The sequence below is a fragment of the Desertivirga arenae genome, assembly GCF_017355785.1.
GTDB classification, from domain to species: domain Bacteria; phylum Bacteroidota; class Bacteroidia; order Sphingobacteriales; family Sphingobacteriaceae; genus Desertivirga; species Desertivirga arenae.
This window is the reverse complement of record NZ_JAFEWE010000004.1, coordinates 57,672-288,357: the sequence shown is the minus strand read 5'-3', so window position 1 is coordinate 288,357 and position 230,686 is coordinate 57,672. Positions and strand designations below refer to the sequence as shown.

Annotated in this window: 210 protein-coding genes, 3 tRNA genes and 2 pseudogenes (2 of these 215 only partly in view); 101 read left to right on the top strand and 114 right to left on the bottom strand. The window is 39.2% G+C overall.

Annotated elements, in window-relative coordinates; translation table 11 throughout:
- Both J4N24_RS10950 and J4N24_RS10945 read left to right on the top strand, forming a co-directional pair.
- Positions 1–646, top strand: partial view of a family 16 glycosylhydrolase gene (locus J4N24_RS10950; protein ID WP_207533726.1) — the 3' portion only. The gene continues 71 nt to the left of window position 1, outside the view; only the last 646 of its 717 coding nucleotides appear in the window; its start codon lies beyond the left edge, outside the window; it ends in the stop codon at positions 644–646.
- Positions 643–1,377 carry a lysophospholipid acyltransferase family protein gene (locus J4N24_RS10945; protein ID WP_207533725.1) on the top strand — a complete coding sequence of 245 codons (735 nt, stop codon included), beginning with the start codon at positions 643–645 and terminating at the stop codon, positions 1,375–1,377. The genes J4N24_RS10950 and J4N24_RS10945 overlap by 4 nt, the downstream gene beginning before the upstream one ends.
- Positions 1,378–1,389: 12 nt before the next feature.
- On the opposite strand, the gene J4N24_RS10940 is transcribed toward J4N24_RS10945, so the two are convergent.
- From J4N24_RS10940 to J4N24_RS10890, 11 genes are all read right to left on the bottom strand, one after another.
- Positions 1,390–2,112, bottom strand: a complete 723-nt coding sequence (locus tag J4N24_RS10940) for a LytR/AlgR family response regulator transcription factor (RefSeq protein WP_207533724.1) — start codon at positions 2,110–2,112, stop codon at positions 1,390–1,392.
- A 1-nt stretch (position 2,113) separates the two neighbouring features.
- The gene (locus tag J4N24_RS10935) at positions 2,114–3,124 is read right to left on the bottom strand and encodes a sensor histidine kinase (RefSeq protein WP_207533723.1); all 1,011 of its coding nucleotides are present in this window, start codon (positions 3,122–3,124) and stop codon (positions 2,114–2,116) included.
- A 94-nt stretch (positions 3,125–3,218) separates the two neighbouring features.
- The gene (locus J4N24_RS10930) at positions 3,219–4,433 is read right to left on the bottom strand and encodes an acetate/propionate family kinase (RefSeq protein WP_207533722.1); all 1,215 of its coding nucleotides are present in this window, start codon (positions 4,431–4,433) and stop codon (positions 3,219–3,221) included.
- A 26-nt stretch (positions 4,434–4,459) separates the two neighbouring features.
- The gene (gene pta, locus J4N24_RS10925) at positions 4,460–6,550 is read right to left on the bottom strand and encodes a phosphate acetyltransferase (RefSeq protein ID WP_207533721.1); all 2,091 of its coding nucleotides are present in this window, start codon (positions 6,548–6,550) and stop codon (positions 4,460–4,462) included.
- 373 nt (positions 6,551–6,923) lie between these two features.
- Complete coding sequence (locus J4N24_RS10920) at positions 6,924–7,133, bottom strand: hypothetical protein (RefSeq protein WP_207533720.1); 210 nt, start codon at positions 7,131–7,133, stop codon at positions 6,924–6,926.
- A gap of 252 nt (positions 7,134–7,385) precedes the next feature.
- Positions 7,386–7,459: transfer RNA gene (locus tag J4N24_RS10915), tRNA-Asp, on the bottom strand.
- 301 nt (positions 7,460–7,760) lie between these two features.
- Positions 7,761–7,834 (bottom strand) — tRNA-Asp (locus J4N24_RS10910).
- Positions 7,835–7,933: 99 nt separating this feature from the next.
- Positions 7,934–9,007, bottom strand: coding sequence for a peptide chain release factor 1 (gene prfA / locus J4N24_RS10905; protein ID WP_207533719.1), 1,074 nt, complete (start codon positions 9,005–9,007; stop codon positions 7,934–7,936).
- A 181-nt stretch (positions 9,008–9,188) separates the two neighbouring features.
- Entirely contained in the window at positions 9,189–10,214 is a 1,026-nt protein-coding gene (locus tag J4N24_RS10900) for a DUF6807 domain-containing protein (RefSeq protein WP_207533718.1), read from the bottom strand.
- Positions 10,198–11,022 (bottom strand): hypothetical protein, encoded by an 825-nt coding sequence (locus tag J4N24_RS10895; RefSeq protein WP_207533717.1) that lies wholly within the window; start codon positions 11,020–11,022, stop codon positions 10,198–10,200. The genes J4N24_RS10900 and J4N24_RS10895 overlap by 17 nt, the downstream gene beginning before the upstream one ends.
- Before the next feature lie 2 nt (positions 11,023–11,024).
- Positions 11,025–11,822, bottom strand: a complete 798-nt coding sequence (locus J4N24_RS10890) for a UDP-2,3-diacylglucosamine diphosphatase (protein ID WP_207533716.1) — start codon at positions 11,820–11,822, stop codon at positions 11,025–11,027.
- A gap of 83 nt (positions 11,823–11,905) precedes the next feature.
- Between J4N24_RS10890 and J4N24_RS10885 the strand changes: the two genes are divergently transcribed.
- From J4N24_RS10885 to hisS, 4 genes are all read left to right on the top strand, one after another.
- Complete coding sequence (locus tag J4N24_RS10885; RefSeq protein WP_207533715.1) at positions 11,906–14,026, top strand: prolyl oligopeptidase family serine peptidase; 2,121 nt, start codon at positions 11,906–11,908, stop codon at positions 14,024–14,026.
- A gap of 114 nt (positions 14,027–14,140) precedes the next feature.
- Positions 14,141–15,358 carry a sensor histidine kinase gene (locus J4N24_RS10880; RefSeq protein WP_207533714.1) on the top strand — a complete coding sequence of 406 codons (1,218 nt, stop codon included), beginning with the start codon at positions 14,141–14,143 and terminating at the stop codon, positions 15,356–15,358.
- Positions 15,359–15,865, top strand: coding sequence for a DinB family protein (locus J4N24_RS10875; protein ID WP_207533713.1), 507 nt, complete (start codon positions 15,359–15,361; stop codon positions 15,863–15,865).
- A 31-nt stretch (positions 15,866–15,896) separates the two neighbouring features.
- Positions 15,897–17,282 (top strand): histidine--tRNA ligase, encoded by a 1,386-nt coding sequence (gene hisS / locus J4N24_RS10870; protein WP_207533712.1) that lies wholly within the window; start codon positions 15,897–15,899, stop codon positions 17,280–17,282.
- A 310-nt stretch (positions 17,283–17,592) separates the two neighbouring features.
- On the opposite strand, the gene J4N24_RS10865 is transcribed toward hisS, so the two are convergent.
- On the bottom strand, positions 17,593–18,783 hold the full coding sequence (locus J4N24_RS10865) for a THUMP domain-containing class I SAM-dependent RNA methyltransferase (RefSeq protein WP_207533711.1): 1,191 nt from the start codon (positions 18,781–18,783) through the stop codon (positions 17,593–17,595).
- A gap of 69 nt (positions 18,784–18,852) precedes the next feature.
- Here J4N24_RS10865 and J4N24_RS10860 point away from each other — a divergent pair, with 69 nt between their 5' ends.
- On the top strand, positions 18,853–19,218 hold the full coding sequence (locus tag J4N24_RS10860) for a DUF3127 domain-containing protein (RefSeq protein ID WP_207533710.1): 366 nt from the start codon (positions 18,853–18,855) through the stop codon (positions 19,216–19,218).
- A 145-nt stretch (positions 19,219–19,363) separates the two neighbouring features.
- Here J4N24_RS10860 and J4N24_RS10855 read toward each other — a convergent pair whose 3' ends face one another.
- The gene (locus tag J4N24_RS10855) at positions 19,364–20,239 is read right to left on the bottom strand and encodes a T9SS type A sorting domain-containing protein (protein WP_207533709.1); all 876 of its coding nucleotides are present in this window, start codon (positions 20,237–20,239) and stop codon (positions 19,364–19,366) included.
- Between the two features lie 115 nt (positions 20,240–20,354).
- Here J4N24_RS10855 and J4N24_RS10850 point away from each other — a divergent pair, with 115 nt between their 5' ends.
- The 5 genes from J4N24_RS10850 (at position 20,355) to J4N24_RS10830 (ending at position 26,493) form a co-directional block, all read left to right on the top strand.
- Positions 20,355–22,217, top strand: a complete 1,863-nt coding sequence (locus J4N24_RS10850; RefSeq protein WP_242691589.1) for a sensor histidine kinase — start codon at positions 20,355–20,357, stop codon at positions 22,215–22,217.
- Positions 22,218–22,223: 6 nt separating this feature from the next.
- Positions 22,224–22,955: a response regulator transcription factor gene (locus tag J4N24_RS10845; protein ID WP_207533708.1), complete on the top strand. Its 732-nt coding sequence runs from the start codon at positions 22,224–22,226 to the stop codon at positions 22,953–22,955.
- Positions 22,956–23,058: 103 nt separating this feature from the next.
- A complete protein-coding gene (locus J4N24_RS10840; RefSeq protein ID WP_207533707.1) occupies positions 23,059–23,397 on the top strand; it encodes a hypothetical protein in 339 nt (112 codons plus the stop codon).
- A gap of 131 nt (positions 23,398–23,528) precedes the next feature.
- Positions 23,529–25,823: a TonB-dependent receptor gene (locus J4N24_RS10835; RefSeq protein WP_207533706.1), complete on the top strand. Its 2,295-nt coding sequence runs from the start codon at positions 23,529–23,531 to the stop codon at positions 25,821–25,823.
- Between the two features lie 94 nt (positions 25,824–25,917).
- Positions 25,918–26,493 (top strand): hypothetical protein, encoded by a 576-nt coding sequence (locus tag J4N24_RS10830; RefSeq protein ID WP_207533705.1) that lies wholly within the window; start codon positions 25,918–25,920, stop codon positions 26,491–26,493.
- A gap of 46 nt (positions 26,494–26,539) precedes the next feature.
- On the opposite strand, the gene phoU is transcribed toward J4N24_RS10830, so the two are convergent.
- From phoU to J4N24_RS10805, 5 genes are all read right to left on the bottom strand, one after another.
- On the bottom strand, positions 26,540–27,217 hold the full coding sequence (gene phoU, locus J4N24_RS10825) for a phosphate signaling complex protein PhoU (protein WP_207533704.1): 678 nt from the start codon (positions 27,215–27,217) through the stop codon (positions 26,540–26,542).
- A gap of 23 nt (positions 27,218–27,240) precedes the next feature.
- On the bottom strand, positions 27,241–27,993 hold the full coding sequence (gene pstB / locus J4N24_RS10820) for a phosphate ABC transporter ATP-binding protein PstB (RefSeq protein WP_207533703.1): 753 nt from the start codon (positions 27,991–27,993) through the stop codon (positions 27,241–27,243).
- 8 nt (positions 27,994–28,001) lie between these two features.
- Positions 28,002–28,859: a phosphate ABC transporter permease PstA gene (gene pstA, locus J4N24_RS10815; RefSeq protein WP_207533702.1), complete on the bottom strand. Its 858-nt coding sequence runs from the start codon at positions 28,857–28,859 to the stop codon at positions 28,002–28,004.
- Positions 28,852–29,730, bottom strand: a complete 879-nt coding sequence (pstC, locus tag J4N24_RS10810) for a phosphate ABC transporter permease subunit PstC (RefSeq protein WP_207533701.1) — start codon at positions 29,728–29,730, stop codon at positions 28,852–28,854. Before pstC ends, pstA begins: the two co-directional genes overlap by 8 nt.
- 81 nt (positions 29,731–29,811) lie before the next feature.
- A complete protein-coding gene (locus tag J4N24_RS10805) occupies positions 29,812–30,831 on the bottom strand; it encodes a PstS family phosphate ABC transporter substrate-binding protein (RefSeq protein WP_207533700.1) in 1,020 nt (339 codons plus the stop codon).
- Between the two features lie 392 nt (positions 30,832–31,223).
- On the opposite strand from J4N24_RS10805, the gene J4N24_RS10800 reads away from it, so the two are divergent.
- Together J4N24_RS10800 and J4N24_RS10795 are read left to right on the top strand one after the other, a co-directional pair.
- On the top strand, positions 31,224–31,907 hold the full coding sequence (locus J4N24_RS10800; protein ID WP_207533699.1) for a YiaD family glycine zipper/OmpA-like lipoprotein: 684 nt from the start codon (positions 31,224–31,226) through the stop codon (positions 31,905–31,907).
- A gap of 83 nt (positions 31,908–31,990) precedes the next feature.
- Positions 31,991–32,332 (top strand): hypothetical protein, encoded by a 342-nt coding sequence (locus J4N24_RS10795; protein WP_207533698.1) that lies wholly within the window; start codon positions 31,991–31,993, stop codon positions 32,330–32,332.
- 5 nt (positions 32,333–32,337) lie between these two features.
- Here the strand turns inward: J4N24_RS10795 and J4N24_RS10790 are convergent, their stop codons facing one another.
- A complete protein-coding gene (locus J4N24_RS10790; RefSeq protein WP_207533697.1) occupies positions 32,338–32,877 on the bottom strand; it encodes a YfiT family bacillithiol transferase in 540 nt (179 codons plus the stop codon).
- 96 nt (positions 32,878–32,973) lie between these two features.
- Between J4N24_RS10790 and J4N24_RS10785 the strand changes: the two genes are divergently transcribed.
- The 8 genes from J4N24_RS10785 (at position 32,974) to J4N24_RS10750 (ending at position 41,205) form a co-directional block, all read left to right on the top strand.
- Positions 32,974–33,579: a TetR/AcrR family transcriptional regulator gene (locus J4N24_RS10785; RefSeq protein ID WP_207533696.1), complete on the top strand. Its 606-nt coding sequence runs from the start codon at positions 32,974–32,976 to the stop codon at positions 33,577–33,579.
- 11 nt (positions 33,580–33,590) lie between these two features.
- Positions 33,591–34,859 carry a TolC family protein gene (locus tag J4N24_RS10780; RefSeq protein ID WP_207533695.1) on the top strand — a complete coding sequence of 423 codons (1,269 nt, stop codon included), beginning with the start codon at positions 33,591–33,593 and terminating at the stop codon, positions 34,857–34,859.
- Between the two features lies 1 nt (position 34,860).
- Complete coding sequence (locus tag J4N24_RS10775; protein ID WP_207533694.1) at positions 34,861–35,802, top strand: HlyD family secretion protein; 942 nt, start codon at positions 34,861–34,863, stop codon at positions 35,800–35,802.
- Positions 35,799–36,716 (top strand): ABC transporter ATP-binding protein, encoded by a 918-nt coding sequence (locus tag J4N24_RS10770; RefSeq protein ID WP_207533693.1) that lies wholly within the window; start codon positions 35,799–35,801, stop codon positions 36,714–36,716. Before J4N24_RS10775 ends, J4N24_RS10770 begins: the two co-directional genes overlap by 4 nt.
- The gene (locus tag J4N24_RS10765; RefSeq protein WP_207533692.1) at positions 36,713–37,453 is read left to right on the top strand and encodes an ABC transporter ATP-binding protein; all 741 of its coding nucleotides are present in this window, start codon (positions 36,713–36,715) and stop codon (positions 37,451–37,453) included. The genes J4N24_RS10770 and J4N24_RS10765 overlap by 4 nt, the downstream gene beginning before the upstream one ends.
- 157 nt (positions 37,454–37,610) lie before the next feature.
- A complete protein-coding gene (locus J4N24_RS10760; protein WP_207533691.1) occupies positions 37,611–38,717 on the top strand; it encodes an ABC transporter permease in 1,107 nt (368 codons plus the stop codon).
- Complete coding sequence (locus J4N24_RS10755) at positions 38,714–39,832, top strand: ABC transporter permease (protein ID WP_207533690.1); 1,119 nt, start codon at positions 38,714–38,716, stop codon at positions 39,830–39,832. The genes J4N24_RS10760 and J4N24_RS10755 overlap by 4 nt, the downstream gene beginning before the upstream one ends.
- A gap of 179 nt (positions 39,833–40,011) precedes the next feature.
- Positions 40,012–41,205: an FAD-dependent oxidoreductase gene (locus J4N24_RS10750; RefSeq protein WP_207533689.1), complete on the top strand. Its 1,194-nt coding sequence runs from the start codon at positions 40,012–40,014 to the stop codon at positions 41,203–41,205.
- Positions 41,206–41,219: 14 nt separating this feature from the next.
- On the opposite strand, the gene J4N24_RS10745 is transcribed toward J4N24_RS10750, so the two are convergent.
- Positions 41,220–42,497 carry an aspartyl protease family protein gene (locus J4N24_RS10745; RefSeq protein WP_207533688.1) on the bottom strand — a complete coding sequence of 426 codons (1,278 nt, stop codon included), beginning with the start codon at positions 42,495–42,497 and terminating at the stop codon, positions 41,220–41,222.
- A gap of 148 nt (positions 42,498–42,645) precedes the next feature.
- On the opposite strand from J4N24_RS10745, the gene J4N24_RS10740 reads away from it, so the two are divergent.
- On the top strand, positions 42,646–43,944 hold the full coding sequence (locus tag J4N24_RS10740) for a class II aldolase/adducin family protein (RefSeq protein ID WP_207533687.1): 1,299 nt from the start codon (positions 42,646–42,648) through the stop codon (positions 43,942–43,944).
- A gap of 402 nt (positions 43,945–44,346) precedes the next feature.
- Positions 44,347–44,787, top strand: a complete 441-nt coding sequence (locus J4N24_RS10735) for a pyridoxamine 5'-phosphate oxidase family protein (protein ID WP_207533686.1) — start codon at positions 44,347–44,349, stop codon at positions 44,785–44,787.
- Positions 44,788–44,884: 97 nt separating this feature from the next.
- Here the strand turns inward: J4N24_RS10735 and J4N24_RS10730 are convergent, their stop codons facing one another.
- The gene (locus tag J4N24_RS10730; RefSeq protein ID WP_207533685.1) at positions 44,885–46,528 is read right to left on the bottom strand and encodes a dihydrolipoyl dehydrogenase family protein; all 1,644 of its coding nucleotides are present in this window, start codon (positions 46,526–46,528) and stop codon (positions 44,885–44,887) included.
- A gap of 121 nt (positions 46,529–46,649) precedes the next feature.
- On the bottom strand, positions 46,650–47,645 hold the full coding sequence (pdhA, locus tag J4N24_RS10725; RefSeq protein ID WP_207533684.1) for a pyruvate dehydrogenase (acetyl-transferring) E1 component subunit alpha: 996 nt from the start codon (positions 47,643–47,645) through the stop codon (positions 46,650–46,652).
- Between the two features lie 622 nt (positions 47,646–48,267).
- Here pdhA and J4N24_RS10720 point away from each other — a divergent pair.
- From J4N24_RS10720 to J4N24_RS10700, 5 genes are all read left to right on the top strand, one after another.
- The gene (locus J4N24_RS10720; RefSeq protein WP_207533683.1) at positions 48,268–49,215 is read left to right on the top strand and encodes a hypothetical protein; all 948 of its coding nucleotides are present in this window, start codon (positions 48,268–48,270) and stop codon (positions 49,213–49,215) included.
- A gap of 86 nt (positions 49,216–49,301) precedes the next feature.
- Complete coding sequence (locus J4N24_RS10715) at positions 49,302–50,222, top strand: hypothetical protein (protein ID WP_207533682.1); 921 nt, start codon at positions 49,302–49,304, stop codon at positions 50,220–50,222.
- Positions 50,223–50,268: 46 nt separating this feature from the next.
- Positions 50,269–50,859: a hypothetical protein gene (locus J4N24_RS10710; protein WP_207533681.1), complete on the top strand. Its 591-nt coding sequence runs from the start codon at positions 50,269–50,271 to the stop codon at positions 50,857–50,859.
- A gap of 146 nt (positions 50,860–51,005) precedes the next feature.
- Positions 51,006–53,417: a TonB-dependent siderophore receptor gene (locus J4N24_RS10705; protein WP_207533680.1), complete on the top strand. Its 2,412-nt coding sequence runs from the start codon at positions 51,006–51,008 to the stop codon at positions 53,415–53,417.
- A gap of 2 nt (positions 53,418–53,419) precedes the next feature.
- Positions 53,420–54,604, top strand: a complete 1,185-nt coding sequence (locus tag J4N24_RS10700; protein WP_207533679.1) for a PepSY-associated TM helix domain-containing protein — start codon at positions 53,420–53,422, stop codon at positions 54,602–54,604.
- Positions 54,605–54,625: 21 nt separating this feature from the next.
- Here the strand turns inward: J4N24_RS10700 and J4N24_RS10695 are convergent, their stop codons facing one another.
- The 4 genes from J4N24_RS10695 to fumC form a co-directional block, all read right to left on the bottom strand.
- A complete protein-coding gene (locus J4N24_RS10695; RefSeq protein WP_207533678.1) occupies positions 54,626–55,081 on the bottom strand; it encodes a low molecular weight protein-tyrosine-phosphatase in 456 nt (151 codons plus the stop codon).
- A 360-nt stretch (positions 55,082–55,441) separates the two neighbouring features.
- Positions 55,442–56,233 carry a S1/P1 nuclease gene (locus J4N24_RS10690; protein ID WP_207533677.1) on the bottom strand — a complete coding sequence of 264 codons (792 nt, stop codon included), beginning with the start codon at positions 56,231–56,233 and terminating at the stop codon, positions 55,442–55,444.
- 2 nt (positions 56,234–56,235) lie between these two features.
- A complete protein-coding gene (locus tag J4N24_RS10685) occupies positions 56,236–56,745 on the bottom strand; it encodes a fumarate hydratase (RefSeq protein WP_207533676.1) in 510 nt (169 codons plus the stop codon).
- 125 nt (positions 56,746–56,870) lie between these two features.
- Positions 56,871–58,268, bottom strand: a complete 1,398-nt coding sequence (gene fumC / locus J4N24_RS10680; protein ID WP_207533675.1) for a class II fumarate hydratase — start codon at positions 58,266–58,268, stop codon at positions 56,871–56,873.
- A gap of 422 nt (positions 58,269–58,690) precedes the next feature.
- Between fumC and J4N24_RS10675 the strand changes: the two genes are divergently transcribed.
- The 4 genes from J4N24_RS10675 to J4N24_RS10660 all read left to right on the top strand — a co-directional run bounded on the left by J4N24_RS10675 (position 58,691) and on the right by J4N24_RS10660 (position 61,519).
- Entirely contained in the window at positions 58,691–59,893 is a 1,203-nt protein-coding gene (locus tag J4N24_RS10675; protein ID WP_207533674.1) for a serine hydrolase domain-containing protein, read from the top strand.
- Positions 59,894–60,093: 200 nt separating this feature from the next.
- Positions 60,094–60,474 (top strand): response regulator, encoded by a 381-nt coding sequence (locus J4N24_RS10670; protein ID WP_207533673.1) that lies wholly within the window; start codon positions 60,094–60,096, stop codon positions 60,472–60,474.
- A 47-nt stretch (positions 60,475–60,521) separates the two neighbouring features.
- On the top strand, positions 60,522–60,827 hold the full coding sequence (locus tag J4N24_RS10665) for a YbaB/EbfC family nucleoid-associated protein (RefSeq protein ID WP_207533672.1): 306 nt from the start codon (positions 60,522–60,524) through the stop codon (positions 60,825–60,827).
- Positions 60,828–60,838: 11 nt separating this feature from the next.
- On the top strand, positions 60,839–61,519 hold the full coding sequence (locus tag J4N24_RS10660; protein ID WP_207533671.1) for a metal-dependent hydrolase: 681 nt from the start codon (positions 60,839–60,841) through the stop codon (positions 61,517–61,519).
- Here the strand turns inward: J4N24_RS10660 and J4N24_RS10655 are convergent.
- From J4N24_RS10655 to trmB, 6 genes are all read right to left on the bottom strand, one after another.
- The gene (locus J4N24_RS10655) at positions 61,516–62,775 is read right to left on the bottom strand and encodes a glucose-1-phosphate adenylyltransferase (RefSeq protein ID WP_207533670.1); all 1,260 of its coding nucleotides are present in this window, start codon (positions 62,773–62,775) and stop codon (positions 61,516–61,518) included. The genes J4N24_RS10660 and J4N24_RS10655 overlap by 4 nt on opposite strands.
- Before the next feature lie 5 nt (positions 62,776–62,780).
- Positions 62,781–64,199, bottom strand: coding sequence for a glycogen synthase (locus J4N24_RS10650; protein ID WP_207533669.1), 1,419 nt, complete (start codon positions 64,197–64,199; stop codon positions 62,781–62,783).
- 146 nt (positions 64,200–64,345) lie between these two features.
- A complete protein-coding gene (gene polA, locus J4N24_RS10645) occupies positions 64,346–67,114 on the bottom strand; it encodes a DNA polymerase I (protein ID WP_207533924.1) in 2,769 nt (922 codons plus the stop codon).
- A gap of 192 nt (positions 67,115–67,306) precedes the next feature.
- Entirely contained in the window at positions 67,307–67,888 is a 582-nt protein-coding gene (locus J4N24_RS10640) for a DNA-3-methyladenine glycosylase I (RefSeq protein WP_207533668.1), read from the bottom strand.
- 55 nt (positions 67,889–67,943) lie between these two features.
- Positions 67,944–68,279, bottom strand: coding sequence for an MGMT family protein (locus J4N24_RS10635; protein ID WP_207533667.1), 336 nt, complete (start codon positions 68,277–68,279; stop codon positions 67,944–67,946).
- A complete protein-coding gene (gene trmB, locus J4N24_RS10630) occupies positions 68,279–68,929 on the bottom strand; it encodes a tRNA (guanosine(46)-N7)-methyltransferase TrmB (protein WP_207533666.1) in 651 nt (216 codons plus the stop codon). The genes J4N24_RS10635 and trmB overlap by 1 nt, the downstream gene beginning before the upstream one ends.
- Before the next feature lie 54 nt (positions 68,930–68,983).
- Here trmB and fcl point away from each other — a divergent pair, with 54 nt between their 5' ends.
- The gene (gene fcl, locus J4N24_RS10625) at positions 68,984–69,919 is read left to right on the top strand and encodes a GDP-L-fucose synthase (RefSeq protein WP_207533665.1); all 936 of its coding nucleotides are present in this window, start codon (positions 68,984–68,986) and stop codon (positions 69,917–69,919) included.
- Positions 69,920–70,010: 91 nt separating this feature from the next.
- Here fcl and J4N24_RS10620 read toward each other — a convergent pair whose 3' ends face one another.
- From J4N24_RS10620 to J4N24_RS10590, 7 genes are all read right to left on the bottom strand, one after another.
- The gene (locus tag J4N24_RS10620; protein ID WP_207533664.1) at positions 70,011–70,457 is read right to left on the bottom strand and encodes a hypothetical protein; all 447 of its coding nucleotides are present in this window, start codon (positions 70,455–70,457) and stop codon (positions 70,011–70,013) included.
- Positions 70,457–70,822, bottom strand: coding sequence for a phage holin family protein (locus J4N24_RS10615; RefSeq protein ID WP_207533663.1), 366 nt, complete (start codon positions 70,820–70,822; stop codon positions 70,457–70,459). The genes J4N24_RS10620 and J4N24_RS10615 overlap by 1 nt, the downstream gene beginning before the upstream one ends.
- A gap of 47 nt (positions 70,823–70,869) precedes the next feature.
- Positions 70,870–71,160, bottom strand: a complete 291-nt coding sequence (locus J4N24_RS10610; protein ID WP_207533662.1) for a YtxH domain-containing protein — start codon at positions 71,158–71,160, stop codon at positions 70,870–70,872.
- Positions 71,161–71,363: 203 nt separating this feature from the next.
- Complete coding sequence (locus J4N24_RS10605) at positions 71,364–72,407, bottom strand: AI-2E family transporter (protein WP_207533661.1); 1,044 nt, start codon at positions 72,405–72,407, stop codon at positions 71,364–71,366.
- Between the two features lie 103 nt (positions 72,408–72,510).
- The gene (locus tag J4N24_RS10600; RefSeq protein ID WP_207533660.1) at positions 72,511–72,921 is read right to left on the bottom strand and encodes a response regulator; all 411 of its coding nucleotides are present in this window, start codon (positions 72,919–72,921) and stop codon (positions 72,511–72,513) included.
- A gap of 6 nt (positions 72,922–72,927) precedes the next feature.
- Entirely contained in the window at positions 72,928–75,699 is a 2,772-nt protein-coding gene (locus J4N24_RS10595; RefSeq protein WP_207533659.1) for a sensor histidine kinase, read from the bottom strand.
- Complete coding sequence (locus J4N24_RS10590; protein WP_207533658.1) at positions 75,699–77,114, bottom strand: sigma-54-dependent transcriptional regulator; 1,416 nt, start codon at positions 77,112–77,114, stop codon at positions 75,699–75,701. The genes J4N24_RS10595 and J4N24_RS10590 overlap by 1 nt, the downstream gene beginning before the upstream one ends.
- A gap of 239 nt (positions 77,115–77,353) precedes the next feature.
- Here J4N24_RS10590 and J4N24_RS10585 point away from each other — a divergent pair, with 239 nt between their 5' ends.
- The 6 genes from J4N24_RS10585 (at position 77,354) to J4N24_RS10560 (ending at position 83,630) form a co-directional block, all read left to right on the top strand.
- Complete coding sequence (locus tag J4N24_RS10585; protein ID WP_207533657.1) at positions 77,354–79,024, top strand: glutamine--tRNA ligase/YqeY domain fusion protein; 1,671 nt, start codon at positions 77,354–77,356, stop codon at positions 79,022–79,024.
- 55 nt (positions 79,025–79,079) lie between these two features.
- The gene (locus J4N24_RS10580) at positions 79,080–80,360 is read left to right on the top strand and encodes a replication-associated recombination protein A (protein WP_207533656.1); all 1,281 of its coding nucleotides are present in this window, start codon (positions 79,080–79,082) and stop codon (positions 80,358–80,360) included.
- Between the two features lies 1 nt (position 80,361).
- Complete coding sequence (locus J4N24_RS10575) at positions 80,362–81,147, top strand: SDR family oxidoreductase (protein WP_207533655.1); 786 nt, start codon at positions 80,362–80,364, stop codon at positions 81,145–81,147.
- An 85-nt stretch (positions 81,148–81,232) separates the two neighbouring features.
- Positions 81,233–82,207, top strand: a complete 975-nt coding sequence (locus J4N24_RS10570; protein WP_207533654.1) for an alpha/beta fold hydrolase — start codon at positions 81,233–81,235, stop codon at positions 82,205–82,207.
- Positions 82,208–82,276: 69 nt separating this feature from the next.
- Positions 82,277–82,951 carry a rhomboid family intramembrane serine protease gene (locus J4N24_RS10565; RefSeq protein WP_207533653.1) on the top strand — a complete coding sequence of 225 codons (675 nt, stop codon included), beginning with the start codon at positions 82,277–82,279 and terminating at the stop codon, positions 82,949–82,951.
- Positions 82,952–82,985: 34 nt separating this feature from the next.
- Complete coding sequence (locus J4N24_RS10560) at positions 82,986–83,630, top strand: HD domain-containing protein (protein WP_207533652.1); 645 nt, start codon at positions 82,986–82,988, stop codon at positions 83,628–83,630.
- Positions 83,631–83,641: 11 nt separating this feature from the next.
- Here J4N24_RS10560 and J4N24_RS10555 read toward each other — a convergent pair whose 3' ends face one another.
- Positions 83,642–84,493, bottom strand: coding sequence for a UbiA family prenyltransferase (locus tag J4N24_RS10555; protein WP_242691588.1), 852 nt, complete (start codon positions 84,491–84,493; stop codon positions 83,642–83,644).
- A gap of 86 nt (positions 84,494–84,579) precedes the next feature.
- Here J4N24_RS10555 and J4N24_RS10550 point away from each other — a divergent pair, with 86 nt between their 5' ends.
- The 6 genes from J4N24_RS10550 (at position 84,580) to J4N24_RS10525 (ending at position 90,369) form a co-directional block, all read left to right on the top strand.
- Positions 84,580–85,671, top strand: a complete 1,092-nt coding sequence (locus J4N24_RS10550; RefSeq protein ID WP_207533650.1) for a type III polyketide synthase — start codon at positions 84,580–84,582, stop codon at positions 85,669–85,671.
- Entirely contained in the window at positions 85,672–86,388 is a 717-nt protein-coding gene (locus J4N24_RS10545; RefSeq protein ID WP_207533649.1) for a methyltransferase domain-containing protein, read from the top strand.
- Positions 86,366–87,487 carry an NAD(P)/FAD-dependent oxidoreductase gene (locus tag J4N24_RS10540; protein WP_207533648.1) on the top strand — a complete coding sequence of 374 codons (1,122 nt, stop codon included), beginning with the start codon at positions 86,366–86,368 and terminating at the stop codon, positions 87,485–87,487. The genes J4N24_RS10545 and J4N24_RS10540 overlap by 23 nt, the downstream gene beginning before the upstream one ends.
- Before the next feature lie 106 nt (positions 87,488–87,593).
- Positions 87,594–88,640: a sensor histidine kinase gene (locus J4N24_RS10535; protein WP_207533647.1), complete on the top strand. Its 1,047-nt coding sequence runs from the start codon at positions 87,594–87,596 to the stop codon at positions 88,638–88,640.
- A 60-nt stretch (positions 88,641–88,700) separates the two neighbouring features.
- Positions 88,701–89,348 carry a DUF47 domain-containing protein gene (locus tag J4N24_RS10530; RefSeq protein ID WP_207533646.1) on the top strand — a complete coding sequence of 216 codons (648 nt, stop codon included), beginning with the start codon at positions 88,701–88,703 and terminating at the stop codon, positions 89,346–89,348.
- A 10-nt stretch (positions 89,349–89,358) separates the two neighbouring features.
- A complete protein-coding gene (locus tag J4N24_RS10525) occupies positions 89,359–90,369 on the top strand; it encodes an inorganic phosphate transporter (RefSeq protein ID WP_207533645.1) in 1,011 nt (336 codons plus the stop codon).
- A 76-nt stretch (positions 90,370–90,445) separates the two neighbouring features.
- Here the strand turns inward: J4N24_RS10525 and J4N24_RS10520 are convergent, their stop codons facing one another.
- Complete coding sequence (locus J4N24_RS10520) at positions 90,446–91,624, bottom strand: anhydro-N-acetylmuramic acid kinase (RefSeq protein WP_207533644.1); 1,179 nt, start codon at positions 91,622–91,624, stop codon at positions 90,446–90,448.
- A 239-nt stretch (positions 91,625–91,863) separates the two neighbouring features.
- Here J4N24_RS10520 and J4N24_RS10515 point away from each other — a divergent pair, with 239 nt between their 5' ends.
- On the top strand, positions 91,864–94,725 hold the full coding sequence (locus J4N24_RS10515; protein ID WP_207533643.1) for a M16 family metallopeptidase: 2,862 nt from the start codon (positions 91,864–91,866) through the stop codon (positions 94,723–94,725).
- Positions 94,726–94,830: 105 nt separating this feature from the next.
- On the opposite strand, the gene J4N24_RS10510 is transcribed toward J4N24_RS10515, so the two are convergent.
- The gene (locus tag J4N24_RS10510; RefSeq protein ID WP_207533642.1) at positions 94,831–97,314 is read right to left on the bottom strand and encodes a M14 metallopeptidase family protein; all 2,484 of its coding nucleotides are present in this window, start codon (positions 97,312–97,314) and stop codon (positions 94,831–94,833) included.
- A 90-nt stretch (positions 97,315–97,404) separates the two neighbouring features.
- Between J4N24_RS10510 and J4N24_RS10505 the strand changes: the two genes are divergently transcribed.
- Positions 97,405–98,703 carry a UDP-N-acetylmuramoyl-tripeptide--D-alanyl-D-alanine ligase gene (locus J4N24_RS10505; protein WP_207533641.1) on the top strand — a complete coding sequence of 433 codons (1,299 nt, stop codon included), beginning with the start codon at positions 97,405–97,407 and terminating at the stop codon, positions 98,701–98,703.
- 203 nt (positions 98,704–98,906) lie between these two features.
- Here J4N24_RS10505 and ffh read toward each other — a convergent pair whose 3' ends face one another.
- The 8 genes from ffh to ruvX all read right to left on the bottom strand — a co-directional run bounded on the left by ffh (position 98,907) and on the right by ruvX (position 107,318).
- Positions 98,907–100,250 (bottom strand): signal recognition particle protein, encoded by a 1,344-nt coding sequence (gene ffh / locus J4N24_RS10500; RefSeq protein WP_207533640.1) that lies wholly within the window; start codon positions 100,248–100,250, stop codon positions 98,907–98,909.
- Between the two features lie 137 nt (positions 100,251–100,387).
- Positions 100,388–101,344, bottom strand: coding sequence for a DUF3078 domain-containing protein (locus J4N24_RS10495; protein WP_242691587.1), 957 nt, complete (start codon positions 101,342–101,344; stop codon positions 100,388–100,390).
- Between the two features lie 395 nt (positions 101,345–101,739).
- On the bottom strand, positions 101,740–102,495 hold the full coding sequence (locus tag J4N24_RS10490; protein ID WP_207533638.1) for a peptidase associated/transthyretin-like domain-containing protein: 756 nt from the start codon (positions 102,493–102,495) through the stop codon (positions 101,740–101,742).
- Between the two features lie 57 nt (positions 102,496–102,552).
- A complete protein-coding gene (locus J4N24_RS10485) occupies positions 102,553–103,374 on the bottom strand; it encodes a glucosaminidase domain-containing protein (RefSeq protein ID WP_207533637.1) in 822 nt (273 codons plus the stop codon).
- A gap of 6 nt (positions 103,375–103,380) precedes the next feature.
- A complete protein-coding gene (locus J4N24_RS10480) occupies positions 103,381–104,067 on the bottom strand; it encodes a glucosaminidase domain and LysM peptidoglycan-binding domain-containing protein (RefSeq protein ID WP_207533636.1) in 687 nt (228 codons plus the stop codon).
- 3 nt (positions 104,068–104,070) lie between these two features.
- Positions 104,071–104,706, bottom strand: a complete 636-nt coding sequence (locus J4N24_RS10475) for an O-methyltransferase (protein WP_207533635.1) — start codon at positions 104,704–104,706, stop codon at positions 104,071–104,073.
- 64 nt (positions 104,707–104,770) lie between these two features.
- Positions 104,771–106,894 (bottom strand): DNA helicase RecQ, encoded by a 2,124-nt coding sequence (gene recQ, locus J4N24_RS10470; RefSeq protein WP_207533634.1) that lies wholly within the window; start codon positions 106,892–106,894, stop codon positions 104,771–104,773.
- 10 nt (positions 106,895–106,904) lie between these two features.
- A complete protein-coding gene (ruvX, locus tag J4N24_RS10465; protein WP_207533923.1) occupies positions 106,905–107,318 on the bottom strand; it encodes a Holliday junction resolvase RuvX in 414 nt (137 codons plus the stop codon).
- Between the two features lie 155 nt (positions 107,319–107,473).
- Here ruvX and J4N24_RS10460 point away from each other — a divergent pair, with 155 nt between their 5' ends.
- The 4 genes and pseudogenes from J4N24_RS10460 to J4N24_RS10445 all read left to right on the top strand — a co-directional run.
- Positions 107,474–108,619, top strand: a complete 1,146-nt coding sequence (locus J4N24_RS10460) for a DNA polymerase III subunit (RefSeq protein WP_207533633.1) — start codon at positions 107,474–107,476, stop codon at positions 108,617–108,619.
- The gene (locus J4N24_RS10455; RefSeq protein ID WP_207533632.1) at positions 108,620–110,071 is read left to right on the top strand and encodes a PSP1 domain-containing protein; all 1,452 of its coding nucleotides are present in this window, start codon (positions 108,620–108,622) and stop codon (positions 110,069–110,071) included. It abuts the gene before it with no gap.
- Entirely contained in the window at positions 110,064–110,543 is a 480-nt protein-coding gene (locus J4N24_RS10450) for a gliding motility lipoprotein GldH (protein WP_207533631.1), read from the top strand. The genes J4N24_RS10455 and J4N24_RS10450 overlap by 8 nt, the downstream gene beginning before the upstream one ends.
- A gap of 135 nt (positions 110,544–110,678) precedes the next feature.
- A pseudogene (locus J4N24_RS10445) lies at positions 110,679–111,527 on the top strand (YifB family Mg chelatase-like AAA ATPase); the annotation flags it as partial.
- Here the strand turns inward: J4N24_RS10445 and J4N24_RS10440 are convergent.
- The 6 genes from J4N24_RS10440 to J4N24_RS10415 all read right to left on the bottom strand — a co-directional run bounded on the left by J4N24_RS10440 (position 111,474) and on the right by J4N24_RS10415 (position 117,724).
- Positions 111,474–113,231: a recombinase family protein gene (locus J4N24_RS10440; protein ID WP_207533629.1), complete on the bottom strand. Its 1,758-nt coding sequence runs from the start codon at positions 113,229–113,231 to the stop codon at positions 111,474–111,476. The pseudogene J4N24_RS10445 and the gene J4N24_RS10440 sit on opposite strands and share 54 nt — an antisense overlap.
- A 432-nt stretch (positions 113,232–113,663) precedes the next feature.
- Entirely contained in the window at positions 113,664–114,293 is a 630-nt protein-coding gene (locus tag J4N24_RS10435; RefSeq protein WP_207533628.1) for a hypothetical protein, read from the bottom strand.
- Positions 114,294–114,362: 69 nt separating this feature from the next.
- Positions 114,363–115,055 carry a hypothetical protein gene (locus tag J4N24_RS10430; protein WP_207533627.1) on the bottom strand — a complete coding sequence of 231 codons (693 nt, stop codon included), beginning with the start codon at positions 115,053–115,055 and terminating at the stop codon, positions 114,363–114,365.
- A 2-nt stretch (positions 115,056–115,057) separates the two neighbouring features.
- Complete coding sequence (locus J4N24_RS10425; RefSeq protein WP_207533626.1) at positions 115,058–115,783, bottom strand: hypothetical protein; 726 nt, start codon at positions 115,781–115,783, stop codon at positions 115,058–115,060.
- Positions 115,784–115,941: 158 nt separating this feature from the next.
- Positions 115,942–116,520 carry a recombinase family protein gene (locus tag J4N24_RS10420; protein WP_207533625.1) on the bottom strand — a complete coding sequence of 193 codons (579 nt, stop codon included), beginning with the start codon at positions 116,518–116,520 and terminating at the stop codon, positions 115,942–115,944.
- 190 nt (positions 116,521–116,710) lie between these two features.
- A complete protein-coding gene (locus J4N24_RS10415) occupies positions 116,711–117,724 on the bottom strand; it encodes a phospholipase D-like domain-containing protein (protein WP_207533624.1) in 1,014 nt (337 codons plus the stop codon).
- A gap of 472 nt (positions 117,725–118,196) precedes the next feature.
- Here J4N24_RS10415 and J4N24_RS10410 point away from each other — a divergent pair, with 472 nt between their 5' ends.
- A complete protein-coding gene (locus J4N24_RS10410) occupies positions 118,197–118,457 on the top strand; it encodes a hypothetical protein (protein WP_207533623.1) in 261 nt (86 codons plus the stop codon).
- A 108-nt stretch (positions 118,458–118,565) separates the two neighbouring features.
- Here J4N24_RS10410 and J4N24_RS10405 read toward each other — a convergent pair whose 3' ends face one another.
- Complete coding sequence (locus J4N24_RS10405) at positions 118,566–118,802, bottom strand: helix-turn-helix domain-containing protein (RefSeq protein ID WP_207533622.1); 237 nt, start codon at positions 118,800–118,802, stop codon at positions 118,566–118,568.
- Between the two features lie 86 nt (positions 118,803–118,888).
- Between J4N24_RS10405 and J4N24_RS10400 the strand changes: the two genes are divergently transcribed.
- Entirely contained in the window at positions 118,889–119,140 is a 252-nt protein-coding gene (locus tag J4N24_RS10400) for a hypothetical protein (RefSeq protein ID WP_207533621.1), read from the top strand.
- A 201-nt stretch (positions 119,141–119,341) separates the two neighbouring features.
- On the opposite strand, the gene J4N24_RS10395 is transcribed toward J4N24_RS10400, so the two are convergent.
- Positions 119,342–120,601, bottom strand: coding sequence for a DUF6161 domain-containing protein (locus J4N24_RS10395; protein ID WP_207533620.1), 1,260 nt, complete (start codon positions 120,599–120,601; stop codon positions 119,342–119,344).
- Positions 120,602–120,729: 128 nt separating this feature from the next.
- On the opposite strand from J4N24_RS10395, the gene J4N24_RS10390 reads away from it, so the two are divergent.
- Both J4N24_RS10390 and J4N24_RS10385 read left to right on the top strand, forming a co-directional pair.
- Entirely contained in the window at positions 120,730–120,927 is a 198-nt protein-coding gene (locus J4N24_RS10390) for a hypothetical protein (protein WP_207533619.1), read from the top strand.
- A 94-nt stretch (positions 120,928–121,021) separates the two neighbouring features.
- Positions 121,022–121,918 (top strand): protein NO VEIN domain-containing protein, encoded by an 897-nt coding sequence (locus tag J4N24_RS10385; protein WP_207533618.1) that lies wholly within the window; start codon positions 121,022–121,024, stop codon positions 121,916–121,918.
- Positions 121,919–122,117: 199 nt separating this feature from the next.
- Here J4N24_RS10385 and J4N24_RS10380 read toward each other — a convergent pair whose 3' ends face one another.
- Positions 122,118–123,491, bottom strand: coding sequence for a hypothetical protein (locus tag J4N24_RS10380; protein ID WP_207533617.1), 1,374 nt, complete (start codon positions 123,489–123,491; stop codon positions 122,118–122,120).
- Between the two features lie 782 nt (positions 123,492–124,273).
- On the bottom strand, positions 124,274–125,389 hold the full coding sequence (locus J4N24_RS10375; RefSeq protein ID WP_207533616.1) for a hypothetical protein: 1,116 nt from the start codon (positions 125,387–125,389) through the stop codon (positions 124,274–124,276).
- Positions 125,390–125,598: 209 nt separating this feature from the next.
- Between J4N24_RS10375 and J4N24_RS10370 the strand changes: the two are divergent.
- The 4 genes and pseudogenes from J4N24_RS10370 to def form a co-directional block, all read left to right on the top strand.
- Positions 125,599–126,312: pseudogene (locus J4N24_RS10370) on the top strand (YifB family Mg chelatase-like AAA ATPase); the annotation flags it as partial.
- Positions 126,313–126,380: 68 nt separating this feature from the next.
- Positions 126,381–127,022, top strand: coding sequence for a peptide-methionine (S)-S-oxide reductase MsrA (msrA, locus tag J4N24_RS10365; protein WP_207533615.1), 642 nt, complete (start codon positions 126,381–126,383; stop codon positions 127,020–127,022).
- A 24-nt stretch (positions 127,023–127,046) separates the two neighbouring features.
- Positions 127,047–128,282, top strand: coding sequence for a M16 family metallopeptidase (locus J4N24_RS10360; protein ID WP_207533614.1), 1,236 nt, complete (start codon positions 127,047–127,049; stop codon positions 128,280–128,282).
- A gap of 127 nt (positions 128,283–128,409) precedes the next feature.
- Positions 128,410–128,973: a peptide deformylase gene (def, locus tag J4N24_RS10355; protein ID WP_207533613.1), complete on the top strand. Its 564-nt coding sequence runs from the start codon at positions 128,410–128,412 to the stop codon at positions 128,971–128,973.
- Positions 128,974–128,999: 26 nt separating this feature from the next.
- On the opposite strand, the gene J4N24_RS10350 is transcribed toward def, so the two are convergent.
- The 3 genes from J4N24_RS10350 to J4N24_RS10340 all read right to left on the bottom strand — a co-directional run bounded on the left by J4N24_RS10350 (position 129,000) and on the right by J4N24_RS10340 (position 131,173).
- Positions 129,000–129,635 (bottom strand): peptidase associated/transthyretin-like domain-containing protein, encoded by a 636-nt coding sequence (locus J4N24_RS10350; RefSeq protein ID WP_207533612.1) that lies wholly within the window; start codon positions 129,633–129,635, stop codon positions 129,000–129,002.
- A 152-nt stretch (positions 129,636–129,787) separates the two neighbouring features.
- Positions 129,788–130,063, bottom strand: a complete 276-nt coding sequence (locus J4N24_RS10345) for a NifU family protein (protein WP_207533611.1) — start codon at positions 130,061–130,063, stop codon at positions 129,788–129,790.
- A 30-nt stretch (positions 130,064–130,093) separates the two neighbouring features.
- Positions 130,094–131,173: an Mrp/NBP35 family ATP-binding protein gene (locus tag J4N24_RS10340; protein WP_207533610.1), complete on the bottom strand. Its 1,080-nt coding sequence runs from the start codon at positions 131,171–131,173 to the stop codon at positions 130,094–130,096.
- Positions 131,174–131,445: 272 nt separating this feature from the next.
- Here J4N24_RS10340 and J4N24_RS10335 point away from each other — a divergent pair, with 272 nt between their 5' ends.
- Genes J4N24_RS10335 through J4N24_RS10320 form a run of 4 tightly spaced genes read left to right on the top strand, consistent with a single transcriptional unit; the run spans position 131,446 to position 135,088 of the window.
- Positions 131,446–133,596, top strand: a complete 2,151-nt coding sequence (locus tag J4N24_RS10335; RefSeq protein ID WP_207533609.1) for a transglycosylase domain-containing protein — start codon at positions 131,446–131,448, stop codon at positions 133,594–133,596.
- 35 nt (positions 133,597–133,631) lie between these two features.
- Positions 133,632–134,183, top strand: coding sequence for a hypoxanthine phosphoribosyltransferase (hpt, locus tag J4N24_RS10330; RefSeq protein WP_207533608.1), 552 nt, complete (start codon positions 133,632–133,634; stop codon positions 134,181–134,183).
- Positions 134,184–134,219: 36 nt separating this feature from the next.
- Positions 134,220–134,885, top strand: a complete 666-nt coding sequence (locus J4N24_RS10325; protein WP_207533607.1) for a phosphatidylserine decarboxylase family protein — start codon at positions 134,220–134,222, stop codon at positions 134,883–134,885.
- A 5-nt stretch (positions 134,886–134,890) separates the two neighbouring features.
- Positions 134,891–135,088 carry a hypothetical protein gene (locus tag J4N24_RS10320; RefSeq protein WP_207533606.1) on the top strand — a complete coding sequence of 66 codons (198 nt, stop codon included), beginning with the start codon at positions 134,891–134,893 and terminating at the stop codon, positions 135,086–135,088.
- Between the two features lie 301 nt (positions 135,089–135,389).
- Here the strand turns inward: J4N24_RS10320 and rplS are convergent, their stop codons facing one another.
- The 4 genes from rplS to J4N24_RS10300 form a co-directional block, all read right to left on the bottom strand.
- Positions 135,390–135,737: a 50S ribosomal protein L19 gene (gene rplS / locus J4N24_RS10315; protein ID WP_242691586.1), complete on the bottom strand. Its 348-nt coding sequence runs from the start codon at positions 135,735–135,737 to the stop codon at positions 135,390–135,392.
- A 135-nt stretch (positions 135,738–135,872) separates the two neighbouring features.
- On the bottom strand, positions 135,873–136,547 hold the full coding sequence (trmD, locus tag J4N24_RS10310; RefSeq protein WP_207533922.1) for a tRNA (guanosine(37)-N1)-methyltransferase TrmD: 675 nt from the start codon (positions 136,545–136,547) through the stop codon (positions 135,873–135,875).
- Positions 136,548–136,555: 8 nt separating this feature from the next.
- Positions 136,556–137,083: a ribosome maturation factor RimM gene (gene rimM / locus J4N24_RS10305; RefSeq protein WP_207533605.1), complete on the bottom strand. Its 528-nt coding sequence runs from the start codon at positions 137,081–137,083 to the stop codon at positions 136,556–136,558.
- 96 nt (positions 137,084–137,179) lie between these two features.
- Positions 137,180–137,704 (bottom strand): 30S ribosomal protein S16, encoded by a 525-nt coding sequence (locus tag J4N24_RS10300; protein ID WP_207533604.1) that lies wholly within the window; start codon positions 137,702–137,704, stop codon positions 137,180–137,182.
- A gap of 223 nt (positions 137,705–137,927) precedes the next feature.
- Here J4N24_RS10300 and J4N24_RS10295 point away from each other — a divergent pair, with 223 nt between their 5' ends.
- Complete coding sequence (locus tag J4N24_RS10295; RefSeq protein ID WP_207533603.1) at positions 137,928–139,313, top strand: PAS domain S-box protein; 1,386 nt, start codon at positions 137,928–137,930, stop codon at positions 139,311–139,313.
- Here the strand turns inward: J4N24_RS10295 and lpcA are convergent.
- The 3 genes from lpcA to J4N24_RS10280 all read right to left on the bottom strand — a co-directional run bounded on the left by lpcA (position 139,284) and on the right by J4N24_RS10280 (position 141,803).
- Positions 139,284–139,850, bottom strand: coding sequence for a D-sedoheptulose 7-phosphate isomerase (lpcA, locus tag J4N24_RS10290; RefSeq protein WP_207533602.1), 567 nt, complete (start codon positions 139,848–139,850; stop codon positions 139,284–139,286). The genes J4N24_RS10295 and lpcA overlap by 30 nt on opposite strands.
- Positions 139,851–139,909: 59 nt before the next feature.
- Entirely contained in the window at positions 139,910–140,884 is a 975-nt protein-coding gene (pfkA, locus tag J4N24_RS10285) for a 6-phosphofructokinase (RefSeq protein ID WP_207533601.1), read from the bottom strand.
- A gap of 154 nt (positions 140,885–141,038) precedes the next feature.
- The gene (locus tag J4N24_RS10280) at positions 141,039–141,803 is read right to left on the bottom strand and encodes a biotin--[acetyl-CoA-carboxylase] ligase (protein WP_207533600.1); all 765 of its coding nucleotides are present in this window, start codon (positions 141,801–141,803) and stop codon (positions 141,039–141,041) included.
- 44 nt (positions 141,804–141,847) lie between these two features.
- Between J4N24_RS10280 and rsfS the strand changes: the two genes are divergently transcribed.
- The 3 genes from rsfS (at position 141,848) to J4N24_RS10265 (ending at position 145,080) form a co-directional block, all read left to right on the top strand.
- Positions 141,848–142,222, top strand: a complete 375-nt coding sequence (rsfS, locus tag J4N24_RS10275; protein WP_207533599.1) for a ribosome silencing factor — start codon at positions 141,848–141,850, stop codon at positions 142,220–142,222.
- Between the two features lie 33 nt (positions 142,223–142,255).
- The gene (gene ftsH, locus J4N24_RS10270) at positions 142,256–144,346 is read left to right on the top strand and encodes an ATP-dependent zinc metalloprotease FtsH (RefSeq protein ID WP_207533598.1); all 2,091 of its coding nucleotides are present in this window, start codon (positions 142,256–142,258) and stop codon (positions 144,344–144,346) included.
- A 98-nt stretch (positions 144,347–144,444) separates the two neighbouring features.
- The gene (locus tag J4N24_RS10265) at positions 144,445–145,080 is read left to right on the top strand and encodes a LutC/YkgG family protein (protein WP_207533921.1); all 636 of its coding nucleotides are present in this window, start codon (positions 144,445–144,447) and stop codon (positions 145,078–145,080) included.
- A gap of 72 nt (positions 145,081–145,152) precedes the next feature.
- Here J4N24_RS10265 and J4N24_RS10260 read toward each other — a convergent pair whose 3' ends face one another.
- Both J4N24_RS10260 and J4N24_RS10255 read right to left on the bottom strand, forming a co-directional pair.
- Positions 145,153–145,704, bottom strand: a complete 552-nt coding sequence (locus tag J4N24_RS10260; protein WP_207533597.1) for a C40 family peptidase — start codon at positions 145,702–145,704, stop codon at positions 145,153–145,155.
- 319 nt (positions 145,705–146,023) lie between these two features.
- Positions 146,024–146,308 carry a hypothetical protein gene (locus J4N24_RS10255; protein ID WP_207533596.1) on the bottom strand — a complete coding sequence of 95 codons (285 nt, stop codon included), beginning with the start codon at positions 146,306–146,308 and terminating at the stop codon, positions 146,024–146,026.
- Between the two features lie 337 nt (positions 146,309–146,645).
- Between J4N24_RS10255 and J4N24_RS10250 the strand changes: the two genes are divergently transcribed.
- A tRNA-Pro gene (locus tag J4N24_RS10250) sits at positions 146,646–146,719 on the top strand.
- Between the two features lie 209 nt (positions 146,720–146,928).
- On the opposite strand, the gene J4N24_RS10245 is transcribed toward J4N24_RS10250, so the two are convergent.
- The 15 genes from J4N24_RS10245 to J4N24_RS10175 all read right to left on the bottom strand — a co-directional run bounded on the left by J4N24_RS10245 (position 146,929) and on the right by J4N24_RS10175 (position 164,081).
- On the bottom strand, positions 146,929–147,927 hold the full coding sequence (locus J4N24_RS10245; RefSeq protein WP_207533595.1) for an energy transducer TonB: 999 nt from the start codon (positions 147,925–147,927) through the stop codon (positions 146,929–146,931).
- 167 nt (positions 147,928–148,094) lie between these two features.
- Positions 148,095–148,403, bottom strand: a complete 309-nt coding sequence (locus J4N24_RS10240; protein ID WP_207533594.1) for a DUF5712 family protein — start codon at positions 148,401–148,403, stop codon at positions 148,095–148,097.
- Between the two features lie 158 nt (positions 148,404–148,561).
- Entirely contained in the window at positions 148,562–149,617 is a 1,056-nt protein-coding gene (locus J4N24_RS10235; RefSeq protein WP_207533593.1) for an MAC/perforin domain-containing protein, read from the bottom strand.
- Positions 149,618–149,729: 112 nt separating this feature from the next.
- Positions 149,730–150,332 (bottom strand): HD domain-containing protein, encoded by a 603-nt coding sequence (locus tag J4N24_RS10230; RefSeq protein WP_207533592.1) that lies wholly within the window; start codon positions 150,330–150,332, stop codon positions 149,730–149,732.
- A 171-nt stretch (positions 150,333–150,503) separates the two neighbouring features.
- Positions 150,504–150,800 carry a YciI family protein gene (locus tag J4N24_RS10225; protein WP_207533591.1) on the bottom strand — a complete coding sequence of 99 codons (297 nt, stop codon included), beginning with the start codon at positions 150,798–150,800 and terminating at the stop codon, positions 150,504–150,506.
- A 7-nt stretch (positions 150,801–150,807) separates the two neighbouring features.
- Positions 150,808–151,173, bottom strand: coding sequence for a VOC family protein (locus J4N24_RS10220; RefSeq protein ID WP_207533590.1), 366 nt, complete (start codon positions 151,171–151,173; stop codon positions 150,808–150,810).
- A 72-nt stretch (positions 151,174–151,245) separates the two neighbouring features.
- Positions 151,246–152,067, bottom strand: coding sequence for a DUF6597 domain-containing transcriptional factor (locus J4N24_RS10215; protein WP_207533589.1), 822 nt, complete (start codon positions 152,065–152,067; stop codon positions 151,246–151,248).
- A 137-nt stretch (positions 152,068–152,204) separates the two neighbouring features.
- Positions 152,205–153,659 carry a S41 family peptidase gene (locus tag J4N24_RS10210; RefSeq protein ID WP_207533588.1) on the bottom strand — a complete coding sequence of 485 codons (1,455 nt, stop codon included), beginning with the start codon at positions 153,657–153,659 and terminating at the stop codon, positions 152,205–152,207.
- Positions 153,660–153,868: 209 nt separating this feature from the next.
- Positions 153,869–155,017: a glycoside hydrolase family 76 protein gene (locus tag J4N24_RS10205; RefSeq protein WP_207533587.1), complete on the bottom strand. Its 1,149-nt coding sequence runs from the start codon at positions 155,015–155,017 to the stop codon at positions 153,869–153,871.
- 72 nt (positions 155,018–155,089) lie between these two features.
- The gene (locus J4N24_RS10200) at positions 155,090–156,184 is read right to left on the bottom strand and encodes a SusE domain-containing protein (protein ID WP_207533586.1); all 1,095 of its coding nucleotides are present in this window, start codon (positions 156,182–156,184) and stop codon (positions 155,090–155,092) included.
- Positions 156,185–156,249: 65 nt separating this feature from the next.
- Positions 156,250–157,884 carry a RagB/SusD family nutrient uptake outer membrane protein gene (locus J4N24_RS10195; protein ID WP_207533585.1) on the bottom strand — a complete coding sequence of 545 codons (1,635 nt, stop codon included), beginning with the start codon at positions 157,882–157,884 and terminating at the stop codon, positions 156,250–156,252.
- A 10-nt stretch (positions 157,885–157,894) separates the two neighbouring features.
- Positions 157,895–161,191: a TonB-dependent receptor gene (locus J4N24_RS10190; RefSeq protein ID WP_207533584.1), complete on the bottom strand. Its 3,297-nt coding sequence runs from the start codon at positions 161,189–161,191 to the stop codon at positions 157,895–157,897.
- A 182-nt stretch (positions 161,192–161,373) separates the two neighbouring features.
- Complete coding sequence (locus J4N24_RS10185; protein ID WP_207533583.1) at positions 161,374–162,516, bottom strand: FecR family protein; 1,143 nt, start codon at positions 162,514–162,516, stop codon at positions 161,374–161,376.
- Positions 162,517–162,593: 77 nt separating this feature from the next.
- Entirely contained in the window at positions 162,594–163,169 is a 576-nt protein-coding gene (locus tag J4N24_RS10180) for an RNA polymerase sigma factor (RefSeq protein ID WP_207533582.1), read from the bottom strand.
- 150 nt (positions 163,170–163,319) lie between these two features.
- Positions 163,320–164,081, bottom strand: coding sequence for a response regulator transcription factor (locus tag J4N24_RS10175; protein WP_207533581.1), 762 nt, complete (start codon positions 164,079–164,081; stop codon positions 163,320–163,322).
- 107 nt (positions 164,082–164,188) lie between these two features.
- Between J4N24_RS10175 and J4N24_RS10170 the strand changes: the two genes are divergently transcribed.
- The 4 genes from J4N24_RS10170 to J4N24_RS10155 all read left to right on the top strand — a co-directional run bounded on the left by J4N24_RS10170 (position 164,189) and on the right by J4N24_RS10155 (position 168,683).
- Complete coding sequence (locus tag J4N24_RS10170) at positions 164,189–164,836, top strand: DUF1349 domain-containing protein (RefSeq protein WP_207533580.1); 648 nt, start codon at positions 164,189–164,191, stop codon at positions 164,834–164,836.
- Between the two features lie 238 nt (positions 164,837–165,074).
- Entirely contained in the window at positions 165,075–166,001 is a 927-nt protein-coding gene (locus tag J4N24_RS10165) for a hypothetical protein (RefSeq protein ID WP_207533579.1), read from the top strand.
- A gap of 73 nt (positions 166,002–166,074) precedes the next feature.
- Entirely contained in the window at positions 166,075–166,683 is a 609-nt protein-coding gene (locus J4N24_RS10160; protein ID WP_207533578.1) for a hypothetical protein, read from the top strand.
- Between the two features lie 149 nt (positions 166,684–166,832).
- On the top strand, positions 166,833–168,683 hold the full coding sequence (locus J4N24_RS10155; protein WP_207533577.1) for an ATP-binding protein: 1,851 nt from the start codon (positions 166,833–166,835) through the stop codon (positions 168,681–168,683).
- A 29-nt stretch (positions 168,684–168,712) separates the two neighbouring features.
- On the opposite strand, the gene J4N24_RS10150 is transcribed toward J4N24_RS10155, so the two are convergent.
- Positions 168,713–169,093, bottom strand: coding sequence for a winged helix-turn-helix transcriptional regulator (locus J4N24_RS10150; RefSeq protein WP_207533576.1), 381 nt, complete (start codon positions 169,091–169,093; stop codon positions 168,713–168,715).
- 94 nt (positions 169,094–169,187) lie between these two features.
- Between J4N24_RS10150 and J4N24_RS10145 the strand changes: the two genes are divergently transcribed.
- Entirely contained in the window at positions 169,188–169,928 is a 741-nt protein-coding gene (locus tag J4N24_RS10145) for an SDR family NAD(P)-dependent oxidoreductase (protein ID WP_207533575.1), read from the top strand.
- A gap of 64 nt (positions 169,929–169,992) precedes the next feature.
- On the opposite strand, the gene J4N24_RS10140 is transcribed toward J4N24_RS10145, so the two are convergent.
- The 6 genes from J4N24_RS10140 to J4N24_RS10115 form a co-directional block, all read right to left on the bottom strand.
- On the bottom strand, positions 169,993–171,354 hold the full coding sequence (locus J4N24_RS10140; RefSeq protein WP_207533574.1) for a hypothetical protein: 1,362 nt from the start codon (positions 171,352–171,354) through the stop codon (positions 169,993–169,995).
- Between the two features lie 117 nt (positions 171,355–171,471).
- A complete protein-coding gene (locus J4N24_RS10135; RefSeq protein ID WP_207533573.1) occupies positions 171,472–171,897 on the bottom strand; it encodes a hypothetical protein in 426 nt (141 codons plus the stop codon).
- 236 nt (positions 171,898–172,133) lie between these two features.
- Complete coding sequence (locus J4N24_RS10130) at positions 172,134–172,724, bottom strand: Crp/Fnr family transcriptional regulator (protein ID WP_207533572.1); 591 nt, start codon at positions 172,722–172,724, stop codon at positions 172,134–172,136.
- A gap of 70 nt (positions 172,725–172,794) precedes the next feature.
- Positions 172,795–175,098, bottom strand: coding sequence for a GAF domain-containing protein (locus J4N24_RS10125; RefSeq protein ID WP_207533571.1), 2,304 nt, complete (start codon positions 175,096–175,098; stop codon positions 172,795–172,797).
- 218 nt (positions 175,099–175,316) lie between these two features.
- Positions 175,317–177,374 (bottom strand): polyphosphate kinase 1, encoded by a 2,058-nt coding sequence (gene ppk1 / locus J4N24_RS10120; protein ID WP_207533570.1) that lies wholly within the window; start codon positions 177,372–177,374, stop codon positions 175,317–175,319.
- A 111-nt stretch (positions 177,375–177,485) separates the two neighbouring features.
- Positions 177,486–178,355: a pirin family protein gene (locus tag J4N24_RS10115; protein ID WP_207533569.1), complete on the bottom strand. Its 870-nt coding sequence runs from the start codon at positions 178,353–178,355 to the stop codon at positions 177,486–177,488.
- Between the two features lie 206 nt (positions 178,356–178,561).
- On the opposite strand from J4N24_RS10115, the gene J4N24_RS10110 reads away from it, so the two are divergent.
- The gene (locus tag J4N24_RS10110; RefSeq protein WP_207533568.1) at positions 178,562–180,253 is read left to right on the top strand and encodes an FAD-dependent oxidoreductase; all 1,692 of its coding nucleotides are present in this window, start codon (positions 178,562–178,564) and stop codon (positions 180,251–180,253) included.
- Between the two features lie 9 nt (positions 180,254–180,262).
- Here J4N24_RS10110 and J4N24_RS10105 read toward each other — a convergent pair whose 3' ends face one another.
- Both J4N24_RS10105 and J4N24_RS10100 read right to left on the bottom strand, forming a co-directional pair.
- A complete protein-coding gene (locus J4N24_RS10105; protein ID WP_207533567.1) occupies positions 180,263–182,758 on the bottom strand; it encodes an outer membrane beta-barrel family protein in 2,496 nt (831 codons plus the stop codon).
- A gap of 310 nt (positions 182,759–183,068) precedes the next feature.
- Complete coding sequence (locus tag J4N24_RS10100) at positions 183,069–183,956, bottom strand: ROK family protein (RefSeq protein ID WP_207533566.1); 888 nt, start codon at positions 183,954–183,956, stop codon at positions 183,069–183,071.
- A 298-nt stretch (positions 183,957–184,254) separates the two neighbouring features.
- On the opposite strand from J4N24_RS10100, the gene J4N24_RS10095 reads away from it, so the two are divergent.
- The gene (locus J4N24_RS10095; protein WP_207533565.1) at positions 184,255–184,497 is read left to right on the top strand and encodes a hypothetical protein; all 243 of its coding nucleotides are present in this window, start codon (positions 184,255–184,257) and stop codon (positions 184,495–184,497) included.
- A gap of 41 nt (positions 184,498–184,538) precedes the next feature.
- Here the strand turns inward: J4N24_RS10095 and wrbA are convergent, their stop codons facing one another.
- A complete protein-coding gene (gene wrbA / locus J4N24_RS10090) occupies positions 184,539–185,156 on the bottom strand; it encodes an NAD(P)H:quinone oxidoreductase type IV (protein WP_207533564.1) in 618 nt (205 codons plus the stop codon).
- A gap of 213 nt (positions 185,157–185,369) precedes the next feature.
- Between wrbA and J4N24_RS10085 the strand changes: the two genes are divergently transcribed.
- Positions 185,370–186,068: a GAF domain-containing protein gene (locus tag J4N24_RS10085; protein ID WP_207533563.1), complete on the top strand. Its 699-nt coding sequence runs from the start codon at positions 185,370–185,372 to the stop codon at positions 186,066–186,068.
- 57 nt (positions 186,069–186,125) lie between these two features.
- Here the strand turns inward: J4N24_RS10085 and J4N24_RS10080 are convergent, their stop codons facing one another.
- Together J4N24_RS10080 and J4N24_RS10075 are read right to left on the bottom strand one after the other, a co-directional pair.
- Positions 186,126–187,841, bottom strand: a complete 1,716-nt coding sequence (locus tag J4N24_RS10080) for a S41 family peptidase (protein WP_207533562.1) — start codon at positions 187,839–187,841, stop codon at positions 186,126–186,128.
- 145 nt (positions 187,842–187,986) lie between these two features.
- Complete coding sequence (locus J4N24_RS10075; protein ID WP_207533561.1) at positions 187,987–188,202, bottom strand: hypothetical protein; 216 nt, start codon at positions 188,200–188,202, stop codon at positions 187,987–187,989.
- Positions 188,203–188,398: 196 nt separating this feature from the next.
- Here J4N24_RS10075 and J4N24_RS10070 point away from each other — a divergent pair, with 196 nt between their 5' ends.
- A complete protein-coding gene (locus J4N24_RS10070) occupies positions 188,399–188,992 on the top strand; it encodes a porin family protein (protein WP_207533560.1) in 594 nt (197 codons plus the stop codon).
- Between the two features lie 57 nt (positions 188,993–189,049).
- On the opposite strand, the gene J4N24_RS10065 is transcribed toward J4N24_RS10070, so the two are convergent.
- Genes J4N24_RS10065 through J4N24_RS10055 form a run of 3 tightly spaced genes read right to left on the bottom strand, consistent with a single transcriptional unit; the run spans position 189,050 to position 192,217 of the window.
- Positions 189,050–190,912 carry a M1 family metallopeptidase gene (locus tag J4N24_RS10065; RefSeq protein WP_207533559.1) on the bottom strand — a complete coding sequence of 621 codons (1,863 nt, stop codon included), beginning with the start codon at positions 190,910–190,912 and terminating at the stop codon, positions 189,050–189,052.
- A 41-nt stretch (positions 190,913–190,953) separates the two neighbouring features.
- Positions 190,954–191,649 carry a hypothetical protein gene (locus tag J4N24_RS10060; protein ID WP_207533558.1) on the bottom strand — a complete coding sequence of 232 codons (696 nt, stop codon included), beginning with the start codon at positions 191,647–191,649 and terminating at the stop codon, positions 190,954–190,956.
- The gene (locus J4N24_RS10055) at positions 191,636–192,217 is read right to left on the bottom strand and encodes an RNA polymerase sigma factor (protein WP_207533557.1); all 582 of its coding nucleotides are present in this window, start codon (positions 192,215–192,217) and stop codon (positions 191,636–191,638) included. The genes J4N24_RS10060 and J4N24_RS10055 overlap by 14 nt, the downstream gene beginning before the upstream one ends.
- 288 nt (positions 192,218–192,505) lie before the next feature.
- On the opposite strand from J4N24_RS10055, the gene J4N24_RS10050 reads away from it, so the two are divergent.
- Positions 192,506–193,255: a DUF4197 domain-containing protein gene (locus tag J4N24_RS10050; protein WP_207533556.1), complete on the top strand. Its 750-nt coding sequence runs from the start codon at positions 192,506–192,508 to the stop codon at positions 193,253–193,255.
- 42 nt (positions 193,256–193,297) lie between these two features.
- Here the strand turns inward: J4N24_RS10050 and J4N24_RS10045 are convergent, their stop codons facing one another.
- A complete protein-coding gene (locus tag J4N24_RS10045) occupies positions 193,298–195,076 on the bottom strand; it encodes a DUF885 domain-containing protein (protein WP_207533555.1) in 1,779 nt (592 codons plus the stop codon).
- 88 nt (positions 195,077–195,164) lie between these two features.
- Here J4N24_RS10045 and J4N24_RS10040 point away from each other — a divergent pair, with 88 nt between their 5' ends.
- The 3 genes from J4N24_RS10040 to J4N24_RS10030 are packed head-to-tail and all read left to right on the top strand — an operon-like array spanning position 195,165 to position 197,105.
- Positions 195,165–195,680, top strand: a complete 516-nt coding sequence (locus J4N24_RS10040) for an LVIVD repeat-containing protein (RefSeq protein ID WP_207533554.1) — start codon at positions 195,165–195,167, stop codon at positions 195,678–195,680.
- Between the two features lie 25 nt (positions 195,681–195,705).
- A complete protein-coding gene (locus tag J4N24_RS10035) occupies positions 195,706–196,443 on the top strand; it encodes an LVIVD repeat-containing protein (RefSeq protein WP_207533553.1) in 738 nt (245 codons plus the stop codon).
- On the top strand, positions 196,440–197,105 hold the full coding sequence (locus J4N24_RS10030) for a hypothetical protein (RefSeq protein ID WP_207533552.1): 666 nt from the start codon (positions 196,440–196,442) through the stop codon (positions 197,103–197,105). The genes J4N24_RS10035 and J4N24_RS10030 overlap by 4 nt, the downstream gene beginning before the upstream one ends.
- On the opposite strand, the gene J4N24_RS10025 is transcribed toward J4N24_RS10030, so the two are convergent.
- The 4 genes from J4N24_RS10025 to porX all read right to left on the bottom strand — a co-directional run bounded on the left by J4N24_RS10025 (position 197,102) and on the right by porX (position 201,508).
- The gene (locus J4N24_RS10025) at positions 197,102–198,055 is read right to left on the bottom strand and encodes a YihY/virulence factor BrkB family protein (RefSeq protein WP_207533551.1); all 954 of its coding nucleotides are present in this window, start codon (positions 198,053–198,055) and stop codon (positions 197,102–197,104) included. The two genes, J4N24_RS10030 and J4N24_RS10025, sit on opposite strands and share 4 nt — an antisense overlap.
- Before the next feature lie 84 nt (positions 198,056–198,139).
- The gene (locus J4N24_RS10020) at positions 198,140–199,351 is read right to left on the bottom strand and encodes an alanine dehydrogenase (protein ID WP_207533920.1); all 1,212 of its coding nucleotides are present in this window, start codon (positions 199,349–199,351) and stop codon (positions 198,140–198,142) included.
- 163 nt (positions 199,352–199,514) lie between these two features.
- Positions 199,515–199,931: a tRNA (adenosine(37)-N6)-threonylcarbamoyltransferase complex ATPase subunit type 1 TsaE gene (tsaE, locus tag J4N24_RS10015; protein WP_207533550.1), complete on the bottom strand. Its 417-nt coding sequence runs from the start codon at positions 199,929–199,931 to the stop codon at positions 199,515–199,517.
- Positions 199,932–199,954: 23 nt separating this feature from the next.
- Positions 199,955–201,508, bottom strand: a complete 1,554-nt coding sequence (gene porX, locus J4N24_RS10010; RefSeq protein WP_207533549.1) for a T9SS response regulator signal transducer PorX — start codon at positions 201,506–201,508, stop codon at positions 199,955–199,957.
- Positions 201,509–201,602: 94 nt separating this feature from the next.
- Here porX and J4N24_RS10005 point away from each other — a divergent pair, with 94 nt between their 5' ends.
- The 7 genes from J4N24_RS10005 to J4N24_RS09975 all read left to right on the top strand — a co-directional run bounded on the left by J4N24_RS10005 (position 201,603) and on the right by J4N24_RS09975 (position 208,101).
- On the top strand, positions 201,603–202,826 hold the full coding sequence (locus J4N24_RS10005) for an HD domain-containing protein (protein WP_207533548.1): 1,224 nt from the start codon (positions 201,603–201,605) through the stop codon (positions 202,824–202,826).
- 86 nt (positions 202,827–202,912) lie between these two features.
- On the top strand, positions 202,913–203,956 hold the full coding sequence (gene lpxD / locus J4N24_RS10000; RefSeq protein ID WP_207533547.1) for a UDP-3-O-(3-hydroxymyristoyl)glucosamine N-acyltransferase: 1,044 nt from the start codon (positions 202,913–202,915) through the stop codon (positions 203,954–203,956).
- Positions 203,957–203,967: 11 nt separating this feature from the next.
- Positions 203,968–205,383 (top strand): bifunctional UDP-3-O-[3-hydroxymyristoyl] N-acetylglucosamine deacetylase/3-hydroxyacyl-ACP dehydratase, encoded by a 1,416-nt coding sequence (locus J4N24_RS09995; RefSeq protein ID WP_207533546.1) that lies wholly within the window; start codon positions 203,968–203,970, stop codon positions 205,381–205,383.
- Positions 205,380–206,162 carry an acyl-ACP--UDP-N-acetylglucosamine O-acyltransferase gene (lpxA, locus tag J4N24_RS09990; RefSeq protein ID WP_207533545.1) on the top strand — a complete coding sequence of 261 codons (783 nt, stop codon included), beginning with the start codon at positions 205,380–205,382 and terminating at the stop codon, positions 206,160–206,162. The genes J4N24_RS09995 and lpxA overlap by 4 nt, the downstream gene beginning before the upstream one ends.
- A gap of 17 nt (positions 206,163–206,179) precedes the next feature.
- Complete coding sequence (locus J4N24_RS09985) at positions 206,180–206,800, top strand: ABC transporter ATP-binding protein (RefSeq protein ID WP_207533544.1); 621 nt, start codon at positions 206,180–206,182, stop codon at positions 206,798–206,800.
- 82 nt (positions 206,801–206,882) lie between these two features.
- Positions 206,883–207,443, top strand: a complete 561-nt coding sequence (gene efp, locus J4N24_RS09980; protein WP_207533543.1) for an elongation factor P — start codon at positions 206,883–206,885, stop codon at positions 207,441–207,443.
- Between the two features lie 46 nt (positions 207,444–207,489).
- A complete protein-coding gene (locus J4N24_RS09975; protein ID WP_207533542.1) occupies positions 207,490–208,101 on the top strand; it encodes a 5-formyltetrahydrofolate cyclo-ligase in 612 nt (203 codons plus the stop codon).
- A gap of 29 nt (positions 208,102–208,130) precedes the next feature.
- On the opposite strand, the gene J4N24_RS09970 is transcribed toward J4N24_RS09975, so the two are convergent.
- The 3 genes from J4N24_RS09970 to J4N24_RS09960 are packed head-to-tail and all read right to left on the bottom strand — an operon-like array spanning position 208,131 to position 210,032.
- Entirely contained in the window at positions 208,131–208,901 is a 771-nt protein-coding gene (locus J4N24_RS09970) for an exodeoxyribonuclease III (RefSeq protein WP_207533541.1), read from the bottom strand.
- Positions 208,902–208,916: 15 nt separating this feature from the next.
- Complete coding sequence (locus J4N24_RS09965) at positions 208,917–209,645, bottom strand: peptidylprolyl isomerase (RefSeq protein ID WP_207533540.1); 729 nt, start codon at positions 209,643–209,645, stop codon at positions 208,917–208,919.
- A gap of 42 nt (positions 209,646–209,687) precedes the next feature.
- Positions 209,688–210,032 (bottom strand): hypothetical protein, encoded by a 345-nt coding sequence (locus J4N24_RS09960; protein WP_207533539.1) that lies wholly within the window; start codon positions 210,030–210,032, stop codon positions 209,688–209,690.
- Positions 210,033–210,321: 289 nt separating this feature from the next.
- Between J4N24_RS09960 and J4N24_RS09955 the strand changes: the two genes are divergently transcribed.
- The 6 genes from J4N24_RS09955 (at position 210,322) to J4N24_RS09930 (ending at position 215,969) form a co-directional block, all read left to right on the top strand.
- Entirely contained in the window at positions 210,322–211,725 is a 1,404-nt protein-coding gene (locus tag J4N24_RS09955; RefSeq protein WP_207533538.1) for a tetratricopeptide repeat protein, read from the top strand.
- Between the two features lie 88 nt (positions 211,726–211,813).
- Positions 211,814–212,578 carry a phosphosulfolactate synthase gene (locus J4N24_RS09950; RefSeq protein ID WP_207533919.1) on the top strand — a complete coding sequence of 255 codons (765 nt, stop codon included), beginning with the start codon at positions 211,814–211,816 and terminating at the stop codon, positions 212,576–212,578.
- A 23-nt stretch (positions 212,579–212,601) separates the two neighbouring features.
- On the top strand, positions 212,602–213,381 hold the full coding sequence (locus J4N24_RS09945) for a shikimate dehydrogenase family protein (protein WP_207533537.1): 780 nt from the start codon (positions 212,602–212,604) through the stop codon (positions 213,379–213,381).
- Positions 213,382–213,430: 49 nt separating this feature from the next.
- The gene (gene gldD, locus J4N24_RS09940; protein ID WP_207533536.1) at positions 213,431–214,015 is read left to right on the top strand and encodes a gliding motility lipoprotein GldD; all 585 of its coding nucleotides are present in this window, start codon (positions 213,431–213,433) and stop codon (positions 214,013–214,015) included.
- Positions 214,016–214,096: 81 nt separating this feature from the next.
- Positions 214,097–214,738 carry an MBL fold metallo-hydrolase gene (locus tag J4N24_RS09935; protein WP_207533535.1) on the top strand — a complete coding sequence of 214 codons (642 nt, stop codon included), beginning with the start codon at positions 214,097–214,099 and terminating at the stop codon, positions 214,736–214,738.
- Between the two features lie 4 nt (positions 214,739–214,742).
- Positions 214,743–215,969: an FtsX-like permease family protein gene (locus tag J4N24_RS09930; RefSeq protein ID WP_207533534.1), complete on the top strand. Its 1,227-nt coding sequence runs from the start codon at positions 214,743–214,745 to the stop codon at positions 215,967–215,969.
- A 146-nt stretch (positions 215,970–216,115) separates the two neighbouring features.
- Here J4N24_RS09930 and rfaD read toward each other — a convergent pair whose 3' ends face one another.
- The 3 genes from rfaD to mqnB all read right to left on the bottom strand — a co-directional run bounded on the left by rfaD (position 216,116) and on the right by mqnB (position 218,742).
- Positions 216,116–217,081, bottom strand: a complete 966-nt coding sequence (gene rfaD / locus J4N24_RS09925) for an ADP-glyceromanno-heptose 6-epimerase (RefSeq protein WP_207533533.1) — start codon at positions 217,079–217,081, stop codon at positions 216,116–216,118.
- Positions 217,082–217,157: 76 nt separating this feature from the next.
- The gene (locus J4N24_RS09920; protein WP_207533532.1) at positions 217,158–218,060 is read right to left on the bottom strand and encodes a menaquinone biosynthesis family protein; all 903 of its coding nucleotides are present in this window, start codon (positions 218,058–218,060) and stop codon (positions 217,158–217,160) included.
- A gap of 58 nt (positions 218,061–218,118) precedes the next feature.
- Positions 218,119–218,742: a futalosine hydrolase gene (gene mqnB, locus J4N24_RS09915; protein WP_207533531.1), complete on the bottom strand. Its 624-nt coding sequence runs from the start codon at positions 218,740–218,742 to the stop codon at positions 218,119–218,121.
- Between the two features lie 174 nt (positions 218,743–218,916).
- Between mqnB and J4N24_RS09910 the strand changes: the two genes are divergently transcribed.
- The 5 genes from J4N24_RS09910 to J4N24_RS09890 all read left to right on the top strand — a co-directional run bounded on the left by J4N24_RS09910 (position 218,917) and on the right by J4N24_RS09890 (position 228,210).
- The gene (locus J4N24_RS09910) at positions 218,917–219,330 is read left to right on the top strand and encodes a 6-pyruvoyl trahydropterin synthase family protein (RefSeq protein ID WP_207533530.1); all 414 of its coding nucleotides are present in this window, start codon (positions 218,917–218,919) and stop codon (positions 219,328–219,330) included.
- 7 nt (positions 219,331–219,337) lie between these two features.
- Positions 219,338–219,982: a GTP cyclohydrolase I FolE gene (gene folE, locus J4N24_RS09905; RefSeq protein ID WP_242691582.1), complete on the top strand. Its 645-nt coding sequence runs from the start codon at positions 219,338–219,340 to the stop codon at positions 219,980–219,982.
- Between the two features lie 95 nt (positions 219,983–220,077).
- Positions 220,078–220,956: an ACP S-malonyltransferase gene (gene fabD, locus J4N24_RS09900; protein WP_207533529.1), complete on the top strand. Its 879-nt coding sequence runs from the start codon at positions 220,078–220,080 to the stop codon at positions 220,954–220,956.
- Between the two features lie 130 nt (positions 220,957–221,086).
- Positions 221,087–224,782 carry a sensor histidine kinase gene (locus tag J4N24_RS25870; RefSeq protein ID WP_207533528.1) on the top strand — a complete coding sequence of 1,232 codons (3,696 nt, stop codon included), beginning with the start codon at positions 221,087–221,089 and terminating at the stop codon, positions 224,780–224,782.
- Positions 224,782–228,210, top strand: coding sequence for a DUF8818 domain-containing protein (locus tag J4N24_RS09890; protein WP_207533527.1), 3,429 nt, complete (start codon positions 224,782–224,784; stop codon positions 228,208–228,210). The genes J4N24_RS25870 and J4N24_RS09890 overlap by 1 nt, the downstream gene beginning before the upstream one ends.
- An 80-nt stretch (positions 228,211–228,290) precedes the next feature.
- On the opposite strand, the gene J4N24_RS09885 is transcribed toward J4N24_RS09890, so the two are convergent.
- Positions 228,291–229,211, bottom strand: a complete 921-nt coding sequence (locus J4N24_RS09885) for a DUF8428 domain-containing protein (RefSeq protein WP_207533526.1) — start codon at positions 229,209–229,211, stop codon at positions 228,291–228,293.
- 248 nt (positions 229,212–229,459) lie between these two features.
- Between J4N24_RS09885 and J4N24_RS09880 the strand changes: the two genes are divergently transcribed.
- Positions 229,460–230,686: the 5' portion of a glycoside hydrolase family 10-like protein gene (locus J4N24_RS09880; protein ID WP_207533525.1), read on the top strand. Its footprint extends 306 nt past the window's final position; the window shows 1,227 of its 1,533 coding nt (coding positions 1–1,227); it begins with the start codon at positions 229,460–229,462; its stop codon lies off the right edge, out of view.

Genomic DNA, 230,686 nt, shown 5'->3' with positions numbered 1-230,686 from the left:
GATGATGAATGATCAGGTAAAGTTTGAGGATTACTTTGAAACACTAAGCAAACAGCATTGGACTAAGGCCTCACATACCTTCGAAAATAACCTTGCTTACTTTTCAGGAAGAAATCTTTCTGTTAAAGATGGCAGGCTCTATCTCATGTTAGTACAGGAAGCACGGAAAGGAAAACCCTATTCTGGTGCTGAAATCCGCAGCCGGCAAAGTTTTAGATATGGAAAATTTATAGCCCGTATAAAACCAGCAACAGGGGAAGGCATAATTTCAAGCTTTTTTTTATATGACACAAAAGGTAAGGCTCATGAAGAGATTGATATTGAGTTTACCGGAAAAGACAAAAACTTAGTTCACTTTAACCATTGGGTTAACGGGAGAGAAAACCCTGCTCATTTTAACTTGAATTTTGATGCATCGAATAGCTATCACGAGTATTCTATTTTGTGGTTGCCTGATTATATTTGTTGGGAAATTGATGGAAAAGAGGTTTATAGAACAACCAAGAATATTCCACAATCGGAGATGAGACTGATGTTTAATATATGGGCATCAAAAACCAACAATTGGGCAGGAAGCTTTGATAAAGCTCATTTGCCTGCAACTTTAGAAATCGATTACATTAAAGTATATTCATACAAGGAATGAATAAGTTATTAGGATACCTGTTTTCACCACTACAATATCTTGTTTACGGACTTTCGTTAGTTATCTTTCACCCATTACAATGGCTCTGCCTGAAAACGGGAGGCTATAGCGCACATAAGAAGTGCGTGGATATCCTGAATTTTTTTCTGATTAGTTCTTTTTATTTTGCAGGTACAAGAGTATCCTTTAAAAACCCTTATACACTTCCAACTAACCGTTCAATCATTTTTGTCGCTAATCATCAAAGCATGCATGATATCCCTCCATTAATATGGCATCTGAGGAGGTATCATGCCAAGTTTATTTCAAAGATTGAACTAACCAAAGGCATCCCAAGTGTATCCTTTAATCTCCTTCATGGCGGAGGGGCAAATATCGATAGAAAAGATCCTAAACAATCGATAATGGAATTGATGAAACTGGGACAGAGGATGAAAGAGAACACCTGGTCTGCAGTGATATTTCCAGAAGGCACGCGATCTAAGACCGGGGAAGTGAAATCCTTTAATACAGGCGGAGTTGCTGCACTTTTAAAGAAAGTACCCGATGCATTAATAGTACCTGTCGCCATTGAAAACGGATGGAAGTTCGTCCAGTACGGGAGTTACCCTTTGAGTTTCGGGGAACATTTGAAATTCACAGTACTAGCGCCGATCGAGCCTAAAGGTAAGCCGGTAGAGGAAGTGGTCCTGGTAGCAGAGAACCTTATTCGCGAAAAAGTAAATGGATAAGCGATTACCTTATTAAATATTCTTATCCTCTATTTGCTTAAAAAAACTATCCCGATAGGTATCACCGATGGGGATAATCTTATCAGCGATCTGAATCCTGCTTCTCTCAATACTTTCAATTTTATCAATAGAGATGATATAGGATTTATGAACCCTTGCAAAACGGCCTGATGGTAATACCTCTTCCATTTTTTTCATGTGCTGAAGAGTTATTATGCGTTCTGCCGGTGTAAAAATGGATATATAATCTTTCAACCCCTCTATGTACAAAATATCATTTATGTATATTTTCTGAATCCTGTGTTCTGTTTTCACAAAGATAAATTCAGGCGATTGACTGGTGACCTTCTCTGCAACAGCAGCTACCACGGGTTGTTGCACCGAAACTTGGACCTGAACCTTGCTTACCGCTTTATAAAAACGGTCGAAGGCAATCGGCTTCAATAAGTAATCACAAATATCCAGCTCATATCCATCCAATGCATATTGTGAATAAGCTGTCGTTAAAATTACTTTACATTTTCCATTAAGGATCTTTAAGAACTGTATTCCCGTCAGTTCTGGCATTTGAACATCGAGGAACACCAGATCGACCTGATCCTGCTGAACTATAGAAAGAGCTTCAAATGCGCTTGTGGTAGATTTTATAAGCTCGAGAAAAGGCACTTTATCGATATAATCTACAAGGATATCGAGCGCTAAAGGTTCATCATCAACGACAAGGCAGCGTATCATTTTATAAAACTAAAGATAATTCAGTACAATAGGTAACTTCCCTATCCGTAATATTTAAATAGTACCGGTCAGGATAAAGAAGGTCGAGGCGCCTCTTAACATTATTTAACCCAATACCACTGGTCAGATCTTTATTATGTGAATTTTTACGGTTGATAACGCTAAAGTTAAGCCTGTCACTAGTGATTTTAATATGAATTTCAATTGGATGCTGGGGATCAGAAGCCACACCGTGTTTGAAAGCATTTTCGACAAATGCTATTAGTATTAAAGGAGCAATCTTTTTATCATGATCATCACCCTCCACACTGAGGTTTACATAAGCATCATTTTTAAACCGCAACTTCTGCAGTTCAATATAATTATCAAGATACCTCAGCTCCCTGGCCAGATCAACCCTAACCTCATTACTTTCCTGAAGCATATAACGCATAATTTCTGAAAGCTTCAAAACAGCCTCAGGAGTTTTATCAGAACGCTGATAAGCCAGGGAATAAATATTATTTAAAGAGTTAAAAAGGAAATGGGGATTTATCTGCGACTTTAAAAAAGCCAGCTCGGCAGCTAACTTTTCTTTTTCAAGACTTCGTTTAACCTTCTCATTTACAAACCAATCTGTGCTGAATTTGAGAGCAGTACTGGTAAATACGAAAAAAGTACTTGTAAATACTGAAGCTATATAATAATCCCTGAAGCCAATAGCGCCGCTTGTTTGACCTCTTACCAGAATTGTATCACTAAAAACATTTGCCAGTCCATATTTAAGAAGGCCCGAAACCAGGATCAGTCCTATAATACTGGCGGCACAGGCAAGGTATTCACGGGAGTTAAGGTACCGGGGAAGCAGGTAAAGGTAATTGATATAGAAAATAGCAATATTACAGAAACCAAAATAGACAAAGATAACCAGCGCTTCACTAACCGATCCTGATCTGCTACTTATAAAAACAAAAAAAAGCAACAGGACCAGCCAGATTATTGCATGAAGGAAAAATTGCCTAATTCTACTCATCTTCACAAAAATAGTTCAATCATGAAAGATTTGGAGTAGAATTAGACAAACTTGTCCTTTTTCTCGGCCAATACCTTAAAAAGTATCAGCTGACTTAAGCAATTTCTTCTTTGGCCTCTATCAATTCAAAGCACTCTTTAGCAATTTCAAGCTCCTCATTAGTTGGAATAACCATCACTTTAACTTTTCCTTCGGGGAGACCAATTTCACGGTTTTCTTTCGAGCGTACCTTGTTCTTATCAAGGTCAATTGTAATTCCAAAGAACTCCATATCTGTACAAACCATTTCCCGAAGAGCAGCATCGTTTTCACCAACACCCGCAGTAAAGACAATGGCATCGAGACCATTTAAGGCAGCTGCATAAGAACCAATAAACTTCTTGATACGGTAAGCATACATATCGTAAGCTAACTTCGCATTCTTATCACCGTTTGCAATAGCTTTCAAAATATCACGCATATCGCTAAAGCCTGTTAATCCTAACATCCCACTACGTTTGTTGAACAATGTATTTACTTGTTCGATATCATATCCTAATTGAGATACCATATGGAATACAACAGAAGCGTCAATTGAACCGGTACGTGTACCCATGATCAGCCCATCAAGAGGAGTTAATCCCATACTGGTATCTACACATACACCAGCATTAACTGCGGCCATGCTACATCCATTACCCAGATGAATCGTAATGATCTTCGCAGCAGGATTTTTAAGGTAACTCAATGCCTGAGCAGCCACATATTTATGACTGGTACCGTGAAAACCATAAACACGGATACTATTCTCTGTATAAAGGGATTCAGGAAGTGCATAACGAAAAGCCTTTTCAGGCATTGTTTGATGAAACGCTGTATCGAAAACAGCTACCTGAGTTGCTTTAGTAAAGATTTTTTCTGAAACAGTGATACCAATATAGTGGCCCGGGTTGTGCAAGGGAGCTAAGGTAGAAAGACGTTTGATCTCTTCTTTAACTCCTGGGGTGATCACCGTAGTTTTAGAGAAGCTTTCCCCTCCATGAACGATCCTGTGTCCTACAGACTCTATCTCTTCCGGATTCTGAATAACACCTATTCCAGGTTCAGTAAGGAGCTTGCCAACCTCCTTCATACCCATTTCGTGATCAGCGTACTCAAGCACACGTTCAATCACCTTCTCTGTTCCATCCTGATAAACCTTGTGAGTAATAATTGAGTTTTCAAGACCGATACGTTCAACTAACCCACTGCAGATAGGACTCTGATGAGGCCATTTGAAGAATTGATATTTTATAGAGCTGCTACCGCAGTTAACAACGAAAATATTCATGTTAAAAAATCGATTTTAAATTAAAATTATTCTTGTGCTTGTATTGCAGTGATGATTACAGTGTTGAAGATATCATCAACCGTACAACCGCGACTTAAATCGTTCACTGGCTTATTCAAACCTTGAAGCATAGGACCGATCGCTAATGCGCCAGTTTCCCTTTGAACTGCTTTATAGGTATTGTTACCTGTATTCAGGTCGGGGAAGATTAGCACACTTGCCTGGCCGGCAACTTCAGAATTCGGAAGTTTCTGCTTACCAACAACTGGATCGACAGCAGCGTCGTACTGAATAGGGCCTTCAACTTTGAGATCCGGACGAGTTGCTTTAATAATTTCAGTAGCCTTCCGAACTTTATCTACATCCTCCCCCACTCCTGAAGTACCAGAAGAATATGAAAGCATCGCAATCCTTGGCTCTATTCCAAATTTCTGGCTTGTTTCTGCAGAAGAAATTGCTATTTCTGCTAATTGTTCGGCAGTTGGATTAGGGTTAACTGCACAATCGCCAAAGACCGAAACACGGTCAGGCAGACACATGAAAAATACAGAAGACACTGTAGAAATACCAGGTTTGGTTTTAACAAACTGCAAAGCTGGTCTTATGGTATGCTGAGTTGTATTTACTGCTCCTGAAACCATTCCATCAGCAATTCCTTTGTAAACCATCATAGTTCCAAAGTATGAAACGTCAGTCATCATATCCCTGGCCATTTCCATATTTACATTCTTTGTTTTGCGAAGTTCATAAAGGGTCTCCACAAAATCATCGTAGTATTCAGAATTAGCAGGATCGATAATGTTAATCTTATTTGGATCGATGGTAAGCCCTAAACGCTTAATAGAAGCTGCTATTTCAATAGGCTTTCCGAGCAATGTTATCTTGCAAACTTCCTGCGCTACCAAACGCGCAGCAGCTTTCAAAACACGTTCATCGTGCCCCTCTGGTAGAACTATGTGCCTGGATTGACTCTTCGCCCATTTGGTAAGCTGATACTGGAACATGTGAGGGGTAATTCCTTCTGGTTCAAAAGTAATGATCCGCTGGTTAAGAGCCTCTACATCCAGGTATTTATCAAAGATATCAAGAGCAAGTTGAATTTTCTTGGTGTTGTCCGGGGAAATCCGCGGTTTTATCGCTGCAATTTCAGTAATAGTCTGAAATGTTCCAGTTGGGACAGAAATAATAGGCACTACTGTTTGAAGTCCTTCAATCAGCCGGATAATTGGCTCTTCCGGCATAGATCCAGCAGTAAGTACTATACCCGCCACCTTAGGATAGCTGGTTGAAAGATTAGCCTGTAAAGATCCGATAACAATATCACCTCTGTCACCAGGGGTTACAATAAGTACATTTTCTTTCAGGTGGTTAAGGAAATTAGGAACATGCATTGCACCCGTAATAAAATTATCTACTTGATTAGGCAAATACTCATCTCCAAATAAAAGCTTCCCCCCTAAACTGTCATAGATCTCCTTCATTGTAGGATTCTCAAGGCTTTTATGTTCTGGAATAACTGCCAGAATTGAACCCGGGTCAAGTTGCGATTTTAGAAGCTCCTGTACATCCTCCAATTGTTCAGCTTTAACCTTATTTACAATTGTAGCAAGCACCTGTACCTCTCTAGATTCGAAGTTTTTATGAAGCGTTAACGCAGAATTGATAATCTGTGCTGTAGTCTTCTCCTTACCGCTTACAACCACAATCACCGGAGCACTTAAGTTCTTAGCAATAGAAACGTTGGCTTCAAATTCAAAAGCAGCCCCTTCTCCAACAAAATCGCTTCCTTCAATAACGGTAAAATCATATGTCTCTTCCAACTGCTTGTACTTGCTGATAATGACATCGATCATTTCTCCCTGAGTATCGCTTTCAATATGATGAAGCACTTCCGAGCGGGTAAAAGCATAAATATCTTCGTAATTAACGGGAAGACTAAAGTGTTGCAATACAGTTTGCACATGAACGTCTTTCTTCTCCGAAGGATGGTAATTTATGATAGGCTTGAAATATCCAATTTTTCTTGCCTTACCTAATAGCATATTTATAAGGCCCAATACAACGATCGATTTTCCACTATAGGGTTCGGCGGTTGCTACAAAAACGGTTTTAGTCATCTGCTTATTAAATTATGGTGCCAAATTAGTAGCATTGGCAACATTAAAGAATGATGTGTGTCATCGCAAAAAATAACAATCCTAATTTATACTTCTAAATTGAACTTTAGTTTTAGTCGAGAAGATTTTAGATTTTTTTAAGCAAAGGATTAAATTATAGCTGAGACCTATTCCACTGTCCCTTTCTATAGAGTACTTGAGTAGTATCTTCGTAGTTTCCCTGAAGGATATATAAATGGGATCAGAACAATTATCGCTATAAGGTCGGTATAAGATCGCTATAAGGTCACTGTAATATCGCTATAAGGTTAGTATACTTAAAATACTGCAGAAATATTAGCTCTTGCTCTGCAGCAAGAGCTCGAGGATTACATTAGAATAGAGGTTTACCTGTTTTCATATAAACTGCCGCATTAACAATAAACATAAGAATCTCAACAGGAATTCCAATGTTGTAAAGGAGTTTTCGTATGTTATTTTTATGGATGATCTCATACTGGGTATTGAGAACCTTGTTTACCACCTCAACAGAAACTTCAAGAACAGCTAATCCAAAAATCAGGTTAAATAAAATTATTTTCATTTATTAAGTCGACAAATAGTTCAAAATTACTTTAAAGCTTCTGCACAGATCTAACCCCGCCAAATAGCTTTGAATATGTCTTCCTCATCATCATTATTCAATGATTGAAAAGGTAAAGGTTGTGAGCTAACAATCCGAAAAGATCCCGCTCATCATACAGGTGCAAAAGTAAAGAAAATCAGAGGGATACGAAGAATTTTTGAAATAAAAACAAGAAAGCCTTGCAAAACTTGCAAGGCTTGTAATTTTCTGCGGAATGGACGGGATTCGAACCCGCGACCCCATGCGTGACAGGCATGTATTCTAACCAGCTGAACTACCACTCCGTTCTCCCTTTCGGGTGTGCAAATATGAGTTTTTAAAATGATATGTCAAAACAGAAATGTGAGATTTACCTAATTTTACATCTAACTGTCTGCGTACGAGTGAGAAATTGTTAAAAGATAAATTTCAGAATGTATGAAGTTTTAAAAATAACCGTAATCCTAATCTACCAATCCGCTTCTAGTAGCCACATACTTGTATCGCTCAAATTCACGCTTGATCCTCAATCAGGAGAAGTTTTCTATTTTTTAAGAAAATAGACACGCACAAAAAAAGCCTCTTAGATCTTCTCTAAGAGGCTTGCGGAATGGACGGGATTCGAACCCGCGACCCCATGCGTGACAGGCATGTATTCTAACCAGCTGAACTACCACTCCGTTCTCCCGTTTGGGACTGCAAATATGAGGTTTTTACATTTACTTCTCAAAAAAAAGTGAAACTTTTTATCCAGCAAATTCAAATCCTTGATTTCCAGATTATACTGTCTGACCTTCCTTCATCTTCTCTGCATTCTCTGCAAATTGAAGAGCGTCTATAATTTCCTGAATATCTCCATCTACAATCGCTGGAAGGTTGTAAAGTGTTAATCCAATACGATGATCGGTAACACGGCCTTGAGGGTAATTGTAAGTACGGATCTTCGCAGAACGGTCTCCGGTTGATACCATACTTTTACGCTTTGCAGCTATATCACCGGTTTGTTTTTGCACCTCCAGATCATAAAGGCGGCTACGAAGCATCTCCATCGCTCTTTCCCTATTACCTAACTGAGAACGTTCAATCTGACAAACTACTACCATTCCTGTTGGTTTGTGGGTTAGCTGCACTTTGGTTTCAACCTTGTTTACGTTCTGACCACCTGCACCTCCTGAACGTGAAGTTTGCATTTCTACATCCGCAGGATTCAGGTAAAAGTCAACCTCTTCAACCTCAGGCAATACTGCTACAGAAGCTGCAGACGTGTGAACACGGCCCTGGGTTTCAGTATCAGGAACACGTTGAACCCTGTGAACGCCAGATTCATATTTCAATGTCCCATAAACATCTTCTCCCGAAACCTTAAGGATAACCTCTTTATAGCCTCCTGCTGTACCTTCAGTAACATCCACCACTTCAACTCGCCATCCTTTCTTCTCAAAATAACGAGTGTACATGCGATATAAGTCACCAGCAAAAAGTGCTGCTTCATCTCCACCAGTTCCTCCACGTATTTCGAATACAGCATTTTTAGCATCCTGAGGATCTTTAGGAATAAGCATTACACGGATCTTTTCCTCAAGCTCTTCCTTTTGAGGAACAAGCTCATCCATCTCCATCTTTGCCATCTCCCGAAGCTCCTCGTCTTTCTCATTAGATAAGATCTCCCTGTTCGCCTCAATATTTGAAACTACATTCTTGTAGATTTTGTACTCATCTACGATCTTACCCAAATCTTTATACTCTTTATTCAATTGGGTAAAGCGCTTCATATCGCTCATGGTAGCAGGATTACTAAGATCCCTTTCCACTTCTTCCCAACGGAGTTTTATTGCCTCTAATTTATCTAACATGTTATTAATTGATAAGTCACAGTGCGCTAATTATTTGCTGAATTGAACAGAGTAGCCAATCAAAGTAATCGCACCGTTTCTAAAGGGCACAAAAGTACGGGTTTTTGCCCAATTTCAGAGCAGGTATTATTCATTCGGCTTACTTGCTCAATTAAATTCAATTAATGCTCCCTGGCTTCCGTTACTTCTTCTTGAAATCCTTATAAAACAAATCGATCTGATCCCTACTTAGTTGGCGCCCAACAAGTAGAGCATGCCGGAAGGTTAGGCTCTCACCTTTCTTAATGCTGAGATTCAACTTCTCTTTCCCATTTGTATAAAACTCAGCTCCAAGAGGGTTCATTGCAAATAAACCATACCCTCTGGACATTAGAAAAGCAGGGTAGTTCACATTTCTGGGATGGTCCATTAGCACCAGGGCAACCTGCTTTCCGTTTATCTTACCCGAAAGCTTCAACCACTCGGCTCGCGTTCCGAAGACTGCTTCGCCCGAGATTCCACTACTACTCTCATACATCCCTGTAGTAATGACTTTATCAACAACCCTGGTTCGCCTGCCCTCTGAATTTATTACTTCTACTGGCTTATCCGAAGGGTGTTCGAGCTGCCTTGACACCCGCATTCCAAACAATCCCTCCTTATTATCTTTGAGAGACACGTCAACAAGACCTGTTAACTTCGTTATTCTGGTGATTAATCTTACCCCATCCTCTTCAGAAAAGGCATATAGTGTCTCTTCGGAGATTACTGGCTTCGCCCCCGGATTAAGCCAGGAAGCTTCAACTTTTATTCCAGAACTTCCATTAGCTGTTCTAACCACAGAAACCTGTTTAACCCTGATCGTGCCATAGGCCTTCTTGTTAGTATCTATTTTAGTAGAATTATTCCAATAATCAGCTCCGTTAACATCACCATAATTCAACCATACCCCTATCTGGTGTGGGTGGTCAACCTGGTCACCAACCATAGGATTAACAGGATACCCCCGGGTAACAGCAATACCTCCTATCGCGTTAACGGGATAGAGGAGGTGTTTTTTAAGACTGTCTGCATAAAGCAAGGAGGTAAAAAGACTATCATTGATTAGCACATCGAAACGTTTCTGTTCTTTGTGCTCTACAATTTTAACTCGCCCTGCAGTCTGAGCAAGGGCAGATTGAATAAATATCAGAAAGACTAAGGATAGCCATTTATTTCCCTTCTTCATTGTTAAGGATACTATAGATTTTTACTCCTTGGTTAGTTAATACAGCTAGTCGTTTGTTTCCCTCTCCCACTTGCAAAACCTTTTCATCAAAAACAGCTAGTGTCTGTATCCCTGTTTCGTCTGATTTGTAACAATTCCATTGTTGATCCTTCACCATAAAGATCGTATCACCTTTAACCTGAAAGCTGCTTATTAGTCCGGTTTTAAGGGCAGTTAAATAATTACCAAAACGATCGAACTTTAAAAGGCCCTGCTTAAAATCATAAATATAAACAAACTGATCAGAAGCATGCATTGCAAGGGGTTGCAAAGGAAAACCTGTCTGTTGATAGAGGTTAACCGACTGCAGTTCATTCCCGAACTGATTGGTTAATTTCCAAATCTGCTGATTCAGTTGATCATACACCCAAAATCCATTTGAATTAGCTGTTGCTATTAATGAAATAAATAATGACGCATCATGAGCAAAATTAAACCGGGTAATTTCATTGAGATTATTGTTCAAAACAACAGCTTGTTGTATGGCAGGGTAAAACAGCAGTACGCGCATTGGGTCGGTAACATCAACATATGCTAGTTTCCCGAAGGCTTTGTTGCTATAATTCCAGAGTAGTTTACCGGCACTGCTATATTTGAGCAATTGATCTGTTGGAGTAATCAGGTATACATTATTAAGATTATCGATACTGAGGGAGACTGCAGGAGTATCTATCTGAAAAGCTTGTTGCAGTTTATATTGCGCTATCCCCTTCTCAGCTTTTGAAAAGCCAAAGAAAAGAAATAATACAGCCAGCAACTTAAACCTCATTATCAACTTATAATATCCTTGCTTAAGACATGGTTAGCAGGAACACCTTCCGGGTTTTCAAAAAAGCGGAGATACATTTCTCCGTCTTCAAAAACCCCATAAGAATTATATCCCAACCATTCCCCCAGATTAACATAACGGGATTTCTGAGGAAGACTTATATCAATAGGAAGATGGCGGTGACCGAAAATAAAATAATCATAATGATCTTTTTGTAGAACCTCTTTGCTGTAGGTGATCAGCCATTCCTGCTGTTCTCCCATAAAACTTTCCTTTTTCAATCCTGTTGCCCTGCTATGGGCAGACCAGGAAAGTGCAATCCCAATACCTAAATTTGGATGAAGCCTGGCAAATAACCACTGACACAATTGACTCCTGAACACCTTTTTCAAAAATTTATACTTTGCATCTCCGGGCCCTAGGCCATCCCCGTGATGGATATAAAACTTCTTTCCTCCCCGCTCTATCACTAACTCATTTGACACAATTTGAACACCCAGCTCCTGGGTAAGGTATCCAAACATCCACATGTCGTGATTCCCTTTAAACATAGTGATTTTTACTCCTGCGTCTGAAAGCTCTGCAAGTTTTCCCAGAAACCGAACAAATCCCCGGGGTACCGCTCGCTTATATTCAAACCAAAAATCAAAAACATCCCCTACCAGGTAGAGTTCGGCTGCATCGCCTTTAATTGTTTCAAGCCATCTAACCACTTTATCTTCTCGATAGCGGCTTAGCTTGTAGTCAGCAACTCCCAAATGAAAGTCAGAAGCAAAATAAATTTTATTACGTTCGGGCATCGGAGGTAAAAGTACGAAGATGTCAGGAAAATTGTAATTTGCAACAAAACAAGACGTTTTTATGTATCTCTGAAGAGTTTTCTATGAATAAACTTGGCATGCTATTTATTTTTTCCTGCGTTACTTTTGCCGGAATTGCACAATCGAACAAAAAGATGATCAGTTACCCAAATACTAAAAAAGACAATACTAAAGATATCTATTTCAATACTGAAGTTCAGGATCCTTACCGCTGGCTTGAGAACGACCAGGCAGACGACACCAAGTCATGGGTAATAGAACAGAATAAAGTAACACAGAATTATCTTGCTAACATACCATTTAAGGATAAGATCAAACATCGCTTAGAGAAGCTCTGGAACTACGAAAAATACAGTGCTCCATTCAAGGAGGGCAAATTCATATACTTTTTTAAGAATAATGGATTGCAGAATCAGGCTGTGCTTTACCGGCAACAGGAAGGCAAGGATCCTGAGGTCTTTTTAGATCCAAACACTTTTTCTTCAGACGGTACAACCTCTCTAGCAGGTATAGAATTTACAAAAGACGGAAGTCTTGCTGCTTACCAGATCTCTGAAGGTGGCTCAGATTGGAGAAAGGTGATCGTTATAAAAACAGATGATAAATCACAGGTAGGACAATCCCTGATCGATGTAAAGTTCTCCGGACTTGCATGGAAGGGAACCGAGGGTTTTTACTATAGCAGCTATGATAAACCAAAGGCTGGAAGCGAGCTTTCAGGCCTAACCCAATATCACAAACTCTATTACCACAAACTTGGAACACCACAGGGTGACGACAAGCTGATATTTGGAGGAGAAGCCACACCGAGAAGATACATTGGCGGATCTGTAACTGATGACGAGCGCTTTCTGGTAATTACTGCCGCTAATTCAACGACCGGGAACGAGTTGTACATCAAGGATCTTAGCAAGGCTGAAAGTAACATCATACCGGTTATCAGTGACATGAAGAATGAACATGATATCCTGGATAACCTTGGCAACACGCTGTATATCGTCACCAATTTAAATGCTCCTAATAACAAAATAGTAACAGCGAATGCTGCTAGCCCGGCTCCGTCTAATTGGAAAGACTTTCTCCCAGAAACAGATAATGTTCTAAATGCGGGCACCGGTGGAGGAAAAATATTTGCGAATTACTTGAAAGACGCTACTTCTCTTGTACAACAATACAACATGCAAGGTGAACTGGAAAGAACTATAACCCTTCCCGGCGTAGGAACAGCATCGGGTTTTGGAGCTAAAAAAGAGGAAAAAGAGCTGTACTATACCTTTACCTCCTATGTTTACCCACCAACCATCTTCAAATACACCATAGAAAACGGTAAATCGGAAGTTTATAAAAAATCTGGTGTAAAATTCGATCCTGAAAGATTCGAGTCAAAGCAGATCTTTTATACCTCGAAAGACGGCACCAAAGTTCCAATGATCATAACCCATAAAAAGGGTTTAAAGCTCGATGGTAAAAACCCCACGATCCTTTATGGTTATGGAGGCTTTAATGTAAGTCTTACTCCAAGCTTCAGCACGGCAAATATTATACTGCTTGAACAGGGTGGTATTTTCGCTGTCCCTAACCTTCGAGGCGGGGGAGAGTACGGAGAGAAATGGCACCTTGCTGGCACAAAGCTGCAGAAACAGAACGTATTCGACGATTTTATTGCCGCTGCAGAATACCTGATCAGTAACAAGTATACATCGAAAGACTACCTGGCAATTTCCGGAGGTTCCAATGGAGGATTACTTGTTGGAGCATGTATGACTCAACGCCCTGAATTATTTAGAGTAGCATTTCCAGCTGTAGGAGTGTTGGATATGCTTAGATACAACAAATTTACTGCCGGTGCAGGTTGGGCTTATGACTATGGAACTGCAGAAGATTCAAAAGAAATGTTTGAATACTTAAACCGGTACTCGCCCTATCAGGCCTTAAAACCAGGCGTAAATTATCCTGCAACTCTTGTTACCACTGCAGATCATGATGACCGGGTAGTGCCAGCCCATTCTTTTAAATTTGCTGCCCGCTTGCAGGAATTTCACAAAGGCTCCAATCCGGTGCTGATCAGAATAGAAACAAAAGCAGGGCATGGAGCGGGAAAGTCAACCGCACAGATCATAGCCGAACAGACTGACAAGTTCGCCTTTATGTTCTACAACATGGGTGTTGATTATAAAGATTAAGACGATCAGTGTTATTTTCCGAGTTAATCACCCAGGGTCTATGCTCTTACATCTAACTCTTAAACACCATTCAAATTTAAAAAGCTCCCCGTTTAAGGGGAAGAGGGGCGAGGTATGAATCCTTACGAACAGAAGCGACGCTGGAAATTTCTCCTATTAGCCTTTGCCATTGTTATCGGCGCTGTATCTATATGGTATAGTAATTACCTGGTGAAAGGCATTTCCTCAGCAGAACGTACACGAGCAGAAGTCTGGGCTATCAGTAATAAGAAGATCTTCGAAATAACAGATATTAATGACGAATACATCACCTTCGTCTACTCCATAAGGGATAGTCTTTCTGTGCCAGCTATAGTAGTTGATGAACGTGACAGCATTATTTACTGGAAGGGATTAGACAGTACAAAAACTAATTACACATTGGAGGCTGAGAATAATCTTGAATCGCCTCTTTATACCCGAAAAAGTTACGATCCTGCTTATTTTAAGGCACAATTAACCGAGATGAAGTCTCAGCACCCACCAATCATCATATCCCTTCAGGATGGTACGAAGTGGGCGGTGTACTATAAAGACTCATCCCTTCTAACTCAATTGAGAGTCTTTCCAACCATCCAGCTAACTGTAATTGGGATTTTTCTAATTATAGCGTATCTCGTTTTCAGTTCCTCCCGCCGCTCGGAGCAGGATTTGGTATGGGTTGGGTTAGCAAAAGAGACCGCCCATCAATTAGGGACACCTATCTCTTCATTAATGGCATGGACAGAATTGATTAAGTCGAAATTTGATGCCGAAGAGGATCCTTTAGTCCTGGAAATGGAAAACGACATTAAGCGATTGGAAATGGTTGCTGACCGTTTCTCAAAGATTGGCTCAAAGCCTGTTTTGCAAAGCCATGTGGTTTTTACAGTTATCGAGGATTATCTTAACTATTTCAGGGTAAGGGCAAGTGACAAGATAAGCTTTATAATTAGTGGGGATAAGCAGGTTGAAGCTCTTCTAAACATCCCTCTTTTCGACTGGGTGATCGAAAACCTACTCAAGAATGCGGTTAATGCGATTGAAGGTACCGGCAAAATTGAAATTCGGATCACAGAGAACCTTGCAAAAGGACAGGTATTTATTGATGTATCTGATACAGGGAAAGGTATTCCTCGCATGAAGTTTGAAACTGTATTTCAGCCAGGCTATACAACCCGTAAAAGAGGTTGGGGCTTGGGACTTTCATTAACAAAACGTATTATTGAGAACTACCATAAAGGACAGATCTACGTTAAGGACTCTGAGTATGGTAAAGGGACAACATTCAGAATAATTTTAAAAAGCAGTTAAATGAATAAGCCAGCAGCTGGAGAGTATGGATCATTCTTCCAGGGATATATTGATAAAGCAAGTGAAGATGTAATTTCAGAGCTTAAAGAGCAAGAGATCTCTTTTCCTGAACTTTTAAGGTCAAACTTGCCTAAAGCTGATTATGCCTATGCAGAAGGAAAATGGACTGTAAAAGAACTTCTTGGTCATATGATAGATACGGAGAGAATAATGGCTTATCGACTCTTAAGAATCTCCCGTAAGGATACTACCCCACTTCCTGGATTCGATCAGGATGAATTTATGAAGTATGCCAACTTCAGCCGGATTGACACTGAGAAGCTTATAGAGGAATTTGAAGTAGTGCGCCGATCAACCCTTCTTCTTATTGACACTTTATCAGAACAACAACTGAGCTATATTGGAAATGCCAGCGGAAATCCTATGAGTGCAAAAGCATTAGTATACATCATTGCAGGCCATGCAAAACATCATATCCAAGTGATGAAGGAGAAATATTTGCAGTAGCTTAACTCACACTTTTTGTACTTTTGCCGCTATGGCGACCATTAAACCCTCTGTTCCAAAAGGCACAAGAGACTTTTCACCCTCAGAAATGGTGAAAAGGAATTACATTTTCGATACCATCAAGTCTGTTTTCAGGAAGTTCGGCTACCAGGAAATTCAAACGCCTTCAATGGAAAATTTGAATACTCTAACTGGAAAGTACGGAGACGAAGGCGATAAGCTTATTTTTAAAATTTTAAACTCGGGTGATTACCTGGCTAAAGTGAAGCCAGAGAAACTAAGTCCGGATAATTCTAACGGATTAATTTCTGAAATATCTGAAAAAGCATTAAGGTACGACTTAACTGTTCCTTTTGCCAGATATGTTGTTATGCACCAGAACGAAATATCCTTTCCTTTCAAACGCTTCCAAATTCAACCTGTATGGAGAGCTGACCGACCTCAACGCGGCCGCTACCGGGAATTTTATCAATGTGATGCAGATGTGGTTGGATCAGAGAGTTTATTAAACGAAGCGGAGTTTGTGCTTATCTACAATGAAGCTTTAAGTAAGTTCGGTCTCAAAGATTTCACTATAAAGATCAACAACCGCAAAATCCTTTCCGGAATTGCAGAGATCATCGGAAAACCTGAGCTTATTGTTGATATGACCGTTGCTATCGACAAACTTGACAAGATAGGTTTAGACGGAGTTGTAAAGGAACTTGTTGAGCGAGGTTTTACCGAAACCGATATAGAGAAACTGAAACCAGTAATTCTCCTGGAAGGCAGTAATGAAGAAAAACTTGAAAGTTTAAAAGGAGTTCTGCAAACTTCAGAAACAGGATTAAAAGGAGTTGCTGAAATTGAGACCATTTTCAACTATGTTTCTGCTCTTAACGCGGAAATCCTTTCTTCTAACAGGCGACTGGAACTGGATATAACCCTCGCCCGTGGCTTAAACTATTATACTGGCGCTATCTTCGAAGTTAAAACTAATGAGGTTGCTATGGGGAGCATTGGCGGTGGAGGCCGTTACGATGATCTAACCGGAATGTTCGGATTAAAAAACCTAACCGGTGCAGGAATTTCCTTTGGTGCTGACCGCATCTACGATGTATTGGAAGAACTAAAACTATTCCCTGAAAGCGCTGAAGAAACCACGAAGGTATTAATTAGCAATTTCGACCCGGAAGCCGAAGCCTATGCATTACCTGTTCTCCAACAACTGCGAGCCGAAGGAATAGCTGCAGAACTTTATCCTTCTTCTGCAAAGCTTAAAAAACAAATGGGATATGCTGACGGGAAGAATATTCCTTATGTCATACTAATTGGAAGTGACGAAATTCAGTCAGGTGAGTTGAGCTTGAAAGATATGAAGAGCGGAGAGCAGCAGAAATTAAGGATTGAAGAGATAATAAAGAAAGTAAAACACTAATTACACCAATTAAACGAATTTTCACGAATTCTTGGTATAGCGCTGAAGATATTTACAAACAGCACTAATGGAAGAAGCACGAATTACGCGAATTACATGAACCGTCAAGCGGCCTAAAACACGAATAGCAGCACCAAAAGATTTGAGGTGTCTTTCAGCATTCTAACTAAGCGCTATGATTAGTGTAATTCGTGTAATTCGTAAAATTAGTGACCGCTTTTAAAATAGTGTCCTCCCAATTACGGCGCCATGATTAGTGAATATTAGCGTAATCCGTGCAAATTCGTGTTCTACTTAAATTAGTAACTCCTTAAAATTGATAGGGCTCATCCTCCTTCACTTCCCTCTTCGTCCCCTCATAAAGTTCGTATTCCAGTAGGCGGCAATCGAGCTTACCATTATAGAACTCCATTCTTTTTGAAGCTTTCAGGCCGATCTTTTTAGCAAGATCAGGGTTACCGGTAAAGATATAACCACTATAGCCCTTGCAGTTCTGCTTCATAAAGTCGCCCATACGCTTATAGGTGGCTTCTAATTTAGAATGGACGCCCAGGCGCTCCCCATATTCGGGATTAAACATTACTATCCCTTTGCGCTCCTCAGGTACTGGAGTATCGGCAAAATCGCATACGTGAAATTCTATTAAATGATCAACGCCTGCAGTCTTAGCGTTCCTTTGTGCCACATCTACGGCATCCGGCGACAAGTCACTGGCGATGATCTTAAAATCAACTGTCTTTTTCGCTTTATCCTTCAATTTACGACGTTCGGTAAAGAACACCTGCTCATCGTATCCAATAATATGCATGAAACTATAATTCATACGGAAAAGACCGGGACTTTTGTCCGTAGCAAGCAGTGCTGCTTCTATAGCAAGTGTACCCGAACCACACATAGGATTTATAAAAGCACTTTGTCTATCCCATTTAGTAGCCATAATGGTAGAGGCAGCGAGAGCTTCAAGCATTGGTGCTTTCCCTGGAATTTTCCGGTAACCATGTTTAGATAAGGTCTCACCCGAAGTATCAAGGAATATCTCCGCCTTATCCGACTGCCAGTAAAGGTTCACAACAGTTTTGTTTAGTTCAGGGCCAGAGTTCGGACGAGCTCCTTTCTTAGCTTTGATCCTGTCAACAATAGCATCCTTCACTTTCACATTGGCAAAGAGAGGTGTAGTTATATGCTCATTGTTAACAACAGAGGTTACAGAGAAATATCCGGCAAAATCGATGTATTCCTCCCATTCAACTTGCACCAGCTCCTCATAAAGTTCCGTAGGATTAGCAGCCTTGAACGTTTTCAAAGAATAAAGCACCTGACTTGCCGTGCGAAGGTTTAGATTTAAGCTGATACAATCATTAACGCTGCCCTCTATTTCTACTCCGGTAGTAAAACTTCGCTTTATGGCAAACCCTAATCCTTCAATTTCTTTTACAAGATAAGGCGATAAACGCTTATTGCACGTTATAATAATACGGCTGTTAGTGTTGAAAACTTGCATAATATTGTGCGAAGTTAATCAATTAAAATTGGCAGATTTGGTTTTTGATTTTCGAAAAAAGATAAGACAATGGATATAAAAGGAAAAGTTCACGAAATTTCTCCGATTCAAAATGTGACGGAGACATTCAAAAAAAGGGAATTAGTTATTGAGTACGCTGAAAATCCTCAGTACCCTGAATATATAAAATTCGAAGCTTTGCAGGATAAGGTGAACCTGTTTGATACTGTAAAAGTTGGTGATGATGTAGAGGTTTTCTTCAACCTTCGGGGTCGCCCATGGACAGACCGCAATGGTAAAACTGCTTATTTCAATTCCTTAATCGTTTGGAGGCTTAACGTTCTTACCGGACAAGGTGCACAAGCTCCAATGCCTGATTACGCTCCTCCGGTTGATATTAACTCAGCCCCACAAGACGACGATTTGCCATTCTAATTAAAATGATTACACCGATTAGATAGGATTACACTGATTGGGGGTGATTATACTGATTAGAGGGGATTACACCGATTAGAAGTGATTACACCGATAATAAGAAGCCCTTTTTCCATTGCGGAGAAAGGGCTTCTTTGTTCCTCAGTTAATTTTTAACTATCCTTCTTACAAACCATTTACCGTTTTGGTTTACAGAAATGTAATAAATCCCATTTTTAGCCATGTTCACAGGCTTCAGATAAGTTCCGTTAAATCCGTTTACCTTATCTGTAAATACAAGCTTATATTCTGCGTCAAACATTTTTACCACAGCAGTCCCCTTCGTTGTGAGATTAAAAGACACATTGGTTTTACCTGAGGAGAAATTTGGGAATAAAGCAAAGTCATCCACAGTTAAACTGGCATTAGCAGCTTCCAATCCTAGCACGGCTTTGTGCTCTTCCGGGTTCAAATCTTCGACAAAAAAATTCAATTCTGTGCTAAACCCGTCCTTATCAACATTTCTGAAATGAAGCGCTTGAGTATTTCTCTTGTCTTTAAACACTCCCCGGCCGTCCAGGAGCATCAGTCGATCGAATTTGTGTGGTCCAAGTCTACGGTTGGGTTCAGCAGGAGGAACCATAGTGAGAACGTCACTGTCAATTCGCTGACGAAAGCTCCAGGTAATACTATCTGGACTCAGTTTTCCGCTGTCTTCCCTGAATTTTAGAATATCAGCATTTTCCAGGCTTGCTGGTCCGGACAACTTACGTACAATCACATCTGCATTCCTTCGCGTTTTTATTAATGCGTCTATCTCCTCTTCAATCTGCTGTTTTTCTTTTTCATTAAACTCCTTATTAAACCTCTCCCGCTCTTTCTTATCCATGTCTGCTAAACGTCGGCCGTTTATTGTGGTATCTCCATTTGATACAACGATAGTTTTCTTTATCGTTTTATGAGTTTGTGCTTTAGCAGTTGGAATAATAAAGGCATAGGCTAAAACCGCGGGAATGAACAGGTAAAGTAATGGTGTTTTCATGATTTGGAAATTTATAATCAAAAGTAGAGAGCCAGTTTTCCTGTTTTTGTTAATACCTTGTTAAAAATTGTTAAAGGATAATTGAGAGGCAACCAGTTACGTATTTTTGTGTGAGATGAAGAAGAAAAGTATTAGCCTGATAATTGGCCTGATGAGCATTGCGCTCTTCGGAGTTATGGCTATGCAATACTATTTTATCAGAGAGTCGTACCTGCAGAAGGCGCAGTTATTCGATCTTTCGGTAAACAGCGCTCTGAGTGAAGTAGCAAACAAACTGATAAAGCAAGACGCAAAGCGTTTTGTAAGTGAAAAGGCCAAAGCAGAAGAACGTTTTAAAAGAGATCAGCAATTAACGCGGGAACAGGAAGATGCAAGAAAACGTGAGGTGGAACATGAAAGTCGTATACAATCAATTAAAAGTAAAATTGACAGAGACTTTCAAACGCGTGACAGTATTCTAAGATCGCGTTTCCCGAGAATCATGACGATCGATAATGATTTTTATGAAACTTATTTCCGTGATCCTAACCAATTAGACAAGGTTAGGTTGCAAGTTAAACTAAGACAATCTGTAGACACCTATGGCCAGGTATTTCAGGATGAAGTACACGAATTATATGTGGAAGACGAAGAACGAGGGAGACCGCATCGTTTTGGAAAATCGTTAAAAGATAGTGTACATTATTTAGTGGAAGACCCTTATACCGGCATAAGAGTAATTTCTTTGCCAAGGGTTAATGCCAAGTACAAAGAGGAGCTTAAAAAAGAACGCGAAAGAAGGACTAAAGAAAGAGCACTTGCCATAAATGAGGCAAAATCACGCGAAATAAAGAAAATCAGAAGTTTCTTTGATTCGGCAAAAACTGTTAATCCCAAAACAAACATTTTCATAGATATTGCCAACGAGTATGAACATTTCGATATCCCCTTACTAAAGCGGATCAGTCCGGTTGATACCTTACTGAAAACGGAATTAGCTAACAGAGGAATTAACATTCCTTATAACTATAAGATATCCCTGGCTAATACAGATTCTGTTATATTCCAGCAGGTTGCCTTGAAAGAAAATCAAATATTACCTGATAACCTCTACAGCATTGCCCTTTTCCCCAAAGAAATGATTAACGAAAGTGGCTTGCTAACCATAGATTTTCCAACCAGGAACGCCTTTATGTTCCAGAACATGCATTCCGTACTCATATCCTCGGTAGGCTTGCTGGTTATGTTATTAAGCTGTTTTGGCTACACCATCTATATTATCTTCCGTCAGAAAAAAATCTCCGAAATCAAGACAGACTTCATTAATAATATGACACATGAGTTTAAAACTCCTGTAGCTACTATTATGATTGCGAGCGATGCCTTAAAAGATCCGGAGATCCTGGAGGATAGGCAAAGGGTGAACCGGCTTGCTAATATCATTTATGATGAAAATGTTCGGCTGGGTAATCATATTGAAAGAGTGCTGAACATCGCTAAAATTGACAAGGGTGATCTAAAACTAAGCTTTAAGCCAGTTGAGATGAATGACCTGATCGCCGCAATTGCAGATACACTAACCTTACAATTTCAAAAGAAAGACGCAAAAGTCGAACTTGAACTCGAAGCAACCAGGGACGTTGTACAAGGTGACGAACTTCACCTTAGTAATATAATTTTCAATCTCATTGATAATGCCTTAAAGTACAGCAAAGAGCAGCCCGAAATTAAAATAAGCACGATGAATGTTGGCAGAAACCTGGTTATAAGGGTTAGGGACAACGGCATTGGTATGAGTAAAGATCAGCTTTCAAAAATATTCGAACAGTTCTATAGGATCCCGACGGGAAACTTACATGATGTTAAAGGCTTCGGTTTAGGGTTAAGCTACGTTGATAACATTGTTAAAAGTCATCATGGAAACGTACGCGTAAAAAGCGAGAAAGACAAAGGGTCTGAGTTTGAAATTAGTTTTCCAATACACGCAAAGGATATTTAAATGTTTATGACAGCTACGCTTGGCAATACAGATTCGCTAAAAGGCAAAAAAATATTATTAGTAGAAGACGACCCGAATCTGGGAATGCTTTTGCAGGACTACCTTCAGCTAAAAGGCAAATACGACGTAGTATTAGCACGCGACGGAGATGAGGGATCTAAGCTATTCTCGAAGGACAAGTATGACCTTTGTATTCTGGATGTGATGATGCCAAAGAAAGATGGATTCTCTCTTGGAAAAGAAATAAGAAAGGTCAATCCTCTCATCCCTATTATTTTTGCTACAGCAAAAACAATGATTGAGGACAAATCTGAGGCCTTCACTTTAGGTGGTGATGATTATATAACAAAGCCATTTCGTATAGAGGAATTGCTTTTACGTATCAATGCTCTGATGAAGCGAGTAGGCAACCAGGAGAAAAAAGTTCAGGAAGAAGAACCGGACAAATTCGAGATCGGCGACTATCTTTTTGAATACACCTCCCAAATGATCAGGAAAGGAGATTTTCAGCAGAAACTTTCTACAAAAGAGGCAGAACTCTTACGTCTGCTTTGTCTCAAGAAGAATCATGTTTTAACAAGAGAAGAAGCTTTGCTCGCGATCTGGCACGATGACAATTATTTCAACGGCCGTAGCATGGACGTTTTTCTAAGTAAACTGCGCAAGTACCTTAAAGACGATCCGAAGGTGGAGATCATAAATGTACACGGCAAAGGCTACAAGCTGATTGTAAATTAATCTCAGCTAATGCTCAACCTTTAGACTTCAAGCTCGTTGTAGCAGGGGGACGAATCGCATTTGCTCATGCCGGTTTTTTACCTACTTTTGTTGTGGAATTCTAATGAAAAAAAGAAGGTTGATAAGGAGTGTTCTATCTTTGGTGCTACTGATATGCTTTTCAGTAGTAGCACTTCCCCTTGACCTTCTCCATAATCACAACGACGAAGTACAGTGCTCTGATTACGGTCAGACAGGTAACTGCACCCATAAAATCCACATTTCCAAGAAAGGCTCTTTTTGCTTCGCCTGTGCCTTCCACCTCGATAAGACTTTTATTGCACCTGGAGAAGAGCAACAAACCGAAGACATACCCTGGATCCGAATCTTATCAGAAAACAAGATCTTATCCATCATTATTGAGCCCATTCTTATCCTCTTACGAGGGCCTCCTTCCAATTGATTAATCTCCTTCATTACTCCCCGGACTGGCCATTGTCAGCTCGGATAAACGCACACACATTTTCAAGATTTAGTAATCTCGGAGCGTATGATCATTAATCATATCGCTATCCTATGTTTTAATACACTTAGATGAAAATTATTACGACATTTCTGTTCGTACTGCTTATGGCTGCGCGAACCCATGCTACTGCAATAACCCTTGCCGGACAGGTGACCGATGCAAATACTCAACAGCCTGTTGCAGGAGCAATAGTTTCTATTCCTGAACTCAAAATTTCCGTAAACACGAATGAAAGCGGAAACTTTAATTTCCAGAAAATTCCCTCTAAAGGTCGCTTTGTTCTTGAAGTGAGATTCCTGGGCTACAGTACCTTTACCCAGACTGTAGATCTGGCAACAACGAATACCCTTAATATTGCCTTAAACCAAAGTGTGATTGAAGTCCACGAAGTCGTTGTAACAGGAACAGTTTCCAGCGCCGATAACCGGCGAAACAGTACTGCCGTAACTTCTGTCTCAAAGGAGGAGATGCTCAACCGCCCAACCAATAACATTGTGGATGCCATATCCAGAGTTCCAGGAGTTTCACAGATAACTACCGGTGCAGCAGTTTCGAAACCCGTTATCAGGGGATTAAGTTATAATCGCGTGATAACATTATCCGACGGTGTTAAACAGGAAGGTCAGCAATGGGGAGACGAACATGGCATTGAGATTGACCAGTATAACGCTGATCGAGTGGAAGTACTTCGCGGAGCTTCCAGTTTAATATACGGTTCAGATGCCTTAGGTGGAGTAATTAATATTCTTGAACCTTTGCCTGCAGCTGAGGGGAAGATCAAGGGAGAAGTACTGGCCAATTATGCAAGCAATAATGGACTTAGCGGCAGTTCGGCTATGTTACAGGGTAATTCAAATGGTTTTATCTGGAGTGCTCGCGGAACTTACAAAAATGCCTACGCTTATAATACGCCATTAGGAAGAGCATCCAATAGTGGTTTTAATGAAACTAACTATTCCGGACAAATAGGCTTGAACAAGTCATGGGGATATACCCATATTAACTTCTCAAGCTTCAATACTAAGCTTGGTATACCCGGACATGGAGAGTATGACGATGGCGAGGAAGAACACGAGGAAGAAGGGCATTCAAATGAATTTCTTAGCGGCAACAAGAGCCGGAAACTAACACTTCCATTCCAGGACATCAATCATTACAAATTAGCCCTTAATAACCAGTTTGTGTTTAACAAAGGCCGTTTGCGTTCTACACTAGCCTTTCAGGATAACCAGAGACGGGAGCTGGAAGAAAGCACATCAGATCCTTCTTTGTTCTTCGACTTAAAGACCTATAGCTACGATCTTAAATACTACTTCAACAATTCTGAGAAGTGGGAGCCTGTGATCGGCGTTTCAGGATCGTTCCAGAACAGTAAGAACAAGGCTGAAGAAGTTTTAATTCCTGATTATGAAAGCCAGGATGTTGGCGGCTTCGCGTATATAAAAAGGAACTGGACGAATACCAGCGTTAACGCAGGCTTGCGTTTGGATTACAGACACTTCAAAGGGCTGGAAATGACTGAAGGGGATGAGGTTCTTTTTCAAGGTTTCTCTAATCAATTCTCGAACTTGAGCGGAGCGCTGGGACTTACTCATAATTTTACAGATAAGATCACCTTTAAGGCTAACCTTGGAAGTGCCTTCAGAGCTCCTAACATTGCCGAATTGAGCTCGAATGGCGTACATGAAGGGACTTTTCGCTATGAAATAGGAAATACGACGCTCGATCCAGAAAGAAGTTTCTATGCCGACGCTGCACTTGAATTTCACAACCAGAAAGTAGATGCTCACCTCAATATTTTCAATAACTACATCGATAATTATATCTATTACAGGCAAACTAATAACGAAACTATTGAAGCCGAAGAGCAGACCCTCCCGGTTTTCAGATATGTTCAGGATAATGCGAACCTGTATGGCATGGAGGCAGGACTTACGCTTCATCCCAACTCCCTGGTCCATTTCGAAAACTCATTCTCATTTACAAGGGGCTTGAACCGCGCTACCAATACGTCTCTTCCCTATATGCCAGCTCCTATTTTAAGAAATGAACTAAGGTTTGAGCCCAAGTTCAAGTCTGAATTTTTGAGTGATCCTTATTTCTCCATAGGCCTTGATAATTTTTTTAAACAAACTAAAGCCGATCCCAACTTTGAGACTTCAACATCTGGCTATACCCTGCTTAATGCTTCTTTAGGTACAAGAATCAGGTTGAACAAGCAGGCGCTCAAGGTTTACATTACAGGTAACAATCTGTTGGATAAAGAATATGTGAATCACTTAAACAGATTAAAAGCAGAAGGTATTTTGAATCAGGGTAGGAATATTGCTTTTGGTCTTTACATCCCCTTAAATATCAGGTAAGAGATATAATGACTACAAATGTCAGGCGAGAAAGGCCTGACATTTTGCTTTCTGATCAGGAATAGTATATTAGCTCTGAAAAGAAATTGTTCCAATGAAAAAGCTAACCTGCATAATTACTGCTGTAAGTTTAATTTACGCCTGCTCCTCCTCTCCTAAAACGAACAAAAACGTCTCAAGATTAAAGGATAAGAAGTACACGGTAGATAGCACAATAAATGCGCAGTCACTTGTAGTTTATGTAAAAGTCAAAAATAAGACAGATTTAATCTCGAGAGAGGAAGCAAGGGATCAAAAGAACATTGAAGCTACGTACAATATCTTTAAGGATAAATCGGGGAAGATTAGATACATTGCCGAACTACCCTTTAGTCCGAAAGACGACTGGTTTATTTCCTACAAAAGCTACTTCGATGAAGATGGGAAGCTGTTTGCCTTTCAAAGGGAGAACAACTATTTCGGAAGCGAATGTACCAAAGGAGCTGCGATGGAAAACCTGGTAAAATTTTATAACCCGGATTTTAGCATAGCAGATTCTGTTTTCACGTTAACTGACACAAAGAAAACTCCTCTGGATAAAACTACGTGTAAGTTCCCCTATAATTTTCCTTATAAGATAAACAGCACAATTGAGGAATACAAGAAGGAGCGAGGTTTTGCAGAGCTTTAAATAGCAAAGCCGCACTTAGATAAGAGCGGCTTTGCTATTTAAAATCTTATTCGTCTTCCTCAACGCTCTTTTTAATATGCTTAAGGACTTTTGCCTCCAGATGGAATATGATCTCCTCAGCAATATTTGTAATATGGTCTCCAACTCTCTCAAGCTTTCTGATCACTGTCAGAAGATATAAAGCCTGGTAAACATTTTCCGGACGCTTATTGATGTATAAGGCAATATTATCCGTCGAAGCCTTGTTAATCTCATCCAGGATCATGTCCTGCTTAAATACAGTTCTGGCAAGCTTGGCATCGCTTTCCTCATAGGCTTTCCCGATAGCATGTAGCATCTCCTTAACGATGTCTGCCATTTCGTTGAAACGGCAATCGTTCAACAGCTCCTCTTCAAAGCACTTTCCCGATTGAAGTATATATTTTGCAATTCCTTCTGCACTATCACCAATACGCTCAAAATTTGTATTGATCTTTAGCGTAGCGAAAACGAAGCGCATATCGCTGGCAAAAGGATTCAATAGGGCAAGGATGTTTTCGCAATCCTTGTCAATTGATAACTCCATTGCGTTAACGCGCTTTTCATTGAAAATAACTTCACGGGCAAGGTCAACATCCTCTTCAACAAGAGCCGTTAGACTTTTTTCGATCTGAGAAGCTACCAGGTTAGACATCTCAATCATCTCCCCGCGGAGCTTATTTAACTCTTCTTCTAAATGAGTCATAATTTAATTCCTTTCAATCCTTATTAACCAAAACGACCAGTGATGTAGTTTTGAGTTTGTTCTTTATCAGGGTTAGTAAACATCTTGGGTGTCTCTGTATATTCTATCAATTCCCCAAGATAGAAGAATGCTGTTTTATCACTGATACGAGCAGCCTGCTGCATATTATGAGTAACAATTACAATGGTGTATTTGCTTTTAAGCTCATAGATCAATTCTTCAATTTTTGACGTAGATATAGGGTCGAGCGCAGAAGCTGGTTCATCCATCAAAATCACCGATGGCTCTACAGCCATGGCACGTGCAATACATAGACGCTGCTGCTGTCCACCCGATAAGGATAAGGCAGATTTCTTTAGATCGTCCTTTACTTCGTCCCATAATGCGGCCTGCTTTAATGACCGCTCCACCCTTTCATCAAGGATGGCCTTGTCCTTTACCCCATTTATCCTCAAGCCATAGATTACATTCTCATAGATACTTTTAGGGAAAGGATTAGGCTTCTGAAACACCATACCTATTTTTTTCCGGTGTTCGTCAACGTCTATTTTACTTTTATAAACGTTTCTTCCATCAATAAGTATATCTCCTGTGATCTTCACATTATCGATGAGGTCGTTCATCCGGTTGAAGCACCTTAGGAATGTAGATTTTCCACAACCAGAAGGCCCGATAAAAGCTGTAACGGTGTTCGGTTCTATACCAATACCGATGTTCTTTAATGCATGCTTTTCTCCGTAATAAAGATTTACATTCCTTGCTTCCAGCTTATACATTATATTTCTTAAAACTTAGTTCTCTTGTTAAATCTATTTCTAATAATTACCGCAATACCATTCATCATAAAGGTAAATGCTAAAAGTATAACGATAGCAGCTGCAGCATTGGTTACAAAACCAGCCTGAGGACGTGTAACCCAGTTAAATATTTGGATCGGTAAAACCGTAAACTCATCCATTGGCCCTTCCGGAATAAATGGAACATAAACTAACGCTCCAATCACTATTAAAGGTGCTGTTTCTCCTACCGCTCTTGAAACTGCAAGGATAAGGCCTGTCATGATGCCACCAAAAGCTGAAGGTAATACAACTCTGCTTATAGTTTGCCACTTTGTTGCTCCCAAACCATAACTTGCTTCTCTTAATGATCCCGGAACTGCCTTGATCGCTTCCCTCGTTGACACGATGATCAAGGGCAGCACTAAAAGCGATAAGGTTAAGCTTCCCGTAAGAATGCTGTTTCCAAAACCCAGGAAACGTCCAAAAAGCTCAAGTCCCAGAATACCGTATATGATTGATGGAACCCCGGCCAGATTAGATATATTTATTTCAATGAAATTGGTAAACATGTTCCTTTTTCCGTATTCCTGAAGATATATACCAGCTCCTACTCCTATCGGGAATGCAATCAGAACTGTTAATACAAGGATCCAGACCATTCCGGCAAGTGCAGTATAAATACCGGCACGTTCTGCACTCCTTGATGGCAGGTTAGTCAGGAAATCAAAATCTATCCTCGCCAGTCCTTTTGACATAACTACATAAAGCAGTACAACCAGTACTATTAGTCCAACCGATGTACAAAATATAGCGAACAGCTTAAAGATAAGATTCTTAAGCTTGTTAATTTGTGAATTATTCATACCTCTGCTGAAATTTTTTCTTAATCCAGAAACTGATATTATTTAAAAGGAAGGTGAAAATGAACAAAGCCATACCTGCAGAGAAAATAGTGCGGTACTCGAGAGAATTCTGTGGCACATCGCCCATACTTACCTGAACAATATAAGTAGTGATTGTCTCGACCGAAGTAAGAGGATTGAATGTAAATTTCGGCTCCTGCCCTGCTGCCACAGCAACGATCATAGTCTCACCGATGGCCCTTGAAATTGCCAGGATAACCGAAACTACTATTCCCGACGATGCAGCTGGTACCATTACCCTGAATGCAGTTTGTAATTTGGTTGAACCCATCCCATAAGCTGCTTCCCGTAACGATTTAGGAACAGCCCTTAAGGCATCCTCACTTAATGAAGAGATATAAGGAATGATCATCACCCCCATAACCAAGCCTGCAGAAAGCGCATTGAATCCAGAAAGGTTAGGAATAAAGGACTGCAGAAGTGGAGTTACAAACGTTAGAGCGAAGAAACCATAAACCACCGTGGGAACCGCAGCAAGGATTTCAAGCAGAGGTTTTACTATTGCAGTAAATTTCTGATGCGCATATTCGTTAAGATATATAGCAATTGTTAATCCGAGAGGCAAAGCCACACTTATTGCAATTAGCGTGGTAAGCAGGGTCCCACAGACCAGGGGTAGGATGCCAAATTTCTTATTGGCAAACAAAGGCGTCCATTCTGTTCCCGTAAAGAACTCTATAATCGACACTTCTTTGAAGAATGTAATGGTCTCCGAAGCAAGAACCAGAATAATACCCAGGGTTGTTAACACCGTAAGCAAGCTACAAAAGATCAAAAATCCTTCTATTGCTTTTTCTTTAACTTTTACCATTTGTTATTTCATAAGCAAGCTCCCTGCAGAAAATACAACAGGAAGCTTGTGAAATTACTTATTATACAATCCTTAGAAATATTATTGTTCCGCTTTCAAAAGGTCAGCCATACTCACACCAACAGCTTTTTTGCCGCCAGCGAACACTGAACCTGATTTCTTTGCCTCAAATTTCTTTTTAGCCAAAGGATATACTTCTGCCGGAAGAGCAATTGTACCTACTTCTTTTGATAATGAGGCAGCATTATCCAGGTAGAAGTTGATGAAAGCCTTTACATCCGCTCGGTCTGCTGATTTAGTGTTTACATAAATGAACAAAGGACGAGAAAGCGGCTGGTAAGTGCCGTTAGTTACAGTTTCAGGAGTAGGAAGAATACCACCTTTACCATTCGCATCGTCGCCATCATTGATAGGAACCAGCTTCAACTTATCAGCATTATTTGTGTAATAGGCTAAACCGAAATAACCCAGGGCATTCTTATCTGATGAAATACCTTTAACTAATACGTTATCATCCTCACTAGCATTATAATCACCTCTTGATGACTTTGCTTTACCTACAATAGCTTCCGTGAAATAATCATAAGTACCTGAGGCTGTTCCTGCTCCGTATAAGTTAATGGGCTGATTAGGAAAAGAGGAGCGAACCTGATTCCAGGTTTTAATCTTACCCTGAGCCTCTGGCTCCCAAATTTTCTTTAATTCCTCTACAGTCAGGTAGTCAACGAACGTATTTTCTTTACTTACAACTACTGCAAGACCATCGTAAGCTACCGGTAGTTCAATATAATCTACTCCACCTTGTTTGCAGAGATCAATTTCTTCTTGCTTGATTGGACGAGAAGCATCATTAATATCAATTTCAGCTCTTGAGAATTTCTTGAATCCACCTCCGGTCCCCGATTCTCCAACAGTAACTCTTATTCCGCCTTCTGCATTTCTGAATTCCTCAGCCACAGCCTCAGACAAAGGATAAACAGTACTTGATCCGTCGATCTTCACCTCGCCTGATAATCCCTCACCAGAACCTTGATTCTTTTTGCCTCCACCGCAAGAAGCTAGAGCGACGGTTAAGGAAAGCAATACAACTAATTTCTTCATTTCAATTTCTTTAATTTTGCAAATTACCCCGACACTTGTTAGAGGCCTGTTATTATCGAGTTAAATCATCATTAACTTTTTATCTCCTCTGGTAAAGCGTCGTTTACGTCATCAAAAGTATTAAGGTATTGTTAAGCAAATTGTTATCGAATATTAAGAAATTGTTAATTGTTAATATTGACTTAATCTTTTTTTGTACTCTGACTTTTAGAACTGCTTATTTCTTTTTTAGGTTTGTGCTACCGGATTATTGTACTTAAAATTGCCTTGAATTTACATTAAACCTTTTGTTTTGCTACTGGTCATACAGGAAACAAACAGAAAAATAAATCTCAAAAACGACTTTTGGCATTTACTTTGAATTATTAACACAAACACACAAATACAAGATTATGAAAACTATGAAAATTAAAATAGCTACTTATTGCCTGGCTTTAGCTTCTGTTTCTATGTTCGCTACAAGTTGTAGCCAAATGACCCGTACTCAAAAAGGTGCAGTTATAGGCTCCGCAGCTGGTGGTACTATCGGGGCCTTAATTGGTAAGAAGGCTGGTAACACTGCAGTAGGTGCAGTAGTTGGTGGCGCTATTGGTGGTGTTGCCGGAGCATATATCGGACGCAAAATGGATCGTCAGGCTGAAGAGATCAAAAGAACTGTACCAGGAGCAGAAGTTATTCCTGCTGGTGAAGGCTTAATTGTTAAATTCAGTTCAGGTATACTTTTCGATACTGGCAAATCTGACCTTAAAGATGCAGCAAGAACTAATATTCAGAATTTAGCTGCTTCTATGAAAAATAATCCTGAGACAAATATTATGATCATTGGACATACCGACGCCGTTGGTAGTGATGATTATAACATGGGATTATCTCAGCAACGTGCTAATTCAGTAAGGGACTTTGCTCTGTCACAAGGTATTTCCAGCAACCGTTTATCAACTGTTGGTAAAGGTGAAGCTGAACCGATTGCCGATAATACAAATGAGTCTGGTAAAGCTCAGAATCGTCGTGTTGAGATTGTTATCGTGGCTAACGATAAATTGAAAGCAGAAGCACGTCAGGCTTCAGGACAGTAATAGGTAAACAACGATAAAAAAGAAACCCCTGAGCGCATGCTCAGGGGTTTCTTTTTTATACTACTTATTACTACCTTTGATCAATGGCACGGCTATTTTCATACTGTCTGCTTCTGACCTTGTTAGCTACTACCCTGGCTTACGCAGGAAATAGCGATAGTTGCCCCTTTAGTCCCGTTAATGGCACCTGCAACAAGGTTGAAAATTCTACTAAGTTGAAAACCACTAAAGCACATTCCTGCCCTAAACTTAAAGACACATCCAAACCTGCCCATTCCGAAGATCACAAAATTCCTTCAGCTGATACTTTTGAAAAATTCATTGCTCCTTTCATAGAAACGGTTGCTCCCCATTTTTATGATAAGATCATTAAAAAAGAGAAAAAGGAGATAAATCAACAAAACAAGCTTACCCGTAACTGCTAATCTGTTTACCAGCCTTGCAATTTCTTCGTTTGAAGAATATGATGCAAATGGTGCTTTCCATGCCATGCATACATTCCTAAAGCTTCTTTGAGTAAAACTAACTTTCCGTGTTCTGGATGAATAAATCCTTTCTCGAAATCCTCAGGTTTTAAGGAGCGTAGAAACAATACCCACCTGGAATGAAGGCCTTGCAGCAATGTGAGGGAAATTTCAACAGCAGCAGTTTTACCATCTTCAAACTCTGCCCACCTATCTTCAAAATAAGGCTTTATAGTGGGTAAATCTTCAGATGCTGCGAGCTTGAACCGGATGTAAGAATTCATATGACTATCTGCAACATGATGAACAACCTGTAAAAGGGTCCACCCTCCTGGACGATAAGGAGTATTTAATTGTTCTGCCTTTAAAAGGTTTACGGCATCCTTAAACTCTGCCGGTAATTGCTCCAGCTCGTTAATCCAGTTTTGTATATTTTCTAAAGTTATATTTTGAGGAGCTTCATATTTTCCAATCGGAAAACGCAGCTGTTCTGTCTCTGCCGTCATATGTAAAATTAAGCCCTTAAAATAGAAAATATTTTTTGGGGAACTAAAAAGAAGCGTTATTTTTGATTTAACCACCTGGTTAAATCAACTGGTAAATTGGATACGGAAAAATCAACGGAACAAAAAATACTTGAAGCGGCAAAAAAAGTTTTTGTAGCAAAAGGAATGGCGGGAGCAAGGATGCAGGACATAGCTGATGAAGCCGGAATAAATAAAGCTTTATTACATTACTACTTCCGTAGCAAGGAAAAACTTTTTGAAGTAATATTTACTGAAACAGTTGGAAGGTTTATTCCCCGTGTGAACGAAATATTTAGCTCGGATATGATCTGGAGTGAAAAGATTGAAACGTTCGCTTCAGAATACATAGATAAAGTACTTGAGAACCCCTTCCTTCCACTATTCGTGATGAATGAGATGCATAAACAACCTGAGGAGTTCCTCAAAAAAATGTGGGGTGGTGAGAAACCTCAGATTGAGACATTTTTGCGGCAAGTAAAAAAGGCGGTTGAAGATAAGGAGATCCGTCCTATTCACCCGGCTCACCTCATCATGAATGTTATGTCACTTTGCATTTTTCCTTTTATCGGGAAGCCTATGTTACAAATGATAGCGAGCATAAATGACCAGCAGTTTTTCCAGTTGATGGAAGAACGTAAGGTAATGGTACCTCAATTCATCATACAGTCACTTAAGTTATAAAAAAATTTGAAATGAAATTAACTACTTGGTTAAACACTTTGGTTAGATCGATAGTATTTCTGACGCCAGCTTTTAGTGTTGGGCAAGAATTAAGCCTGGAAACTGTTCAATTCAAAGCCAGGGAGAATTTCCCTCTGATACGCCAGCAAAAACTTATTGAGGAGACAGAAAATATCGGTTTACAAAATTTAAGTAAAGGCTACTTACCTCAGCTGTCCTTTAATGGACAGGCAACATATCAGTCTGAAGTTACTAAAGTTGATATACCCGTTCCCGGAATAACCGTAAATTCATTAAGCAAGGATCAATACAAAGCCACTCTCGACTTAAACCAAACGCTCTTTGATGGCGGCATAATCAGTAACCAGAAACAATTACAAAAACTTAACTCCGACGTCGAACATCAGCGTATAGAAGTCGAACTGCATAAGCTAAAGGAAAGGATACAACAGATTTACTTAAGCATTTTGTTGTTAGATGAGCAAACCAAACAAGCAGATCTGGTAAAGACTGATATAAAAACAGGTTATGAAAAAACGGAAGCGCTGGTAAAGAACGGGGTGGCGTTCAGATCTAATCTTAATTCCCTTGAAGCAGAACTGCTAAAAGCTGATCAACGCAAAATAGAATTGCAGGCTTTACGAAGTGGTTTGGTAAGAACCCTAGGTCTATTTATCGCTGAACCTTTACCGATCAATGTTCAACTACAAAGGCCAAATAAAATAGAAGTAGTTTCAGAAGTAAAAAGACCTGAGCTTAACCTTTTTGATAAGCAAACTTCTCTGGCCATACAACAGAAAAAGCTCATTACCTCCAGAACTCTTCCTAAAGCCAGTCTCTTTGGTCAGGGTGGATACGGCAGACCAGGATTAAATATGCTACAGAATCAATTTGACTGGTTCTACATAGGAGGAATCAGACTAAATTGGAATATCAGTAATATATATACTTATAAAAAAGAAAAGCTGCTGGCAGATATCAACGCAAAATCGACAGAGCTTCAAAAAGAAACATTTCTGCTAAATACCAATGCGCAATTAACGCAACAAAAGGCAGAAATTGAAAAACTAGAATTGTTGATTGATACAGATAGGCAGATTATAGAACTGAGAGAAAAGGTAAAAACAGCTGCAAGTGCCCAGTTGGAGAACCAGGTGATCAGTACCTCTGACTATATCAGGGAAGTAAATGCAGAAGACCAGGCCCGGCAAATGCTGATCACTCACCAACTCCAACTAATACAAGCTCAATTAACTTACAGTACTATAGCAGGTTACTAATATGAACAAACTACTATTTCTCACTCTGGCAGGATTTCTTGTAGCCTGCAGCGCAAACAAGGACAAAGCAGATGCTACCGGCACATTTGAGGCCGACGAAGTTATCGTTTCTTCCGAGATTGGAGGCAGGATCCTGTCACTTGATATAGAAGAAGGACAAGCTATTCCACAAAAAACAGTGGTTGGAAATATTGATGCAGAAAATCTCGTCCTGCAAAAAGAACAAGTCGAAGCCAGTATAAGAGCTTTGAGGGAAAAGACCGCGGATGTAGGTCCCCAGGTAACCCTGCTGCAAGATCAGCTCAAAGTACAGCAAACACAACTTGCCAACCTGTCTCATGAGCGTAAACGGATTGAAAACTTATTGAAGCAGGATGCTGCGACCGGAAAGCAACTGGATGATATTAATTCACAGATTGAAGTTATTCAGAGACAAATGGCAGTAACACGACAGCAGATTAACGTTCAGCAGAGCAATATCTCTACGCAGAACCGAGGTGTCTTGAGTGAGGGAGAGCCCTTGGGTAAAAGAGCACAACAAATAAGCGACCAGATTGAACGTAGCAAGATCATCAATCCTGTCAATGGAACTGTCATTACTAAATATGCTGAGGCAGGTGAGGTAACATCACCAGGAAAAGCCCTTTATAAAATTGCAGATCTTTCCACAATTACCTTGAGGGCCTATATCAGTGGCGGCCAGCTCTCTGAAGTAAAATTGGGTCAGAAAGTTTCGGTACGCGTTGATAAAGGTGCAGATGATTATAAAGAATTTACTGGCATGGTTACCTGGGTTTCAGATAAAGCAGAATTTACTCCTAAAACTATACAAACTAAAGATGAGCGGGCCAATCTTGTTTACGCAATTAAAGTAAAGGTAAAGAACGATGGCTATCTGAAGATCGGAATGTATGGGGAGGTAATGTTAGTGCAAAAGCCATGAAAGCAGTATTGGCAGAGAATCTTGTAAAAAGATATGGTGATAAACGGTCTCATACGGAGGCACTCAAGGAGGTTTCTTTTGAGGTTAAACAGGGAGAACTGTTTGGAATTATAGGACCTGATGGAGCAGGAAAAACAAGTCTCTTCCGCATCCTTACAACTTTGCTTCTTCCTGATGGCGGAAACGCAACAGTTGATGGTTATGACGTGGTAAAAGATTTCAAAAGCATTCGTAAGCGTGTAGGGTATATGCCCGGACGCTTTTCTCTTTATCAAGATCTCAGTGTAGCGGAGAACCTGGAATTTTTTGCAACCATTTTCGAAACTTCCATTGAAGAAAACTACGAATTAATAAAAGATATCTATTCACAGATCGAGCCGTTCAAGGATAGAAAGGCTGGTAAGCTTTCTGGGGGAATGAAGCAGAAGCTGGCTTTAAGCTGCGCTTTGATCCACCGCCCCTCTGTACTTTTCCTGGATGAACCCACTACTGGAGTAGATGCTGTTTCACGAATGGAATTCTGGGATATGTTGCAGGGTCTCAAAAAACAAGGAATAACAATCCTGGTATCTACTCCGTACATGGATGAAGCGAGCCTTTGCGACCGGGTTGCTTTAATTCAAACAGGTAATATCCTTTCCATAAATTCTCCTGAAAATATCATTAGCAATTTCGGACGAAGCCTTGTTGCGGTTAGATCCAACAAGATGTTCGATCTATTGAAAGACCTCAAGTACTTTGAAGGTACAGAGGATGTTTATGCATTCGGAGAATACCATCATCTCGTATTGAAAAATAGTTCTTCCTTAGCCGAGGTCAAGGAGTTCTTAAGCGCAAGACATTTTGATTCGGAGGCGACCATGGTTACTCCGGGAATTGAAGACTGCTTTATTGCATTAATGAAATCATCATGAGCGAAAGTGTTATCATTACTAACGAACTAACCAAACGCTTCTCCAATTTCACTGCTGTGGATGCGATCTCTTTCGAGGTGAAGAAGGGAGAGATATTCGGATTTCTTGGGGCAAACGGCGCAGGGAAAACTACCGCAATGAGAATGCTCTGCGGTCTTTCTATTCCTACTTCAGGAAGAGCAAGTGTTGCAGGATTTGATGTGTATAAGCAAACAGAGGACATCAAAAGAAGCATTGGCTATATGAGTCAGAAGTTCTCCTTGTACGAGGACCTTACTGTAAAAGAAAATATGCAGTTCTATGGCGGTATCTATGGCATGAGCAATAAGGCGATCAAACAAAAGACGGATTACGTTCTGAACACCCTGCATCTGGAAAACGAAGCGAAGAAGTTGGTCAGATCCCTTCCTTTAGGATGGAAACAGAAGCTTGCCTTCTCGGTAGCAATTTTCCACGAGCCTAGCATTGTGTTTCTGGATGAGCCTACAGGTGGCGTAGATCCTGTAACCCGCAGAGAGTTCTGGAACCTCATTTACGAAGCCGCTGAAAATGGCATTACTATTTTCGTTACCACACATTATATGGACGAAGCTGAATATTGTAACAGGGTCTCGATCATGGTCGACGGAAAGATCGAAGCACTGGACTCTCCTACGCGACTCAAACAGATTTTTGAAGCAGAATCAATGGGTGAGGTATTTCTAAAGCTTGCAAGGAAAGCAGTAAGAAGTGAGTGAGGCGTAGTTGAATAAATGATTGATTGAATGAGAGAATGAGTGATTGAGAGAATGAATGAATGAGTGATTGAGAGAATGAATGAATGAGAGAGGGAATGATTGAGAGAATGAATGATTGAGAGAATGAATGATTGACATAATAAAGGAATGCTAGTATATGAAGCAATTTATATCTTTTGTTAAGAAAGAGTTTTATCATATTGGGAGGGACAGGCGAACATTGTTTATCCTCCTGGTGATGCCAATTGTGCAGATCATCATTTTTGGCTTTGCCCTGACGAACGAGGTTAAAAACTCTTCCATTGCCGTTCTTGATCAGGCAAATGATGTTGGTACCCGGTCAATCATTGCAGAACTGGATGCTAGTAATTATTTCACTGTCCAGAAGAATTTGAATTCTTATAAGGAAGTTGAATCTGAATTTAAAAAAGGGAAAATAAAAATGGTGATCGTATTTCCTCAAAACTTTGCAACAGACATAAAACATTTTAATAAAGCACAGATACAATTTATTACTGACGCTTCTGATCCGAACCTCGCTAATACCATGAACTCTTATGCTAGTAACATCATTATGGACTATCAGAACAGGATTAATCAAGATCTAAAGCTACCTTATCGTATTAAAACTGAATACCGGATGCTCTACAATGCCCAACTGAAGGGTGCCTACAGTTTTGTTCCGGGGGTGATGTCTATGGTGTTGATGCTGATTTGCACGATGATGACAGCCATAACTATTGTAAAAGAAAAAGAGCTTGGAACAATGGAGGTAATGCTTGTCTCACCAGTTCAACCTTTAAAGATCGTAATTGCCAAAGCCGTGCCCTACTTGCTATTATCTACTATAAATATCACCACAATACTATTGTTAAGTGTGTTTGTGCTCGATGTTCCAATTAACGGCAGCATTATACTTCTGGTTTCGGAAGCTATTTTATTCACCCTAACCTCACTGGCCCTGGGATTATTGATTTCAACCGTGACCGATTCACAGCAAACGGCCATGTTTATTTCCCTTACCGGGATGTTCTTACCTACCGTAATGCTTAGCGGCTTTATGTTCCCAATAGAGAATATGCCGCTTCCCTTACAGATCATTTCAAATATTGTCCCCGCTAAGTGGTTCTACTTTATAGTAAAATCAGTAATGATTAAAGGCGTAGGACTTGCATCAGTATGGCGCGAAACCTTAATCCTCGTTGCAATGACAGGTTTCTTCCTGCTGTTAAGCATTAAAAAATTCAAAATCAGACTGGCATGAGAACTTTAAAATTCCTGCTACAGAAAGAATTCAGGCAGATCTTCCGGGATCCATCGATATTACGGATCATCTTTATAATGCCCATGATGCAGCTGATCCTTTTACCTCAGGCAGCAGATTACGAGATGAAGAACATACAACTAACGGTAGTAGATCACGATCATTCTTCTTACTCTCAGCAGCTTACTTCAAAAATAACAGCCTCTGGCTATTTTAAGCTTACCGACTATAGTGCCTCTTATAAAAGTGCTATAGAAGATATTGAACGCGAAAAATCAGATCTCATATTAACTATACCTGCCCGGTTTGAGAAAGACCTTGTAAAAGAAAACGAAAGCAAAGTTTTTATGGCGGTTAATGCCATCAATGGAGTTAAGGCAAATCTTGGAGGAGCCTATTTGGGAATGATCATTCAGGATTATAACAGAGAGGTCCGATTGAAGTGGATACAATTTCCCAGATTAAACCCAGAACCTACTATCGATATAACCTATTCAAATTGGTTCAATCCCTTGATGAACTATAAATTCTTTATGGTACCGGGGATTCTGGTAGTACTCATAACCATGGTGGGTTCATTCCTCGCTACGTTGAATATTGTGAAGGAGAAAGAAATTGGCACGATAGAACAAATAAACGTTACACCGATAAAAAGGCATCATTTCATTCTAGGTAAACTTATCCCCTTCTGGATACTAGGCATGGTGATCCTGACTATTGGCCTAAGCATTGCCAGGTTATTCTATGGTATATTGCCTGCAGGGCATTTCTATACAATATATGCCTTTGCAGCAATTTATCTTTTTTCAATCCTCGGACTCGGCTTGCTAATTTCCAACTATACCAGCAATCAGCAGCAGGCTATGCTTATCTCCTTCTTTTTAATGATGATCTTTATTCTACTTAGTGGACTTTATACTTCTATAGATAGTATGCCTGAATGGGCGAAGATCCTCACAAGACTGAATCCTGTAACATACTTTGTAGAAGTAATGCGAATGGTTGTTTTGAAAGGAAGCACTTTAAGGGATATTCTGCCTCAAACCCTAACAGTTCTCTGCTTTGGCATGGTATTAAACTGCTGGGCCGTCTTAAGTTATCACAAGCGCTCCTGAATAAGTTAATTTATGTTAATTTAAATGACAGAAAACCGACTAATCCTTTATATCGTTCATCTGTCATATATCTTTGAAAAACTTTCACAAAACAAGCGTCCCTTACGGGGAATAAAAGTAATTTGAAAGTCTTTTCTCATTAGAAACAAGTTTCCACTTACAAAAACTACAAGGATTAAATGAAGAGATACATTTTAGGTTTATTTTGTCTGTTAAGTCTATCTACATTTGGCCAAAAAGCTGGGGTAGTTGTTTTCGGCGCTACTCCTGCAGGACTTGCAGCCGCCATACAATCCGCTCATTCAGGAGTTAAGACAGTTTTAATAGACCAGAACGGTATGGACCAAGTTGTCCTCACCGCGTCTGACAAAGCATATAGGATCGGAGTTTATGCTGATTTTTTAAAACGGGTAGATTCTTTACAGAAGGGAAAAAATCTTAGTAATGAAAATCTGCTGCCTGCCTATACTGCTACGGTTTTCAAAGGATGGACTGACACCATTAAAAACTTGTCAGTTATTAGAAAAGGTCTGGTAAAAAAAATTGAGAAAGATGGTAAGAACTGGGAAATTGAGCTGATCGATAAACGGGAGATCAAAGCTGATCTGGTAATTGATGCAACAAAAAGCAATACCATAGCAAAACTGGCTAAGGTTAATGCCGCTCCTATAAGAACAACAACTGGCATTTATCCCGATAAAATCTATCGTACTTCTGTTGCCATCAGTGAGGCGAAGGGGTATTATCCTGCCGGCGTTCCCGTAACCTCTCTGTTTGCACAGAACGCTGATAACTTTTTAATAATTAGCGAAAGCTTAAATCCCAACTTATTGATAGGACAGGGAGCTGGAACAGCTGCAGCATATTGTGCTTTTTTCAAAGTAACTACCAAAGATCTAGACATTAGGAAAACACAGGGAGAGCTTTCAACCTTTAACTCTCAATTTTTGAAGTTTGATGATGTTCGGGTTACAGATTCCCTGGCTGGATCTATTCAAAAAATTGCTATTACTGGTATCCTAAAGGGTAAATTGAAAAATAACCAGTTTCTATTTCTTCACGATTCAACTGTAACAATAGATGAAATCAAACAACCGATAAGGGAGTATTATTCCAGAAGTCAGATCTGGTTTTTAGACCATAAAGCTGAACGCTTAACCATTGCAGACGTGCTAAGTCTCATCAAATTTACAGGTAGTCGTGGAAATGAACTGGACAAAGAAGTTGAAAGAGGCTGGAACAAAACCCTGAGACTAACCGGAAAATACGACCCGAAAAAGCTCATAACGCGGAGAGAATTTGCTCGCTTGGTGGACCTCTACCTGAAACCCTTTGAACGGAAGATCGATCTGGAAGGAAATTTAAAAAGCTAAAGAAAGGAGGATTGTCAGATCCTCCTTTTTAATGTTAACACTACCACCTGAGTCTTCTTTTCACCTTTAGGTATTATCGTTAACAATATACCTTTGTCGGGCCGGGACCTGAACAACTGGTAAATCTCATCGATATTCCAATCCTTTGCCCTGCGAAAATTTATATCTACTATTTCATCGTTTACCTCTAACCCAATTAAGTCTGCTGCAGATCCCGGTTCTACCCTTCCTATAAATAACCTGCTGTAGTCCGGAGAGTGATAGATCAATTCTATTCCGCTCATATCGTGCTCGAAGGGCTTTTTAAAATCGTAGTTGGGCCGTAGAAATAATAAACTCCTTTGGTAGTCAAATATAACCTCAAACTTTTTCAACACTGCATTTCCCATATTACCGTTACGCTCTGCAAATACTTTTGAACCTACATCTTCATAATCCGGAAAAGCCGCTACAACTTCCTTTAATTCAAACTTACCCAATTTTAGTAAGCTCAAACGTCCCATTGATCCATCTATGGTTCCACTTAGGCCCACTCCCAGATTTGCTCTTATATTTTTTTGAGGAACCTCTACCCGTTTTCCTGCAATACTTTCCAGCCAGAGAGGATGCCCCGCTCCTGTATCAATGATCAGCTTTACCCAGGATAAAGTTTTATTAAGCGCTACCTCTGCGTTGATATAAGGCTTGCCCGCTTCAATGGTAATAGGAATTGCCTCAGCTCGTCTTAAGAAATAACGCGCCTCCGGCCTATAAACCTTAATGATCTTGTCCATATAGTTGAGGCGAACAGTGAAGCTGTTGAAAAACTCATAACCTATAAGACCGTGAATCGGAATACCTGTATAAGAAGACAGATCAAAAGCATCTTCTTTTAAAATAGCAGCTGGCAGGTTCCCTGTTATTACAGCATTTACAGCTACATCCAGGTTGCCTGTAACGGCAGCTTCAAGTTCTTTTCCTTCTCCGAATCCGACAACTTTTATTTTCCTTAAAGACTTCGGAAGTTGTAATGAATCGACCAAACCTGGGTCAGTAATTAGAAATACCCCAACTCCGGTATCAAGCACAAAGTTGAAGGGTCCCTTATTGTTTATGAGTAAAGGTATGATGATGAGGTTTTTGATAAACCTAAACTCAAATGCTTCCGTATTTGATAACTTTTCCAGCTTGAACTGCGCGCTTCCACTCTGCAAGATCAACAGTGTGAATAATGCAGATAATAAAAGCCGTTTAGTAGAAGCAAGGTTCAAAATATGGGTAGCTTTACTAAGATAACGTTTTAATTCACGCAAAGAGAAAGGGTTCAACCATTTAGGCTGATTTGAATTTAAGCATAAAACAGTTAATGATAGGGGTTGTTCTAAATTATGACCAGCATCATTCCGCTATAGGAAAAAAATTTAATCTTTTGTAATAGTATCCACTCTCAAAAACTATAATATGACTGATATACTAAATACTCAACTAATGCATCCGCGGGATCAGATTGCATTAGTGATGACAAGAATTTACAGAAGAGGATTAACCACTACCTCCGGAGGAAATATTTCCGTTATGGATGAGAATGGTGATATCTGGATTTCTCCTTCCGCCGTTGATAAAGGGCGTTTACAGCCATCTGATATTGTTTGTGTAAAAAAAGACGGAACGATCGAAGGCCTTCATAGACCTTCATCTGAATTTCCGTTTCATAAAGCTATTTACGAAATAAGGCCAGATATCAAAGCTATCATTCACGCTCACCCCCCTGCACTTGTGTCCTTCAGTATTGTAAGGGCAATACCTGATACAAATATTATCAGTCAAGCTCAGCACGTGGTTGGACATGTAGGTTATGCTGAATATGAATTACCTGGAAGCGAGGCTTTAGGAGCAAAGATCGCTAAAGAATTTACTAAGGGTTATAAAGCTGTGATCATGGAAAACCATGGTACTGTTGTTGGAGGAAGCAATTTGGTGGATACTTTTGAGCGTTTTGAGACATTAGAATTCTGTGCCAGGACAATCTTATACGGGAAATCAGTGGGCTCTCCCAGCTACCTAACTGACGAGCAGATCCAGGCTTTTGAAGACCAGGTTCCTGCACCTCTACTAGAAATGGAGGTGGTTGAACATCCCTCTGATGAAAGAGAGAAGCGCCTGGAGATATACAATATTGTAAAACGAGCCTGTACTCAGGGATTGATGATCAGTTCATACGGAACCATTTCAACACGGTGGAGAGGTGATGACTTTCTGATCACTCCTACCGGCATTCCCCGTTGGGATATGCAGGTTGAAGATATTGTACAGATCAGAGATGGGAAACGCGAACCCGGAAAGAATCCCAGTCGCACTACATACTTGCACCAGGAAATTTACAAAAAGCATCCTGAGATCAACTCCATCATTCTAACGCAGTCACCTTACCTTATGGCGTTTGCCGTAACAGGTACTAATTTTAACGTTAGAACGATCCCTGAAAGCTGGATCTTCCTTCAGGATGTTTCTTCAGTTGATTTCGGTTCTCATTTCAACAATCAGACTACTATTCCTGATCTTGTTGCTAAAAACAATCCGGCGGTTATTATTAAGAATGACTGTGTTCTGGTCACAGGTAATAGTCTTCTTCAAACATTTGACTATTTAGAAGTAGCAGAATTCAGTGCCAAATCATTAGTTTTGTGTGCGTCAATTGGAAACCTTGTTCCGATAAGCAACGAACAAGTTGAAGAGCTGCGTGCAGCATTTCTTAAATAAGCTCACAACACAAACCAAAAATATGAAGGCTGAAATGTAAACGTTTCAGCCTTCTTTGTTTTAGTCGCTATATCTCTTTTGGGCCACCGCTAGCAGTGCTTCTGGATTATATAATAGTCATCCCTCAACTTCCCAATCTGAAACTATTTTTAATGAGACACCAAGAAATAACAATTATCCGATAATTAAGGCAGAATGAATAATGGTGATTTGCCTGAAGTATTGCTTTGATGTTAATTGTAATTCTGACATAAGGCCCTGATTTATTAAGGCAATATAAAGGACTTCCAACGGTGGATCAAATAAAAAAAACCCTGTTTTGATTCCCGTCATATTTTTTCTGAAAAGAAAAAACCTCCTTTGTCTTAGTATAAAAATTGATTGAAAACTAAATGCAGCATTATGGAGATAGCTCAGCAAACAAGGATAGATGAAAGAATCGTAGCTTTTCTCAAATCTCAAACGGCCGTGAGTATTTGTACTTGTTCTGAAAACATCCCCTATAGCTGCATTTGTTTTTATGCTTATTCGGAGGAATTTAATGCCATGGTCTTTAAATCAAATGAAGATACTCTTCATATTAGGCAGGCTTTATCGAATCCTCTTGTTTCAGGTTCAGTACTACCAGACAAACTTGAAAAAACACGAGTAAGAGGGCTACAGCTACTGGGAAAATTTTTCAAGCCAGAAGGAGAAGCACTAGGCCAACTACAAAGAACTTATTATAAGAAATATCCTATCGCTTTAACGATGAAAGGAGAATTGTGGGCAATTGAATTATCAAGCATTAAACTGACTGACAATACACTGGGATTTGGGAAAAAAATAGCCTGGCAGAAGTAAATGAATTTATAAAGACATGAAATACAGATATAGGCTTGAAGCATAAAAAAGCGGACCTGAAAATCAGATCCGCTTTCTTTATAGGTGTTAAGATTGATTAAACAAGCAATCTTACAGGCTCTTCTAACAGAGCTTTTAATGTTTGAAGGAAGGCTGCAACAGATGCACCATCAAGAACGCGGTGGTCACCACTTACAGTTAACTTCATGATATTTCCAGGAACAACAGCACCGTTTTTAACAACAGGAACTTGTTGAATTCCACTCACTGCAAGAATTGCAGAGTTTGGAGGATTGATGATAGCTGTAAACTCATCAACACCGAACATTCCTAAGTTAGAAATAGTGAAAGTAGAACCTTGCATATCGGTTGGAAGAAGTTTCTTAGACTTAGCCTTACCAGCAAAATCTTTCACTTCAAGAGAGATATGAGTTAATGATTTACCATCAGCAAATTTCACAACAGGAACAACCAAACCTTCGTCAACCGCAACGGCAACACCAATATTCACGTGCTCGTTAATACGGATCTTGTCACCTAACCATGAAGAGTTAAGGGCAGGATGTTGTTTCAACGCAATTGCAGTAGCTTTAACTACTAAGTCGTTGAATGAAATTTTAACAGGAGCATATTCATTGATCTTAGCACGGGCAGCGATGGCGTTATCCATATCGATACTCATGGTAATAAAAATATGCGGAGCAGTGAACAAGCTATCAGAAAGCGAACGGGCAATAGCCTTACGCATCTGAGTAACTGGCTTCTCTGTATATTTCTCTTCCCCGATGAATTGAGGAATAGTGATTGATTTTTCAGCTTTTGCAGCCGGAGCAGCAGCAGCTTCAGGAGCAGCAGCCTGAGCAGCAGGTTTAGCAGACGGAGTAAAGTTTTCAACGTCAGCTTTAACAATACGTCCACCCTCTGCACTACCTTTTACCTGAGAAAGATCAATACCTTTTTCCTGGGCGATCTTCTTAGCTAAAGGAGAAGCTTTTACCCTTGAATCAGATGAACTTACAGTTTGAGCTGCAGTTTCAGCTGGTTGGGGTGCAGCAGACGTTTCCTGTGCTTTATTTCCTTCAGTTGGATTTGTAGAAGCCTTCTTGCCACCTTTTAATAAAGGAGCAACATCAGTACCTGGTTTACCAACAATTGCAATAATGTCATTTACTTTAGCAGCCTGACCTTTATCTACACCTACGTATAGTAAAGTACCCTCTGCGTAAGCTGTTACTTCCATTGTAGCTTTGTCAGTTTCAACATCAGCAAGTGTATCATCACTTTTTACAGTATCACCAACTTTTTTATGCCATTCTGCAATAACACCTTCTGTCATCGTATCACTTAATAAAGGCATACGAATAACTGTTGCACCTACTGATTCGGGATCAATTCCGCCTTCTTCCTCTTCAGCAGGAGCTGAAGATTCTGCAGGAGCAGCTTCAGATTTAGCTTCTGCCTTAGGAGCAGATCCACCTTCTAATAGTGGTTTATAATCTTCGCCCGGAGCGCCAAGAACAGCAATCACCTCATCAACTGGTACTGCTGAACCTTCTTCTGCTCCAATATATAATACAGTTCCTTCCTGGAATGATTCAAAGTCCATAGTAGCTTTATCGGTTTCCACCTCAGCGATCAAATCACCGGTGCTTACCTTATCGCCAACTTTTTTGTGCCATTTTGCGATAACACCTTCTGTCATGGTATCGCTCATTTTAGGCATACGAACTACTTCAGCCATTTCTTTATGTAAGTTTTTGTGAAAGTTATTTTGTTTTATTAAGGCCAAAAAGAACCTGCAAAACACTTTTAAACCTTCGTTTTAAACTATGTGCTTGCAGGTTATTTTATAGTCGAATTATTTAGTCTTTGATAAACGGATAGTTCTCTTGTACATAAACATCGTCGTACAATTCACTTGGCTCTGGCCATGGTGATTCCTCCGCAAATTTCACAGACTCTTCAACAATAGCTTTAACTTTAGCATCGATCTGATCGAACCAAGCTTCATCAGCATAATTGTTTTCAACGATCGCTGCTTTAACTACACCGATTGGATCTTTTGCTTTATATCTCTCAAGCTCCTCTTTAGTACGATATTTAGCCGGGTCAGACATCGAGTGACCTTTGTAACGGTACGTACGCATTTCAAGGAAAGTTGGTCCTTCTCCACGACGTGCACGTTGAACGGCTTCATCCATTGCATTGTGTACTGCAACAGGATCCATGCCATCAACAGGAGCACATGGCATATCGAAACCTAAACCAATTTTATAGATATCGATCATATTGGTAGTACGTTGCACTGAAGTACCCATCGCATATCCGTTATTCTCACAAACGAATATAACAGGCAACTTCCATAGCATCGCCATATTGAAAGTTTCATTTAAAGCACCTTGTCTAACGGCACCATCACCCATGTAACATACGTTAACATTAGTTGTTCCAAGATACTTTTCAGCGAAAGCCACACCAGCTCCTAAAGGGATCTGGCCACCAACAATCCCGTGCCCCCCAAAGAACTTTTTCTCTTTGCTGAACATGTGCATTGAACCACCTTTACCTTTAGAGCAACCAGTTGCTTTTCCGTAAAGTTCTGCCATAATTTCGTTTGCAGTCATACCACGAGCCATAGCATGAGCATGGTCACGATAAGCAGTAATCATAGAGTCGCCAGGCCCTAATACAGACATTGCTCCAGCCAAAACAGCTTCCTGACCAATGTATAGGTGACAGAAACCTCTGATCTTTTGCTGTCCATATAATTGTCCTGATTTTTCTTCAAACCGGCGCATTAAAAGCATTTGCTCGTACCAGTCTAGGTAAGTATCCTTAGTGATTGCAACTGAACTCATTAGTCAATATGTATTTTTGGGAAGGCAAATCTAATTATTACTTGCTAAAAAAAAGAAATTCAAAATGTTTTGTTTAGAAAGTGGCATCATAAAAAACTTTATTCACGCAAAAGCTTAAAAAAATCACAGTAAACAGAATAAAATTTGGGAAAAAGAAGCCTTAGCATGTTTCAAACTGCGGTTGAAGCAAATTTATTTCTTTTGAAATCGACGATCTTGTTCGGGGGCTTCTTTGTGAGTGTGTTTAAAGTGTTGCTTTATTCATTAAAGCGGCTACCCGCTTAGCAACAAGTCCGTTACAATAAAGCTCATACACTCACTGTTCATCACAATATCTTTTTAACAAGGAATTGAAAGCGCTGATAGTGCTTGTCTTCTGGTTTTGCCCTGCCTTTATATGTCTGCATCTTTTATCCTCCATATATCCCTGATGAGTCCACCTTTTTGTCAGTATATGTGGACTTATCACGCAGTTAAACAGGGTAAAGACAGGGAACATATAAAGCAGGGGGATAATCAGGTGATACTGCGGTTAAAACCCAAATGTGATTTGAAACATTTTTTCTTTTGACAATAGCTTTTATATTGCTTGAACATTCTTTCACTCTATAATTCAGACCTTATGGCTATCGTTGATAAGAAAGGAATTTTGCACGGACCCGTAGACAATATTTTGTACCGTTCTTACCGGGGGATGCAGATTGCACAAATTAAGCCTTCAAAAGTTAAGCAAAGCCTCGCCAGCCGAGAAGCAAGTCTGGAGTTCGGACTGGCTGCTACCACTGCAGCAAGCTTTCGGGCTGTATTCTTTCCTGGTTACAAAGCAAATGACGGCGGAATGGCTAATCGCCTTACCGCACTAACTTTAAAAAGTATAAAAACTGCTACCCATAAGCGCAGAGGCGAAAGAGATATTCATGATGGCGATCCTGATATGTTTTCGGGTTTTCAGTTTAATAAAAATTCCACGCTGGAGGACTGTCTGAGGGTGAAACCACAGGTTAAATTAACTGAAGATGGAAGAATAATGGTAAATATTCCCGCTTTTACCGACAATGATCTCCGCGGACCTGCTGAAAGTCATTATGTTATTCGGTTGATGGCCATATCTTTCAACTTTAAAACTTCACTAGCAAGCTATTTAAGTAATAAAGAGATCAAAATAGAAAAGGGAAAAGGATTTGAAGGTGGTGAAATAGAGGTTCTTCAATCAATCCCTCAAGGCCGTCTGGTTTTGCTTGGCATGTTTATTCACGCTTACAACTGGGATACTTTTGATGGCTATACACGTATTAATAATAAAGCCTGGAGTCCGGGTGGAATAATCGGCGGATGGCAGGCTCCTGCACAGGAAGAGCCTGAAAACACAAACAGACTGGAAAAAGAAAAGGCAGTAGTGGGAGAAGTACTCATAAAATCATTAAGTTATTCTGGTCCTGAGATCCAAGCTAAGTTTAAGGATCTATGGAAAAAGCAGGGCAAAAGCATAGCCAATAAGGTAAAGGAGAAACCTCCAATACCGGATATGGAGGATGAACTGCCAAAAGGGGACTTCAGTCTTAAAATTTAGACGAGGAGTTTACTGGTACATACTATTTGTTTCATTATTATTAGCACGAGATGTAGCGTTCAGCTTTACAATCTCGTTTTGCCTGCATGGCAAAAAAACTAAACTCTTTAACTATTGGTTTTTTCACCCTAACTTTAGGGATCAATCAAAAGCTGATAGCTATGAAAACCTTACAAAAATTTGCAGCCTGCCTTTTAGTGCTTGGCTTCCTGTCCCCATCAGTAAGAGCCCAGGGGCTTCTTAAAAAACTTAAAGACAAAGCAAATGAAGTTGCTGATAAGACAATCGACAAGAAAGCAGATGAATTCCTAAATGGCAAAAAGAAATCAGGAGCTACCTCTGAAGTAGCAGGTGGTGTTTCTGTACCTGGAACAAGCGTTGGTGGTACAGGTAACAGCGGAACCGGATCTTCCTCGTCTTCGGTTAGAAACAAGGGCGGCGCAGGTTTAATAACCACACCTCCTGATGTAAAAGAGAACCTGAGCCTCGCTGAAAGTTCGTTTAAAACTGCCAATTATGGCGAAGCCCGCTCTGCGCTTCAACAAGCTATTCTTGGCGTTGAAATGGAGATTGGTCAGGATCTATTAAAGTCACTTCCCGAAACTATAGCAAGTTTACCAAAACAAGCCGATAAAGACCAGGTAACCAGCAACGGCTGGGGCTGGGTAGGATTAACTATTCATCGGGAATACTTAAAAGACGATAAGCAATTAGGGTTAACGATAGCAAATAACTCTGTAATGATGTCTGCTGTGAACCTCTTTTTAACCAATAGTGGATATGCTCAAAGCACAGGAGGTGAACAAAAATGGAAACAAACACGCCTTAAAGGATATAAGGCAGTGATTGAGTATGACGACAATACCGGGTATAAGCTTACGGTGCCACTTGGGCAGAGCTCAATGCTTGTTTACGAGGGTATAAATTTCGCCAATGAACAAGATCTGATGACCGCGGCGTCTCAAGTTGATATTGATAAGATCAAGAAAACTTTAGGAGAAAAATAAGAAGCAATTGATTCATTTTATCATTTATCTAATTAATACCCCTTACATGAAAACTTTACTTATTACCATATTTTCTATAGCTACCCTCTCATCGCTTCAGGCACAAGACTTTAATAAGCAGCTGTCTACCGCCAGGACTGCTTACTCAGGGAAAAAACTCGAGGAAGCAAGATTTGCTATGCAACAAATGCTTCAGGAACTGGATATTATGGCAGGCAAAGATATTCTTAAAATGCTGCCAGCAAAGATGGATGCACTGAATGCAAACGCCGCACATGATAACGTAAGCGGAGCTTCAGGATTCGCAGGAATTATTATTCATAGGGATTACGGTGCTGGAGAAAAGATGGCAGAAGTTGATATCATTGGAAACTCTCCAATGCTTAGCTCTATAAATGCGCTTCTTGCCCTTCCTTTTATTGCGAACAATGCCAATCAGAAAGTAATAAAATTGGAAGGATACAAAGCGTTATTAAATATAAACAAGGACTCTGAAACCAGTAAAGTTACTTATGAGATTCAGCTTCCTCTAAACTCTTCTTTAATTACCCTTAAAGCACCAAATGCTACAGAAGACGAGATTAAAAAATTCGCGTCAACTATTCCTGTAGGCCAACTCGCGAAAACCTTACAATAGGAATTTTTAAGAAATTAAAGTCCTCCCACCAAGAGGGCTTTTTATGCCTGTTTCTTTTATTTAAAATAATTCTAAATAATACTTGCATACCAAAAGAAAAGCTTTTTATTTTGCGATGATTTAGAATCAATCCAAATAAAAGAAGAATGAAAATTGCTTACCCTTTTTTACAGCTCTTATCTACCGCAATATTCCTGTTTACTAGCCTAGCGGGCCTCGCCCAAAATACGGGATCAATACGCGGAAAGATTACCAGTTCCGACGGTAAAACTGCAGAGTACGTTTCAGTGCAACTGAAAGAACGTAAACAAAGTACACTCACTAATGCAAAAGGTGAATACAAATTAAACGGCGTAAAGCCCGGTAACTATACCATTAAAGTATCAGCAATAGGTTTAACAGGCGAGGAGAAAAACGTAACGGTAACGGCGGGAGCAATTGTAATAGCAGATTTCGTACTGAATGAAAGCGCATCACAACTAGATGCCGTAACTATACAGGGAAGACAGAACAGGTACAAAATAGATAAACCCTCTAATTCGCTTAGATTAAATGCTCCACTTCAGGAAATCCCTCAAAACATTCAGGTAGTAAGCCAGGGGGCACTTGCAGATCAGCAGATTATAAGTATGAGCGACGGATTAGTACGAAATGTAAGCGGAGCTGCCAGAGTAGAACATTGGGGTGATCTATATACTAATATTACTATGCGTGGATCCCAGATTCAGGCATTCAGAAACGGGTTCAACGTAGTGAACTCTTACTGGGGCCCTCTAACAGAAGATATGAGCTTTGTTGACCATATCGAATTCGTTAAAGGCCCAGCGGGCTTCATGCTAGCGAATGGTGATCCTAGCGGACTGTATAATGTGGTAACCAAAAAGCCAACTGGAGTAAATAAAGGTGAAGCAACCTTGACACTTGGAAGCTTTGATCTCTATCGTGCCACTGCTGATTTAGATGGTATACTCAGTAAAAATGGTAAGCTATTGTATCGTTTAAACATAGCTGGCCAGAATAAGAACTCTTTCCGGGCGAATGAGTACAATAACCGATACAGCATTGCTCCTGTTATCTCATACCAGATTGATCCCAATACAAAAGTAACTGCGGAATATACATTACAGCATGCAAAAATGTCTAATGTTGGCTCGTTCTATATTTTTTCCCCTAACGGCTATGCCTCTTATAACCGTAACCTTACCATGTTAGCACCAGGATTGGAGCCTACGAAAATAAATGACCATAGCCTATTTGTAAATCTTGAGCACAACATCAGTGATAAGTGGAAATTGAACGCACAAGCCTCTTACTTCAACTACCAGCAAAAGGGTAGCTCTATGTGGCCTGATAGTGTTGCCACTAACGGATTAGTAAGAAGAAGCGCAAGTATTTGGGATGCTTTCAGCGAAATGACGCTAGGGCAGGTATTTCTGAATGGAACAGCGAAAACAGGAGAAATTCAACATCGTATTCTGGCAGGACTTGATGTAGGTACTAAAAATTACTATGCAGACTGGAATCAGACAGCTGCATTGGATACTATTGGCGGAGAGTTTAATGCACTATCCCCTGTTAATACGGTGGATAACGGATTCCCACTTTTCGACAGAAGCCTTAGCGTTGAGGAAAGAGCAGTAAGAGGAGGAGGCTTGATGGACCAACGGTACACAGGCCTTTACGCTCAGGACGAGCTGGGCTTCCTCGACAACAAACTGCGTTTAACACTTGCGGGACGTTATACTTACGTAAGTCAATCAAACTATGGGGGCGCTCCTCAAACAGCAAAGCATTTCACTCCACGTGTGGGTCTGAGCGTTTCAGTTGATGATCAAACCTCCGTTTACGGCCTTTATGATCAGGCATTTGTTCCTCAAAACGCCATACTCACTTCAGGGGAGGCAGCAAAACCGATTACAGGAAATAATACAGAGTTTGGAGTAAAAAAAGATTGGTTCGGGGGCAAATGGAATACAACTTTATCGGCCTACAAGATCACCAAGAATCACGAAGTTACTACTGATGCATTTAATCAGGGAAGAAGTATTGAAATTGGACAAAAGGTAGCTCAGGGAATCGAGTTTGACGTTCGAGGTGAAATACTAAAGGGTTTAAATCTTACTGCAAACTATGCCTATACAGATGCAAAGGTAACTAAAGTTAACGAAGGCGTTGGTGAATCAATAGCGGTAGAAGGTCAACGGACTCCAGGTTCTAGCAAGCACACTGTTAATAGTTGGTTGAACTATAAAGTTCTGTCGGGGCCAATAAAAGGATCAGGATTATCAGGAGGGTTTACTTATTTGGTGGACCGTGCTACAACTACTTTCAGCAAAACTAATCCTGAGCAGAATCTTCCCGATTATTTCAAATTGGACGCGGGAGCATTCTGGGAAAAGAATAACCTCAGATTAACGTTCAATGCTTTCAACATTTTAGACAGGTATCTGTACAATGGAGGGTATTATCCTGCTAACTATTATTTTACCAGTGAAGTTTATTATTGGCAGGCTGAAGCTCCACGCAATTACCGGCTTAGCGTTGCTTATAAATTTTAATTATGAGAATTAAGAAATTAGTTGGAAAGCTCCACTTGTGGCTCGGGTTATCATCCGGGCTACTCGTGCTATTTTTAGGGATCACCGGGTGTATTCTTGCTTTCCAGCAGGAGATTGAAAACGCCTCACAATCCTACCGGTACTTAGCTAAAGATCACAAAGCACTTCTGACTCCTTCTCAAATTAAAACCATTGCTGAGGCTGAACTACCAGGAAAACATGCACATAGTGTGAAGTACCAGGATGGAAGGAACGCTGTAGTAACGTTCTATAACAGCCAGCCAGATTACTATTATCTCGTCTACGTAAATCCGTATAGCGGGAATGTATTAAAGGTAAAGGATATGAGCAGGGACTTCTTCCGCGTAGTGATCATGGGGCATTATTACTTATGGTTACCTCCGGAAATTGGGCAACCGATAGTAGCCACGGGCACTCTCATTTTCGTTATTCTTCTTATATCAGGATTGATCCTTTGGTGGCCTAAAAACGCTGCGGCGAGGAAAAAGAGGTTCACGTTAAAATTAAACGCTCAATGGAAGAGAGTTAATTATGACTTGCATAACGTGCTGGGCTTCTATATGACCTGGGTTGCAATCTTTATAGCCATAACGGGATTGGTAATGGGTTTTCAATGGTTCTCAAAGTCGGTCTACTGGATTTCGTCTGGAGGCAAGGCAATGGTTCAATATTATCCGGCTCTTTCTGATAGTACGATTACTAAAATAGATTTTAAAGAAAAGGCTGAAGATGTGTTATGGTTGAAGATGCAGGATGACTGGAAACATCAGGGAGGAAGCTTTGAAGTGCATTTCCCGGAAAACGAAAAGGAGTCTATTGAATTAGCATTCAATCCAGACACAGAGACTTACTGGAAGACTGATTACAGGTTCTTTGATCAAAAGACTTTAAAGGAGATTGAAGTCACTCATTTATATGGAAAATTTTCAAAGGCAAGTACTGCCGACAAGATAATGAGGATGAATTATGATATTCATGTAGGAGCAGTATGGGGTCTGCCCGGTAAAATCCTGGTTTTCCTTGCAAGTCTTTTGGCTGCGAGTATGCCTGTTACCGGATTTTTAATCTGGCGAGGCCGCCGCAAAAAATCGAAAGCTACTACTGGAGCAAAGCTGCTTCAAACGCGAAAAGCAAAACTGAAGAAATCTTCATCAGTGGTTAATTGAGTAATATAAAGGCCTGAAAGATTAATTCTTCAGGCCTTTATTCTTTAATTCCTCTTCCACAATGCGTCGGCAACCTTGCTCGATAAGCTGGTACACCGGATCAAATTGGTTGTCTTCATAATAAGGATCAGGTACAACTTCGGTATTTAATAATAAGCGGACTTTCCTCTTGTCTTCTTCATTCCTTGCATGATTAAGGACGTCCCTTAAATTCATTTTGTCCATCACAAATATCCTGTCGAACTCGTCGAAATCAGTAACATTGAATTGACGACAAACCTGTGTAGAAATATCAAGTCCATAGCTTTTTGCTACGGCGATAGAACGACGATCTGGAGGTGAACCTATATGCCAGTCACCCGTTCCGGCAGAATCAACTGACCAGTCAAGTCCTTTCTCTTTTACAATGTTCTCCATTATTCCATGAGCCAGAGGAGAACGACAAATATTGCCAAGGCAGACCATTAAAATTTTCATATTTGTTGTGATTACACGAATTTGATATGATTACACTGATTATTATTGATTACACTGATATTTGTTGTGATTACACCGGTTATTATTGATACTGACGTATTGGTTGATGATAAATTTTACTGAAGTTACTGATGGTTATATGAATAGATTTATTTACGACAATTATTAGATGCAACGCTTACAAGTATCAAACCTTTAGCATAACAGCCTTCAATCGGTGGAATCATCCCAAATATCGGTGGAATCCCACCAAATAATCGGTGGAATCATCACATATATAATCAGTCTTATCATTCTAATAATCGGTGGAATCATCCCCAATAATCAGTGTAATCATCCCCAATAATCGGTGAAATCCCATCAACCAAAAATATCATTTAAAACCTCGGCTAACCTAACTCCCCCTTTTACCAATTGGCTATTAAGCGTATTGATATGAAGATAATTGTAGCGATAGGAAAGCTTGTCTCCTGTTTTTACATCTTTGTACAGGGATTCTGTTATTTGGAAAGAATCCCAAAGCCAGCTAACGAGGCCCCCCTGAAGGATTGTTCTACGCTGTTCCGGGCTAGTGAAATTAATGGCTTTTACATATTCTGTATAGCTTAACTGCTGGAATTCAATAAGCTTTGAATCCCAAATAGTGTGCATATTGGTATTCTCGTTAAACCAGGTTACTTTTATGTCATTTCCTCCTCTGTCATCTGAATACCCTACGTGATAAGGTTGATTGATATCCCCAACTATGTGAATAATAAGCTTTAGGTACATCACTTTTTTATCCTGAGGCAGATCTTTTTTCTTCAGTTCAGAGATAAGGAAGTTAAGTTTAGTATACGCGTTTGTTGTGGTATCCTTTGCCAGGATAGACTGCATTTGGGGGAACGTTATTCCTCTGTCGAAATCAACATAATGCCAGGTGTCAAGGTACTTATAAGATGGATCTGATTTTACAAAATCAGGCCAGTTGCTCGCCATGGCAACCGATTCGTTTCCTAAGATTTTCTTTATTTCCTTTTTAGTTTTGGATGAGAGATAAGAGTCTGCTATCTCACCCACGATTCGATGTCCTAATTGTCCCCAGCCAAAAGAGGCGACAGGCACATACAATAGAAAAACGATTACTACTACATTCTTGATTATCTTATTCATTACTATAATGGTTGCGGGTTACAAATTATCTTTTCCTTCAATTTCAATGTCACCGGTATATGTTGCTGCAAACTTTGTAACTCAATTTTATCTGAAGAAGTATTTTTTATTAAGAAAACAGGTATATATTGGCCTATACGATAGCAATCGTGCAGTTTCTGTTTGTAGTTAGACTTTGTGAAGGTTCCCAGGAGATATAAGGTATCACGACTTACCACATAGGTTCCCTTAGCATATTCCTTCCAACTACCTCCATTAAAACAGCTGTCTTCGTAATAATTGTGTTTTGCCCTAGTGGAAAGCACAACATAGAATGAGTCGCAGGTAAACTTAAAATGATGGGAGGTATATTGAATCAAACTATCCCTAAATACATAAGGCTGCTCATCCCAAACCCCTTGAAGAACATCTGCTCCACGCCCCTGCACATTTGGATTGAAAGTACATGAAGATAAAAAAGCTGAGGCAATAAAAAAAAGCACTACTGAAGTTCCAAGCAAGTTTTTAAGCATATAGAATAAAAATCCCTTCAGGGATGGTACAAAACTATCTAAAATCTTTTATTGCAGCTTCATAAGAAAAAAATCCCTCTCTGATTTTCTCAGAGAGGGATAATATTATCAGCTGAACAATTTTTTTACTTCAGACTTCCTATCATATCTTCAGGACGTACCCATTGATCGAATTGTTCGTTTGTTAACAATTCGAGTTCAAGTGCGGCTTCACGAAGGGATTTATTTTCCTTGTGCGCTTTCTTTGCAATTTTTGCAGCGTTTTCATAACCAATATGAGGGTTAAGAGCGGTTACTAACATCAAAGAATTCTCTACGTGCTTCTTGATGCCTTCGTAGTTTGGCTCTATACCAACCGCACAATGATCATTGAAGGAAACGCAAGCGTCGCCAATTAAGCGTGCTGATTGTAAGAAATTAGCGGCAATAAGAGGCTTAAATACGTTCAACTCGTAATGACCTGTAGCTCCACCAATAGAAATTGCTACGTCATTACCCATTACCTGTGCAGCCACCATAGTAAGTGCTTCTGGTTGGGTAGGATTTACCTTGCCCGGCATAATTGAAGAACCTGGCTCATTTTCAGGGATGAAAAGTTCGCCTATACCAGCACGGGGACCTGAAGCTAACAAACGGATGTCGTTAGCGATCTTCATTAACGACACTGCCAATTGCTTTAAAGCTCCGTGAGATTCAACCATTGCGTCATGAGCTGCCAGGGCTTCGAATTTGTTTTCGGCTGTGCGGAAAGGAAGGTTTGTAAACTGAGCGATATACTCCGCTACCTTTACGTCATATCCCTGAGGAGTATTGATTCCTGTCCCAACGGCGGTTCCGCCTAATGCTAGTTCTGCGAGATGGTCCAGGGTATTTCTAAGCGCTTTAAGGCCATGGTTTAATTGAGATACATAACCGGAAAACTCCTGGCCTAAAGTTAGTGGAGTAGCATCCATCAAGTGCGTCCTGCCGATCTTTACTACATTTTTATACTCCTCAGACTTAGCTTGCAAAGTATCGCGAAGTTTTTCCACTCCGGGAATAGTGATTTCCATAATACTTTTGAAAGCTGCAATATGCATTGCAGTTGGATAAGTATCATTTGAGGATTGTGACTTGTTCACATCATCGTTAGGGTGAATGAAAGTTTTTCCTTCACCTAATTTATTCCCTTGAAGTACATGAGCCCTGTTAGCTACAACTTCGTTGACATTCATGTTGGACTGTGTGCCTGAACCCGTTTGCCAGATTACCAGTGGAAATTCTGCATTTAATTTCCCTTCTAGTATTTCATCGCATACCTGGGCAATCAAATCCCGCTTCTCAGCAGAAAGCACACCTAAATCAGTGTTGGTGTAAGCTGCAGCTTTTTTAAGGTAGGCAAATGCCTCTATGATCTCTTGCGGCATTGATGCTTCCGGTCCGATCTTGAAGTTATTTCTTGAGCGTTCAGTTTGGGCTCCCCAATACTTATCTGCAGGAACCTGCACATCGCCCATGGTATCACGTTCTATTCTAAAAGTCATGATTTTAGGAGTTTTTGTGAATTTAATCTGTTTTATGACAAAAATTGCCTGCTAACGCTCTCATTCCCAACCATCATTCGGTAAGCAGGTTTTAGTCGCGCAAACTTAGTTACTTAAGCGAAAAATCAAAAGTGAAAAGTAAAAAACAAGCTTCCGAGGAGGTAAATTTAATAAGTATATAAAAAACTGCTTTAAATGAGGCTATGAGCAGCTTAACGGTAATTCCCTAAGTATATCAAGAACATCTTCCCGGAAAAAGTTGATGCCGCCCTCTTTCTCTTTCTATGTAAACTTAGATACTAAGCTGGAAGCCCTGCCGTTTGAGGTGCTGCAGAACTAAAGTTTTATTGTTTAAAACTCTTTAAGGCCTCTTCGTGTAATATTTTCTAATTTTCGTCCGGCAAAAGGACTTCAAGAAGTGTATGTTTAAATTTCCAGCGCTAGCGCAAATCATTCTCGCATTATTTTTTTTAACATCGTGTTCGTCACGTGAGCAAAAAAACACTAAGATCAGAACCTCTGAGGACGACAAATCAGACAGCTTACTTTTAGTTTATGATCCTGCGAAAGCCGACACCCGTATCCACGCGTTTATGCAGAAATTACATAAAACCAGAGGATTTAACGGAAATGTCCTTGTTGCAAAAAAGGGAAAGATCTTATACGAAAACGCTATAGGATGGGCAGACTACCTGCATAAAGACAGCCTGACCACCAGCTCAAGATTTGAACTTGCTTCCGTTACCAAGCCTATGACCGGCATCGCGGTTCTGCAGCTGGTTGAACAGGGAAAGATTAAGCTTGATCAGGATGTGCGTGATTTCTTCCCCGATTTTCCGTATACAGGGATAACGGTAAGGATGCTTTTATGCCACCGTTCAGGAATGATGAACTACGTATACTTCGTAGATGGAATATTCCGTAAGGAACACAAAAACCAAAGCAAAGGCATCACCAATCAAGATGTGATGAAAATTATTGCAGAAAAAAAGCCAGCTCCTTACACGCAGCCGAATAGGAAATTTCATTATAACAATTCTAATTTCATGGTCCTGGCTGCAATTATTGAGAAAGTGACTGGCAAGAGTTATACAGAGTACATGAAGGAGAATGTGTTTGATCCGGCCGGTATGAAAAATACTGCGGTACTATCGAAAGCAACCTACGACAAGATCCCCACGGATGTTGTAGGACACGACAGGACCTGGAGATATTCCGTTGTACAAAACTTCCTTGACGGCCCGGTGGGTGATAAAGGTATTTACAGTACCGTTCAGGATCTTCTTCTGTTGGACCATGCATTGAAAAAAGGGCGTCTTTTAAGTAAGGCATGGCAGGATTCAGCATATACCGGACACAATCCTATGATAAAAGGTCATTTTAACTATGGTTATGGCTGGCGGATATTTGAGGGCGACGGACATAAGGTGGTTTATCATACAGGCTGGTGGCATGGTTTTAGACATATTTACCTTAGAGATTTAACAGCGGACATAACTATTGTTTTGTTAAGCAATTTAACCAATGGAAGTCTCTTACAATTAGATGAGCTTTTTAATTTGGTGGGAATGCCGGTGGTTCGAAAATCAGCTTACACAGGAGCAGGCGAAACCTCTGAAGATTAAAGTGTAGAAATAGTTACTCTTTTTGAGTCATTTTGTTGATTTTTGCCCTCAATGATACAAACTGCAATAAATAGTCAGTTTTTCAAATCCAACGACAGCAAGTTTTGTTGTCAAGACACTCAATTATAATTGAGCGCTAGTAATTGTAAAATAAAAGAGATATTTTAGAACCGCACTAAGGAATAAGGTTTCAACCGGCAATGAGCAAAGTTTTTATAATTGATGACGACCCAATACACCAGCGTATAGCTCAGATCATGATCCAGAAGCATCAGATCTATGAGGAATTTAAGAGCTATACCGAAGCTGGAAAGGCCTTAGAGTTTCTTCAGGAGAATGTGCAAAATGCAGAGGCTTTACCCGATGTAATCTTACTTGATTTAAATATGCCGGTTGTTGACGGCTGGGATTTCCTTGAAAAGTTCGATACGTTCCGGACTTCTTTAATAAAGACCATAAAAATTTATATCGTTAGTTCTTCCGTTGACGAGAAAGACATCCTGCGTTCCCAATCTTACGCATATGTTCACGGTTTTATTTCAAAACCCCTTTCGCCGGATATTCTCCGTGGTACGCGCTAAACTTTTAGGCTTAGCCCTTGTTATGAATTCAAAAATCTTTACCAGATATGTTTGACAAATTACTCCAGGTACAGCAACAGGCCGAGGAAATAAAAAAAAGACTTGATACTGTTATAGTTTCAGGAGAAGCCGAAGCCGGAAAAATAAAAGTAACATCGACTGGCAATAAAAGCATTACGTCTATTACAATTGATGAAAACTTCCTGAAAGAGGCAGACAAAGAAGAACTTGAAGAACTTTTAGTTGTTGCCGTTAATAAAGCACTCGCTCAGGCAGAAAGCGTCCATCAATCTGAAATGGCAGCCGCAAGCCAAAATATGCTTGGAAATTTAGGTAATCTTTTTGGAGGATAACGCTACGATTTATGAAGGTTACGTTTTATGGACAATCCTGCTTTCTATTCGAGACAGCAGGTAAAAAGGTGTTGATCGATCCTTTCATCACACCAAACGAACTTGCTAAACATATTGATGTTAATGCGATACAGGCAGACTTTATTCTGGTGTCCCACGGACACGCAGATCATACAGCTGACCTTGTTGATATAGCTACCCGTACGGGCGCGCTTGTTATATGCTCCTACGAGATAATGGTTTGGCTGAATGCAAAGGGAGTATCTAATGTTCATCCAATGAATTTAGGGGGCCAAAGGAAATTTGATTTCGGTAATGTAAAAATGGTTTTTGCAGCTCACTCAAACTCTTTGCCTGACGGAACCTATGGTGGTACCGCAGCAGGATTCATTATCGAAACCGAAGAAAAGACGTTTTATTACTCTGGAGATACGGCCTTGATGCAGGAGATGAAGCTATTCGGTGACATGTATAACTTCAGCGCTGCATTCCTGCCAATAGGAGATAATTTTACGATGGGTATCGATGATGCTATTGTAGCCTCTAAATTTATTAAGTGCGATACAATTGTTGGAATGCATTATGATACATTTGGTTACATAAAGATAGACAAAGAAGAAGCCCGGACAAAATTTGCAAATGCCGGGCTTCAACTAAAACTTATAGATATTGGTTCTGAAATATCTCTTTAGATAACAGTACCGTTTGGTAATACAGCCGATTTCTTGACTACGACAATTCCGCCGCTTACTGTGTATTTGTCGTAGTCTCCATCCTTAAGATGAGCCCCACCATTAATCCTTACATCATTACCAATGTAACAGTTTTTGTCAAGGATAGCATTTTTGATATAACATCTTTCTCCAACTCCCATTATCGGCGCGCCGTTATTCTTAGCCGCTTCTAGTTGCTCGAGGGTTTGGTAATAATCGCTTCCCATTATATAACTGCACTCTATAGTAGTACCCTTCCCGATTCTGGTTCTGATACCGATCACTGATCGCTCAATTCTGCTAGCCTGTATAATACATCCGTCAGCGATGACTGTTTTCTCAAGTGTCGTCCCCTGTATCTTGGATGGAGGAAGCATTCTGGGACGAGAAAATATACTTCTTCTATCAAACATATTGAAGGAAGGGATATCGTCTGTAAGTCCAAGATTGGCTTCAAAGAATGACGGAATAGTACCAATGTCAGTCCAGTAACCTTCGTACTGATAACTTGTTACTTTTCTCTTCTTTATTGCCTCAGGAATAATCTCCTTACCGAAGTCTGTATGAGGATCATTGGTAAGTGTATCATAGATAGTATCCCGATTGAAGATGTAAATACCCATGGAAGCCTGATAAAGCCTTCCTTGTGCTTTCATAGCAGGACTTACCTCGGATGCCCATTCTTCGAAATCAGTTTTAGGTTTTTCTATAAAAGCGGTAATGTTGTCGTTCTCATCGGTTTTCATAATACCGAATCCAGGTACATCTGCCGCAGTTACCGGGATGGTTGCTACAGATATTTCAGCACCCCTTTCCACGTGCTTCTGGATCATATCATTGAAGTCCATTTGATAAAGCTGATCGCCGGATAAGATCAGAACGTGCTCAAATTCGAAAGGTGTTAAGTGATGCAAACTTTGACGAACGGCATCTGCAGTTCCCTGGAACCAACCAGCGTTGGTTGGAGTTTGTTCAGCAGCCAGAATGTCAACGAAGCCAGTACTAAATACGTTAAAATGGTAAGTGTTCTTGATGTGTTTATTGAGAGATGCAGAATTAAATTGAGTTAATACAAAAATTCTGTCAATCCCCGAATTTAAACAGTTTGAGATCGGAATATCAACTAAGCGATATTTTCCTGCAATAGGCACGGCTGGCTTGGATCTTGTTGCAGTAAGCGGAGAAAGGCGTGTTCCCTGCCCTCCACCTAAAATTACGGCGATTACATTGGACATATATGTTATTTTTTAAGGCTATTGTAAAGTTCTATGTATTGGCTTGCCGATTGATGCCAAGAATAGTCTAACTGCATCATACGCTTACGTAACAAATTCACACGTTCTGTGTTTTGATATAATTCAATTGCGCGATAAAAAGCTGAATAAATATCTTCTACATCGGCATTCAGAAAGCAAATACCATAACCATCCGGCTGAGAATGATCAATCACGGTGTCTTTTAATCCGCCCGTGCTTCTCACAATTGGTATTGTTCCATAGCGTAAAGAGTAAAGCTGGTTTAATCCACATGGCTCAACACGGGAGGGCATCACAAGGAAATCTGCACCAGCATAGATTCGGTGAGATAAAGCCTCATTATAACCGATGAATACACTATATTGACCAGAAAAGGTATCCTTTAGACCTGAAAGCTCATCCTCAATATGGTGTTCACCTGATCCAAGAATTAATATATTAACCTGATCCTTGTAAGCAGTAAGGATCTCTGTGATCGCCTTAGGTAGCAGATCTGCACCCTTCTCTCCTACTAATCGACCGATAAATGCAATAAGAGGTTTATCCGCCTTTAAGCCGAACTCCTCGGTTATTAATTTCTTATTCTCCTTCTTTTGGGTGGCTACTGTCTCGACGCTGAAGTTAACTCTTATCATCGGATCGGTCTCCGGATTCCAAACCTCCGTGTCAATTCCATTTATAATGCCTAAACCTTTTCCCTGTTCTGCCTGAAATAAGGGTTCAAGACCGTTCGAATTCCATGTTAATTCTTTTAGATAAGTAGGAGACACAGCAGTATAAGCCCAGCAATTTTTGACAGCAGTGGCTAAGGGGTTAATACAGTCGTTCCACTCTAACAAGCCTGTCTTATCTGGTTCCACATCTGGAAGGTAATTGAACTTCTCCCAGCCTATCCAACCTTGATATTGCGCATTGTGTATAGTCAATACTGTGGGAATGTCAGCAAATTGATTATAGCGGGTAGAATGCTTGATCAGAAAAGGGACCAGACCCGTATGGTGATCATGACAATGGATAACATCAGGGCGGATAGAAAAGTAAGTCAGCCATTCGAGAAACGCAAGTTGGAATGCTACAAATTGCTCTGTTTCATCGGGGTAAGAGTATATTTCCGGCCGGTCCAGAAGTCCGGGGATCTTTATCAGGTGAAGTGCAAATCCGAGCTTGTCTGTTTTTTCTTTAAGGACCTGAAAAGGCAAGGTTATACCTGCCATTACAAATTCAGATTCAAGAATTACATCAAACTCGTTCTCCTGTACAAACTTCCTGTCATAATAAGGCATCACCACACTAGCATAAATTCCTGCCAGTTGTTGATATTTTGGAAGGGCGCTAACCACATCACCTAATCCTCCGACTTTCGCTACAGGGTAACATTCTGCACTTAGATGTATTACGTTCATAATGCCGTTTTATTCGTTTGAAATTTAAGAAAATATATTTCGGGAAAACAAAAAAACCCGCCTTTTTTCGGCGGGTTTTACGTTTTTTGTTTCTAAAGAACTTTCTCCCTCATTTACAAGCTAATAATTTGAAAATTCCTTTATTATTAATGGGCCTCCAGCCAGTTAAAACCTTCCCCAATCTCTACAACGATTGGGACATCAGTCTTGATCGCTGTCTTCATCCTATTTTCTATTATTTCTTTTACCTGGCTAACCTCAGGTTTAATTACATCAAACACCAATTCATCATGTACCTGCATCGTCATCTTAGACTGCAGCTTCTGATCCTGAAAATCCCTGTGAATATTGATCATTGCTATTTTAATCATATCAGCAGCAGAGCCCTGGATCGGTGCGTTAATAGCATTTCGCTCGGCGAAACCTCTGACCGTTGCATTTGCAGAGTTGATATCGCGCAGGTATCTTCTTCGTCCCATCAGTGTTTGTACGTAACCATTCTCCCGTGCAAAGTTCATGGTGTCACTCATATAAGCCTTAATACCCGAGTATTGCTTAAAATACTCTTCAATAATTTCAGCTGCTTCTTTACGTGAAATTCCAAGATTTTGGGATAAGCCAAAAGCAGACTGGCCATAAATAATTCCAAAGTTTACTGCTTTTGCATTTCTTCGCATAGTGGAATCAACTTCATCCAAGGCTTTTCCGTACACCTTAGCAGCTGTTGCTGTGTGGATATCAAGTCCCTTTTGAAAAGCATCCAACATGGCCTCATCCCGGCTTATTTGAGCAATCAATCTTAATTCTATCTGAGAATAATCAGCAGACAACAACACATGATCTTCATCTCTAGGGATAAATGCGCGCCTAACTTCTCTTCCCCTCTCTGTACGAATAGGAATATTTTGAAGGTTTGGATTGTTTGAGCTTAGTCTTCCGGTAGCAGCAACAGCCTGATTATAGGAAGTATGCACACGACCAGTTTTCGAGTTGATCATCAGAGGCAAAGCATCTACATAAGTGGATTTTAGTTTCTGCATCTGACGGAAATCAAGAATATCTTTAGCAATATCACTTTTGCTAGCGAGCGCGGTTAATATATCCTCCCCGGTCTGGTACTGTCCGGTTTTCGTCTTCTTAGCCTTTGGATCCAACTGCAGCTTCTCAAAAAGCACTTCTCCTAACTGCTTAGGGGAAGCAATATTAAAACGGACCCCTGCCTTTTCGTAAATAGTAAGTTCAAGCTCTTTGACTTCTTTTTCCAGTTGTTGCGAATATTCCCTTAAGCCCTCTTTATCGATTCTAACGCCCTCCCTTTCCATATCCGCCAAAACGTAAATTAAAGGATTTTCCACATCCATAGCTAATTTATCGGCCTTAGCTTTGATCAATGCAGGCTGAAAGACGTTATGAAGTTGCAGCGTTATATCTGCATCTTCTGCTGCATAATCCTTTATCTTCTGCAACTCTACATCACGCATATTACCCTGTTTTTTGCCTGTGCCAATTAATGAGGTGATAGAGACAGGAGTATATCCAAGGAAATTCTCGGCCAAAATATCCATATTATGACGGGTATCAGGATCTATTAGATAGTGAGCAAGCATCGTATCAAACAGTTCCCCTCTAACAGTGATATTGTACCAGTTAAGCACCAAAATATCGTACTTAAGGTTTTGCCCTATTTTCTTTATTTCAGGATTTTCAAGCAAGGGTTTGAATTCGTCAACGATCAGGCAACATTCCTCCTGTTCAATAGGCATAGGAACATAATAAGCTTCACCAGGCTTAATAGAGAAAGACATCCCGACCAATTCGCAAGCATTGGCATCCATACAAGTAGTCTCAGTATCGAAACAAAAAGCCTTTTGCTGTTCCAGCAATTTTATTAATGCCGCTCTTTTTTCCTTAGTATCTGCTAAATGGTACTCATGCGAAGTGTTATGAATGTTTTTAGAGGGAACAACAGGCTCTATAATAACTTCTGTTTTAACCTCTATTCTTTCAACTGTTTGTCCAAAAAGATCGGTTTGCTGTCCGTAACTAACTGTTTTAACTTCGCCAACATTGTATTCTTCCCCGAACACCCGCTTACCTATTGTTCTAAATTCCAGCTCAGCAAAGAGCGGCTCCAGCTTTTCCCGACTTGGGGGATCTACTTGTAAGGATTCTTCATCCAGTTCAACCGGAGCATCAAGAAGTATGGTAGCGAGCTTTTTAGAGATCAAGCCCTGTTCCGCAAACTTCTCGACGTTCTCTTTCATCTTCCCCTTCAGTTCATGGCTATTAGCAATGATGTTCTCTACACTACCGTATTGTTTTATGAGAGCCTTAGCTGTCTTTTCCCCAATACCTGGTATTCCGGGTATGTTATCTACCGCATCACCCCATAATCCTAAGATATCAATAACCTGGTCAACACGTTCGATTTCCCATTTTGCAAGAACTTCCGGAACACCCAGGATTTCCATATCGTTTCCCATCCTTGCCGGTTTATAAATGAAGATATTTTCAGAAACAAGCTGGGCGAAATCTTTGTCGGGAGTCATGCAAAAAACGGTAAAACCAACCTGTTCTGCTTTCTTTGCCAAGGTTCCGATAATATCATCAGCTTCATAGCCATCAGATGTTATTACCGGGATATTGAAACCTTCTATCACTTTAATCACATAGGGCATAGCCGCAGCAAGATCTTCCGGCATTGCTTCCCGATGTGCTTTATATTCGGTAAAATCAGTATGCCGCTCTGTCGGTGCATCCGTATCAAATACTACTGCCAAATGCGTTGGTCTTTCCTTCTTTAATATTTCAAGCAATGTATTGGTAAAACCCATCACCGCGGATGTATTTAAACCATTAGAAGTAAACCTGGGATTTTTGCTTAAGGCGAAATGGGCTCTATACATAAGCGCCATTCCATCGAGAAGAAACAGTTTTTTCTTTGTTGATTCCACTATAATTTCTTGATTACACGGATTTTAATGTGATTATACCAGACGTCGCGATTACACAGATATTCCTGTAATTACAACTCACGGGGTGATTTCACCGATGTCAAAGTTAATAACATCTTTAAGGAAACGAGGACGAAGAGAAAAATGTATTTACTACTTGAAGGAACAGGTAGAAATATGATCGTTCACCATTCCAACGGCTTGCATGTAGGCGTAACAGATGGTAGTCCCGAAAAACTTGAACCCTCGCTTTTTCATGTCTTTGGCTATTTGATCTGAAATTTCTGTTCTTGGAGGAACGGATCCCTGTTCCTGGAGATTGTTGATAAGAGGCGTTCCACCTGGTATAAAAGAATACATATATGCTCTAAATGAGCCAAATTCTTTTTGTACAATTAAAAATAGCCTTGCAGCATTTATAGCAGCAATAATCTTGAGTCGGTTTCTGATTATTCCAGTATCTTGCATTAGTCGCTCAACGTCTTCCTCAGTAAACCTAGAGACTTTTTCAGGATCAAAACCCGCAAATGCTTTTCGATAACCCTCGCGACGGCGAAGAATTGTAATCCAACTTAAGCCTGCTTGCGCAGATTCAAGTATGAGAAACTCAAAAAGCACTCTATCATCATGAACTTCCTTCCCCCATTCTTCATCATGATATTTGACATACAAGGGATCTGTTCCACACCAGGAGCAGCGATTTACAGTTAAATTTTGTTGCGATAGACCATTCATATCATTCTTGAATCCTGAGCGATAAAACTAATATTTTTAGCAATCAAAGCAAAGCTTAAATTTTCAGTTCCAATGTTGGATCCCAGAAAACTTCCCTGAAGTTTACAACCTTATCGTTAAATACTGAAACGCCCTCACTTTCGAGCAACTGTTCCATTAGTTCAGGAACCGGAAAATGATGCTTGCCGGTTAACATACCATTCCTGTTTACCACGCGATGAGCCGGAACAGGCGGAAAAGTATTTCCGCAAGCATTCATTGCATAACCAACCATTCGTGAAGAACCCTTCGTTCCTAAATATTCAGCTATCGCCCCATAGGAGCTTACTCTTCCTACAGGAATTTGTCTGACCACCTCATATACTTTGTCGAAGAAGGTTTCTTTATTCATTACTCAAATGTGAACTTCAAATAGTTGATGTTTTTATCGTCAGCGAGATACTTCTTCTCGTAATAAGTTTTTATTGACAACACCTCGTCTACCAGCTCTGATTTATACAGGTCTTCCGTTCGCGCATGCAGTTTTAATCCCAATTGCTCAATCTTCTCGCGAGTGTATTCATGCAATCCGTCGTTGTCGGTCTTCAAATGCATAATTCCGCCGGGCTCAAGGATTGTTTTGTACTTTTCAAGGAATGCAGGATAAGTCAGCCTTTTCTTCTCACGACTAAGTTGTGGCTGAGGATCAGGGAAGGTGATCCATATTTCAGAAACCTCACCAGGCTCAAAATAATCCAGGATATTCTCTATCTGGATTCGAAGAAAGGCCACATTGTTAATATTTTCTTCGAGTGCGGTCTTTGCTCCTCGCCAAATCCTGTTGCCTTTATAGTCGACACCAATGAAATTCTTATCGGGAAACAGTTTTGCGAGATTTACAGTATATTCTCCTTTTCCACACGCTAATTCTAAAATTAAAGGATTATTGTTATGAAAATGATTAACTTTCCAATATCCTTTAAAACTTTTACCTTCGTCTAATTGTAACACATTAGGAAACGTGTCTACTTCAGCGAAACGCCTTAATTTATCTTTACCCATGATTTAATAAGGCGCAAAAATAAAACTTTAATTTTGGGGCATTAAATACATCAAGTGGAAAAAAACGCAAAAATTTATGTAGCAGGTCATCGCGGTATGGTTGGCTCTGCAATTGTAAGAAAACTTGAAAGAGAAGGCTTTACAAATATTATTACCAGAGGCTCAAAAGAGCTCGACTTAAGAAGTCAACAAGCCGTTGCAGATTTCTTTGCGACTGAAAAACCCGACTATGTATTTCTGGCAGCAGCAAAAGTTGGAGGCATTATTGCCAACAACACTTACAGAGGAGAATTTTTGTATGATAACTTAATGATCCAAAACAACATCATTCATAACTCTTATTTGAACAATGTAAAAAAGCTGATGTTCCTTGGATCAAGTTGTATTTATCCAAAGATGGCGCCACAGCCATTGAAGGAAGATTTTCTGTTAACAGGTACTTTAGAACAAACTAACGAACCCTATGCAATTGCAAAGATTGCTGGAATAAAAATGTGTGATGCCTATAGGGATCAATATGGCTGTAACTATGTGTCTGTTATGCCCACTAATCTTTACGGATACAATGATAATTACCATCCTGAAAACTCTCACGTTTTACCTGCTTTGATCCGCAAATTTCACGAAGCTAAAGAAGAGGGAAGGGACAAAGTAATTATTTGGGGAACTGGAAGCCCAATGCGCGAGTTCCTATTTGCTGACGACTTAGCTGACGCCTGCTTCTATTTAATGGAACATTATAACGAAGCGGGTCTGGTGAACATTGGAACCGGCGAAGACGTAACCATTAAAGAACTTGCTTTAACAGTTAAGGAAGTGGTTGGCTTTGAAGGTGAACTTGAATTTGACACCTCGAAGCCAGACGGAACACCTAGAAAGTTAATGGATGTGTCAAAGCTTCATTCTTTTGGATGGAAGCATAAAGTTGAATTAAAAGAAGGTATACAAATGGCTTACGAAGATTTCCTGACTGCCTTTGTAGAAAGGTAATTCTTTAGGAAAACTAAAAGCTCTAGAAATAAAAAAACCGGCACTTCAAAAAAGAGCCGGTTTTTTATTTCTATGTATCAAAGATCCTATATTAATAAGTCTCGCTATCCAGAGGAATTCCATAGTCTCTTACGACCGCAACTTTACCAGGCTTCTGCGCATCCTTCTTCTTAAAGATACCAGTGACCTTATCCACCAAACCTGAGAGCGTATGGGAGTTCACCTGTGTGGCAGCTTTTTGAGAAATAAAGGTCATTAGTGTTTTCACAATGAAGCCAGACTTTTTAAATACCACGCCATTAAGTAAAAGAGGAAGTATTACTCTGGTAATATTTGTGATAAGATCCTGATTCATCAACTCGGAAGTAAAAGATTGTCTTTTTCCGGTATCTGACTTAAATAAAGAAGTAACTGCTTTGAATATTTCTTTCGGGCTGCTAAGCTTCTCCTTTAATACCTCTTCCTGCTTGAACTGCTGAACCTTCAAATACTGAACTTCAGCCTGCAATTCCGCTAAACTAACAAAGGCCTTTTCCATTATTTTTTACGTTTAAAGATCCGCTTAACAAGGAAATCGTTTAAAAAGCCATCTACAATTTTATCTTTCGTAAATAACACAATTAACGTTAAAGCCAGATATATTAAAGTCATTATTCCAAAACCTGCCGCATATGAGCCAGTTAGTTCTCCCAACCATAGGGCTAATGCAAATGAGGCAAAAAGAAACGTAAGTATACCAGTAAGAAATACAAAGGTATCTGTAATCAGGTTAGATGCTACAACTGTTGCTCTTTCAATCGCTGTTAGCCTAATAAGTTCAACACGTGTTGCGATATATTCCTTAATTAAAACGAATATATCTGGTGATGCTTGTTCCTGTTTTTCTTCTGTGGTTTCTGCCATAAACAATTAGGGGGTTAAATAAGCTCCGGCTCTCACCGGAGCCTTGATTAAATTTGTTCCGCAACCGGAGCTTGTTGTTGCTCAGCAGTGCTAAAGCCTTCTTCTGAAGCTGAATTAAATCTTGTCTTTACTTCATCAACTACTTTATCTTTGAAAGCAGTTAAATTTTCAATCTCTTCTGCCGCTCTGTCCTTGATGGTGTCACCAAGATTTTTAAGGGCATCATTTAACCTGTCGCGGGTTTCAGATCCTTTATCAGGCGCAAAAAGAATCCCTAATGCAGCACCTGCAGCAACTCCAGCCATTAAGGCTACCAATACTTTTGTATTATCGTTCATGGCGTAAAAATTTAATTGTTTTCTACTCGCTTAATTACCAATTCAATATGCTATAATACAATAAAATTGATTAAACGGTTTGAATATTTTTCTTGAAAGTTTAATTTGTTCTTCAATGGCCAAGAAGAACTTCCAGAACACTTTCTTCCTCTGTTTGCAGGTTTATGCTCAGGGGGAGTTTTTCCTGAAAGTATAATTTATTTTTATTCTTCTTCCGCTGCCTTCAGCTTTTCCAGTCGCTCAGTAGCCAGCTTACTTGTTTCATATATTCGCACTGTAAGAATAAAATAGGATAACAATAAAGGACCGAAAACAAGACCCATAATACCAAATACAGGGATACCAATTATCACCCCCACCACAGTAATGATCGGGTGTATATCTCCTACCCTTTTAGCAATCAGAAACCTTATCACATTGTCAATGTTAATTACCAGGACAAAGCCCCAAATTAACATTCCAATTCCACCGCTGCTATTGCCATTGGCTATTTCGATGAGAGCTGCCGGCACAAAAACCAGGGGTGAGCCCAGAACTGGCATAAATGACAGAAAGGTGGATATTACCCCCCAGAAGATAGGGTCCTTTATCCCAAAGATGAAAAATCCAAGACTCACAAGTGCTCCCTGAACTACGGCAATTAGTCCTTGTCCTAATACATTTGCGTAAGTTGTATTCTTCAGCTCTTCACCAAAGCGTAGGGCATTTTGTTCTCTGAAAGGTGAATATTTAATTGCTTCTGATTCAAACTTTTCATGGTTGGTGAACATAAAATACAGTAAGAAGTACATTATAACTATACCGAGCAGCAGGTCGAAGGCACTGCTAACAATGGTAGGAAACAGTTCACCAATATAGGAAGAAGCCCTTTTCACAAGATTATCAACCAAGTCCGGTTGGTGAAATCTTGAAGTTACAAAACCATCAATCCTGTTAACTAATATCCTTATCTTAATCTGATCTCTTTCAAACTCGGAGATCTTATTTATTACGAGAAGACTTAGTACAATAAAAGGTAATACAATTACCAGAAAGGAACTTAGCATAATGCTGGCACAAGCCATAATTCGATTCCATTTCAATTTATCGGTAAGGTACAGATATACAGGTCTAAGAACTGTATAAGTAACAACAGTGCTTAATACGGCGCCCGCAATAAAGCGGAGCGTATAAAGTATAAAACACCCTAAAACTATAAGGGTAATCAGTAAAATATTGTTGCGTTGCTTATAGTTAAAAACGGGCATCTAGAACGAGTTATGCAAGAGTGTAATTTGAGAACTTTTGCTATAACACGCGTATACCCGTTTTGTTCAATGACAGATACCTCTCAGCGTTATAAAAATAATACTATTTAACCCACTGCTCTGAAATAGAATAGGTGATCTCAACCAGCTCTGTAAATGAAGATGGTTTACTAAAAAATCCTGCAGCACCCATGCTCAAGGCCGTTTCTTCATCTTCCTTTAACTTAGAAGTGGTTAACACGATCACTGGTATGTCTTGGAATATGTTTTGTGCCTTCAAATAACTTAGCACCTCCGTACCATTTGTTTTAGGCATATTTAGATCTAAAATGAACAGATCTGGCAGAATTGCCGCTTCTTCTTTCGAAAAGTCCTTCAAATAATTTAAAAGCTCCTCTCCGTTCTCGAAGAAGATTAACATTGCTGCAGATCCACTTTCTGCAAAAGCTTCCCTGATCAGAAGCCTGTCGTCTGCATCATCCTCTGCAATTAAAATAACCTTTTCTTTACTCATCTGATATTACTCTGTAGGGAAAAAGATTCTGAAAGTAGCTCCTCTGTTTTCCACTCCTTCTGCTTCTATTATTCCGTTATGATTTTCTACTATTTTCTTACAAATGGCCAACCCTATTCCTGTTCCTTCATACACGTGACGAGGGTGAAGCCGGTGAAACAGTACGAAGATTTTTTCTGAAAACTGATTCTCAAAACCTATCCCGTTATCTGTCACTTCGATCTTGCAATAATTTTTCTTCTTATCTAAACCTTTGTAATCTTTTCCATTTACTATTTCAGAGCATATGTCTATTACTAAAGGAGAGTCGCGGCGTGCAAACTTTATTGAATTTGAAATTAAATTCTGAAACAAAAGCCTCAACAATGATGGTACTACTTTTATATCGTGCGCACACTGGCAGTTAACTACTGCTTGTTGCTGCTCAATCGAAAATTCAAGATCAACCAACACTTGCGCTATTGTTTCATGAATGTTCACTGGCTTAAGTTCTTCCCCTGTTCTACTGATGCGCGAGAAAGTTAACAAATCCTCTATTAAATGTTGCATTCTTTCAGAAGCGGAGTTCATCCTGTTGAGATAATCTACTCCGTCTTCTTTCAAGTCTGCCTTGTATTTCATATTCAATCGTTCGCCAAAGGCTCGTATCTTTCTTAAAGGCTCCTGCAAGTCATGAGACGCTATATAAGCGAACTGTTCCAAATCCCTGTTGGAACGATTAAGCTCGTTGACCTTAAGCTCAAGGCTTTGTTGGGCAACCTTCAGATCGGTAATATCATTCATCACTACCATAATTCCGAAGATGGCACCGCCGGTTAAAGAAACGGGTGTAAATGTTATTTTAAAGATTTTACTATTTATTCTGTGCTCCAGGCTATTTTCCTGACCATCCAGCGCCATATTGAAATACAATAAGGGCTGCGAATCTTTGTTCTTAAAAAACAAATAATGAAAGTTGTGGGCATTGAGAATAAGGTTCTCCGGATCGATCACTTCCAAAGCAGGACCTCCGCTAAGAACCAAAGCCAAATCTTTATCAAAGAAGAAAATAGCGCTATCAGGAACATTTTTCACGATAGTTCTGTAAATACTTTCGCTTTGCTCGAGCTTTATAGCCGCTATTTTAAGCGCTGTAACGTCTTGTGTATTCCCTAATACCTTATTTACGTTACCCGAGAAGTCCTTCTTAAATTTTCCATTGAGAGAAAGGTATCTGACTTCATTATCTGGCCTAACAATACGGTAGTCGATAGAAAACTCATTCAGGTGACTTTGTGTATCTGCAAGGGTAGTAACAAAACGTTCTACATCGCCCGGATGAATTAAGGTTAAATAAACTCTCAGATCCAGCTCATCCTTCTGAGGTTCGAGTCCATGGATCCTGTACATTTCGTCTGACCAGAAAAAGGCATTTTTTTCCTGAGACCATTCCCAGCTACCATTATGAGAAAGAGCTTCTGCCTCTTTTAACAAGGCCTCACTCTGCTCTATTTTGTAACCTGCTTCTTTTACCTCGGTAAGGTCAAGCATTACCCCTATTAGTTTCTTGTCTTCCTTAGAGTAATATCCTTGTCCCAAAATATACCTCAGTCGACCGTCAGGTCTTACTATTGGGAACTCAATACTGTAAGATGTCTGAGATCTTACAGCAGAACCCATTCTTTCCTGAACCATCTCACGATAATCTTCAGCAATCCAGTGCTGCCATTTATCCGGTTCTGGCTTATATGATCCAGGTTCCACACCAAAGATAGCATACATTTCATCAGACCAGTTAAGCTCCCTGGTTTGAGGATCGAAGTTCCAGCTCCCCAAGTGAGCAATCTTTTCAGCATTTGCAAGGAGAGCTTCCCGTTGCTTCAGCTTTTGCTGCGTACGAACCCTCTCTCTGATCTGAGCCCTTAACTGTTTAACTGTAAACCTCTCCTTATTGCTACTTTCGATATAGTTAAGCCCAATACCAAGGAGAGGCATCAAATACTGCACTACCCTTAAAAAATAAGCCGTATTGAAAAGTACATCAAAATGGTGTACATGCAAGGCCATAATAAGGCTTGATAGTACCGCTGGGATGAGGCTTAACCCAAGAAGATTGGCAAAAAGTGAAGGAAACCTTTTAAGGAAAGTGGGCAAAATAAAGCACCCCAAGAAAAGATAACTCGCAATGATCAGCAGTTCGAAAGGATGCTGAAGGCCAAGGAATTTAAAATCCCAGATGAAGTTGTCTTCCAGTAAGTAGGTGCAAACTATTGCCAGGATTAAGCCGAGGAAATTACCAATATGAAAGCCTATTAATCGCGACTTACGTTTATCAGGATTTCGAAGACCTTTGAGTCGGGAGAAGCTGAAATAGAAGGTAGCCCCCAGAATTAAAATCAAATGCAAACAGCGACTTATAAACCAGCGGGAATAAGTGCTTGCCTCGGGAGCAGAATTTTGAAGCGACAGGAAAAAATAAAAAATTTCGTATGTCCCTACGGCAAGGGAGAGCCCTCCGATAACTGTAGTTGACAAGGATCGCTTAACAAAGAAGTCGATAAATGAAAGACCGCCGGTAATGAAAGCAACTGTTATACCTGAAATCAACCAGATAGAAAAGAATATCATCCCAAACTTTACACCCGCAATCTTAGTGCTGGCCAGATAGGATGAGGAGCCTACATTGACAAGAGCGAAAGTAACTGCTGCTAGACAGACTGGAATCAGTATCCAAAATACAAGAGAAGGTATACCTAGTTTTGATGTAGATGCTTCGGATAATGCCGGTCTTACTTTCATTACTCCAGGTTAATAGCTTTCATCTTATTATATAGGGTCTTTCTGTCTATGTTTAGAATCTTTGCAGCCTTAGTCTTATTGAAATTTACTTCTTTAAGAACTTTCAGAATAGTTTCATATTCAGCTTCCAGTGCAGCATCTTTCAGCCCCTTTTTAGTAACCGGTTTGCTTTGTATTGTTTCTACTGCACTTTCTATTGCAGAAGCTCTAGCAAAGGTTGATAGCTCTAGAGGAAGCGCTTTTAACTGAATCTTATTCGTTTCAGTAAGTAATGTAGCTCGTCTTATCACGTTCTTCAGCTCACGAATATTTCCAGGCCAGTTATAGGTAAGCAAACACTCCTTTACTTCCTCTGAAAACCCTTCTATATTCCGATTCAATTCCCTGTTTGCTACCTTGAGAAAATTCTCAGCAAAGAGCATTATATCTCTTCCTCTTTGGCGCAAGCCAGGAAGATGAATACTAAATTCATTGAAACGATGGTACAAATCTTCACGGAAACGACCTTTCTGAATAGCATCAGTAAGATTTTCATTAGTTGCCACAATGATCCTTACATCAAGATCGATCTCCTTTGTACTTCCAATCCTCTTTACCTTTCTTTCCTGCACCGTTCTAAGCAATGCAGCCTGTATATCGTAAGAAAGGTTACCAACCTCGTCCAGAAACAATGTTCCACCATTTGCCATCTCAAAGTGACCAATCTTTGTATAAAGAGCTCCGGTAAAGGATCCTTTTTCATGTCCAAAAAACTCACTACCCGCTAACTCCTTCGTTAAGGAGCCGCAGTCCATCGCAATGAATGGCTTTTCCTTCCGGCTGCTTTTCAAATGGATAGCCTTGGCTACTGATTCCTTACCTGTACCACTCTCTCCTGTAAGGATCACGCTGTAATTAGTTGGGGCAATAACCTCAATTTGCTTTTGAAGTTCTTTAGATGCCAGGTCTTCACCCAGGACAAAGTCTTCCGGTAGAGCGCTTGAATTTGACACCTTTTCCTTTTTAGGATTTAGGGCCTGTTCATTTTCATTAGTGAACTTCTTGGATAAAGCCTCCTGAGTTTCAAGCGCCTTATTAATTGTGTTTAAAATCTCATCAGGATACAAAGGCTTAGTGATGTAATCATACGCGCCCATCTTAATAAGCTCGACAGCGAGCTTAATATCAGAATAGCCTGTAATGATGATCACTCCGGTTGCCGGATAAGCTGCCTTAATCTTCTTAAGCATTTCCCGCCCGTCGGTATCTTCAAGACGAAAATCGCAAAGCACAAGGTGGAACTTCTCCTTTGCCAATAATTCGAGGGCTGCATAACCATGGGTTGCTGTCGCTACTTCGAAACCATTTCTGGTCAAGAATTTCGACAGAAGCAGTCCTATATTTATCTCATCATCAACTATTAATATCCTCTTCATATCCTGGGTAACTTGGCAGATAAAGATAGTGGTTATAGATGAGTTGGGAAATTATTTCTACAACTTAAAAAATTATTAATTAAAAGTATTGGTAGAAAACATTCCGTCTCAACCCTTCCTTAGAGCTGCACACGTTTACATGGCCCCTTATACTTAATTCTTACAGAAAAGTTATGACATAATAAACATTAGTATGCCAAAAATCATTTTATTACTTTTGTAGCCTTTTAAAACAGCGTATGAGCGAAGAAAGATCCTTAAATTTTATAGAAGAAATTATTGAAGAAGATATCAGGAATGGCAAAAATGGGGGCCAGGTACTTACTCGTTTCCCTCCTGAGCCAAATGGCTATTTACATATTGGCCATGCTAAATCTATCTGCCTTAATTTCGGACTTGCTATAAAATACAATGGCAAAACTAACCTTCGCTTTGATGATACCAATCCCGAGACTGAGGAAACTGAGTATGTAGAGAGTATTAAGGAAGATGTTAAATGGTTAGGTTTTGAGTGGGCTGAAGAGCTTTATGCATCTAACTACTTTGATCAACTTTATGACTTTGCCGTTAAGCTTATACAGAAGGGGCTTGCTTACGTTGACGACAGTACTCCAGATGAAATAGCATCACAAAAAGGTACTCCAACCGAACCAGGAACAGCTTCTCCTTACCGGGATCGTTCTGTTGAAGAAAACCTGCGCCTATTTTCTGAGATGAGGGAAGGTAAATTTCAGGATGGAGAAAAAGTTTTGAGGGCAAAAATTGATCTTGCTTCTCCAAATATGCATATGCGCGACCCGATAATGTATCGTATCCGTCATGCTCATCACCATAGGACCGGAGATAAATGGTGTATCTATCCGATGTACGATTTTGCTCATGGTCAGTCTGATTCGATTGAAAATATTACACATTCTATATGTACGCTTGAGTTTATTCCTCACCGTCCCTTATACGAATGGTTCCTTGATCAGCTGGAAATATTCCCGTCCCGCCAGTATGAGTTTGCGAGATTAAACATGACCTATACGGTTATGAGCAAACGTAAGCTGCTTCAATTGGTTAATGAGGGTTTTGTAAGTGGTTGGGATGATCCGCGCATGCCTACTATTAGTGGCTTAAGAAGAAGAGGTTTTACAGCCCATTCCATTCGCGATTTTTGCGAAAGAATAGGAGTTGCTAAAAGAGAAAACATTATAGATGTTAGTCTTCTTGAATTTTGCGTTCGTGAAGATCTTAATAAAACAGCCTGGCGCCGTATGGCTGTACTTGATCCTATTAAACTCGTGATCACGAATTATCCAGAGGGTCAGGAAGAAATGCTTCATGGAGAAAACAACCCTGAAGTTGAAGGCGGAGAAGGTTCTCGTGATATTCCGTTTAGCAAAGAACTATGGATTGAACGTGAAGACTTTATGGAAAATGCACCAAAAAAATTCTTCCGTTTGGGCCCTGGTTTGATGGCACGTTTGAAACATGCATATATTGTTAAGTGTGAGGATTTTGTTAAGGACGAAAGCGGAAATATTACTGAAGTTCATTGTACGTATATCCCCGAGTCAAAATCAGGACAAGATACTTCAGGAATAAATGTGAAAGGTACGATCCATTGGGTTAGTGTAAAACATGCTGCTACCGCAGAGGTCCGTATCTATGACCGGTTATTCCGTGCTGAAGATCCTGCTGGAGAAGAGCGTGATTTTAAAGAGCTGATCAATCCGGAGAGTTTACAAATCATTCCAAAGGTCTATATGGAACCTGATTTGTCGACTGCTAAACCAGGAAAAGGGTATCAGTTTATCAGGAAAGGATATTTTACATTAGACAAAGAATCAACTTCCGAAAACCTTGTATTCAACCGAACAGTAAGTTTAAAAGATACATGGGCTAAAGAAGTTAAGAAAGGATAAGAGATTGAGGCCGGAAGTTTCCGGCCTCAATTTTAACATCAAAAACATCATACCAATGCCTACCATTCCTCCTTTAGCAGAACGAATGCGTCCAACTTCTTTGGATGAATATGTTGGACAACAACACTTAGTAGGTGAAAATGCTATATTAAGAAGAGCCATAGAAAGTGGAAACCTTCCCTCTTTAATTCTATGGGGCCCTCCCGGAGTGGGGAAAACAACGCTCGCTTTTATTATTTCTCAACAACTAAAACGTCCATTCTTCAGTCTGAGCGCTATTAACTCAGGAGTGAAAGACGTCAGAGAGGTCATCGAAAAAGCTTCCAGACTAAGAGAGATCGAACAAAATCTTCCGGTTCTGTTTATAGACGAAATCCACAGGTTTTCAAAATCACAGCAAGATTCCTTATTAGGGGCCGTAGAGCGGGGATTGGTTACTTTAATTGGAGCAACAACAGAAAATCCTTCTTTTGAAGTTATATCAGCTTTACTTTCGCGCTGCCAGGTTTATATTTTAAAGCATCTTACTGAAGATGATCTGGTTCAGCTTATTAGGCGGGCTCTTAAGGACGATAAATACTTGTCACAGAAACAAGTTATTATAAAAGAGCATGAAGCTTTATTGCGACTGAGTGGAGGTGACGCAAGAAAACTTTTGAATATCTTCGAAATCGTAATTAATGCTCTTGGAAGAGATCAGTTAGAGATCACCAATAAATTAGTCCTTGATAATGTGCAGCAGAACCTGGCTTTGTACGATAAAGCCGGGGAGCAACATTACGATATTATTTCTGCCTTTATTAAATCTATTCGGGGAAGTGACCCTAACGCTGCTGTTTATTGGCTGGCAAGGATGATTGCTGGAGGAGAAGATCCCTTGTTTATCGCAAGAAGGCTACTTATTCTGGCTTCGGAAGATATAGGTAATGCCAATCCTAATGCGCTCCTCCTGGCTAATAACTGCTTTCAAGCCGTTAATATTATAGGGTGGCCAGAATCCAGAATAATTTTATCGCAGGCTGTAGTCTATCTTGCATCCTCGGTTAAAAGCAATGCCAGCTACGAGGCAATTAACAAAGCGCAGGAATTAGTAGCCCGGACAGGAGACCTTCCAGTTCCTCTACATATTCGTAATGCACCTACCAAGCTAATGAAAGACATTGGCTATGGTACAGAATATAAATATTCCCATGCCTATGAAGGCAATTTCTCAGAGCAAGAATACTTTCCGGATAAAGTAGCAGGGACACGTCTTTATGAACCTGGCAATAATGCAGCCGAGTTAAAACTTAGAGAGCACTTGAAGCGTTTGTGGAAAGACAAATACGGCTATTAATATGAATTTAGATCTGACCGGAAAAAGAGCGTTGGTTTGCGGAAGCACACAGGGAATAGGGAAAGCATCAGCAATGGAACTTGCACTACTAGGTGCTAGTATTACTTTAGTGGCTCGCAATGAAGATAAACTTAAAGAAGTAGTTAGCCATCTTCCTGCTGATGACACTGAATCTCACCATTATATCGTAGCAGACTTTAACAGTCCGGAAGATTTAGAAGCTAAAGTTGCAGAGTATGCCAAAAAAAATCCGATTGATATCCTCATAAACAACACCGGAGGGCCGCAGGCCGGGCAAGCGATCGAAGCCAACCCTGATGACTATACAAGAGCTTTTTCACAGCATCTGATTTGCAATCAATTGCTGACACAGTTGGTAGTGCCTAATATGAAACAAGCAGGTTGGGGACGCATCATAAACATAATTTCTACTTCCGTAAAAACACCATTAAAGGGATTAGGGGTATCAAATACAATAAGGGCTGCAGTTGCCAACTGGGCAAAGACTCTTTCTTTTGAACTCGGAGGATACGGGATAACGGTAAATAACGTTTTACCCAGCACCTCTATGACCGGACGCTTAGAGGCTCTTATTAAGGGTCGTGCAGAAAAGGAAGGAAAAACTTCAGCACAAATACAGGAGGAAATGATTAAGGAGATACCGGCAGGGAAAATTGGAACTCCTGAAGATGTTGCTGCAGCCGTTGCATTCCTTGCAAGTCCTGCAGCAAATTATATCAACGGCATCAACATCCCTGTAGACGGGGGAAAGACTGCATCCCTTTAAATCCTGATTACTAAAGGAGATATCGGACTAAAAGGATATCACCTCCAATACTCCTGATTCTGGACTTTCATACTTCTGGCTAACAATGAGAACAATACTAACTCTTCTATTTACACTTTTCATTTTTTTTGCCGAGGCGCAAAACGACACCCTCTCGATTACCCTTGAAAATGTGAGGTATCCCCATCCGGTTAAATTTTTAAACATAAGCGCTGAGGGTCAGGATCTAAGGATGGCTTATATGGATATCAGGCCTGAAAACGCAAATGGAAAATCTGTAGTGCTTTTTCACGGCAAGAACTTTGGTGGTTATTATTGGACAGAGGTTATAACGGTGCTTACTAGTAAGGGTTACAGGGTGATTGTTCCCGATCAGATTGGATTTGGAAAATCTTCGAAAGCTTTCATTCATTACAGCTTCCATTCCCTGGCCAGATTTAACCGACAACTTTTAGATACTTTAGGGGTACAAAAGGCAGCTATACTAGGCCATTCTATGGGTGGAATGCTTGCGACCAGGTTTGCTTTAATGTTCCCCGAAAGAACGGCTCAGCTTCTACTGGAAAATCCAATAGGATTAGAGGATTACCGCAGCTTTGTTCCTTATATCAATACAGAAGAGCAATATAAGACTGAACTGAAGTCGACGGCCGAGACAGTTAAGAAATACTATGAGACGTCTTACTTCCCTAAATGGAAAAGAGAATACGATTACCTGGTTAAGATAGGTGGTGGTGTCTCTAAGAGTTCAGATTTTCCGAGATATGCTAAAGTATCAGCCATGACCTTTACTATGATTTATGAACAACCAGTTGTTCACGAGTTTGCTAACCTTAAAGTTCCTACCGTGCTGTTTATAGGAAAGGAAGACAAAACTATTGTAGGCAAAGGTCTATTATCAAAAGAAGAACAGGCAAAGCACGGGCAATACAAGCTACTTGGAAAAGAAACTGCTAAAAAAATCCCAGGAGCCAAATTAATTGAGTTTGAGGGAGTAGGACATATTCCGCACGTTCAGATCCCGGAAGAATTCACAAAAGCCTTACTGTCTGCTCTTTAAATTATTGTTTTCAAATTTTAATGCCTCCATTTGAATTTTTATCTTAAATTTTCATTTTAAACCAGAGCTATGCTTTTTCCCATAGGAGACGATCATGTTAAAGGACAGCACAGACCCGTATTTACCTATCTGCTAATAATTGTAAACTGCTATTTTTTCTGGCAAGAGATACAGTTGAACGAGGAGCAGTTACAGAATTTGTTTTACACCTACGGTGCTACGCCTTCACGCGTAATGCGAGGACAACAGTTGTACACATTGTTCACCAGTATGTTTTTACATGGGGGATGGATGCACCTGATTGGAAATATGCTGTTCCTGTGGATTTTTGGCGATAACATTGAAATTTCTATCGGAAACCTTCGTTTTCTTCTGTTTTACGTTGCAGGCGGAGTTGCAGCAGCCCTGGTTCATTGTGTTGTATTAAATGGCAGCAACATCCCCTGTATTGGCGCTTCGGGAGCTATTGCTGCTACCCTCGGTGCATATCTGGTGATGTTCCCCTCATCAAGAATCAAAGTTTTTTTCTTTTTCTTCTTTTTTAGAGTTTCAGCATTTGTCTTTCTTCTTATATGGATCATTCAGCAATTGCTGGGAGGCTGGGATTCTCTCGGAGCTCAAGCTTCGGATACTTCAGGGGTTGGATACTGGGCTCATATTGGAGGGTTTGCTTACGGACTTGTAAGGGGATTTAATTTCAGAGCGCGCAGAAGGCACGGAAAGGAAAGTTATAAATATTATTAGACGCTGGCAGCTATATTAGAATCAAGTTTTAGAGATGAGCTTCATAGACCAAACCGAGACTTTTGTTAGGAAAACGCTTGAAGGAGCAGAAGGTGGCCATGATTGGTGGCATATTTACAGAGTTTGGCAAACTGCTATAACCATCGGAAAAGAGGAAGGTGCAGACACACTGGTGGTGGAACTCGCCGCTCTGTTACATGATATTGCTGATTCCAAGTTCCATGACGGAGATGAGGAAATTGGTCCTATAAAAGCGAGGGCCTTCCTCGAAAGTATAGGGGTTGAGGAAGCTATCATTAAACATGTCACTGACATCATAAAATATATGTCTTTCAAGGCAAGCTTTGGGGAAATTAAGTTCAGATCAAAAGAACTTGAAGTTGTTCAGGATGCGGACAGACTAGACGCCATTGGGGCAATCGGTATTGCAAGGGCATTTAGCTATGGCGGATATAAACAACGAGAATTCTACAATCCTGAGATACCGCCAAATCTGCACATGACTAAAGAGGAGTATAAAAAAAGCTCAGCTCCGACAATCAACCATTTTTATGAAAAGCTATTGCTGCTGAAAGACAAGATGAACACCTCATCAGGAAAGCGACTGGCCCAGCACCGACATGAGTTTATGGAATTATATCTCGAGCAGTTTTATGGCGAATGGGATGGCCTGAAGTAAGTACTGGAAAATTAGATTTTAAAGAGAGCACGAAAATAGACCACCAAAAAATAAAGCAACATGGCAGTACCACTTGCCAGTGTCATTCTACTCATATTTCTAAAATTAGCATTAGTACTATTCCTTAAAACCTTCGTAAACCAGGAAAGGAAGACATATAATACAGGAAGAATAAAAAGTACAAAGAGCCAGAAATTTGAAATAATCTCTTTTGATTGCCAGTATAGGAAAACAAGGATCACACCGGTTAGAAATAAAATCCCGGAGAACACAAATGATCCATTGATTCCAAGCAAAAGACTTAGGGTCCTATCCCCACGCCGGGTATCCTCTTCGTGCTGATAAACTTGAGTAAGGGGATAGGAGGCACCAATTAAACATGAACATATCATTCCCCCTATAAAAACATTACTATCCCATACTTCTGTGATACCACTTCCAGAAAGAGCAGCCAAACTAGCCCAATAAACGAAAGCTCCCTGAAAAATAAATACCACAAGAAAACTGGCTATTGGATTTTTTTTCAACCGGATAGTAGGGTGGCTATACATTTTTGATAATAGTCCGTATATCACTGTTGCCAGCGCAAATTCAAGACTTACCAGCAATCCCAGCAAAAACCCAATAAGGTCAAAAAACAAAGAAAACCAGTAAAGGCTTTTGTCTACAGAGGGAGGTTTTTCCAACAGTGCTATACTGCCTTCATCTTTATCAAAGTAACTATTATAGCCATTGCTTGCCGGGTAAATAAAAAAGTGCCAGCAGGTAAATACCAGTAATGCACGAAGCGTCTGGGTACCTTTAGCCTGACTTAATGCAAAAACATACACAGGCAGCAGGAAAAACGAAAAAAAGAAACGCATGTGGAGTAATGCTGACTTCGATGGCAGAATTGGCATGAGAAAAACCTTAAGAGTTAAAAAACGTTCTTGAAATTACAGAAACTGAAATGAGCAGCACTATCACCGCTATTGGAACAGCAAATCCTGAATACCGTTTTCCTCAGATGAAAATTCTTGAGTTTATGTCGACCGCACATAATCTGGATGAGTTGAATGGTTCCAGGCTAAAAAAACTCTATGATGCTTCTGGTATTCAATTCAGATATTCTGTTATTCCTGACTTTGGTGTTTCACGTGGCACCTTTACTTTTTTTGGCAACGATGGGAATTTAGAACCTTTTCCAGGCACAAAGAAAAGAAGTGATTTCTATGAAAATAATGCAAAAGATTTAGCGATTCAGGCACTAAAAAATCTGAAAGAGAGTTTTGAATTCAATCTCGCTGATGCAACTCACCTTATCACCGTAAGTTGTACAGGGATGTATGCGCCAGGACTTGATATAGATCTAGTTCAGGAAATGCAACTTGCTGAGACCATTGAACGAACCTGCATAAATTTTATGGGGTGTTATGGCGCTTTCAATGCCTTAAAAATGGCTGATTACATTTGTCGAGCCAACGTGGAAGCTAAAGTTCTGATTGTAGATGTGGAATTGTGCACACTTCACTTTCAACGAGAAAACACTATGGAGAACTGGGTAGCAAATTCATTGTTTGCAGATGGTGCTGCTGCAGTACTTGTTGAACATAATAAGGGAGACAAACATGGCCTTGCTTTGAAATGCTTTTATAATACATTGGTTACCGAAGCGAAAGATGAAATGGCATGGCGCATAGGTGATTATGGATTTGAAATGCGTCTTTCTTCGGGGATCGCAAGGAATATTGGCAAGAAAATAAATAAAGTAGCAGATGATCTTGCGGCCAAAGCTGGAATATCAAGGACTTCTATAAATCGAACTGCTATACATCCCGGAGGCCGAAGAATCCTGGAAGTGTGTGAACAAGTGCTTGATCTGCCAGAAGAAGCACTCGATATTTCCTATGACATCCTAAGGCAATATGGAAACATGTCTTCAGTAACAATCCTTTTTATTTTAAAACGATTATTAAAAGAAGCATTAAGAGGCGAAAACATAATGACCTTTGCTTTTGGCCCTGGTTTAACAGTTGAAACCATGGTAATTGAAGCTATATAAATGCCTGACTTTACTCAACGTAGTACTCTCCCTGAAATGATGGATGACTTTCAGCTTGGGAATGATACCATCTTTCCAATTATGGATGAGCTGGAAGTAATAAACAAGCTACTGGGAGGATACGCTGTATTTTTTAATGCCTTAAAGAAGATTGGAATTAAAAATGATATGACTATAAGTGACTGGGGATGCGGAGGCGGAGATTCCCTGCGGGTGCTGGCAAAATGGGGAAGGAAAAATGGCAAGAATTTAAAATTTGTTGGTGTCGATGCTACTGCAACGGCAGTTGAATATGCACGACTTCATTCTTCACCCTATCCTGAAATTAGTTACATTCATTCTGACGTTATGTCTGAAAAGCTTCGTGCTGATCAGTTTGATATTGTTCTTTCTAGTCTGTTTACCCATCACTTTGACAATGCCGACTGGATAGCACTCGTAAGAAAAATGTTAGATTGTAGTAGAAAAGCAGTCATCGTAAATGATTTACACCGGCATTGGTTTGCCTATCATTCTATTGGCGTTCTGACTCAAGCATTCTCAAAATCTCCAATGGTAAAGCATGACTCCAAGCTTTCTGTTCTAAAAGGTTTTCAAAGGAAAGAAATTGAGGAATTGCTGGCAAAAGCGGGCATCGCCAATTATCAGTTAAGATGGATGTGGGCATTTCGCTGGCAGTTGATAATTTATAAGGATGGTAACATTAACGCAGAGTAAGCCCAGTATAACTATTGTTGGTGGAGGTTTAGCCGGCCTTGTCTGTTCTATTATTCTAAGCCGGAATGGTTTCCCAGTAACTCTTTTTGAAAAAAAAACTTACCCTTTTCACAGGGTTTGCGGTGAATATATTTCAAATGAAGTCATCGCTTTCCTAAAAAGTTTAGAGATTGACCTTTATCGATTTAACGGCGCCAAGATCACTGAATTGGCCATAAGCTCTGTTTCCGGGAGGACTTTTAAAACTTCACTGGATTTAGGGGGACTAGGACTAAGTCGCTTCCTCCTTGATGACCATCTGTACCATAAGGCCCTTGCTTCAGGGGCCAAAGTTGTTCTTGGAATAAAGGCAAATAATATAAGCTTCAATGATAATCAATTTGAAGTGTTACTAGAGGATGGACGTCTGATCACTTCAGATTTTGTTATTGCTGCTCATGGAAAACGTTCAAATCTTGATAAAGCCAGAACCTTCTTTACACATCGCAGTCCCTTTATTGGTGTTAAGTATCATATCAAAACCGACTTCCCAAAAAATCTTGTTCAATTAGACAACTTTAAAGATGGTTACTGCGGAACGGTTAAAATAGAAGACGACAAGTATTGTCTTTGTTATCTATCCCATAAAAATAACATTAAGACCCATGGCAACCTTCTGGACATGGAAAAGGCAGTGCTCTACGAAAACCCTCTTCTTAAAATGCTCTTTCAAAATTCGGAATTCCTTTACTCAAAGCCTGAAGTGATTAACGAGATCAGTTTTGAACGCAAAGGACTGGTTGAAGATCATGTTCTTTTTTGTGGGGATTCTGCAGGAATGATAAGCCCTCTGTGTGGTAATGGGATGGCCATAGCTATCCATTCTGCGAAAATTTTAAGTGATACCCTTATAGCATTTTATAAAAATGACCGCAAGGTTGTTGAAGATCTGTATAGTCAACAATGGAGGCGGTATTTTTCACAACGACTTGCTGTTGGCCGTTTAACACAAAAGCTATTTGGAGGCAGGATAACATCTGAATTAGCAGTGCGCGGTTTACAGACTATTAAGCCTTTATCAAATTTTATTATCAAAAGAACACATGGAGCTCCTTTTTAGTATACTTGTAACAGGATGAAGTTTACCGCATGCTTTTAGGTTAATTCCTTCCTGATTAGAGCAAGTGCTTCACCTTGTCGTTGTTTGAAACTGAAATATTTGAAAAATGAAACTTAGGGTTCTCGTTTTTATTAATGCTTTTGTTGTTGCCCTATCGCTTGGATTAGTCAATTACTATTTTCAGCATAGTCTGACAGATCTTGTAATTACCTTTATTATTACCCTCATTATCTGTTTTGTAGTTTTCTATTACCTCATAGAACGGTACGTATATAGCAAAATTAAGTTGATCTATAAGCTAATCCATAACCTGAAACTGGGTAAAGATCTGAAAGACGCTATAGGGGAATATGTTAGTAATGACCCCATTAATGATGTAGAGCAGGAAGTTAAAGAATGGGCCAGAGTAAAAAAGATTGAAATTGAGGCACTTAAACAACAAGAACAATATAGAAGGGAATTTTTGGGCAATATTTCCCACGAGCTGAAAACTCCTCTGTTTGCGATACAAGGATATATTGATGCCTTACTTGACGAAGATGGACTTGAAGACCATGATCAGGTTGAACATTTTTTGCGCAAAGCCGCAAAGAACGTTGATCGCTTAAGCTACCTCATTAAAGACATTGATATAATATCAAAACTTGAAAGCGGGGAAGTACCGATAAATTTTGAGAAATTCGACCTGTCTGTTTTAATAAATGAAGTAGCAGAACAGATGGAAGGGAAAGCTAACAAATACAAGATTACTTTGATCTTTAAGGATAAGTATGACTCACCTACCTGGGTAAATGCTGACCGGGACAAAATTTGCCAGGTATTGGTGAATTTAATAGACAATTCAATAAAATATGGTAAGGAAGGAGGCACTACCTCTCTTAAACTGTTTGAGCTACATGATCAGATCCTTGTGGAAGTTACCGACAATGGTGCAGGAATTGAAGAGAAAGCTCTTCCAAGGCTATTTGAGCGATTTTTCAGAACTGATAAAAGCAGGTCGCGACAGATTGGAGGGTCTGGTTTGGGTTTGGCCATTGTTAAACATATCCTAGAAGCTCATCAGCAAACCATAACTGTAAGAAGCACAGAAGGAGTTGGTTCAACTTTTGCATTTACGTTGGAGAAAGCAAAACAAAACTTTATTCCAGTTTAATTGCAGGCTTAACATTAAGTTAACATTGCAGTAATACATTTGTAACGATTTTTTAACACTATGGGCTTAAACGGCATATTCCAGTACTTCGTTCCGAAGGATCGTAAATTTTTCCCTCTATTTGAGCAAGCAAGCGGTAACCTGATAAGGATTGGGGAGGCTTTAATTGAATTTGTTAACGCTACGGATGAAGACCGCAGACAGGAAATCGGGAAGGTAATCGAAGACCTGGAACACAGGGGCGATGAAATTACGCACCAAATATTTCTGGAGCTGAGCAAAAACTTTATTACTCCCTTTGACCGCGAAGATATTCATGCATTGGCTTCAGCCATTGATGATATAGCTGACTTTATTCATGGATCCGCCAGTCGTATCCAATTGTATAAAGTAAAAGTAATGACCCCTCCAATTAAAAAACTTGCAGAACTTGTTTTACAAGGTTGCCAGGACGTAGATAAGGCAGTTGTTGAGTTGAAGAACCTAAAAAATATCCGGGTAATTACTGATTCCTGCGTTAGGATTAACAGCATGGAAAATCAGGCTGATTATGTTTTTGACACTGCAGTTGGTGAGTTGTTCGAGTATGAAAAAGATGCAGTAGCGCTTATCAAATACAAAGAGATCCTTTCTGCATTAGAGACGGCAACGGATAAGTGTGAAGATGCTGCTAATGTTATGGAGTCTATCCTTGTAAAGAACGCTTAAAACAAAATTAATGGTAACTACCCTCTTAGTAGTTGTTATTATTATGGCTGTGGCGTTCGATTATATTAACGGGTTCCACGATGCTGCAAACTCAATAGCAACTATCGTTTCAACAAAAGTACTCTCACCGTTTCAAGCGGTGCTATGGGCTGCAATATTTAATTTCGCTGCTTATTTTTATTTTAATGACCATAAAGTAGCTAACACCATTGCTAAAACAGTGTTAGAACAATACATTACGCTCCACGTAATCTTTGCTGGTCTACTGGCGGCTATTGCCTGGAACCTGCTTACGTGGTATTACGGAATCCCGTCCAGCTCATCACATACCCTTATCGGCGGTTTTGCTGGTGCTGGTATGGCCAAGGCACTAACTATGGGAGATGCCGCCCTTCAGGCAATTAACGTAAGTAAGATTCTTACTACTATTTCCTTTATTGTACTCGCTCCGATAATAGGGATGATAATTTCAGTGATCATAACGCTTGTTATTATCAATATATGCAGGCATGCTAAACCTGCCACTGCAGAGAAGTGGTTCAAAAGACTTCAATTGCTTTCATCAGCAGCACTAAGTTTCACGCATGGAGGAAATGACGCTCAGAAAGTAATGGGTATTATCTATGTGGCTATGGTGGCTTCTAATGTTATTTCCAATGGATCCTCTATGCCGGAATGGATACCTGTTGTATGTTACGCAGCAATTGCTCTTGGTACAATGAGCGGAGGCTGGAGAATTGTAAAAACTATGGGTTCAAGAATTACAAAAGTAACGGCACTCGAAGGTGTTGGAGCAGAAGCCGCGGGAGCGGTAACTCTTGGCATCACAGAACACTTTGGTATACCAGTTTCAACTACCCATACTATTACAGGTTCAATTATAGGGGTAGGATTAACGAAGCGGGTATCGGCTGTAAGATGGGGGGTAACAATTAACCTTATCTGGGCATGGATACTAACAATACCTGTTTCAGCAACCCTGGCGGCGCTTACCTACTTCGTTATTAGTTTCTTCATTTAATAAGATTAAGGGCAGGAAATACACGAATTACAAATCCCTGTCTGATTAAGTAACTCGTGTATTTCTTAAAATTAACTTATTCCGGCAAGCTGATTTTCCCCATCATTACAACCGGTCCTCCCCCCGTCTCAACTGCCGACCCACAAACAGTCTCATTTGCCAGAACAGCAAAGAGTACAGCCTCCTTCGCATCTGAACTTATTCCCAAAGATTCTAACTTATCAATCCTTACCTTAGGCAATAGAATTGATAAGCTTTCTAAAAGACAACTATTATGTGAACCTCCGCCACTAACATACAGAGCTGACTCTGTGTTTTTTAGTATGAGATTGAGTCCTTTAGCAATAGCCTGCGCGGTAAATTCAGTAACAGTGGCAATAAGGTCCTCACCACCTAAATGTGTGTTTCCGGTATTTCGAACAGTAGATTCAAGAAAATTAATACTAAATAATTCAGGCCCGGTGCTTTTGGGAAAAGGCTCACTAAAAAATGCATGAGCCATCAATTCATCCAAGAGTGACTCACAAACTTTTCCCCTCGCTGCAATTTGTCCTCCCTCGTCAAATGGGATATTAAAATATCTTCTTGCTAACAAATCTATTAACGTATTTCCTGGACCTACATCACTACAAATTATCTTCGAACTATCAATTGGCAGATAAGTGAAATTTGATATACCCCCAATATTCAACAACACGCGATTTTCCAGTCTTGATGAAAACAGTATATAATCTCCATAAAGGGCAAGAGGAGCGCCCTCTCCCCCTGCTGCTACATGCTTTTGCCTGAAGTCACTTAAAGTTATAATACCCGTTCTAATGGCTATGTGATCTCCATCCCCTATTTGGAGTGTAGCGTTGGGATAATTTTCTAACCCATGTAAGCTTTTAGGTGCATGGTAAATAGTCTGACCATGGCTCGCAATAAAATCTATTTCCGATGGTTCTACTCCCCAATCCTCTAACGCTTCAATTAAAAGACCGGCGTGAACCTTTCCTATTTTTGCATTCAACAGCGCTACTTTTTCGAGATCCACCTCCCGTTTTGAAAAAACTGATCTTATGTCTTCTTTGAAATCATCCGAATAGCAAGATGTGCGTTCCTGAAGTACTTTAACCTTAGAAAATAGCCCAGAGCCCTCTAACCGGCAAAGCGCTATATCAAGTCCATCAAGGGAGGTTCCTGACATTAATCCTATTACCAATCTGCTTTCAGCCTTTGACGACTCAATCAGTCTATTCAAAAATCTATTCATAATGAAAATAACAACATGTAGATTAGCAAAAGAACATAGTTTTAAGCAAAGTAATTGTAGCTTTAATATATTTCGCAAATAAATGATATTAAGCTATCAGACTAGCACAAAGATACTTCCCAGGAGCTCCTTCATTATCCGGACTACATTTTCCCTTTGTTCTGCTCTGACTTTTATCTTTGTAAAAGGTTAAGAAAACTGTAACACTTTGAATTAATGCATATTCGATATCAATAGCTATGATAACACCTCCATTAAGAAAGCTTATTATTCCTGTTTCAGTAAGCGCTGCATTACTAATTGGCAGCTGCACGGCTAAAAAACCAAGTGGAACACCAACTGATCAACGAATTGTATCCTCTATAATTAACGACACAATACCACTGGATACTGCCGTATTAAAGGGGAAGCTTCCAAACGGATTCACTTACTATATACGAAGAAATACCGAACCGAAGGACCGTGCTCAACTATACCTTGCACTTAAGGCAGGTTCTGTACTCGAAAATGATGATCAACGCGGTCTTGCACATTTCACTGAACACATGAGCTTTAACGGAACAAAAAACTATCCTAAAAACGCTCTGGTAAATTATCTTCAGAAGTCGGGCATTCGATTTGGCGCTGACTTAAATGCTTATACTAGTTTTGATGAAACGGTATATCAACTCCCTGTTCCGACTGATGATTCCACGTTATTTAAAAATAGCATTCAAATAATGCGGGATTGGGCCCAGGATGCCACCTTTGACCCTGCGGAAATTGAAAAGGAACGGGGTGTAATACTCGAGGAAAAGCGACTAGGCAAAGGAGCATCAGAGCGGATGCAAAATAAATACCTGCCTCTTTTATTAAATAATTCAAGATACGCGAACAGACTGCCCATCGGAACGGAGGAAGTTCTAAAGACATTCAAGCGTGAAGCTATTCTGGACTTCTATCAAACATGGTACAGACCAGATCTTGAAGCTCTGGTTGTAGTGGGAGACATTGATGTAAAAAAAGTGGAGAAGATCATTATAGACAAGTTCTCTGATCTAAAAACTCCGGCTAATATTAAACCGAGAAAAGAGTATAATATCCCCCTTCAAAATAAAAATCAATTCATTGCAGTTACCGATCCTGAGTTTCCGTACACAGTGGCCCAGGTTTATGTAAAACATCCTGAAATGCAGTTAAAAACAAAAACTGACTACAGAAACAGTATTATCCGTTCACTCTATAACCAAATGCTTGGTGGACGGTTTGCTGAATTGATGAAACAAGCTAATCCCCCTTTCTTGCAAGGAGGTAGCAGCATAGGAGGATTTCTGGCAGATCTGGATGTAGCATCTTCAGTGGTAGTTTCCAAGCCTGGTCCGGGAGAGCTTGAGAAAGGGTTCAAAGCTGTATTTGCAGAAACAGAAAGAGTGAAGAGATTTGGATTTACGCAAACTGAGCTCGATAGGGCTAAGCAATCTTATCTTACTTCAATGGAAGCCTCATTCAAAGAGAGGGATAAAACTAATTCTCAAAGTTATGTACAGGAATATGTAAGATTGTTCCTTGAGGGAGAAGCAAGCCCTGGTATTGCTTATGAGTATAATCTTGCGCAAGCGAATGTTCCAGGAATAGCATTGAATGAGGTAAACGACCTTGCAAAAAAATACTTAACGGAGACCAACCGAGACGTAATTATTATGGCTCCTGAGAAAGAGGCTGCGAATTTGCCAGATGAAGCTAGAGTAAACTCATGGATTCAGGAAGTTCAAAAATCAGATATAGCTGCTTATATAGACCAGGTTTTAAATAAGCCTTTGCTAGCCAACAAACCAGAAGCAGGAAAGATAAGTGCAGAAAAGAAAATAGAAGATCTTGGAGTTACTGAGCTTACATTAAGTAATGGAGTTAAAGTTGTTTTGAAACCTACTGATTTCAAAAATGACGAAATACAATTCACCGCCTTCAGCCCGGGAGGAACCTCTTTATATGCTGACAAAGACTTTCAATCGGCAGCCAATGCTTCTTCAATAATCACGAGAAGTGGAATAGGAGAGTTTAATTCTATTCAATTACCAAAGATGCTGACAGGAAAAAGAGTATCCGTGAATCCTTACATTGCAGAAAGAACAGAAGGCCTAAATGGCTTTGCTGCACCAAAAGACCTGGAGACGGCATTGCAGCTTACCTACCTGTTCTTTACTGAACCCAGAAAAGACACAGAAATATTCCAGGCATTCATCTCACAACAGAGAGGAGCAATTGCCAATCGGAGCAATGATCCCGGTAGTGTTTTTTCAGACACCATATCTGCTGTATTAGGAAGATATAATCCACGGAGAACAGGTCCTTCTGCAGCAAAATTAGCTCAAATAAACCTTGACCGGGCATTTGATATTTATAAAGAAAGGTTTGCCGATGCAGGTGATTTCACTTTCACTTTCGTGGGAAGCTTTAAAGTAGAGGAAATAAAACCTCTATTGGAACAATATCTTGGAGCTTTGCCATCTAAGCAACGTAAAGAAGAGGCTAAAGACCTGGGCATCTATCCTCCAGCCGGGAAGCTTAATAAATTAGTTTTAAAAGGGCAGGAAGATAAGGCAAACGTAAGGCTGATAATGAATGGGGACTATGTATACAGTGAAGAAACGAATAATCAACTTGATGCCCTTGCTGAAGTACTCCAAATAAAATTAACTGAACGTTTAAGAGAAGAAGAGAGCGGAGTATATAGCCCTGGCGCCTTCGTTTCTTATAATAAATACCCTCGCAATCGGTTTGCTTTTACATTTGTTTTCGGCTGTGCACCAGCAAATGTTGAAAAACTTGTAGCAGCTACAATTGACGAAATAAATAAGGTTAAACAAAAAGGTCCTGAAAAGGACGACATTGAAAAATTCCTTGCCGAAGAGAGAAGGAGTACTGAAGTGCAATTGAAAGATAATGGATTCTGGTTAGCATACCTGAGTGGACAGTATCAGAATAAAGATGACGTTAAGCAGGTGCTCAACTACTTAAATGATCTCAAAAAGATTAGTCCGGAAACCTTGAAAGCGACAGCAAATAAATATCTGAGTGGTAGTAACTTTATAAAGTTTATACTAATGCCAGAAAAGAAGTAGCTATAGAAAAGCCGGATAAGAACAGATCCGGCTTTTCTATATTGATTTTTTGTTTAAAAATCGACCATTCTTACTGGCTTAAGCTGCGGGAAAACTTTTAGAAGCTTAGGGAACAAGGAAAACTGCATTTCCAAACATCAACTTGCCATTCTCCCAAAACCCGCGAAATAAAATATCATCTGCAAGGTATACAACTGAACCATCCCCGGTTTCCTGAACACCAAATAATAAGCCTTCAACTAGTTTCTTTTTAGTGGTGTTACCAACAAAACCTGTAACATAGCTATTTTTTGTTAACAAACCTACGTTCCAGCCTCCACCTAAATAGTTGTACAATTTGTCGTTTCGCTTCAAAGTAAAATAATAATCGGGGTAGCCGAAAGCAAGTGGGTGAGTATTGTCGAGATGAAGCTTGAAAATAGCCCCGGGAATATTCGTTCTCACCGAAACCCGTTCCCGATCAGCGTAAGGAATAATTTCAGTTGGTCCTTCCTTTCTTTCATCTTCTTTCAGGGTAATATTGAAGCCCTTCTTACCTACCAGTTGCATAATGGCATCTTCCATTACTATAAGTTTACCTCCCGCATTAGTCCAATTCAATAATTTATCAGCAGGCAAAGCCTTTGCATAATTTCCATCAGGTACAATGATTACGTTGAATTCGAAAAGACTTAACCCGGAAAGATCATTAGCATCTAAGACAGATATAGGATAACCTATCTCCTGTTCAAAATAATGCCATAATTCACCAAATGCCTGAGCCGAAGTCTCTTCACCTCCAATCAGGGCTATACGGGGTTTTCTAACTAATCGGATCCTGCCTGAACCTAAATCAGGACCTTTTTCAGCGAAACCTGAATGTATGGCCTGGAGATTCAAAGCGTACTTCGTAGCCATTGCCGAAATTAAATTGTCGAAACCTCCGCGCAGCACTTCATTTCCTGTTCTTAAGATGATCAATGAACCTGAATTAAAGTTAACTCCCCCTGTTGTAAACGGAACTTCTGAGTAACGTACCTTAACGTTATTCCTTAGTAACTCTGCCAAAAACTTGATATCATTAACCGAATTCCAGTTAACAGCATAGGCAATGGGAGCCCTCGGCTCCTGACCGGCCAAATTCTCCTCTCTTCTTGCCTTAGTCAAAGGTTTAATGCTTTCTGTAAGTGCATACGTTTGTATTCCATAGGCATAGGGGAGGGACCATGCGGTTATGTCGTAGGTTACAGAATCAGAAACAAATGTTTTTGGTTCAAATAATATCTTCAACAATACTGATTTTGGCTGATAGGCATTAATTATTAAATCAGCTGGATTTACAGCAAAAGTTTCCTTCTTTCCGCTTATATAATTATAGCCACGAGCCTGGGTCTGTACTCCATAACCAAACTCGATTCCATTTCGCTCTAGCAACTGACTTAGACTTCTTAACTTTTCAGTATTATCACCTTTAATTATATAAGTTTTGTAGCTGCCAGGTGGCCTTGACTTGCTATTAAGAAAGTAATTATGAAATTCTGTTACCACTTTGGCAGCATTAGCAGAGGCTACCTCAATTGTTGATAAGCCGGTTGTGAAATGATGGTCAATCCTATCAGAGAGAGTAAGTGTATCTCCCTGCCTGTTCAGTACGGAGATACCAGCTCTTCCAGATCCCCCCTGCTCATACGTCATTCCGATCGAGCCATTATATGTTGGATAAGTATCCCCATAAGAAGGATAAAGCAGATCAAATCGCTCTTTAGTAAAGTATAGCCAGCCTTTATCATCAAAATACTTTGCATTATTTCTTCCTATCAGCGTTTGAAATTCTCGTTGCCAGGGAGTGATGTCCTGATGGAAAGGTTCTGCGGCAGGGGCAAAATAATAGGGTTCGTTATAGCTCTGTTCATGAAAGTCTACATGAATCTGCGGCAGCCAACTATTAAATACTTCAATCCTCTGTTTTGTTTCTATCTGAGATTGCCAGGCCCAATCGCGATTCAAATCGAAATAATAATGATTTGTTCTCCCCCCTGGCCAAGGTTCAAGGTGCTCGCGTGTAAAAGGCAGTGGGTCAGGGATAACATTCCTGACTGAATTATAAAAGTTGACATAACGTTCCCTCCCATCAGGGTTAATACAAGGATCAATAAGGATAATTGTGTTCTTTAACCAAGGCCCAACATTAGAATTAGCGGGATTAACAAGATAGTAAAGAGTCTTCATTGACGCCTCTGTTGACACGGCCTCATTTCCATGAACGTTATAACTTAGCCAGACAATGACTGGCTGCTTTGTACTTCCCTCTCCTGATATTATCCCACTTAGCCGAAGATTATTTTTTCTTATACTTTCCAGTCTACTAAGATTTTCTTCAGTACCAATTGCTGCTAATATAAGATCCCGTCCTTCATAAGTTTTACCGTAATTCCTAAGCTTTACATTTGGAGAAACCGAAGCGATATAATTATAGTACCCAAGTACACGATAGTAAGGAGTGAACCTTTCTCCTAGTCCGTAACCCAGGAACTCAGAAGGAGATTTTATTTGTGCAGGCAGAATATTGGAGATCAGAATAAAAAACAGGTATAAGGGAAATTTATTCATATCACTAATCTACCATTATTGGCAGCTTTTAGGAAGAACATTCTTTATTTAAAATAGATTTAGACGTATTATTGCAACAATTGGAAAGCCATGACAACAGAAGAACTTTATAGCATTTACCTGCAGTCGCCTACTATATGTACCGATACAAGAAAAATTGTAAAAGGATGTCTATTCTTTGCCTTAAAAGGTGACAATTTTGATGGTAATGCTTTTGCCGAAAAGGCAATAAATGAGGGGGCAGATTATGCTGTTATTGACAATCCTGATTTTGTTGTAAATGGAAAGTGCATATTAGTTGAGGATGTTTTAATCTCCTTACAAGAGCTGGCAACATACCATAGAAAACAGCTTAACATACCTTTTATTGGAATAACGGGAACCAATGGCAAAACGACAACAAAAGAGCTTTTAAATTCCGTGCTTTCGAAAAAGTACAAAACATACGCCACCCAGGGTAACCTTAACAATCATATTGGTGTTCCACTTACCCTTTTGTCTATTGATAATAATGTGGAATTAGCAATAATAGAAATGGGTGCTAATCATCAGAAGGAGATCGGTTTTCTGTCATCCATTGCTCAACCTACTCACGGGTTAATTACAAATGTTGGAAAAGCCCATTTAGAGGGGTTTGGCGGCTTTGAAGGTGTAAAAAAAGGAAAAGGGGAACTTTATGATTTTCTGAAGGGAAGCGGAGGAACTATATTTATTAATAAGGCGAACTCGTATTTACTGGCGATGTCTGAAGCCAGAGAGCTTGAGAATATTATCTTCTATGGAAATGCTCCAGGTACTGACGTTAGCGGAGAAATTACCGACAATAACCCCTATTTAAGGGTGAAGTGGAAAAAAGCGGAGCAGTTTTACTCGGTAGACACTAACCTAACGGGAGCCTATAATCTTGAAAATATCCTAGCCGCTATAACTGTAGGCCTACACTTCAATCTAGTTGCAGCTGAAATAAATGAGGGTATTACATCTTATGTTCCAGGTAACAACCGTTCTCAGGTAACAAAAACAGATAACAACACCCTAATTTGCGACTATTATAATGCAAATCCAAGCAGCATGGCTGTTGCTCTTGAAAACTTTGGGAGTTTGCAAGTAGATAACAAGGTAATTGTACTTGGAGACATGTTTGAGCTCGGAGACGAATCAGCAGCGGAACATTTAACCGTATTACAAAAAGCATCATCAATTAAAACTACTTCTTCTATTTTTATTGGGAAGGAATTCTCAAAAAGTAAAGATAGCTTTAATGGGAAGTTCTTTGATACTACGCAAGAAGCATTTGAATACCTTAAAGAAAGTCCAATAAAGGGCGCAACTATTCTTATAAAGGGGTCCCGTGGAATGCGATTAGAAACGCTAACCAGTTTATTTTAAAAGAGAGAATTTAGGAAGGAGAGCCGTCGACAATCCAAGAAACTGAGGAATTTTACTTCAAACTCTACTTTATGTATAGCACTTCTTCCTGAGAGGTATTTTCCTGAGAGGTATTTTTAAAACCGACACTCAGTTTAAGGGATAAATTTTAAAGATGATTAAACAACAAAAAAGCCGGAGTTGTTGAACTCCGGCTTAGATCTTTATCTTTTTCCCATCGGCATTTTAGGCATGCCTTTCATCATCTTAGCCATTTGGGCAGGATTACTGAATTGTTTCATTACCTTCCTCATATCCTCAAACTGTTTGATCAGCTTGTTTACCTCCTGCAAATCTCTCCCCGCTCCTTTAGCGATACGGTTACGACGACTTGGATTAATAGAATCAGGATTTTCGCGTTCGAAAGGAGTCATAGACTGAATAATAGCTTCAATAGGCTTGAAAGCATTGTCATCTATATCAACGTCTTTTATCGCTTTTCCTACACCTGGAATCATACCCATCAAATCCTTCATGTTACCCATTTTCTTGATCTGCTGGATCTGGCCAAGGAAGTCATTGAAGTCAAATTTATTCTTGCGGATCTTCTTCTGAAGTTCTGCTGCCTGCTTCTCGTCAAATTGCTGCTGAGCACGTTCAACCAGGGAAACCACGTCACCCATACCCAGGATCCTGGAAGCCATACGATCCGGATAGAAAACATCCAGAGCTTCCATCTTCTCACCTGTACCAATGAATTTGATAGGTTTGTTAACTACAGATTTTATGGAAAGAGCAGCACCACCCCTGGTATCACCATCCAGCTTTGTTAGAACAACCCCAGAAAAGTCAAGTCTGTCATTAAATGCTTTAGCTGTATTCACTGCATCCTGTCCGGTCATCGCATCAACCACGAAAAGGATTTCATGAGGATTGGTGCGAGCTTTTACCGCAGCTATCTCATTCATCATTTCTTCGTCGATCGCTAACCGACCAGCAGTATCGAGGATAACTACAGTTGCTCCAATGCGCTTTGCTTCAGCAATACCTTCCTCTGCTATACCAATCGGATCTTTAGAACCCAGGTTGGCATATACAGGTACATCTATTTGCTGGCCGAGAACCTGCAATTGGTCGATTGCTGCAGGACGATAAACGTCTCCTGCTACTAAAAGGACTTTCTTACCTTTTTTGGTTTTTAAGAAATTTGCTAATTTTCCTGAAAAAGTAGTTTTACCAGCACCATTCAATCCGGCAATAAGAATAACAGTTGGATTGGAGGGGAAACTAATTTCTGAAACAGAGCCACCCATTAAGGCGGTTAACTCATCGTTCATGATCTTAGTTAACAACTGTCCCGGAGAAATTGAAGTCAATACGTTTTCTCCAAGTGCTTTCTGCTTTACTTCATCAGTAAAAGCTTTTGCTGTTTTATAGTTTACGTCGGCATCCAAAAGAGCTTTTCTAATCTCTTTCATGGTTTCAGCCACGTTAATTTCTGTAATAGAACCTTGTCCCTTCAGAACCTTAAAGGCTCTGTCGAGTTTATCCTGTAAATTTTCAAACATATTACTTATGCTTTAAAGAGGTGCAAACTTACGTAATTTTTGCTTTTGCATAATTAGCAAATACAAATCATTTTAGCCTGCACACTCTGTTTTACAACCAAATAGAAACAGAACGTAAAGTTCTGCGCTGAGTTTTATTAACGAGGAAATTTATAAATAAGACCTAAAGCCAAGGTTTGGCTCGACTGAATCTTGTCGCTCTGGTCATCGTCGTAAATTGCAATTCCAGTTACTGTTACATTAACCAGCCGATTTACTCGTGCAGAGAGCGTAGCGTCCAATCTACTATCCATATTGCTAAGCCGATGATAATTTGCAAACATATTATACCGGGCCTTAAGGTTAATATTCTCAAAAATATCCTTCTCGAAGTTAGTTACCAGCTGAAAGGCAAGCTCGTTTCTCATTCGCCTGCCGATAGGGACCCCAAAATTCTTAGAATTATTACGATAGAGTGTCGTATCGAAAACGAAGGTTTGCCTGGCTGTCCCTGTACCGATACGTAAAGAAAAAGACTTCCCTGGCTTATACTCAAAACCGAGAGACTCTGTTAAGTATCCCGGCGACATGAATTTAGAAATTAACACCTTAACTTCCTCGCCATTTTTACCTTTACTATAATTGTAACCTTGATCGAATTGAGATTCAAAATTCAGAGAGCCAAAGAAATTCCAGTTTGAGGAAAGCTTCAAACCCACTTTATTATCCCAAAAAATCCGGTCATTAGTTTTACGCTGCATTTGGTCCCGGTTCTTCAACTTTCCATATTGCAAAATCAGCTCTGAGACGTAGTTCTTATAATCGCGTGTATAGTCAGTCTTATAATTGAATAAAGTACCGACGGCTACAGAATTAACGCCTCCTCCACTCCAATTATCGCTGAATGCAGCCTGGTTAACGTTTATACCAAACGAAACCCAGTTTCTCCAGTAATTCACCTTTAATTTAAGATCAGCTTCGGGAATTTGCACAGCTTGTAGCTGTAAAACTGGTCTACGGGCTGTAAGCGGGTTTTTCTTAGGATATAGCTTAAGACTTGAAATATCAATGGAATCGGTTTTCTTCTGTGCAAAAGACACAGAGACAATCATCATTAGCATTAAGAATTTCAGCAATCGCAGCATCGGTACAAAGAAAAGAAATTTATGCCATTTTTACACCTGGCAGTAATTAAAGTAATTTATCCAGGACCAGAGCTTCCTCTTCTTCAAGTATTCAACCTCCCCTTCTCTCTGATATGCTTCCTTCTCAAAAACTATATTTCGATATGCTTTATTGTGCTGCTTGTATATAATAAGATTGAGTAGATAATGGAAGAAATATAACAGATAGAATGGTAGTATTAGAAGCTCCAACTGTTGTATCAGATGAATCTTCTCATGTCTCAATAACAGCTGATCCTTCTTATAGTGCTTTAGCTTAATAAATATAAAAGGAAAAACAGCCATTCCTGCAGCCGGTAAAAAAGGAATATGGATTACGGGAAACCTCATGGGTTGGTACCTGACTTTAGAGGAGGAAGACGGTTAGCTCCAGGATTCTGTTTATAGCGCGAGTAGGCTTCCTTGATATAAGCAATAAGGCTATAGTCGTTAGCATCAAGAACAAAGTAGTAGGATGGCCGGTACTGTTCCATAAAATCCTGCAATTCCTTTTCGTCCAGACCTGTTACTGAAAAAACGAGCCTTTTAGTAAAGCGGTAGTCAATGATCATCTCATGATAATCGCGTTCAAGTATCTTTTGCAGATACCGCGCGTTCTTTCCTTCCCTGCTTAACAGGCTCCATAAAGCATCTACGCTTAAGCCAACGCCCACACCGTTAACTCCGCCAATCCTTAATAAGTCTCCCGGGTTACCTTTCCTGTAAATATCTTTATAAGCTTCTTGATTGTCCTTATATCTTTCTCCTGGACCTTTGATTGTATCCCTGATAACTACATCTTTTAACAGGATACTAAGACGCTTAAGGTGAAAAATTGCAGTGCTAGATTGAACCCTCACAGTATCTACCATATAGCCTTGTAGTGCAGCTATTAAAGTATCACCATTAGCTACAGCGTTAGTGTAAAACTCACCTTTACCATTATTATAAAAACCCTTGTGAGTTCTAAGGTTGTAAATATAAACCCTTGACAGCCGCTGCTTGCTATCCTTATCAAAAACCACCCCCTGCACTTGTCCGCCCTGGGCAAACAACTCAACAGCAAGAAAAATCAGGAAAAAAAATAGTGTTGTTCTTTTCAAGTTACCGTAAAATTAATGCAAATGCATTTACTAAAATGCAATTTAACATTCATTAACCTACTTGGAAACAAGAAGTAACTGACCTGGTTTGATTTCTGATCCCTGAATAGAGTTTAATATCTTAATGTCATCTACAGAAAGGCTAAACCTCTTACTGATAGAAAAAATAGTATCTCCCGCCTTTACTTCATAAACTTTCATTGCTACAGGCGCCTTTTCAACTTGTTGTGGTTGAGATGCTTCGGAGGATATCTCCTTTAATACTTTTTCCTCTCGCTTTACCTGTGCAATTAAACTTCTCTCTTCTTTATCGTACTGATCCAGGCCATAACGTTCAATGATTCCTATAAGCAACTCTGCGTAGCGCGGATTCGTTGCGTAACCAGCTTTTTTCAGGCCATAAGCCCAGCCCTTATAATCATTCCTTTCCAGCTCGAAAAGTGGAGCATAACGCTTCCTCTTTAAAAATTCAGAATGATCTCTATAAGACTCTTCTGGAGAGTTATAAACTCTAAAGCATTCGTCTGGAGCATCATCGTCTTTCAGCATGGTTGGGCCCGCCCAATCAGTATTGCATTTAATTCCAAAATGATTATTTGCCTGTAAAGCCAAAAGACCATTTCCATTACCCGACTCAAGGAGGCCTTGCGCAAGTGTAATACTGGCCGGGATTCCGTTTCTCGTCATCTCCTCAATAGCAATATCGCTAAAACGAAGAATATAATCGTCAGCTGAAGTTCTCTTTTCTAACTTATTCTCTTTGAAAACCACTGTCTTTTGTGGCTCCTTCTTGCTTGCAGGTGGTGTCTTTGCTACAATTCGGGTAGTAGTGCAAGAAACCGATAGTCCTGCACATAATAACAGAATTAATCTTTTCATTAAGTATTACAACTGTAAAACCTGACCTATACTCAGGCTAGATGTTTTTAAACTATTTTTTTCAAGGATTTCCTTTACGGTAGTGTTAAACTTCTTAGCTATCGCGCCCAACGTATCCCCATGTCTTACCTGATACGTAAGCTTCTCATTAGAAGTTTCTTCTGAATTCATAGCTAAACCTGCAGCAGCATTCTCAAGAGGCCTTATACTTTCAGGGATAGGATTATCGTACTCATACAACTTATACTTTTTAATTATCCCCACAACCTGGGAAGCCCATGTATGGCTAGCTGCATATCCTCCTCTTTGAATGCCCATAGCCCACTTTTTATAATCGCCTCCAGGACAATGTATAAACAGGGTATTGAAGCGTTTCTTAAGAAAGGTAACGAAGTCTTCATAGCATTGCTCAACGTTTTCATAACCTTTATATGAAGAAGCAATTGGTTTAGGGCCGCCTTTACCCTTTAAGCCAAAGTGATTGTTCAGGTATTTAGCGATTTTACTTGTTCCGCTGGCCGACTCATGAATAGCGATTCCAAGTATAATACTCGCTGGTACTCCATGCTGATTCATTGTTTGTATTGCTGCTTCTTTGTAAGATTCCACATACCTGTCAGCAGCTGTCTGTCCTAATGCTGTACCTGTCAAGAAAGTAACTAACAGGCCGATTAATAATAAATTTTTTGGCATAGTTTACAGTTTACGGATTATGAATACTCCATCCCGTACAGGTAGTATTAACTTTTCTGTACGAGAATCCTTAGTTACAGTTTCATTAAAACGGCGTATATTTTCAGTATCCTTATCATTAGCACCTTGAGTGATCTTTCCACTCCAAAGCACATTATCTACGATAATAAGTCCACCGCTCCTTACTTTTTCAAATACTAGATCATAATAGGTTTGATTATTTTTTTTATCTGCGTCGATAAAAACGATATCAAATAGCTCATTCAAATCAGGAATTACTTCAACGGCATTCCCAATGATATATTCTATCTTATCGCTAAATGGGGATTTTTGAAAGAAGCCTCTCACTCTTTCCTCAAGCTCTGCGTTAACATCAATTGTGAAAATCTTTCCATTACCAATCAGCCCTTCAGCAAGACATAAAGTAGCATAGCCAGTAAAAGTTCCGATTTCTAGAATTCTTTGGGGAGAGGCCAATTTGCTCAGAAAAGAAAGGACACGACCCTGGTAATGCCCTGAAAGCATTCGGGGCATTGGCACCTTCAAATGCGTCTCACGGTTTATATACCTGAGCAATTCTGACTCTTGTTCGCAGTGTTGCTCAAGGTAGGTCTGCAGTCCCTCAGTAAGCAGTTCCATGGCTGCAAATATAGAAATTTTAATTTTGCCGCCAACTTTTTGAAAATAATGTAAAGATTATCAACTATTTGACTAATTGCTCCTTTTCCATAACAGCCAGGGCAAGACGAATTTTGTGGTAGGGAACTTCCTCATTTAAGTACTCATACAATGGCTTAAGAGCAGTTTTTTCGTTAAGAATGCGCGATGCTTCACGTACTGTTTCCACCTCTTCCAAACTCACAAGTGAGTCGATACTTTTGATTTTATTATTGACATAAAGATTTGCGATATGAGAATAAACAGTGGTCTCATGAAGCTTTCGCTTCTCGGCAACCTGCGCTATAGTAAGACCTTGCTTCAAAAGAGTAAGGGTTTCCAGGTAAGTATCTCCTTTCTGTTTTAAACTTCCATTAATACCCATAAACCCAGAAATCGTGTCGAGGAAAGCGTGACCGTACTTCTCAAACTTGAACTCCCCTACACCTGAAATCTCCAGCATTTCTGATGGAGATAAAGGTCTTTCTTTCGCCATTTGCTGCAAGGTTGCATCGCTAAAGATTACGTAAGCGGGAACATCTTCCTCAACTGAGAATTGCCTTCTCAGCTGACGCAAACGATTAAACAACTCCTCTTCCTGATTATAGTTATCTGAATTGGATGCTGGCTTCGGTTTTTCTTTCTTAACCAGCGGTTGAAGTACCGTTAACTCTGCTTTTGATTTCCCAAAAAGAATATCCCTGCCATTAGCCGTAATTTTTAAAGCAAAATCTTCATCATAAGCCATCTCAATAATACCCAGATTAAGCATTTGCATGATATATCGTTGCCAGTCAATTGCCCCTATTTCAGAGCCGACTCCATGAGTTCTCAATTTATCGTATCCTGCCTCTATAACTTCAGCCTTTCTGGAGCCTCTTAATACATCTATTAGCATTGACGCTCCCTCTTTCTCCCCCATCCTTGCGAGGGCTGATAAAGCCTTTTGAACCAATACTGTTCCATCGAAATGCTTACGGGGATTTTTACAGACATCACAATTACCACAATTCTGATCCAGACTCTCTGAAAAGTAATTCAGCAAAATCTTCCTGCGACAAATGTCTGCTTCAGCATAATGCTGCATTCGGTTTAACTTCTCCAAATTAATCTCAGACTGACCGCTCTCTGCCGCAAACTTATTTAACATTAATAGGTCAGCGTAATTATAATAAAGGATAGTTTCTGAAGGCAAACCGTCCCGGCCGGCCCTTCCTATCTCCTGATAATAACCTTCCATATTCTTTGGGAGATTATAATGGATAACCCACCGGACATTAGACTTATCAATACCCATCCCAAATGCAACTGTAGCGCATACTACCTGAACTTCATCATTGATGAAATCCTCCTGAACTTTTGAACGATCCTCCGCTGGCATGCCAGCATGATAATATGCAGCGTTAATACCATAGTTCTTCAAGGCCTCAGCTACATCCTGACAATTATTTCTGCTAAGACAGTAGATAATTCCGCTACTATCCTTTCTCCTTTCAATAAATTCTGCTATTTCCTGAAGCTTCTGTTTTGTTTTTACTCCAACCCGTACGTCAAGACTCAGATTCTTCCTATCGAAAGATGAAATGAAAACTTCCGGGTTTCGAAGATTAAGTTGTTTAATGATGTCTTTTCGTGTAACCTTATCGGCTGTTGCAGTTAAAGCAACGAAAGGAATATTGCTAAACTTATCTCTTAATAAACCCAGCTGAGTATATTCGGGCCTGAAGTCATGCCCCCAGGCAGAGATACAATGTGCCTCGTCAATAGCAAACATTGAAGGACGAGCCATTTGTGTGATCATTGATAGTTCAGCAATTAACTTCTCCGGTGAAACATATAGGAGAGCAATTTCCTTTTTATAGCAAGATTCCAAAATAGCCTGCTGCTCCTGAAAACTTTGGGAACTATTAAGAAAAGCAGCGGCAATACCATTAGCGCGCAAACTATCTACCTGATCTTTCATTAATGAAATGAGCGGCGATATGACAATGCATACCCCCTCTCGTATCAGGGCGGGAACCTGATAACATATGGATTTCCCTCCACCCGTGGGCATCAGCACTAATACATCGTTTCCAGATACTATCTTCTTTACGATATCCTCTTGCTGAGGACGAAAATTGTCATATCCAAAATACTTCTTCAGTATTTCCCTGGCGGATGAGGGCATATTATTGAGGTTAAAAGTTCTTTTTTTCTAAATACGACTGCAATATAATCGTAGCAGACACTGTATCTATCAGCTCCTTTTTTTGGCGATCCTGCTTTTTTAAGCCACTCTGAGCTATAACGGCAGAGGCCATCTTAGAAGTAAATCTCTCGTCGAGTGTTTCAATTGGAATAGCAGGAAAATTCTTTTTTAGGATCGTCATGAAACCTTTGACATGAGGAGCTGATTGAGATGCTGTGCCATCCATTTGTTTGGGTTCACCCACAACAAATCTTTCCACCTGTTCCGTCAAAAAATACCTCTTCAAAAACTCAATAATATCCTTTGGATGGATGGTTGTTAAACCGGTAGCAATAATCTGCAGAGGATCGGTGACCGCGATACCAACCCTTTTAGTACCATAATCAAAAGCCATTACACGCATATCTGAGGAAATAGGAACTGAAATTACCCTCAAAAGTAACAAACAGAACTTATAACTAAAATCTTTAGTATTCTTTTAATACCCATATTTCAAACTTAATCTCATATCTGACATCTCATATCTCAATTCCAAATCTATTTACTATTTTGCACCTCATGCGGTTTAGTGAAATTGTTGGACAGCAAGCTTTAAAGGAGCAATTGATACGTGGGGTTCTTGAGAACAGGATCAGCCACGCGCAATTATTTCTTGGACCGGAAGGCTCTGGAAGTCTGGCACTTGCTTTGGCCTATGCACAATATATTTGCTGCGAGAACCGTTCTGAAAGGGATAGTTGTGGCGAGTGTGGCTCTTGTAGAAAGTATTCTAAACTGATTCATCCCGACTTACATTTCTCTTATCCATTTTTCGCAAAGCATAAGGAGGATACTGCTTTAAGCTTTATTGAAGAATGGAGAGGAACATTTCTGGCTAACCCTTATCTTAGTTTGGATGAATGGAGAAATCAGCTGGACGCAGATAACAAACAAGCAAACATAAATATCGCCGAATGTCATCAGATTATTCGAAAACTGAGCTTGAAAGCATTCGAATCAGATTATAAGGTTTTGATCATGTGGCTCCCGGAATATCTTGACAAGGAAGGCAATACCCTCCTGAAGATCATAGAGGAACCGCCTCAGAAAACGTTATTTCTGCTCGTTGCTCAAAATCAGGATCAGATACTAAATACAATCCTTTCCAGAACGCAACTTGTTAAAGTTCAACGTTTGAAGGATGAGGATGTAGCAGATTACCTGGTACGTAAACATCATTTAGATGAAGAACAAGCGCTTAGGATCTCTTATTTAAGTGAAGGAAATATTCAGGCCGCAGTTAATTTAAGCAAAGAAGAAAGCAATAATAATTTTGGAATGTTCTCTGATTGGTTACGCTTGTGCTTCACAAACAGAGGTCTTCTGGCTATAGAATTTTCTGATAATATTGCTAAGATTGGCAGAGAAAATCAGAAGAACTTTTTACGCTATGGCATGAAAATAATGAGGGAGGTTTTAATGGTTCTTGCAGGAGCAGAGCATTTAGTCCATCTCCCAGGAAATGAAAAAGAATTCGTTGTTAACTTTAGCAAAGTGCTGAATTCAGCAAAAGCTGAAGCAATTATAAATGAGCTTGAAAAAGCTCATTACCATATAGAAAGAAATGCAAACGGTAAAATCTTATTTTTAGATGTATCTTTGCAGTTTATCAAAATTTTAAAGTTTAATACGCTCCCTTCGGGGACTCAATATATACTAAATTAAATGGGATGTGGATCATGCTCGACGGGAGGTTGTGCACCTGCCGGCTGCAAAAGTAACGGTTCTTGCCTTACTAATGGCTGCAGCAAATTAGATGTTTACGACTGGCTATCAGATATGGATATGCCGGCAAATTATAGACCATTCAACATCATTGAAGTCAAATTTAAAGGTTCCAGAAAGGACTTTTACATTAACCATGAAAACTTATACCTGGAACTGGGTGAGCTAGTAGTAGTTGAAACTCCAACTGGTGGCTATGACATAGGTCACGTTTCTATCACTGGTGAACTGGTTAGGATGCAGATCAAAAAGAAGCATCTTAAAGAAGAAGACGTAGTTAAAAAGATCATTCGTCGTGCATCACCTGCAGATGTAGATAAATGGAAGGCTGCTAAAGATTTAGAATGGGAAACGATGCATAAAGCACGTACCCTTGCTTTGAACCTGGGGCTTTCTATGAAGTTAAGCGACGTAGATTATCAGGGAGATAAAACTAAAGCCACCTTCTATTACACTGCTGAAGGGCGTGTAGATTTCCGCGAATTGATTAAAAAGATGGCTGAAACGTTCCGAATCCGCATTGAGATGCGCCAGATTGGAATGAGACAGGAAGCCAGTCGATTAGGAGGATTAGGCTCTTGCGGAAGGGAGCTTTGTTGTTCTACCTGGTTGACGGATTTTAAAACGGTATCAACTTCTGCTGCACGTTATCAAAATCTTTCTTTAAACACACTCAAGCTTGCTGGTCAATGCGGTAAGTTGAAATGTTGTTTAAACTACGAGCTGGACACTTATATGGATGCTTTAAAAGATATTCCTGATGATGTAGACAGATTGGAAACACAAGTGGGAACGGCTCGATTGCAAAAGACGGATATCTTTAAAAAGTTGATGTGGTTCAGTTATCCTAATGAAGAAACCTGGTTCCCATTAGAGATTGACAGGGTGAAAGAAATTCAGCAGATGAACAAGGAGGGTATCAAACCTGAAGATTTGAAAGAGGAGGCTGTTGAACTTGAACCAGCACCAGCTACCAAGATCCTGGATTACGAGAACGTAGTTGGTCAGGATAGTATTACCCGGCTTGATGAGAGACCGAAAAAGAAAAAGAAGAAGAACAACAAACACAAAAAACCAGGCGAGGCTGTTAAAGTAGCTGAACCTGTTGGTAAAGAAACAAAAGTTCAACCTTCTAATGCTGCTGCCAGGGTAGTACAACCTCCAAAACAGCAGAACAACAACCAGCAACACCAACAGAATAAAAACAGGAATAATAACAGACCTGAAGGACAAAATCAGCAACAACGTCCACAGAATAATGGACAGCAGCAAGCTACAGGTGGAGGCGAAGGTCAGAGTAATAGCGGTGAAGCTCAAAACAAAAAGCAAAATAACAGGCATCACAGAAGGCCTAAGAACAATAACAACAACAAGCCAAAAGCAAATGAATAAAGCTGTTCTTGCTATTCAAAAACTAGTTGTCATTATACTACTGTCAACATTGACGGCCTGTACAGACAATGCGGTTATAGATACAAGTCAGGAAATAAGTGCGAGGAATTGGGGATATGACAACAAGGTCAATTTCCCTGTAAAGATCGAGGACGCTAGTAAAGCTTACAATATTTACTTTAATCTTCGCCATACAGCCGAGTACAGATACTCCAATATTTTTGTTCTGGTCCATCAAGTAGGTGGAAGCCTGAAGCCAATTACCGAACGGCGCGAGTTTCAGCTCGCTTATCCTGACGGAGAGTGGCTTGGAAGTGGATCTGGTAACCTTTATTCCTATCAGGTTAAATTCAGGGAAAACTATAAATTTCCAAAGCCAGGAATCTATAATTTCAGCTTTGAGCAAAATATGCGAGACAATCCTTTAAGAGAAATTAGCGATGTAGGTATAAGGGTTGAAACAGCAAAATAAAGCAAAACAATAAGGGCGGTCTTCGAAAGAGATCGCCCTTATTGTTTCTAAAAGACATGTTCTCATCTTATTTTATTAAAGGTTCTCTTTCGCAGAACCTAATTTTCGCTTATCTTCGAAAAACCCTTATTGCAGATGCCAGTAAAAACCTTTGGTAGTGCCGTTTACGGAATTGAAGCAATTACCATCACCATAGAAGTGAACATAAGTGGTGGAACAAAATATCACATCGTAGGACTGCCCGATAAGGCCGTTAGTGAAAGTCTCCTACGCATAGAGAGTGCTATAACTAATTCGGGATATCGAATGCCGAGACAAAAGATCGTTGTTAACCTTGCTCCAGCTGATATCCGCAAGGAAGGATCATCCTATGACCTCGCTATCGCCATGGGTATCCTTGCAGAATCGCAGCAGATTGAAAGCGTTATTCTCGATAAATATCTGATCCTTGGGGAGATTTCACTATCGGGCAATATCCTCCCAATCAAGGGGGCCTTACCTATTGCCATTCAGGCAAGGAAAGAACAGTTTAAAGGAATTATCATTCCCAAAGTAAACGCAAGAGAAGCCGCAATAGTAAATGACCTTGAAGTTTACGGTGTAGAGACTCTATCGGAAGTAATAGATTTTTTTAATGGTAAGAAATCTCCAAAAAGAGTAATTGTCGATACCCGTGACGAGTTCTACCATAATATCAATAATTACGAGTCAAATTTTGCCGACGTAAAAGGACAGGAAAATATTAAACGGGCGCTTGAAATTGCAGCCGCCGGCGGACATAATGTGATTCTTATTGGTCCACCTGGAGCTGGGAAAACGATGCTGGCGAAGCGACTTCCCAGCATTCTTCCTCCTTTAAATCTTCACGAAGCTTTAGAAACGACAAAGATCCATTCAGTTGCAGGTAAACTTGCAGCCTCAGCTTCCTTACTAACTATCCGTCCCTTTAGAAGTCCACACCATACCATTTCCGATGTTACTGTGTGAATTATGGGGGGAAAAAGATTTCGTAAATATTTTAGGATCAAAATTTGGTTGTACTGCTTCAACTAACATGAATGATTTCTTATGTGCTTTGTTTTTAACAGGTTTCACAACATTTTTGAGCTTTGGAAGCCTCTTACCTTCCTCCGGTTTTTCAAGTAACATCCCATTCGCAGACAAATGTACCGTCTGAATTTGAGTTAAATCGGGAAGCTTTGTGTGAACCTCAAGTGTAAAAATCTCTTTGTCTTCCTCAAAATCAATTATAATCTTCTCGATGAACATTCTTACTATTTCGTACTGATATTGAAACTCATTTGAAAATGCCTGCTCGGTCCAAATACTTACGAACGCTTTAACCTCGTCTACCTTTTGAACTAAGGCTGCATCACTTTGAATTTTTTGATTTATAGAATTAAGCTTATTCCTTAACTGTTGCAAACATTCCTTAGAGCTAACAAGACGGTCTTTTGCAACTTCATCTGACATTAGTTCCTCTTTTACCGCATCTAAAATGAATTGTTGATGTTTTATTTCTTTAAGAACGGATTTTTCAATTCTTTCCTTCTCAACTCGTAAATCTTTCAAATATTCAGGATTTTTCAACTTGTTAACTTCATCTTTAGCCTTAGCTATTAATACCTCACTTTTTGTAATTAAAAACCAAACAGTGCTTTCTAAGGTATCAATGTTGATTCCTCTAATGCCACACTTCCCAATGTTTCTTTTGGGGGATGAGCATTTATAAACGTGATCCTTTCGACTAACCCGTGTTCTACCACAGAATGGAGAACCGCACCTTTTGCAGTAACATAAATCTTTGAGTAAATACTTGTGCCTTGATAATCCCGGCTTATTTCTGTTTCTTTTTATCTGTACCTGAGCCTGCTCCCACAGGTCTGGTTCAATAATAACAGGAGCAGAATAAATGTTTCCCTTATGATTCCTGTCCCCTTTATATATAGAGTTCTGAAGGATTTTAAGCACAACGGGAGCAGCCCATTTTGTTACATTATGAAACACAGATGTTCCTATCAACTCTTCTGGTTTCCTTCCCCTATTTAAAACTTGTGATTTTGTAGGAATGTTCCTCTCTGTTAATATTTTTGCAATTTTACTACTACCAAAACCTTGTAAGCAGAGTTGGTATATTTCACTAACAACAGCTGCTTCTTCAACGTCTATTACTAGATTTTTATCTTCATCTCCTTTATAACCGTATGGTTTGAAAACGCCACCGTGAGCTTTTCCTTGACTTGCTCTTTTATTTAGAACTGATTTGACCTTAAATTTTTGATCTTTATAAGCTGTAATATTAATTATACTTCTAAAATCATACAACATAACACAACTAGAATCATTGTAATCAATGACTCCATCAATTATTGTATAAACTTTGATCTTATACTTTTCAAACACCTCCTTCAATTCTAGGTTCAATCTTTCATTGCGCGCTAATCTTGATAAATCCATTACATAAACAGCTGTAATAATCCCAGCTTTAATATCTTCTAACAGTTGTTCAAATTCTGGTCGATGCTTCAAGCTATCTGTTGCAGCTGTCTTCCCTCGATCACAATAGATATTAAAATCCATTTTCAATTGCTCGGCAAAACCCTGACCTTGTTCAATTTGATCTTCAATCGAGTTATTAGTTTCTTTTGGCCTAGATTGACGCGCATATATTCCTAATTTTCCTTTCATCTTGATAAATATTATTTATTTAAAGATTTGAATTATTTTTTCTAGATTGTCTTATTAAACAATACAGTTTTTGATTTTCAGAAAGCTCCTGGGAAGATGTAAAAAGAGACTCAAAAAGCTCTTCAACTTGAAGAACTAATAGCTGAGATTCCTCTGGAGATAATGAATTGTTGTTAACGAAACTCTTAATTTTTGTTTGTGAAGTATTGGCGTTTGAAACGCTAGCGAGAGACTCTCTCATCGGAACAGAATAATCCCAAGCTCACACTATAATGTGGATTCATCTTGGGTAGGTAAGTTTAGATTCTCCTTTTGAGGGGAAAATGCTCCGATCTTGTTAATTCAACACAACAAAGTTGAGAAAGATAATTGGAGGTAAAAAATTTTTTAAAAAATTCCTGGAAAGGGGATTATTACAGTCTATGCGATCAGTTAACTTCTGATGTAGTTATTACTTTGTATTTTATCTAGATTTTTTGGAAGTATAGGTTTAGCACGTTTGCTAATAATATTATTTATTATACATTCACATGCAAATGTGTTAAAAGCATTCTTAGCATTTTTAAGTGGTTCACCGTTAAATGGGTTTATTACATCTAAAACAACATGCCAATAATTTAGAACCGTTGGGTCGTGTCTAACTAAGCATTCACCGTTTTTTTTAATTCTATCACCCTCATACTTTTTTTCAAATGGGAAGCCTTTGTAAGCTTGCTTATTTTCCTTCTTGTCAACAGCTTCAAAAGGAATAGAAACCCTATGTAATACACTAGCTGGAATAAAAAGTGCTGAAAACTCCTTTAAAAGGCTGATATTATTAGTGAAATCCTTTATTGCAACTTTTATTTTACCATTCCAAGGGGAAGAAGCCTTTTTGTCTGTTCTGTACTTTAAATGCTCTTTTTTGTACAACCCACCGAGAAGATTCATTGACATATCTGGTATATCTTCCTTTTTCAGAACCATTGCATTTACATTTCCCTCTCGGTTTAAAACTTCCGATTCAGGAACATCTAACCTTCTAACAATAAAACATTCCCCTTCATTCAAAAGGTTATCCATGTCAATACATGCAACGTTTTTTAGTTTAGGTATAATAGAAGAAGGATAATTAACCACGAAAACTGACTTCTATGCGCTTAGATACTCTTTAAATCCAACTATAAACTCATCTAGATCATTTGTATTTGCAGAAACAAGCTCATCGTCTATAAATAAACTAAACACAATTTCATTTGCATCAAAATCATCAGCAAGCTCTGTGGGCTTGTTAATCATCAAAGTTCTGCCTTCTGAGAAAGAAAGAGTAAATTTTATAGAACTATCAGGTGCAAATTCCAAAATCGACTTTTCTGCGGGCAGTAAAGCTACTTTACCAGCAGTATATAAAGCAACCTCCTTGATCAATTCTAAATCAACAGTTAGCCGATGACCATAAGCGTTTAAACCGTAGTCCAAATCATCCCAATAAGTCTTTAGGTTTGTCATATAGTGAGCGGGTAAATTAACACCAGCAACGTTTACATTGAACTCATTCTTTGTATTACTAGAATAACGATCTTTATTAACAGACTGAACTAATGTTGAATTTATATCGGTTTCATTATCAAAACTACTCCGTCCGATACCATTTGCACCATTCGTTTTCTTACGACCTCGCTCATCATAAATGGGAACAGTATATGTTATTATTCGTGGAGCAGGCGGTGCTGTTGTAATTGAATTAGATGCATTATTACTAGGCATACAGCTGCTAGCGGCCAATAAAGCTGCCGTAGAAAGTTTTTGTACGCTAGCGCCTATTTCGAAAACATGTTGATCCATACCTATTTACCTTTTAACAGAAAGGGGATAATATTAGTTTTAATACCATTTATACATTCTTCAAATTTCACTTTGAAATGTGAACTATCTACAAAAGACAGAAATGGTGATATACTAAAGTGATCATTAATTGAGATAAACAATGAATGAACGTTATTATATCTTGGTTGAACACTGACATTCGTAACGTTACCCGAAGCGTGGAGAATTGCGTACTTAATCTCCTGTGTGAAAATAGCGTTCTGCTGCTCACATTTCACACCAAAAATCTTACTGTAGAACCATTCCTTAGCAACAAAATCATCATCTAAAACAACTTCAAACTCCAAATTTAATCCCATCTGCACTGGAACTAAAGCCTCAACAAACTTAGGATCAAATTCAATTAACTTATCTCTAAATTTATCATGAGTTGCTAAAAGTCGTTGCAGGTCATTATCGTAATTCAAGAATCTCTGCCTATTTAGAACAATCCTTGGTAGAACAGCCGGAGTAATCTCAAAACTGACAGCAGCTCCAGGATCTTTTGGCGGTTCAATCACTTGCATTTCTGCAACCTGGAATCCATTATCATCCTTTTCAGTGTGAGTAAGCTCTGGCTTATTAAATAAAAGCTTCAAAAACTCTTGATCCAAATCGGGAAGTCTTGTTAACAAGCTATTCCAAATCAGGACATAAGAAGAAGATATGGATTTAAGATCAGTGATAACGGGTTCTGCGATTGACATTAAATCTAGTTCTTTTTTGGGACTGCAAAAATACAATTTTATCTAATGTATACAAGATTCTAAAAGAAACAAAGCAAATGTAGTTTTTTAACACTTTTTTACTTTTGTAAGTTACGTAATGAATCTTCCACCACCAAGTCCTACAATTTTATTTGTAGCTAAATTTTCTTCATAGATTTTGCAGCTTCAATATATCTGTAACAAGTAGCTCTACTAATGCCTAATTCCTTTGAAATTTCTTTAACAGTCTTTTCTCCTGACTGGAATAATAAAAAAGCAGAATTTGCTTTATTTAAAGCTTCTGGAGATAATCCCTCCGGCCTTCCTCCATTTCTGCCTCGAACTCTTGCAGCTGCCAAACCAGCTACTGTTCTCTCCCGGATAATTTCTCGCTCAAACTCAGCAAGAGAAGCAAACACATTGAAAACAAACTTTCCGGCAGGGGTGGATGTATCAATTCTATCGTTTAAACTAACAAAATTCGCACCTTTCGCTTCAAATTCTCCAACCAAATCAATCAGGTCTTTTAAACTTCTTCCTAAGCGATCAAGCTTCCAGACAACAACTGTATCATTAGCCCTTAAATGCTCCATTAGTTCTCGTAGTCCTGGACGTTCTTTGTTTTTTCCTGAACCTGTTTCCTTAAAGATCTTTTCACAACCATCTTTTTTCAAAGCATCAATTTGCAACTCCAAATTTTGATCCTGAGTGCTGACCCTTGCATAACCAATTTTCATAAATTCTCATAAATCCCGTCTCAAAAATACAAAAACGAATTTGATTTTTGAGACGGATAATTAAACAAATTCTAAAACATTTTTTTGATTTGCTATAACTGAATTACAGTCTCAAAAAACCTACGTTACGTGAGACATAACTCCAGTTACAAAATCACTTATTGCCTTTTGATAGTTATAAAGTTTTGTTTTACACCAAGTCAAAACAAGTTGCATAACTATCATCTATTTGATCTTCAACAAATCTATCCTTCCAGCTAATAGAAATAGAATAATCCGGATCATCATCCCCATAAATACTAGGCGATAGATGTCCCCAACAATGCACTTGCTCTGATTTTAAAATATCCACAAGAAAGGTATTGGAGTACCTTGAATATGCTTTCTCTACTAACAACGCATAACTATCGTTGGTAAGATCCAAGTTGTCACTGGAAATTTGGCTCTCAACGAGTTGATGATACTGATTTTCAAGTTTCTCTTGTACCTCCCCTAAGACAGGAACAGCTATTGCGTTCTTCTCTGAGTAATGGTCTTCATAATTGGAAGTACAGAATTGAACAATCCTGGCATCTAAATTTCCATCCCTTGTAAATTTTGGAAGCAGAACAAGCATATTCAAAAGAATACCATTACAACCCTCCTCCTTGCATTTCTCTGGTTCCTGAATATTCTTTAACCTTTCTTGAGTAATTGCTTTAATCAGATGAAACTCGTTTGTAAACTTCGTAATAGCTTCTCTATTATTTCTGAGTATTATAAAATTTTCAAAACTTACTGTACTTGCTGTAAATGTCCAGTTGTAGGACCCTGTAATAACAGTGGCTTCATCAATTATGCAAAATTTGTGATGCATTTTTCCATAAACATCTCCCTTATCATTAGCTAACATTTCTTGAATCTTAATTTTCACACCAATGGCTTTAAGCCTATCAAGAACTTCTTTATTACCGGTAGATGTAGCATTATTGTCCACTACTATATCAATTGATACTTTTTCCTGATTGATCTCTTGAAAAGTTTTTTCGAAAAGCTCAAAGTCAAGATACCCTACTGCAATCTTAATACTATTCTTTGCTAATTTTAACTCCCTTATAAGAGTGGCTTTCAGATTGCTGAAATGAATTGAAACGTCACACATAATTTTTAATTTACCAAGTAATCCCAATTTTGTCGCCTTAAAAACAACTATTTCTCTTTCCAAACAATTTTAAGCACAACGGCTCTTTTTTTTCTAGTTTTGCAATTATACAAGTATGAATACCTTATCCAACGAATGCTTATATCTCTCAAAGATTAGTTTATCTTCTTTACTGCAATACAAAGCTTGTTTGGAAAAATACGCCAGCAATTTTCAGCAGGAGGTGCAGTTACAAACCAACACCACCCTTTTTCTTGATACGAACATCTTATTGCAATACTATAGCATTTCATTCACTGCTCGCAAAACTTTTCAATTTCATTGAGGCAAATAAAGAACGGATTATTATTTCCTCCAAGGTTCAACAAGAGTTTATCAAAAATAGGGAAGATGTAATTCAACGTTTTTTTGAGCAGGTCACTAACAAAATACCTAGGGACCTTTAGAGGATGAAGTTAATGGTGAAACATTATATGAGCTATCTCTCAAGAGTTCACTTAATGAAGGAAAAATAATAGTTCCTTTCCCTGACTAGTTGATTGAAGAGATCAAAGCGAATGGCTACAACTCAATAAAAGAAGTACAAAAAGACTTTAACAGAGCTCACATTGCAATACAAAAATACAATGGATTCGAAAATTTAAACAATGCTGGGACAGTTAGAATTGCTTTACATATTGCAAATCCGAACTATCAATTATTCTTTGATAAAAGTGGAAAAATTTTTGTCCTTACTGAATCTACTTTAAAGGAATATGAAGAATGTAGGAAGTACTTAACAAAAAGTGCAGTTTAATGTTTAATAGCAATTCATTTGCACTTTTATGTATTTTATAGAAGGATAAAAGGAGTAATTTTTATAATTTATAACACAGAGAAATCTATGAAGAGAATTAACAAAAATCTAAGAAGCTTCCCCGCTCCCAACATTTTTAGTTAAATATTCAAGTCCTACACCAAGCCCCATAGCAATTTCCCACAAATAAAAAATTGATGGATTTACTCCACCTTTTTCAAGCCGCTGTAATGACTGCTGATCCTTTCCAACCTTATAGGCTAATTCTGCTTGCGTTAATCCTGTTTCTTCTCTAATAACCCGAATCCTCTCACCAAGTTGTTTCAAAAATATTTCCTTTTCCATGGAAACATAAAAGAATATAACAAAACTGGGCGACAGCACAACGGATCTGTTGTATTTATACTAACTTTGCATTTAAATCTTAAACAATGATGAGAAGAATTTTAAAACCTATTTCCTTTGCAATAGCTACTCTCGCGGTAACAAGTTGTGGAAATCCTGAAGTTGATGCCAAAAAAGTTTGTGATTGTTATAATAGCATTGATTCAACCTCCACGGATGCGGATTTCAAAAAGTGCTTGTACCTTTCGGAAGATATGCTTGCAAAATATGCCCAGGACCCTCCACGTCTTGTTCGTTATAATAGAGCTTCACAATGTGATCCTTCAAGTCAGAGATAAAACGCAGTATTTGCTGCAGGGCTCTAATTCATAGTTCTGCAGCTATTTGTAATACTGCAATTCTTATAATAAGACACTTAATCATTGTGTATCCACATTTATTCAAATAAAATTCTTTAATCCCTGTTTTTACAATTTTTGAAGAAAGGAGAATGAATAGATTTACAATTATTAATTTAATTTCCTAGTACATGGGAAGCTTTATTTATTAAAAATTTTGGCTACTACGTCGGTCGGCATTGTAGGTGCAGAATCATCTTTCAATAAGCCGGTGTCTGCCCTGCTAAACAAAGATTGTATAATTAGTTTCTTTTCTTCTAAATCAACATGGGATTCCTTTAATAAGGAAAGATAGAAATAAGTTAATGTAAAACGTTCTTCACAATCTCTGGACAAATGAAATGAACTAAACATGACTTTGCTGACTGCCCTAATACAGAAAGCCATAAATGAAATAATGGTGATATAAACTATTGACCATCTTATCGCAGCACTTTTATCACCATCAAAAAAGCTGGTATATATTTGCTCTGGAGTGTTCCAAAGAATTTCACCCAATGAAATTACTGTTAGTAAGACCAATCCGACAAGCACACTTAAAGCAGTCCAACCCTGTCGCTTCAATTTAACACTTCTATCCCTCCAATAAATGGCGGGTTGCTCAAGCTTTAACTTTTCTTTGTAAGTATCTTCCAGTTCCTTAACCCTGTTGAGAGTGGTGTTATCAAAAGACTCGTAAGATCCTTTAGCTGCTCCGAACCAATTTAAAAACTCCCCTTCCGTCTTGTTTTTAACTTCATCAATCTTTGCACAGTAATCTTCATATTGTTGTTGACTGTACCGAAGATGCTCTGTTAATTGATTGTTCATATCCTCAATTGATTTAACCAGGCTTGCTTTAAGCTGATTAACAGAGGTGGTTTCTGTGTTAATTCGGTCCGTTAAACTAGATCCTTTATTTGAAAACTCATATGCTAATAAAATCCCACTTAAACCTTCTTTAGAATGCATATTTGGTGTGCCATCACCTGTAATATACCAATATGCACTGAAATAATGCTGAGGACTTTTACCAAGGACTGAAATTAAAAAATCCACCTCTGGAGCATCAGAGTTAAAAACATAATTAGTCCTCTCATCTATCTGCTTTTTCAAATCCTTAAAAGCCCGGTCAAAGTATCCTCTTGGATTCTCATCAGCATGTCTAATTACCACATTTGATATTTCTTGCTTCAACCATATGAAAAACTGCTTTGAATGCTCAAACTCTCTTGGTATACCTGCTCCCCGTTGTTCCCATAGATCTATCTGGTCACAAACATAAGTGTATATTGGAGCTATGCCTTTGAAAGAAATTTCAAAGCCCGTTGATGGAAATTTCAGCGTTGCTTCTAGAGAATTATACCAATATATGTGTTTTCCCTCTGAAAGAAGCTTTCTTAAATTAGCCTCATCTACCATAGAAATTTAATTAGTTATAAAATTGTAATAAAAATCTGAAACTCAGGTCTATGATTTGAGTTCAAAACTTGAAGTTATGTATTATATTTAATTTTAATGCCAGAGACGGTTTATTTCACCTATAAAAGATGTTAAGCGTCAAGATAGAAGATCAACAAACACAACTGGTTCAATTTGACACCGAGTCAGCTGTAATGGACCTTTACAAAGGTTTAGATATGGATTCACTAACGGAAATTACAGAAGTCCTTGAAGCTGTTGTAAATGCACTGAAACTCTATCGTAAAGATCTTGTATCTGGTCAAGAAGACTTAGATATGCCTTAGAACAATCAACTACTTTTCCGAACCTGTCTATTAGGGTTTTTAGAATATTTTTTATTATTAATATTATAATTGCAAATCTTTACCAAAACTTATCATGAACAACTATTTAATTCTAGCAGAAAATGATGAATCCCAGTGGGATGATGAAACGGGTGCTAAATATCACTTCCCGATTAAATACAAAAATCTTGTCTTACCCGGTACCAAATTCATTTATTACAAGGGAGGTTTAAGAAATAAAGAATTTGCTGATAAACGACTTTTAGACTCCCAACACTATTTTGGGATGGGGGAAATTGGAACTGTATATGAAGATACAGAGCATCCTAAAAGATTATTTGCAGAAGTGGTTAACTATGAGCAGTTCTCTCATGGCGTTTTTTGGAAGAACAACGATAATGAGCATTTTGAAGAAGTTAGCAGAAGTAATCATTTTAGGGATGGCGTTAGGACAATACCAAAAGATCGTTTTCAAAAAATCATTGATGCTGCTGGAGTAGTTGAAGTTACATTGCCTACAACAACGGCTATTCATATTTCAGAAGGTGAATTATTAATCCCTTTACCTAAAGATATTAAGGTTAAAAAAGAAACTGGAACACACTTCCCTCAGCCGTCAAAAGAAAACGGTGATTTAGGTGAGAAAATAGTGTTTGACTTTCTAAAGTCTTCATTAGGTCAGCAAGAACAATCAACCTTAAAATGGCACGCATTAGAAGGTGAAACACCTGGCTATGATATTTCCTATATTAACGAGAAAAAGGAAAAGATCTGCATAGAAGTGAAATCAACTGTTGCTAAAAAATTTCCATACCTTAATATAACTATCAATGAATTGAATACTTCCATTCAAGAACCTTTTTATTATTTGTACCTGGTTTCCGATATAAAGTCATTGAATCCCAAAATTGAGAAAATAAGGGGGCCATTTCTTGAAGATGAGTTTCTAATTGAACCAATTGCTTTCAAAATCTATAGAAAAGAAATTTAGAATTATTTTCCGGCAACTGCTAATAAAATAAGCCTCTATAAAGAATCAATCGTTGAATATGGAAGTTTCATATTACGAACTAGAAATAACGCCTTCAAAAGCTTCTAAATAGCCTCTAGAGAACCGATAATGACCTTAGAGCATGAAATGACAAGTAAAGGCACATCCTACTTTACTTGTCATTATTCTAAATTAATTTTTAAAAATAAAACTGAGCTTTCGCATCCTTATCCTCATACATCAGGAAGTGCTTCCGGTAAACTTCTAGTTGATAGCTTTCGTAAGGGGTTAACTTACTCTTAACAGTATCAACAAAATCAAAGAAATTATTAGATAATTCTACTTTTCTATTTCCATATCTCCTCTTTCTTGTTTGAGGCTTTAATGGGGTATAATAGTTTTTACTTATTTCTTTTTTAGGAATAATGAAAGTTTTTTCTTTAATGACTTGTTTTGGATCATATATATTTTGGAAATCATTATTATCTGAAGGTGTTTGGATTGAGGATGGGTGATCAACCAAATTAGCTTCAATAGAATTGTAATTTGGTTGCTGGTAGTTATTTTGACCTGTCTGTTGATTTAGGTACTCTCCAGATTCCAAAAGAGCTAATTTGATAGCTGCTTCTTCTGTTATTGAACAGCAGCAATTTAGCTCCTTAATTATTGCTTCTTTAAGGATTTCACCCATATAGTGCCCGGCGTTGTCCTTCTGGTATCTCAAAGTCCAGCGTTTCAGAGCATTCTTTCGAGTCTTAAAACGTTTTTTTTCCTCATCGGATGAATTATTATTTGGATTTAAATCTAACCAAGTTCTGGGAGTCATTGCCTGGAGGTACTTTTCATAGTCCCTTTCAGACTTGCCATCTTTAGTAACATCTTCATTAATAAGCATCTTATCAATTTGCTCCAATAAAAGCATTTGAGTTAGCCATTGAACAGAGTTCAATTTCAGTAATCCTAGGATAGATTTTCCGCAAATGCTAGCAATCTTTTGTATCACACTAACATGAGCTTCAATTCTCAAAATCCTATATCCCTTTCTATATGCCTTTATTCGGTATTGTGCTGAAGGATTAAATTCTATTCCCTCCCCAAGTTGCTTTCTCTCTGCATCCTTAATGCTTCGAATTTGTTTTGATCCACCAGAACCATTGTAAACAATAAATCTTCTGAATAAATCCTCATTGGGATCAAAATCTAAAAAAGTATTTACCCCGATTTCTATTTTCTGAAGTTCTCCTGCCCTTATATCAAGTTGAAATTTTGAAAATAGATTATAAAAGCTTTCAATTGCATCACTCAAGGAAAATCTATCATTGTTAGATCCCCCTTTGTTCCTGTAGATATGAATGCTTCCATACAAAAAAAGCATAGGTTTATCAGGATGATCTGAGTGATATACTAATTCAAAAGTAATTCCATGGTGTACTGCTGAAACTCTTTCCACTTCCTTTCCAGTTTCAGAATCTCGAAACCGCTTTTCATTGCACCAATTAAGCCATTTGTTACATCTCAGGTTTTTAGCAAAGATGGAGGTTAAATAAAATCTTACTTGGAAAAAATCATACATACTAGTGTTCGTTTTGAACAAGTGTCCAATCAACTGGACCCTTTAACTTGTTTATTCATACTTTAATACCGATTTTGTTAATTGACATTTCATTATTAAGCTAAACTAAACTTGAAGCATTTACAGCCTCCGTAAATTTTTAATTTTCTCTTTCTGTTTTTTCACAAGAGTTTCTATAGACAATTGATCCGTCCTTATCTTAGCTGCTTTGGGGCTCCAATAAGTTAAACAAATTTCAAGTCAATAACCAATCTTCAGTAAGTGGGAAGAGATTTGTTTTTCATAAACCAGCTGGTTTTAAAGCCAATTTGCTGTTAAATGGCCTGCATCTGCTTTGAAAAAATACAAAAAATAGGAATCTATTGAGAATTAGAAACTTGTACCAAAATGTGAGCTTTGAACTAAAAGTTCATTTAGATTACAATTCAGAAAAATAAAAACAGATGAGCTTTCTACTCCTGTATAACCTGATTCAGTAAAATTTATTTGTAGTTCTTTTATAGAAACTACCCGATCCTTTAATTAACCCTAATGTATTTCTACATTATTAACAAATTTCGGTTGAAAAACTAACACTAAAAAATTTTTTTTAAAGTGGTAAGCTATTCGCTAAAATCAGGATTTAGAGATGGAGAATACCGCTATCTATTAACACCAGTTTTTAAATACCATCCTTAACTATTTTAATTCGAAAGCTTTAACATCGTAATTACCGACCTATGTAAGCAAAGAGCTAAATCAAGTTACAACGGAACATGATATTAGCTCCTTCTTATGAAATTCTATAGTGGAGTTATAGGAATTGAAGTTTTAAGTCCGAACTGGCCCTCCCAATTATTGTTTGAACTTTCCACTCTTTTGTAAAATACACCAATATTTAATTTGGATGAAATATTTCCACTACTTGTGTAGAAGAAAATACCAGTACCATAACTTCCGTAGTTGCTGATTTGAGCAGTTCCCTGAAAGTAATTATATTCCCCAAATAAGTCAAGTGAAACTGTCTTAATTGGTGCGAAAATAAACTCAAAACCAGGTGTTACCGCTCTATACTCTTTGTATTCGCCTGTATAACTACTACTTGTTTTTGAAATCTGCCTTTCTGTATTGTTATTTAAAACCGACGAGCTTATATCGGTTACATTAATTTTTTTTAATTGAGAAATATTGTTGACTCGCCCATAATTCAAGTATGCTGTCAAGAACAAGAAATTAGGTCTCCAAGAGGCCCACTTTGCATCTTCTTTATTCCAAAAAACGTAACCATTGACGTTTACCCTACCACTAAAGGTCTGATAGGCTGTATCATAAAGTTGCTTTGAAAAATTCCGTGCTGAGTTATAAAAGGAGTATTTGTTATTATCATACTTCAATGTTGCTGTTGCCCAGAGAAGTCTTTTGAAAGTATATAAAGTTTTGTTGGAAGGGTGTTTTCCAGAATTAACTTTCTCTCTGAAAGCCTCTGTATATCTAAAAGGTGCACCAGTTATAATATTCCCGATTGCCCCATTACCTTGAATGGCGCTATAATTATTTGGAAGACTTGCATCATAACGCCATATACTTTTAGGCAAAAGTCTGCTTAAGCTAATATTAACACTAGTTGCTGGTAGAACCTTTTGATCAAAAATGCCATTAAGATTAGTTGTAGTACCCAAAGCTCCGCCAACTTGCACCAAGAACTTTCCCTTTCCGAAGCTTTTTCCAAGATTTCCCTCGATAGAAGCTTTATCAGTGTTATAATTTATCTTAATCCCTTCAAAGGAAGTTTGAATACCTAACAGCTTTGTGAAATCAGTTTTTCTTGTTTCATAAAATTCAGCATTTACATCTTGAGATTGAGGTAACACCTTGGTTATCTGAAAAAATAAAAAAATGAATAGAAATAAGTTTTTCATAGTAATTGTGTTAATCAAGGAGAAATTATACTAATAAAAGTAAATAATAATTTCTCTTATAGAAATAAAATTACCGAAAATATTAGAAAAAAAATCTCCTACCTACAGATCCGATAAATTCTATCATCTACACTTAAAAATCTTTTATTTCTGAACAAAGGACTATATATATACACTGTGAGAACGGATTCAAAGCTACCTCCATAAGCAACACAATTACCGATGTTGCACTTGTTGGAGGAGGGGGAAACCCACAACCAGGAGAAATATCCCTGGCCCATAACGGAGTACTATTTTTAGACGAACTTCCAGAATTTAAACGAACTGTTTTAGAAGTAATGCGGCAGCCTTTGGAAGAGCGAAGAGTAACGATATCAAGGGCAAGATTTACGGTGGATTACCCTGCCAGCTTTATGCTAATAGCATCCATGAACCCCTGCCCATGCGGATTTTACAATCATCCCGACCGGGAATGCGTTTGTGCACCTGGGGTAGTACAGAAGTACTTAAGCAAGGTATCAGGACCCTTGCTGGACCGGATCGATCTTCATGTGGAAGTAACGCCCGTGAATTTTTCAGAACTCGCCTCTGATCACAAGGCGGAAGCAAGTGAAGTAATCAGGGAACGGGTAATTAAAGCAAGAGAAGTTCAGGCGAAACGCTTTGCTCAGAGCAATGAGGTTTATTGCAATGCCCAAATGACCTCCAATGCTGTAAGGAAGATCTGTAGGATAAATGAAGCTGGTCAGCTACTTTTAAAGAAGGCAATGGAAAGGCTTGGGCTTTCCGCACGTGCCTACGACCGGATTTTGAAAGTAGCAAGAACAATCGCAGATCTGGATGCTTCAGATGAAATTAAAATAGAACATCTGGCAGAAGCAATTCACTATCGAAGTCTCGACCGAGATGGCTGGGCCGGCTAATATCTCACATTTGTCAAAATCCCTTCAGCTGGCAATTTCGTATCTATAATCGTGTTAATTTTAGTACGATGACAAACAAAAGGAAATTTCTGACTGCTCTTATTGGGTTATTTGCGTTAATTGCCTGCAACTCGTCAGGACAACAAAAATCAAAAGAAATTAAAGTACAAACTTCAATGGGACCGAAAGCTACAGCCGCCTTTGCAGAAGGCTGCTTCTGGTGCTCTGAAGAAATATTTGAACACATTGCGGGAGTTGATTCCGTGGTGTCGGGGTATGCTGGCGGACATGTGGCTAATCCTACTTATGAGCAAGTATGTACAGAAACTACAGGACACGCCGAAACGGTCCTTGTTTACTACGACCCTCGGGAGGTAAGTTATGAGCAGCTCTTAGACGCTTTCTTCACATCTCATGATCCAACTACTAAAGACAGGCAAGGTCCTGATGTTGGCTCCTCTTACCGCTCAGCTATATTCTATCTGAACGATTCACAAAAAGAAGCAGCAACAAAGGCCATTATGAAATGGCAACCTGCATTTAAAAAGCCAATTGTAACTGAGCTGGCAGCATTGAAAAAATTCTATCGTGCAGAAGAATACCACCAGAACTACGCCGAAGAAAACCCTGACCAATCTTATATAGTTGGTGTTTCTCAACCTCGCTTTCAAAACTTTAAACGTCAATGCAAATTAAAGCTTAAAGAATAATAAAAGCTTACCTTTGCACCCTTAATGGAATATCAGGTCTTTACATTACCCAATGGAATCAGGTTGCTTTACAAACCTGTTATCTCTTCAGTTACACACTCATGCATTATTATAAATGCAGGCTCGAGGGATGAAGCGAAAGGAAAAGATGGCCTTGCTCATTTCATCGAACACTTATTATTTAAGAAAACTGAGAAAAGGAATACCAGGCAAATTCTTAATTACCTGGAGTCAGTCGGTGGTGATTTGAATGCCTACACCACCAAAGAATATACTTGTATCCATGCTTCCATTTTAAATCCATATTTAAACAGAGCCTTCGATCTTTTTGAAGATCTTGTTTTTCATTCTACTTTTCCTGAAGACGAAATGGAAAAGGAAAAAGGCGTGATTTTGGATGAAATCGCCTCGTACCAGGATCAGCCCGAAGAAGCAATTCAGGATGATTTCGAGGATTTGATCTATGCGGGCCATGAGCTCGGCAGAAATATACTGGGCACTACAGAAACAGTTCAAAATCTTCAAAAGCAGGATTTGATCAACTTTCTTTCAGACAATTATAACACTGAGGAAATAGCCATAGGGGTTATGGGTAACTATAACTTCAAGAAATTATGTTATATGTTTGAGCAGGTATTTGGGGAGGTGAAGCACAATACCGGGAATAGAAAGCGGACACCTCTTCCCCTGTATAATCCCGTTTCAAAGAAAGAAGCTAAGCCTATCAACCAGAGCCACTACGTTATAGGCAATCTGGCCTACTCGCTCCATGATAGCAAAAGAACAGGTCTATCCTTACTTAATAATATCCTCGGCGGTAATAGTATGAGCTCGAGGCTAAACCTTGAGATCAGAGAGAAATATGGGATTGCCTATACAATTGAATCAAATTATCTAGCCTTCACAGATACAGGCTTCTTTTCAATTTACTTCGGTACAGATGCAGAAAAAGCAAATAAAGCAGTATCGCTGGTAAATAAAGAACTGAAAAAACTTCGTGACGCAAAGCTTTCTGAAAGTACTCTCACTAAAGCCAAAAAGAAATTTACAGGGCAGATCGCTCTTGCTGAAGAAAACAAACTTAATTTGATCATCACGATGACCAAGTGTTTAATTGATTATGGAAAAGCAGACACTCTGGAAGAAGTTTTTGAAAAAGTAAATGCAGTGACAGCGCAGCAGCTTCAGGAAATGTCAAATGAAATTTTTGACCCTAAAAAGCTTACTACTTTAGCTTTTGAGCCTGGAGATGAAGATTAATCAAGTTGAATAACAGTATTTTCATAATTTTACACAATTAATAGTAAAGCAATCGTTAATAAAAAGATATAACATGCTTTGATGTAGCCTGCATATTATTGCGAATGTTGAAGCAAGAAAGTTCATTATGAAGTTACCCATTATTGCCTACGGCGATCCTGTCCTAAAGAAGAAAGCTGTCGATATCACTCCAGAGTACCCTAATCTTTCGGAGCTGATTAAGAATATGTTTGATACCATGTATAGTGCTAGCGGTGTTGGATTAGCTGCACCCCAGATTGGTTTATCTATCCGCCTGTTCATTGTTGATATTACCGACAGGGATGAACCAGATTATCAGGATTTTAAAAAGGTTTTTATAAATCCAGTCATTAAAGAAGAATCTGGGGAACTATGGGACTTTAACGAAGGATGCTTAAGTATCCCCGACATCCGCGAAGACATTAGACGCCATACTAACGTTCTAATATCCTACTATGATGAGAATTTCGAGCATCACGAGGAAACATTTACCGGAATGGCCGCTCGGGTTATTCAACATGAATACGACCACATAGAAGGCAAGCTCTTTACAGACAAGCTAGGTCCACTTAAAAGAGCGATGATAAAAAGTAAGCTTGACGCAATTTCTCGCGGAGCAATTAAAGTGGGATATAAAATGAAGTTCCCCTCAACAGGTAAAAAGAAATAATGACTTAAGAAAGGCAGGTGGAAAGGCTATTCTTTTTCCCTGCTCTTATCCCCCTGCATAATTTGATTGATAAACGAGGCCCATGCAAAGGGGTTTAATAAAGGATTAGCTCCTCGTGGATTAATTACTTTATTGCTAAGGGCTATGTGGTTATTCTGAAAGTTAATCATGCCAATCTCTTGTGCATCTCTCGGCAGCGATTTAGACATAGCCATTAAAGAAGAGCGGTGAACATTCTTCTTTGCAATCTCCAGATCATCATCTGCAAATTTCATTGCCATAAACTCCCTGTTGAATTCATCCATACTGGCCCAGGGATATACTGTTACAGCCGGAAGGTTCTTTATTTCCTGTTTCATCTTTACAATTACAGTATACTTTCTTTCAGGAAGATTTTTAGGAATAACTAAAGCTTCTCTTCTATATCCGATTGCACTAAAAACTATGGTATCGCCTTCCCTGGCTACAAATGAAAAATAGCCTTGATAGTTAGCTGAGAAAGCTTTATTACGGGCAGTTCTGTTTGTAAGGTTAACATAAGGTACAACAATATTCGAATCAACATTATAGATTACCCCGGAGAACTGCACCAAAGGCTTCTCCTGAGCTTCTGCAAAGCCGAAACATAAGACTAAAAACGCTATTGCAAATAACTGCTTCATCAAAGTAAACGTACCAAAAATTGTGCTACTCTCCTGTTAAAATCTGTTAAAAGGCCTCTTTTTTAAATCAGAGCTTTAACTTAACCACTAAAATAAAAAAGCGATGCATTTTATCAACGCCATCGCTCTTTTATATATTATTAGCTTAATGCTTAATTTGCACCAGGCATAACGGCATTAGGATCATTTATATCTGTTAAGTTCACTGCCTCAACCGCCGAAACTTCCGGAACTGCTTTCTTAATGGCCTGTTCTATGCCAGCCTTCATCGTCATGATACTCATAGGACAAGAACCGCAAGCACCTAATAAACGTAGTCTAACTACGTTCTCAGGCGTAATCTCCTCCACAGAAACATTACCTCCATCTGCTTCCAGGTAAGGCCTTATTGTATCAAGCGCACCTTCAACTCTTTGCAACAAATCCATAAATTATATTTTTATAAAAGTAATAAAAAATTAAGAAACCCCAACCTGACGACCTTTTGCGTTTTGTATAGAGACTTGTTGGGCAACTCTTTCAGCAACTTCAATAAAGGCTGCTGACATAGGATTTCCTTCATTTAAAATCACAGGCTCTCCTTTATCTCCTGCATCACTGATACTTTTAACTAAAGGAATTTCACCAAGGAAGGGAGCTTTAAACTTTTCAGCCAATGTCTGGCCACCGCCCTTACCGAAAATGTAATATTTATTATCAGGTAATTCAGCTGGAGTAAAGTAAGACATATTTTCAACTACCCCAAGTAAAGGCACATTGATTGTTTCCATAAGGAACATTCCTATTCCTTTCTTGGCATCAGACAATGCAACATTTTGAGGAGTAGTTACGATCACCGCACCAGCCACAGGATAATTCTGAGTAAGTGTAATATGGATGTCTCCTGTTCCTGGTGGCAAATCAACTACTAAATAATCCAAATCCCCCCAATCTGCGTCATTAAACAATTGCCTGATTGCATTCGAAGCCATTGGTCCCCTCCATGGAATAGGTTGTTCTGGATCTGTAAAGAAGCCTATTGATAGTAATTTTACTCCATACTTCTCTACAGGTTCTATCCTTGTTTTTCCATCAGCAGTTTGGATAGCAGCCGGTTTGGCATCTTCCAGTCCAAACATTATAGGCATTGACGGCCCATAGATGTCAGCATCGATCAAACCTACTTTAGCTCCTTTCTTTGCCAAGCCAATCGACAAGTTAGCAGCAACTGTAGATTTCCCTACCCCGCCTTTGCCTGAAGCCACAACTATAATGTTCTTTATATTATCTGCCAGTTGATTTTTTTGATGCGTAACCCTTGAAGTCATATTTATTTGCACTTCAGCGTCTGCACTGATAAAGTGTGCAATAGCATTTCTGCAGGCATTTGCAATTAACTCCTTAAGGGGACAAGCAGGGGTAGTCAAAACTACTGTAAACTCAATCCTGCTTCCTTCAATCTTTATATCTTCGATCATGTTTAAAGTCACCAAATCCTTTTTAAGATCCGGTTCTTCAACATTTCTCAAAGCATCTAATACTTGTTCTTTAGTGATCATTGATACAGTATATCTAATGCAAACTTATATAAAATTTCCTGTGTGATTTTCATAAGAATAACATATCTATCCGGATTTGGCGCTTTTTTTCAACTCACTGTATTGCTTCTCCCACTGCAACCACGACACTTTTCGGGACTAGTAAATCTTTTTTCAAACTCCCTGACAAACTACTTGTTTCAGACTTGATTTTACAGATATTTACAGGGCAGAAATAAATGCCGCTCTTCTACGTTTTTTTAAACTTAAGCAGGGTAAAGTTTCAGAATTAAATGCGAAGAAAACGCTCCAAATATTTAAAGATAGCGCTTGTCAGTTTTATTATCCTGATTGTACTGGCCAGCATAGGCATATCAATTGTTTATGCAAAACGCGAAGCAATCCTCAAGTCAGTAATTACTAAAGCCATAAATAAAGCTAGAAGAGATTACAATGTAGACCTTAAAATTGACAATCCGAAGTTTGAAGGACTTGCATCTATAGCCTTCGACGATATTTCAATAGTCCCGCAAGATCGGGATAGTCTCCTTTACATTAACGACTTGCACGTTAGCGTACGCGTGATTCCTTTAATCTTCGGAAATATTAAAGTAGCTGCACTGAAAATAAAATCGGGAAAACTGAATATTACAAAAAGGGACAGTATCCGAAACTATGATTTCCTTTTCAACAAGAAAAGAGATAGCACTAAGACGAGAAGTAAAGCCGACCTTGCTGATTTGGCTCACAAACTTCTCAATAATGCTTTGGACAAAGTGCCCGAAGACATGGAGGTAAATAATCTTGACGTATTCATCCAGCGAGACGAGGATCAATTCCGATTTTATACCACAAAGGCTACTATTGACAATGGCAATCTTAAATCTAACATTATCGTTAATAATGGCGAAGCTTTGTGGCACTTCAATGGCATCGTGGAGCCTGACGATGAAAGACTGGAATTTCAACTTTTTGCAGATGGGAAAAAAGTTGAATTACCTGTAATTGAACAAAAGTTTGGCTTAAAGCTTAATGTAGACACCCTTTTCATGTCGCTCAAAGAGGCCAGAAAGAGCGGTGACGACTTCAAAATATACAGCTATTTCGCTGTCAAGAACTTTCTTCTAAATCATCCTAAAATTGCCTCTAATGATATTGTTGTGCCTGCGGGGTCTATTGACGCAGACATTATTATAGGAGAAAATTTTGTAGGACTGGATAGCACATCTGTAATCCACTTAAATAAAATTAAGGCTAACCCATTTATTAAATATACGCTTAAGCCAACAAAAACATACGAGCTAAAATTAAAGACCGACAAGATGGAAGGCCAGGACCTTTTCGAGTCCTTTCCCAACGGTATATTTGAATCATTGGACGGTATTAAAGTAAAAGGTCAGTTGCAGTATGAAATGAGTTTTTTTCTTGATACCAAGAACCCTGATAGTGTGCGCTTTAATTCTGCCCTACATAAAACCAACTTTGCTATTGTTAAGTGGGGAAAAACTAATTTACAGAAGATAAATAACACTTTTGTTTATACTCCCTATGAATACGGCAAACCAATGCGAGATATTATTATTGGCCCTGGCAATCCTGACTATGTTCCTCTAAACCAAATCTCTTCTTACCTTAGGAATGCTGTTTTAACGGCAGAGGACCCTTCATTCTTCACTCACCACGGATTTGTGGAAAAAGCCTTTCAACGTTCTATAGCAACAAACTTTAAAGAAAAGTCATTCAAACGAGGCGGAAGCACAATTTCAATGCAGCTTGTAAAGAATGTTTTTCTTAGTCGGCAAAAAACAATGGCCAGAAAAATCGAAGAAATTCTGATTGTATGGCTTATGGAAAACAATAAGGTATCTACTAAGGAAAGAATGTACGAAGTATATCTTAACCTTATTGAGTGGGGGCAAAATATTTACGGTATTGGAGAGGCGGCAAGGTTTTATTTTGATAAACATCCATCAGAGCTTGACCTTGGCGAAAGCATTTTTCTTGCCAACATTGTACCACGACCTAAAAAGGGACTATATTTCTTTGAAGGCGACGGAAGTCTTCGTGTAAGTTTGAGGGGCTACTTCAAACTGATAGGAAATTTGATGGCAAGACGAGGGTATGTATCAAGAGATACAAATGCTTATGGCTTTTATGGTGTTCGATTAAAATCAAGTCTTAGAAGAGGCGGCCCTTCTATTGATACAACTTCTGTTGACTCACTAATGATGGATGAAGAGCCACCAGTAATGATGGACGAGCAGACAGAGGAAGACCGCGGAAACTTTTTAAGCAGAATATTTGGGAGGAAGAAGAAGCCAGACACAGCATATGTCTCTTCTGACGGTAAGATTAGGATCATAAGAGATTCTGCAAATCTATCAAGACGGGAAAGGAGAGAGCTACGGAGACGCGAAAAGGAGCAGAAGAAAGTTGAAAACTAAATTTCTACCTTTGGATCGCTTCAAATTAATTTGAGATGAGAGTACAGATTGACGATAAGGAATTCGACCTGATGCTGGAATATGACCAGATAAAGAAGCGCACGCGTTTACTGGGTATACAACTTAACCTTGATTATGAAAAAAAAGTACCCATTTTTATTGGCGTACTTAACGGTAGTTTTCTCTTTATGGCAGACCTTGTTAAGGAAGTTAATATAGCATGCGAAATGGCCTTCCTTCGAGTGTCTTCTTACAAAGGAGATTCAAGTACGGGAATTATAAGAGAAGTGATAGGCCTCGACATTGACATAAAAGGCAGAGATGTTATTATCGTAGAGGATATTGTTGATACAGGCCTTACGCTTAGTTATCTTATAAAACAGTTGAAAGAGAAAGAGCCGGCCTCAATTAACGTATGTAGCCTCCTATACAAGCCTACTGCACTAAAAGAAGAAATAGAAGAACTAACTTACATAGGCTTCGAGATTGCTAACGAATTTGTAGTAGGATACGGGCTGGATTACAACGGCTTAGGACGAAATCTGAAAGATATTTACAGAGTTTCTAAGGTTCCTTCTGAGACATAAACTTAATTTTTACCATCTTTACACAAAATTTTTCAAATGACCATCCATAAAGAAGGCTACACCTCCATTGCACTTACTGTGCTTTTTATTTTCATCATCAACGCCTTTGCCAACTATTATTTTGCTGATGTGAAATGGTTGTTATGGCTGCTTTATATTCTTTCTTTCCTTTTGTTCATCATTGTATTACAGTTCTTCAGGCATCCAATAAGGAAAATAAACCCTGATGACCTGCATGTTTTATGTCCCGCAGACGGAAAAGTTGTAGTGATTGAAGAAACTGTTGAACAGGAGTACTTCAAAGACAAACGTATTCAGGTATCGATATTTATGTCACCTGTCAATGTCCACGTTAATAGAAACCCAGTTTCGGGAATAGTGAAGTTCTTTAAATATCATCCAGGGAAATATTTGGTTGCCTGGGATCCAAAATCATCCACGGACAACGAGAGAACAACGACAGTTGTTGAAAACCCATTGGGAATCCCTGTATTATTCCGGCAGATAGCAGGTGCATTAGCGCGTAGAATAGTGTGGTATGTGAATGAAGGTGATCAGGTAAAACAGGGGGATCAATTTGGATTTATTAAATTTGGTTCACGTGTTGATGTGTTCCTTCCTCCCGGTACAGAAATAAAAGTTAACCTGGGAGATATCGTTAAAGGCGGAATTACCGTTCTAGCAGAGTTCAACAACAAGTAATTTTTATGAAGAAAGTATTTTTAATCATTGCCACAATTACTGCTATATCTGCTGCTTCAGCCCAAACCAAACCAGTGAAGAAAGCCGAAGCAGACCAAAAAGAGCATTGTAAAAAAGAAGGAGGCAGTTGTTGCTCGCCTTCAAGTAAAGCAAAAGCATTAATTAAAGCTAAGCCAGCTGCAACTTCAGAGAAAAAAGGTTAAGGTTAATTTTCTCCTGTTAAAGATTTAAAGCTCATTGAATTAATCAATGGGCTTTTTTATTTGCTGGCTTCTACCAACACTATTTTAGCTAGTCTTTGTAACCAAGGCCTTAATCTGTTCATTAAACTTACTCCAGGATCTAAAACATTGCCATCTATGGATACTGGATATGAATGTCGCAGAATTACCTATTTAAAGACTTCTCCTGCCTTCGATAAAGACAAAAGAATTGGAAACACTAAAAAAAAGCCTCTCTGGAATACCAGAGAGGCTTATAAATATTTTTAGGAAAGCTCCTGAATTAAACTCTTTTACTTTTGATACGAGCAGCTTTACCAGTAAGTGCACGTAAGTAGAACAACTTAGCTCTGCGAACTTTACCGTAGCTATTTACTTCAATTTTCTCGATGTTTGGAGAATTGATAGGGAAAATACGCTCAACTCCTACACCATTTGACATTTTGCGCACAGTAAAAGTCTCTGTAGCGCCTACTCCATTGCGTTGGATAACTACTCCCTGATAAATCTGGATACGTTCTTTATTTCCTTCGCGGATTTTATAATGAACACTGATTGTATCGCCAGATTTGAATGCAGGAACTTCTTTCTTCGCAACCGCCTGCTCTTCAACAAATTTTACTAAATCCATGATTTTAAGCTCTTAATATCGATCTTTAACCCGTAAAAATCGGACTGCAATATTAGGGTTTTTTTCTTAGAATAAAAAGGATATTTTTAAATTTTCCACATTCTTTCTGAAATCCACATTTTCACATAATCAACACTATTTCAGCAAGTCTGGTCTACGCTCCTTCGTCCTTTCAAGCGCTTGCTCATCACGCCACTCAGCAATCTTTGCCTCGTTTCCACTAAGTAGAACTGCGGGTACTTTGTATCCCTTCCAATCAGCCGGTCTTGTATAAATAGGAGCATCCAGCAATTCTCCCTGGAAAGAATCAGAAAGCGCAGAAGTTTCATCAGAAAGCACACCTGGAACTAATCGAACTATTGCGTCAACTAACACAGCAGCAGGCAGCTCCCCGCCCGACAATACGTAATCACCTATGGATATTTCGCGGGTAACATAAATATCACGTATACGCTGGTCTATTCCTTTATAATGTCCACAAAGAATAATAATATTCTTCTTATCAGAAAGATGATTAGCTAAACTTTGATTTAAGGTAACACCATCAGGAGTCATGAAAATAATTTCATCATATTCCCTCTCCTCCTTAAGTTTTTCTATGCATCTGGCAAAAGGCTCCACTGACATAACCATTCCACTACCACCGCCATAAGGATAATCATCAACGTTACGATGCTTACTGGTAGAATAGTCCCTTAAATTATGCACTACAATTTCCGTCAATCCTTTTTTCTGAGCCCTTTGCAAAATAGAATGAGCAAAGGGACTTTCAAGGAGTCCTGGCAAAACGGAGATAATATCAAAACGCATCATAATAATTACTCGTTTACATAAATATCGATAAGACCTTCAGGTAGATCAACTTCAAGAATCGAGCTTTCCTGATCAATAGATAGGATAATATCATCATTTAAAGGAAACATTACCTCGCGAAATTTATATGGAACAACAGCAATAAACTGTTGAGGATATTCAAGCACTTCAGTTATTTCACCTAATTCGCCTGCACTCTTATCAATTACAGTGAAGCCCTTCAAATCTTCGTAGTAGAAATCACCCTCCTTCCTTTCCGGCATCTTATCATTGGGTAAATACACTTTTTTCCTAAGAAGCTTCTCAGCCTTTTCGATGGTGTCTATATCCTCAAAGTAAAAATAGCCCGTACTGTTACTTTGAATTTTTTCCTCTGCAACAAAATAAGGGATCAGCTTTCCATTTACTTCCAGAAACACTGCATCGAACTCAAGCTCCTCGTAATCCTTAAATTCAAAATATACTTGAACCTCACCTTTCAGGCCTTTGGTTTTAGTAACGTATCCTATATAGAAGCACTCTTCTAATTTCATACCAAGTGTATTTTTAGATATAAAACAAAAAATAAGTTTAAAAAAAACGCCATTACGAAAAGTTCGCAATGGCGTATTAATACTTTTAACAACGGATTACTCTGCGCCTTCTTCAGCTGGTGCTTCTGCACCTTCTTCAGCAGCAGGAGCTTCTTCTGCAGGAGGAGTATTTTTAGCAGCGATAGCCGCAGCTTTTTCCTCTTTACGTTTAGCTTCAGCTGCAAGAGCAGCTTTTTTAACTTCCTCTTTAGTTTGAACTAAACCTTGTTTTTTACCTTGGATCTTAGAGTCTTTAGACTGTAACCACTCATTAAACTTAGCTTCTGCTTGTTCAGCAGTTAAAGCTCCTTTTTTAACGCCTCCTTCAAGATGCTTTTTGTAAAGCACACCTTTGTAAGAAAGGATAGCACGAGCTGTATCAGTTGGTTGAGCACCATTATTAACCCACTCTAATGCTTTCTCGAAATTAATATCGATTGTTGCAGGGTTTGTGTTTGGGTTGTAAGAACCTAAACGCTCAATAAATCTACCATCTCTTGGAGCACGTGAATCTGCCACCACTACATAGTAAAAAGGTTTTCCTTTTTTACCGTGTCTTTGCAATCTGATTTTAGTTGCCATTCTTTGATTTTAAAAATTTATGTATTCAACATAGTTCCCGGAGTCTCCTGCGGGGCTGCAAAGATAGGCTTTTAAATAAATAAAAAAAATTATAAATACCTGTTTTATAGCTAAAAAAGAAAGAAGAATAGATAATGTTAATTTCCGTATCTTTATCGAAGAATAAACCAGGCAAACCAACTCAATATTTTGTGATGTTATAAACTGTTGAGGAGAATTTTTGATGAATAATGTGACTTACGCCCCTTCCTCAATAACGGCTGAAGCTATCTGGTCTTTTGATCTGGCAGCAAGCAGGTTTAACTATGTTAGTCCTCAACTCGCCGATATTTTCGAAGTTTCGATCACCACTATCCAAACCAATCCTGTTTTCTGGACCGAGCTTATTCATCCGGATGATTATAAATACGTGCTGGCCGAGACTAGAAGATCTTACTTAAGTAAGCAACTTGATATTGAATACAGGATCTTCATCAATAATAAAATTAAATGGGTAAAAGATAGGAGAAGCTTTCTATTGAGCCTTGAGGGCAGACCTCTAGCAATGAGTGGCATCTTGTCAGATATCACAGCTTTAAAACTGACTGAAACAAAACTAACAGAGTCCGAGCTAGCCTCCCGCTACCTTTTCCTCAATAATCCAAATCCCTTATGGATTTACGAGATTTCTTCTCTAAAATTCCTTGAAGTAAATCATGCTGCCCTCTCCGTTTATGGATTTACAAGAGATGAATTTTTAGCAATGACAATTGCTGATATTCGTCCTGAAGAAGACGTAGAGGAACTTTTAAAAAGTGTTAGAGCAGTTGAAGACAAGTATTCCAATCCTCAACGCGTTTGGCGACATAGAAAGAAGAACAGAGAGATCATTTACGTGAACGTTTCGGGGCATGGAATTAAGTACAAGGGAAAGGATTGTGAAATCGTAATAGCACACGATGTTACAGAGCAAGTAAAAAGTAAGCAGGAGATTCTTTTAGCAAAGGAAAACCTCGATGCACTTATTAATAATATAGAAGACGCCATTTGGTCTGTAGATGCTAATTATAGGGTACTTTCGGCAAATAACTCGTTTAAGACAGCTGTTTTAACAATGATCGGAAGAGATCTGATAATTGGCGAGTCGATCTATTTCCCCGAGTTACAAGGGAAAGATGCCGATGTATGGAAGAACCACTATGACAAGGCATTAAAAGGTGAGGCTTTTCAAATCATCGAACTGATTAATTACCCGGACCTCGAACCTTATTGTGCAGAGACGAAATTCCGGCCAATAAAAATAAATAATCAGATAGTGGGGGTAGCTTGTACTTCAAGGAATATTCAGGAACGCCTTGAAACACAGAAAAGAATAATTGAACAGAATAGCAAGTTACTTGAACTGATCTCTATTGTATCACATGAAATTCGAGGACCTATTGCTTCAATAATGGGTCTGACCAATATCTTTAATGATAAAGATTATAACGACCCATTTAACGCTGAAGTAATTAAACTTGTACAAAGCCTGACTACTGAGCTTGACACCCTGCTATTTACCTTAATAGACAAGACATACAATCTACAACAAAGCAATCAGTTAAATACCCCGCTCGATAAAGTCGATTAAGGAGTGGATCACTTTAATATGAATCTCTTGCGCTCTATCAGCATAATCTGATTTAGGAGCTCTTATTTCAACATCACATTCGGCAGCCATTTTCCCACCATCTTTCCCTGTAAGACCAATTACTTTCATTCCTTTTGCTTTCGCTGCTAAAATTGCCTTCAATACGTTTTCCGAATTTCCGCTAGTACTAATTCCAAGAAGAACATCGCCCTCCTGTCCGATAGCTTCAACCATCCTTGAGAAAACATCTGAGTAGCCGTAATCATTAGACACACACGAAATATGGGAAGGATCTGATATTGATATAGCAGGAAGAGCTCTCCTATCGTTTCTGTATCGACCAGAAAGCTCTTCTGCAAAATGCATTGCATCACACATGGACCCCCCATTTCCACAGGAAATAATCTTTTTTCCCGCTTTTATGGCTTCCACGCAAAAAACGCCCGCACGTTCTATTTTTTCGAAATTCTGAGACTCGCTCAAAAAGGCATTGAGAACCTTTTCAGCCTCAACGAAATGCTGTTTTATTGATTCCATCGTTTAATCTTCGGGGACAAACATAGCTAATTCATTCAACCCCCAATAATCTCTAATTATTAGAGTGACAGAATATCTACAATACGCAAAAGGTTTGGATTAATCTCTGAAATATGCTTGATCGCATTATGGAATGGAGTAAAATGAACACTATTATTTACAACACCTACCATTTCACCTTTATGACCTGCCAATAGGGCATCTACTGCAGCTACTCCTAAACGACTGGCAAGAACACGATCCATACAGGTAGGACTACCTCCACGCTGGATGTGTCCTAGAATTGAGAGGCGAACATCGAATTTAGGAAAACGCTCCTTGATTCTTTCAGAAACCTCAAGTCCACCAGCATGCCTACCCTCCGCTACCATTATAATACGGGAGGACTTATAGGTGCGGCTTTCTTCTAGACGACGATATAGCTCCTCAATATCGGTTTCGGATTCAGGAATCAAGATAGCCTCAGCCCCTGAACCAATTCCACTTCTTAGTGCAATCAGTCCTGAATCCCTACCCATTACTTCAATAATAAAAACCCTGGCGTGTGATTCTGCTGTATCCCGGATCTTATCAACAGCATTGATAACATTGTTTATTGCAGTATCATAACCAATAGTATAGTCGGTACCAATCAGATCATTATCTATAGTACCTGGTAAACCCAGAATAGGCAGGCCATACTCTTGAGAGAAAACATTAGCACCTGTAAACGTTCCTTCTCCTCCAATAACAACAAGCGCATCAACTTTAAACTTCTGTATATTCTCAAAGGCGGCTCTTCTTCCTTCGGGAGTTCTGAACGCTGCACTTCTGGTAGTCTTCAATATCGTTCCGCCTCTTCCTATAATGTTCGAAACAGACTTCCTGTTCATCGGAACTAATTCTCCACCAATCAAACCCTCATAACCACGCATTACACCGATAACATTTAAGTTGTGGTACAGACTGGTACGCACAACGGCACGAATGGCCGCATTCATTCCGGGAGAATCACCTCCCGACGTTAAAACACCTATTGTTTTAATTTCACCCATGACAATAAAAACTGTTATAGAGAGCTCAGACAGACCCAGGTTACAACGGGTGCCTGAACTGTATTTTATAAAATTTAAACCGAACGCCAAATAAAAGTTCGGAATGCAATGATATTAAATTTTTAGTGTATAAAGTACACTTTCCAAATCTTATTTATATAATAAAACTAAGCTCCTTTGGTGAAAAAGACTGCTTTTGACCCTCTACCTCAACCACTAGTCTTCCTGCTGTATCCACCCCTTTAATCACTCCCTTCACTTGCCTTCCTTCAAGTTCAAAGAAGTGTGCATCATCAAAACGAAAAAGACGTTGTAAGTATTCCTCCCTATGTTTATTAACATCTTTGTCAAGGGATAAATATCTATTTCCAATAGCACTACAAAGATCCATTAAAAGAGCCTGCAAGTCATAGTTCTTTCCAGTGATCCTTTTAATCGAAGTCACGTTCTTTAACTGTGGGTCAAACTCAGTCTGATTTACATTTAAACCTATACCTATAATTGAGTTCTTTATTTGTTTTCCCCGCAAAGAATTCTCGATCAGAATTCCCCCTATCTTCTGATTTCTGTAATAAATGTCATTTGGCCATTTTATTTTAAGCTCCTCTCCAATAATTTGGGACAGAACATCGTTAGTAGCTAAACTTATAGCAATATTAAGTTCAAATTGATTTTCAGGTGAAATGAAAGTGGGATAAAGGAGGATACTGAAAGTTAAGTTTAAACCAGGCAAGCTGAGCCATTTGTTTTGCGATTGTCCTCGACCGGCAAATTGTTCTTCTGCCATTATTACAGTACCTTCAGGAAATGGCGTAGATTTTGCCAGCTCTCTTTTTAAATAATCATTGGTAGAATCAATTCGTTCTAAAACAACAATTTTTTGTCCAACAATTAATCTTGAAAAAGTGTTATTTTGCAAAAGAGCGGAGTTTTATTAAATTCATCCAAAACTAATTTTTTTTAATGGTAAAAAGTAAAACAATTAACGAATCGACTATTATTTCAGAACTTGTTATACACGGAATACAAGAGAAAAAAGGAAACGAAATAGTAAGATTAGATTTAAGAAATATACACAGCTCTATAGCTGATTATTTTGTCATTTGTCACGCAGAATCATCTACGCAGGTAAGAGCAATTGCATCAAGTATAGAGGAGGAAGTTTTTAAAGCATCTAAACAAAATCCCGTACGTGTAGAAGGGCTTGAATATGGAGAATGGGTATTACTGGATTACGTAGATGTTGTAGTACACGTCTTCAAAACAGATAAACGCCAATTTTACGGGATAGAGGAATTGTGGGGAGATGCCGAGATGCAGTTTTATAAAAGTGCGTGATCACTACATTCTAACCGGGTTTAATTAAAAGAAATGAAAGAGAAAAAAGCTGATAACTTTAAGAAAACAATAAAAAAGCGTTCAACTAAAAAGATTGTGCCAAAACCTCCCAAGTTTAATATCATGTGGCTTTATGCTGCAATTATTATAGGGTTGTTTGCGGTTCAGTACTTTTTTAACGGATCGAGCGCTAAAAAGATCAACTATCAGCAGTTCGAAAGCCAAATGCTAAGGCAAAGGGACGTTGAGAAGATAATTGCCTATAAGAACAACGACCTGATAATGGCCGAAGTTTACATCAAAAAAGATAGATTAAGCCAACCCAAATATGCCGACGTAAATAAAGAAGAGAACTTCAGCATGTCTGGAACTAGCCCTCAGTATTATTTTACTGATGGATCTTTTGATGCATTACAGGCTAAGTTAAGAGAGGCCGAAAAAGATATTCCTTTGGAGCAACGTACTCCTGTTAGTATAGAATCAAGAGAAAACTTCTGGGCCAGCTGGTTCATGTCTATTATCCTTCCAGTACTTCTTTTAATCGGATTCTGGGTATTTATCATGCGGCGTATGGGCGGTGGAGCCGGAGGAGGTGCAGGAGGCCAGATCTTTAATATAGGAAAATCAAAAGCAACCTTATTTGATAAGGAATCACAGGTGAACGTAACGTTCAACGATGTTGCCGGTCTTGAAGAAGCAAAACTTGAAGTAATGGAAATTGTGGATTTCCTAAAAAACCCACAAAAGTACACTAACCTTGGAGGTAAGATTCCGAAAGGAGCTCTTCTTGTTGGTTCTCCTGGTACTGGAAAAACATTACTGGCGAAAGCCGTTGCAGGAGAAGCCCAAGTACCTTTCTTCTCCTTGTCAGGATCTGACTTTGTAGAAATGTTTGTGGGCGTTGGAGCTTCTCGGGTGCGCGATTTATTCCGTCAAGCGAAAGACAAGGCACCTTGTATCATCTTTATTGATGAAATTGATGCTATTGGGCGTGCTCGTGGAAAAAACAATATAGTGGGAGGTAATGATGAGCGTGAAAATACGCTTAACCAATTGCTGGTTGAGATGGATGGTTTCGGCACAGATTCAGGCATTATCATCATGGCTGCAACCAATCGTCCTGATGTATTAGACTCTGCACTTCTTCGTCCCGGACGTTTTGACAGGCAGATCTCTATTGATAAACCAGACTTAGTAGGTCGTGAACAAATCTTTAAGGTTCACCTTGCACCAATTAAATTATCACCTGAAGTTGATCCTAAAAAGCTATCAGCTCAAACGCCAGGTTTTGCGGGAGCAGAGATAGCTAACGTATGTAACGAAGCAGCTCTGATAGCCGCTCGTAAAAATAAAGAAGCGGTTGATATGCAAGACTTCCAGGATGCTATTGATCGCGTAATTGGGGGATTGGAAAAGAAGAACAAGATCATTTCCCCTGAAGAGAAAAGAATTGTTGCTTATCATGAAGCAGGCCATGCTATCGCTGGCTGGTTCCTTGAACATGCAGATCCCTTGGTTAAAGTATCTATTGTACCTCGTGGTGTTGCTGCCCTTGGATATGCGCAGTACTTACCAAAAGAACAGTTCCTTTACACTACAGAACAACTTATTGACGGTATGTGTATGACTATGGGAGGCCGCGTTGCTGAAGATCTTACTTTCGGCAAGATTTCTACTGGTGCCCAAAATGACCTTGAAAGGATTACGAAACTATCTTATGCAATGATTACTCTTTACGGGATGAACCCGAGAGTTGGTAATATATCTTTCAATGATCAGCAAGATCAGTTCAATAAGCCGTACTCGGAAAAAACAGCCGAGATGATCGATGAGGAAGTAAGAAATCTGATTAACTCAGTTTATGCAAGAACTAAACAGCTTCTAACCGATAAGGGTGAAGGCCTAGAAAAACTTGCCCAAAAACTCCTTGAAAAGGAAATTCTGTTCCAGAGTGACCTTGAAGAGATCTTAGGTAAACGTCCATTTAATCACCGTACTACTTACGATGAGTTTGTGAATGGAGATGATAGTGGCAATCAAAGGCCTGTAGCCGAAAATCTTCATCCTGAACCTGTTGGAGACTCTACAGACCCTTTAAAAAGTACGCAATCAAACGATTTATAATCTTATAATCTATAAGTTCAAAGAAAAAGCCTCGAATTTCGGGGCTTTTTCTTTGAACTGAAATTTCCATAAACGACTTTTGCAGAATGGCCAAAGAGATGAAAGAAACTACAGCTAAGGAAAGAATGCTAAAAAAGATAAGAAAGGCTTTACTCGAAAAGAGAGATAATCCCTACCCTAATCTTGAAGAAGCACCTTTGTATGAGGCCTACGATGATTACCTTGAAATTCTTTTTGCGGAACAGTTAAGTTTAGTTGCCGGTAAATTCGTATTCTGTGAAGACGAGATTCAGCTTATCGAAAACTTATTGCTGCTTGCGGATGAAAAAAGCTGGAGAAGAATTTATTGTTGGGAACCTGAATTGCAGGATCTTCTAACACAATATGAATTCCCTTTTTATAAGACCGATAAAGACTTCTTGCAGGCTGAGGTAGGAATAACACTATGTGAATCACTTATTGCGCGGAACGGCACTGTACTGGTTTCAAATGGCAATGCTGCTGGCAGAAGATTAGGGATATATCCTCCGCACCATATCGTAATTGCATATACCTCCCAGCTAGTCTTAGACCTCAAGGATGCTCTTCTAAATTTAAAAACAAAGTATCAAGATCGTCTACCGACCATGATTTCTGCAGTCACAGGTCCAAGCCGTACAGCGGATATAGAAAAAACTCTAGTATTAGGAGCGCATGGTCCAAAAGAACTTATCGTATTCCTACTTGAGGGATAGTACTAGTAAAAGAGAATATTTAACAACAAAAAAAGCCGTCTTTAGACGGCTTTTCCTTTATCTTACTTTTTTCTAATTTTCCAACTTCTCTCGTAGCGACTCTATCAATCGGCCGCCTTTGTAGTAATAACGACGCCAATACGCTTCATTAAGATTACTGATCATTACCCCTCTACTGCTTGAGGCGTGAGCAAACTTATCATCGCCAAGATAAACACCAACATGAGATATTGATTTACTATTTATCTTAAAAAATACTAGATCTCCTTCCTTAAGCTCCTCTTTGTTAACTGGATTGACCATGCTAAAAATATTCCTGGAATTGTTTCCAATTACTGTATTGAATACTTTATCATATAACTGATAAGCGAAACCTGAACAGTCAATTCCTTTTTCCGTATCACCACCCAACCGATAGGGAGTGCCTAACCAGTCGTATACGAATTGATATAACTTAACATTTGAGGTGGCAGAAGCAGCAATTCCCATTATCTGAGAGAAATAATCCTTAGCTAAATTATCAGGATCTGCTGTACTTTTTTCTGAACTTTTCTTTGTTGTTTGTGCCTGGGAAGACACACTTACTAATACTAGTAGAAAACCTACTATGAATTTTTTTCCCATTTTTTAAACTCGTTTACAGTTAAACAACTTACTTATAAACGCCCTCTTTGTCATAATCTGACCCGAGCACCGCAAAATTATAAAAATAAATGACCTACCAAAGGCTTCTTTATTTTTTAATGACCTCTAACAATACAAAATTGGCAAAGGTTTTGACTTATCTCCCTCTTGGGATTTTAGTGTACGGTGCCCGTAAGCTTAGGTTACAATAAATGAGAAATTTAAAAGGAAATAAAATCCTGCTAGTTAAAGAATTAGGATTTTTCCACTCATCAAGATTTAAGTATTAAGTATTCTTTAGCTCCCCTTTTTAAAGAAATTATTGCTCCAATAAAGTTTGAGCAACTGCGCGGCTTATTCCATCAACCCAGTGAACATTCCCCTTGCTGTTAAGTTTACAGGTAAGTAAACCATATTCATCTTTCTTACATTGGATGATAACACCTTTCTCCTTCACAAAAACCTGATAGTCGTTTGCAGATAATTGAGTAACATACCCGTGTAAAGTAAGCCCGTCTACCCCTTTATATCGGACTGTAAAAGAATGATTAAAATGGCCGAAGACCGGCGTGGTCTGTCTGACGCCAACGTAATTGTTTTTCATAGTACATTTATTTCGATAGGATATGTAAAGATAAAACTTTCATTTTTCTAAAACAATTACTTTTAAGAAATATATTTAACAATGTAAATGACTTTACACCCCCTATCGTTACGCCGAATAACAGCAGGATAGAACTAATACCGTTGAAAATAAAATGGACAACAGAGAAACCGCTATTGCTAATTGAACTCTAACACTCATGACTACTTTAAAATTGTGTTTATACTAAGACGAAGATCCTGAAGGAATTGTAACAGTTCACAGCCTTTTTTTTCCAGATTTTCTAAAGTAGCTTGGGATTTATTCCTATTGCTTTATATATTTGAACTCTAGTCCTCGGGATGTAGCGTAGCCCGGTATCGCGCCAGCATGGGGTGCTGGAGGTCGTCGGTTCAAATCCGGCCATCCCGACTTTTTTGATAGCAAAATACACTAAGAGCCCTTAAATCTATGATTTAGGGGCTTTTTTAATGCTTTTTTGAGTCATTTATCCATCCAAAACAAACTCTAGGTGAAACAGCACTAGCTTCAAATAATGGGGACACTATAGGGACACAAATACATATTATCCGCATAGTTTGCGGATAATAACAGTCATAATCTCCGCATTACATGAAGACCTACTTGCACCATTTTTGTAATAATTCCTTGCCTGTACTATCTCCCAGCTGCTGAATCAAATTCAAATCCTTACAAGCACCTTCCTTGTTACCCAACTCATACTTACATAAAGCACGCTTATAAAGCATTTCAATACTAGTAGGTAACTTTTCAAGACCCTTGTCAAAAAAATAAAGCGCAGCCGTAAAATCATTTTCTTTCATAGCCTTGCTACCCTTCATACTATAATCCATAACAGGTAACATTGTATTTGAAGAAAAATAGTGATACTCCTGCTTCATTTGAACTGCTACCGCTTTTCCATTTAACATTGCAGGCTGCCAATTATCTTTAGTCTTATTGAAATTCTTGATGATCTTTTTATCAAAAGCCGGGTTAAAGCTCTCAATAATCTTTAAACTATCTGCCCGGCCATCTTTTCCTACAATGTAGGTAGCAAAAAAATAAAGATTTTCAGAAGGCTGTGAAGGCACCCCCTCTTTTAATACATCAAAATAATCTCCACTTCCATTATAATATGGGTAGAGCTTGTCATTGGCAATATAAACAGTATCAACACCGGCAACTGCAAGAATATTATCGGAGGACGGAACAAAGGACTTCTGGTAAGAGGACTCAGGAACAAAAAACAGGCGAATACAATCCTCGCCTTGGAAATCCACACTGCCTTTTTGCAATAAGACAAACTCAGCTTCAGTAGCCTTTTCCACTATAAACTCATTCACTACAAATCCAGCATCAGAATTCATCTTAAAATGATTGTCAGAAAATTGATAAGCAAACGAAGTTCCTTTACTCTGATAGGATGTTGAAACATTAACCCTACCCTTCTTGGCAAAATTATACCTGATATAATTATATTTAAGTGGATTTGACTCTTCTAATTCAGCATTATCCCGATACACTGCATTAACTTTTATCCATGAACCACTCCACTGGGCATTTGAAGACTGAAATTGTACGATAAAGCAAATAAGAAATAACAAGATCTTGTGCATAAGGCTTCTAACAATGAACAACAATATTCAATATTACTAATTTTCAGAACCATCTCACAAGTTCAGCGACTGATGTTCGGTTAGAAAACAAGAAAGGAGCCGGGAAATACCCCTAGCTCCAGTGTCAAATTTTATAAAATGATTTTTCTTTTTTTAGCCAGTCTAAGCTACCTTGTCGGTCCCTTAAATCTTTTCCTTCTCCTTTTCATGTCCTCATCTTCCGAAAAATTACTGCCGAATCCACCAAAAAGAGATTCCAAGGCATCTTCAAGATAGCCTCGGATTTTCAAAGGAGCCGCAGTTTCCTCCACTTCTTGTTCCACGACAGGACTAATTTGCTCTTGCTGAACTTGAAGTCGCTCGTTCAGGTCTCCATTCTTCATTGCATTTTTGTAGCTAAAAGATTCTTCAAGACCTCCGTCGAAATTAAACTGAAGGTCGAACAATCGTTCTCCGCCCAACTTTTTTGATAGCAAAATACACTGCGAGCTTTTAAATCTATGATTTAGGGCTTTTTTTAATACCTTGAGTTATTTACCTCTTCAAAAATTTCCGGGAAAAACTATTAAAGATACAGCATCCATAAGTTCTGAAACTAAAACTGGTAGAGATAAGATGACTGCTAAAAGATTCTTTATCTTATTAGGATCCCAGCATTTGCCGAAAGATATTCTTCAAAGTAGGCTTTCACTTCTTTCTGTTTAACGGGATCAGAAATAAAATTATAAATCGGCTGAACGTTCTGAATGTTTACCAGCTCCGCCTGTTCGTTTTTGAAAAATTTAATCCATTCTCCATGGTCGACAGTAGTGATTTTGGTTACAGGATCAACAGTTACCTTAATTAAGGATGGATCACCCCCACTAGCCTTAAAACTTATTTTTTGAGCATAATTTCCCGGCGCCGATTTGCTGTCCAAATAATCAAGATAGCCTGAAAAAGAACCAAACGTCTTAGCAAGAGCAATTGTAAGTCCCTGCTGAGCAGCTTTTTCCCAATCAGGATTGGTTGTTTCTGACTGGTACATTACTGTAAATTTAGAGCCTATATTTATCCGCGTCAATACATGTGTTCCATACTTCCTGATTATCTCTGAGGGGGTCTTAGTTTTAATATCGGATTCAAAGCTTGGCATCAGGATAGAATCTAGGGAACCATAATTAAACGACAAAAATCCTATCGTCCTTTTTTCACAGGATCTACCATAAATATATTTGCTCGTGAAAGGATTATCTTGGTAAATGTAAGTATTGATTTCACCCTTAAAATACTTCTTACGCTCCTGCTCTTTCATATTGAAAAATCTACCATCCATCACATCCATCGAAATTTGCCTCGCAAGCTCCTCAACATTGTTTGTCGTCATTATATTAGTTTCAGTAGAAGTATGCTTCCCTATCACCACCCTTGTAGGTTGAAGCCTATGTAATTTCTCTATATCCACAACGGATCCACGGACAGCGGAAGAATCGCTATATTCTCCCGTCACATCATAGCCATAGCCGAGAAAATGAAATTCGCCCCGACGGGGAGCGATCTTTTTCTCTGATGTCAGGTTTTTAACTGCAATTGAATCATCAGTTAATGCAGGTTCTCCTGATGTTATTTCTTCTGTTTGAATTTCTTCTTTTTGACAGCAAACAAATGCGATGCATAGAATAAAGCTTAGGTAAAATAGTACGGACCTCATAGTTTAGATTTTTCGGCACTAAATTACGAATTGTTATTAAAAGCTCAGTTTCAATTATACTTTGTAGCAGGCACCCAATCCAAAGAAATTTAAGTCTTCAAAATAGTAGAGGCTAACCTATGCCCTTATCATCCAACAACCCATTCTCCCTGCTCTTAAAAAGAAGCTTCTTAGTAAACTCCCAAACCTTCTCCGAGCCCTTGCCGATAATACTCTTTTTATCTATGACTGTTTGATAATCTACATTAAACTCCTTCCAGGTTCCTCCACCGTTCGAAATATTTTGCAGGATAGGCTCCAGATTGTCTACCGCTCGTGCAAACAGAGCTTCTGGTGTTTCTGCAGCCTCAAACTCTTTCCAGATAGCTATAAACTCTAAAGCTTGATCTTCCGGAAGCAGACCGAAGATTCTTTCCGCTGCTTTCTCCTCTGCAGCTGCATTATCTTGTCTTACTAGAGAATCAAAGAAAAATACGTCTCCTGCGTCAATTTCCACAATATCATGTAAAAGTAGCATCTTCAGCACTTTCAAAATGTCCACTTTTTCATTCGAATATTCCGCTAACACCAGCGCCATCATTGCCAAATGCCAGCTATGCTCAGCATCGTTCTCGTGACGATCGCTATTAAATAATCTTGTCTTCCTGAAAATATATTTGATCTTATCAATCTCATGAATGAAAGACATTTGTTGTAAAAGACGGTCAAACTGCATAATGGTCTTTCTTTGCTTTGAAAGTTCCAATACTAGTAAAATAACTTGTAGAGGAAAGAATAAAAGAATAGGTTTATAACTATATAACAGGAGACAGGCAAGCCCCAAAAAAGGAATGGCCTAAGTAGGAGCCAGGCCATTCAATTAAACTTAGCAGAAGTAATATTGAAACTATTGCCTTACTAATCCTGCCATCATAGGAATAACTTCCTTACCGCAAATACCGGAGCTCACAGCAGGATCCTTGGCTACCAGCTCCTCTGCTTCCTCATCAGATTCAACTTCCAGGATACCTAAACCAAATACTCCTTCAGGGTCAAGTACCGGGCCGTAGATCAAAATTTTTCGTTCTAAAAACAAGCCATTCCAATAAGCTATATGTTCGTCCATTACTGCTTTTTCTTCCTCATTCATATCCAAGTGAAAAGTTGGACGAGGCGCGATTAATTTATACATGAAATATTTCATAGTCGTATTAATTATGCTGTAAACCAATTTTGTTTCCTTCAGTATCGCTAAACATACCAACATATCCTGCCTGCTCACCTAAGTAAGCCTTCTCCATTATCACTTCTCCTCCTGCGTCTTTCACTTTATTCAGAATAATATTTAAATCCTCTCCCCCATTAAGGTAAATGATCACACCGTTAGGGGAAGGCTCATGATATTCGCTTTTCACTAAGGCGCCAGTATTCCTCTGGTCCTCAGAAGGGAACACTCCGTATTGAGCTCCATCCATTTCAAATGAGCTAATCTCTATCTCCAAGATCGATGAGTAAAATTTTACTGCTCTATCAAAGTTACTTACCGGGATCTCAATCCAGTTTACTAGATTCTTCATATGCTTTTCGTTTTGATTTACATCTCAAAGGTAGTGGTACCCCAAAAGCAAAAATTGTAAAAATCGGAAGTGCTAGCCTTTGTAGAAAAACCTGTCGTAGTCATTGCTCTTCTGCAAAAGCTGCTTCGGAGCAAAACCAGTGAAGCGTTTAATATCCTTGATAAAGTGTGACTGATCGTAATAGTAATGATAAAACTCGCGTTCAAAAAAGAAAGCTTCCCGGTTAGAGTTTACCGCTTGATAATATTGTTGGAAACGAATTATACTACTCAGATTCTTCGCACTGGTACCAATGTTATCATTAAACTTAGCATTGAGCCAGCGGGAGCTGTAACCTGTCGAATGTTCCAGGTCAGAAATGAGGGTCCGGCCTTTATCCTGGATAAGTCGTTGTACGCAGTACTCATATACAGTATCAGGCTCATTAAATATGAACGTTCGTAACAAAAAATCCTGGATCAGCTTTAGTCTCTCCTCAACCGTTTTCGTTTGCTCTAAACGATCTTCCAATTGTCGACATTCCTTCCCCAGCACATCCTCTAGTAAATAAATGGTATTTTTTATTTCAGAAAAACGGAGATTAAAAAAACGATAAGCGCCAAGAGGACTAAACTCAACTGTAATATTTCCTGACGGTTCGTCCTCCCCAATATCCACCACAGACGGCAAGTCGCTAAAGCCTATTAATGTCACCTTCCCTTCCTTTGAAAAGAACGTACTTCCGTTAAAATCTGCCGTAATGGAGTTCTTAAAGGGAAACACAAGCTTTACACAAGCATTGGGAACAATGAGCTTTAGATCATTAATAGGAAGCTTGCCTTCACATTCAAGTACAAAGATCCGTTCGATAAAGCTTTGCAGCGAGGGGTAGGGTTGTATTTGCTGGAATTTCATTAGTATGGCCAAATATTGAGTTCCGAGCGAGTTCTTGTTTCAGATGCTAACTTACCGAATTTAGACCAATACAACAGACAAAGAATTTCTCATATATAGTTTTCAAAGCGAGAACTGGGGAGATAATGCTTTCTATCCTACTTCCCCCTAAGCTCTTCAACAACCCGCGTCAATTCCGGATCCACTCCTTTTAAGCGGTCCTGAAGAGTTGGCTTAACCTCAATATCCGGAAATACGCCCCGGCCTTCCTTCCCGGTAGCATAGTAAGGCTCAACAGCAGCCAGGCCGAAACGAAGACTAAGTTTAGAATAAGGCAAAGTAAATACAGGTAAAAAACCAGCAACACAACCGTTTTCGGATCCACCTGTTTCTGTACCTACAAAAAACGCTCTTCCACTTCCTTTTAAATTAGCAGCAAGAAGACTTGCGGCGGAGAATGTTCCTCCATTTATTAATACGTAAACTTTTCCTGCAAAATGTTTGGTCTTTGGCCGGAGGCTTTTGGAAGAACCTTCTGAATAAGAGTACAGCCTTTCCCCTTCCTTCTTTAAAGTCAGGCTGGGTGGAATTGCTGCAATAGTTGCAGCTGCAGAGATTAAAGGTTTGACAAAAGGCGACTTCACTTTGCTCATAAACCTATAGTTCTTTAACAAGCTCGCTTTTGATGTCAGCTCCAGTCTCTTATTAAATCTAACGCTACTATCCATCAGGTATGAGTACAGTTCTCCCGCATCTTTAGCATAACCACCCGGATTATCCCGCAGATCAATAATTAAAGCTTTCGTTCGTGGGCTGCTAATAAACTCAAAACTCTTTCTGTAGAAAGACTTATAGGCGTCTTTACGGAAATTACTTATTCTCAATACTGCAATACTACTGTCCCCCTTATAAAACTTAAGTGTCTTCGCTTTCGAGCGGGATGTCAATAGGTTTTGGTCCTTATCCCCTTTTGGCTTGCTGACGCTACTCTTCTTTTTGGGTATAGCACCTATTAAAGATTTAGGGGTATTCAAGCTGCGACCTTCCTTGTCCAAACTATAATTCCATGTGGAATCCTTAAACCTCAACTTAAAGTCAATGGAAGCCTTTTCCTTCTGTTCTTTCAGATAATAATATAATATAGTAGTGAATTTTTTAGGCAGAAACGTTTCATTATAGCCATCTCTTGAAATCCCGCTATAGTATTTCCTGAATATCTCCTTTGGACCAGCTCCATTAATACTTACAATTTCTGTCCCTGCTTCCACTTCCGGAGTTTGCCTACTGTCTTTAAGGATGTAAAAGCGTTCGTTAATAAACTCTGCCTTAAAGGGAAACCAGGGGCGGTAGCCTAGCTGCCTTATACTCTCTTCCTCCTTTTTCTCTATGACATAAGGAATAGACAAAGTAGCATGCCCCTGCCTAACAGCTGCAACTACTGGGCTCAGCTTTAAATAAAAATCATTAGCAGGTAAAGGCTTTGTAATACTTGCTTTAACGCTGTCGAATTTATTATCAAGCGCTTCTTTATTAATGTACCGATATAGCTGTGGGTGATATTTATTGAGTTTGGTATGAACAAGTTCTACCTCAGATCTCAATTGCTGAGGCATACGATCTTTATAAAACTGCTCGTTTGATTGTTGAACAGATTTACAAGCAACAAAAAGGCTTGCAGAGAGAAATATAAGGGTAGCTCGTATCAATGTCGACTCTAGTCCTGCTAAGATATAGCATAGACCTGTTTATCCAAGGATTAACTCAATGAAAAAAGGACACAGTTGCCCGTGCCCTTTACCGAAACTAACCAACCTTATCCAGGTTAAATCTTTTCTTGCTTTTTAAGCGTTGCAGCAGCTTCGAGCAACATCAAACCGCTTAACTGAGTCGAGAGATCTACACTAGTCCCAGGCATGGCACTCCAATTAGGACTAACGAGCATTCCCGGCCGGGAAATAGCTTTTGTATAGAAAGTTTCTGCATTGTATTTAAGGAATTTAATATAATTGGTGCGGTCACTCTCTTTAACAGCGGGCTCGAGGGCCAACAGCGTAAGATACCGTACTAAAATTCCTTTAAATAATCCTCCGTCGCCCTGGTTTTCGTTCTTCAATAATCCTCCGGGAGAGACATTGGCATCAGCTAATATATTATTCGCTGTCTTTACAGCATCCACAAGGTACATGTTATTCCCGGTATTCTTGTAAAGCTCTAAACCTGCACCGACAAAAACCCCTTGATTGTACGTATAGACATTTTTATCTATAGCTCCATCGTTCTTAGAATTGATCCCATCCCATACTTGCCCTGAATTTGGATCCACCAGCGTATTTTTTAGCCAAGTATACAGCGCTTGAGCAGTTTGCAAATCCTCTGCTCGTTTCTGAGTTTCATACAACCTACAAGCCAAAATGATTGCAGGTGCATTAGCTGGAGTATTTTTATAGTTTAATTGGCTTTTTCGCCATGCTACCCCTCCACCTTGTTGTGCATTTATGCCTGTTTTTATATCTGTCCATAGAAGATTAGCGACATTTAGATACTCATTATCTCCGGTCGCTTTATAGGCCCTTAAAGAAGACAAGCCTAACCATTCCATATCATCGTAGTAATCATTGATATACGTACCCCCATTGGTTTCTCTAAGACCGTTAAGTAAAAACTTCATCTTAGTCTTGAAGGCGTCATCGTTTGTCCTCATATAGCCATCTACGAAAACATCCAACACATGAGCATTCCACCAATAGTTGAAGCCATTATTGCCCGTATTATTTTGCTTGAAGTACTTTGTATTGGCCGAAAGATAGGTGTTATAAGTACTTTCCTGAAGCGAATCGGCTGTCTTCTCCCAGGTGTAATTAATCTTTACTATTTTACCATCATACAAGGGGCTCCCTTCTTCGATGGAGCAAGAGCTTAAGTAACTAACTGCTGTAACGGCAACTAATAAAATAAGAGATTTAATTTTCATTTGCTTAGTATTTTAATTGCAATACCTACAACTGCACAAAGCTTAAAAGCCAGGTGCAGTTATAGAGAAAGCCTATTTAACCGTAACTGAATGGGTGTAAGCGGTAGAACTGAATGTTACTTTGACATCTGCATTCTTGTTATCAACATCCCCGCTAAATTTGAATGAGTTATTCCAACGATCGTTACTAACCGGGACCATGAACCAGTAGGCAGCTTCAGTAGAGGCTGTTGGTCTCTGGTTATCACCTTTAGTACTACCAAACCATTCTTCGCTGGTTGCCCCGGCGGCATTTTTAATAATAAACCTAAATTTATAGCGCTCATCCCTGCCCCAGGTCTCTTGTTTAAAGACAATTGGAGCATTTTTTATTTCCCAACTACTTCCAGATGTGTATGGTAAGTCAAACCAAATGCGGTTATCTGGCGCAAACCAAAGACCTACGGAAACAACTTCTGAAATTTCGGTCGTTGCATTATTAAAATTAACACGAATACGATAAGTTTTTTTAGCAGTGGTAACGGCTGTAGTCCCATTTTCAACAAGTTTGCCACTGGTATTTATTGAATAAGAATTAGGAGTACCGCTATTTCTTTCAGTTATACGATAATTTCCATTACTTAATGAAGTATATAGCTCAAACACTCCGTCACTAACCTTTCTAAATGCACTAGCCTTAGTAAGGTCATCACCTCCTTCGGTAGCAGTTCCGGTTAAATAAGCGCTTGCTGGAGCCGGAAAGCCTTCTGGGCGCTCAAGGTTAAGCTCCCTTGATACTGCAGATCTCTTTACATTAATTCCTTTTGATGCCCATACAGTCCATTTAACTTTACCTGCGGACGATGGTGAAATACCAGCAGCCGAAGCAACTTTTGTTAAATCTGCATAGGACATGGAGAGATTTCTTTGCAACCCTTTTCCATCTGCTGGTAATGAATATAATGGTTTAGAAAAATCACCCTCCGGCTTATCAAACAATACCTCATATAGCACTACTCCATTATCTTCAGCTTGTGCTTGTTCCCATTCAAATACCACGGTTCCATTCCCTCCAAGAAAAACATTATTTCCATTAGCGGGTCCGTAAAGATTAGTTACTTCTGAAACGTTAGTATGACTAAGGCTGTCATCTTTTTTACAACCATAGAACAATATAATGATTGCCATTACGGCAACACATATGTTATTAAAGCTCTTTTTCATATAAAATTCGTTATAATTTCAGTTAAATATTACCAATTGGGGTTTTGCGAAAGGTTAGGATTCAGGTTCCGCTCCTCTCTCGGAACTGGCCACAAATAGTGCTTACTCTTATCAAAAGATCTAAGGTTTACACGGATATAACCATTGTCCTCGTTTGCAGGACCAAACTTTGCACCATGGGCCCAACCATTCAAAACAGTTTCTGCAATCCTCCACCTTCTAATGTCAAAAATTCTTAACCCTTCCAAAGCGAGCTCTGTCCTTCTCTCATTCCTGATAATTTCCCGGAATTGCTCTTGTGTAGCAGCAGAATTGTAGTTTAGAGCCGCAGCGTCGGTAAAGCCAGCTCTCACACGTAACGGTTTGATCGTTTTGTTCCAGGTTGCTTCATCTAACTTTGCCAGTTCATTTTTTGCCTCAGCATACATCAACAACACGTCTGCGTAGCGAATCAAAATCAGATTGAGACCAGAAGCAAAGCCTGCCGCGTGGGTAGGATCATAATACTTTCTGATATAATACCCTGTAGGAGTCTTAGAACTCCCGGGGGCATATTCGTCTGGCTTGTTGTCTTTATCAGGGTCAGTTCCAGGCCTTATATATATCGTCTTAGCATTACCACTCGCCTCCTTCCATTGATAACCATGGTAAACTACGGTATAGGTTAATCTCGGATCCCTGTTTATATAAGGGTTGTTCTCATCGTACCCAGAACCGCTTTCTCCGATTTTCTTACCATTTAAGGTGAGGTAACTATCAACAAGCTCTTGAGTAGGAGCCATTACATTTACCCGAGCGCCAGTAGATAGAGGAGCAAGGTCAAAGAAGTTTGACCAGGTACGAAGCAATGGAACATATTGCATATCAAGGATTACCTCGTTATTGTTCTCATTCTGCGGCAGAAACAGACCTTCATATGAGTTGAAAAGGCCATAAGTTCCATTAGAAGTATTATCCATCAGCAAAGAGCATGCGTTTACAACCTCCTGCCAGTTTCCTTCATAAAGCATTACTCTTGCCTTAAGTGCTATTGCGGCACCCTTTGTGATTCGTCCCTTATCTTTCGTTCCGTATTCAGTATTTACAGGGAGACTTCCTGTAACTTCATTTAGTTCAGCTACGATAAAAGACAATACTTCCTCTCTAGGGCTTCGACTTATATTTTGAGCATCTACTATAGAAAGGTCCTTTTTTATTAGAGGAACATCGCCAAACCAGGTCATTAATCTGAAGTACTGGAAAGCTCTTAAAAAGCGCGCCTCTGCTTTCATTCGTGTACGCAGCGCCTCGTCCATATTAGGTACCCTATCTACATTATCCAGAAACACATTGCAAGTCTTTATTCCCCTATAGCAATCATTCCATTCATTTCGTAATCTAGGCAATGAAGGATCATACGCGCCTGATGCAAGTGAAGTAGATCCAGCCTGATCACCTCTTCCGCTATAAGCATTATCAGACATGGCTTCATTATAAAAGAAATAATCACTGCTAAACATTTGGGAATAGGCAGTATTTAGCATACCATTTGCCTGATCAGTAGTTTTCCAATAAGTAAGATCAGTATACACATTTTCAGGGGTGAGATCTAAATCTTTGCACCCTATAAATAAAAAGGCAAGTAATGCAACAAAGCCTGTTCTATTGATAATTGACTTATTCATGTACAATAAGTTAAAAAGTAACATCTAAACCTAAACCATAATACACCATTGTAGGATAAGCCCTTCCGCTGTTTGCGCCAGCATTATTCAAGTTGCTATCAAACTCAGTCAATTCAGGATCCACAAACTTCAGCTTTGATAGGGTAAGCAGGTTCTGTCCTGACATATATATCCTAAGCTTCTGCATTGCTAATTTTTTAGAAATTGACTGTGGCAAAGTATATCCTAGCTGCACATTCTTTAATCTTGCATATGCAGCATTAAAAAGATACAGGTCGGAGCCTCTTCTAAAGTTATTCTCGTTTGATTGACTTCCATTACTTGCCAATCTCGGGAACCTTGCATTAGGATTTTGAGGTGTCCAATAATCTAATTGGTGCTGATACATTGTCATACCATAATTAAAATGATAAGGTTCGATCAGTTCGCCTCTTAGCATCATAGTCCTTTTTCCAACCCCCTGTACAAAGAAATTCAGGTCGAAACCTTTGAAGCCTACATTATACATCAGCCCGTAGGTAAAACGAGGAAAAGGATTTCCAAAAACATGATAATCATTGTTATCGATAACACCATCACCGTTAACATCCACATAGCGGTTATCTCCAGGCTGAACATTAAGTCCAGCCGGTTTAGGCCCACTATTTACTTCATCTATATTTTGGAAATAACCATCTCTCTTTAATCCTACATAAGATCGATAAGGATATCCTTCCTTAAGCAACACTTGCAATTCTTCTACCCCTGTAAGTCTCTCATTTCCGGCAAAATAGAGAACTTTGTTTTGTGCATCTCCGAGGTTAAAGGAGATATTATGCCGGAACTGTTTACCCGATTTTCTATAAGAAAGGGACGCTTCCCATCCATAGCTTTTCACTTCTCCCGCATTAAAGTCAGGGAGACTGGTTCCAAAAACACCAGGCACGGCGGGAGGAACTAAAATATCTCTTGTGATCTTATTGAAATAGTCGAAAGAGAAGGTCAACGCATTTCTAAAAAAGCTAAAGTCTGAACCTATATTTAATGTAGCAGCTCTTTCCCACTTTAGATCAGGGTTCGAGAAATTGAATCCAGTACCAGCAACAGCCTCATTACCAAAACCATAAATATTACCAATGGAGAAGAAAGTGGTTTGGTACTGATAATTTCCAACGTTTTGATTACCGACAATTCCGTAAGAAGCCCGTAATTTCAGATCACCTACTTTATTACGATAATTCTCCATGAAACTTTCCTGAGTTAAGCGATAGCCCCCAGAGAAAGCCGGGAAGAATCCCCATCGATTTCCTTTTCTAAATTTAGAAGAGCCATCGTACCGGAAATTAAATTCCCCATAATACTTATTCTTATAAGAATAGGCTGTTCTGCCGAAAAACGAATTCAGGCTATTTTCACCAGCACTTCCATTTGAATTGTAAGAGTTCTCAGAGATAATTGTTCCGGTAACAGGAGTACCCAATTCAGGGTCTGTGAATCTCCTGTAAATAGCAGAACCCCGTTCCTCATGATTCTCATTTGATATACCCAGAAGTATATCAACATCATGATTTTTCTTGATAGTCCTGTTAAACTGAGCCAGGAACTGGGCATTCAAATCCTGTATTTTACGACTTTCATCGTTTGTATTCCTATCCCCTCCCGAAACACCTCCAGGATAATAATTAACCTGCATTGTTCTTGCAAACTGGCTATTCGACTTCAAACTCCCGCCAAAAACGCCTCTTAATTTTAAATATTTAGTAAGTGCAAATTCTGCATTTAAGGTTCCAAATAAGTTATCGTCGTTATATCTTCTAAAGCCCCCTTTTTCTAATACGCCAAGAGGGTTAAATTCCCCTAGAACGTCATTCGTAAGATAACGGCCCTGGTCATCTTTCATCTCGTAATATAGAGGCACCCTCGCCGCATCGACCATCAGCGTACCTGTGGATGAGGAATGGTCTTTAACGAGACTTTTTGTAAAAGCAAGTTGCGATATCAATTTCAGCCTCCCGTACTCATTACTCATGTTGATGCGATAGTTATAGCGCTTCAACCCTTTGTCCGGACCTATAAAGTTACTCTGCTGATTAGTATATCCTACCGATACGAGATACGAAGAGTTTTGACTGCCGCCTGTAAGACTAAGATTATGGTTCTGTTGAAGAGCATTTTCAAGGATTGTATTAACAAACCACTCCTTATCGCCCTGGTTCTGAAAATTCCTTATCTGTTCGGGGCTATAGACCGCCGATCCCAGTCCTGCATTGGCTGCAGCCTCATTCCTGAGTATGGCATTCTCATAGCCACTTACCGGCTTGAAAAACATTTTAGGATCATTAACCCCTGTTAATCCGGTATAGGCAAGGGCCGTCCGGCTGTTTTTCTTACCCATTTTTGTGCTGATCAGAATAACGCCGTTTGATGCCCGGGAACCGTAAATTGCTGCGCTACCTGCATCTTTCAATATAGACACAGTTTCTATATCTGCCGGATTAAGCAAATTAATATCCCCACCAACAATACCATCAATTACAACAAGTGGAGAGTTATTACCTAAAGTGCTTATACCACGGATATTAATGTTCACCCCCGCACCCGGTTCCGAGTTCCGTTGTTGAACAACAAGATTCGCTGATACTCCCTGCAAGGCTTGAGTTGTATTAACAGATGGCCTTCCTGCTATAGCAGAGGCAGAGATCTGATCAACAGCACTAACTACACTTGTTCTGCGTTGAGTGCCATAACCTACTACCACTACTTCAGATAGTGCCTTTTGCTCAGGGACAAGCTTAATATTAAGCGAGCTTTGCCCATTGATGGCAACCTCCTGGCTTTGGTAACCGATAAAACTAAAAACAAGCACACCATTTTCAGGGGCATTTATTGAAAAACGCCCATCAACGGCGGTAGTAGCACCACCTGATCCCCCTTTTAGTTTTACGCTTACTCCTGGCAAAGGTGCTCCTTCTTCGTCAACAACCCTACCCGTCACCGCAATATCCCGGGTCGGCTTGAAGCTGATGATTGTTTGAGCCTTGCGTTGAACTACTATTGTCTTTTCAGCAATAACATACGTTAAGGGCTGATTTTTGAAGCACTTATCAAGAACATCTTGAATTGAAGCATTTTTTACGGAGATACTAACGGGCCTGCTTTCCTGCAACATGTCAAGGTCGTAGAAGAAATTATAGTCAGCTTGTCTTTTAATCTCCTTAAAAACCTTTTCAATACTTGCATTCTTTTCATTTAAATTGAGCTTTTGAGCAAAGCTCCCGGCTGTCGCCTGTAAAAATGCTGCTAAGGTGAGAACAATGGTTAGTTTCATAACTAGCAGAAATTTATAAGAAATACAGTTCCTGTAACTGTATTTGAATCCAGTACAAAATTTATACATTTGAATGAAGTTTAATTATAAGGTATTGGGAGCCAATATCTTGATTAGTCTAATACCAGGAGCGGGCCTAATCGCCCTGGTACTTTTTAATACATTCCTGATTGTCAGCTTTTTTACGGCATAACAATGATCCTCCTTTCTTGAATTTTGAAATGAATTACCTCGGTTAGTTCGATTATTTTAAGCACATCGTTGATGTCATCAAATCGAGATACAGTGCCACCAAAATGCTTTTGAGCAATGTCACCTTTAATATCAATATCAACGTCATACCATCTGGAAAGCTTTCTCATGATGCTACCAAGACTCTCATTGTCGAATACAAAAAGACCGTTCTTCCAGGCGACCGATTGGGAAGGATCGACCTCATGAAGAGTTATGCCTCCACTCACTCTCGCTTCTGTTCCTGGAGTTAATAGTTCGCTTCTATTGCCCGAAGTTACTTTTACAGACCCTTCAAGCAGGGTAGTGTTCGTACTTCTCTCGTCTTCATAACCCATAATATTAAAGTGGGTGCCAAGAACCTCTACAGTGCTTTTATTAACATCCACTAAAAATGGCTTAGCTTTATTTTTAGCAACTTCGAAGTACGCTTCGCCTTTAAGGCTCACCTTTCGTTGCTTACCGTTAAAATGAGTTGGAAATACTAATGACGAAGCTGCGTTTAACCAAACTTTTGTGCCATCCGGGAGCTCAATTTGAAATTGCCCACCTCTGGGAGTACTAATAGTATTATAACTTACTTTTGCTGACTGACTTTCTTTCGCTTCCGGTAGTACAGAATAAATGACCTGCCCATCCTGGTTCTTTCTGATAGAAATATTTCCGAGCTCTGCAATAATGCCCTGCTTGGCGTCGTCCAAAAGGATCTCCCGTCCATCAGATAGCTTTAAGGTGGCCTTATTACTTCCTGGAACAATTTTTTCAGTTACAGCTATCTGTTCTGTTGCAGACCCCGGTTTATGGTAAAGGTATAAGCCTACACTAATGAATATAACTGCAACCGCAGCCGCAACAGGGATAAGATAAGTGGATAATGAACGAATCCGTGGGCCTTCAATCTTCTCGCGCTCAACTATATTCTGAAACATCCTTTGCTCTAAAGCAGTGGGAGTCTCATCAGAAAGCTCGAGATAGGAGTCGTCAAACTCGTTATACCAATCCTCAAATTCCCGCTTTTCGTCTTCGGATATTGTTCCCTCCTGCCACTTTTTGGCAAGCTCCTGAAGGTACCTTTCTTTTTCCTGACCGGTCATTTATTGGCTGTTTATATAAGTAGCCGACCGGGAAAGATAAATCCCTTAGTGCAAGATCATTTTTTTTTAATAATTTTTTAGAGCATCGAAATAAGTAACACAAGGCTTGCTCCCAAGGCTCCACGCAAAGTCTTCCTGGCCTTTGCCAGATGGGCCTCAACTGTTTTTTCAGAAATATTTAATTCATGGGATATTTGATTCTGGCTATAGCCTTTCTCGTATCTAAGCCTAAATACGATCTGACATTTTTCAGGCAGCGAAAGAATGGTTTCCTGAAGTTGCTTTTCGAGCTCGTTAAGCTCTATAATCTGGACTGTTGAGTTATCATTTTCAGAGAAACTATATATAGCTTCTCTCTCGTAACTAACCTGCCTTGCCTTTTTGGCAAGGAGGTCTATCACCGTGAACTTCACAGCAACTGCAAAATAATTACTGAAAGCTTTAGTTAGTGTAAATGAATGCCTTTTCCTCCAAAGGTTGCAAAAGATATCTTGTACAACTTCCTCCGCTTCCTCAGAATTTTTTAAGCGATTTCGTGCAACAACATAGAGTTTATTCCAATAGCGGATATAGATCTCTCTGAATGCATCCTTATCACCTTCAGACAGCAATCCCGCCAGTTCCAAATCTGTTAATTGACTGTAAAGTTGCATCAGGATAAATTGGTTAGTATTACAACTATAACAAATATAATTAAAATAGGATTAAAAAGAAGAGCTAAAACGTTTTATAACAAAATTATTCCTAATTACTCATTTTTTATAAGCACGATATTAGCAAAGTGCGAGATGGGAATTTAGCCATTAAAATAAACCAGCTCCGTCTGCAACCCTGCAAGCCTCTAGCGCATTGGTCACATTCAACTTATGAAATATATTTTGTCGGTGACGATTAACGGTATGAAGACTTAGCGATAGCTTTTCTGCGATTTCTTTGCTTCTTCTCCCCAACTTTATTAATTGTAAAACCTCCTTCTCACGCAAGGAAAGGATTTCACTAAAGCTTGGTTCTCCAGGATCCACAATAGTACCGGTCCGCGTATTTAATATTACGCCCTTCGGTATTTCAAAACCAGGATGATCATACACCCTATTATATAAACAGAGGGCTAACCATGCACTTCCTTCTTCGGAACTACTAAGATATAGCAGCCGATGTTCGAGCAAAACATGTTTCCCTTCTTTATTACGCACCCTGAGCTTAGTCACTACCCTGTAATCGGGTCGTTCTGTAACATCAATAGTGTTCAACAACTGAAAGAATTGAAACTCCAGTCTGTATTTCTTCTGAAGATCTTCCGCATGAACACGGCTCAGTAATTCATCTTCCCAGATAGAATTGATTTCAGTCTTCCTTTTCAGAAGGCCTAACTGATCAGCTACCCCGCCATAATAAATATAGCTTTTTCGGGCTTTCATATCGCTCAACACACTGATGCAGTTTTCAAGCCTAGCGTAGAGCTCAGCAATAAGCTTAGCATTTGTCACCTGAGCTTCGAGTTCTCCGGAGACTTTAAATGACTGAGACAGCAGTTTGCTATCAAGAAATTTTCGAACGTTTTCCATTTTGGAAGTGGCTATAAATAACCATTGACCAGGCGCAAAATGCAGGATAAATTGCGAACAAACAAACATTGAAACATTTCAAGTTTGTAATTGGAAACAAAAAATTGATGAAACAACTTCTTTTCACATTAGCCCTGCTTCTTAGCCTTAACGAGATGAAAGCACAAAGCCTTGAAAAAATGCACTGGTTCAATGAACCAGAACGATGGGAAATAAAAAATAACAGTCTGATCATGCAGGTAACACCTAAAAGTGATTACTGGCGAATTTCGCATTATGGGTTTACAGTCGATGATGCACCTTTCTATTATGGTAATTACGGAGGCGAATTTGAGGCTAAGGTTAAACTTACAGGTGCTTACAAGGCTCGGTTTGATCAAATGGGACTAATGGTGCGTATAGACCATAAACATTACATTAAAACGGGTGTGGAGTTTGTAGACGGGAAGTTTAACATAAGTACTGTGGTAACACATGACAAAAGCGACTGGAGTGTAACACCATTAGATCGTGTACCTCCTTTCATCTGGATTAAAGTAGTTCGGAGATTAGACGCCGTGGAGATTTTTTATTCCATTGATGACAAGAATTATGTTATGACACGTAATGCACCTTTGCAAGACAATACACCGGTAATGGTAGGCCTAATGGCTGCATCGCCCGATGGAAACGGTTTCGAGGCAAAGTTTGACAACTTTTCTGTGAAGCATCTTCCAGATCAAAGACGACTGGAATGGCTTAAAAACCACCAGTAGCAGATCAAGGAGAACCTTTACGAGCAAAGCAGATCTTTTTTCAGTCCATAGTGAGTCTATAATGAGTCCGTAGTGAGTGCATAAATTCGTTAAAAAGTATAGACTTACTATGGATTTATTGCAGTATCATTATGAGCTGAAAAAAGACTCTTCACCGAAAGTTCTTCAAAAAATGTTTCCCGTCATTTTCTACTTAAACCAAGGCTGTTAACTTCCATCCCAATTAACCAAACCTGCTATGGGAACTTTTAAGAAAAACAAACTCAAAGGGAAGATTGGCAAAGTCGTCAGTAGAGAATTTTTAGGTATCGAGGTTGTGCAAGCCGCACCCGGTTCCTATGAAAACACTGTTTCTTCTCATATTAGCGCTCTGGAAAAAGGGATCGCCAGCACATCGGGTAAAATTATACGCGAACTATTTCTTCCCTTGAATTGCAAATTTGATACAAGGATGTATACTCGCTTCGCTGGAAGTCTTAGAAAATGTATCCATGAAAGTAAGAGTGCTACGGCTGGCAGAAGAGACCTCCACGATGGAGACCTCTCATATTTGATAGGTTTCCAACTTAACAAATTTTCTATCCTAAGCGAGGTAATGAGCGTTAGGCCAAAGGCTGAGCTACTTCCAGATAGCCGTATCAAAGTTAATATCGACAAGGTATTACGGGAGAAGGATATAAAGAACCTTCCTCCATATACTGACCCCATCATTAGATTTTTATGCTTCGCCGTTAACTTCCGGCACGAGAGAATGCGTTTCTTAAACTGTAAGGATTTTACTTTTGGCATTGGTGGTATACTAGAAGCACAGGAGTTCTTTATAGATATTGAGGTTCCTGATGGCACACTCTTATTCGTAACCTGTTCTCTTCACGTAACAAAAAACCTAGGTATTACAGGATATGAGACCGCTAATACGAAAAATTTTAGTCCAGCAGAGATAATTGGTGCATGGAATTTTGCTGATGGAAAATCCGACCATCGAGATTTCAATTTCAGCAATGCTGAGATAGATAACGAGCATTACCGTTGGGAAGAAATTTTAGGATATGAGGGAAAGAGACTTCTGGAAAAAGCAGCAGAAATACTTGAAAAGTCAGGACAGGAGAGTAACAGGAAGGTGAAAAAGCCGAAGGAGAAGAACCCCTTTCCATTCACTCGGTAAGCATTACGAGAACCCAAATCAGAATGATTTATTATCTGTGTAGCAGAAACCTCTCTGCTTCCGTAAAGACCATATGTTTAAATTGTTTCGCTTAGCTGCATTTGTAACCTTAATAGGACTTTTTAATGCTCATTGTAAAAAAGAAAATGAAACTGCGTTAGAAAAGCAAAAGGGCATCCACTATAAAGAAATTAACAGTACACTTAATTTCAATCAGACATCTGGTCTTAAATTAGATATCAATGAGGATGGGGCGTATGACTTTGAAATATATAAGGATAAGTATAAAACGGATATGGATAGCCTAAAAGGCTTCTTCGTAAAGAACCTTGCTGACCATAAGATGATAGAAATTAAGCTGACCCATAATCCTCTTTTTGACTGTATGAATCTCATGTCTTACTTAGGAGAAGAAGTTATTTCAGGATCATTAACGGAAGAATACTCCTGGGATTCGAAAAATGGATTACTTGCACTACGTCATGAGCCTAACCCTACTTTTATTGCCCGTTGGAGTGATGGCACGGCCAAAATAATGGCCGTTCGTTTATCGATTAGCGGGAAGACTCATTACGGTTGGATTAAGCTTCGGTATAGCAGAGAAAATAACAGTATTACGGTGGTGAGCTACGGTTACAACCGGGCAGTTGAAGGACCTATAAAGGCAGGACAGCAGCAATAAGATAAAAACCGTCATCTTTCACAAAAATTTCACCTACAGAAGCAACAGGGTTAGCGCTAAACGAATATCTTTGTTTAAGCCACAGAAACAAAAAGGGGACATTCTTTACCAGCGAGCTGGAGACTGGATGGCGGGACGCTTGTTGCACAATGAATACAAAACAAATTTATGACCGTACCGTTCAGGTAGGGTTGGTAACAGAACTCAGTTGTGCTGTTATCCTTGCTTTCAATATCATCCAGGGTTTATATATATCCGCAGCTATTCTTGCCGGTTTTATGTTTTTTGGAGGCATCTTACTCTTTGCAATTAAAGAAGGAAAGGTAAAATACACCAAGTTTCTTATTGTAGTGCTAGTAAACTTACACCTCCTGCTTTCCAGCTTTGCAGAAGGGCTCAAAATTGGTGGCTATGTATTCTTTCTACCACTTCTTTTTTCTATCCCATTTTTTGTAGAGAATAAGAAAAACTTTAACAAAGAAATACTGGGGCTCTCACTAATAACTGTTATATGTTTTTGTTCCTGTGTATTTCTTGGTCCCGAATACAGTTCATGGCAGAACATCTCGGCAGAACAGTACACTTCTAACTTTTATCTCAATACTATTACCGCTGTAGTATTGAGCAGTGTTATCTCATACTTAAGTGTCAGATCTGAGAGGAAGTTTAATGCTATCCTCAGAAGTGAAAAGAACTCCGCGGAAGTTCTTTACAAAGAATTGAAGCTCAAATCAGATGAACTTGAGAAAAAATCTGCAGAGCTAAAGCTCCACACAGAGAACCTCCAAAAGCTGAATATTGAGTTGGAGCAGGAACGAAAAAAGGCTGATGATGCAAATAAAGCCAAAAGTGAGTTTCTGGCAACCATGAGCCATGAGATCCGGACGCCAATGAACGGGATTATAGGGATGACGTCACTACTTGCTGAAAGCCCCTTGAACAAAGAACAGCAAGAATATGTAGGCACAGTAGCGAATAGTGGTCAGGCACTCCTTGCTATCATCAATGACATCCTCGACTTTTCCAAGATTGAATCAGGGAATCTTGAGCTGGAATCTATCGAGTTTAAACTCCGTAACACGATCGAAGATATCATCGACCTATTTGCTTTTACAGCTGAAGAAAAAGGGCTGGAATTGTTATATGTAATAGCTCCCGGCACTCCTCAATCTGTTATTGGAGACAGCCTTCGTTTAAGACAAGTACTATTAAATCTTCTAAGTAACTCGCTTAAGTTCACAAGAAAGGGGAAAGTTATTCTTTCCGTTGGATCTGTTAAGAACAGTAATGATGAAAATGAACTTACGTTCGAAGTTAAGGATACAGGTATTGGCATCCCGGAAAGCAAACGGCATAAGCTTTTCAACGCTTTCTCACAGGTCGACTCCTCTACCACCCGCCAATACGGTGGCACAGGTTTGGGCCTGGTGATCTGTCAGCGCTTAGTACAAATGATGGGAGGGCAGATTACTGTTGAAAGTGAAGAAGGTGTTGGATCAACATTTAAGTTTAGTATAAAAGCCCCTATTGGAAGCTTGCCAAGTACAGGAGAAGTGCAGGCTGCTATAGACAAGCGAGATCGGCAAAAGGAACACACCTTATCAGAGGAGATCGCCCTGCAGTATCCTTTAAATATACTGCTTGTTGAAGATAATTTGGTTAACCAAAAACTAGCTCTGCGAGTTTTAAATAAACTAGGTTATAACCCTGATCTGGCCAATAATGGACGAGAGGCGCTTGAGTTGGTCAGTTCAAAACAATACGACGTTATTTTGATGGATATCTTGATGCCCGAAATAGACGGCATAGAAACAACAAAACGTATTAGAGAATTCGATTTTAAACAACCCCATATTATCGCAATGACTGCTAATGCCTTCCCGGAAGATAAAGAGGCTTGTTTTTCGGCAGGAATGAATGATTACGTTACTAAACCGTTTAACCTTCAAACGCTTGTTCTCGCCTTGCAAGCAGCGTTTGAAGTCTTATCAGAGGTCTAAAATTCTTGGCGAGATTTACTGGCCCACTTTCAGCAAGCCGAGGGCTGTTCCCGTAGGCTGTCATTTTCCGGTCTATTGGCATTGCCCCAATCAGAAAGGGCGTGAAGTAACGGCTCCAGACTTCGGCCTAAGGCACTTAAACGATATTCTACTTTTGGGGGCACTTGAGGAAATACCTCTCTTTCAATTAAACCATCTTTCTCCAACTCCCTTAGTTGAAGTACCAGCACCCGTTCTGTTATCAGTGGTAATACGTTCCGCAACTCGCTATATCGCATGGCACCAGTAAGTAAACGGTAGAGAATTGCTGGTTTCCAACGGCCACCAATTACGTTCAAAGTATAAGCCATCCCACAACTATTATTAATAAGTATCTCATTTTCAAGATTCTTAGAACTTTCCTTTCTCATGCTTACATTTATGTTAGTACCTGATAAAATTGTACGTACAGGCAAATGTAGTGTCCTCAAATTAGCTTTGCAAGCAAACAAAAAAGATAGTTTTATGAACACATTAGAAAACAAAACAGCATTCGTAACCGGCGGCAGCCGGGGGATTGGAGCAGCAATCGTTAGAGCGCTTGCAGAAGATGGGGCATCAGTCACATTCACTTACTCCAATAGTGCAGAACAGGCAGAAGCCTTGATTGCCAATCTTGAATCAAAAGGATATAGGGTTAAAGCAGTGCAAGCAGACAATAGACAAAGGGGTGCAATAACTGCAGCCATAGAAGAATTGGTCTCATCTGAAGGTGGCCTTGATATCCTTGTAAATTCTGCAGGAACCTTTATTGTTAAACCTTTCGAGGAACACACATGGGAGGATTACGATCGGATTATGGCGGTGAATGTTGAAGCTATCGTTGAGGCTTGCATGGCGGCTTCAAAACTAATGTCCACGTCAGGCAGAATTATAAGTATTGGAAGTAGCATGGCTAAGAGAGTTTCTGCACCCATGAGTACCTTATACAGCATGAGTAAATCTGCCTTGGTAGGCCTTACAAAAGGCCTTGCCCGCGACTTAGGTACTAAGGGAATAACCGTTAATCTGGTACAACCAGGATCGGTAAACACAGAAATGAATCCTGAAACTTCGCCCTTTGCTGATTTCCAGAGAAGCTTGATGGCTATTCCTCAATTTGGCAAACCTGAACATATTGCTTCAATGGTCTCCTACCTGGCCTCTCCTCAGTCGTCATATACTACAGGTTCCATCATTGATATTGATGGAGGCTACCACGCTTAGGTTGCAAACTTGCATTTTTACGCCAGCTTGTGGCTGGCGTACATTTTCTACCTAATATTATGGTTTACAATGCCCTGCTTTTCATCTTTTCAATAGCAGTTTTGTATTTCTCTGTGTATCGGTTGGAGCTTTTAGCTAATTTCAAAGCTTCTATTTCCATTTGTTCTGCTTCGTGATAGAACTCCAGCTTGTATAACAAATGAGCTAACGTATCATAGGTTTCAGGTAGGGGCTCCAGTTTAACAGCTTGTTTACTCCATGAAAGAGCTTTAATTAAAAGATCCTTATTTGTAGAGGAGTTGTAAACGGTCCAGGCTGCATTATTAAGTTCCATTGGTGCTCTGGCAATTAATCCAGCACGGGCTCTTTTCAAAACAAGAGTACTTCTGTCCGAATTGTAGAGAGCAGGTCTTTCATCAGCTTCTTCCTCAACTTTGCTCTTTAGTTCAGGATACAAAGCCCGGTATTTTTTCACACTATCTGTAGTAACCGTTAAGTAATTTCTTTCAATAAGAAAAGTAATATGGTTTAGTAATTGTGACGTATCTTTTATCGCGCTGTAGAATCTCGTTAACTCCTTCTCATAAATATACTGCGCATAGCTATAATCCTTGCTGCTCCAAAGGCCGCGCGCATGCTCTGCCGATTTCATTCCCAACATCCGATCTTTCTTTTTTACTGCTGCAGTAAATGTATTAAAACCCGTACGGCTGTTTATTTCCATACGTTCTTTTAATGTGAAACGAGCCCAGGCGCTATCTCTGAGTGACGTCCTGGAAGTAATCAGATTATAAAGAGGACTACCGTATACCAACCCTGTATGAAGCAGAAAGCCAATAACAGGAATTGATGTAACAGACTTTAGAGGTAATTGCTGAGCATATTCTTCCGCCAGCCAATGATTAAAATATATGCCTAAACTCTCCCGTTCCTTTATATATGATTTCAAAAAGGTCGTATCACGGTTTCCTTTCTTGTACTCCTGAACATACCAGGGGAGCGCTCTCTCTTCCCTAAACTTCTCAGCAGCAATTTTGAAATGAGAAGTAAGGCTGTCTGCACTTTTAAAATTCGGAAAGAAACGATAGAAAAGCTCGCCTTCTCCATTTACAAATAAAAGCAGCGGAGTGCGCTCTACTGGATATTTCTTCTTAATAAATTGCCTTATTGTATCCTCATCACTTGGTACAAAGTTTATAAAGTTCTTATTGAGAATAGTTGTAATACCTTTATCCTTCCTGATATTGACAAAGCTTGTTGGTACAGGAATCTTTTCAGAAGGTATTAGCAAAACACAAAGTGGTTTATTCTCACTCTTCGCCTTAGTCAAGGCAGAGCTAAAGTTGTTACTTTCAATTTTTAATGATTGAGCCACCAAGTTCTGAGAAATAAGAAGAAGTAGGATAAGGCGGAAACAAGATTTCATTTAGTGAAGGTTAAGAAACAAACTTATTAAATTCATGAGACAAAAGAAAAATCTCCTCCATTAAAAAAATGGAAGAGAAGCTTTAAGAGAGAGTATAAGTTTGTTTATAAAGCACTGTTATTCAAACCAGCTAGCTATTTTACTAATCTTCAATCCATCTTTTGCGTCAGTAAACGTAAGACGGGTAAATTTGGAAAAGCCCTCGTACTTCTGATTTAACAGTACTACCATCTGCCCTTCTTCATTTTCCAGCATCTGATAAGCAGTAGAACAATTTTGTTCTGCCTTTCCCGCAGCCCTTATCGCCTTTACCAAATCTGCTTTACCATAAGTCTTTATTTCTGTTCCGCGAACGAAACGGTAAGTAAGCGAATTATCCAAAATTTCTTCTACCCCTTCGGAGTCTCCTAAGCTTATTGCCCTAACATATTTATTTACCCTGTTATCTATACTTGATTTTGTTGTAGTTGGGATATCTGCTGCGAAAGCGCTGAAGGATAATACCATAAATAATGCTGCTGCGATAGTAGATAGAGTTTTCATATTCTTAATTTTTAAATACTTTGTTTCGTTTTGATGAATCAAAGGTATTGCAGAATATAAAGCCAGAGAATAAGAATTAGGCCGGTAAATAGGTCTTCCCGGTAAAGCACCGAAAGAAGTCGGTGAATTTTTTGAATTGATCTTTCACCGTTATCAATTAAAGGAAGAGCAATGCTAATATAAAGACGCAATTTAAAAAGTTTGATATTGATAAAGATCGTAGAGTAGATTTGGCACTATTTTAACCTTGTAATTAACTGCTTCCGAATTCTGCTCAGAGTTTCAGGAGTTATCCCCAGGTAAGAAGCTATCATCGTCTGTGGGAAACGCTGTAAAAGGGCAGGATAAGTATTCTCGAGCTCCAGATACCGTTCCTCAGCGGAAAGACTAATGGAAGCGTGCATTCTTCGCTGACCGGCAATCATACCTCTTTGATCCATTACCTGTATCATTCTGTTTACTGCAGGAACAAGGGATCTTAATTCCTGAATAGATTCATTTGTTACCAGAAGTAACTCTGTATCTTCAACAGCATCAATATTATACTTACTAGGAGTAAGCATAACAAAGCTTTCATAATCACCTGCCCACCAATTTTCGATACAAAGCTTTACAATGTGTTCATTACCAGATTGGTCTACGGAATACTGGCGCATACTACCTTTAACAATAAACCCCGTATACTTACACACATCTCCTTCCTGCAGGAAATACTGACGCTTCCTAAAACGTTTAGGTTTGAAGGCATCCAGTATAAGAGTAAATTCTTCATCTGTTATATCAATAGATGAATATTCAGTGATGTAATTTCGGAGACTGTTGTACATGGCCAAAGAAAAAGAAAGACCAATATCCTATTTTTTTGCTTAAGTAGAAGAAAACAAAACAGCAATGATTCTACAAAACAATACCTACACGAAGAGCCTTTAAACCATTAACGCCCTGAAGCTCTTCTAAATCGAGCTCCTCCAGATCATGCTCAAGAATACCCTTCTCCTGCAATCTATGGATGTAGGCTTTATATTCATCCTTTTCTGCTTCGTGAGCGTAAACAATGGCAATTTTTTCTGGCTGCGTAAGTCTTTCATCTGTACCATCAATATGCACTTTGTCTATACGTTTCTTAACTACCTGATAGCGTATGCTATATCCACCATCTACGTCAAATCGCTTCTCGTCGTTACGATAACTGATATCAATAGGATGAGAATGGACAAAAATCAGCTGAGTAGTAAGAAGGGGTTTAGGGAGCGTAGGAGCAAGACGGCTAGTTATCCGCCCTATCTCTGCCATGCTTTTAACCTGCCACAACCTAAACGCTTCTAAATGATTTCTATTAAAAGCCCGCTCTGGAACGATAGATTGTCCCAGGTAAATATCGTACTCTACACCATCTGTTCGAAACTTATCAAAGTAATGAGAATATTCCCTTTGAAGATCTTTCTGATCTTTCAAAAGGGTCTGATTGATCACTGCGTTAACTTTTTGCATCGATAGTTCCAGTTCCCTGCGGTTTTTATGTAAAATACCTTTACTGTGAGAATTCTCGATAAAGTAGTCATTAATCACTTCAGCTGCCGGTTTAGAACGTTCTGCTATGGCAGAAAGAACCGGATGTATGTCGCTTTCCAGAACATGATTAAATTGATGTTCGTCTTTTCCTGATTTGTAGTCATCAAAATGCTGCCGCCAATCCGGAAGACGCTCCTCTAGCTCCTCGCCCTCCTTCAAATTTATTAATAGATCAAAAGTCCTCTCGAGGTGATTTATAGTCTGGCTTAGATCTTCGAATGCTGCTTTATTTCTTTCGACAGTAGATTGCCTGATATCAATAGCTCCATAAAAAGGATATAAATCCTTAAAGACAATTCGAGCTGGCTCCTGGCTATGTTCCTGCATCTGTTTCCAAACAGCTTCGTTAAATTTCCATTTGACAGAAGTTTTTAAGGATGTATAATTATCCCTTACTGCATTATCAATCGTGTTTTGGAATTCCTCTCCAGTTTGCTCCAGTAATTGTGCAACATAAGGAAGCGCAGGCTTCAACCTATTTGTCAACAATTTAGATAGCACAATTTGCTCTTTCGAATACAATTCAAGGGCGCCTATCATTTTTTTCTTAAACAATATAGGTACAAGTGCGAATGCTTCTATACCTGATTGTCTTAATATTCTTCTAAGCACTGGGTCACCACTACCCTCCCCAGATAAATTGTTTAGAAAGATTGCTCTTCCATTATTTCTATATCTTTCTACATGCTCGTGAAAATAGTTCTGCGAAACCCTGTAACTCCGGGCAGACGACATTAAAATGCTGTTGGTACAGCTTTCATTTAAATAAACTGTTTTACCATTAAGCTGCAAGAAAGGAAGCAATCCAAAATCTACGTGAGCAGTTCCAACCAGAGATTGGAGAGCAAGATTCAAAGCTTCGTAGTCAAGTTCTAACGTTTGCTGAACGAGAATATCCTTGAGGCTCTCTATGGCGTGTTCAGAAGTGATATCTTCAAGTTCAAGAATAGAAAAACCCTTAATACTAAAAGAGGAAAGAGGTAGAATTTTCTCTAGTTTCTCCTGACCATCGACCTCCCACAGCCAACTCTCTAACTGTTCGGGGCTTACTTTAGGCAAAGGTTCATGATGACTAACCTGAATAAAGCGAGTGTCAATATTAACCTTGTAATATATAGGCTGATTGTTAAGTGGATTTACTGTTTGAATATAGGAATCACTATTAACACCGGCAGATATATTAAATAACTTTTGAAGTATAACCCGATACATAAAAGCCTTCTCTTTATCTGAAAAAATATTTTTTGCATCGAAGGCTCCAGCTATAGTGCAATTTGATTCACACGCATGAAAATTATAAAATGCATCAGTGCTAAGCAGGACTTTCGAAGGAATTGGAGTTGCCAAAGCCCATAAATGATCATCTTCTGCAGACACAAGGGGCGTAAGAAACATGTAGATGAGCTCCAACAACTCGGTGTATTTGCTCAGTTCTTCTACTTTAATTTCCTCTACTATATCTAGTTCTCCTTTGAATTTACTGGCCAGGCTTTTGTAAAATGATGCTTTAACTCCTTGTCCTGCCGCTAAACCTTCCATGTATGAAATGAAGGGTTCAAAAGAAATACTACTGCCAGGATGATTAATTTCTTTATCGATTAGGCTTAGATCTAGTATTTCTGTTCTCATAAAAGCATCAATTATTATTTACAAATATGCTGATTGCAGCCTTTACATACGTAATACTTAAGCAAATAGATGCAGAAACCTGTAATGGACTGACATCCCGTAAATACCATGCTATTATATGAGTAAGGAGTTTCATATTGATCTGTGTTTGCTTACAAATTTCGTTTTAACACGAATTGAAAAGGTTACCACAGATCAAAAATTGACATTGATATAAGTCAAGATGACGTAGAAAATTGAGATGCGCTCTGCTTCAGGTATTCGTAGATTTCGTACTGCGAACTTAGGGGCTCCGTACCCCTGTCCAAAGTAAGATTTCGACCGTGTGCGTCTATTTCAACAGCTTGCATATTGTCTCTTAATTGAAAATTCAATAATCGCCGAACTGTTTGCTTAATATCCTCGTCGTACAATGGGAAGCAAACCTCTATTCTTCTATAGATATTCCTATACATCCAATCTGCCGACCCCATATAAATTTCGGTATGACCGTTATTAGCAAAGACAAAGATACGGCCGTGTTCCAAATACCTGTCAATAATCCTCCTGACTGAAATATTTTCACTTAGCCCGGGAAGGCCCGGAATTAAACGGCATATTCCTCGAACGATCAAAATAACTTTGACCCCTGCCTGAGAGGCTTGATAAAGCCTCGCGATAAGCTTCTCTTCTTCTAGATTATTCAGCTTGATCATGATCTGGGCCTCCAGACCCTGCTTTGCATGGTGTATTTCCCGGTCAATTAGTTGAAGAAAACGTTCCTGCAAATTAAATTGAGCCACCATCAAATGCCTGAAGTCAATGAAATCTTCAGCTTCCGGCTTTCTTCGCTTCTCAAGGAAAAGAAAAAGTTTCTCTACCTCGGTAAGCATATCAGAATTAGAGGTAAGCAGGATATGATCAGTATAAAAATTTGCGGTTACTTCATTGAAGTTACCAGTGGAGAAGATTCCAACATTCCTGCCATTTCTTCTGGTAACGAGAGCAATTTTAGCATGTACTTTTAATGAAGGGATGCTATAAATGATCTTTATCCCCGCAGCTTTCATTTTCTTTGACCACTTAATATTATTGGCTTCATCGAACCGTGCTTTCAACTCCACAAATACTGAAACCTTCTTCCCATTTTTAGCCGCTGTAATCAAAGCATTCGCAATTCTTGAGTCCGTAGCAAGACGATAAACGGTGATATAGATATTATCCACTGAGGGATCAGCAGCCGCCTCATTGAAAAATCTTACTACATTATCGTAAGATTGAAAAGGAGCGTTAATTAGGATATCTTTTCCTGCAATCATGTCCAGAAGCAGTTTTCCTGAGTCGACAACAAAAGGAACTGCAGGCCATTTATTAAAAGACAGCTTGCTGTTTTTTACCGGGAAGGATGACAAGTCTTTCAAATTGTGGTATCTGCCTCCTTCAACAAGGGTAGCTTTTTCAAACCTTAAAAATTCTACGAGGATATTCAGGCTTTTAGCAGGAATCGAAGCATCGTATAGCAGGCGGGTTGCAAAACCATAATCCCTTTTCTCAATTTGCTTTTCAATTTTCTCAGCCAGATCACCTTCGTATTCATCTGCAATATCTAATTCGGCATCACGTGTAACTTTAAATGAATACACTTCCTTAAGATGCTCAAATCCTGGGAGTTTCGAAAGATTATACCTGATTATATCATCAATAAAAACAACATAATGTTTCTCCCCCGAAGACAGGTACCAAAAACGGGGAACATTTTCAGATGGGATAACTATGATGAATGCTTTCTCCTCATTCGACCCGTCCAGTGTAATGGCAAGCTGATAGAGCTTGTTATTCTCTGGAAAAAAAGATTCACTTTCGCTTATTGGTACAATTTGAAGGAAAGCAAGAAGATGAGTGAAAAAATAGTCCTCTGCCCGTGTTGCAACTTCATCAGGTAATCCTTGTTTATAGATAAGCTCTATTCCATCCTCATTTAAGCGTGGAATGATCCTTTCTAATATTTCCCCATAGAAACGCTGCTGAATTGTAATCGTTTCATTAATAGTATCTATAACATCGGGCAAAACCAGCAACTCATCCCTTGAAGCTTTCTTTTTATTAATCTTGCTTAAAGCGCGAACAGCGGGCATACGAACGCGGTAAAATTCATCCAGGTTGCTTGAATAGATCGACAAAAATTTTAGCCGTTCCAATAAAGGGATATATTCCTTCGCCGCTTCGAGTAAAATACGTTCATTGAAAGAAAGCCAGCTAAGGTCCCTGTTAAAAAACGAGGATAGAGGTAAGCTCATAGATCAATTTGTCTGTTTGTTGCATCTCCCTGCCGAACAATAGTATAGCAGAATAAGTTTTAAGCAAAAACGCTGAGGTTTGCAGATTTCATCCTAACATACGTGTTTAGTTTATTTATTGTAGTCAATCTTTCCGTAGTGGCCGTTGAAAAAACCGCTATAAGCTTCAGCAATTTCGCCGCGGGTATTCATAACAAAAGGCCCTTCAGCTACGATTGGTTCCTCGTATGGAGCGCCGCCAAATAGGATAATGTGCCCCTTCCCGGAACCTTTATTAGCCAAATGAATTTCATCACCAGCTTCCTCAAATGCGAGCAACTCACTTTTTGCAAATACCTGGCTGTTCACTGAAATCCCTTCTGCTGGAAGAAAAATAGCGTACTCTAAACCCATTTCAGCTCCAAAAATATACTCTGACTGAGGATCTAGTTGAATATGGTAGATAAAGTGTGGAGTATAGGTTTGAACTGGAGAGCTTTTGCCTTCAAATTCTCCTATAATTACTCTTATTGTCCCACCTGTAATACTCAGCTCAGGCACATCTTCCGACTGTAAACCAAAGTAAGCGGGATCTTCAGCTTTATTTTCAGAAGGAAGGTTTATCCAGAACTGTAAGCCATGAAAGACGCCTCCTTTTTGCTGAAACTCCGGTGTAAAGCCTTCATCGTGAATAACTCCGTTGCCTGCTTTCATCCATTGTGCCCCCCCTGCTTTAACAATTCCATGATTGCCTGCGCTGTCGAAATGCTCCAACTCTCCATTAAAAAGATAACTGAAGGTTGCTATTCCACGGTGTGGATGAGCAAATTTTCCATCATTGGGAGAAGGTGTTGTAGGATATTGATTATAGGGATAAATATGATCGAGAAATACAAAGGGGCCAACAGCATGGATATATCGATTAGGTAACACGCGATTAACCTTTAATTCTCCTACCAGAGCATCTGTTCCGCCGTAAACGGCTGCAATTCTTTTTTCCATGGCTTCCTATGTTTTGTTGTTTTGTATACCACAAAGTTGCTTCCCGGCAACCATCTTTACCATGAGGTATGCTAAGAAAGACTATTGACAAATGTCAAGTGAATTGTTAGACTTCAGATAAATTCCTAGGGCCCTCGTAATATTTTCAGAACGAGAACTCTTTGCATCTACTGGTGTTTAAAAGAATTAGTATCATTTTTTAACATATGTCTTCTAATCCTCTTATCCCTGCTACAAACCCAAGCGATCCATACAATAGACAGAGTCAAACCTTTCCTGTATTAAGAGATGATCAGGTTGAAAGGGCCAAGCCTTTTGGAACAATACATACCTATTCAAAAGGCACCATTCTTTTTGACCGGGGTGAAAGAAGTGTAGATTTTGTAATTGTACTTAGTGGTTGTATTGAAATTTACGAACATGTTAAAGATGGAACACGGGTAATTACGGTTCATGAAAAGAACGAATTTACTGGAGAACTAGACCTGGTTAATGGAAGGGAAATACTGGTAGGGGGCCGAATGGGCGCTGATGGAATAGTACTTAGAATTAGCAGGGAGCAGTTTAGAAAACTAATAGCAGCCGAATCAGATCTAAGCGAAACTATTCTTCAGGCTATCATTTTAAGAAGACGCGGATTAATTGCTCATAATCAGGCATCTGTTACCATTATCACCTCAAACCATTCTGCTGATCTTTTAAGGATAGAGCGATTTCTCAAAGGCAATGGTTATCCACTGGAAATTATAGAATACACGGATCCCCTGGCGACGACTTACATAGAAAAGTATGATATTAAAGAAGAAGACCTCCCTTCTGTATTTCTATATAATCGCAATGAGCTTTTGAAAAGACCAGGCAATTTGAAACTGGCTCAAGCACTTGGATTATCGGAGGAAATTAAAGAAGATCATATATACGATGTAGCTATTATAGGTGCTGGGCCTGCCGGCTTGTCCGCAGCGGTATATGCAGCAAGTGAGGGCTTGAGCACTGTGTTAATTGAGTGTGAAGCGCCCGGCGGCCAAGCTGGAACAAGTTCCAAAATTGAGAATTATCTGGGCTTCCCATTAGGTATTTCTGGAGAAGACTTGTCAGGGCGCGCTCAGGTGCAGGCGCATAAGTTTGGGGCCACCATTGCTCTACCTTATGTTGTTGAGAATATTGATTGCAGTACGAGACCCTACAAACTTTCGCTTGACCATCATTGCCGAATCCAGAGCCGTGCTATTATTATAGCTTCTGGTGCACGTTATAGCAAATTAAATTTACCCGAGGAAGAGCGTTTTGAAGGAGCCGGAATTTATTATGCAGCTACAGCAATGGAGGGTGATATTTGTAAAGACGAAGAGATTATTGTTATTGGCGGGGGAAACTCTGCAGGTCAGGCCGCCGTATTTCTTACCCGCTTTGCCAGCCATGTTCATATTCTTATCCGGAGAGAAGGCCTGGAGGCAACCATGTCTGATTATCTTATTCAGCGCATTAAAGCGTCCGGGAGAATTTCAATTCACCCATACACTGAAGTTACAGAACTTCGGGGCGAACAGTCCCTTGAAGAGGTGACATGGAAGAACAATCAAACAGGAGAAACCGAGAGTAAATCTATCCGGCATCTCTTTCTGATGATAGGAGCTTTGCCTAACACTAGTTTTATCAACCGCTGTTTATTACTTGATAAAAAGGGATTTGGTGTTACTGGCCAGGCAGCTGCAGAATCGGAGTCATGGACATTGCAGCGGGCCCCGATGATGTTAGAGACAAGCATTCCTGCAGTTTTTGCTGTTGGAGACGTACGGTCTGGTTCAACAAAGCGCGTAGCATCTGCTGTTGGAGAAGGAGCCATGGCCGTTAGTCAGCTACACCAGGCTTTGGTTGAACTGGCAGATATGGGATAGATTTAATCGTTAAAAACCACCCTCGTCCTGGAACTGATCCTGGTTATTACTTCTATCAGATTTCTTCTTCTGCGGTAAGTCGGACTTACCGAAGCGGTAGCTAAATGTGAGCGTAGCCATTCTTCCCTGCATCCTTCTTTGAGATTCTCGCGAGAACAAATAGGTATCCGTTAAGAAACCCCATTTTCTTGTATTAAATACATCCCTCATATTAAAGGAGAGACTGCCCTTTTTATTCATAATGTCAAGACGTAAGGCCGCGTCGGTTCCCCACATCGCCTTACTTTTTCCCTGCGCAGTTACACGAGGTGCATCATAGTTAGCATTAATCTGACCTGACAGAACCTTGGATAATTGAAAATTACTGATGATGTTGGAGTTCCAGTTTAAACCGCTGTTTGGTTGTATATTATTCTCCGGACTACCAAAGAATTTATTATAGAAAAGATTAGCGTTTGCCGTTATATTAAATCCCTTGGAGAATTCAATTCGACCAATCAGTTCAAGTCCCGCTGCCCTATTTCTGGTAAGGTTTATAAATTGAGTGAGTGTAGTTGCGCTATCGATAGAACTTTGAACCCCCTCTACAACATCATTCACCTGCCGGGCGAAAGCCGAGGAAGTAAGGGTAAATGCACCAAAAGATCTCATATAACTTAACTCAAAAGAATGAATATCCTCTGGCCGAAGATTTGGGTTTCCAACACGAATATTATTAGGATCAGAAAGGTCACGAAAAGGATTTACCTGCCATCCCCGCGGCCTGTTAACTCTGCGGGTATAACTTAACTGAAGCTGATTTCCCCCGCCTAATTTTTGTGTTAAAAAGACACTGGGATATATTCTAAAGTACTTTAGGTTTCCAGGTTGGGATGTTTTTTGAAAGGTTGTAGTATCTACGCCCTCATAGGTAGTATTGAGATAAGCTTGTTCTGCACGAAGACCTACCTGGAACCCAAATCTTTCTGTAATCTGATTTTGGTAGCTTCCATATGTAGCATGGACTATATCTTCCAGAGAAAAATCGTTGGTTTGAGTATAATCAGTTCGGTAGCTATTCGTGAAGACGTTGAACGTTCTGGAAAGCTGGGATGCATCTTCACGGCGTATTGTCGTTCTATAGCCTGTTTCCAACTTTTGAGTCTTGGTAAGTGGTATAGTATAGTCAACCTGAATATTATAATTCTTAGCAAGCTCATCTCCGTCGTTCGTTCGCCTGTCTAAACGACTTGCCAATGGAGTGCCGTTTGCCGCAAAAAAATTCTGTTCCAGGCTCTGAAACTCATCCTCGCTACTTCTTCCTAGGCTCATGTTTGCAGTCAACTCCTCGCCCTGACGTTTGAATTTCCGGCTAAAATCCAGATTCAAATCGTATCCGGTATCTTTATCGTCTTCCTGTGATGTTCTAAAACTTGTGCTATCCCTGCCGTTGTTAAAGTTCCTATAGAAATAGTTGATATCCTCATCCCTATCTCCGTTTCTCACATTAATGTTTCCGGAAAAGCCTATCGTTGTTTTATCATTGATATAATAGTCTATTCCTGCCTTAGCAGTATTTCCTGTGTTCTGCCTTTTGCCATCCAGGCTATTATTAATAGCGCTATTGTTGTTAAAAAACAGCGTGTTATTGTACCCAGCTCCTATTCGAGTGCCGTACCGAAAACTGTAATTGCCATAAACGTTTACATTTCGATCGCGATAACTCAAATTAGCATTAACATTGTAATTGTCCCGGTTACCCGCAGAAAGGGAGACTGCACCATTGATGCCCACCTTTTTATTTTTCTTTAATACAATATTTATAATTCCGGTCTGCCCCTCGGGATCATACTTGGCAGAAGGGTTTGTAATAAGTTCGATGTTCTCAATTGAGCTAGCTGGCAGCGATTGCAGGACTGTTGCTATATCACCTCCCCCAATGGCGGAAGGCTTTCCATCAATTAATACCCGTACACTTCCAGAACCGCGTAAACTTACATTACCATCAATATCTACAGCAACAGTAGGTACGTTGGCTAAAAGGTCTGTAGCTGATCCTCCTTCACTAACAAGACTTTGCTCTACATTGAAGACTTTGCGATCAATACCTAATTGCATATTGCTTCGCTGCGCCTGAACAACCACTTCTTTCAACACATTAGCTTTTCCCTGGCTAAGCTGAATCGCGCCGAGATTAATTAGAGGAGTAGTTTGAGACAATACTAAACCAGTGCGACTGAAAGGGTTAAAACCCACAAAACTTATCTTGAGGGTATAGTTTCCTAAAGGTAGATTGCTAAAAACAAAATCACCATCTGTTCCTGACCTTGTCGATTTGACAGTTTTTCCACTTTCAGGATCCACTACTACTACAGAAGCAAAATCAACGGGTTTGCTTGTATTGGCCTCTACTACTTTTCCTCTTATGCTTCCTTCTGATCCTGTTTGCGCTGTAGCAGGCAACAAGGCTGAAAAAAAGGCAATTAGGAATACCAAAAGAGCTTTATTAGATTTATAGCTATTCATAAATTTATGGTCGAAAACGGTTAGCATTCTCTCAAAGAACGTGCAAAGAAAAGGGTAATTTCCCAATGGCTACGGGGGTAACTGCTTTATTACAACGTGAAACATGCATCCTAGTTAGATTATAAGGAAAGAGCCGGGGATGGACCCCAGCTCTTAAGTGTTTCATAGGTATATGTAAGTGATGTACTCCCATATGCCAGAACCGTGCCATGACACGGATTATACTTGCGAATTTCTTTTCAAATCCTCTTTAGAAGGCATATTGTGTCCTGCTTTTAGTACTCCTGCTTCGGTTCGTATGCATCGAAAACTAAGAGTGCAGTACTTCTGTACTCCATAACGAAGCTGTGCCAATTACATAAGCCTTTTCTCCCAGGATGGCTTTAATAATAGGAGTCTTAAATCCCATAGATTGTACGTGATTTGTTGCTATATCAAAGAAAAAACGGTTAGAGCTTTCCATCTGTCCTCCGATACATATAGCTTCAGGACGTTCGTCGTGTATTATTCCAGCAATAAACTCTCCTAAGTTGGTTCCGAACTCTATAAAGGTCTGTTCAACATATTGGTTAGCATTTCTTTTCATTTCTACAAGATCAGCTACTTCTAATCCAGTTAGTTCATGGAAGCGTTTTAGTAGCCATCGTTGTGATAAGTAATCCTCTGCTATTGACTCCCCAAAAGGTGATTTCCATAGATTAGCATCCTCCACTATACCTTCTTTATATCTTGCTGTACCTAAGCCTACTCCTAAGGTTATTCCAAAAGATTTTTGATATCCTCGCACCGCTCCGGCAAAGACCTCACCCTGAAAAAAACATGCATCTACGTTTCCTATTCTGATATGCTCTTTTGGCAGAAGCAATTTATCACCCAAAACTTCTTTCAAATTAAGCTTATAAAGACCGCCATACCGCTTAGGGTCGTTACCCAGATAAATGCCGCTTTCATAATCAAGTAAATTTGGAATTCCAATTCCAATCCGGATATTACCAGACGTTCGATGAGCTAAAACCTCACGAAAGCAATCAGCCCATGCATCAATAATCTCATCAGCCTCACCAGATGGGTTTACTCGCTTTCGACGTAATGTTTGATCTATCACTCTACGTGTTTGAAAATCGACTATCCCAGCCGAAATGTAGCGGTCTTCAATAGCCGCACCGATAATGTTTAGTTCTTCGCGTGACTGTGTCATTTATTCTACTTAGGTTCTTAATAGGAATGCTTCACCTTCATTTCCTGTAACTAATGTTTTAGAAATAAAAGCAAATAGTAGTTTATTAAATTGTTAGATAGTTAGCAGAGGGCCAACGTTGGCATAAAAATAACAAATATTTCGTAATCCTATCAATAGAGCTTGGAAGTAAAAATAAATTTAACCGATTGAAGTAAAAATTTCCTATTGATCGATCTGAGCAATAAAATGAAATTATATAACTCTTTTGGTAACATTTTTTCTGGAGGGCCGTATAAATCCCTAACCTTGCACGTCCATGGATATCTACACTTTTCTATCACTTTCTAAAGAAGAACAAGCTAACGCAATTGCTGCTACTGACTGCCTTTCAGAACGCCAAGAGGCATTGTTTAAAGTGAAGTTATATGCGATGTCAGACTTTTATGTGGAGATGTTTTGTACTGAGGGAGAAGGAGAAGTTGTGAAATTTAAAGCTTTCAAAAGTCGGAGACTTCTGGTACCCTATTTAGATAATTTTATGGCTTCAGTATTAGCTTAAACGAAGCTAAAAATAGCTTCGCTTAGCCAACACCATATTATTTAAATCGTAGTGTTTTTTCCAGTCTTGACCCACTTAGCCACTTCAACAGTTCTCTCAGCCTGATGAGCAACAGCGTCTTGGGTACCTTGCTGAATTGCATCCTGTGTAACAGTAACACTCGTTCCATAAGGATTACCGCCAGCTCCAAAAATAACCTGGGAAGTATATCCAGGAGCAGCAATAATTGCTCCCCAATGAAACATGGTTATATAAAAAGACAATAAGGTGGATTCCTGGCCTCCATGCGGATTCTGAGCACTAGTCATTGCACTTACTACCTTATTGGCTAGTTTTCCCTGAAACCACAACCCGCCAGTCGTATCAATAAATGAACGAAATTGAGAAGGAGGATTTCCAAACCTTGTTGGAAAACTGAAAATCAAAGCATCCGCCCATTCCAAATCCTCAAGAGTTACAGTTGGTACACTTGCGGTAGCCTGAACATGTTCAGCCCACGCGGGATTGGATTGAATGGCAGCATCCGGAGCAGTCTCGGCTATTTTCAAGATCCGTGCTTCTGCCCCTGCCCGCTTTGCTGCTTCCGCGGCCCATTGTGCCAATTGATAATTTGTACCTGTAGAACTGTAATAGATTACTGCAAGCTTTACGTTTTCCATAAATTTTTTCTTATTGTTTAGTATGAACAGCAAAGCATAGCGAGGGTTTTTATTGAAAGTCTAAATTGTTTTTATAGACATAAAGAACTTGCGGGCAGGATCGCCATCCGAATGAAAGGCATGCTAATGAAGGTTCTCCTGAAAGTTCAATTTTGCACATCTTTTATTATTGAAAAACGTATAAAGCCGGATATCATTAGCTATTATTAACGCATGAGCGAAAAAGGGAAAGAAGATCAAAGACTAGCTGCTACCAGACGGTATCTAAATTTTCACATAAACCGGGAGAAAGAGTTAGAGGACATTACGATGCTTGCTTCCACAATCTGCCAGGCTCCTATTGCATTGATCACCTTAATGGATGAAGATGTTCAATTCATCAATGCGCAGACGGGGGCAGACATCAGAGAAATGCCACGAAAAACTTCTTTTTGTACGCACGCTATTGAACAGGATACAATAATGGAGGTGAAAGATGCCTCGCTGGATATCCGTTTCGCGGATGCCCCGGTTGTTGCTAATGATCCTCACATTAGATTTTACGCCAGTGCTAACCTTAGGTCATACGATGGTTACAACGTTGGAACTTTATGTGTGTACGATGTATCTCCTAAAATTCTGACTGAACAACAAAAGCAACAGCTGGAAGTTCTTGCCAAGCAGGTAAGCCATATTATGGAGCTAGACCGGACATTGAAACAGTTACAGGCTCAGAACGATATACTAAGAGAAATTGCATGGGTTCAATCTCACGAGCTACGGTCTCCTGTTTCTGCTATCATAGGTCTCGTCGCTGCTTTCAAAGAGAATGATTACGCAGTAGACAAAGAATATTTTCTACTGCTTGAAGAAGCTACCATTCAACTTGATGAAAAAATCAGAATGATTGTAGACAAAACTAATTCCATATAAAAAAGAAGGGTTGTTTGAATAATTCAAACAACCCTTCTTTTTAAATACTATTATTTGTTACCGACCGCCTAAGCTGGCTGACACGGTGTTTCCTGGCTTACCAATAGACTTATAAGAGCCTGATCCTTGAAGAATAGAGGCAAGCAAATTTCTGTTTACCAGAACTCCCGCAGCAGCCTTCAACTCTTCATCATACTGAAAGCTTTGTTCGATCCTTCCTTTTTGAAAGCCATATCTTCCGGCAATTTCCGTTTCCAGTATCCTGCGAACTTCTTCTTTGAACTGTGTAAGATCGTTCTTCTTGCTAAAAGACACTTTATTTTTTAAAGCTTCGAGCTCAGCTTTAACTTCTGACAATTTGTTCTCCTTTTCAGCCTCCGCGCGCAACTCATTCAACAACTTTTCGGTTCTGGTACTATAGTCTATATTTTTATCAGCTACAAAAGTTATGAAACTATCGTAATCTGCTTCAGTCAGCTTAAAGGCCTTGATATTTCCGATAGAGGGCTTCTGTTTTCTATAACTGGTTGCAAAGTCAAAGATGTAATATTTACTGAGAAGAGTTTGAGTAATAGGGCTCAATTTAATAGGATTGACTGCAACATCAGGATATATACCACTTCCATCAAATACCGACCTGCCATTTTTAGTTTTATATTCTGTTATTAAAGAGTCCGCAACCTTCTCAACACTACCATCTACTCCCCTATGTGCATAATCAAGAGCTTGGATACATCTTCCTGAAGGCGTGTAATATTTAGCTACAGTAACCTTTATAAGACTATTGTAGGGCAGATTAAAAGTCTGTTGTACTAATCCTTTTCCAAAACTTCTCTGCCCGACAACTACAGCACGATCCAAATCTTGCAGAGAGCCGGCAACAATTTCTGCCGCAGAAGCAGAGCGGCTGTTAATAAGAACAACCAAAGGAAGTTTAGCAGCTAAAGGACCGTCGAATGTTTTGTAGCTAATTGTCTTTTCCTTATTTCGCCCCCTTTGGGTTACAACTGTAACATTTGGATCAACAAACAAGTTGACGATCTTTACAGCTTCCTGCAAAATACCTCCACCGTTTGAACGAAGATCAAGCACCAGGCCTTCTGGGTTATTCTTGAGTATTTCTATCAAAGCTACTTTTACCTCGGAACTAGAATTTTCGAGGAACTTATCAAGTTTTATATACCCAATATTATTAGCCACCATACCAGAATAGGAGACGTTTGTTTGCGTGATCTCTTCTCTTTGTAGAGACTTTTCGAGGATACCCTCACCTGTTCTGTTAATCGTAATTTTTAAGGGGGTATTCTTTGGCCCTTTAAGCATTGAGCTTACTTGCTCATATAGCTTGCCTTTTAGCGATACACCGTTTATCTGAACAAGTTCATCGCCTGCTCTTATATCTGACTTTTGAGCAGGGAAACCTTCGAATGTATCAGCAATGATAAATTTGCCATTCCTGTTTTGAACACTAGTACCGATACCACCGTACTGTGTACTAACATACTTCATTTTGTAATCCTCAATATCCGATTCCTGTACATACTCGGTATAAGGATCAAGGCTGTCCAGCATGGCATCTACCCCTGTTTTCATCAATGTAGACGGGTTAATATCATCTACATAGTTTAGATTAATTTCTTTATAAAGGGAAGCAAAGATGTCAATGTTCTTGGAGTACAGAAAGAGATCTTCCCGAAAGGAAAAAGAAAATACAGCTAAACCTAAACAAGCGCCAATTACAGAATTTTTGAACAAGCCTTTGCGTTTTTTCATAAATGTTTTCCGCTAAACGTATCATTAAAGCAGATACGTAAATTTAAAATAATAGATGATTATTTAAAATGGGTAAAACCATTTTAAAGCCTTTACGAAAAGACGATCAAAAGGTTATGAAAAAACGGTGTCCTTGCGACAGGAATTAAAGAATGTTCGTATCTATATTGGCTAATCCTTTCTTCAAGGTAAACACAACATATTCCCTCTTCCTTTTTAACCTCACCATTAAATGCTGTATCAACTTCTCTTCCTCTCCTGGTAAATAGGCCAAATCTTCATCTGAAAGATCGCGATACTTACGTCTAACCTTCAATTTTAGTCTATCCCAGTCTTCTTTACTTATTGTGATTTCTGCCATAATTCTCTTTCATAAACGCCGCCTACAGGCAGCGGAAGTATATCAGCCTTTATTGGAAAAAAACCTGATGTTCTACTGTGACAAAAGTAAAAAAATAAGCGTCTTATTGTAAAGTAAATCCTTGTGTTGGCAAGCAACTTTTATAATCTAAGTTTGTTCTGAAGAAACCGTATTTAAAACACTAAAATTAAAGATCATGAAAAAACATTTTTTAGCTGCAATAACACTTCTTATAAGTCTGTCAGCCTCAGCGCAATTACCTAAAGTTAATTTCGGTTTAAAGGGTGGTGTAAATATTTCAAAACTTCAAGCTGACTGGGCAAAAGAAGATAATAGATTAGGGTATCAAGCTGGGGTTTGGGCTCGAATTGGAGCAGCAGGCTTTTATGTTCAACCGGAAGCATATCTCGGAAGTAAAGGTGGCGAACTAAATGCCAACGAAAATGACAATAATGTTTCCGGCGATGCTAAAATCAAATTTACAACGCTTGATGTGCCTATTCTAGTTGGAAACAAGATTGGAGTTGATAAGTTGAACTTCCGATATATGGCGGGTCCTATCTTAAGCTTTGTTCTTGACAAGAATGCAAAAACAAATCTCAGCAATGCGACTAACTATAATGACTATAAAAACCAGACTATTGGCGCGCAGGCTGGTATAGGAGTAGATTTGGGAAATGTAACAGTCGATTTAAGGTATGAAAAGGGCCTTACTAATATTAGCAAAAGCGGTAAATACGACCAGAAACAGAACTTATGGCATATAAGCCTGGGATATAAGTTATTTTAAGTCTTTAATTTATCCCGGACGCAGGCAATCTAATGTAGTCCGGGATAAATAATATGATTACTTCAAAAGCTCGTCAATAGTAGAATAGGCTACGGCGTGATAATTAGGACGAGCTTTTTTGTAAATTCTCCTTGCCCATTCCTTCCCTTCCTCTGTTTTAACCATCTCTTTGTACAGTGGAATCAGAAATTTTCTTCTTCCAACATTTATTAGAAACTTCTCTATTGCTGCAACTGCTGGTTGATAATTGTTTTTGATAGCATGCATGTACCACGCGCACTGAATCTCCGCGTTATGAGAATGTGTGAAAAGGAAAGCCTGATCAAGCTGTGCCATATCCTTTTTATCAAGGCTGTCTGGCAATACATTAAGGAGATAGAGCTTCTCATTTGCTAAAGAAATTTGAGACTTTAATGAATTTATAGGAAGCCTGTCTCTGTTTGCATTCAATAAGGAGTCAATAGCTAAAAACTTTTCTGAGGAGGGCTTTATTAAATTATCGGGCAAGCCTGCTTCGTAAAGCCATTCAGACATTTTTAACTTATCGCTCAGTTTTGGATCTTTCACAAACAGATTCTTCTGAACATATAATACAAAATCTTCTGTTGTGATAGATTTGAATTTGTGAGACTGAAAATACTCAGTTACAAATGCATCGAAAGCAGTGCGACCCAAGGCCAGTTCCATAACCTTCAAAAATGCATATCCTTTTTCGTAAGGGATATCCGTTACTCCTTCGTCCGGATCTCTTCCTGCGAAGTTCCCTTTCAGCTTAGTATCTTCGCTTTTAGGTCCAAGTTCCTCTATAGATGCCTGCAACGCTTTAAAGCCGATAGCTTCTTGCATCATAGCTTCTTCCCTTCCATATACGGTTTCAACAATCCTTCTTTCGAAGTAGGTGGTAAAACCTTCGTTAAGCCAGAAGTCATTCCATGTAGCATTAGTGGTAAGGTTTCCACTCCAGCTATGAGCAAGTTCATGAGAGATCACACTAACCAAAGATCTATCTCCAGCGATAATTGTTGGAGTAGCAAACGTAAGCATGGGGTTCTCCATCCCCCCAAAGGGGAAAGATGGAGGTAGTACCAGTACATCGAAACGGTTCCACAAATAGGGCCCGTATAAGCTTTCTGCAGCTGAGACCATCTTGCCCATATCTGAAAACTCCCAGGCAGCCCTTTTTAAGGTAACAGGTTCGGCGTACACTCCTGTTCTGCTATCTATGCTTTTAAACTCAATATCACCCACGGCCAAAGCAAGAAGATAAGAAGGGATAGGATTGGGTTGCCTGAACTGATAAACACCGGATGAATTTTTCTTCTGAGGATTCTCGGCACTCATTAGAGCTATCATTTCCCTGGGTACGGTTACTTTAGCAGTGTAATTAAAACGAATAGCCGGACTATCCTGACATGGCACCCAGGTGCGGGCCAAAATGGCCTGAGATTGAGTAAAAAGAAAAGGCTGCTTCTTGCCAGCGGTTTGCTCTGGATTTAACCACTGGAGAGCAGCAGATTCTTTAGTTGTTTTATACCATATAGTTACCTGCTTTGTTCCCGGCTCTATTTTAACATTAAGGGCTTGACCTAAAAATGTATCTTTTTTTCCTAAGCTGAACTTTGCATCCTTTTTTGCATCCAAGATCACCTTCTCAATCTGCATTTGCCGGGTATCGAAAATTATTGAATCTGTGGCAGTAAGATTTTGAATCTCCCAGGTTGCTTTTCCTGTCAGAATTCGAGAAGAGAAATCAACCGCTAGTTCAAGATCGAGGTGTTTTACAACTGCATCTGTCGGAATAGAATAAGAATGGGGATCTGACCGATCGGATAGATCTGTTTGGGCTGTTTTTTTAGTATGATCTTTATTAGATTGACAAGCAGCAAACAAAATACAGAGACAAAGAGCAAGTTTCTTCATAAAAGGAAATTTAAGAAGAAACAACAAAGTACGAAAACAGTCTAGTTTTTTCTCAAATCAATTTTGAGCCTGATCTCCTGACTGCCACTATATTCCCAGGTAGGACCCTGTTTCACCAGCCGTATGGCTTCTCTATTTAACTCTTCTGTAAGTCCACTAATTACTCTTATATCTCCAGGACTCCCTGCGGTTGTTACCTTGAAAGCTAAAGTAACTTCCGAGTCAGCACCTGGTAGAGACGATAGTTTTTTATTCTCCCGAAGATACTTTTCAAATTTCTCCCAGCCACCTGTTGGCCTTGCTGGTACTTCGTTTTGTAACATCCTTTGGTCTTTATTGGAAGTATACTGTTTCACACTATCAGGATGCATTAAACTCACATCTACTTTTCGTTCCTTATCTGCTGCTTTATTTTGATTCCAGCTACCTTTCATCCAAAAAAGAATACTGGCACTAATAAAAAGCAAACAAGCTGCTGCTGCAACACTTATGCGTTGCCACCCAAAATGAAAGGCGTTCTTCTGCTCCTGCTGCACAGCGATACGTTCTTCAAGCTGCTTCTGCAATAAACTTAATTGTGAACTAGCCGGTTTGTCTGTTCTGATGTAGCCTTCAAGAGCATCGGCAAGAAAAGGATCATTTAAAGCTTGTCGTTCAAGCTCATGCATTCTCTTTTCATCCAGCTTGCCCTGAATGTATTGCTCGATGAGGCCATATGTAATTTTATTCGTTTCCACTGTTCTTCTCCATACAAATTTTTAGATTCCGTTTGCCATTCTGAATATAGCTTTTCACTTTGTTCGCATCAAAGCCGGTTATATCTGTCACTTCCTTATAACACTTTTGTTGCAAATAAAACAACTCAACGCATACCTTTTGTTCTGTGGGTAACTTCTCCAGACACCTCCCCATCTGCTTCAGTTGCATTTCCGTTAGATCATCCCCCTCAGCAGATTGAAAATACGGCGTTTCCAAACCAGCATCATCTAGGTTCACAAATTCGTGCTTACCAGTGACCCTCAACTCCATCAGGCAGTAATTTCTGGCAAGGGTATACAACCAACTTTTGAAATTACTCACCTCATGTACCTTTAATTTCTTGATGAGCTGTTCAAATATTTGCATTACAGCATCTTTACTTAACTCTTCATCTTTAAAATACTTTAAACATAACCCATATAGTAAAGGCATATAACGTTCATATAACCTCCCTAATACTTCAAGATCACCAGAATTTTTGTAATGGGCAAGTAGATCAGCCTCAGTGGCTTTAGGGTCAATAGTTTTATGACGGATGAATCTCAAGACTCCTGGCTTATTTTTGTTTATTTTGGGGAAAGTTAATTGTTTTTTAATAGCTACGAAAACCTTCTGCCAATTGCTTATCTATTTATACATCTTTTAAATGTAAGTTTTATTAGTGATGCATAAAATCAACAAATCGCACAATTTTTTTAAATTTTATTTACTCCTAGTACCATATTATGACATCTAATTTTTATCCTCGTTGATTATTACAATTTTTGCCACCTCTTTTAAGTATCGATTAAACCAATACTTAAATCCCAGTTCTTACAATAACACACACGAAAAATGAAACAGATAAAACTTTTAGTAGCGGCTGCGAGCTTAGTGATATTTAGTGGCTGTGATACGTTAAATCAAGCTGCTCAACAAGTGATTACACAGGGAACAGGCGGTTTAGGTGGCGTTAATCCAAGTGCGACAGAGATTGCATTAGGATTAAAACAGGCTCTTGAAACCGGGACCGGTTACAGCTCTGAAAGACTAGCTACTCAAAACGGTTTTTTAGGAAATGCAGCGATTAAAATACTTTTTCCACCAGAAGCTCAAAAAGCAGAAAGAACGTTAAGAAGCCTGGGACTTAATTCCCTTTGTGATAATGTAGTTACCAGCCTGAACCGCGCTGCAGAAGATGCAGCTAAAGAGGCTAAACCAATCTTTATAAGTGCTATAAAGCAGATGACCATTGCCGATGCATCTAATATTTTACTTAGTGGGCAAACGGATGCTGCTACTCAGTATTTTAAACGTGTTACTACCGCTCAACTTTCGGAAAAATTCCGACCTGTGATTCAAAATAGTCTTGGAAAAGTAGGAGCAACAAAATATTGGGGAGATGCCGTTACACGGTATAATCAAATTCCGCTAACTTCGGATATAAACCCCGACCTGACTGGGTATGTCACTCAAATGGCAATAAATGGTCTTTTTCATGAAATTGCCCAGGAGGAACTAAAAATCAGACAAAATATTTCCGCCCGAAACACTTCTCTTTTACAACGGGTTTTTGGATATGCCGACCGCTACAAAGGGCAATAGTAAAAAAACAGGTATCAGACATTGCCTCTGATACCTGTTTTTTTATTTCATGAATGTACTATTCATCTTTGCTTCTACGATTTCTAGCGGCATACACCCATCTTTCAGGAACTCATCATGGAAGTCTGTAAGTTTAAATCTCTTGCCCACCTTCTCAGAATATCGGTTCCTCAACTCCCTGATTTTTAAAGCTCCTATTTTATAGGAAAGCGCTTGCCCTGGGACGGCCATGTACCGCTCCACTTCAGCAACCGCCCCCTCTTCTGAAATAGCTTCGTTTTCCATCATAAATTTAACTGCTTGCTCACGAGTCATTCCCTTTGCATGGATACCTACATCAACTACTAATCTAACCGCTCTGTGCATCTCATCTCCCAAGGCTCCCATATATTGATAGGGATCTTGATACACGCCTAATTCTTTTCCCAAAGATTCACAGTACAATGCCCACCCTTCCCCGTAAGCTCCATACCAGGCAAATCTTCTAAACTTTGGAAGATCCTTATTCTCCTGCTGAAGGGATATCTGGTAGTGGTGGCCGGGAATTGCTTCGTGAAGGAAAAGTGACTCCATTCCAGAAGTGATATTAAATTTTTTTGCATCAATTATCGGGATATAAAATATTCCCGGCCTCGAGCCGTCCGGGGAACCTTGCATGTATTCTGCACTTGCGGAAGCTGCTCTGAATGCCTCGGTCTGCCGGATTTCAAAAGGAGTTTTAGGTTTGTTACCGAAGAGGCGGTTTAGGTTTGGCTCAATATGCTCCTGAATCCCTCTAAAGGCATTGAGTACGTCCTGAGGAGTTTTAAAGGGCATAAACCTTGGTTCATTTCGCATATACTCAAAGAAAGACTTAAGGTCTCCAACAAAATTCGCTTCCTTCTTAACACTTTCCATTTCATCTCTTATCCGCTTTACCTCCTCAATTCCTGTTTGATAAATCTCCTCTGGAGACTTGTTAGTAGTAGTCCAGTATTTAACCAGGTATAAATAATCTTCCCTCCCTTCAGGAATACCAGAAATGCCCGCAGAAGGCCTGGCAGCGAGATAATATTCCTTTTGCAAAAAATCCCTTAACTTCTTATAGGAAGGAATAATGTCTTTTGAAATTGCCTGCTTGTAAGCATTTGTGAACTCAGTCTTCTCCTCTTTACTAAAACCATCAGGCATTTTTTTTATTGGCTGAAAGAACAAGCTTTTTTCAGCATCAACAACAATCATTGCTTCCATCTGAGGAATCATCTTTTTCACCAGCGGGCGGGGCAAGACCACTCCCGTACGCATTCCTTTACGAAAATTAGCGATTGCAGAATCTGTCCAAACACTAAAGCCTTTTACTCTACTTAACCAATTCCTATAATCCTGAGGGGTTTTGAAAGGTTGATAGCTATCGCCTGAACCGAGTTGTCCCATAGTAAGAGGCAAACCCCAAAATTGCTGGGTTGGAATCATCCATAGATTAGTTTGCAAACCTTCAAGCTGTATTTTCATTTCATACTTGAAAATATCGTAGCTTAACTTATTATCCTCGTTCAAATCTTCACGATTAAAGCTATCTAATCTGCTTAGGTAAGTTTGATAAAATTGCTTTAAGGTATCTCGAAATCCCTGAGTCTGATCATTTTGAAGAATATGATTATATCTGCTGTCTCCCTGCTGAGTTGCGTCAAGGGGGAAAAGTTTTGATCGAGCTTCCCAGTAAGAATTGAAAAATTCAGAAATATTTTTCTTCTTCCTTTCTTCCGCGTTGTTCTGTTTGTTTTGAGTACAGGCGAAAAAGAGAAACGCTATAGGAACAAAAAGTATGTGTCTAAACCTCATTAACATTTTTTTAGTTACAATTTCTTAATTATTTTAACATTTACAGTTTCAGTAAATCAATTATCTTTACAACTAAACCTAAATGATTATGATGACTAAAATATTCATTCCAGCTACCTGTTTTTTAATAATGCTCCTTTTTGCAAGCATGGGCGTACCAAGTGAGCCTGTTCATTATACAGATTACCGCCCTATATTGTTGAGCCGAGAATCATTAGAAAGGTCTATAACCCTTCTAGCTGCCCGAGAGATTAAATCTCCAGCAAAAATCTACTATAAAGACAAGTATATTTTTATCAGTGAAAACTATAAAGGAGTACATATAATAGATAATCAAGACCCTACAAATCCAAAAAATATTTCATTTATTTCAGTCCCCGGCTGTGTTGACATGGCTATTAAAGGAAATGCATTGTATGTAGATAACGCAACTGATCTGGCAGTGGTAGATTTAGAGAATATAAAAACGTCCGGAATTAAAGTTACTAAAAGGATAAAAGACGCGTTCCCGGAGATAGTTCCTCCTGACGGCTATCAAATTCCAGAAAAATACTCGCTTAGCAACCGACCTGCTAATACAGTTGTTGTAGAGTGGGTGAAGTAATAAACAAATTCTTAATCGCAAAATAATGAAACACCTTTTTATCGCAATCCCCATTTTTCTCCTGCTAAGTTCTTGTGGCAAAGACTCTGCCGGCAGCTCTGATGGTCCTAGTACCGGAGCCGGCAAGGGTGGTTCTCTCGCAAGATTTGCAACAACCTCCACCCATCTCTATACTATTACCTCGACCGATCTACAAACATATGATGTTTCGACCGCAACAAATCCCGTCTTTCAGTCAAGGTATTCACTTGGCTTTGACATTGAAACTATTTTTCCAAAAGGAGATCAGTTATTTATAGGAACTCAAACAGGGATGAGGATTCTTGACATTAAGGATCCTGATGCACCTAAGCAGATCTCCAGTTTTTCCCACATAAGGAGTTGCGATCCTGTCACTGCAAATGATAATTATGCTTTTATAACCTTGAGGACGGGCAATCCCTGTACCCGGGGAGTTAACGAGCTGAATATTTTAAATATTTCTAATATAACGAACCCTACATTATTCAAAACCCTTCCGATGAATGAACCGAAGGGATTAGCAGTAGATGGCAACAATTTGTTCGTTTGTGATGGAGGAATTAAACACTACGATATTAGCAATATCAATAATATTGTACTGAAGAAGAAAACTGTAGTAGATGCAACAGATGTAATTGCACACGAAGGAAAATTAATGGTCATCGGTGCAAGTGGAATGTATCAGTATGACTATACCTCCGGAGACCTGGTACTTTTGAGTCAAATACCTGTAGTGAAATGAGGAGGCTGAAACATCTTATTTTTACTGTATTCCTGGCCTTTCCATGCATATCACAGGCGCAAGGAGATCAAAAGCAAGAAAAAAAAGCATCCATCACTGTTTCAACAGATCTCTTGCAATACTTCAATGATATATACAAGTATGATATTGAGGGAAAGAAAACAGATTCGCACCTTTCACATTTTTTAAGTATTGAGCTGGTTAATGGACGCACCAATAATCAGTCAGCATGGTATACAAATAGTGGCACAGATCCAATTTCCGGATTTGGTTTAGGAATTCATCAGAAATGGGTGGCAAGAAAGGGTAATCCTAAAAGTACTCCTTATATTGCTTATGGAATTGGACTGAGGAAGGTGTTTATAAAATACTCAGCTGTTGGTTTTTCCCGCTATACTGAAAACTCTCTTGATTACTACATCTGGGGACCTTATAATGATAAAGTAGAAATTAAGTCAGGAATGGCCAATGCTATTGGAGGAATCCAGTTTAAACATTCTACAAATATTGTTTTAGACGGCTATTTTGGTATCGCGTATAAAATTAGTGATTCAAATAGTTTAAAGATCGGTTCCAGAGAGTATAACAAGACGTTCTCCAGCTTTGCTTTTGAAGGACTCGGATTTCAAGTTGGGGCTAAATTAGGCTTTAAAGTCTATTAGCCCTTTTCCTGATCCTTATTCTGCTTGGGAAGGACGGGTACATCCTTCTCAACCTCAATTTGCTTTAAATGCACAGCATAGGAAGCCGGCTCGATCCTTCCACAATATTTTTCAGTATACACTTGAGTAAATTCTGCGCCAAAGTATAAGATCGCTGCCGAATAGTATATCCAAACTAAAATTACAATTATAGATCCGGCGGCCCCATAAGTAGTCCCAGGGCCCACCTTTTCTATATATAAAGAAATTACATAGCGCCCGATCATAAAGAGCAGTGCAGTAAAAAAAGCCCCGGCTCTTACGTACTTCCACTGAATTTTCACATCTGGAAGGAACTTAAATATAATGGAGAATAGCGCTGTTAACACGAAGAAGGTTAGCGCAAGATTGAGAAGCATAATTAGTATTGTGATGTCAGGAAAATAAACCTGCAATCGGTCGCTCAAAGCGGTAATTATTCCATTAACAACCAATGAAACAATAAGAAGAAAGCCTAAGGAGGCAATCATAGAGAAGGAAAGCAGGCGATTCGTTATCATCTTTAACCATCCTTTTTCAGGTTTAGCCTTCACTCGCCAGATCAGATTTATAGAATCCTGGATCTCAAGAAAAACTCCGGTAGCTCCAAGAAAAAGGGTAACGGTACCAACTACGATTGCCCAAGTGGAATTTTGTTTAATGGCAGCATTCTGAATAATTTCCTGTACTTGTAATGCTGCTTCCGGGCCAATGAATCCATTCATTTCTTCAAATACCTTCCCTTTGAAGGCATCTTCACCATATATCTTGCCTGCCAGATAAATAAGCATCAGCAACATTGGCGCAAGAGAGAAAAGAGTATAATATGAAAGTGCTGCGCAGAGTTTCAAGCAACGGTCATCCATAAATCCATTGAATGATCCTACCAAAACCTGCCACAGCTTCTTGAAAGTATTTTTATTAAAGTGCATAAATTTCAGCTTAGATAATATCTCTAAATACTGAAAACCAAGAAAGTGTTTGATTGCACTCTATTTGTTCGGGAATAAAAGCGTTTATCTATTGGAAACGATTAACAACTCAAGATCTTTCGGAGGAATGTTAAAACGCTCTGCCAGATGCTTATTGGTTAAATGTCCCTGGTAAAGATAGATAGCATTACGTACCCCCGGTCGTTCCCAAATCACATTTTTTATTCCGCCTTTCTCTCCCATGTCAACCAGTATAGGTGTAAAAATATTGGTTAGAGCATAAGTCGCTGTTCGAGCTACCCTCGAAGCAATATTAGGCACGCAATAATGAATTACATCGTACTTTCTAAAAACCGGATGAGTGTGATTAGTGATTCTAGAGGTCTCGAAGCATCCTCCCTGATCAATACTTACATCAATAATTACCGAATTCGGCTTCATTTTGCTTACTGTCTCCTCAGAGATAAGACATGGACTTCTTCCATTGGTAGAGCGAATTGCACCAATTACTACGTCGCAAGTTGTGATAGCCTTATTTAAGACAATAGGCTGAATAACAGAAGTGAAAACTTTGCTTCCAATATTATTTTGAAGGCGACGAAGCTTATACAAAGAGCTATCAAAAACTTTAACTTCAGCACCAAGGGCTATTGCCGTTCTCGCGGCATATTCGCCAACCGTTCCAGCGCCAAGAATAACAATTTCTGTAGGAGGAACACCTGTAATACCACCAAGCATAAGTCCCTTTCCATCAAAGACATTGCTTAAGTACTCTGCTGCTATCAGGATCGATGTAGCTCCAACTATCTCGCTCATAGAGCGGATGACACTTAGAATCCCTCCTTCATCTCTCAAATACTCGTAAGAAAGGGCAGTAATCTTTTTTTTCATCATAGCCTCAAGGCTATCTGCCTTCAGAGACGCCATCTGCAATGTTGAAAAGAGCACCTGACCGGGTTTCATCAGATTGATTTCCTCTTGAGTAGGAGGTCCAATTTTAATGATGATGTCTGATTTGAAAACTTCCTTCTTATCGTAGATTATTTGGGCACCCTGCTCGCTGTAATCTTTATCGGAGAAATTTGCACCATCTCCTGCCCCGGCTTCTAAAACTACCTGGTGCCCATTATTAACTAATAAAGCAACTGACAAAGGGGTAAGAGCTATACGGTTTTCCTGAAAGGAAGTCTCCTTAGGAATGCCAATATGTAAGCTGTTTTTACGGCTTTTTACTTCGAGCATTGCCTCTTGAGGCTGCATCATCGCCTGCTTTGCAATGTCGGAAAGTTCGCTCATCATGTTTTTATGCTCAAATATGTTCCTTGCCTTTAGTTAAAATGCAGGAATTCTGATTTATTTACAATTTATAGTCGGTAAAAGAGCAAACGCTCAATATTCCCATATTCAACCTATAAAGCTAAAATACTTCTGCAATTCTTCCTAAAACAATTCCCTAAAATCATTTTTTGTTTGCAGAAATTACGCGTTCTGTATCTCCTGTTACCTGTATTTCTACCTGTACGAAGCTGTTTGGTAATAGATTAGGTACCTTTTCTGGCCATTCTATAAAGCAGTAATTACCAGAGTAAAAATAATCTTCATAACCCAGGTCAAAAGCCTCTGATTCTTGCTTTAAGCGATAAAAATCGAAGTGAAAAATAGGTCCATGAGGGGAACAATACTCGTTTACAATAGAGAACGTGGGACTAGACGTTGCATCTGAAACCTCTAGTACCGAGCACAGATTTTTAATAAAGGTAGTTTTCCCCGCGCCCATATCGCCATAGAATATAAATATTTTTTCCTGACCGGCGAGATCCAGCACTTTAGATGCAACATAAGACAAATCTGCTGCTGAAGAAACTCTAATTTCCATTTACAAAGATAATCAGCTGTAACCTATTTAGGACTATAAGTTATATAGGGCACAATCATTTCCTCGAGTGAAATTCCACCGTGCTGGAATGTTTCGTTGTAGTAGTTAACAAATTGATTGTAATTGTTAGGATAGACGAAATAAGTATCCTCCTTAGCAAAAATAAAGCTGGAACTGACATGTAATTTCGGTAAAAATGCATCGTGAGGGTTCTTAATATGAAGAACGTCTTTTGCAATGAAGTTTAGGTTTTTACCCTGCTTATATCGCAAATTAGTGTTGGTATTTCTATCTCCTACTACTTTGCTCGGATGCTTTACACGGATGGTTCCATGGTCTGTAGTAATAACAAGTTTAATGTTTTTCTGAGAAAGCTTTTTCAAGGCATCTAACAGAGGGGAGTGTTCAAACCACGACAAGGTGAGCGAGCGATAAGCAGCCTCGTCATTAGCTAGTTCTCTGATCATAGCCATGTCTGTACGAGCATGAGAAAGCATATCAACGAAGTTGTAAACTATTACGTTTAAGTCATTTCCCATGAGATTACTAAGATTTTCAACTACTTCCTTACCTTGTTCAAAGGTTAGAACTTTCGTGTAAGAATGTTTTACTTCTTTTCTCAAAACCCGTTGCAGCTGATCTTGCAGAAATTGTTCTTCGAACAAATTCTTACCGCCCTCATCCTCATCGTTTTGCCACATAGTAGGAAATCTTTTCTCCATTTCTGTTGGCATCAGTCCAGAAAAAATAGCATTTCTTGCATATTGAGTAGCAGTTGGTAAGATGCTGTAGTAGGTGTCCTCCTCATCCAACCGGAAGTATTCAGTAATCATCGGATTGATAATCTTCCACTGATCGTACCTTAAGTTATCTATCAGGATAAAAAAAGTAGGTTTACCCGCTTCCAGTGTAGGAAAAAGTTTTTTCTTCATTAAACGATCTGAAGTGAGGGGGCCGGAATCGGGATTCTTTACCCAGGACAAGTAGTTTTTTTCTATAAACTTGGAAAACTGTGCGTTAGCTTCAGATTTCTGCATGGTAAGGATTTCATGCATGCCAGCATCCTCCAGTTTTTCCAGAGAAAGCTCCCAATAAATCAGCTTTTTATAAACGTCTGCCCATTCTGCAAAGCTAAGGTTATCATTAAGGATCATCCCGAGGTTCCTGAAATCCTGTTGATAAGCCATAGAAGTTTTTTCACTGATAAGACGTTTGTTTTCAGTCAGCTTTTTAATGGTGAGCAATACTTGTTTTGGATTAACAGGCTTGATCAAATAGTCATCGATCTTGGAACCAATGGCATCTTCCATCAGGTGCTCCTCTTCATTCTTTGTAATAAGAACAACTGGGGTGTCGGGACTGATACTCTTTATCTCTGCCATTGTTTCCAGACCTGTTAAACCCGGCATATTTTCATCCAGAAATACCAGATCATAGTAACCTTTTTTAAATGCGTCTAACGCATCATTGCCGTTGGTAAAGGTATCGACCTTATAGCCCTTATCATTTAATAAAAGTATATGAGGTTTTAGTAAATCTATTTCATCGTCCGCCCAAAGGATCGTTGTTTCCTGCATTTTAAAGTAAATTATTTCAATTAGCCAAGGTATAACACTTAATTGAGTTTTTTGTATCGGGAAAAATAACAATTTTTGCAGCGAGGACTCAACTTTGAATAAGAAAAAGATAATCAATGATCCCGTATACGGATTCATCACTATACACTTCGAGCTCATTTTCGACCTGATCGAGCACCCTTACTTTCAAAGGTTAAGAAATATTAAACAATTAGGCATGACGCACCTGGTTTATCCAGGCGCACTCCACACGCGTTTTCATCATGCTTTAGGCGCTATGCACTTAATGGGCCTTGCAATTGAGACATTACGAAGTAAAGGTCATGAAATAACACCAGCGGAGGAGGAAGCTGTTACAGTTGCCATTTTACTGCATGATATTGGACATGGCCCTTTTTCTCACGCACTGGAGCACACTATAGTGGAGGGAATAAATCACGAACATATCTCCACTCTTCTGATGAATAACCTCAATAAGGAGTTTGGAGGAAGGCTGACCATGGCCCTCGAAATATTTAATAATCGATATCCAAAAAGCTTCCTTTACCAACTTGTATCGGGTCAGCTGGATCTGGATAGAATGGATTATTTGAATCGAGACAGTTTTTTCACAGGTGTTTCGGAAGGAATTATTGGGTTTGACCGGATAATAAAAATGCTTGAAGTTGCTGATGGACAGATCGTAATTGAAGAAAAAGGCATTTATTCAATTGAAAAGTTTTTGATAGCAAGAAGATTAATGTACTGGCAGGTCTATCTTCATAAAACAGTGATTGCAGGAGAACAATTACTGGTAAAAATATTGGAGAGAGCTAAATGGCTTGCAAGCCGGGGACATTCATTATTTGCAACGCCAAATTTGGCACATTTCCTGAATAACTCTATTACCAGAAAGGATTTTGAAGAAGACCCGAGGCATCTGGAGTGTTTTTCGGGTTTAGATGATTCTGATATCTTTACTTCAGTTAAAGTCTGGACGAAAGATGAGGACTGGATTTTATCAGAATTATGTCGAAATTTAGTTCGTAGAAATCTTTATCAAGTCGAAATTTCTACTGAACATCCTGCCACTGCAAGAGTAGCGGGACTGGTTGAGAGCGCGGTGAAAAAATATGGTGTGAGCTATGAAGAAGCCTCATTCTTTGTGTTCACCACATCAATCCGGAATAGTGCATACAGGGCTGACGATGGCATGATAAATTTGCTTATGAAAGATGGAACGGTTCGCGACATTACTGTTGCATCAGACAATTCCAACCTTGCAGCACTTGCAAAAACCGTCAAAAAACACATCCTTTGCCACACAAAAGGATTATAAAAACCAATAAGTAAGTGGATTTCAGCGTTTAAGTACGAGGTGGTCTTAAAATTTGTTCATAAATTAATAACATATAAATTTGCCCGATGCAATTTACTGCCCAACAAATCGGAAGTTTACTTAATGGCTCGGTGGATGGAAATCCAGAGGTTACTGTAAACAAGTTAGGTAAAATTGAAGATGCTGAAGAAGGGGCCTTGTCTTTTCTTGCTAATCCTAAATATGAGCAGTTTTTGTATGATACGAAAGCATCTGCAGTAATTGTAAATGAAAGTTTTATTCCAACAGCCCCTGTACATACAACCTTGATAAAGGTTAAAGACGCTTATAGTGCCTTTTCTGTTTTACTGGAAGCATACAATTCCTTTAAATTAAATAAAGTCGGAATCGAAGAACCCTCCTTTATTCATCCTACCGCGAAAATCGGGAAAGACGTTTATATAGGAGCATTTGCCTATATCGGAGCAAATTCAATTATCGGCGATAATAGTAAGGTTTATCCACAAGTCTATTTGGGAGACAACACTGAGCTAGGTAAAGAATCGACTTTGTTCTCGGGCGTTAAAATATATGCTGACTGTAAGGTAGGTGACAGAGTTGTTATCCATTCAGGAACTGTTATTGGCAGTGATGGATTTGGATTTGCACCTCAGGCAGACGGAACTTACACCAAGGTGAGCCAAATCGGAAATGTAATAATAGAAGACGATGTAGAGATCGGTTCAAATACATCCATCGATTGCGCTACAATGGGATCGACAATTATTAAGAAAGGGGTAAAGCTTGACAACCTGGTTCAAATAGCTCATAACGTAGAAATTGGAACAAATACCGTGATCGCTGCTCAAACAGGGATTTCAGGAAGCACAAAGATCGGTGAACATTCTGTTATCGGAGGTCAGGTAGGTATAGTTGGACATATTACCCTTGCAAAAGGCACACAGATCCAAGCTAAATCAGGCATTAATCACAGTATTACCGAAGAGAATAAACGCTGGGCGGGAGCTCCGGCGACTGCTTATACATCTCATATGCGCTCTCAGGTGATTGTTAACAGACTACCTGAGCTTGAGCGTCGAATTCATGAGTTAGAAAAGAAATTACTAGAACAAACAAATAAAAACGGCTGATTACATCCGATATGAATGTTAAACAACGTACTATAAAATCTGAAATTACTATTTCAGGGACAGGGTTACACACTGGCGAACATGTAAATATGACATTTAAGCCTGCTCCTGAGAATCACGGATATAAATTCAAAAGAGTTGACGTTGATGGTCAGCCTGTGATTGATGCAGATGTTGATAATGTAACCGACACTTCCAGAGGCACAACCATTTCTCAAAATGGAGCAAGCGTAAGCACGATAGAACACGTGCTCGCTTCATTAGTTGGTTTAGAGGTAGATAACGTGCTTATTGAGATGGATGGACCAGAAACTCCTATTATGGATGGCAGTTCAATCCAATTTATAGAAGCATTAGAGAGTGTTGGATTTGTTGAACAGGAAGCCGATAGGGAATATTTTCATATTCCTTACAATATCCATTATACTGAACCCGACAGAAAAGTGGAAATGGTAGCAATGCCATTGGATGCTGATTATCGTTTTACTTGCATGATCGACTATAACTCACCAGTTCTAGGAAGTCAGCATGCTGCTATCAGTACGATAACTGAATTCAAAAAAGAAGTTGGTTCGAGCCGAACTTTTTGCTTTCTGCACGAACTTGAAATGCTACTTAAGCACAATTTAATTAAAGGGGGAGACTTAAATAATGCTATAGTAGTAGTTGATAAAGATGTTAGCAAGGAGGAGTTAAAGCATCTTGCTGTGCTTTTTAACCGGGAAGACATTGATGTTGCCCGAGAAGGCATTTTAAATAATATTGAACTTCGTCATCAAAACGAACCTGCGCGTCATAAGCTCCTTGACATGATAGGAGACCTTGCCTTGGTTGGAGTGCCTCTGCGCGGCCATATTATGGCAGCAAGACCTGGGCACGCGGCCAATGTAGCATTCGCAAAGAAGATCAAAGCCCTGATCAAAAAAGAACGCAGCAAGAAAACAGTAAAAGTTTATAATCCAAACGTTCCTCCTGTTTACGACACGGTGCAAATCATGAATATTCTACCGCATCGTCAACCATTCTTGTTAGTAGATAAGATTTTAGAGCTTACTAAAAGTCACGTGGTAGGGGTAAAGAACGTTACTATGAATGAAGAACTTTTCGCGGGTCACTTTCCAGGTTCTCCACTCTTCCCTGGCGTACTTCAAATTGAAGCGATGGCACAAACAGGCGGTATTTTAGTTTTAAACACAGTTCCTGACCCTGAAAACTGGCTGACCTTATTCCTTAAAATTGAGAATGCGAGGTTTAAAGATAAAGTAGTTCCTGGAGATACATTAATATTCAGGTGTGATCTGATTGCACCGATACGTAGAGGAATTGCGCAAATGAAGGGCATTGGTATGGTAGGAGAAAAGATTGTCGTAGAAGCTGAACTGATGGCCCAAATAGTAAAAGTTAAAGAAAGTCAACCGCAACAATGATTCAACCCTTAGCATATATTCATCCACAGGCAAAAATTGCAGATAATGTAGTGATTGAGCCCTTTGTTACTATTCATAAAAACGTTACGATTGGAGAAGGCACATGGATAGGCCCAAACGTGACTATTATGGATGGAGCTCGGATAGGTAAAAATTGCCGCATTTTTCCCGGAGCAGTTATATCCGGGCAACCTCAAGATCTGAAATTTGCAGGGGAGGATACAACGGTAGAAATTGGAGATAACACTACTATTCGTGAATGTGTAACTATTAATCGTGGTACTGCAGATCGCTGGAGAACCAGAATTGGCAAAAACTGCCTTATTATGGCTTATTGTCACGTTGCTCATGATTGCGAGATTGGAGATAACTGTATCTTCTCTAACAATACAACAATAGCAGGCCATGTAACTGTGGGTGATAATGTAGTATTAGCGGGTATGGTTGCTATTCACCAATTTTGTAAAATAGGCTCACATGCATTCGTTACTGGCGGTTCATTAGTCAGGAAGGATGTTCCTCCATATGTAAAAGCTGCAAGAGAGCCTCTTTCTTATGTAGGAATTAACTCTGTAGGCCTACGTAGACGTGGTTTCTCTTCAGAGGTGATCAATGAGATTCAGGATATTTATAGAACTTTGTTTGTAAAGAAATATAATATTACCACCGCTTTAGATTTAATAGAAGCGGAACATCAGCCGACTGAAGTTCGAGATGAAATCCTTGATTTTATCCGCAACTCTAATCGTGGTATTATGAAGGGATTTTCTGGAGCTTAGCCTATATAGCCGGAAATATGAGAATTGAATTAAATCATATAGGCCGGCGATTTAACCGGGAGTGGATTTTCAGAAACCTCGATTACGTATTTGAACAGGGCATATCTTATGCTATCCTTGGTGCAAACGGTTCTGGAAAATCCACTCTTTTGCAAGTTGTAGCAGGTAACTTAAGTCCATCTGAGGGCAAGATTTCCTATTTACGACAGGAGCAGCAGCTAGACGAGGAGCTTATTTACAACTACCTTAGCATTGCAAGTCCCTACCTGGAGCTCATAGAAGAATTTACTCTTACTGAGCTTATAAACTTTCATTTTAACTTTAAGTCGTACCATCCAGATCTAAATACAAAAGCAGTAATTGAGCTTTTGGGCTTTGAAAAATCAAAACATAAGCCAATTAAGTATTTCTCTTCAGGAATGAAGCAAAGAACTAAACTGGCATTGGCTTTTTGTGCAGACACCCCTTTTCTCCTATTAGACGAGCCTACCGCTAATTTAGATAACCAGGGAATTGATTGGTATAAAAGCTTTGTTAAACATTTTTCTTCAAATCGCTTAGTTATTATTTGCTCAAATCAGGAACATGAATATGATTTTTGTGAGCAAACTCTTAATATTCAAGATTACAAAACCTAATCTATCATTTTAAATCTTATTCAGCTTTCTCGATATTTTTATTAAAACCTTATCTTTGCGCCTCAAAATCCGCTAATAAATTATGGCTAAAGCATCAGAAATAAAAAACGGCAGCATCCTTCGTTTTAACGGCGAGCTGGTTGCAGTAGAAGAGTTCATACACAGAACACCAGGTAATCTTCGTGCTTTTTACCAGGCAAGAATGAGAAACGTTAAAACTGGGAAATTAGTTGAATACCGTTTCCGCACTGATGAAGAGGTTGAAATTTGCCGTGTTGAAACTAATGATTACCAATACCTTTATGAAGATGGCGATTTCTTCGTAGTAATGGACAACACTTCGTTTGAACAATTTAACATTCCTAAACACCTATTCGGTTTTGGTGCCAAATTCATGAAGGAAGGGATGAATGTTATTGTGGCATTTGAAAGCGAAGAGCCTATTCAGGCAACACTTCCTGCTAGTATTGAGTTGCAAATTACTTATACAGAGCCTGCGGTAAAAGGCGATACTTCTACAAATGCAACTAAATATGCTACGGTAGAAACAGGCGTGGAGATCCGTGTACCTTTATTTATAAATGAGGGTGACAAAGTTCGAGTTGATACCAGAACCGGAGACTATATAGAGCGAGTTAAATAAGAATATTACAATAAAGGATAAACTTTAAATTATTGACACGGTTGCAATGACAAATTGTAACCGTTTTTTATTTTACACCGTGAACAAATCGTCTTTAAGAAAAGTATACCTTCAGAAACGGAAAGAATTGACAACTGATTTAATAGAAGTTTACTCGCAGAATATTCTTTCTAATCTTAAGACTTTAGACATATTCAGTAATGCAAAAACGCTTCACATTTTTTATCCAATCGTTGGAAAAAAGGAAGTAAATACGCTAATTATAGTTGAGTGGTTTCGAAATGAATACCCCGATATTAAACTAGTCCTGCCAAAAAGCAATTTGCAAAATCATACCCTTGAGCATATTACCTGGACAGATGATACTCCGCTGGCACTTAACGAATGGGGAATAACAGAGCCAGAATACGGGCAAGCTGTGGCCCCAAAAGAAATAGATATTGTTATCATGCCTTTACTTGCTGTAGATAAAAGAGGGAACAGAGTAGGTTATGGTAAAGGATTCTACGACCGATTTTTAACGGAATGCAGAACAGATACGATAAAAATAGGACTATCTTTTTTCGAACCGGAAGAAGTAATTGAGGGTGTCGACACTTTTGATATCCCTCTAAATATCACCGTTACTCCAAATAGGATTTGGAAAATGAACCCCTGAAAGTACCATGTCTCCAGGAATTCACTTTATCAAAGGGAAAGCTCCAGGAGTACAGGACAATGATCAGAATGAACAGCATCACATAGGATCTGGGCTCTTTTTAAATGAGGTCTTAATTCTTCACTGACCATATTATAATCAATTCGCCACCCAAGGTTCTTCTTTCTTGCACCAGCCCTAAAACTCCACCAGGTATAGTGGTGAGGATCCTCATTAAAGAATCTGAAAGAATCAATGAAGCCAGAATTAACAAAATTATCAAACCATTCCCTTTCCTGGGGAAGGAACCCTGAAGAATTAGCATTTGACTTTGGGTTATGAATATCTACAGGTTTATGGCAGATATTATAATCTCCTGAAATTACTAATTTGGGATGTTCAACTTTAAGCGAGTCTATATAGCTCTGGAAATCTTCCAAAAACCTATACTTAAAATCTTGTCGTAAATCTCCACTGGATCCGGAAGGAAAATATGAGCTCATAACAGATACTCCGTTATCGAAGTCAGCCCTCACCATCCTTCCTTCAAAATCATAATCGCAGTGCCCGCAACCATACTCTACATGCTTAGGAGTGATCTTTGTTAAAATAGCAGTTCCACTATATCCCTTCTTTTGAGCAGGGTACCAATAATGCTCATAACCCATTTGCTCAAGCAAATTAAGCTCTTGCAGCTGGTCGGGATGAGCCTTGATCTCCTGAAGGCAGACGACGTCTGGATTAGCAGCCAGAAGCCACTCCATCCAGTTTTTACTTATTGCGGAACGAATACCGTTAACGTTATAGGTTATTATTTTCACAAAAAAATTTTAATTCTATTTTTTATCCATTATTAGGTTCCTTCTGAAAGCTTCCTGGAGCAAAGACTTCTCCAGCTTCTTACTTTCACGTTTCTTTAGTAAAGAAACCTGCATAGGTATATCTTCTAAGGGTCTGTCATTCCCATCTTTATCAACTGAGACAATAGCATCAACCATTTCAATTCCCTTAACTACCTCACCAAATACTGTATAACCCTGATCTAGAAATGGCGCTCCTCCTAAAGTTTTATAAACACCACGCTCGGTTTCTGGTATCTTGTACCCCTTGAGACGGAACATCTCAACTTTATTCAACTCCTCATCGGTATATGTCTTCCCTTCCACAATATAAAATTGGGAAGCATCAGAGGCCTTATCGGCATTATCATTCCTCGCAGCAGCAAGTGCGCCTTTCTTATGAAAAAGTTCAGGATTAAATTCAGCAGGGATAGTATAAGATAAACTGCCCCCCCCTAACATTTGTCCAGGCTTTGCTTTTTTAGAGTCAGGATCTCCTCCTTGAATCATAAAATCTTTTATAACCCGATGAAACAAAGTTTTATTATAAAACCCTTCCTTGGTAAGTTTTAGAAAGTTATCTCGGTGCTTAGGTGTTTCATTGTATAAACGGACAATTGTCTCACCCTTAGATGTTTTAATTTTTACATAAAAATTCCTTGGCTTTTTGGCTGCGAAGCTAAGACTGCAGGTGAAGGCGAGTATGGCAATTATAATTATCCTCATAAATTCAAATATGCTAATAGGAGTAAAAAATGATACTAAGGTTTAATTATAATGCTGATCAAAATAATTAACAATAAGAGATTTCATCAGCATCTCCTGCTCCAGCAAAGTATACGGGGGAATAGGCTTGATCCTCTTCCAATGGGGCCAACCTTCCTGATCAATCCCTTCAAGTTCATAAAATCCCAACTCGCTAAACAATCGACAGTTCGCAATATGCATCAGTTCTTCCTTTTGCCGCTTAGAGAACTTACGGGGCCCTTTTCCTAGTTCCTGCACCCCTATAAGGAACAACATCACTTTTATATCAGGCTTCTCAGTATCAAAATCCTTAGAGATACGTTCTTGTAAAGCACTCCATTTATTATTTATTTCAGAAGGTGTCATTGAAAACAAAGATACGGCAGCTGAACCGCGGAAATTTCCCGCAATCGTAAAATTATGTTATATTTATTTCAAGCCATTGAACGTTATAAAAACACACACCATCACTACCTGCTGCCAAAATATCTACTTAGTTATTTTTCAGCACGTTAGACTTATTTATGTTAAATTGTTGATAAATAAAGACATATAAACACCAGCTTTTACATTAACTTATGTGGAGCTAAAATTGGCATAGATTTTACTGGTTGTTAATTAACCTGAAAAGGGAAACGTTCTAAACTTTGAATAGATGGAAGAAGACTTTGAATTTGAATTCACTGAAGACCCTAAATTTTCCGTGGAACGTTACGAAGAAATGATCCGAAATAAAGATCAATACTTTTTTGACGCACAAGCTTTCGAAAATATAATTGACTATTATATTGAAAAAAATGATCCTATTAAAGCATTACAAGTTGTTGACTATGCTGTAAACCAACACCCTTTTGCCGCGATATTTTTCATAAAACAGGCACAGCTCTTTGTAGCAACCAATCAATTAGATTCGGCTTTTGAAGCACTTGACAAGGCTGAACTGCTGGAGCCGTCGGAAGCCGACATTTTTTTGATAAGGGGTAATATTTTCCAGGTATTGGAAAGACATGATGAAGCTTTAGAAAATTATAATAAAGCCCTGTCTCTGGCCGAGAATACTGATGAAATACTACTACATATTGCTATGGTATATCAGAACATCGGAGATTACGAAAGTGCAGTTGTTAGTTTGAAAAAATGCCTTGAACAGAATATGGAAAATCAAGACGCCCTATATGAACTCGCGTTTTGTTACGATGTTCTTGACAAGCAGGAAGAAAGCATACAGTTTTATAAGCAATACATAGATAACGAACCCTATTCTTACGCTGCATGGTATAATTTGGGGAACGCTTATCATAAAATGGCCCATTATGAAATGGCAATTGATGCCTACGATTATGCTATTTTAATAAAAGAAAATTTTTCTTCTGCATATTTTAATAAAGGAAACTCGCTGGTTCATCTTGATCGCTTCGCTGAAGCTATTGATGTGTACAAACAAACATTTGAGTACGAGCCACCTAATGCTGATACTTATTGTGCAATTGGTGAGTGTTATGAAAAACTCGAACAGATGGAGGAGGCCAGGGCTTATTACAAAAAAGCTGTAAAAATGGACTCAAAGCTAGCTGACGCCTGGTTTGGAATCGGAGTAACTCTGGACTTTGAAGATCGGCATTTTGAAGCATTACATTTTTATAATAAGGCACTTGCTATTGATGACAAGAACCCCGATTATTGGTTCGCTATAGCAGATGCTCAGTACAAACTTGGTAAACTTGAAGAATCAGAAAAAGCTTACGCCAAAGTAATAGAGCTAAATCCCCTCGATGTGGAAGCCTGGTTGGACTATTCTTCAATCTTGTATGAACAAACGAAACTGGTCGATGCAATCGAAACGATGGCAGAAGCTATAAAGAACAATCCCGAAGCCGCAGAACTTTATTATAGGATGGTTGCCTATTTATTTGCAGACGGACAATACAACGAGGCCTTGAACTGTCTTGAAATTGCCCTGAAAATAGATCCTGAAAAGCATGAAATACTGTTTGAGTACTTGCCTCAACTGCAGAATAACAAGATCATTATAGACATTATTAACAAATATCTTCTTTAGAAGAATTCTTTTTTGCAAAATTTTAACTAAATCCAATACGATAATCCTATCAGTATTGGATTTTTTTTGTGAGATTTGCGCTCTTATGATTAATTTCAGTTTAAATCAAATCCCTGAACGTACAGTTAAGCCACGGGAAAAAGGCATTACTATGGTAATGGACAAAGGCTTAAGTATCAGGGAAATTGAGAATTTTCTTGAAGTTTCAGGACCTCATGTTGATATAGTTAAGTTAGGTTGGTCTACATCTTTTGTAACACCTAATCTTAATAATAAATTAGACGTTTACAGAAACGCGGGTATGCCTTTCTACTTTGGAGGGACTCTTTTTGAAGCCTTTGTTATAAGAAATCAATTTGAAGATTATGTACGGGTATTAGAAAAGTACAATATACAACACGCTGAAGTTTCAGATGGCTCTATCGACATTGAACATGACGAGAAGTGCGAATACATCAGGAAACTAAGCAAGTATGTTACTGTAATTTCTGAGGTTGGATCGAAAGATGCTCAAAAAATATTTGCTCCCTATAAGTGGATTAAAATGATGAATGCAGAGATTGAGGCAGGATCATGGAAGCTAATTGCAGAATCTCGCGAAGGGGGTAACGTCGGTATCTACCGTGACTCAGGAGAAGTCCGGGAGGGATTAGTTGATGAAATCTTAACTCAAATACCAGAGGAAACAATTATTTGGGAGGCTCCTCAGAAAGATCAGCAGGTTTGGTTCATCAAATTAATAGGTGCAAACGTAAATCTTGGTAATATTGCTCCAGCGGAGGTAATTCCACTAGAAACCATACGTCTTGGTTTAAGAGGTGATACATTCAATCACTTCCTTAAAACACTTTAAATTAACGCTATCGGGTATTTGTAATGAAGAAGTTTGGGTTAATTGGGTATCCGCTAGGGCACTCCTTTTCTAAAAAATACTTTACAGAGAAGTTTGAGCGGGAAGGACTAAAAGACTACGCTTATGAGCTTTTCCCTATGGAGAACATTAGCGACATTGAGAAGCTACTGCGTGATAATCCAGATATTTGCGGTTTAAACGTAACTATACCACACAAGATAGGGGTTATGTACTACCTTGATAAGGTAGCAAAAGATGCAAAGTCAATAGACGCTGTAAATTGTATAAAAGTTATCAGCAATAAACCGGTAGAGTCTTTCTTCTCAGGTGACTTTTCTCCCTTGAAAGTCAGGCTGGAAGGTTACAATACTGACGCCTATGGTTTCGAAAACTCATTGAAACCATTACTCAAAAAACACCATAATAGGGCTCTTGTTCTGGGAAGCGGAGGTGCCTCCAGGGCTGTTATCTTTATTCTTGATAAACTTGGAATAGATTACCAACTAGTATCGAGAAAGAAAGGCCGAAGGCAAATAACTTACGCCGACTTAAATAAACATATACTTGAAGATCACCTGCTTATAATTAACACTACACCTCTTGGTCAGTCCCCTGAGGTTGAAGCTTGCCCTGATATTCCATACGAGTATATCGGGCCAAAACATCTTCTTTATGATTTGGTTTATAATCCAGCAGAAACCGAGTTCATGAAGCGTGGTAAAGCTAATGGTGCCACCGTTAAGAACGGAGAAGAGATGCTGCATCTGCAGGCAGAAAAAGCCTGGGAAATTTGGAATAGCTAAACTCAAGAAATAGCTAATTTGTTATTAGCAAGTATTAGAAAAATACCGGATGAAAAAGCATGCAACCTACATATTGTTAATTATGGCTTTATTAAGTTGCATCTCTTGCAGTAACGATTACTCGCCCAAACCCAGAGGCTACTTCCGTATATCATTCCCCGAAAAAAAATACCAGAATTATAATCGGGATTGCCCCTTTTCATTTGATTACCCCACGTATGCGGAAATTGAGCCTGATAGTTCCCGTGATGCTAAGCCCTGCTGGATGAATGTCTACTTCCCTGACTTTAAAGGTCGCATTCACTTGAGCTATCAGGCAGTAACATCTAAAAAAGTATTTGATGAACTTATCGAGGATGCCCGGAAACTAGCCTTCAAACATACTGTAAAGGCTACGGGGATCAACGAAGCGAGGATCTATTACCCGGAAAGAAACGTTTACGGCATTTATTACACTATTGAAGGAAATACTGCTTCCTCTGCTCAATTTTTCCTTACAGACAGTACCAGAAACTATGTACGCGGAGCCCTGTACTTCAATGAAGCACCCAAGCTAGATTCAATCCAGCCAGTTCTTGATTTTGTAAAGAAAGATCTGGACATATTTATAAAATCCTTCCGCTGGAAAGGTTAAGCACAAAAATTCACCAAATAAGGTATTTTAAAACTTTATCACCTTGTAACAGTTAGCGCAATGTTATTACATTTGAGCGCTATGATTGAAGTACATTCATTTACCTGCAATCCTTACCAGGAAAACACCTATATTTTATTCGATGAAACTAAGGAATGTGTAATAATAGACCCAGGAATGTATACGGGGGCAGAACAGAATGAAGTAGTAAGGTTCATCACCAACAAAGGCCTGAAACCAGTTCGTCTACTAAACACCCACTGTCACATCGATCACGTTTTGGGTAACAAGTTTATTTTTGATACTTATACTCTTAAACCAGAATTTCATCGCGGAGAGCTTCCCCTGCTTACGGCAGTTCCCTCTTATGCTCCGGCGCAAGGCTTTAATTACGAAATATCTCCGCTACCCGATAACTTTCTTCCAGAAACCGGCAGCATTACTTTTGGGAATAGTGTGTTAGACCTAATTTACGCTCCGGGCCATTCCCCCTCCCACTTATGCTTTTACAGTAAAACAGGCAAATTTCTTATTGGAGGAGACGTACTATTTCATGGAAGTATAGGACGTACAGATTTGCCGGGTGGAAATTATACTCAACTTATTAAAAATATCCGAGAAAAACTTTTTGTCCTGCCTGAGGATGTTACGGTATATCCAGGTCACGGCAGTGAAACCTCCATCGGGTTCGAAAAACAACATAACCCCTTTCTAAATCAGTAATAGATTGAGAACATCCTTCTACATAGCGAAACGATATCTTTTTACCAAAAAATCCCTTAATGCCATTAATTACATTTCGGGTATATCTATGTTAGGGGTATTTGTAGGAAGTGCTGCGCTCGTAATTATCCTGTCAGTCTTTAACGGGTTCGAGAAAGTGATTCTATCAATGTATAACAACTTTACTCCAGAGATTCGAATAGAACCTGCTCAGGGAAAAACATTCGATCCTGATGGACCTGAAGTAAGGAATTTGAAGAAAGACGACAGGATCGCTAATTACACTGAAGTATTACAAGAAAAAGCGCTGTTACGTTATGATGAAGGACAATACATAGGAACAATAAAGGGAGTATCTTCAGATTTTTTAAAACGCTCAAAACTAGATAGCACCCTCGTTCAAGGTAGGTTTGTAATCGAAGAAGACAGTAAACCTTTTGCTGTAGTAGGCTCTATGGTACAACTTTATTTATCTATTAACGTGAACGATCAGTTCAGAGAGCTGGAAATCTACTCACCTAAAAAAGGAGCAGCTAACTCATTCAGCCCTGCAGAAGAATTTACTCTTCGGTCCATTAAACCTGTAGGTGTCTTTCAGATACAGCAAAGCTTCGATGAATCAGTTATTGTCCCCCTAAGCTTTGCCAGGGAACTTCTTGGAGAAGAAAAAAACGTATCATCAATAGAACTTTACCTGGGTAAGGGCGAAAGCATAAGCAAGTTCCAACAAGAACTGTCTCATAAGTTAGGAAAGAAGTTTTTAGTAAAAAACAGGGTACAGCAGGAACAGAGCTTATACAAGACGCTTAATATTGAGCGTCTGATGATCTACCTGATCCTAACCTTCGTTTTAATAATCGCGATATTCAACATTGTAGGGACTCTGACAATGTTAGTGATAGATAAAAAGAAAGATATAGCGATACTCAGCAGTATAGGTGCTGACACAGGTCTTATCAGACGAGTTTTTTTTCTGGAGGGTCTGCTTATTTCATTTGTGGGATGCTTTGCTGGAATGATAGCGGGATTCATATTTTGCTTACTACAGCAGAAATATGGTTTCATCAAGATGGCCGAGGCAAACTTCATTACAGAAGCCTACCCTATTGCTATAAAGTGGTCAGACTTTCTGGTAGTTTTTGGGACTGTAGCCTTGATCTCCACTATTGCATCATCCATTTCATCCCGTTTGAGTGTTAAAAACCTCGGTGATATGAAAGAGGATTTGTAATAGGTTGCAGAACTGGAAGGAACACGAAATAGGAATGCACGAATTACACTAATCAAAGTTTAAGGACATGATTCCTCTCTGAATTCCAATTGTCTTTATGCTGTGTTATTAAAGTAACGAGCGTGTAATTCGTGCTATTAATCGTGTTAATAATATTTTCCGGGAATCAAATAGTTTTTCACATAATCTTCAACACCTTGTTCTAGAGTATGAAAGGCTTTGTGATAACCTATTGCTGAAAGCTTGTCCATCTTTGCTTCTGTAAAATATTGGTACTTATCACGAATATCCTCGGGTGTTGGAATGAAAGAGATTTCAGGATCTTTCCCCATAGCTTTGAAAGTATTAGTAGCAAGGTCCAGGAATGTACGGGCTTTACCAGAACCCAGATTATATATACCAGAATCTTTCCGGTGATGCATCAGGAAGTACATAACATCGGTTACATCTTTTACATATACAAAATCCCTCTGTTGCTCACCGTCGCGGAATTCAGGATTGTGGGATTTGAACAAGCGCATTCCTCCTGTTTTCTGGATCTGATTAAATGTGTGAAAAACCACTGAAGCCATTCTTCCTTTGTGATACTCATTAGGACCATAAACATTGAAAAACTTTAATCCAGCCCAGAAAAACGGTTGTCTTTCTTGCTTTATAGCCCACTTGTCGAATTCATTTTTAGAATCTCCATATGGGTTCAATGGCCTAAGTTCATCTAACCGTGTCTCATCATCTTCATATCCCGATTCACCAAGACCGTAGGTAGCAGCAGATGAGGCATAAACCAGAGGTAAGCCAAACTCTACACACACATTCCATATATCGATTGTATAGTCAAGGTTAAGTTTTTTTAAAAGCTCGTAATCGAATTCGGTAGTATCGGTGCGGGCTCCTAGATGAAAAACAAATTGAACATGGAGTTGATTCTCGCGAAGCCATTGTGGGAATTCCTCTCTGTCAACCTTTTTTGCAAAGCGCTTTCCATCAAAATTCTTATTCTGCTCTTCACTTGAAAAATCGTCAACCAGAACAAGATCGTAATAACCTTCCTCGTTCAGCTTTTGAATAAGGCAACTTCCGATGAAACCCGCAGCACCAGTAACTATAATCATGATATATCTTTTACCCCTTTACGTTAAAAACTTAAAATAATTTCGTCCAAAGCTATACAAAAGTGACTAAAGAAAATCAGGTTAAGAATATATTATCAGTGAATGAAGGGATTATTTTTAACTCCTTTGCTTTATCAAAAAGCAAATCTATTGCCTTCCGTCCGTCCTTGCCCAAATTGATAGAATATTGATTAACATAAAGCTCGATGTGTTTATACATAACTTCCTCTTCCATTGCCTGAGCGTGTTGCCGAATAAAGTCTAGGGACGACTTTGGGTTCTCGAAGGCAAACTCCACACTTTTGCGAAGTACTCTATTAACTTTTAATTTGACTTCTTCGGGAAGGCTTCTTTTTACAACAATTCCGCCTAACGGAATAGCACAGCCTGTCTGTTTCTCCCAGAGATCGCCGAGGTCAAAGATCTTCTTCAATCCTCGCTGCTGATAAGTAAATCTGTTCTCATGTATGATGAGTCCCAGATCTATTTCGCTGTTAATAGTAGCCTCTTCTATTGCCGAGAATACCAGTTCCTTCTTATTTTTTGCCTCCGGTAGCAGCCAGCTTAAAAGGAAGTTTGCCGTAGTATATTTACCTGGAATACCAATACGTAAGTTGGATATATAAGGCTTTACCTTGTCAATTGACAGTTCATCCTCCTTCTCGTTAGAATTCAGCAGCGCTCCATTTTCCAATAGTAGCTCTTTTAGAGACTTTCTGCTGATTACTAAAGGGCCTACCCCAAAGCCGAGTGCACTACCCGCATCCAGGAGAACATAATCTTTTAAAGCGTAAGCGAAGGCATGAAAACTGAGCTTAGTGATATCAAGTTCCTGTCGGAATGCTTTTTGATTAAGGGTTTCCACATCGTCAAAAAACACCTCAAACTCTAAACCCTCTGTATCGATCTTCTGATGAATAAGAGCATCGAAAATAAAGGTATCGTTAGGACACGGTGAGAAACCAAGAGTAAGCTTCATATATTTAATTTAGTACGTGCAATATTGTGCTTTTATTGAATTAAAATCTTATCCCCCTTCATAATTGCCTGATGAAACCATTTAAAGTTGCATTCAGGTTAGTAACAGCTAAGGGAATCTGCCAACTGTCCTTATTTCTAGGTTCTACATAATTAGAAATACTCCTTAGCTGTAATGCAGGTAAATTCACTTCTTTGCAGGCATAGAAAAAAGCCGCTCCCTCCATGCTTTCGATGTCTGGTTTGAGAAGCTTAATTGTACTTTCAATGGAGCTTTGCCTGCCATGTACTTTATTTACCGTAATGCCCGATACACCTGATAGAGAGTTAAGGAAAGAATGGCTAAATGATGACTTGTAACTGCTCGTTCCAAACCCAAGCTCGTCAATACTTAAGAAATCATCATTATTTTCAGCGCCTAGTTCCGCAAACCGATCCTCCTTAACAACGACAGTCTCCCCAATCTTCAGGTCTCGATTAAAAGAACCGGCGATACCTGCATTTATGGCGAGATCAAAATCCCTCGATGCCAAAGCCCTTCCCATTGAGAATGCTGTGGCAACCATACCTACCCCGGTAACCAACAGGTCCACCTGATGTTCTCTTTCAACTTCTGGAGAGTTGCAGTACGAAATAAAATCTTTGACCTCAAAAGAGGTAGCAGCAACGAGCAACAACTTCATCAAGCAAATTTAAACATTGTTGATCTTCCATTGCTTGAGGAAAGAATCTCCCTATACATTTTACTATTAGGTGGCAAAAAACAAACTAATCAGAAAGTCAGAAAATGAATATCTATGCCTACTAAAATTCCTAAATATAAATTTTGTGTAAGTTTGCGCTTTATTTAATTAAGAATGATATACATAACCCGCAGAGAGCAGTTCAATGCAGCCCATAAATTGTTTAAGGAAGAATGGAGTAATGAACAAAATATGGAGGTGTTCGGCAAGTGCTCTAATCCTAATTGGCACGGGCACAATTACGAACTTTTTGTAACTGTGAAGGGAGAAGTTGATCCGGAAACAGGTTTTGTAATAGACCTTAAGGTATTGAGAGACATCATCCGTAATCATGTTACCGATAAGCTCGACCATAAAAACATTAACCTCGACGTAGATTTTATGAAAGGTAAGATGGCATCAACGGAAGTTTTAGCAATTGAAATATTTAAACAACTGAAAGCTCAACTCGATCCTTTGAATGTTGCTCTGCATGGGGTAAAACTTGTAGAGACTGAAAATAATTTTGTAGAGTACTTCGGAGAATAACAAATTCATGGCAGACCAAGAACAGACCAATTTCATGGCTGAAGAGAACGACCTCAACGGCTATGTTAAAATCGACAGGTACAATCCTAAAAAAATAGAGAGTATTGCTTCGCACTATAATGAAATCTTAAAAGATCTGGGTGAAGATCCTACCCGTGAAGGCTTGCTGAAAACTCCGGAACGCGTTGCGAAGGCTCTTCAGTTTTTAACGCATGGGTACGATATTAAGCCAGAGGAGATCTTAAAAAGCGCCATGTTCAAAGAGGAATACAGCCAAATGGTGGTAGTAAAAGACATTGAGGTGTATTCTATGTGCGAACATCACATGCTGCCGTTTTTAGGTAAAGCGCATGTTGCCTATATACCAAATGGTCACATTGTTGGCCTTAGCAAGATTCCCCGCGTGGTAGAGGCTTACGCACGAAGATTACAGGTACAGGAAAGACTTACAAATGAAATCAGAGACTGTATACACGAAACACTTCATCCATTAGGTGTTGCAGTGGTAATAGAATGCCGCCATTTGTGTATGAGCATGAGAGGTATTCAGAAGCAGAACTCTGTGACAACTACTTCTGCATTTACCGGGGCATTTAAAGATGAAAAAACCCGGGCAGAGTTTTTGCGATTAATAACAGCTAGCCTGGATTAATCTGCTGTACCAAAAATTAGTAGACAAACGTCAATCTCACCAATAAAAATTAAAAATATCTCCCCAATGAACTGTTTGTTATTGGGAATGTCATTATGAAAGCATACGTATTTCCAGGACAAGGAGCTCAATTCCCAGGTATGGGTAAAGAGCTATATGAGCAATCCGCTAAAGCTAAAGATCTTTTTGAAAAAGCTAATGAAATATTAGGATTCAGAATTACTGATATAATGTTTACTGGTACTGAAGAAGACCTGAAACAAACTAATGTAACTCAACCAGCCATTTTCCTTCATTCAGTAATATTAGCCTCAGTACTGGAAGATTTCAAACCCGAGATGGTAGCGGGACACTCTCTTGGCGAATTTTCAGCATTAGTAGCTGCTGGAGCCTTATCTTTTGAGGATGGCCTCAGGCTTGTTGCCGCACGTGCCAATGCGATGCAAAAAGCCTGTGAAATACAGGAAGGAGCAATGGCTGCAATTTTAGGACTGGATGACTACGCTGTTGAAGAAGTTTGTGAAATGGTTAGTGAGGTTGTTGTACCGGCAAATTATAACTGTCCTGGGCAGCTGGTAATTTCAGGGAGTGTTGAAGGCGTGGATAAAGCATGTGCTTTTTTAACAGAAAGGGGTGCTAAAAGAGCTTTAAAACTAAATGTAAGCGGTGCGTTTCACTCTCCTCTGATGGAAGCGGCAAGAGCCGAATTAGAAAGCGCTATAGCATCAACAGAAATTAAAACACCGGTCTGTCCTGTGTATCAAAATATTGATGCTAAGCCTTACACTGATCCGTCAAACATAAAACACAATTTAATTGCACAGTTAACAGGTGCAGTTCGCTGGACACAAACTGTTAGAAAAATGCTGGAAGATGGAGCTACTTCATTTACCGAGGTTGGTCCAGGAAACGTATTACAAGGACTAATTAAAAAAGTAAACAGAACAATTCAAACAAGTAGCGGTACATTGTAGTTTAGTTCATATCGTTAAAATAATAAAAGACAGGTGCGGGAATGCATCTGTCTTTTTTATGTTTTTTATTTGTGGTTGGTTTATTTTTATATTGCGATAATTCATATACCAGCTCTAAACTCTTTTTATAGTGAGCGCTACCTTTAAAATACGACTTCTGCTTTTTTTGCTAACCATTAGCTTTGCTGCTACTGCTCTTACTATTCACTTTACTTTTGACAAGTCGGAAATACTTGAGTTTGATGGTAGCACTATTGAGCATAACCTGAATAAAAAAGAGAAATTCATAAAAAGCTATCTGGCTGACAACAAGAATCTGATTAATGTAAAAACAGCGCATCAAGATCCTAATGTCGCAATCACCCTTATCAATGAATTAGAAAAAGAGCGGTCAATTTATGTTCATACTTATTACGACCATAATCTTATTTTTTGGGGAACAAATAAAGTAGCTCCCATAACAGATGCTGGCTTAAAAGAGGGCTCGTCATTTTACAGACCTAGCAACGGTTGGTACGAAGCTGTAAAAAAGACTTATGGAAGATTTTCAGTGGTATTTTTAATACCAATAAAATCAGAGTATAAGATTCAAAATAAGCATTTAAGAAATACATTTTCCTCAGATCTGATTGGTGAAGATAATCTCGATATAGCAAACTTTGACGATAAGCAGGTATATAATGTCAAGACCGCAGAAGGTAAATACCTCTTTGCAGTTAGGCTTAAATCCGCTATTACAAATACCTTCTACTCTAAGCTTGAGCTTTGGATGTGGTTGTTAACCGCTTTCTTTGCAACTGTCTTCGCCAACTATGTTGCAATCCTTATGTCTAATAAGGGCTATGTTAAATGGAGTATTGCGCTATTATTCCTTTACTTTCTGATCGTTAGGATCCTCACACTCGAGTTTGCCTGGTTTGATACCTATTTTGACGTGCCGGTCTTTGATGCTAAGTATTACCATGGCAGCTACTTCTTCCCCACACTCGGCGACTTCCTCCTAAACGCAATTATGGTAAGTTGGTTCATCTGTTTTGTTTTCAGCTACCGTTTTGAAATCTCTCTCTTCGGGAACAATTTCGGAAAACCGCCAGCTCTCGCTATATTCTCTCTACTGGGAATAATTATCTATCTCGTAGCATATCAGCACAACGAAATATTCCATAGTCTGGTCACGCGATCCAACATCAATTTCGACCTAAATAATGTTATTTATTTAAGTCCTCATAGCTGGCTCGGCATATTATTAATGTGCGTAGCGATCTTTAATGTTTATTTGCTAATAGAGATCGTCCTGGCTATAGGCGAAAATTTGCCACTAACCAATAGAGAACGGCTGATAATTTTCCTTGCCGGTATCGCTTTTATTCTCACTGCTCAACTTATCTTTAACTCCGTAAGCATCCATATTCTATTTTTTGGTATCATTATTTTCCTTCGGGGTTGGGCTTTCTATAATAAAAACCACGGGTATAAGCTTGTTATTTTCTTATTTACAACACTTCTTTTTGCTATAATCGCTTCAATAAAACTAGCCTCCTTTCAGTATACTAAAGAGCGGGCCCAGCGTCAGGAGATTGCGCAGAGACTAGAGTCGGCCGACGATCCAAACGCTGTACTCTTGTTCTTTTCAATAGAACAGAATTTGTTGAAAGAAGAATTACTTACTGAATATTTCGGAGAACAACAGGAAGATAAAGAAGGATTTAAAAACAAACTTCGTAAGCTTTATTTCGACGGTTATCTATCCCGGTATGACTTCGACATCCATCCTTACTGGCAAGGCGTACCTCAGCAGGACGAGAAAGCAGTTAATTATTATAGAAAATTAGTTGTTTCAGGAGCTATAAAGGTTTCTGAGTACTTCTACCGCGTAAATAACACCTTCGGGGTACAAAATTACTTTGCCCTTATTCCCGTAACCCGTGACAATCAATCGCTGGGAACCCTCGCTTTTGAGTTGAAGTCAAAAACGTTTAAGGAACAAGGATCCTTCCCCGAAGTCCTGGCAGATGCAAAAATTAATACAGAAGACGAGCTTAATAATTATTCATTTGCTTTTTACAGCAATGGTAGACTCTTAAATCAAAATGGAGATTACATATACAACCTCGTTAATAACGACTTTAAAGGTCAGATAGGTAAATTTGTTTACATTGAGAAAAACGGATACAGCCATATCATCTATCAATCCACAGCCCGAAAACTAGTCGTGGTAAGCAAGCCGGTTATTACCTGGGTTATCCAGCTAGCCTCTGTGTCATTCCTGTTTTTAGTATTGCTGTCGTTCTCGACTGTTTTGATCTTGATCCACCAGATATGGGTTATTTTTCATGACGACAAATTCAGACTTAACGGATATCGCTGGAGCTATTTAATTTCAAGAAACAGGATTCTCTACAAAACTCGCATCCAAGCTTCCCTGGTTGCTGCAATCGTTGTAACGCTTATGATCGTAGGTGGAATAACCTACTTTAGTATAAGTCAGCAGTTCAAGAAACAGCAGGAGCAGGATTTGATGACTAACATTAACAGGATCAAAACTGCTTTAGAAAATAACCAGACTTTCACTAACGGCTTTTCCGGATCAAACGACCAGATCCTTCATACCTTTGCCGAAATTAATGCAACAGATCTAAACTTATATGATACCAAAGGCAGGGTGATATTCACTACTCAGCCTAATATCTACGACTATGGGTTTATAGAGCGACTAATGAATGCTGAATCTTTTATATACCTGAATAAATACCAAAGATCAGAGCTATTGAATTACGATCAAATAGGGAAAATGAGGTTCATTACTGCCTATAAGCCTATCCGAAATAACGAGAATGAAACAATCGCTTACCTAAGCCTTCCTTATTACTCGAACGAACAGGATTATGACATGAGAGTCGGATCCTACCTTAATACGCTTATTAATGTTTATGCCCTGGTATTGGTTGTTATTGCTTTATTCGCCATATTCCTTGCCAATGAGATCACTTATCCGCTTACGCTGGTGGGAAAAAGCCTCGGGCAAATTCAAATTGGTAGCAGGAACGAGCCTATTCAATGGAAAAGCAATGATGAGATTGGAGGGTTGATTAAGGAATATAATAATATGATCATGGCACTGGAAGACAGTGCACAAAAGCTTGCGAGATCAGAAAGGGAATCTGCATGGCGGGAAATGGCCAAACAGGTAGCGCACGAAATCAAAAACCCGCTTACTCCACTTAAATTAGGGGTTCAATTACTTGAAAAGTCCTGGAGGGAGAAAGACCCTAACTTTGACAAGAAGTTCGAAAAGTTCAGTAAATCTTTCATCGAACAGATTGAGAGTTTATCACTTATCGCATCTGAGTTCTCAAACTTTGCAAAAATGCCCGATACTCCCTTTGAGAATCTTGAAATTTGTGAGATTATTGATAAAAGTATAGATGTATACCGCAACAGCGAGGATTTGAATATTTCCTTCATTAAACTTACCGCCGGAGATATCATTGTAAAGGGAGGAAAAGATCATTTGCTTCGAATCTTCAACAACCTTATTAAAAATGCGATTGAGGCGATACCAGACTTTCGAAAAGGAAATATCGAGATCATCCTTAACACGGATTCCAGAAATGTTAATATCGAAGTTAAAGACAATGGAAAGGGTATTCCAGAAGATTTGCGTGAAAGAATTTTTAATCCCAATTTTACTACAAAAAGTAGTGGAACCGGACTAGGACTTGCCTTTGTTAAGCAAGCAATAGAAAACATGTTTGGAACCATCCGCTTTGAAACAGAACAAAATAAAGGGACAACATTTTATATCACACTTCCGTTAGCAAGCTGATGCTCAAACTGTTTACTTTTTGGGCTGGCTGTTTACTACTGCTTGTTCAAAAAGTAAACGGGCAGTCTTTACTTCATCAAAAGGTTATTCCAATTGCTGCCGACACTGTCACTCTTGATACATTAAGCATCGTTCCAGGCAGTGTGAGGATAAAAACAGCTGATAATCTTGACGTATCAACAGATAATTTTAGAATTGACGCTGCAAGTGCGCAATTGATTTGGAAAAGAAAACCTGTTTCTAATACTGTCACAGTAACCTATAAAACCTTTCCTATCCTTTTTACCAAGAAATACTCCAAATATTCAAAAGATGTTATTACAGAAGCAGTAATAGACAACACTGCCTTTCGAAAAAAGGAAAAGCAGGAAACGAATACGTTGTTTAGTATGGAGGGATTAAATAAGAGTGGGAGTATCTCGAGAAGCGTGGGAGTAGGTAATAATCATGACTTGGCTTTGAACTCGAACATGACGCTGCAGCTTTCAGGAAAAATAACGGACGATCTGGAAATCCTAGCTGCAATTTCTGACGATAACATTCCTATTCAGGCGGAGGGAAATACCCAGCAGTTGAATGAGTTTGATAAGGTGTTTATTCAATTAAAGCGAAAAAATTCCATTCTAACAGGTGGAGACTATGAGATACGCAGGCCGGATAGCTATTTCATGAACTTTTTCAAAAGAACACAAGGAGCCTCCTTCTCAACTTCCTATTCATCTAAAGGTTGGAAATATAAGTCGGGATTATCAATGGCGGTGGCTAAAGGGCGCTCCTCTAGATTACAACTTAATGGGATAGAAGGGAACCAGGGACCATACCGAATAACGGGAGCTAATGGAGAACAAGCAATTGTCGTGCTTTCTGGTACCGAACGTGTTTATGTGGATGGAGTTTTGATGCAACGGGGGCAGGAAAACCAGTACACTATTAATTACAATCTTGCTGAAATAACTTTTACAGCGAAAAAGCTTATCACGCAAAATAGCCGTATTATCATCGAGTTCGAGTATTCAGACAAGAATTACTCCAGATCACTAACTTACTTCAATCAGGAAGCTTATTCTGAGAAGATAAATTTCAAGCTTAACTATTATAATGAACAGGACAATAAGAACAAACCATTTTTGCAGGATCTGACAGATCAGCAAAAGAGCTATTTAAAAGAAATTGGAAATAGTATCAATGAGGCTTACATATCTAACATCGATACTGTTGATTTTAACACCACCGAAGTTCTTTATAAACAAATAGATACGTTGGGAGCGTCAGGAGTGTATGTTTACAGTACCAACCCTGCGCTTGCCCATTACCGCCCCGGCTTCTCTTTTGTAGGTACTAATGCCGGCAATTATAGAATAAGTACTAACTCTCTAGCCAATGGGAGAGTGTTTGAATACCTTCCTCCAATCGCGGGATTGAAACAAGGGGACTATGAGCCTGTATCATTGCTTGTGACCCCTAAGAAGAAACAGTTGGTTACCTTAGGAACTGATTTTAAACCTTCAAAAAATACGCTCGTTAGCACGGAGCTTGCGTTTAGTGATAACGATGTTAACTTATTTTCGAATATCGGCAACAAGGAAAATCAAGGCTTCGCTTTCAGGTTCTTAACAAGGAATTCGTTGAGTTTCAAGAAAGATTCGACTTCCACTAAATTAATTACTACTGCTAACTACGAGCATACCTCACGCAATTTTAGTTTTTTGGAACGATACAGAGCTGTCGAATTTGAAAGGGACTTCAATCTTTTTGGTATAACACCACGAGGAGCCGAGCACTTGCTTAGCTTTAGTGCAAGTCTATTTAAAACCCGGGAAAGAAACATTACCTATCAATTTAACTGCTTTACGAGAGATTCTCTTTATTCTGGTTTTCAAAATAGCCTCGAAGGGCAATTCCTTATTAATAATTTCCGATTAAGTTACTCGGGTAAGTTTCTCAACTCCTCCAGCAACATTAATAGTGGTTATTTTTTAAGACAAAAAGCAGATTTAAGCAGGGAATTTAAATACGCTATTGCAGGACTAAACTTCGAACAGGAACATAACAAGACAAATCTGATGGGATCGTTGCTTTCTGGTAACAGCTTCGCGTTTGATCAGTATACTGCATATCTTAGTTCCCCAGGCTCAAGTGGTAACTTTTACAAAGTCCAGTATAGTAAACGATTCGACAAACTTCCCATTTCAGGCGCCCTTAGGGAATATTCTGCAGCAGATGTAATAAGTGGGGAATTAGGTATACGCACAAGAACCAATTCAACGCTAACAATAACAACAACTTACCGTGACATCAACTACAGGGAGCAAACGTCACAACCTCAAGAAAACAGCTTGCTCGGCAGACTCGACTACACATTCTCTGCATTAAAAGGTTTTATTAATAGTAGTATCTTTTACGAAATAGGACCTGGAAGAGAGCCGAAGCGCGAGTTTTCCTACCTTGAGGTAATTACGGGACAAGGTGCATATGCGTGGAATGATTATAACAACAACGGTATCAAAGAGCTTAATGAGTTTGAAATCGCCAGATATCAGGATCAGGCAAGATATATTCGTGTTTACCAGAATACAAACGAATTTATTAATAGCACTTACAATACAGTAAATATAACTGCACGTATAACTCCTGCCTCCGTATGGAAAAACTTAGATGGAATTTTTAAGGTAATCAATCGTTTCTCATCCCAGTCAGCATTTAAAACAGAGCGAAAGTTAACAGGAGAAAAAGGTTTTGCTGCCTATTACCCCCTCTCAAGCGTTGAAGATCAGAAACTTATATCAGACAACACCTACATTAGAAATACGTTATTTTTTAATCGGAACAATCCTGCGTATGGAATAGATCTGAACTTCCAAAACACCGCAAATAAAATCCTGCTTATTAACGGATTCGATAGCAGAAGCCGTAGTGAGCAAGGCTTACGATGGAGGTGGAATATTAAGAAAATTACAACTGTATTTGAACTAAAGCAAAGTAACAGGCTTTATCAATCTGAACTATTCCCCGAAAAGAACTACCGTATAAAAGCAATTGAACTTCTACCTGAAGCACAATACCTGTTTAGCTCTAACTTTCGTTGGGGCATCAACGGAATGTATAGATCATTGAAGAATAGAATTAATAATCGGGAAAACTCAATGAATTATCGATTTGGTACTGATATCAGATACAACATCTTAACCAAAGGCGTTTTTACGAGTGGACTTAACTGGGTAAGGAATAACTTTAATGGTGATAGAAATACCTCTTTAGCATATGAGATGCTAGAAGGCCTGCTGCCTGGTAACAATGTTATCTGGACAACAGGATTACAAAGAACAATAACTCAGGGAGTACAAATGACATTAAGCTACGAAGGAAGAAAATCGTCTTCCGCTAAAGCTATACATAATGGATCGGTTCAATTCAGAGCCTTCTTTTAAAGGTATTAAAGCCACGAATTACACAAATAATCATCCAAAATGGGTTATAAGAGGTATTTCGTGTAATTCGTGCTGATATTTTACCTTAAAGAGAAGGTTGTTTTTCCCATGGTGTAGCCGTCTGAATAGAACATTACTGTATAAGTCCCTTTTGAAAAGCTGCCTGGATTAGTCCAATCAATATTGTATATCTTATCCGTATTGTCGAACTCAATAGCAGTTCTGTAAGTATACTGAAGATCTTCCCCATCAGCACTAAACATGCTACTATTATCAGAAGTAATTAAGTTTCCACTAGGATCTATAATTCTTATATATACATCATGCATACCTACCTGAGCTAAAGAATTATTGACGATATTAAATGTAAACCGAAGCTTCTTTGCCGTACTTGCCTTAGTAACATCTGTTTCTTTCCCGCTATTTTTTATTCTTAAGGGCACAATGCTGATTGTACCGGTTTTTAGGGCGGCAGCTACCTTAACCTTTCCACTTAACTCAGTGTTCTGCTCTTCCAATTGGGTAGCCTTCTGAGATATATTGCTAACAGAGGTTCGCAAACTGTCTCTTTCAACCGTCAATTCCTGATTCTTCTTTTCCAGCTCCGCAATATCACCCGTGTACTTCGTTACAAAAAATCTTAAGTTTTTCAACTCACTTTGAGCTTTAGCAAGCTCTCTTTGCGTCAACTTACCTGCCCTAAGCTGCTCACGTAGTTCAGATATCTTTTCACGCGCCAATTCCTGCTCTTCTTTCATGTCCGCAGTCAGCTGCACATTCGATTCGTTAGCCTTGTCAAGCTCCGCCTCTATTTTGTCTATCTCAACTTCCATTCGGGATCTCTCGTCATTTAGAGTAACTATCCGATCCCCAGATTTTTTATCTTTAAAAAATAAATAGGCGTTGGTACCTAAAAGGGCAACAATAACTGCCACTAAAAAATAAATTTTGTTTGAATCTCTTTTAGGTGTCTGTACCTGCTCTTGATAAGTTTTTTCCATATCAGTGTGTATAATATTGAAAATGGGTAAATAGTATGCCTTCACACCAATCTCTTCCACCATACTTCCAAGTATAACTTCCCAGACCGCTAATTATTGCATTAACAGTCATCCTGATATCACAAATATAGGATTTTGTGTTCCTGATGCATATTAAGGCAACTTTTTGTATAAAAAATATTTACACTAACAATAAAGCGCTTCAACTGAATGTTTGTTAATTATCTTTGCAAGCTTTTAAATCACACATGTCTATTAGGTTAACAATTCTGAATATTTTACTGGTTCTTTCTCTTGTTACTCGAGCCCAAACAGAGACAGTTATAACACCAAAACGCGAATTCCGGGGTGTTTGGGTAGCTACAGTAGCTAATATTGATTGGCCGAGTAGACCTGGTTTACCAGTAGCGGCACAGCAACAAGAGCTACTACACTTACTTGATCAACACCAGCAAAGTGGGATGAATGCCGTTATGTTCCAGATAAGACCAGCAGCTGACGCCTACTATGCAAAATCAAAAGAGCCCTGGAGCAAATATCTGAACGGAAAGCAAGGAAAACCTCCTGTCCCTTTTTATGACCCTTTAGAATTTGCTATTATAGAGGCACATAAGAGAGGAATTGAGCTTCATGCCTGGTTCAACCCTTACCGCGCATCTATGAATCTGAATATTGCAGAGCTTGCCCCAAATCACATAATAAAACAACACCCCGAATGGTTTTTCAGCTATGCCGGGAAAAAGTTATTCAATCCAGGAATTCCGGAGGCCAGACAATACATTGTTAGCGTGGTCTTAGACGTTGTAAGAAACTATGACATTGACGGAGTTCATTTTGATGACTACTTTTACCCCTACCCAGAAACCGGGCAAGTTGTGGCAGATGAGGAGCAGTTTAAAATATACGGAGGAGAGTTTGATAACATAGCAGACTGGAGACGTAATAATGTTGATCTTCTTATAAAGGAACTTTCTGATAGTATACATTCTGTAAAACGTTTTGTAAAATTTGGTATCAGTCCTTTCGGAATATGGCGTAATAAGAGTCACGATCCCGAAGGTTCCGAAAGTACAGGGCTTCAAGGTTACAGTACATTATATGCCGATGCAAGAAAATGGGTGAAGGAAGGCTGGATAGACTATGTTAATCCTCAGGTCTACTTCCCGTTCTTTTACCGTGCTGCTCCGTTTGAGAAACTTGTAGATTGGTGGAGTAATAATGCGTATGGAAAACACGTATATATTGGACAGGGGGCTTATCGCACAACAGAGAAACGTGAAGGATGGAATAACTTGAGTCAGCTTCCGGACCAGGTAAGATATATAAGGAAAAATCCACGGGTGCAGGGAAGCGTTTACTTTAGTTCGAAATCAATAACTAACAATCTTGCTGGTTTCCAAGACTCCTTAAGACGTGAGTTTTACCGATTCCCCTCACTTCCACCTCCAATGATTTGGTTGGATGATATTACTCCG

What these genes read in the sequence shown, in the direction of transcription:
- J4N24_RS10945 (WP_207533725.1), top strand. Translation starts at nt 643, where the DNA reads ATGAATAAGTTATTAGGATACCTGTTTTCACCACTACAATATCTTGTT.
- J4N24_RS10940 (WP_207533724.1), bottom strand. Translation starts at nt 2,112, where the DNA reads ATGATACGCTGCCTTGTCGTTGATGATGAACCTTTAGCGCTCGATATC.
- J4N24_RS10935 (WP_207533723.1), bottom strand. Translation starts at nt 3,124, where the DNA reads ATGAGTAGAATTAGGCAATTTTTCCTTCATGCAATAATCTGGCTGGTC.
- J4N24_RS10930 (WP_207533722.1), bottom strand. Translation starts at nt 4,433, where the DNA reads ATGAATATTTTCGTTGTTAACTGCGGTAGCAGCTCTATAAAATATCAA.
- pta (WP_207533721.1), bottom strand. Translation starts at nt 6,550, where the DNA reads ATGACTAAAACCGTTTTTGTAGCAACCGCCGAACCCTATAGTGGAAAA.
- J4N24_RS10920 (WP_207533720.1), bottom strand. Translation starts at nt 7,133, where the DNA reads ATGAAAATAATTTTATTTAACCTGATTTTTGGATTAGCTGTTCTTGAA.
- prfA (WP_207533719.1), bottom strand. Translation starts at nt 9,007, where the DNA reads ATGTTAGATAAATTAGAGGCAATAAAACTCCGTTGGGAAGAAGTGGAA.
- J4N24_RS10900 (WP_207533718.1), bottom strand. Translation starts at nt 10,214, where the DNA reads ATGAAGAAGGGAAATAAATGGCTATCCTTAGTCTTTCTGATATTTATT.
- J4N24_RS10895 (WP_207533717.1), bottom strand. Translation starts at nt 11,022, where the DNA reads ATGAGGTTTAAGTTGCTGGCTGTATTATTTCTTTTCTTTGGCTTTTCA.
- J4N24_RS10890 (WP_207533716.1), bottom strand. Translation starts at nt 11,822, where the DNA reads ATGCCCGAACGTAATAAAATTTATTTTGCTTCTGACTTTCATTTGGGA.
- J4N24_RS10885 (WP_207533715.1), top strand. Translation starts at nt 11,906, where the DNA reads ATGAATAAACTTGGCATGCTATTTATTTTTTCCTGCGTTACTTTTGCC.
- J4N24_RS10880 (WP_207533714.1), top strand. Translation starts at nt 14,141, where the DNA reads ATGAATCCTTACGAACAGAAGCGACGCTGGAAATTTCTCCTATTAGCC.
- J4N24_RS10875 (WP_207533713.1), top strand. Translation starts at nt 15,359, where the DNA reads ATGAATAAGCCAGCAGCTGGAGAGTATGGATCATTCTTCCAGGGATAT.
- hisS (WP_207533712.1), top strand. Translation starts at nt 15,897, where the DNA reads ATGGCGACCATTAAACCCTCTGTTCCAAAAGGCACAAGAGACTTTTCA.
- J4N24_RS10865 (WP_207533711.1), bottom strand. Translation starts at nt 18,783, where the DNA reads ATGCAAGTTTTCAACACTAACAGCCGTATTATTATAACGTGCAATAAG.
- J4N24_RS10860 (WP_207533710.1), top strand. Translation starts at nt 18,853, where the DNA reads ATGGATATAAAAGGAAAAGTTCACGAAATTTCTCCGATTCAAAATGTG.
- J4N24_RS10855 (WP_207533709.1), bottom strand. Translation starts at nt 20,239, where the DNA reads ATGAAAACACCATTACTTTACCTGTTCATTCCCGCGGTTTTAGCCTAT.
- J4N24_RS10850 (WP_242691589.1), top strand. Translation starts at nt 20,355, where the DNA reads ATGAAGAAGAAAAGTATTAGCCTGATAATTGGCCTGATGAGCATTGCG.
- J4N24_RS10845 (WP_207533708.1), top strand. Translation starts at nt 22,224, where the DNA reads ATGACAGCTACGCTTGGCAATACAGATTCGCTAAAAGGCAAAAAAATA.
- J4N24_RS10840 (WP_207533707.1), top strand. Translation starts at nt 23,059, where the DNA reads ATGAAAAAAAGAAGGTTGATAAGGAGTGTTCTATCTTTGGTGCTACTG.
- J4N24_RS10835 (WP_207533706.1), top strand. Translation starts at nt 23,529, where the DNA reads ATGAAAATTATTACGACATTTCTGTTCGTACTGCTTATGGCTGCGCGA.
- J4N24_RS10830 (WP_207533705.1), top strand. Translation starts at nt 25,918, where the DNA reads ATGAAAAAGCTAACCTGCATAATTACTGCTGTAAGTTTAATTTACGCC.
- phoU (WP_207533704.1), bottom strand. Translation starts at nt 27,217, where the DNA reads ATGACTCATTTAGAAGAAGAGTTAAATAAGCTCCGCGGGGAGATGATT.
- pstB (WP_207533703.1), bottom strand. Translation starts at nt 27,993, where the DNA reads ATGTATAAGCTGGAAGCAAGGAATGTAAATCTTTATTACGGAGAAAAG.
- pstA (WP_207533702.1), bottom strand. Translation starts at nt 28,859, where the DNA reads ATGAATAATTCACAAATTAACAAGCTTAAGAATCTTATCTTTAAGCTG.
- pstC (WP_207533701.1), bottom strand. Translation starts at nt 29,730, where the DNA reads ATGGTAAAAGTTAAAGAAAAAGCAATAGAAGGATTTTTGATCTTTTGT.
- J4N24_RS10805 (WP_207533700.1), bottom strand. Translation starts at nt 30,831, where the DNA reads ATGAAGAAATTAGTTGTATTGCTTTCCTTAACCGTCGCTCTAGCTTCT.
- J4N24_RS10800 (WP_207533699.1), top strand. Translation starts at nt 31,224, where the DNA reads ATGAAAACTATGAAAATTAAAATAGCTACTTATTGCCTGGCTTTAGCT.
- J4N24_RS10795 (WP_207533698.1), top strand. Translation starts at nt 31,991, where the DNA reads ATGGCACGGCTATTTTCATACTGTCTGCTTCTGACCTTGTTAGCTACT.
- J4N24_RS10790 (WP_207533697.1), bottom strand. Translation starts at nt 32,877, where the DNA reads ATGACGGCAGAGACAGAACAGCTGCGTTTTCCGATTGGAAAATATGAA.
- J4N24_RS10780 (WP_207533695.1), top strand. Translation starts at nt 33,591, where the DNA reads ATGAAATTAACTACTTGGTTAAACACTTTGGTTAGATCGATAGTATTT.
- J4N24_RS10775 (WP_207533694.1), top strand. Translation starts at nt 34,861, where the DNA reads ATGAACAAACTACTATTTCTCACTCTGGCAGGATTTCTTGTAGCCTGC.
- J4N24_RS10770 (WP_207533693.1), top strand. Translation starts at nt 35,799, where the DNA reads ATGAAAGCAGTATTGGCAGAGAATCTTGTAAAAAGATATGGTGATAAA.
- J4N24_RS10765 (WP_207533692.1), top strand. Translation starts at nt 36,713, where the DNA reads ATGAGCGAAAGTGTTATCATTACTAACGAACTAACCAAACGCTTCTCC.
- J4N24_RS10760 (WP_207533691.1), top strand. Translation starts at nt 37,611, where the DNA reads ATGAAGCAATTTATATCTTTTGTTAAGAAAGAGTTTTATCATATTGGG.
- J4N24_RS10755 (WP_207533690.1), top strand. Translation starts at nt 38,714, where the DNA reads ATGAGAACTTTAAAATTCCTGCTACAGAAAGAATTCAGGCAGATCTTC.
- J4N24_RS10750 (WP_207533689.1), top strand. Translation starts at nt 40,012, where the DNA reads ATGAAGAGATACATTTTAGGTTTATTTTGTCTGTTAAGTCTATCTACA.
- J4N24_RS10740 (WP_207533687.1), top strand. Translation starts at nt 42,646, where the DNA reads ATGACTGATATACTAAATACTCAACTAATGCATCCGCGGGATCAGATT.
- J4N24_RS10735 (WP_207533686.1), top strand. Translation starts at nt 44,347, where the DNA reads ATGGAGATAGCTCAGCAAACAAGGATAGATGAAAGAATCGTAGCTTTT.
- J4N24_RS10730 (WP_207533685.1), bottom strand. Translation starts at nt 46,528, where the DNA reads ATGGCTGAAGTAGTTCGTATGCCTAAAATGAGCGATACCATGACAGAA.
- pdhA (WP_207533684.1), bottom strand. Translation starts at nt 47,645, where the DNA reads ATGAGTTCAGTTGCAATCACTAAGGATACTTACCTAGACTGGTACGAG.
- J4N24_RS10720 (WP_207533683.1), top strand. Translation starts at nt 48,268, where the DNA reads ATGGCTATCGTTGATAAGAAAGGAATTTTGCACGGACCCGTAGACAAT.
- J4N24_RS10715 (WP_207533682.1), top strand. Translation starts at nt 49,302, where the DNA reads ATGGCAAAAAAACTAAACTCTTTAACTATTGGTTTTTTCACCCTAACT.
- J4N24_RS10710 (WP_207533681.1), top strand. Translation starts at nt 50,269, where the DNA reads ATGAAAACTTTACTTATTACCATATTTTCTATAGCTACCCTCTCATCG.
- J4N24_RS10705 (WP_207533680.1), top strand. Translation starts at nt 51,006, where the DNA reads ATGAAAATTGCTTACCCTTTTTTACAGCTCTTATCTACCGCAATATTC.
- J4N24_RS10700 (WP_207533679.1), top strand. Translation starts at nt 53,420, where the DNA reads ATGAGAATTAAGAAATTAGTTGGAAAGCTCCACTTGTGGCTCGGGTTA.
- J4N24_RS10695 (WP_207533678.1), bottom strand. Translation starts at nt 55,081, where the DNA reads ATGAAAATTTTAATGGTCTGCCTTGGCAATATTTGTCGTTCTCCTCTG.
- J4N24_RS10690 (WP_207533677.1), bottom strand. Translation starts at nt 56,233, where the DNA reads ATGAATAAGATAATCAAGAATGTAGTAGTAATCGTTTTTCTATTGTAT.
- J4N24_RS10685 (WP_207533676.1), bottom strand. Translation starts at nt 56,745, where the DNA reads ATGCTTAAAAACTTGCTTGGAACTTCAGTAGTGCTTTTTTTTATTGCC.
- fumC (WP_207533675.1), bottom strand. Translation starts at nt 58,268, where the DNA reads ATGACTTTTAGAATAGAACGTGATACCATGGGCGATGTGCAGGTTCCT.
- J4N24_RS10675 (WP_207533674.1), top strand. Translation starts at nt 58,691, where the DNA reads ATGTTTAAATTTCCAGCGCTAGCGCAAATCATTCTCGCATTATTTTTT.
- J4N24_RS10670 (WP_207533673.1), top strand. Translation starts at nt 60,094, where the DNA reads ATGAGCAAAGTTTTTATAATTGATGACGACCCAATACACCAGCGTATA.
- J4N24_RS10665 (WP_207533672.1), top strand. Translation starts at nt 60,522, where the DNA reads ATGTTTGACAAATTACTCCAGGTACAGCAACAGGCCGAGGAAATAAAA.
- J4N24_RS10660 (WP_207533671.1), top strand. Translation starts at nt 60,839, where the DNA reads ATGAAGGTTACGTTTTATGGACAATCCTGCTTTCTATTCGAGACAGCA.
- J4N24_RS10655 (WP_207533670.1), bottom strand. Translation starts at nt 62,775, where the DNA reads ATGTCCAATGTAATCGCCGTAATTTTAGGTGGAGGGCAGGGAACACGC.
- J4N24_RS10650 (WP_207533669.1), bottom strand. Translation starts at nt 64,199, where the DNA reads ATGAACGTAATACATCTAAGTGCAGAATGTTACCCTGTAGCGAAAGTC.
- polA (WP_207533924.1), bottom strand. Translation starts at nt 67,114, where the DNA reads ATGGCGCTTATGTATAGAGCCCATTTCGCCTTAAGCAAAAATCCCAGG.
- J4N24_RS10640 (WP_207533668.1), bottom strand. Translation starts at nt 67,888, where the DNA reads ATGAATGGTCTATCGCAACAAAATTTAACTGTAAATCGCTGCTCCTGG.
- J4N24_RS10635 (WP_207533667.1), bottom strand. Translation starts at nt 68,279, where the DNA reads ATGAATAAAGAAACCTTCTTCGACAAAGTATATGAGGTGGTCAGACAA.
- trmB (WP_207533666.1), bottom strand. Translation starts at nt 68,929, where the DNA reads ATGGGTAAAGATAAATTAAGGCGTTTCGCTGAAGTAGACACGTTTCCT.
- J4N24_RS10620 (WP_207533664.1), bottom strand. Translation starts at nt 70,457, where the DNA reads ATGGAAAAGGCCTTTGTTAGTTTAGCGGAATTGCAGGCTGAAGTTCAG.
- J4N24_RS10615 (WP_207533663.1), bottom strand. Translation starts at nt 70,822, where the DNA reads ATGGCAGAAACCACAGAAGAAAAACAGGAACAAGCATCACCAGATATA.
- J4N24_RS10610 (WP_207533662.1), bottom strand. Translation starts at nt 71,160, where the DNA reads ATGAACGATAATACAAAAGTATTGGTAGCCTTAATGGCTGGAGTTGCT.
- J4N24_RS10605 (WP_207533661.1), bottom strand. Translation starts at nt 72,407, where the DNA reads ATGCCCGTTTTTAACTATAAGCAACGCAACAATATTTTACTGATTACC.
- J4N24_RS10600 (WP_207533660.1), bottom strand. Translation starts at nt 72,921, where the DNA reads ATGAGTAAAGAAAAGGTTATTTTAATTGCAGAGGATGATGCAGACGAC.
- J4N24_RS10595 (WP_207533659.1), bottom strand. Translation starts at nt 75,699, where the DNA reads ATGAAAGTAAGACCGGCATTATCCGAAGCATCTACATCAAAACTAGGT.
- J4N24_RS10590 (WP_207533658.1), bottom strand. Translation starts at nt 77,114, where the DNA reads ATGAAGAGGATATTAATAGTTGATGATGAGATAAATATAGGACTGCTT.
- J4N24_RS10585 (WP_207533657.1), top strand. Translation starts at nt 77,354, where the DNA reads ATGAGCGAAGAAAGATCCTTAAATTTTATAGAAGAAATTATTGAAGAA.
- J4N24_RS10580 (WP_207533656.1), top strand. Translation starts at nt 79,080, where the DNA reads ATGCCTACCATTCCTCCTTTAGCAGAACGAATGCGTCCAACTTCTTTG.
- J4N24_RS10575 (WP_207533655.1), top strand. Translation starts at nt 80,362, where the DNA reads ATGAATTTAGATCTGACCGGAAAAAGAGCGTTGGTTTGCGGAAGCACA.
- J4N24_RS10570 (WP_207533654.1), top strand. Translation starts at nt 81,233, where the DNA reads ATGAGAACAATACTAACTCTTCTATTTACACTTTTCATTTTTTTTGCC.
- J4N24_RS10565 (WP_207533653.1), top strand. Translation starts at nt 82,277, where the DNA reads ATGCTTTTTCCCATAGGAGACGATCATGTTAAAGGACAGCACAGACCC.
- J4N24_RS10560 (WP_207533652.1), top strand. Translation starts at nt 82,986, where the DNA reads ATGAGCTTCATAGACCAAACCGAGACTTTTGTTAGGAAAACGCTTGAA.
- J4N24_RS10555 (WP_242691588.1), bottom strand. Translation starts at nt 84,493, where the DNA reads ATGCGTTTCTTTTTTTCGTTTTTCCTGCTGCCTGTGTATGTTTTTGCA.
- J4N24_RS10550 (WP_207533650.1), top strand. Translation starts at nt 84,580, where the DNA reads ATGAGCAGCACTATCACCGCTATTGGAACAGCAAATCCTGAATACCGT.
- J4N24_RS10545 (WP_207533649.1), top strand. Translation starts at nt 85,672, where the DNA reads ATGCCTGACTTTACTCAACGTAGTACTCTCCCTGAAATGATGGATGAC.
- J4N24_RS10540 (WP_207533648.1), top strand. Translation starts at nt 86,366, where the DNA reads ATGGTAACATTAACGCAGAGTAAGCCCAGTATAACTATTGTTGGTGGA.
- J4N24_RS10535 (WP_207533647.1), top strand. Translation starts at nt 87,594, where the DNA reads ATGAAACTTAGGGTTCTCGTTTTTATTAATGCTTTTGTTGTTGCCCTA.
- J4N24_RS10530 (WP_207533646.1), top strand. Translation starts at nt 88,701, where the DNA reads ATGGGCTTAAACGGCATATTCCAGTACTTCGTTCCGAAGGATCGTAAA.
- J4N24_RS10525 (WP_207533645.1), top strand. Translation starts at nt 89,359, where the DNA reads ATGGTAACTACCCTCTTAGTAGTTGTTATTATTATGGCTGTGGCGTTC.
- J4N24_RS10520 (WP_207533644.1), bottom strand. Translation starts at nt 91,624, where the DNA reads ATGAATAGATTTTTGAATAGACTGATTGAGTCGTCAAAGGCTGAAAGC.
- J4N24_RS10515 (WP_207533643.1), top strand. Translation starts at nt 91,864, where the DNA reads ATGATAACACCTCCATTAAGAAAGCTTATTATTCCTGTTTCAGTAAGC.
- J4N24_RS10510 (WP_207533642.1), bottom strand. Translation starts at nt 97,314, where the DNA reads ATGAATAAATTTCCCTTATACCTGTTTTTTATTCTGATCTCCAATATT.
- J4N24_RS10505 (WP_207533641.1), top strand. Translation starts at nt 97,405, where the DNA reads ATGACAACAGAAGAACTTTATAGCATTTACCTGCAGTCGCCTACTATA.
- ffh (WP_207533640.1), bottom strand. Translation starts at nt 100,250, where the DNA reads ATGTTTGAAAATTTACAGGATAAACTCGACAGAGCCTTTAAGGTTCTG.
- J4N24_RS10495 (WP_242691587.1), bottom strand. Translation starts at nt 101,344, where the DNA reads ATGATGATTGTCTCTGTGTCTTTTGCACAGAAGAAAACCGATTCCATT.
- J4N24_RS10485 (WP_207533637.1), bottom strand. Translation starts at nt 103,374, where the DNA reads ATGAAAAGATTAATTCTGTTATTATGTGCAGGACTATCGGTTTCTTGC.
- J4N24_RS10480 (WP_207533636.1), bottom strand. Translation starts at nt 104,067, where the DNA reads ATGCCAAAAAATTTATTATTAATCGGCCTGTTAGTTACTTTCTTGACA.
- J4N24_RS10475 (WP_207533635.1), bottom strand. Translation starts at nt 104,706, where the DNA reads ATGGAACTGCTTACTGAGGGACTGCAGACCTACCTTGAGCAACACTGC.
- recQ (WP_207533634.1), bottom strand. Translation starts at nt 106,894, where the DNA reads ATGCCCTCATCCGCCAGGGAAATACTGAAGAAGTATTTTGGATATGAC.
- ruvX (WP_207533923.1), bottom strand. Translation starts at nt 107,318, where the DNA reads ATGCGTGTAATGGCTTTTGATTATGGTACTAAAAGGGTTGGTATCGCG.
- J4N24_RS10460 (WP_207533633.1), top strand. Translation starts at nt 107,474, where the DNA reads ATGCGGTTTAGTGAAATTGTTGGACAGCAAGCTTTAAAGGAGCAATTG.
- J4N24_RS10455 (WP_207533632.1), top strand. Translation starts at nt 108,620, where the DNA reads ATGGGATGTGGATCATGCTCGACGGGAGGTTGTGCACCTGCCGGCTGC.
- J4N24_RS10450 (WP_207533631.1), top strand. Translation starts at nt 110,064, where the DNA reads ATGAATAAAGCTGTTCTTGCTATTCAAAAACTAGTTGTCATTATACTA.
- J4N24_RS10440 (WP_207533629.1), bottom strand. Translation starts at nt 113,231, where the DNA reads ATGAAAGGAAAATTAGGAATATATGCGCGTCAATCTAGGCCAAAAGAA.
- J4N24_RS10435 (WP_207533628.1), bottom strand. Translation starts at nt 114,293, where the DNA reads ATGGATAACCTTTTGAATGAAGGGGAATGTTTTATTGTTAGAAGGTTA.
- J4N24_RS10430 (WP_207533627.1), bottom strand. Translation starts at nt 115,055, where the DNA reads ATGGATCAACATGTTTTCGAAATAGGCGCTAGCGTACAAAAACTTTCT.
- J4N24_RS10425 (WP_207533626.1), bottom strand. Translation starts at nt 115,783, where the DNA reads ATGTCAATCGCAGAACCCGTTATCACTGATCTTAAATCCATATCTTCT.
- J4N24_RS10420 (WP_207533625.1), bottom strand. Translation starts at nt 116,520, where the DNA reads ATGAAAATTGGTTATGCAAGGGTCAGCACTCAGGATCAAAATTTGGAG.
- J4N24_RS10405 (WP_207533622.1), bottom strand. Translation starts at nt 118,802, where the DNA reads ATGGAAAAGGAAATATTTTTGAAACAACTTGGTGAGAGGATTCGGGTT.
- J4N24_RS10400 (WP_207533621.1), top strand. Translation starts at nt 118,889, where the DNA reads ATGATGAGAAGAATTTTAAAACCTATTTCCTTTGCAATAGCTACTCTC.
- J4N24_RS10395 (WP_207533620.1), bottom strand. Translation starts at nt 120,601, where the DNA reads ATGGTAGATGAGGCTAATTTAAGAAAGCTTCTTTCAGAGGGAAAACAC.
- J4N24_RS10390 (WP_207533619.1), top strand. Translation starts at nt 120,730, where the DNA reads ATGTTAAGCGTCAAGATAGAAGATCAACAAACACAACTGGTTCAATTT.
- J4N24_RS10385 (WP_207533618.1), top strand. Translation starts at nt 121,022, where the DNA reads ATGAACAACTATTTAATTCTAGCAGAAAATGATGAATCCCAGTGGGAT.
- J4N24_RS10380 (WP_207533617.1), bottom strand. Translation starts at nt 123,491, where the DNA reads ATGTATGATTTTTTCCAAGTAAGATTTTATTTAACCTCCATCTTTGCT.
- J4N24_RS10375 (WP_207533616.1), bottom strand. Translation starts at nt 125,389, where the DNA reads ATGAAAAACTTATTTCTATTCATTTTTTTATTTTTTCAGATAACCAAG.
- msrA (WP_207533615.1), top strand. Translation starts at nt 126,381, where the DNA reads ATGACAAACAAAAGGAAATTTCTGACTGCTCTTATTGGGTTATTTGCG.
- J4N24_RS10360 (WP_207533614.1), top strand. Translation starts at nt 127,047, where the DNA reads ATGGAATATCAGGTCTTTACATTACCCAATGGAATCAGGTTGCTTTAC.
- def (WP_207533613.1), top strand. Translation starts at nt 128,410, where the DNA reads ATGAAGTTACCCATTATTGCCTACGGCGATCCTGTCCTAAAGAAGAAA.
- J4N24_RS10350 (WP_207533612.1), bottom strand. Translation starts at nt 129,635, where the DNA reads ATGAAGCAGTTATTTGCAATAGCGTTTTTAGTCTTATGTTTCGGCTTT.
- J4N24_RS10345 (WP_207533611.1), bottom strand. Translation starts at nt 130,063, where the DNA reads ATGGATTTGTTGCAAAGAGTTGAAGGTGCGCTTGATACAATAAGGCCT.
- J4N24_RS10340 (WP_207533610.1), bottom strand. Translation starts at nt 131,173, where the DNA reads ATGATCACTAAAGAACAAGTATTAGATGCTTTGAGAAATGTTGAAGAA.
- J4N24_RS10335 (WP_207533609.1), top strand. Translation starts at nt 131,446, where the DNA reads ATGCGAAGAAAACGCTCCAAATATTTAAAGATAGCGCTTGTCAGTTTT.
- hpt (WP_207533608.1), top strand. Translation starts at nt 133,632, where the DNA reads ATGAGAGTACAGATTGACGATAAGGAATTCGACCTGATGCTGGAATAT.
- J4N24_RS10325 (WP_207533607.1), top strand. Translation starts at nt 134,220, where the DNA reads ATGACCATCCATAAAGAAGGCTACACCTCCATTGCACTTACTGTGCTT.
- J4N24_RS10320 (WP_207533606.1), top strand. Translation starts at nt 134,891, where the DNA reads ATGAAGAAAGTATTTTTAATCATTGCCACAATTACTGCTATATCTGCT.
- rplS (WP_242691586.1), bottom strand. Translation starts at nt 135,737, where the DNA reads ATGGATTTAGTAAAATTTGTTGAAGAGCAGGCGGTTGCGAAGAAAGAA.
- trmD (WP_207533922.1), bottom strand. Translation starts at nt 136,547, where the DNA reads ATGCGTTTTGATATTATCTCCGTTTTGCCAGGACTCCTTGAAAGTCCC.
- rimM (WP_207533605.1), bottom strand. Translation starts at nt 137,083, where the DNA reads ATGAAATTAGAAGAGTGCTTCTATATAGGATACGTTACTAAAACCAAA.
- J4N24_RS10300 (WP_207533604.1), bottom strand. Translation starts at nt 137,704, where the DNA reads ATGGCAACTAAAATCAGATTGCAAAGACACGGTAAAAAAGGAAAACCT.
- J4N24_RS10295 (WP_207533603.1), top strand. Translation starts at nt 137,928, where the DNA reads ATGAATAATGTGACTTACGCCCCTTCCTCAATAACGGCTGAAGCTATC.
- lpcA (WP_207533602.1), bottom strand. Translation starts at nt 139,850, where the DNA reads ATGGAATCAATAAAACAGCATTTCGTTGAGGCTGAAAAGGTTCTCAAT.
- pfkA (WP_207533601.1), bottom strand. Translation starts at nt 140,884, where the DNA reads ATGGGTGAAATTAAAACAATAGGTGTTTTAACGTCGGGAGGTGATTCT.
- rsfS (WP_207533599.1), top strand. Translation starts at nt 141,848, where the DNA reads ATGGTAAAAAGTAAAACAATTAACGAATCGACTATTATTTCAGAACTT.
- ftsH (WP_207533598.1), top strand. Translation starts at nt 142,256, where the DNA reads ATGAAAGAGAAAAAAGCTGATAACTTTAAGAAAACAATAAAAAAGCGT.
- J4N24_RS10265 (WP_207533921.1), top strand. Translation starts at nt 144,445, where the DNA reads ATGAAAGAAACTACAGCTAAGGAAAGAATGCTAAAAAAGATAAGAAAG.
- J4N24_RS10260 (WP_207533597.1), bottom strand. Translation starts at nt 145,704, where the DNA reads ATGGGAAAAAAATTCATAGTAGGTTTTCTACTAGTATTAGTAAGTGTG.
- J4N24_RS10255 (WP_207533596.1), bottom strand. Translation starts at nt 146,308, where the DNA reads ATGAAAAACAATTACGTTGGCGTCAGACAGACCACGCCGGTCTTCGGC.
- J4N24_RS10245 (WP_207533595.1), bottom strand. Translation starts at nt 147,927, where the DNA reads ATGCACAAGATCTTGTTATTTCTTATTTGCTTTATCGTACAATTTCAG.
- J4N24_RS10235 (WP_207533593.1), bottom strand. Translation starts at nt 149,617, where the DNA reads ATGAGGTCCGTACTATTTTACCTAAGCTTTATTCTATGCATCGCATTT.
- J4N24_RS10230 (WP_207533592.1), bottom strand. Translation starts at nt 150,332, where the DNA reads ATGCAGTTTGACCGTCTTTTACAACAAATGTCTTTCATTCATGAGATT.
- J4N24_RS10225 (WP_207533591.1), bottom strand. Translation starts at nt 150,800, where the DNA reads ATGAAATATTTCATGTATAAATTAATCGCGCCTCGTCCAACTTTTCAC.
- J4N24_RS10220 (WP_207533590.1), bottom strand. Translation starts at nt 151,173, where the DNA reads ATGAAGAATCTAGTAAACTGGATTGAGATCCCGGTAAGTAACTTTGAT.
- J4N24_RS10215 (WP_207533589.1), bottom strand. Translation starts at nt 152,067, where the DNA reads ATGAAATTCCAGCAAATACAACCCTACCCCTCGCTGCAAAGCTTTATC.
- J4N24_RS10210 (WP_207533588.1), bottom strand. Translation starts at nt 153,659, where the DNA reads ATGCCTCAGCAATTGAGATCTGAGGTAGAACTTGTTCATACCAAACTC.
- J4N24_RS10205 (WP_207533587.1), bottom strand. Translation starts at nt 155,017, where the DNA reads ATGAAAATTAAATCTCTTATTTTATTAGTTGCCGTTACAGCAGTTAGT.
- J4N24_RS10200 (WP_207533586.1), bottom strand. Translation starts at nt 156,184, where the DNA reads ATGGCAATCATTATATTGTTCTATGGTTGTAAAAAAGATGACAGCCTT.
- J4N24_RS10195 (WP_207533585.1), bottom strand. Translation starts at nt 157,884, where the DNA reads ATGAATAAGTCAATTATCAATAGAACAGGCTTTGTTGCATTACTTGCC.
- J4N24_RS10190 (WP_207533584.1), bottom strand. Translation starts at nt 161,191, where the DNA reads ATGAAACTAACCATTGTTCTCACCTTAGCAGCATTTTTACAGGCGACA.
- J4N24_RS10185 (WP_207533583.1), bottom strand. Translation starts at nt 162,516, where the DNA reads ATGACCGGTCAGGAAAAAGAAAGGTACCTTCAGGAGCTTGCCAAAAAG.
- J4N24_RS10180 (WP_207533582.1), bottom strand. Translation starts at nt 163,169, where the DNA reads ATGCAACTTTACAGTCAATTAACAGATTTGGAACTGGCGGGATTGCTG.
- J4N24_RS10175 (WP_207533581.1), bottom strand. Translation starts at nt 164,081, where the DNA reads ATGGAAAACGTTCGAAAATTTCTTGATAGCAAACTGCTGTCTCAGTCA.
- J4N24_RS10170 (WP_207533580.1), top strand. Translation starts at nt 164,189, where the DNA reads ATGAAACAACTTCTTTTCACATTAGCCCTGCTTCTTAGCCTTAACGAG.
- J4N24_RS10165 (WP_207533579.1), top strand. Translation starts at nt 165,075, where the DNA reads ATGGGAACTTTTAAGAAAAACAAACTCAAAGGGAAGATTGGCAAAGTC.
- J4N24_RS10160 (WP_207533578.1), top strand. Translation starts at nt 166,075, where the DNA reads ATGTTTAAATTGTTTCGCTTAGCTGCATTTGTAACCTTAATAGGACTT.
- J4N24_RS10155 (WP_207533577.1), top strand. Translation starts at nt 166,833, where the DNA reads ATGAATACAAAACAAATTTATGACCGTACCGTTCAGGTAGGGTTGGTA.
- J4N24_RS10150 (WP_207533576.1), bottom strand. Translation starts at nt 169,093, where the DNA reads ATGAGAAAGGAAAGTTCTAAGAATCTTGAAAATGAGATACTTATTAAT.
- J4N24_RS10145 (WP_207533575.1), top strand. Translation starts at nt 169,188, where the DNA reads ATGAACACATTAGAAAACAAAACAGCATTCGTAACCGGCGGCAGCCGG.
- J4N24_RS10140 (WP_207533574.1), bottom strand. Translation starts at nt 171,354, where the DNA reads ATGAAATCTTGTTTCCGCCTTATCCTACTTCTTCTTATTTCTCAGAAC.
- J4N24_RS10135 (WP_207533573.1), bottom strand. Translation starts at nt 171,897, where the DNA reads ATGAAAACTCTATCTACTATCGCAGCAGCATTATTTATGGTATTATCC.
- J4N24_RS10130 (WP_207533572.1), bottom strand. Translation starts at nt 172,724, where the DNA reads ATGTACAACAGTCTCCGAAATTACATCACTGAATATTCATCTATTGAT.
- J4N24_RS10125 (WP_207533571.1), bottom strand. Translation starts at nt 175,098, where the DNA reads ATGAGAACAGAAATACTAGATCTAAGCCTAATCGATAAAGAAATTAAT.
- ppk1 (WP_207533570.1), bottom strand. Translation starts at nt 177,374, where the DNA reads ATGAGCTTACCTCTATCCTCGTTTTTTAACAGGGACCTTAGCTGGCTT.
- J4N24_RS10115 (WP_207533569.1), bottom strand. Translation starts at nt 178,355, where the DNA reads ATGGAAAAAAGAATTGCAGCCGTTTACGGCGGAACAGATGCTCTGGTA.
- J4N24_RS10110 (WP_207533568.1), top strand. Translation starts at nt 178,562, where the DNA reads ATGTCTTCTAATCCTCTTATCCCTGCTACAAACCCAAGCGATCCATAC.
- J4N24_RS10105 (WP_207533567.1), bottom strand. Translation starts at nt 182,758, where the DNA reads ATGAATAGCTATAAATCTAATAAAGCTCTTTTGGTATTCCTAATTGCC.
- J4N24_RS10100 (WP_207533566.1), bottom strand. Translation starts at nt 183,956, where the DNA reads ATGACACAGTCACGCGAAGAACTAAACATTATCGGTGCGGCTATTGAA.
- J4N24_RS10095 (WP_207533565.1), top strand. Translation starts at nt 184,255, where the DNA reads ATGGATATCTACACTTTTCTATCACTTTCTAAAGAAGAACAAGCTAAC.
- wrbA (WP_207533564.1), bottom strand. Translation starts at nt 185,156, where the DNA reads ATGGAAAACGTAAAGCTTGCAGTAATCTATTACAGTTCTACAGGTACA.
- J4N24_RS10085 (WP_207533563.1), top strand. Translation starts at nt 185,370, where the DNA reads ATGAGCGAAAAAGGGAAAGAAGATCAAAGACTAGCTGCTACCAGACGG.
- J4N24_RS10080 (WP_207533562.1), bottom strand. Translation starts at nt 187,841, where the DNA reads ATGAAAAAACGCAAAGGCTTGTTCAAAAATTCTGTAATTGGCGCTTGT.
- J4N24_RS10075 (WP_207533561.1), bottom strand. Translation starts at nt 188,202, where the DNA reads ATGGCAGAAATCACAATAAGTAAAGAAGACTGGGATAGACTAAAATTG.
- J4N24_RS10070 (WP_207533560.1), top strand. Translation starts at nt 188,399, where the DNA reads ATGAAAAAACATTTTTTAGCTGCAATAACACTTCTTATAAGTCTGTCA.
- J4N24_RS10065 (WP_207533559.1), bottom strand. Translation starts at nt 190,912, where the DNA reads ATGAAGAAACTTGCTCTTTGTCTCTGTATTTTGTTTGCTGCTTGTCAA.
- J4N24_RS10050 (WP_207533556.1), top strand. Translation starts at nt 192,506, where the DNA reads ATGAAACAGATAAAACTTTTAGTAGCGGCTGCGAGCTTAGTGATATTT.
- J4N24_RS10045 (WP_207533555.1), bottom strand. Translation starts at nt 195,076, where the DNA reads ATGAGGTTTAGACACATACTTTTTGTTCCTATAGCGTTTCTCTTTTTC.
- J4N24_RS10040 (WP_207533554.1), top strand. Translation starts at nt 195,165, where the DNA reads ATGATGACTAAAATATTCATTCCAGCTACCTGTTTTTTAATAATGCTC.
- J4N24_RS10035 (WP_207533553.1), top strand. Translation starts at nt 195,706, where the DNA reads ATGAAACACCTTTTTATCGCAATCCCCATTTTTCTCCTGCTAAGTTCT.
- J4N24_RS10030 (WP_207533552.1), top strand. Translation starts at nt 196,440, where the DNA reads ATGAGGAGGCTGAAACATCTTATTTTTACTGTATTCCTGGCCTTTCCA.
- J4N24_RS10025 (WP_207533551.1), bottom strand. Translation starts at nt 198,055, where the DNA reads ATGCACTTTAATAAAAATACTTTCAAGAAGCTGTGGCAGGTTTTGGTA.
- J4N24_RS10020 (WP_207533920.1), bottom strand. Translation starts at nt 199,351, where the DNA reads ATGAGCGAACTTTCCGACATTGCAAAGCAGGCGATGATGCAGCCTCAA.
- tsaE (WP_207533550.1), bottom strand. Translation starts at nt 199,931, where the DNA reads ATGGAAATTAGAGTTTCTTCAGCAGCAGATTTGTCTTATGTTGCATCT.
- porX (WP_207533549.1), bottom strand. Translation starts at nt 201,508, where the DNA reads ATGCAGGAAACAACGATCCTTTGGGCGGACGATGAAATAGATTTACTA.
- lpxD (WP_207533547.1), top strand. Translation starts at nt 202,913, where the DNA reads ATGCAATTTACTGCCCAACAAATCGGAAGTTTACTTAATGGCTCGGTG.
- J4N24_RS09995 (WP_207533546.1), top strand. Translation starts at nt 203,968, where the DNA reads ATGAATGTTAAACAACGTACTATAAAATCTGAAATTACTATTTCAGGG.
- lpxA (WP_207533545.1), top strand. Translation starts at nt 205,380, where the DNA reads ATGATTCAACCCTTAGCATATATTCATCCACAGGCAAAAATTGCAGAT.
- J4N24_RS09985 (WP_207533544.1), top strand. Translation starts at nt 206,180, where the DNA reads ATGAGAATTGAATTAAATCATATAGGCCGGCGATTTAACCGGGAGTGG.
- efp (WP_207533543.1), top strand. Translation starts at nt 206,883, where the DNA reads ATGGCTAAAGCATCAGAAATAAAAAACGGCAGCATCCTTCGTTTTAAC.
- J4N24_RS09975 (WP_207533542.1), top strand. Translation starts at nt 207,490, where the DNA reads ATGACAAATTGTAACCGTTTTTTATTTTACACCGTGAACAAATCGTCT.
- J4N24_RS09965 (WP_207533540.1), bottom strand. Translation starts at nt 209,645, where the DNA reads ATGAGGATAATTATAATTGCCATACTCGCCTTCACCTGCAGTCTTAGC.
- J4N24_RS09960 (WP_207533539.1), bottom strand. Translation starts at nt 210,032, where the DNA reads ATGACACCTTCTGAAATAAATAATAAATGGAGTGCTTTACAAGAACGT.
- J4N24_RS09955 (WP_207533538.1), top strand. Translation starts at nt 210,322, where the DNA reads ATGGAAGAAGACTTTGAATTTGAATTCACTGAAGACCCTAAATTTTCC.
- J4N24_RS09945 (WP_207533537.1), top strand. Translation starts at nt 212,602, where the DNA reads ATGAAGAAGTTTGGGTTAATTGGGTATCCGCTAGGGCACTCCTTTTCT.
- gldD (WP_207533536.1), top strand. Translation starts at nt 213,431, where the DNA reads ATGAAAAAGCATGCAACCTACATATTGTTAATTATGGCTTTATTAAGT.
- J4N24_RS09935 (WP_207533535.1), top strand. Translation starts at nt 214,097, where the DNA reads ATGATTGAAGTACATTCATTTACCTGCAATCCTTACCAGGAAAACACC.
- rfaD (WP_207533533.1), bottom strand. Translation starts at nt 217,081, where the DNA reads ATGATTATAGTTACTGGTGCTGCGGGTTTCATCGGAAGTTGCCTTATT.
- J4N24_RS09920 (WP_207533532.1), bottom strand. Translation starts at nt 218,060, where the DNA reads ATGAAGCTTACTCTTGGTTTCTCACCGTGTCCTAACGATACCTTTATT.
- mqnB (WP_207533531.1), bottom strand. Translation starts at nt 218,742, where the DNA reads ATGAAGTTGTTGCTCGTTGCTGCTACCTCTTTTGAGGTCAAAGATTTT.
- J4N24_RS09910 (WP_207533530.1), top strand. Translation starts at nt 218,917, where the DNA reads ATGATATACATAACCCGCAGAGAGCAGTTCAATGCAGCCCATAAATTG.
- folE (WP_242691582.1), top strand. Translation starts at nt 219,338, where the DNA reads ATGGCAGACCAAGAACAGACCAATTTCATGGCTGAAGAGAACGACCTC.
- fabD (WP_207533529.1), top strand. Translation starts at nt 220,078, where the DNA reads ATGAAAGCATACGTATTTCCAGGACAAGGAGCTCAATTCCCAGGTATG.
- J4N24_RS09890 (WP_207533527.1), top strand. Translation starts at nt 224,782, where the DNA reads ATGCTCAAACTGTTTACTTTTTGGGCTGGCTGTTTACTACTGCTTGTT.
- J4N24_RS09885 (WP_207533526.1), bottom strand. Translation starts at nt 229,211, where the DNA reads ATGGAAAAAACTTATCAAGAGCAGGTACAGACACCTAAAAGAGATTCA.